Origin of the sequence: Desulfovibrio sp. (genome assembly GCF_019422935.1) — a bacterium.
In the GTDB taxonomy this organism is placed as follows: Bacteria; Desulfobacterota; Desulfovibrionia; order Desulfovibrionales; family Desulfovibrionaceae; genus Desulfovibrio.
On record NZ_JAHZCJ010000003.1, the window covers coordinates 115,343 to 307,360 of the forward strand.

General features: G+C 59.7%; 156 protein-coding genes and 1 pseudogene (1 of these 157 running past the window's edge). 79 read left to right on the plus strand and 78 right to left on the minus strand.

Features of this window, described 5'->3' with window-relative positions:
• The 5 genes from QZ383_RS05835 to QZ383_RS05855 form a co-directional block, all read left to right on the plus strand.
• Nucleotides 1-575, plus strand: the 3' portion of a protein-coding gene (locus tag QZ383_RS05835; protein WP_291443833.1) for a D-cysteine desulfhydrase. The gene continues 436 nt to the left of window position 1, outside the view; only the last 575 of its 1,011 coding nucleotides appear in the window; its start codon lies off the left edge, out of view; it ends in the stop codon at nt 573-575.
• Between the two features lie 267 nt (nt 576-842).
• Nucleotides 843-1,724 (plus strand): pyridoxal 5'-phosphate synthase lyase subunit PdxS, encoded by an 882-nt coding sequence (gene pdxS, locus QZ383_RS05840; protein ID WP_192113958.1) that lies wholly within the window; start codon nt 843-845, stop codon nt 1,722-1,724.
• Nucleotides 1,724-2,302 carry a pyridoxal 5'-phosphate synthase glutaminase subunit PdxT gene (gene pdxT, locus QZ383_RS05845; protein ID WP_291443835.1) on the plus strand — a complete coding sequence of 193 codons (579 nt, stop codon included), beginning with the start codon at nt 1,724-1,726 and terminating at the stop codon, nt 2,300-2,302. The genes pdxS and pdxT overlap by 1 nt, the downstream gene beginning before the upstream one ends.
• 244 nt (nt 2,303-2,546) lie before the next feature.
• Nucleotides 2,547-2,942 carry a TraR/DksA C4-type zinc finger protein gene (locus QZ383_RS05850; protein ID WP_291443837.1) on the plus strand — a complete coding sequence of 132 codons (396 nt, stop codon included), beginning with the start codon at nt 2,547-2,549 and terminating at the stop codon, nt 2,940-2,942.
• 105 nt (nt 2,943-3,047) lie between these two features.
• Nucleotides 3,048-4,802 (plus strand): GNAT family N-acyltransferase, encoded by a 1,755-nt coding sequence (locus tag QZ383_RS05855; RefSeq protein ID WP_291443839.1) that lies wholly within the window; start codon nt 3,048-3,050, stop codon nt 4,800-4,802.
• 105 nt (nt 4,803-4,907) lie between these two features.
• On the opposite strand, the gene QZ383_RS05860 is transcribed toward QZ383_RS05855, so the two are convergent.
• On the minus strand, nt 4,908-6,578 hold the full coding sequence (locus tag QZ383_RS05860) for a bacteriohemerythrin (RefSeq protein WP_291443841.1): 1,671 nt from the start codon (nt 6,576-6,578) through the stop codon (nt 4,908-4,910).
• A 98-nt stretch (nt 6,579-6,676) separates the two neighbouring features.
• Here QZ383_RS05860 and yedF point away from each other — a divergent pair, with 98 nt between their 5' ends.
• Nucleotides 6,677-7,282, plus strand: coding sequence for a sulfurtransferase-like selenium metabolism protein YedF (gene yedF / locus QZ383_RS05865; protein ID WP_291443843.1), 606 nt, complete (start codon nt 6,677-6,679; stop codon nt 7,280-7,282).
• A 264-nt stretch (nt 7,283-7,546) separates the two neighbouring features.
• Here yedF and QZ383_RS05870 read toward each other — a convergent pair whose 3' ends face one another.
• From QZ383_RS05870 to QZ383_RS05890, 5 genes are all read right to left on the minus strand, one after another.
• A complete protein-coding gene (locus tag QZ383_RS05870) occupies nt 7,547-8,746 on the minus strand; it encodes an iron-containing alcohol dehydrogenase (protein WP_291443844.1) in 1,200 nt (399 codons plus the stop codon).
• 548 nt (nt 8,747-9,294) lie between these two features.
• Nucleotides 9,295-12,294 (minus strand): hypothetical protein, encoded by a 3,000-nt coding sequence (locus QZ383_RS05875; protein WP_291443845.1) that lies wholly within the window; start codon nt 12,292-12,294, stop codon nt 9,295-9,297.
• A gap of 526 nt (nt 12,295-12,820) precedes the next feature.
• Nucleotides 12,821-13,603 (minus strand): hypothetical protein, encoded by a 783-nt coding sequence (locus QZ383_RS05880; RefSeq protein ID WP_291443847.1) that lies wholly within the window; start codon nt 13,601-13,603, stop codon nt 12,821-12,823.
• Nucleotides 13,600-13,944, minus strand: coding sequence for a hypothetical protein (locus tag QZ383_RS05885; RefSeq protein WP_291443849.1), 345 nt, complete (start codon nt 13,942-13,944; stop codon nt 13,600-13,602). Before QZ383_RS05885 ends, QZ383_RS05880 begins: the two co-directional genes overlap by 4 nt.
• Before the next feature lie 8 nt (nt 13,945-13,952).
• Complete coding sequence (locus tag QZ383_RS05890; RefSeq protein WP_291443850.1) at nt 13,953-15,227, minus strand: YIP1 family protein; 1,275 nt, start codon at nt 15,225-15,227, stop codon at nt 13,953-13,955.
• A 354-nt stretch (nt 15,228-15,581) separates the two neighbouring features.
• On the opposite strand from QZ383_RS05890, the gene QZ383_RS05895 reads away from it, so the two are divergent.
• Both QZ383_RS05895 and QZ383_RS05900 read left to right on the plus strand, forming a co-directional pair.
• Nucleotides 15,582-16,802 carry a sodium:calcium antiporter gene (locus QZ383_RS05895; RefSeq protein ID WP_291443851.1) on the plus strand — a complete coding sequence of 407 codons (1,221 nt, stop codon included), beginning with the start codon at nt 15,582-15,584 and terminating at the stop codon, nt 16,800-16,802.
• Between the two features lie 103 nt (nt 16,803-16,905).
• Entirely contained in the window at nt 16,906-17,895 is a 990-nt protein-coding gene (locus tag QZ383_RS05900; RefSeq protein WP_291443853.1) for an RsiV family protein, read from the plus strand.
• Between the two features lie 83 nt (nt 17,896-17,978).
• On the opposite strand, the gene uvrC is transcribed toward QZ383_RS05900, so the two are convergent.
• Both uvrC and trpB read right to left on the minus strand, forming a co-directional pair.
• Nucleotides 17,979-19,886 carry an excinuclease ABC subunit UvrC gene (gene uvrC / locus QZ383_RS05905; protein ID WP_291443855.1) on the minus strand — a complete coding sequence of 636 codons (1,908 nt, stop codon included), beginning with the start codon at nt 19,884-19,886 and terminating at the stop codon, nt 17,979-17,981.
• Nucleotides 19,887-20,020: 134 nt separating this feature from the next.
• Nucleotides 20,021-21,232, minus strand: a complete 1,212-nt coding sequence (gene trpB, locus QZ383_RS05910; protein WP_291443857.1) for a tryptophan synthase subunit beta — start codon at nt 21,230-21,232, stop codon at nt 20,021-20,023.
• A gap of 364 nt (nt 21,233-21,596) precedes the next feature.
• On the opposite strand from trpB, the gene QZ383_RS05915 reads away from it, so the two are divergent.
• On the plus strand, nt 21,597-22,391 hold the full coding sequence (locus QZ383_RS05915; RefSeq protein WP_291443860.1) for an FAD-dependent thymidylate synthase: 795 nt from the start codon (nt 21,597-21,599) through the stop codon (nt 22,389-22,391).
• 87 nt (nt 22,392-22,478) lie between these two features.
• On the opposite strand, the gene QZ383_RS05920 is transcribed toward QZ383_RS05915, so the two are convergent.
• Nucleotides 22,479-23,789, minus strand: a complete 1,311-nt coding sequence (locus QZ383_RS05920) for an O-antigen ligase family protein (RefSeq protein WP_291443862.1) — start codon at nt 23,787-23,789, stop codon at nt 22,479-22,481.
• A 189-nt stretch (nt 23,790-23,978) separates the two neighbouring features.
• Between QZ383_RS05920 and QZ383_RS05925 the strand changes: the two genes are divergently transcribed.
• The 6 genes from QZ383_RS05925 to QZ383_RS05950 all read left to right on the plus strand — a co-directional run bounded on the left by QZ383_RS05925 (nt 23,979) and on the right by QZ383_RS05950 (nt 29,457).
• The gene (locus QZ383_RS05925; protein ID WP_291443864.1) at nt 23,979-24,662 is read left to right on the plus strand and encodes an NYN domain-containing protein; all 684 of its coding nucleotides are present in this window, start codon (nt 23,979-23,981) and stop codon (nt 24,660-24,662) included.
• Between the two features lie 248 nt (nt 24,663-24,910).
• On the plus strand, nt 24,911-25,654 hold the full coding sequence (locus tag QZ383_RS05930) for a basic amino acid ABC transporter substrate-binding protein (RefSeq protein ID WP_291443865.1): 744 nt from the start codon (nt 24,911-24,913) through the stop codon (nt 25,652-25,654).
• Nucleotides 25,655-25,718: 64 nt separating this feature from the next.
• On the plus strand, nt 25,719-26,462 hold the full coding sequence (locus QZ383_RS05935) for a basic amino acid ABC transporter substrate-binding protein (protein WP_291443868.1): 744 nt from the start codon (nt 25,719-25,721) through the stop codon (nt 26,460-26,462).
• A gap of 172 nt (nt 26,463-26,634) precedes the next feature.
• Nucleotides 26,635-27,435 (plus strand): amino acid ABC transporter permease, encoded by an 801-nt coding sequence (locus QZ383_RS05940; protein ID WP_192113380.1) that lies wholly within the window; start codon nt 26,635-26,637, stop codon nt 27,433-27,435.
• Nucleotides 27,422-28,168, plus strand: a complete 747-nt coding sequence (locus tag QZ383_RS05945; RefSeq protein WP_276612890.1) for an amino acid ABC transporter ATP-binding protein — start codon at nt 27,422-27,424, stop codon at nt 28,166-28,168. Before QZ383_RS05940 ends, QZ383_RS05945 begins: the two co-directional genes overlap by 14 nt.
• Nucleotides 28,169-28,308: 140 nt before the next feature.
• Nucleotides 28,309-29,457, plus strand: a complete 1,149-nt coding sequence (locus QZ383_RS05950) for a tRNA-specific 2-thiouridylase (protein ID WP_291443874.1) — start codon at nt 28,309-28,311, stop codon at nt 29,455-29,457.
• A 912-nt stretch (nt 29,458-30,369) separates the two neighbouring features.
• On the opposite strand, the gene gcvPB is transcribed toward QZ383_RS05950, so the two are convergent.
• From gcvPB to QZ383_RS05975, 5 genes are all read right to left on the minus strand, one after another.
• Nucleotides 30,370-31,818, minus strand: a complete 1,449-nt coding sequence (gcvPB, locus tag QZ383_RS05955) for an aminomethyl-transferring glycine dehydrogenase subunit GcvPB (RefSeq protein WP_291443875.1) — start codon at nt 31,816-31,818, stop codon at nt 30,370-30,372.
• On the minus strand, nt 31,815-33,146 hold the full coding sequence (gene gcvPA, locus QZ383_RS05960; RefSeq protein ID WP_291443876.1) for an aminomethyl-transferring glycine dehydrogenase subunit GcvPA: 1,332 nt from the start codon (nt 33,144-33,146) through the stop codon (nt 31,815-31,817). The genes gcvPB and gcvPA overlap by 4 nt, the downstream gene beginning before the upstream one ends.
• A gap of 346 nt (nt 33,147-33,492) precedes the next feature.
• Nucleotides 33,493-33,879 (minus strand): glycine cleavage system protein GcvH, encoded by a 387-nt coding sequence (gcvH, locus tag QZ383_RS05965; RefSeq protein ID WP_022659599.1) that lies wholly within the window; start codon nt 33,877-33,879, stop codon nt 33,493-33,495.
• Nucleotides 33,880-33,976: 97 nt separating this feature from the next.
• Nucleotides 33,977-35,059, minus strand: coding sequence for a glycine cleavage system aminomethyltransferase GcvT (gene gcvT, locus QZ383_RS05970; RefSeq protein WP_291443880.1), 1,083 nt, complete (start codon nt 35,057-35,059; stop codon nt 33,977-33,979).
• A gap of 252 nt (nt 35,060-35,311) precedes the next feature.
• Complete coding sequence (locus QZ383_RS05975) at nt 35,312-36,145, minus strand: TatD family hydrolase (protein ID WP_291443881.1); 834 nt, start codon at nt 36,143-36,145, stop codon at nt 35,312-35,314.
• 172 nt (nt 36,146-36,317) lie between these two features.
• Here QZ383_RS05975 and QZ383_RS05980 point away from each other — a divergent pair, with 172 nt between their 5' ends.
• The 9 genes from QZ383_RS05980 to QZ383_RS06020 all read left to right on the plus strand — a co-directional run bounded on the left by QZ383_RS05980 (nt 36,318) and on the right by QZ383_RS06020 (nt 46,527).
• A complete protein-coding gene (locus tag QZ383_RS05980; protein ID WP_291443882.1) occupies nt 36,318-37,274 on the plus strand; it encodes a UDP-glucuronic acid decarboxylase family protein in 957 nt (318 codons plus the stop codon).
• Between the two features lie 14 nt (nt 37,275-37,288).
• Nucleotides 37,289-39,349: a proton-conducting transporter membrane subunit gene (locus QZ383_RS05985; protein ID WP_291443884.1), complete on the plus strand. Its 2,061-nt coding sequence runs from the start codon at nt 37,289-37,291 to the stop codon at nt 39,347-39,349.
• On the plus strand, nt 39,346-40,293 hold the full coding sequence (locus QZ383_RS05990) for an NADH-quinone oxidoreductase subunit H (protein WP_291443886.1): 948 nt from the start codon (nt 39,346-39,348) through the stop codon (nt 40,291-40,293). Before QZ383_RS05985 ends, QZ383_RS05990 begins: the two co-directional genes overlap by 4 nt.
• The gene (locus tag QZ383_RS05995) at nt 40,290-40,913 is read left to right on the plus strand and encodes a hydrogenase-4 component E (protein ID WP_291443888.1); all 624 of its coding nucleotides are present in this window, start codon (nt 40,290-40,292) and stop codon (nt 40,911-40,913) included. The genes QZ383_RS05990 and QZ383_RS05995 overlap by 4 nt, the downstream gene beginning before the upstream one ends.
• Nucleotides 40,914-40,922: 9 nt before the next feature.
• The gene (locus QZ383_RS06000) at nt 40,923-42,419 is read left to right on the plus strand and encodes a proton-conducting transporter membrane subunit (protein ID WP_291443890.1); all 1,497 of its coding nucleotides are present in this window, start codon (nt 40,923-40,925) and stop codon (nt 42,417-42,419) included.
• 59 nt (nt 42,420-42,478) lie between these two features.
• A complete protein-coding gene (locus QZ383_RS06005) occupies nt 42,479-44,026 on the plus strand; it encodes an NADH-quinone oxidoreductase subunit C (RefSeq protein WP_291443892.1) in 1,548 nt (515 codons plus the stop codon).
• Nucleotides 44,027-44,035: 9 nt separating this feature from the next.
• Nucleotides 44,036-44,791 carry a 4Fe-4S dicluster domain-containing protein gene (locus QZ383_RS06010; protein ID WP_291443894.1) on the plus strand — a complete coding sequence of 252 codons (756 nt, stop codon included), beginning with the start codon at nt 44,036-44,038 and terminating at the stop codon, nt 44,789-44,791.
• A gap of 215 nt (nt 44,792-45,006) precedes the next feature.
• A complete protein-coding gene (locus QZ383_RS06015) occupies nt 45,007-45,921 on the plus strand; it encodes a TIM44-like domain-containing protein (RefSeq protein WP_291443895.1) in 915 nt (304 codons plus the stop codon).
• Nucleotides 45,922-46,131: 210 nt separating this feature from the next.
• Nucleotides 46,132-46,527, plus strand: coding sequence for a PaaI family thioesterase (locus QZ383_RS06020; protein ID WP_240824888.1), 396 nt, complete (start codon nt 46,132-46,134; stop codon nt 46,525-46,527).
• Nucleotides 46,528-46,785: 258 nt separating this feature from the next.
• Here QZ383_RS06020 and QZ383_RS06025 read toward each other — a convergent pair whose 3' ends face one another.
• The 7 genes from QZ383_RS06025 to QZ383_RS06055 all read right to left on the minus strand — a co-directional run bounded on the left by QZ383_RS06025 (nt 46,786) and on the right by QZ383_RS06055 (nt 53,249).
• Nucleotides 46,786-48,003 (minus strand): response regulator, encoded by a 1,218-nt coding sequence (locus tag QZ383_RS06025; protein ID WP_291443897.1) that lies wholly within the window; start codon nt 48,001-48,003, stop codon nt 46,786-46,788.
• Nucleotides 48,004-48,227: 224 nt separating this feature from the next.
• On the minus strand, nt 48,228-48,701 hold the full coding sequence (locus tag QZ383_RS06030; RefSeq protein WP_192113365.1) for a response regulator: 474 nt from the start codon (nt 48,699-48,701) through the stop codon (nt 48,228-48,230).
• A gap of 39 nt (nt 48,702-48,740) precedes the next feature.
• The gene (locus tag QZ383_RS06035; RefSeq protein WP_291443900.1) at nt 48,741-49,406 is read right to left on the minus strand and encodes a sensor histidine kinase; all 666 of its coding nucleotides are present in this window, start codon (nt 49,404-49,406) and stop codon (nt 48,741-48,743) included.
• Nucleotides 49,403-49,798, minus strand: coding sequence for a response regulator (locus QZ383_RS06040; RefSeq protein WP_291443901.1), 396 nt, complete (start codon nt 49,796-49,798; stop codon nt 49,403-49,405). Before QZ383_RS06040 ends, QZ383_RS06035 begins: the two co-directional genes overlap by 4 nt.
• Nucleotide 49,799: 1 nt before the next feature.
• Nucleotides 49,800-51,614 (minus strand): ATP-binding protein, encoded by a 1,815-nt coding sequence (locus tag QZ383_RS06045; RefSeq protein ID WP_365861247.1) that lies wholly within the window; start codon nt 51,612-51,614, stop codon nt 49,800-49,802.
• Between the two features lie 38 nt (nt 51,615-51,652).
• A complete protein-coding gene (locus QZ383_RS06050; protein WP_233483220.1) occupies nt 51,653-52,081 on the minus strand; it encodes a DUF1634 domain-containing protein in 429 nt (142 codons plus the stop codon).
• Nucleotides 52,082-52,118: 37 nt separating this feature from the next.
• On the minus strand, nt 52,119-53,249 hold the full coding sequence (locus QZ383_RS06055) for a sulfite exporter TauE/SafE family protein (protein WP_291443903.1): 1,131 nt from the start codon (nt 53,247-53,249) through the stop codon (nt 52,119-52,121).
• A gap of 625 nt (nt 53,250-53,874) precedes the next feature.
• Here QZ383_RS06055 and QZ383_RS06060 point away from each other — a divergent pair.
• Nucleotides 53,875-54,174, plus strand: coding sequence for a hypothetical protein (locus tag QZ383_RS06060; RefSeq protein ID WP_291443905.1), 300 nt, complete (start codon nt 53,875-53,877; stop codon nt 54,172-54,174).
• A gap of 131 nt (nt 54,175-54,305) precedes the next feature.
• Here QZ383_RS06060 and QZ383_RS06065 read toward each other — a convergent pair whose 3' ends face one another.
• Nucleotides 54,306-54,992, minus strand: a complete 687-nt coding sequence (locus QZ383_RS06065; RefSeq protein WP_291443907.1) for a response regulator transcription factor — start codon at nt 54,990-54,992, stop codon at nt 54,306-54,308.
• Between the two features lie 28 nt (nt 54,993-55,020).
• Here QZ383_RS06065 and QZ383_RS06070 point away from each other — a divergent pair, with 28 nt between their 5' ends.
• On the plus strand, nt 55,021-55,170 hold the full coding sequence (locus QZ383_RS06070) for a hypothetical protein (RefSeq protein WP_291443909.1): 150 nt from the start codon (nt 55,021-55,023) through the stop codon (nt 55,168-55,170).
• Nucleotides 55,171-55,226: 56 nt separating this feature from the next.
• Here QZ383_RS06070 and mgtE read toward each other — a convergent pair whose 3' ends face one another.
• Nucleotides 55,227-56,678, minus strand: coding sequence for a magnesium transporter (gene mgtE, locus QZ383_RS06075; protein WP_291443911.1), 1,452 nt, complete (start codon nt 56,676-56,678; stop codon nt 55,227-55,229).
• Between the two features lie 414 nt (nt 56,679-57,092).
• Here mgtE and nadC point away from each other — a divergent pair, with 414 nt between their 5' ends.
• From nadC to QZ383_RS06130, 11 genes are all read left to right on the plus strand, one after another.
• Nucleotides 57,093-57,965 (plus strand): carboxylating nicotinate-nucleotide diphosphorylase, encoded by an 873-nt coding sequence (nadC, locus tag QZ383_RS06080; protein ID WP_291443912.1) that lies wholly within the window; start codon nt 57,093-57,095, stop codon nt 57,963-57,965.
• Nucleotides 57,966-58,153: 188 nt separating this feature from the next.
• Nucleotides 58,154-59,200, plus strand: coding sequence for a quinolinate synthase NadA (gene nadA / locus QZ383_RS06085; protein ID WP_291443914.1), 1,047 nt, complete (start codon nt 58,154-58,156; stop codon nt 59,198-59,200).
• A gap of 10 nt (nt 59,201-59,210) precedes the next feature.
• A complete protein-coding gene (nadB, locus tag QZ383_RS06090; RefSeq protein ID WP_192113358.1) occupies nt 59,211-60,809 on the plus strand; it encodes an L-aspartate oxidase in 1,599 nt (532 codons plus the stop codon).
• A 125-nt stretch (nt 60,810-60,934) separates the two neighbouring features.
• Nucleotides 60,935-62,485, plus strand: coding sequence for a hypothetical protein (locus QZ383_RS06095; protein WP_291443917.1), 1,551 nt, complete (start codon nt 60,935-60,937; stop codon nt 62,483-62,485).
• 3 nt (nt 62,486-62,488) lie between these two features.
• Entirely contained in the window at nt 62,489-63,670 is a 1,182-nt protein-coding gene (locus tag QZ383_RS06100; RefSeq protein ID WP_291443919.1) for a class I SAM-dependent rRNA methyltransferase, read from the plus strand.
• 15 nt (nt 63,671-63,685) lie between these two features.
• Nucleotides 63,686-64,870 (plus strand): alanine--glyoxylate aminotransferase family protein, encoded by a 1,185-nt coding sequence (locus QZ383_RS06105; RefSeq protein WP_291443921.1) that lies wholly within the window; start codon nt 63,686-63,688, stop codon nt 64,868-64,870.
• 99 nt (nt 64,871-64,969) lie between these two features.
• Nucleotides 64,970-65,284, plus strand: coding sequence for a DUF1844 domain-containing protein (locus QZ383_RS06110; protein WP_291443923.1), 315 nt, complete (start codon nt 64,970-64,972; stop codon nt 65,282-65,284).
• A 94-nt stretch (nt 65,285-65,378) separates the two neighbouring features.
• The gene (argC, locus tag QZ383_RS06115; protein WP_291443924.1) at nt 65,379-66,434 is read left to right on the plus strand and encodes an N-acetyl-gamma-glutamyl-phosphate reductase; all 1,056 of its coding nucleotides are present in this window, start codon (nt 65,379-65,381) and stop codon (nt 66,432-66,434) included.
• A gap of 346 nt (nt 66,435-66,780) precedes the next feature.
• Nucleotides 66,781-67,872, plus strand: a complete 1,092-nt coding sequence (gene hypD / locus QZ383_RS06120) for a hydrogenase formation protein HypD (RefSeq protein WP_192113352.1) — start codon at nt 66,781-66,783, stop codon at nt 67,870-67,872.
• Entirely contained in the window at nt 67,872-68,876 is a 1,005-nt protein-coding gene (hypE, locus tag QZ383_RS06125; protein WP_291443926.1) for a hydrogenase expression/formation protein HypE, read from the plus strand. Before hypD ends, hypE begins: the two co-directional genes overlap by 1 nt.
• A gap of 267 nt (nt 68,877-69,143) precedes the next feature.
• On the plus strand, nt 69,144-69,335 hold the full coding sequence (locus QZ383_RS06130) for a hypothetical protein (RefSeq protein WP_192113350.1): 192 nt from the start codon (nt 69,144-69,146) through the stop codon (nt 69,333-69,335).
• 169 nt (nt 69,336-69,504) lie between these two features.
• On the opposite strand, the gene QZ383_RS06135 is transcribed toward QZ383_RS06130, so the two are convergent.
• The 4 genes from QZ383_RS06135 to QZ383_RS06150 form a co-directional block, all read right to left on the minus strand.
• The gene (locus tag QZ383_RS06135; RefSeq protein ID WP_291443929.1) at nt 69,505-70,293 is read right to left on the minus strand and encodes an ATP-binding cassette domain-containing protein; all 789 of its coding nucleotides are present in this window, start codon (nt 70,291-70,293) and stop codon (nt 69,505-69,507) included.
• Nucleotides 70,283-70,984 (minus strand): GTP-binding protein, encoded by a 702-nt coding sequence (locus QZ383_RS06140; protein WP_022659565.1) that lies wholly within the window; start codon nt 70,982-70,984, stop codon nt 70,283-70,285. Before QZ383_RS06140 ends, QZ383_RS06135 begins: the two co-directional genes overlap by 11 nt.
• Nucleotides 70,972-71,988 (minus strand): ABC transporter substrate-binding protein, encoded by a 1,017-nt coding sequence (locus tag QZ383_RS06145; protein ID WP_291443931.1) that lies wholly within the window; start codon nt 71,986-71,988, stop codon nt 70,972-70,974. Before QZ383_RS06145 ends, QZ383_RS06140 begins: the two co-directional genes overlap by 13 nt.
• A 205-nt stretch (nt 71,989-72,193) precedes the next feature.
• Nucleotides 72,194-73,459, minus strand: a complete 1,266-nt coding sequence (locus QZ383_RS06150) for an Nramp family divalent metal transporter (RefSeq protein ID WP_291443932.1) — start codon at nt 73,457-73,459, stop codon at nt 72,194-72,196.
• A gap of 304 nt (nt 73,460-73,763) precedes the next feature.
• On the opposite strand from QZ383_RS06150, the gene QZ383_RS06155 reads away from it, so the two are divergent.
• From QZ383_RS06155 to pbpC, 5 genes are all read left to right on the plus strand, one after another.
• On the plus strand, nt 73,764-75,854 hold the full coding sequence (locus QZ383_RS06155) for a methyl-accepting chemotaxis protein (RefSeq protein WP_291443933.1): 2,091 nt from the start codon (nt 73,764-73,766) through the stop codon (nt 75,852-75,854).
• Between the two features lie 212 nt (nt 75,855-76,066).
• Nucleotides 76,067-78,271, plus strand: a complete 2,205-nt coding sequence (gene ppk1 / locus QZ383_RS06160) for a polyphosphate kinase 1 (RefSeq protein ID WP_291443935.1) — start codon at nt 76,067-76,069, stop codon at nt 78,269-78,271.
• 353 nt (nt 78,272-78,624) lie between these two features.
• Nucleotides 78,625-79,545 (plus strand): hypothetical protein, encoded by a 921-nt coding sequence (locus tag QZ383_RS06165; protein WP_291443937.1) that lies wholly within the window; start codon nt 78,625-78,627, stop codon nt 79,543-79,545.
• 349 nt (nt 79,546-79,894) lie between these two features.
• A complete protein-coding gene (locus QZ383_RS06170) occupies nt 79,895-85,636 on the plus strand; it encodes an MG2 domain-containing protein (protein WP_291443939.1) in 5,742 nt (1,913 codons plus the stop codon).
• Complete coding sequence (gene pbpC, locus QZ383_RS06175) at nt 85,620-88,007, plus strand: penicillin-binding protein 1C (protein WP_291443941.1); 2,388 nt, start codon at nt 85,620-85,622, stop codon at nt 88,005-88,007. Before QZ383_RS06170 ends, pbpC begins: the two co-directional genes overlap by 17 nt.
• 230 nt (nt 88,008-88,237) lie before the next feature.
• Here pbpC and mutM read toward each other — a convergent pair whose 3' ends face one another.
• From mutM to ffh, 5 genes are all read right to left on the minus strand, one after another.
• On the minus strand, nt 88,238-89,098 hold the full coding sequence (gene mutM, locus QZ383_RS06180; protein ID WP_291443943.1) for a bifunctional DNA-formamidopyrimidine glycosylase/DNA-(apurinic or apyrimidinic site) lyase: 861 nt from the start codon (nt 89,096-89,098) through the stop codon (nt 88,238-88,240).
• A gap of 159 nt (nt 89,099-89,257) precedes the next feature.
• Nucleotides 89,258-89,824, minus strand: a complete 567-nt coding sequence (rimM, locus tag QZ383_RS06185) for a ribosome maturation factor RimM (RefSeq protein WP_291443945.1) — start codon at nt 89,822-89,824, stop codon at nt 89,258-89,260.
• 129 nt (nt 89,825-89,953) lie between these two features.
• Nucleotides 89,954-90,184 (minus strand): KH domain-containing protein, encoded by a 231-nt coding sequence (locus QZ383_RS06190; RefSeq protein ID WP_192113339.1) that lies wholly within the window; start codon nt 90,182-90,184, stop codon nt 89,954-89,956.
• Nucleotides 90,185-90,405: 221 nt separating this feature from the next.
• Nucleotides 90,406-90,645: a 30S ribosomal protein S16 gene (gene rpsP, locus QZ383_RS06195; RefSeq protein WP_192113338.1), complete on the minus strand. Its 240-nt coding sequence runs from the start codon at nt 90,643-90,645 to the stop codon at nt 90,406-90,408.
• A 124-nt stretch (nt 90,646-90,769) separates the two neighbouring features.
• Entirely contained in the window at nt 90,770-92,314 is a 1,545-nt protein-coding gene (ffh, locus tag QZ383_RS06200; RefSeq protein ID WP_227118840.1) for a signal recognition particle protein, read from the minus strand.
• A gap of 693 nt (nt 92,315-93,007) precedes the next feature.
• On the opposite strand from ffh, the gene guaB reads away from it, so the two are divergent.
• The 10 genes from guaB to QZ383_RS06250 all read left to right on the plus strand — a co-directional run bounded on the left by guaB (nt 93,008) and on the right by QZ383_RS06250 (nt 101,919).
• Nucleotides 93,008-94,465, plus strand: a complete 1,458-nt coding sequence (gene guaB / locus QZ383_RS06205) for an IMP dehydrogenase (protein WP_240824858.1) — start codon at nt 93,008-93,010, stop codon at nt 94,463-94,465.
• A 311-nt stretch (nt 94,466-94,776) separates the two neighbouring features.
• Complete coding sequence (guaA, locus tag QZ383_RS06210) at nt 94,777-96,312, plus strand: glutamine-hydrolyzing GMP synthase (protein WP_291443950.1); 1,536 nt, start codon at nt 94,777-94,779, stop codon at nt 96,310-96,312.
• Nucleotides 96,313-96,321: 9 nt separating this feature from the next.
• On the plus strand, nt 96,322-97,026 hold the full coding sequence (gene tatB, locus QZ383_RS06215) for a Sec-independent protein translocase protein TatB (protein WP_291443952.1): 705 nt from the start codon (nt 96,322-96,324) through the stop codon (nt 97,024-97,026).
• Nucleotides 97,023-98,195, plus strand: coding sequence for a twin-arginine translocase subunit TatC (gene tatC, locus QZ383_RS06220; protein ID WP_291443953.1), 1,173 nt, complete (start codon nt 97,023-97,025; stop codon nt 98,193-98,195). Before tatB ends, tatC begins: the two co-directional genes overlap by 4 nt.
• A 5-nt stretch (nt 98,196-98,200) precedes the next feature.
• Complete coding sequence (locus QZ383_RS06225; protein ID WP_291444074.1) at nt 98,201-98,791, plus strand: imidazoleglycerol-phosphate dehydratase; 591 nt, start codon at nt 98,201-98,203, stop codon at nt 98,789-98,791.
• Complete coding sequence (locus QZ383_RS06230) at nt 98,791-99,450, plus strand: hypothetical protein (RefSeq protein ID WP_291443955.1); 660 nt, start codon at nt 98,791-98,793, stop codon at nt 99,448-99,450. Before QZ383_RS06225 ends, QZ383_RS06230 begins: the two co-directional genes overlap by 1 nt.
• Nucleotides 99,447-100,178 carry a 1-(5-phosphoribosyl)-5-[(5-phosphoribosylamino)methylideneamino]imidazole-4-carboxamide isomerase gene (gene hisA / locus QZ383_RS06235; protein ID WP_240824853.1) on the plus strand — a complete coding sequence of 244 codons (732 nt, stop codon included), beginning with the start codon at nt 99,447-99,449 and terminating at the stop codon, nt 100,176-100,178. The genes QZ383_RS06230 and hisA overlap by 4 nt, the downstream gene beginning before the upstream one ends.
• Before the next feature lie 362 nt (nt 100,179-100,540).
• Entirely contained in the window at nt 100,541-101,008 is a 468-nt protein-coding gene (locus QZ383_RS06240) for an SMR family transporter (RefSeq protein ID WP_291443958.1), read from the plus strand.
• Nucleotides 101,008-101,346, plus strand: a complete 339-nt coding sequence (locus tag QZ383_RS06245; RefSeq protein WP_291443960.1) for an SMR family transporter — start codon at nt 101,008-101,010, stop codon at nt 101,344-101,346. The genes QZ383_RS06240 and QZ383_RS06245 overlap by 1 nt, the downstream gene beginning before the upstream one ends.
• 33 nt (nt 101,347-101,379) lie before the next feature.
• A complete protein-coding gene (locus tag QZ383_RS06250; RefSeq protein WP_291443962.1) occupies nt 101,380-101,919 on the plus strand; it encodes a hypothetical protein in 540 nt (179 codons plus the stop codon).
• A gap of 45 nt (nt 101,920-101,964) precedes the next feature.
• Here the strand turns inward: QZ383_RS06250 and QZ383_RS06255 are convergent, their stop codons facing one another.
• From QZ383_RS06255 to QZ383_RS06300, 10 genes are all read right to left on the minus strand, one after another.
• Nucleotides 101,965-102,540 (minus strand): histidine phosphatase family protein, encoded by a 576-nt coding sequence (locus QZ383_RS06255; protein WP_291443964.1) that lies wholly within the window; start codon nt 102,538-102,540, stop codon nt 101,965-101,967.
• On the minus strand, nt 102,537-103,784 hold the full coding sequence (locus QZ383_RS06260; protein ID WP_291443965.1) for a DVU_1551 family NTP transferase: 1,248 nt from the start codon (nt 103,782-103,784) through the stop codon (nt 102,537-102,539). Before QZ383_RS06260 ends, QZ383_RS06255 begins: the two co-directional genes overlap by 4 nt.
• A gap of 88 nt (nt 103,785-103,872) precedes the next feature.
• A complete protein-coding gene (locus QZ383_RS06265; protein ID WP_291443966.1) occupies nt 103,873-105,039 on the minus strand; it encodes a DVU_1553 family AMP-dependent CoA ligase in 1,167 nt (388 codons plus the stop codon).
• Nucleotides 105,039-106,484: a radical SAM (seleno)protein TrsS gene (trsS, locus tag QZ383_RS06270; protein ID WP_291443968.1), complete on the minus strand. Its 1,446-nt coding sequence runs from the start codon at nt 106,482-106,484 to the stop codon at nt 105,039-105,041. Before trsS ends, QZ383_RS06265 begins: the two co-directional genes overlap by 1 nt.
• A complete protein-coding gene (locus QZ383_RS06275) occupies nt 106,481-106,945 on the minus strand; it encodes a DVU_1555 family C-GCAxxG-C-C protein (RefSeq protein ID WP_022659532.1) in 465 nt (154 codons plus the stop codon). The genes trsS and QZ383_RS06275 overlap by 4 nt, the downstream gene beginning before the upstream one ends.
• Complete coding sequence (gene trsM, locus QZ383_RS06280) at nt 106,942-107,820, minus strand: DVU_1556 family methyltransferase (RefSeq protein WP_291443970.1); 879 nt, start codon at nt 107,818-107,820, stop codon at nt 106,942-106,944. Before trsM ends, QZ383_RS06275 begins: the two co-directional genes overlap by 4 nt.
• Complete coding sequence (locus QZ383_RS06285; protein WP_192113326.1) at nt 107,817-108,032, minus strand: DVU_1557 family redox protein; 216 nt, start codon at nt 108,030-108,032, stop codon at nt 107,817-107,819. The genes trsM and QZ383_RS06285 overlap by 4 nt, the downstream gene beginning before the upstream one ends.
• Nucleotides 108,029-110,524, minus strand: coding sequence for a pyridine nucleotide-disulfide oxidoreductase/dicluster-binding protein (locus QZ383_RS06290; RefSeq protein WP_291443972.1), 2,496 nt, complete (start codon nt 110,522-110,524; stop codon nt 108,029-108,031). Before QZ383_RS06290 ends, QZ383_RS06285 begins: the two co-directional genes overlap by 4 nt.
• 234 nt (nt 110,525-110,758) lie before the next feature.
• On the minus strand, nt 110,759-113,482 hold the full coding sequence (locus tag QZ383_RS06295; protein ID WP_291443973.1) for a molybdopterin-dependent aldehyde oxidoreductase: 2,724 nt from the start codon (nt 113,480-113,482) through the stop codon (nt 110,759-110,761).
• Between the two features lie 76 nt (nt 113,483-113,558).
• Nucleotides 113,559-114,584, minus strand: coding sequence for a molybdopterin-binding protein (locus tag QZ383_RS06300; protein WP_346770018.1), 1,026 nt, complete (start codon nt 114,582-114,584; stop codon nt 113,559-113,561).
• A 307-nt stretch (nt 114,585-114,891) separates the two neighbouring features.
• On the opposite strand from QZ383_RS06300, the gene QZ383_RS06305 reads away from it, so the two are divergent.
• The 5 genes from QZ383_RS06305 to hcp all read left to right on the plus strand — a co-directional run bounded on the left by QZ383_RS06305 (nt 114,892) and on the right by hcp (nt 120,204).
• Nucleotides 114,892-115,278 (plus strand): DVU3141 family protein, encoded by a 387-nt coding sequence (locus tag QZ383_RS06305; RefSeq protein ID WP_291443975.1) that lies wholly within the window; start codon nt 114,892-114,894, stop codon nt 115,276-115,278.
• Nucleotides 115,279-115,374: 96 nt separating this feature from the next.
• Nucleotides 115,375-117,171 carry a polysaccharide biosynthesis/export family protein gene (locus QZ383_RS06310; protein ID WP_291443976.1) on the plus strand — a complete coding sequence of 599 codons (1,797 nt, stop codon included), beginning with the start codon at nt 115,375-115,377 and terminating at the stop codon, nt 117,169-117,171.
• Between the two features lie 140 nt (nt 117,172-117,311).
• A complete protein-coding gene (locus tag QZ383_RS06315; RefSeq protein ID WP_291443977.1) occupies nt 117,312-118,001 on the plus strand; it encodes a Crp/Fnr family transcriptional regulator in 690 nt (229 codons plus the stop codon).
• Between the two features lie 163 nt (nt 118,002-118,164).
• Complete coding sequence (locus QZ383_RS06320) at nt 118,165-118,518, plus strand: cupin domain-containing protein (protein ID WP_291443979.1); 354 nt, start codon at nt 118,165-118,167, stop codon at nt 118,516-118,518.
• 60 nt (nt 118,519-118,578) lie between these two features.
• Nucleotides 118,579-120,204: a hydroxylamine reductase gene (gene hcp / locus QZ383_RS06325; protein ID WP_291444076.1), complete on the plus strand. Its 1,626-nt coding sequence runs from the start codon at nt 118,579-118,581 to the stop codon at nt 120,202-120,204.
• Between the two features lie 519 nt (nt 120,205-120,723).
• On the opposite strand, the gene QZ383_RS06330 is transcribed toward hcp, so the two are convergent.
• The 5 genes from QZ383_RS06330 to QZ383_RS06350 form a co-directional block, all read right to left on the minus strand.
• The gene (locus tag QZ383_RS06330; RefSeq protein WP_291443980.1) at nt 120,724-122,283 is read right to left on the minus strand and encodes an outer membrane homotrimeric porin; all 1,560 of its coding nucleotides are present in this window, start codon (nt 122,281-122,283) and stop codon (nt 120,724-120,726) included.
• A gap of 468 nt (nt 122,284-122,751) precedes the next feature.
• Nucleotides 122,752-123,816 (minus strand): ABC transporter ATP-binding protein, encoded by a 1,065-nt coding sequence (locus tag QZ383_RS06335; protein ID WP_291443981.1) that lies wholly within the window; start codon nt 123,814-123,816, stop codon nt 122,752-122,754.
• Between the two features lie 2 nt (nt 123,817-123,818).
• Nucleotides 123,819-125,510, minus strand: a complete 1,692-nt coding sequence (locus QZ383_RS06340) for an iron ABC transporter permease (protein WP_240824836.1) — start codon at nt 125,508-125,510, stop codon at nt 123,819-123,821.
• Between the two features lie 93 nt (nt 125,511-125,603).
• Complete coding sequence (locus QZ383_RS06345; protein WP_291443983.1) at nt 125,604-126,659, minus strand: ABC transporter ATP-binding protein; 1,056 nt, start codon at nt 126,657-126,659, stop codon at nt 125,604-125,606.
• A gap of 139 nt (nt 126,660-126,798) precedes the next feature.
• A complete protein-coding gene (locus QZ383_RS06350) occupies nt 126,799-127,788 on the minus strand; it encodes an ABC transporter substrate-binding protein (protein ID WP_240824834.1) in 990 nt (329 codons plus the stop codon).
• Between the two features lie 272 nt (nt 127,789-128,060).
• Between QZ383_RS06350 and QZ383_RS06355 the strand changes: the two genes are divergently transcribed.
• A complete protein-coding gene (locus QZ383_RS06355; RefSeq protein ID WP_291443985.1) occupies nt 128,061-129,167 on the plus strand; it encodes an alanine--glyoxylate aminotransferase family protein in 1,107 nt (368 codons plus the stop codon).
• Nucleotides 129,168-129,491: 324 nt separating this feature from the next.
• The gene (locus QZ383_RS06360; RefSeq protein WP_291443986.1) at nt 129,492-131,129 is read left to right on the plus strand and encodes a bifunctional diguanylate cyclase/phosphodiesterase; all 1,638 of its coding nucleotides are present in this window, start codon (nt 129,492-129,494) and stop codon (nt 131,127-131,129) included.
• Between the two features lie 67 nt (nt 131,130-131,196).
• On the opposite strand, the gene QZ383_RS06365 is transcribed toward QZ383_RS06360, so the two are convergent.
• The 8 genes from QZ383_RS06365 to QZ383_RS06400 all read right to left on the minus strand — a co-directional run bounded on the left by QZ383_RS06365 (nt 131,197) and on the right by QZ383_RS06400 (nt 144,277).
• Nucleotides 131,197-132,474, minus strand: coding sequence for a glycosyltransferase (locus QZ383_RS06365; RefSeq protein WP_291443988.1), 1,278 nt, complete (start codon nt 132,472-132,474; stop codon nt 131,197-131,199).
• Nucleotides 132,475-132,492: 18 nt separating this feature from the next.
• A complete protein-coding gene (locus QZ383_RS06370) occupies nt 132,493-134,628 on the minus strand; it encodes an HD domain-containing phosphohydrolase (protein ID WP_291443989.1) in 2,136 nt (711 codons plus the stop codon).
• Between the two features lie 108 nt (nt 134,629-134,736).
• Nucleotides 134,737-136,695, minus strand: coding sequence for an HlyD family type I secretion periplasmic adaptor subunit (locus tag QZ383_RS06375; RefSeq protein ID WP_291443991.1), 1,959 nt, complete (start codon nt 136,693-136,695; stop codon nt 134,737-134,739).
• A 70-nt stretch (nt 136,696-136,765) separates the two neighbouring features.
• Nucleotides 136,766-139,129: a type I secretion system permease/ATPase gene (locus QZ383_RS06380; RefSeq protein ID WP_291443993.1), complete on the minus strand. Its 2,364-nt coding sequence runs from the start codon at nt 139,127-139,129 to the stop codon at nt 136,766-136,768.
• 220 nt (nt 139,130-139,349) lie between these two features.
• A complete protein-coding gene (locus QZ383_RS06385; RefSeq protein WP_291443994.1) occupies nt 139,350-140,750 on the minus strand; it encodes a TolC family protein in 1,401 nt (466 codons plus the stop codon).
• A gap of 350 nt (nt 140,751-141,100) precedes the next feature.
• A complete protein-coding gene (tnpA, locus tag QZ383_RS06390) occupies nt 141,101-141,559 on the minus strand; it encodes an IS200/IS605 family transposase (RefSeq protein ID WP_291443996.1) in 459 nt (152 codons plus the stop codon).
• Between the two features lie 211 nt (nt 141,560-141,770).
• Nucleotides 141,771-143,468 (minus strand): FmdE family protein, encoded by a 1,698-nt coding sequence (locus QZ383_RS06395; protein WP_291443998.1) that lies wholly within the window; start codon nt 143,466-143,468, stop codon nt 141,771-141,773.
• A 185-nt stretch (nt 143,469-143,653) separates the two neighbouring features.
• Nucleotides 143,654-144,277: a molybdenum cofactor guanylyltransferase gene (locus QZ383_RS06400; protein WP_291444000.1), complete on the minus strand. Its 624-nt coding sequence runs from the start codon at nt 144,275-144,277 to the stop codon at nt 143,654-143,656.
• 171 nt (nt 144,278-144,448) lie between these two features.
• Between QZ383_RS06400 and QZ383_RS06405 the strand changes: the two genes are divergently transcribed.
• From QZ383_RS06405 to QZ383_RS06425, 5 genes are all read left to right on the plus strand, one after another.
• Entirely contained in the window at nt 144,449-145,030 is a 582-nt protein-coding gene (locus tag QZ383_RS06405; RefSeq protein ID WP_291444002.1) for a transglutaminase domain-containing protein, read from the plus strand.
• A gap of 229 nt (nt 145,031-145,259) precedes the next feature.
• Nucleotides 145,260-145,748: a CvpA family protein gene (locus tag QZ383_RS06410; protein WP_291444004.1), complete on the plus strand. Its 489-nt coding sequence runs from the start codon at nt 145,260-145,262 to the stop codon at nt 145,746-145,748.
• A gap of 30 nt (nt 145,749-145,778) precedes the next feature.
• The gene (gene mazG / locus QZ383_RS06415) at nt 145,779-146,579 is read left to right on the plus strand and encodes a nucleoside triphosphate pyrophosphohydrolase (protein WP_291444006.1); all 801 of its coding nucleotides are present in this window, start codon (nt 145,779-145,781) and stop codon (nt 146,577-146,579) included.
• Nucleotides 146,580-146,629: 50 nt separating this feature from the next.
• A complete protein-coding gene (locus tag QZ383_RS06420) occupies nt 146,630-148,750 on the plus strand; it encodes a hypothetical protein (protein WP_291444008.1) in 2,121 nt (706 codons plus the stop codon).
• Nucleotides 148,747-150,903, plus strand: coding sequence for a hypothetical protein (locus tag QZ383_RS06425; protein ID WP_291444010.1), 2,157 nt, complete (start codon nt 148,747-148,749; stop codon nt 150,901-150,903). Before QZ383_RS06420 ends, QZ383_RS06425 begins: the two co-directional genes overlap by 4 nt.
• 276 nt (nt 150,904-151,179) lie before the next feature.
• On the opposite strand, the gene QZ383_RS06430 is transcribed toward QZ383_RS06425, so the two are convergent.
• From QZ383_RS06430 to QZ383_RS06450, 5 genes are all read right to left on the minus strand, one after another.
• The gene (locus QZ383_RS06430; RefSeq protein WP_291444011.1) at nt 151,180-151,701 is read right to left on the minus strand and encodes a serine/threonine protein phosphatase; all 522 of its coding nucleotides are present in this window, start codon (nt 151,699-151,701) and stop codon (nt 151,180-151,182) included.
• Nucleotides 151,702-152,685: a class II fructose-bisphosphatase gene (gene glpX, locus QZ383_RS06435; RefSeq protein WP_291444013.1), complete on the minus strand. Its 984-nt coding sequence runs from the start codon at nt 152,683-152,685 to the stop codon at nt 151,702-151,704. It lies immediately after the preceding gene.
• Between the two features lie 149 nt (nt 152,686-152,834).
• On the minus strand, nt 152,835-154,514 hold the full coding sequence (locus QZ383_RS06440; RefSeq protein ID WP_291444015.1) for an NAD+ synthase: 1,680 nt from the start codon (nt 154,512-154,514) through the stop codon (nt 152,835-152,837).
• Between the two features lie 18 nt (nt 154,515-154,532).
• Nucleotides 154,533-156,407, minus strand: coding sequence for a UbiD family decarboxylase (locus QZ383_RS06445; protein ID WP_291444017.1), 1,875 nt, complete (start codon nt 156,405-156,407; stop codon nt 154,533-154,535).
• Entirely contained in the window at nt 156,404-156,934 is a 531-nt protein-coding gene (locus QZ383_RS06450; RefSeq protein ID WP_291444019.1) for an NUDIX hydrolase, read from the minus strand. Before QZ383_RS06450 ends, QZ383_RS06445 begins: the two co-directional genes overlap by 4 nt.
• A gap of 155 nt (nt 156,935-157,089) precedes the next feature.
• On the opposite strand from QZ383_RS06450, the gene QZ383_RS06455 reads away from it, so the two are divergent.
• Nucleotides 157,090-157,629, plus strand: coding sequence for a MarR family winged helix-turn-helix transcriptional regulator (locus QZ383_RS06455; RefSeq protein ID WP_291444021.1), 540 nt, complete (start codon nt 157,090-157,092; stop codon nt 157,627-157,629).
• Nucleotides 157,630-157,704: 75 nt separating this feature from the next.
• The gene (locus tag QZ383_RS06460) at nt 157,705-158,352 is read left to right on the plus strand and encodes a class I SAM-dependent methyltransferase (RefSeq protein WP_291444023.1); all 648 of its coding nucleotides are present in this window, start codon (nt 157,705-157,707) and stop codon (nt 158,350-158,352) included.
• Between the two features lie 12 nt (nt 158,353-158,364).
• On the opposite strand, the gene QZ383_RS06465 is transcribed toward QZ383_RS06460, so the two are convergent.
• Nucleotides 158,365-159,117, minus strand: coding sequence for an L-threonylcarbamoyladenylate synthase (locus QZ383_RS06465; RefSeq protein WP_291444025.1), 753 nt, complete (start codon nt 159,115-159,117; stop codon nt 158,365-158,367).
• On the opposite strand from QZ383_RS06465, the gene QZ383_RS06470 reads away from it, so the two are divergent.
• Nucleotides 159,116-159,589, plus strand: coding sequence for a 23S rRNA (pseudouridine(1915)-N(3))-methyltransferase RlmH (locus QZ383_RS06470; protein WP_291444026.1), 474 nt, complete (start codon nt 159,116-159,118; stop codon nt 159,587-159,589). The genes QZ383_RS06465 and QZ383_RS06470 overlap by 2 nt on opposite strands.
• Before the next feature lie 35 nt (nt 159,590-159,624).
• On the opposite strand, the gene QZ383_RS06475 is transcribed toward QZ383_RS06470, so the two are convergent.
• On the minus strand, nt 159,625-162,114 hold the full coding sequence (locus QZ383_RS06475) for an STT3 domain-containing protein (RefSeq protein WP_291444029.1): 2,490 nt from the start codon (nt 162,112-162,114) through the stop codon (nt 159,625-159,627).
• 142 nt (nt 162,115-162,256) lie between these two features.
• Nucleotides 162,257-162,949 (minus strand): RsmG family class I SAM-dependent methyltransferase, encoded by a 693-nt coding sequence (locus QZ383_RS06480; RefSeq protein ID WP_291444030.1) that lies wholly within the window; start codon nt 162,947-162,949, stop codon nt 162,257-162,259.
• Between the two features lie 208 nt (nt 162,950-163,157).
• Between QZ383_RS06480 and QZ383_RS06485 the strand changes: the two genes are divergently transcribed.
• The 5 genes from QZ383_RS06485 to ruvC all read left to right on the plus strand — a co-directional run bounded on the left by QZ383_RS06485 (nt 163,158) and on the right by ruvC (nt 168,355).
• Entirely contained in the window at nt 163,158-164,099 is a 942-nt protein-coding gene (locus tag QZ383_RS06485) for an ACP S-malonyltransferase (protein WP_291444031.1), read from the plus strand.
• A 192-nt stretch (nt 164,100-164,291) separates the two neighbouring features.
• Complete coding sequence (argS, locus tag QZ383_RS06490) at nt 164,292-165,947, plus strand: arginine--tRNA ligase (protein ID WP_291444032.1); 1,656 nt, start codon at nt 164,292-164,294, stop codon at nt 165,945-165,947.
• A 234-nt stretch (nt 165,948-166,181) separates the two neighbouring features.
• Nucleotides 166,182-167,033: an SPOR domain-containing protein gene (locus QZ383_RS06495; protein ID WP_291444033.1), complete on the plus strand. Its 852-nt coding sequence runs from the start codon at nt 166,182-166,184 to the stop codon at nt 167,031-167,033.
• 8 nt (nt 167,034-167,041) lie between these two features.
• Nucleotides 167,042-167,845 (plus strand): ABC transporter permease, encoded by an 804-nt coding sequence (locus tag QZ383_RS06500; protein WP_192112369.1) that lies wholly within the window; start codon nt 167,042-167,044, stop codon nt 167,843-167,845.
• Between the two features lie 6 nt (nt 167,846-167,851).
• On the plus strand, nt 167,852-168,355 hold the full coding sequence (gene ruvC / locus QZ383_RS06505; RefSeq protein WP_291444034.1) for a crossover junction endodeoxyribonuclease RuvC: 504 nt from the start codon (nt 167,852-167,854) through the stop codon (nt 168,353-168,355).
• A gap of 82 nt (nt 168,356-168,437) precedes the next feature.
• Here the strand turns inward: ruvC and QZ383_RS06510 are convergent, their stop codons facing one another.
• Nucleotides 168,438-169,037, minus strand: a complete 600-nt coding sequence (locus QZ383_RS06510; protein WP_291444036.1) for a flavodoxin family protein — start codon at nt 169,035-169,037, stop codon at nt 168,438-168,440.
• Nucleotides 169,038-169,171: 134 nt separating this feature from the next.
• Here QZ383_RS06510 and QZ383_RS06515 point away from each other — a divergent pair, with 134 nt between their 5' ends.
• Complete coding sequence (locus tag QZ383_RS06515; RefSeq protein WP_291444038.1) at nt 169,172-169,567, plus strand: helix-turn-helix domain-containing protein; 396 nt, start codon at nt 169,172-169,174, stop codon at nt 169,565-169,567.
• Between the two features lie 74 nt (nt 169,568-169,641).
• On the opposite strand, the gene QZ383_RS06520 is transcribed toward QZ383_RS06515, so the two are convergent.
• Nucleotides 169,642-170,238 carry a peptidylprolyl isomerase gene (locus QZ383_RS06520; RefSeq protein ID WP_291444040.1) on the minus strand — a complete coding sequence of 199 codons (597 nt, stop codon included), beginning with the start codon at nt 170,236-170,238 and terminating at the stop codon, nt 169,642-169,644.
• A gap of 347 nt (nt 170,239-170,585) precedes the next feature.
• Between QZ383_RS06520 and QZ383_RS06525 the strand changes: the two genes are divergently transcribed.
• The 3 genes from QZ383_RS06525 (at nt 170,586) to murJ (ending at nt 175,516) form a co-directional block, all read left to right on the plus strand.
• Nucleotides 170,586-171,290, plus strand: a complete 705-nt coding sequence (locus QZ383_RS06525) for a Bax inhibitor-1/YccA family protein (protein ID WP_192112364.1) — start codon at nt 170,586-170,588, stop codon at nt 171,288-171,290.
• A 90-nt stretch (nt 171,291-171,380) separates the two neighbouring features.
• Nucleotides 171,381-173,900 (plus strand): ribonuclease R, encoded by a 2,520-nt coding sequence (gene rnr / locus QZ383_RS06530; RefSeq protein WP_291444042.1) that lies wholly within the window; start codon nt 171,381-171,383, stop codon nt 173,898-173,900.
• Nucleotides 173,900-175,516, plus strand: a complete 1,617-nt coding sequence (murJ, locus tag QZ383_RS06535; RefSeq protein WP_291444043.1) for a murein biosynthesis integral membrane protein MurJ — start codon at nt 173,900-173,902, stop codon at nt 175,514-175,516. Before rnr ends, murJ begins: the two co-directional genes overlap by 1 nt.
• Before the next feature lie 159 nt (nt 175,517-175,675).
• On the opposite strand, the gene QZ383_RS06540 is transcribed toward murJ, so the two are convergent.
• The 5 genes from QZ383_RS06540 to QZ383_RS06560 all read right to left on the minus strand — a co-directional run bounded on the left by QZ383_RS06540 (nt 175,676) and on the right by QZ383_RS06560 (nt 184,424).
• Nucleotides 175,676-176,473 (minus strand): hypothetical protein, encoded by a 798-nt coding sequence (locus tag QZ383_RS06540; RefSeq protein ID WP_291444045.1) that lies wholly within the window; start codon nt 176,471-176,473, stop codon nt 175,676-175,678.
• Nucleotides 176,474-176,523: 50 nt separating this feature from the next.
• On the minus strand, nt 176,524-177,030 hold the full coding sequence (locus QZ383_RS06545; protein ID WP_291444047.1) for a metal-dependent hydrolase: 507 nt from the start codon (nt 177,028-177,030) through the stop codon (nt 176,524-176,526).
• A 191-nt stretch (nt 177,031-177,221) separates the two neighbouring features.
• On the minus strand, nt 177,222-179,507 hold the full coding sequence (locus QZ383_RS06550; RefSeq protein WP_291444048.1) for a vitamin B12-dependent ribonucleotide reductase: 2,286 nt from the start codon (nt 179,505-179,507) through the stop codon (nt 177,222-177,224).
• 519 nt (nt 179,508-180,026) lie between these two features.
• Nucleotides 180,027-182,483, minus strand: coding sequence for a small ribosomal subunit Rsm22 family protein (locus QZ383_RS06555; RefSeq protein ID WP_291444049.1), 2,457 nt, complete (start codon nt 182,481-182,483; stop codon nt 180,027-180,029).
• Nucleotides 182,484-184,424 (minus strand): ASKHA domain-containing protein, encoded by a 1,941-nt coding sequence (locus tag QZ383_RS06560; RefSeq protein ID WP_291444051.1) that lies wholly within the window; start codon nt 184,422-184,424, stop codon nt 182,484-182,486. It abuts the gene before it with no gap.
• 71 nt (nt 184,425-184,495) lie between these two features.
• On the opposite strand from QZ383_RS06560, the gene fliM reads away from it, so the two are divergent.
• A complete protein-coding gene (fliM, locus tag QZ383_RS06565) occupies nt 184,496-185,476 on the plus strand; it encodes a flagellar motor switch protein FliM (protein ID WP_192112357.1) in 981 nt (326 codons plus the stop codon).
• Between the two features lie 189 nt (nt 185,477-185,665).
• Here fliM and gmhB read toward each other — a convergent pair whose 3' ends face one another.
• From gmhB to QZ383_RS06580, 3 genes are all read right to left on the minus strand, one after another.
• Nucleotides 185,666-186,355, minus strand: coding sequence for a D-glycero-beta-D-manno-heptose 1,7-bisphosphate 7-phosphatase (gene gmhB / locus QZ383_RS06570; RefSeq protein WP_291444052.1), 690 nt, complete (start codon nt 186,353-186,355; stop codon nt 185,666-185,668).
• A gap of 210 nt (nt 186,356-186,565) precedes the next feature.
• Complete coding sequence (locus tag QZ383_RS06575) at nt 186,566-186,967, minus strand: MucR family transcriptional regulator (protein WP_192112355.1); 402 nt, start codon at nt 186,965-186,967, stop codon at nt 186,566-186,568.
• 693 nt (nt 186,968-187,660) lie between these two features.
• Entirely contained in the window at nt 187,661-187,879 is a 219-nt protein-coding gene (locus tag QZ383_RS06580; protein ID WP_291444055.1) for a hypothetical protein, read from the minus strand.
• Nucleotides 187,880-188,028: 149 nt separating this feature from the next.
• Between QZ383_RS06580 and QZ383_RS14475 the strand changes: the two are divergent.
• Together QZ383_RS14475 and QZ383_RS06585 are read left to right on the plus strand one after the other, a co-directional pair.
• Nucleotides 188,029-188,250: pseudogene (locus tag QZ383_RS14475) on the plus strand (potassium channel family protein); the annotation flags it as partial.
• Nucleotides 188,251-188,301: 51 nt separating this feature from the next.
• Nucleotides 188,302-188,994, plus strand: coding sequence for a TrkA family potassium uptake protein (locus QZ383_RS06585; RefSeq protein ID WP_291444057.1), 693 nt, complete (start codon nt 188,302-188,304; stop codon nt 188,992-188,994).
• Between the two features lie 66 nt (nt 188,995-189,060).
• Here the strand turns inward: QZ383_RS06585 and QZ383_RS06590 are convergent, their stop codons facing one another.
• The 5 genes from QZ383_RS06590 to QZ383_RS06610 all read right to left on the minus strand — a co-directional run bounded on the left by QZ383_RS06590 (nt 189,061) and on the right by QZ383_RS06610 (nt 191,884).
• Nucleotides 189,061-189,276 (minus strand): hypothetical protein, encoded by a 216-nt coding sequence (locus tag QZ383_RS06590; RefSeq protein WP_291444058.1) that lies wholly within the window; start codon nt 189,274-189,276, stop codon nt 189,061-189,063.
• Nucleotides 189,273-190,844, minus strand: a complete 1,572-nt coding sequence (locus QZ383_RS06595; RefSeq protein WP_291444060.1) for a phage portal protein — start codon at nt 190,842-190,844, stop codon at nt 189,273-189,275. Before QZ383_RS06595 ends, QZ383_RS06590 begins: the two co-directional genes overlap by 4 nt.
• A complete protein-coding gene (locus QZ383_RS06600; protein WP_291444061.1) occupies nt 190,841-191,068 on the minus strand; it encodes a hypothetical protein in 228 nt (75 codons plus the stop codon). The genes QZ383_RS06595 and QZ383_RS06600 overlap by 4 nt, the downstream gene beginning before the upstream one ends.
• A gap of 152 nt (nt 191,069-191,220) precedes the next feature.
• Entirely contained in the window at nt 191,221-191,562 is a 342-nt protein-coding gene (locus QZ383_RS06605; RefSeq protein ID WP_291444062.1) for a helix-turn-helix transcriptional regulator, read from the minus strand.
• 16 nt (nt 191,563-191,578) lie between these two features.
• A complete protein-coding gene (locus QZ383_RS06610; protein ID WP_291444064.1) occupies nt 191,579-191,884 on the minus strand; it encodes a hypothetical protein in 306 nt (101 codons plus the stop codon).
• Nucleotides 191,885-192,018 lie beyond the last annotated feature (134 nt).

Below are 192,018 nucleotides of genomic sequence, written 5' to 3' on the forward strand. Positions count from 1 at the left end.
CCGCCGCTGGCCGCAAGCCGTACATAATACCTGGGGGAGCCTCCAACAGCATCGGGGCGCTGGGCTATGTGCAGTGCGCCCAAGAGCTGCAGCAACAGATGTTTGAGCAGGGCTGCAACTTTGACCACGTGATTGTTCCCAGCGGCAGCGCCGGTACGCACGCGGGTTTTTTGCTGGGCATGCTGGCCTGCAATATGAACATCCCTGTGACGGGCATCGGCGTTAACCGCAAAAAACCAGTGCAGGAGCAGGCCGTGTTCGACCTCATGCGCCAAACCGCCGACCTCATCGGCGTGGTCGTCAATATCCCGCGCGAAACCGTAGTGGCCTACGACGATTACGTTGGCCCCGGCTACTCCCTGCCCACGGCCGCCATGGCCGAAGCGGTAACCCTGCTGGCCCGCACAGAGAGCATCCTGCTTGACCCCGTGTATTCCGGCAAGGCCATGTCTGGCCTCATCGATTTTGTCCGCAAGGGCATGTTTCCCACAGGCAGTAATGTCCTTTTCCTGCACACTGGGGGGTCTCCGGCTCTGTTCGCATACGAGGACACCTTCCGCAAAAGTTGGGCCTAGCCCGGCGGCCAAGCAAACGCTCTGTTCCATAACCGGGCAGCCATGCGGCCCTGCCGCAGCAGCCGAGGCACTACGTATTTTCAAGCGAAGTTCCCCGGCTGCGGCCAAGGCCCGGGGCGCTCGCGCCGCACTGCCCACGGTCACGCATGCAGCATCATATTGTCAGGCCCGGCGTATTCGCATATAACCACGCCAGCAAAGCCGCCACATGTGCGGCATGCAGACATCATCACCAGCCGGCCTCCGGCTCAGAAGGAGTAGAAAGATATGGAACAGGGCACCATCCGCCTGAAGACAGGCCTTGCTGAAATGCTCAAAGGCGGCGTGATCATGGACGTCACCACTCCCGAACAGGCTAAAATCGCCGAAGCAGCGGGAGCCTGCGCAGTCATGGCCCTGGAACGCGTACCTGCCGATATTCGCGCCGCAGGCGGCGTGGCCCGTATGGCCGACCCCACCATCGTCAAGCGCATCATGGAAGTGGTGAGCATTCCCGTCATGGCCAAGGCCCGTATCGGCCATTTTGTTGAAGCCCGCATCCTTGAGGCCATGGGCGCCGACTACATTGACGAAAGTGAAGTGCTCACCCCCGCTGACGACAAGTACCATATCGACAAGCGCGACTTTACCGTGCCTTTCGTGTGCGGCTGCCGCAACCTGGGCGAAGCCCTGCGCCGCATCGCCGAAGGTGCAGCCATGATCCGCACCAAGGGTGAACCCGGCACCGGCAACGTGGTTGAAGCCGTGCGCCACTGCCGTCAGGTTATGGACGACGTGCGCAAGCTGTGCAGCCTGCCCGAAGCCGAAGTTGCCAACTACGCCAAAGAAATCGGCGCTCCTCTTGAAGTGTGCTACGCCGTTCGCAAGGAAGGCCGCCTGCCCGTGGTGAACTTTGCCGCTGGCGGCATCGCCACCCCCGCTGACGCCGCCATGATGATGCACCTCGGCTGCGACGGCGTGTTCGTCGGCTCCGGCATCTTCAAGTCCGGCGACCCGGCCAAGCGCGCCAAGGCCATTGTGCAGGCCGTGACCAACTACAATGATTTCGCCATGCTGGCCGAAATCTCCCGCGATCTGGGCGAACCCATGGTGGGCATTGAAATTTCCACCATTCCTTCTGCCGAACGCATGCAGGAACGGGGTTGGTAATGTCGCAGCTTTGCGTAGGCGTTCTGGCTCTTCAGGGAGCCTTTCGCGAGCATGTGGCCGCTGTTGCCAGCCTTGGTGCGACGGCCCGCGAGGTGCGCCAGCTCAAGGATATTGAGGGCATTGATGCCCTGATCATTCCCGGCGGCGAGAGCACCACCATCGGCAAACTGCTTAACGAATGGAACATGCTTGAGCCCCTGCGCCAGCGCATACTCGACGGCATGCCCGTTTACGGCAGTTGCGCCGGGCTTATACTGCTGTGCCGCGACATTGAAAACTCAGACCAGCCACGCCTGGGCGTGCTTGACGCCACCGTGCGCCGCAACGCCTTTGGCAGGCAGGTGGACAGCTTTGAAACCAATCTGAGCATACCCGAGATCGGGGCAGACCCCCTCCCGGCGGTTTTCATTCGCGCTCCTGTCATTACCGGCGTGGGCGCGGGCGTAAAGGTGCTGGCAGAGGTTAACGGTCAGGCGGTAGCCGTGCGTCAGAACAATATTCTGGCCACGTCCTTCCACCCCGAGCTTACGCCAGACACGCGCATGCACAGCTACTTTCTGTCCTTCTGCGACAAGTAGGCCGCTGCGGGAATCCGCCGACAAAGCCTGATATAAAGCCCGTCCCGCAATGCGGGGCGGGCTTTTTTGCATGGGTCGCCCACCCCCGGCCCTAGCTGCCACCCCTCCAGCGATTTCCCTCCACAACTTTGCCGCCAACATGACGCACAAATTCACCTGGGCGTCACCGTACCGCAAACCAGACCGTTCATGATGCCCCAAGAGCAACAGTTCAACCACCGGAAATTCTCCGGAGGAGGCAGACATGGACAATTTGCACACTTTGCAGCGTCTTCAGGGCGAACTGAACGAAGAAATGCACCGTCTCACCCTGCTGCGCGATGTTTTTCAGGCTCAGCACTGCGCGGACGAACTGGACGCGGCCAGCCATCTTGAGGCGGCCCACATAGCCCATTGCAGCGCCCGCCGCAGCTCCCAGCGCATCCGTGAAATCCAGAGCCTTGTGGCGCTTCTGCGGCACGGCGGCCCCCGCCGCTGCGAAGAATGCGGCGAGGATATTCCCCTTGCCCGCCTCATGGCCGCACCTGGGGCGACCCGGTGCTGCGAATGCCAGCAGAACATTGAAAACGACCTGCGCACAAACATGATCCAGATGAAGGCAACGCCGCTTCCTCATGAAGTGTGCGCCGAATACTGTTAGACTCCCCAATGTTACCCTCGCCCGGACCGGCGCGCACAGAGCGCAGGAAATGGAACCAGCCGAGCATGCCACGCGCATGCCCAGCCCAAGCACAGGAGAATCCCCATGCCCGGCAATGCTGATATTTTACCCCTTGCACCTGGCCGCCCACTGGTCAGAAGCGTCGGGCGGCTGGCCCGCGCCCTCGCCCGTCAGCTTTCGGGTTTTGCCAGGTTGGAAAAAATGGCCGACACTCTGCCCCAGTGCGGCGATCCTCAAACCTTTGCCACCGCCTGCCTCACCGCGTTGGATGTGCGTACGGAATGCCTGCGCGGCGATCTGGAGCGCATCCCTGCCCAGGGGCCGGTGGTGCTTTTTGCCAACCATCCCTCTGGCGCTCTTGAAGGGGTGATGCTTGCAGCCCTCTGCGGCAAGGCGCGTCCCGACCTCAAAATTCTTGCCAGCGATGCACTGCTGCGCATTCCCCAACTGGCGCAGCTGGCCCCCATGCTGCTACCCCTGAATCTATCTGGGGGCGCAGCCGCCAACGCCGCGGTGCTGCGCACTGCCATGACCCACCTGCAGTCAGGCGGCGCACTGGGTATTTTTCCCTCAGGGTGCGTGGCCCGCTGGCAATTGGGGCGTGGCATTGCGGAACAGCCATGGTCGCGCCTGCTCAGCAGGCTTGGCGGGCGCAATGCCGATATTCCCGGCCTGAATTTTGTTCCTTTGCATATGTCCGTACGGCAAAACCCCCTGTTTATCGCCGCAACAGCGTTCAAGGGAAACGTGGGCGAGGCCCTGTTGCCCAATACCCTGTTCAGACAAAGGGGAAGCACTGCCCGCATGATCGTTGGCGAAGCCATCCCCGCAGAGATTCTGACCGGGCTGGATCATGAGCAACGCACGCACTGTCTGGGGCTTTGCCGTTCTGCTCTGGGTTCTGAACACGGCGCAGCCGGGCACGCAGCCAACTGCCAGCCCCTGGCCCCTGCCGCTGCCAAGATGGATATAATGGTCAGCCTTGCCGCCTTGCCGGAAAACCGCATGCTGGCCCGCGAAGGCCGCTACTGCGTCTATCTGCTTGAGGGCGATGAATCACCCCTGTTGCTGGACGAACTGACCAGAAGGCGCGAAGAGGCCTTCCGCGCGCTGGGTGAAGGATCGGGACAGGCGCGAGATACCGACCGCTACGACCCCCTGTATTCACACCTTCTGCTCATGGACGAAGAAGGCAAAAACATTGCCGGTTCATACCGGGCACGCGTGGTGCGGCCAGAAGGAACCTGGCAGTATGACAAAAAACGCCTCTACACTGCCTCGCTCTTTGAATACGAGCCGGAATTTTTCCACCAGTGCGGCAATGCACTGGAACTGGGGCGCGCCTTTGTCTGCCCCGAATACCAGCGCGATTACACGCCCCTGCTTCTGCTGTGGAAGGGCATTGGGCAGATGGCCCTGCGCAATGGCGTACGCACCCTTTTTGGCCCGGCCAGCATTGGCCTCAACTACCGCCCGCAATCGGTAGACCTGCTCTGGCGGCACCTGCGCCTGCGCCATTGGGATACCCCTCTGGCAAGCATGGTACGTGGCAAACAGCCCCGCAAACTGCGCCAAGAGCTGCCCTTTGCCCAGCATCTTGATTACAAGTCTGTCAACGCACTGGTACGACAGATGGAGGGCGGGCGCACCCTGCCCATACTTTTTAAACACTACCTGCAACTGGGCGGGCGCATTGCCGCCTTTCACGAAGACAGAACCTTTGGCACCCTTGATGCCCTGCTGGTGGTGGATCTGCTCAACGCACCCGACAAACAGTTGCGCCGCTATGTGGGTGAAGAAGGTATGCGCAGGCTCCGCGAGGGCAGCTGGCCCGCGTAGGACAGCCCAAATTTGACGCGCCCCCTGTTTTTCGGGTTCTGCACACACGCAAAGAAGCCCCTTTCGGGGCTTCTTTGCGTATACAAAACATCTTCGATTTTATGACTACCGCTTTTCCGCGGGTTCCTTGTCCTCAGGCTTGAGGTAGGGCAGATAGGTGGGGTCTGTGCCCATGATGTGCTGCACCAACCAATCCTTAAGAAAGGTCAGCAGATCCATGCTCACGGTAGCGGTGCCCATGCGCAACTGATCTTCCACCTCATCCAGCTTGGCAACAAACTTTTTATGGATCTTCATGTGTTCCGTTGCGGCCTTGTAAGCGGGAACATTGAACAGCCTTTCTTCATCGCCAAAGTGGGTGGCCGTGTAGTCGCGCAGCTTCTTGAGCACCGTGATCATTTCAGTCACGGGCTTGTTGTGCGTCATGGCCTGATGCAGTTCGTTGATATACTCCACAAGGAGTTTGTGCTCCCTGTCCACCAGGGGCACATGCAGCTCGAGCTTGGGCGTCCACTCCACGAACTTGTCGGAAAGGGCCTGGTCAAAGTCGCCTGCAACAAGCGCGTTGACGATCATATCCAGCTCTTCCATGCCGCTCTGGAAGGTCAGCAACGAGGCCGTAAACATCTCCATGTTTTTGGAGGTGCTTTCTGCCACATCTCGGACTTCTTCCAGCGCACCGCTGGTTCCAGTGCTCTGCTCGGACTGCTCAGCGGCACCGGCAGCGATGCTGGCGAGGTGCCCGGCGGTATCCGCCATGCTTTGCAGAATAGCACGCATCACATCACCGGCATTGGTGGCCTTGTCTGCCGCGTCCACGCTCAATTGCGCGGCCTTGTCCACAGTCAGCACATTGCGCCGGGTTTCATCCTGAATGGCCTTAACGGCCTCCTCGACTTCCTTGGTGGCGCCCATGGTTTTTTCAGCCAGCTTGCGCACTTCGTCGGCCACCACGGCAAATCCGCGCCCGGCCTCGCCAGCGCGCGCCGCTTCAATGGCGGCGTTGAGGGCCAGCAGATTGGTCTGGTCTGCCACTTCGTTGATGACGCTCATAACCTGACCGATATTGCTGGCTTTTTCGCCCAGCCCGGCCATGGCTTCCTTGAGTTGCACGATGGTGTCGCGCACACTGTCAATGGAGCCAACCGCGCCTTCCACTTCCTGCTCGCCCGTGGCGGCGCTGGCGCTTGAATTCTGGGCGTTTTCCGAGAGTTCACGCACACGCAGGGAGGCCTGACTGGCAGAATCGGCCACGCGCTCCATAGCCGCGCCTGTTTCCACAAGTCTGTCGCGCTGCACGGCAACGCCGCCGTTCACGTCCGTAATGAGGCTGGCAAGCTTGCGCATGTCGCCAGAAAGTCTGGTGCACACCGCATGGGCCTTGTGCAGAGCGATAACGCCCTTTTCGCGCCGTCCTCGCAAGGTTACGACAAGTTCCTCAGATTCCTTGAGCTGCTTGGCGAGTTCGCTGTTCTGCGCCTGCAAGGATTCCACAACCTGAGCGTCCGCCTTGGTTTTCAGCGTTTCACGCAGGCTTTCAATGCACTGCATGGCCCGCTGTTCCACATTGTCATCAGCAGATGGCGATGATGTCTGAGCGTCCAGATACTGCGCCAGACGGGCGGCACGGGAACGCCCGCTCAGCCAGAGCCAGATGTTTGCACCGGCGCAGACAAAAATAATGCCGACCACCAGCCAGCTCATCCCCTGTATACCGCCCAAAACGGCCAAACCGCCCAAAGCGGCAATGATTACTACCTGCAGCACAATGCCCATATATGCCTACCTTAGTTTATCTTGCTTATCGGCTTTTTTCTAACTACCCTTACCCCTAATAGTTGTAAATCGCAGATATCATGAATAGGAGGATATCCATGAAACTATTTGATTGCAGAGGGCTGGCCTGCCCCCAGCCCGTCATGCGCGCCCGCGACGCACTGGCAGCAGGAGCAGCCGCCCTTGAAGTGCTGGTAGACAACGAGCCTGCACGGGAAAATGTGCGGCGTTTTCTGGAAGGTCGCGGCTTTGCCGTTGCGACCAGTCAGGAAGGCCCCGACTGCTGGCGCATAACGGCAAGCGCCGATGAAGCTGCGGCATCCGCCCCGCAGCAGGCTGCGGAAGCTTCCCGCCCCTTAGGTGAAACCAACCGGACGCTGGTGCTCATCACCACTGAGACCATTGGCCGTGGCGATGACGGGCTGGGCGCAAAACTCATGGGCAATTTTGTGGCAACCCTGCCTGAGCTTGGCCCCCGGCTGTGGCGCATTGTGCTGATCAACGGCGGCGTCAAACTGGCATCCCAGCCTGGCCCTGCGCTCGACGCCCTTAAAAAAATGGCGGCCGATGGCGTTTCTGTGCTTGTGTGCGGCACCTGCCTTGCGCACTTTGGCCTGCTGGAGGCCAAGGAAGTGGGCGACACCTCAAACATGCTTGATATCGTCACGAGCCTTGACCTCGCGGACAAGGTCATCCGTCCCTGAGCCACCGCCCCTCGGGCATGGGCTGCCTTAACGCGCAAAAAGCGGCATGGATTCCATGCCGCTTTTTTTGTTGTGGAGCAAAGCCACATAGTTTTTCATTTCATACTGCTGTCAGGCACTCGGAGCTGAGGGGCATAAACCACAATGCAAAGCAAGAAAAACGGCGCGGAAAGCCCGCGCCGTTTTTCATACCGTGATGTCTGCCACAGGCCTGTCCCACCAAGGGGGATCAGGCAAACGACCTACATCCTGGAGGACACTGTATTACAGGGCCGCCTTGTAGATAGCCGCCACAGCCGCGTCCGTCATGGAGCGGGGGTTGGTAAGGCCGCAGGCGTCCTTCTGGGCGTTAGCGGTCATGGTGGGAATATCGGCTTCGCGTACTTCCTTGCCGTACTTCTTGCCAAGAGCGACCAGGCCATCAGGGATACCCACGTCCTTGGACAGGATGTTGATGGCGGTGATGGCTTTGCGCGAGGCTTCGTCAGCGCTGATGCCCTGGGTGAGTTCGCCCAGGAGCTGGGCAATGCGGCCAAAGCGGCGGCGGCTGGAGATGCGGTTGTATTCGCACACATGGGGCAGCAGGATGGCGTTGCATTCGCCGTGGGGCAGGTCATAGAAGCCGCCAAGCTGGTGAGCCATGGCGTGCACGTGGCCGAGGCTGGCGTTGTTGAAAGCCATACCAGCCAGATACTGGGCATAGCACATGCCTTCGCGGGCTTCCTTGTCCCGGCCGTTGGCAACGGCGCGGCGCAGATAACGGTTGATGTATTCCATGGCCTTTTCAGCGCAGGCATCGGTCATGGGCGTGGCGGCGGTGGAAACATAGGCTTCCACAGCGTGGGTCAGGGCGTCCATGCCCGTGGCCGCAGTCAGGGCCGGGGGCATGCCCATCATCAGGACGGGATCGTCAATGGCCACGCTGGGGGTACAGCGCCAGTCAACAATGGCCATTTTCACCTTGCGCGAGGTGTCGGTAATAATGCAGAAGCGCGTCATTTCAGAGGCGGTGCCAGCGGTGGTGTTCACTGCAACATACGGGGGGAAGGGCTTTTTGGACTTGTCCACGCCTTCATAGTCATGAATCTTGCCACCGTTGCCTGCCAGAAAGCCCACGCCCTTGCCGCAGTCATGCGAGCTGCCGCCGCCAAGGGTAACGATGCTGTCGCACTTTTCCTTTTTGTAGAGGTCAAAAGCTTCTGCAACGTTTTTGTCCGTGGGGTTCGGGATAGTCTTATCGTATATGGCATACTTCATCTTGGCGGCATCAAGGATGTCGGTGATCACTTTAAGGATACCGGCATTAACGATGCCCTGGTCAGTTACAACCAGCGGCTTCGCGCCATTGATGCTCTTCAATCGAGCAGGAATCTCTTTGGAACATCCCTCGCCCACCAGGGTGACGTTGGGGATAAAGAACGAGGTGATCTGACCCATATGCATGCTCTTAAGATCCGTACTCATTCGTAACTCCTTTTGTTATACAGAACGATATCAGTGCGAAATGCTCTGTCGTAAGTATGAAAGACTCCTGTGGAAAAAAATATACCATATAAAAAACCAATGCAAGCATAACAAAGCATTTGGTTAGTTCTTTTTTTCCTTTTAGTTTCACATTCAAATGTTCTTTTTTGCACAATCAACTAGAGTGTAAAATTATTTTTTGCACAAGCACATCTTTGATTGATTGACCACACAATGCACTCGCTTAAAATAAAACCGTGAAAAAACAGATGACTAACAGTTTTGCATTGTACTTTTGCCGCAACAACAAAAAACCACCGGAGCAGGCGAACCTGCAACGGTGGTTTGAAGACGGGAACCGCGTCGTTCCCATACTTCCGGTGTGTACTGGCGCTGCCTGTCAGGCAGGAGCGCCCTGTGCCCGGCGCAAAAGCAAAAGCCGCGCCCGCTGTATGATTTATTCAGATGATGCCCGCGTAGCAGGCAAGACCTGTTCCCTTGCTATCCTTTGCCTACTCTGGCCTTCCGGTATCAGCTACGATCAGTTGTCAGAAGGTTCCCGGCTCCCGCATCTTTCCGGGGCGGCACAGGCGGCTTAACCGCCTCAGATATTCTTTACGCTTATCGAGATAAAAAGCCAGTGGGCGGGAGAAATTACGTCCAAGCAATCCGTCCACCAGCATCTGGCTGACCTCGCGTTCTCGCGTCAACACAAGCTGCGCCCGCGCAAGCACGTTGCGGTCAGCCTCGGGCATGGCTCTGGCAATCTGCCGAAAGGCATCCTGCGCGCGGGGCTGGTAGAACCATATATACATGAGGTCAAGGGCGTTAATGATGAAAGCCCGTTCAAGCTCCTTGCCCATCACCCCGCCGCTGCCCTGCAAGCCGCCGGATTTCGCCAGCTTGATCAGAGCATCTTCGTCAGGGAACAGCAATTCCAGCCGCGTGTAGCAGTCAAAAACATTGGCAAGCTTGCTGCGATAATCCCATCTGCGCATGCGCAGGTTCACCTGGCTGTCGGCATAACCTTCAATGAGAGCTGCAACCGAATCCGAGGCCATTTTGGAAATAACCGCAGCGCTCGGCACAAGATACATGGCAGGATTATCCACCCCCAACAGAAAGGCCACCTGATACAGCACCCAGTTGTACAGCGACGACACCGGGATGGCCAGAAGGCTGCGAAACAGATTGCCAATGGACGCTTCTTTGGGAAAACCGCGAAACACATTGTGCGCGCACAAATAAATGCCGTTAACAAGGCTGAGCACGCCAAACACCACCCAGGGGTTCTGGGCGGCAGTAATGCCGAGCGTTTTGTCGAGCAGCAGCACGCGCACCAGCATTTCGAGCAGCAGCACCGAAAAACCCGTGAACATGAGCGAATCGCACAATCGGCTCACGTTGACCTGATCTTTCCAGTGAATGAGCGTGGAACGCGTTGCCCCCTTGGCAGCCATGACCATCTGCACCACGTTGCGGAATCCCGTAATGCCAAACCAGATAAAGGTACCGCACCAGGCGAGGAACCACCAGTTCTGCGTGTACATAAAGGAGAAGAACGCCGGGCAGAAGCCCATGAGCACCTTGAGGCAGTTGCTCACAAAACTGTTTAAATAGGCTGGCCCCAAGGGTTCGCTGCTGCCTTTCTCGCAGGTTTTGCCCAGCAGCCCGTTGCCGCAGGCAAGGCTCAAACCGCCAAGGTTGAGTACGTTGCCCTTGGTGCAGATGCGAAAGTCCACGCTGGCGGTCTTCCACACAGACTGGCGTTCCATGCCCATATGGCGGCAGCCGGGCAGATGGCGCAGCAGCCGCAAGGCTTTTTGCCAGGGCGAAGGATTGCGGGGTTTGCTGTAACGCACGCATTCTTCAACCGGCGAACACACGGGGATATCCGGCTGTTTTTGATCCCTTGCGTAAAATTTGCGGCTGCGGGCGGGCAGGGTTTCGCGCAGCACAAAACCCATGCCGTAGGAATCGCGGCTCACCGAGCTTGTGCCAAGGCGTGAACCAAGGGGCTTGTTGCGATAGTGCTCCCACAATTTCGGCACGTTGTGCAGAATATGGCGGAACTTTGCCGCGCGCTCCTCGTCCTGGGTGCTCATACGGCGCACCATCGTGCGGATCATCTGCTTCACACGCGGGCCAAGCCCTTCATTGAGGGCCTGCTGCAACTCGCTGATGGCCTTGAGGCAGGAGTGCTTGCCTTCCATCCAGCCGCGCATGTTGAAAATTTCCAGATGACTGATGCTGCCCCGGCTGTCCCACAAAAGCTCCGCCACGTCTTCCACGCTCAGCCCCTTGGTGGTCAGCACAAGGCGGTAGCCGGGGTTCAGTTCCGAAAGCTCGCGGGTAATGTCGCCCACAGAAAGCTGCATGAGCGGCGGCAGGTCGCCGTGCGCGCAGGGCTTGTTGAGGTCGGGCATTTCCGGGTGTTCCTGGGGCGAAAGCCAGTGGTCGGCGATGTATTCAGCGCTCAGGTTGTCCAGAAAAACCAGTTCGGCCCTGGCCTCTTCGCTATCGCTCTCAAGCAACAGGGCTGCGCGTTCACGCAGTGAGGGTTGCACATGCGCATGCAGCGCCTCGGCAAGATGCAGTCCAGAGGCCTGCCCCCGGCCCACATGCCGCGAAAAACCCTCGCCGGTCAGTTCCGGCACAGGCACTCCCCACTGGGCTTCAAGCTGCGGGCGCTGGATTTCGTTCCAGAGCGCAAGGCTTTCGAGCACGCGTTCACGACGCCAGCGCAGCACCTCGCGGCCCCGCTTCATGAGTTCGGCAACCTTGGGGCTGTGCAAAAACTCCAGAAAATCCTCGTTGGAGCTGAAACCACGGGGAATCCAGAACAGACTGATGAAACGCCCGTAAAAAGGCAGATGAAATTCCAGACCAATACGCACGCCGATGCCGGTGATTTCCGCTGCGCGCAGAATTTCGCGCGCTGCCTCGGGCTGCACCCAGTATTCATAGGCCACAGTAAGGGAACGCATACCCTTGATCCATGCGTCCATGATCAGGTGGGTGGGTGTTTTGCGGCCCTTGGTGTTGGCGTCATATACATGGTCGTCAAAAGCGAGCTGATTCCAGCTTTCGGGCATTTCAGGCAGATGATAGCGCGCAAGCATGCGGCGCACCACGCGCGGCGTTCCCTGCACGGTGCGACGAAAATCGTGCGCCAGCTTGAGCTGCTCAAGCTGGTTGCCGTGGGCGCGCACCATGCTCTTCATGATCTGCATGAGGGCGCGCGCAGTGTTGCGTCGCAGGGCCGAATGGGCGCTGTTGAGCACTTCATCATACAGGGTTTTGAGGGCAAGCAGACGGTCGCGAGCCTGTGTACGGCCTGCCTGAAGGTTGCGCAGCAGGTTTATAACGGCATAAGCCATGCGCGACACAGGCGAGGCCACCAGTTCCTTGATGCCGTGCGGATGCAGGCTGGGATCAAAAAGGAATGTGTCCGACTGTTTGCCGTCGGATTCCAGAATACGGTTGACCAGAGCCAGGATGTCCCTGTCCTGCTTGTCAAAATAAATACCTTGCATCTTCGCGCACACGGCGGATCTCCTTTCTGCCGCTTCCCATTCAGCCAAATCCATTGGGGGAATGATCGGCAAGGAACTGTTCCCGCGTACCTGCGCGGCCCTTTACTGCAAAAGGCCGGAGCCAAGACGGATGCGGCCGCGCTAACGCAGCGCGCAAACTGCTTGTGACGGAGTGAACAGCCCTAGTATTTCTTATTACTTACCCTGTGACAATGGCTTCGTCAAACAGAGCTTTTTCCTTACCACTCAAAAAGTTAGGAGCGGGGCATCACTACCCCGCTCCAGCTTGACGGCAAAACCCGCATGGCGGGCTGTAACATATCGGCGGCGGCAAAACTGCCTTACCGAAAAAATCAAAAGACAGAATGGCAAAGCCGCACCACAAACTTTATCTGTCAGATATTGCTGACAGTATCCTTTTTTACACGGCAAACACACCTACAAAGCAAACCTGACGCTACAGTTGTCCACTCCGCAGAAAGTTCAAAAAAGTACAATCACTGCGTCATATGAGGGACGGCAACGGATTGGTATACGCCTAAAAGGCCTTGGAGCCAAATACCGTATCCCAGAACGACTTTTCCTTGGACGAAGGATCAACCCAGGCCAGCACTTCACGGCCCATATCCCACGCCAGCGAGCGGGCGATAAAGCCCGAGGGGTCGCCGGGGTTGCGCTCTCTGATGGAGAAAAGATAAAAATCATGCACCTGCCGGGCTTCCATCAGCCCGCCCTGCGCCATGGACCAGAGCAAGGTGCCGGAACGCGCGTCATAGACTTCCATAGCCAGCGAAAGCGAGCTGGAGCCAGTGCTGCCGCCGTCCATGTAGTGATTGATGTAACCCCCGACCACCATTTCCGCGCCGCGCTGGCGGGCCAGGGCTATGGCGCGGGAGGGTTCGTACGGCGCGCCCTGCGGCGCATACTCAAGAGCCTGAAAGGCATTGAGCGAAAGCCAGACCTGCCAGACCTGCCGCGAAAGCATCTCGCTGAAGCTCACGGCATTGGCTATCTGCTGCGTGGCACGCAAGGGCACGAACAGGGCACGTGGGCGCCGCCCCAGAACCATCTGCGGCGCCACGTAAATGGCAGGAGGCTGACGGCGCACAAAGTTGTTTATCTGAAACTGAAAAGGCGTACCGAAGTCGCCAGTGACACTCACCGACCTGCGGCTGTCGTCTGGCGGCGAAGAACAGCCGCCGAGGAGCGTGAACAAAAGCGTTGCCAGAATCGCAGCTGTGACCAGCACCAGCGCAAGAGGCCCGCGCTGGCGCGACCCCGCGCCGCCCAAGCCGCAAAACCGGGTATACAGATGGTTCATTGCGTTTTCTCCGAGGCCAGACATGCGTTTTGCATGGAATCGAGCAGCTTTTCCCTGGTCTGCGCCAGACTGTCGTGCAGATCGCGGCGTTTTTCTGCCGGGATGGTGCAAAACGAGCTCTGGCGGGTCATCTGCACAAGGCTGCGCATTTCCCGCTCCAGCTGGGCCAGATGGAGCGACTCCGCTTCCGTCAGCGCAATGCTTCTTCCGGCCAGTTCCGCCAGATGCCCAAGGTCTTCGGCCTTGGCGCGAATGGTGTCTGGCCTGATGCTTGCGCCATATTTACGACAATTGCGAAATTCATGCCAGAATAGCGCAATTCTTCGCCAAAAGCGGGCCATGGCAATCCTCAGAATTGGGCAGCCTTCATCACCTGCAACAACAGCGGCGCGAGCAGCAGCACAACAGGGGCAAAGCCCATGAAGGTCTGCGGCCACGTAAGATTAAGAACCGTGCGGCACCCCACAAGGACGCAGGCAATCATCCAGATGAAGCCCACAATGGAGCCCAGCAGGGGCACCACGCACAGCAGCGAAGGGGCCGCCGCATAGGCCGCCACCTGAAACACCAGAGAAAATTCGGGCCGTTTGCCAGTTATGAAGCCATAGGTAAAATGCATCAGCGCCGTCAGCACATAGAGCTGCACCACAGAAACGCCTGTTTTGATCAGGATGGTCATGGGCAGGCTGAGCTGGGGAGAAAGCAGTATGAGCATTTTTTCCAGCTCGGGGTCAGAAGCGGCGCTTGGGGCCATGAGCGAAAGAAAGATGCCCGACCACACCCTTTCAATAACAACCTGAATAACGCTGATGACCAAATAGAACACCAGCGGCCGCACCTGCGAGGATTCGGCCCGCATATGGGCAAAAAAGTTGTGCGCGCCAAACATGACCCGCATACAGGTGTGGTAAAAGGCGGGTATCCAGCCATCCGGCTCGGGCGCTGCCTCCCAGGGATTGGCTGGGCCGTGCTGACCATCGCCATGGTTGTCTTCGCGGTCGTTTTCAAAACGCGCAGATTCACGCGCATAGGCCGCGCTGGCATTACGGCTGTCATCAGCATCATCGTCAGCCGGGCCAAAAAGCCCGCGCTGCGAGTTGCGTTTCTGCTGATTGTCGTCATCCCGGCCGCCGGTGCGCGTTTCACTGCTCTTGTCGTCACGCTGGCCAAAAATATTTTTGCCGCCCAGCAGCCCCCACAGGTTGCCTATATGCTTTTCTTCCTCAGCATTCTTGCGGGGGAACGGCCTGCCAGACTGCGGCTTTTGCTCGGGTTCACGGCTTTCGCCCCGTTCGTCATCAGAATGGGAGGATTTCTGCACGGAATGGCCGGGAACAATGGCCCCAGGGGGCAATGGGTCATCATCGCCCGACTGCCAGGCTCCCCGCCCATGCTGTTCCGCACCCAAATTTTCAGGCCGCAGAGCGGAGGCTTCGGAATCACCGTTATGCGCAGAATTTTCAACGGGTTGTTCGGGTTCGGACAAAACATCCATGACGCCAACGCCGGGAACCAGACGGAACCGGCAGGCGCAGTGCGGGCATGTGGCTATAACTGCCTTGGAGGGCAGACGATCGGCGGGCAATTCGCGGCTGAAACCGCAACGCGGACAAGTAATGTTCACAAAAAGCTCCTAGGCTGGCCGATTACACCGGCACATAATTCACCGTCACTTTAGCCGCAGGCACCCATACTGGCAAGTGCCGCCTGCCCTCTTGCAACAATGCGGCGCAGGGGTCGGGCAGCAAAGCCTGCGCCCCGGATTTTGCGCGCTGCAAGCCGCTGAACGCCGGGTGGAATTGTTGACAGCACCATAAACAACGTCTATTTTGACGGTTCAAGGGGAGTAACTGGGTTCTTGAAACCCGGGCGACATCAACAGCATGGCCTCATGGCCTGGTGTCGCCGTCGGTATAGCCGATTAGTGAGACCTTGGCGTTACATCGCCAAGGTCTTTTTTATTTTTAAGGAGAACAGCATGACAATTCGCGCACTGCGCCCCTACATCATTGCCGTGGGTATGACCCTGCCAGGCATTGGGCTGCGTTTTCTGCACCCAGACGTTTCACCGCTTCTGGTGGCCCTGCTTTCGGGCATGGCGATTCTGGGCGCATCCTTTCTGCTCACCTGGGCGTGTGAAGTCGCCCAGATGGACATTCCGCAGGCGGTGGCCGTTGCTGTTGTGGCTTTTATCGCCGTTCTGCCGGAATACGCCGTGGACATGTACTTTACCTGGATGGCGGGCCAGCACCCCGAGAGCGCGTACTCCCACTACGCCATTGCCAACATGACCGGGGCCAACAGGCTGCTCATCGGCGTGGGCTGGTCGTCCATTGTGCTTGTTTTTGCCAGACGGTTTCATACGGGCGTTTCCCTGCCGGACGACAAACGCACGGACGTGCTCTTTCTCGGCCTGGCGACCATTTACGCCCTGTTTATTCCGCTCAAGGGTTCGCTGACATGGGTTGACGGCGTCGTGCTGCTGGGCATCTACATCTGGTACATCTGCATCATCGCCCGCAGACCCGTGGAGGAGGAAGACCCCGAAGGCCCCGCAGCCCTGCTGGCCCACTTTGCCAAAAAGGTGCGCCTGCGCAGCGTTATTTTTATTTTCCTTTTTTCGGCGCTGGTCATTCTGTGCAATGCCGAACCCTTCAGCGAAAGCCTGGTTGCCAGCGGGAAACTGCTTGGCATCAACGAATTTTTGCTTGTGCAGTGGCTTGCGCCTCTTGCCTCGGAGTCGCCCGAATTCATCATTGCCCTCATGTTTGCCGCAAGGGGCAATGCTTCTCTGGCTCTGGGCAGCCTGCTTTCGTCCAAGCTCAACCAGTGGACCCTGCTTGTCGGCATGATCCCCGGCGTCTACGCCGCATCATCCGGCTCGCTTTCGCCTTCCATAAACCTTGACACTCACCAGTTTCAGGAAATACTACTGACCGCCGGGCAGTCCCTTTTTGCCGTGGCCCTGCTGGTGGATCTGCGCCTGCATGTACGCGAGGCCCTGTGGCTGTTCATCCTGTTTGCAGCCCAGTTGCTCTCGCCGCTCTATGACACCCAGGTTGAAGCCCTGCTGGGTCTTGCGCACGATCCTTTACGCCTGCACTATTTCTTTGCGCAGGTGTATCTGGTGCTGGCGGCGGTGCTGCTGCTCAGAAACTGGCGTGGCCTTCTGCGCCTGCGTGAAGGATTCAAGGTTTAAAGCTATTGTATTTACCGCCCGCATGTGTTCCTGTGCCAGCACATGCGGGCTTTGCCGCAAAACCCCGTCGGTCAGAAAAGTCTGACCGCTACAATGGATGAATATGCCCCGCCTAGTCTTTTTTCTGCTTCTGCTTTTGCCGCTGCTGGCATACGCGCAAGCCTCCCTTGCCGCCCGCCTGCCCGAAGTGCAGGCAGCGGGATCACTAAAAGCTGAAACTCCGGTTCAGGGCATTAAAATAATACCGGCCCACAAGGATTCCGCGGACGCGCCGCCCACTTCGCTGGCCGCCGCTGCCGACCCCAATGCGGGTGCAGGCCAGCCCCCTCAGCCCTCAGCCAATGCGGGCAAAGACAGCCCTGCCGTAGCGGACACCCCTGCCGGGGCAGATGCAGCGCCAGCGCCGGACGCTGTGGACAAAACCGACAAAAAAACCGCGGCAGCCATCATTTCCGGTTCTCGCCGCCCTGGCATCATTGAACACCAGATTGTGCGCACCAACCGTGAAGACAAGCCGGATATCAACCTCAGCTATCCTTCCCTGGGCATTCGCACTATAGATGCCAATATCCGCGAATGGGCCACGGGCATAGCCGACGCCTTTGAAGAAACCTTCAATTCGCCCGGTCTGTACCCGGATGAAAACCGCCCCGTTCCTGAACTGTGGTGTTCCTACTCCGTCAGCCATCCTTCGGACAAGGCACTGAGCATCACCTTTGAAGTCTGGACATACACGGGCGGCTCGCAAGGCAATCTGGACATCATGACCCTGAACTACAGCCTGCTGACAGGCCAACGCCTTGGGCTGGTGGATATTTTTGAAGACCCGGACGCGGCCCTTGCCATCATGTCCGCATGGTCGCGCAGGGAGCTTTTCCAGCGTCTGGGCGGCATGCGTCAGGAGCAGTACCTGCGCACAGGTCTTAATCCCGTGCCGGAAAACTTCGCCAGCCTGACCCTGACGCCCTCGGGCATACGCATCAACTTTCAGCCCTATCAGGTGGCCCCTGGCATGGCTGGCGCGCAGAAGGTGGAAATCCCCATTGAAGAACTCCAGCCTGCGCATCCCCTGATGCTGCTCTGGGGCAAATAACGCCCCTCGCCGTAGCGCGCTCATATATGCAAAAAGCCCCTTCCGGGGCTTTTTTTGTAAGCAGTCGTCAGTGCCTGCGGCCATCAATCCAGACCGCGTAACTTTTCGCGCAGCAGAGCGGCCTTGGCAGGGCCGATGCCGGGAATCCTGCACAAATCCTCCACCCCTGCGGCCCGCATGGCCTCAACGCTACCAAAGTTGTCCCACAGCAAACGCGCCGTGGCAGGGCCGATACCCGGCAGACGCATCAGCTCGCCAGACAGTGCCGCACCCTGCCGCGCCCTGCGGTGTCGGCCAATGGCAAAGCGGTGGGTGTTGTCGCGCACGTTCTGCAAAAACAGCAGTTCCGGGCCGCCCTCGCGCAGGGGCAGCGGATTTGCGCGGTTGGGCACAAAAATTCTGTCAGCCACATTGCCAGCGCGGCGGTCGGCATGGCCCTCCTCATCCCTGGCCTTGGCAATGGCCGCGAGGGCGAACAGGTCTTCCTGTCCTGCCTCGCGCAGGGCGCGCTGCACGGAACCGAGCTGCCCGCGCCCGCCGTCTATCAACAGCAAATCGGGCCACGGCGGGCCGCTCTCAATTCTACGCGTCACCCAGGCATACAGGGTTGCGTAGTCATCTCCGCTGTCGGGCATGGCATAGGCCCGATACTGCGAGCGTTCGGGCTTGCCGTCCTCAAAAACAACCATGCCCACGCGGGTCTGCTGCCCACCGGTGTGGGACACGTCCACGCATTCAATCCGCATGGGCGGGCCGGGCAGGTGCAGGGCCTTTGCCAGACGCTCCAGAATGTTCTGATCCGTCTTCTGTTCCTGACGGCGGGCTTCCTCCCGCGCGTTTGACTGCGCAAGGTCTATGAGCTGGTTATCGCCCGCATTCTGCGGCGGCACAATGCGCACTGCTCCGCCCCGGCGGTCTGCAAGAGTCTGCTCCAGGGTTTCGCGGGTTGATGCGCCGCTTTCGCCTGCCTGTCCACTATCGCCGGCCTGCCCGTTTTCATCAGTTGTCTTGGTGCCCTCTTCCCCCGGCTCCTCTTCCTGATCGGAGGGAATCCAGGGCAACAATATACGTGGGGGCGGCGTGGCCTGGCTGTAATACTGCCCCATGAACGACCACAAAAGCTCCGGCGCGTCTTCAAAAGTCAGGCCCGACCAGTAAAAGGCCCGTCCGTCCGTCACGGCCCCGCTGCGCACAAAGATAAGCCCCAGCGCCAGCCCCTTGTCCGCTGAAAACAGGCCAACCACGTCCATGTCGCCGCCGCCGGGCAGCACGGCGGCCTGCCGTTCAACAGTGCTCTCCACAGCGCGGATCTGGTCGCGCAGACTGGCGGCCCTCTCAAATTCCAGTTCTTCGGAGGCTTGTTCCATGGCGGCGCGCAGCCCGCCAAGCAGCTCGGCAGAGCGCCCCTGGAGCAGATCCGTCACCTTGCGCACGTTTTCGTTATATTCCTGCGATGTCACCAAGCCCATGCAGGGCGCGGGGCATTGCCCCATAAAATGATACAGGCAGGGGCGCACACGGTTTTTCATGGCCTTGTCGGTGCAGCGCCGCAGGGCAAAGGCGCGGTGGATGAGCTTCCACGTTTCGCGCGCCGCCAGAGCGGACGTGAACGGGCCAAAATAACGCGCGCCGTCCCGCCGCGCCTGCCGCACGATTTCCAGGCGGGGAAAGGGGTGCTTGGGATTGATGCGAAAAAGCACGTACTGCTTGTCGTCGCGCAGCACGATGTTGTAGTGCGGCCTGTGCTTTTTGATGCAACTGGCTTCCAGCAGCAGTGCCTCTTTTTCCGTGGTGGTGGTCAGATACTCGATGCTCTCTGCATGCGAAAGCATGGCCCGCGTTTTGGCGGGCAGCCCCTCAGGCCGAAAATAGGAGAGCACCCGGCGGCGCAGCACGCGCGCCTTGCCCACATAGATAATGCGGCCCTTGGCGTCCTTGTAAAGGTAAACGCCGGGAGTAAGGGGAATGCTGGATGATTCAGGCTTCTGCATGACAAAAGAATGGGGAGTTAAAGAAAAAAAGCAAGTGCGGGGGAAAAGCCAATAGGCTTCCATCCCCCGCGCTCCTCCTGAAAAACTGGCGGGCGCTTGTTCGCGCAGCCGCCAGAGCAATTTTAAGAATTGCCCTAAATCAGACCCTTCTGCATCATTTCGGCAACCTGGGCCACGTCCTTGTCGCCACGACCAGAGAGGTTCACCAGCAAAATGCCGTCCACAGGCATGCTGGGGGCCATCTTCATGGCGTGGGCCAGCGCGTGGGAAGATTCCAGCGCCGGGATGATGCCTTCATGCCGCGAAAGGGCAAAAAATGCGTCCAAGGCTTCCTTGTCCGTCACGCTGACGTATTCGGCGCGGCCCATATCCTTGAGCAGGGCGTGTTCCGGCCCCACAGAGGGATAATCAAGCCCGGCAGAAATGGAATACACTTCGCCCGCCTCGCCCGCAGGATCCTTAATCATGTAGGAGTTGAAACCGTGCATGACGCCGGGTTCACCCAGGCAGAGGGATGCGGCATGCTCACCGTAGCTGTTGCCACGACCGCCGGGTTCCACGCCCAAAAGGCGCACGTCCGCATCGTCAAGAAAGCCCGCAAACAGGCCGATGGCGTTGGAGCCGCCGCCCACGCAACCAAGGCAGGCATCGGGCAGGCGGCCAGTTTCGGCCATCATCTGGGCGCGGGCCTCGCGCCCCACCACAGACTGAAAAACGCGCACCATATAAGGATACGGATGCGGGCCAACGGCAGAACCCAGCACATAGAACATTTCGGGATCTTCAATCCATTTGCCCAGAGCTTCGTCCACAGCTTCCTTGAGGGTACGCTGGCCGCTCTTGGCAGCCACCACGCGCGAACCGAGCATCTCCATGCGGATGACATTGAGGTGCTGGCGCTCCATATCCACTTCACCCATGCAGATGGTGCATTCCAGCCCCATCAGGGCTGCTGTGGCCGCTGTGGCGACACCGTGCTGGCCTGCGCCGGTTTCTGCGATTACGCGCTTCTTGCCCATGCGTTTTGCCAGCAGGCACTGTCCAAGGGTATTGTTGATCTTGTGCGCGCCCAGATGGTTGAGGTCTTCGCGCTTGAGCCATATCTGCGCACCGCCAAGGTGACGGCTCAGGTTGGCGCAGTGAAATACCGGATTGGGCCGCCCCGTGTAGTGGGAGCAAAGATAATCCAGCTCTTTCTGGAAGGACGGATCCGCCTCGGCGGCCTTCATGGCTTCGGCCACTTCGTCCAGACGGGCCTTGAGAGGCTCGGGTACGAACTGCCCGCCATAGGCCCCAAAAAAGCCCTTGCTGTCAGGAATGCCGTAAGGGGCGGAATGCTGGCTCATGCGATCTCCTTCTTCATGCTGGGTTTCTGCAATATCTGCGGCCTGCGCGGTTTTCAGCCTATGAATGGCCATCCGGCGGCGGCATTTCAAAAAACTCCGTCACTCTGGCGTGTTGCCCGCGCCATGTCAAGATGCCGCCCCAAATACCCGCGCAGGGCGGGACTTTTTCGGTTTATCCGCGCTTTGCGCATCACGGCCCGTAACCTTGCCCGCAAAGGCGCTTTGCCCTATAGTCTGCCTCTGTTTTACTGCTCTGCAAGGATTTTCAGGAAAATCCTTGCCTCGAAATGAGCGCAGGCAGGCGTTGCCTGCCGTAAGCGGGCATTTCAAGTGTTAAATGCTTTAGATGTGAGACGGAGTATCCATGCTTGACGAAAAATACACTGGCAACGGCAAGGTTGTGCTGCTGGCAGGCGGCGGAAAAATCTATACGGATATCGCCGCCCGGTTTGTGCGCAGCGAGCGCGATCTGGAAGAAATCGTGGCCTCGCCCTACTCGCGCCAGATTGTGCAGAATATTCTCGATTCCGGCCACAGGGCCGCGCTTGAGTTCGACTTTTTTCTCTTTGGCGTTGAGGGCTATTCGCGCGTTACAGAAACCCAGCTTGTGCGCAAGCGGCTGGCCTCCTACCTCATCAAATCCGGGCGGGCAGAGCTGGGCGGCAAGCGCCGCTATTCCGTGGTGTATCCTCGCAGCGTGGCCGAATTTTCTGCGCAGGTGACCCTGCCCGATGGGCACACGTCAACCCTCAGCGGGCACGATCTGGCGGACATTTCACGCCAGTGGTATGATGCGGGCCTTGACGCGGGCCTGCCAGAAGAAGATTTGCGTTACCTGAAGCCACAGGCCACGGAATTCAAGGCCATCATCGGCATGAACGCCCACGCCCTGCTCGACTGGTTTGCCATCCGCTGCTGCCGCAACGCCCAGCACGAAATACGCCATCTTGCGTGGCAGATGCTGCGCCTCAGCCGCAAGGCTGCACCCGACCTCTTTGCAGGAGCTGGCCCAAGTTGCGTGCAGATGGGCTATTGCCCGGAAAACAAGCGCCAGCACGCCCGGTGCCTGGGCCGCGTGCTCACCAAGGAGCAGGCGCTTGAAGTGCTGCGCTCGCATGGCGGGCAGCAGACCAGCGCGGAAGACTTTACCGATCAGTAGGCTTCCTCAAAAGGCTTGTGGAAAAATTTTGCGGTTACGCGCACATTGTGGGCGTAACCGCATTCTCTTTTGCCTGTACGAGGTCGCTTAAAAAAATGTTTTGCCTACCGCTACGGTTTCATCCTGCCGCGCCTGCTCGGCCATATCTTCGGGGGCGGCGTCCAGACCGTTGACCACAGCCCCGATCATGACCCCAAGGTGGCTCATGGCAAGGCCCAGCCACCAGATGCGGTAAAAGTCATGCCCAAAGATGCCGTTAACCAGCCAACCGCCAAAACCGATCCAGAACCAGGCTGTCATGCGCCAGTAGACGCTGGGGCTTTTGCTTTCAAGCTCTGCCAGCAGGCGCGGGCGTATACGCTTGTAGCCCCACCAGATGAAGCCCAGCAGAAAAACCATACCCAGGATAAAACCAACAATACCATGCGCGTACAGCATATCCAGATAAAGGTTGTGCGGATGGCTGATGGTGATAACGTCTTTTTCAGGCGCAAGGCCGAGCGCGCGGAAGGCCTCGTTATAACGACCTGCTCCGGCCCCCAGCCAGGGATGTTCGCAAAACACCTGCCAGGCCAGATGCCACAGGCTCCAGCGTCCATCGCCCTCCACCGCGCCCAGCCCTGCCCGCCCTTGTAGCAGGAGCACAACCAGCAGAATGCCCAACGAGCCAGCGGCGATCTTGAAGCGTCCACGCCCCCCGCGCAGCAGCACCCACAAACCAAAAGAAGCTGCCACAGCCAGCGCACCGCTACGACTACTCGCGCCAATCAGCAGAAAAAACGCGGGCCAAAGCGTTGCAAACCACAGCAGGGCCGAAGCCGCAGGCGAGAGGGCGCGGCGCAGGATAAACCAGAGGGAAAAGGCAGGAATAAGCGCCAGGGCTATGTAGTTGCCCACAGTGTAATCGCCGAGGCTCCCCGTGAGCCTGTCCGCATTGAGAGCGTACCCCATGATGAAATCCGTGCCGGTCAGCGCCTGATGCAGGCCGTCCAGCCCTTCCCAGAAGCAGGCCAGCACGCAGGCCCACACAAGGCGGCGCAGGTCTTTTTCGCTCCGCACGCATTCCATGCCAATGAACGGCAAAATGAAACCTTTATTGATGCCTGTGCCCGCGTGGAGAAGCGACGTCCATATGTTTTCGGAAAAAAACACGCCAATGCCGATCATGGCCCACAGGCAATAAAAAAGCGGGCGTGCATCAAGCCTGTGCAAAACGCTTTCTGTCCAGTTGTAGCGATAAAAGAGCAATAGAAAAATAAAGCAGACGACTGGCAAAACCTCACGCGCGCCGTACCCGATGGGAAAGGAGGCCAGCGAAATCCAGAACGACCAGAAAAGGCAACGGCTCCACTGCACATCAGACGGATTGCGCAATGCGCAAAGCAGGCGCTCCCGCACGTGCAAACCCTGTTTTTTTGCTTCATTAAATATGTTCAGCACTGCTCATGCGCCCTTTGTTTGGATACAGATTATGGCGCAAGATGTATCCGTTGGCGGGCATAAATTCAAGTAGCAGTAAAGTCCTTGCATTAGGGAAACAGGCAAAATATACTTTTGAGATAAATTATTTCACCATTGAGGTATACTATGGCCAGATTTACCGGTTTTGACGAAGTATTCAGTGCTCTTTACGTTGACTTCGACAATATTTACACCCGCTTTCTTGAGATTGACCCCGAGGCGGCCAGGGCCTTTGGCTCTGTTCCATATCGGTGGGTGCGCTGGATTGAAAACCATGCGCTGCGCATTCTGTACGGCGAAGGCGTGCGCCGCCGCATTCTCAAGCGCATGTGCTACCTGAACCCCCAGCGCTATCAGGAATACCGCAATCCCTTCATCCGCAGCGCATTTCAGGTGGTGGACTGCCCGCCGCTGACCACTCGCGGCAAAACCAGCACCGACATCCATCTTGTGATGGACTGCATGGATGACCTTTCCCACTCCACTCACTTTGACGAATTCATCATTCTTTCCGGCGATGCGGATTTTACCCCCCTGCTCATCCGTTTGCAGGAACACGCCCGCCGCACCCTGGTGCTTTCTGTGGGTTATTCTTCGCCCGCGTATACGGCTGCGGCATCCTGGCGCATCCGCGAAGACTGGTTTTTGCAGCAGGCCCTGCGCGATGAACGCGCCGATGATGTGGACGACCAGCCCATTCCTGTAGCGCCCACACCATCCATTGCCCGCACCGCGCATGCCGCGCCGCCCGCCCCCGAAAAGAATCCTGAGGATGAAGACGAAGGCCCAGCGCCCGGCAATGCGTGGTAAATACCCGCAAACTGTCAGTCCAACGGCCCGAAGCGCTTGACGCCGGGAGCCGCCAACGCTAAAAAGTGAGACGCTCTTTTCTGGTTGGTAGCCCGCCCTACTGGTGCACCCCGCGCTTACCGGCGAACCACGGACCGCCGCAGCCTGTAGCCGTTTTCAGTGATTACGGCCGCATGATTACGGCGCAGGCGTCCCCCATGACGCATACAGCGGCGGGCCTGAATCATAAAACCTGGTTAGGAGGTCCTATGTTTCGCCGTGTTATTCTTGCCCTGATTACCCTTGCCCTGCTCTGCGGGCCGGCGGCTGCCGCCGAAAAATTCATTGTGGCCAGCGACTGCACATGGCCCCCCATGGAAATGCTGGACGCCAACAAGCAGCCTGAAGGCTTCTCCACCGACTACCTCCGCGCCATGGGCAAAGCCGCAGGCTTTGAGGTTGAAGTGCGCAACATCGCGTGGGACGGCATTTTTGGTGGTGTGGCCACCGGACAGTACGACATCGTGGCTTCCTCGGTGACCATTACCCCCGAGCGTGAAAAGCAGTTTGATTTCTCCGCTCCTTACTATGAAGTGGTTCAGGCCGTGGTGCTGCCCGCTGGCAAGAGCATCAAGACCCTGGCCGACCTCAAGGGCAAGAAGGTCGGCGGCCAGATCGGCACCACCGGCATCTTTGTTATGCGCAAGGCCAATGCCAACGCGGAAATCAAGGAATATGACGATGTGGGCCTGGCCATTCAGGACCTCGTGGGCGGCCGTCTTGACGCCGTTATCTGCGATGATCCGGTTGCCATGTACTATGTAAACAAAAAGCCTGACACCGCCGGCAAGCTGAACATTTCGTTCAAGGCCGACGAAAAGGAATACTATGGCTTCACCGTCCGCAAGGGTCGCAAAGACCTGGTGGAAAAGCTGAACAAGGGCATTGCCGCTGTGAAGGCTTCTGGCGAAGACCGCAAAATTGCTGAAAAGTGGCTTGGTAAATCCAACTAACGTTCCGTTTTCGCGGGGCGTTCGGGCTTGTCCTGGGCGCCCCGCCGTATTTTAAGGAGTGGACATGATCCGTCGTCTGTTGCTGGCCCTGGTTGCCGTTTCCCTTTTGTGCGGCCAGGCCATGGCTGCTGAAAAATTTGTTGTGGCCACCGACTGCACCTGGCCCCCCATGGAAATGCTGGACGCCAACAAGCAGCCTGAAGGTTTTGATGTGGACTTCATCAAAGCTGTCGCCAAGGCTGCCGGCTTTGAAGTTGACGTGCGCAACATCGCATGGGACGGCATTTTCGGCGGCGTAGCCACCGGACAGTACGACATCGTGGCCTCCGCCACCACGATCACTGAAGAACGCCAAAAGCAGTTTGACTTCTCTGATCCTTATTATGAAGTTGCCCAGGCTGTGGTGCTGCCCGCTGGCAAGAGCATCAAGACCCTGGCTGACCTCAAGGGCAAGAAGGTCGGCGGCCAGATCGGCACCACCGGCGTGTTCGTTATCCGCAAGGCTGGCGTGACTGTTGACCTCAAGGAATATGACGATGTGGGCCTGGCCATTCAGGACATGCTGGGCGGTCGCCTTGACGCCGTTATCTGCGATGATCCGGTCGCGCTCTACTACGTCAACAAAAAGGCCGACACCGCTGGCAAGCTGAACATTTCTTTCAAGACCGAAGAAAAGGAATACTACGGCTTTACCGTGCGCAAGGGCCGCAAGGACCTGGTGGAAAAGCTGAACAAGGGCATCAAGGCCGTGAAAGCTTCCGGCGTGGAAGCCCAGTTGCTCCAGAAGTGGATGGGCGCTTCCAAATAATTTTCTTTTCTTGTGATATTTTGCTGGCTTCCGGGCGTTTGTCCGGAAGCCATTGCATAAACCAGGGCAATGCCTTACATCACAGGGCCAGCCCGTTATAACCCGCGGCATCCCGGCACGGCCCAGCCCTTGCCTGCCGCCAGCCTCAAACGCCTTGTCATGAAGGACTGCGATGCACGATAAAAAAGATGGAAGCAAAGGCAACATCATTATGGTCACGGATGGCGCGTCCATCCCCGACCCGCGTGAATGGCGCCTGATAAACGCATGGTCTATCGCCCTTGTTGGCGCGCTCGGCACCCTGTTCACGCTCTGCACGCTCTGGCCCGAGCCATACCTGCGCATTTTGCTTTACCTGCCGGACGGCATACTGATCACATTCAAGATCACCATGCTTTCCATCTGCTGTGCGGTGCCGCTTGGCTTGCTCACAGGTCTTGGTCGCATTTCAGACAACCGCCTCATAAATCTCATCGCCTCCACCTATGTGGAAGTGATACGCGGCATCCCCCTGCTGGTGCAGATATTCTACATCTACTACGCCCTCTCGCGCTTTGTGCAGGTGAGCGGCGTAACATCTGCGGTGGTCGCCATCAGTTTTTGCTACGGCGCCTACATGGGCGAAGTGTTCCGCGCGGGCATCACGGCCATCAACAAGGGGCAGACCGAAGCTGCGCGCTCGCTGGGCTTCAACCGCTACCAGACCATGCGCCTTGTGGTGCTGCCCCAGGCCATGCGCACCATTCTGCCCCCCGTTGGCAACGAATGCATCGCCATGCTCAAGGATACCTCGCTTGTATCCATCATGGCCGTGCCGGACATCATGCAACGCGCGCGCAGCTTTGTGGGCACCACCTACCTGTATTTTGAGACCTACACCATGGTGGCAATCATTTATCTCATTATCACCCTTGTGCTCTCCAAGGCTGTGAGCATCATGGAATCCAGGCTGAACTACTATGACGGAAAATAGCGCCGCCCCCATTATCTCCATCAATCATGTCTGGAAGTACTTTGGTTCGCTGCCTGCCTTGCAGGATGTGAGTCTGGATATTGCTCCCGGCGAACGTGTGGTTATTATCGGCCCTTCCGGCTCCGGCAAGTCCACCCTGTTGCGCTCCATCAACAGACTGGAACAGATCGACCAGGGCAGCATCATTGTTCAGGGTCAGGATATCCAGAGCGATGAGAACAACATCAACGAGATGCGTCAGAATCTGGGCATGGTTTTTCAGCAGTTCAATCTTTTTCCGCACAAGACGGTACTGGAAAACCTCACTCTTGCCCCGCGCCACCTGCGCAAGCTCTCGCGCGAAGAAGCCGATGCCCGTGCCCTGAGTCTGCTCAAAAAGGTAGGCATCAGCGACAAGGCCAACGTGTACCCTGCCATGCTTTCGGGCGGGCAGCAGCAGCGTGTTGCCATTGCGCGCGCCCTGGCCATGCAGCCCTCCATCATGCTCTTTGACGAGCCGACATCAGCCCTTGACCCCGAAATGGTGGGCGAAGTGCTGGACGTTATGGTGAAGCTGGCAGAAGAAGGCATGACAATGGTTTGTGTAACCCACGAAATGGGCTTTGCGCGCACTGTCGCCGACCGCCTCATTTTTATGGATCAAGGTCAGATTGTGGAAATGGGCAAGCCTGAAATGCTCTTCACTGCCCCCCGCCATCCGCGCTTGCGGCAGTTCCTGAACCAGATTCTGTAGTTCGCTTTTGGGCAGGAGGGCCCTTTGCCCGCAAGGGTTCCTTCCTGCCTAGTCTCTCCTCCCTCTTTCCCGCCATCCCTTATGTGCTGCGTCAGCGGCTATGCCCTCCACGGCGAAACACCAAGGGAGTGAACAAAACCATGAACGCGCCCCATACACATAGCCCCACCGTGGCCGTTGCCGTGAGCGGCGGCGTGGACAGCCTGTGCGCAGTGGTTATGCTGCACAATGCGGGCTTTCGCGTATTGGCCCTGCACGGTCTTTTTTTGCCAGACGGCCCAACCGTTGCCCCTGCGGGGCTGGCGGAAGCCTGCGCCGCGCTTGGGGTTCCCCTGCATGTGGCCGACCTGCGCGAGGCCTTTCAGCGCGAAGTGCTGACCCCCTTTGCCGCAGCCTATGCGCAGGGCCGCACACCCAACCCTTGCGCCTACTGCAACCGGGCCATAAAATTTGGCGTGCTGCTCGACACCGCCCTGGCTCTCGGCGCGGACAAGCTTGCCACAGGACATTACGCCCGCCTTGTTCCCGGCCCGGATTCGCCAGCAACTGCGGCCGAGGGCGAAAACTCCGAATCCTATCCCCTGCTTGCCGCAGCAACGGATGCAGCCAAGGATCAGAGCTATTTTCTCAGCCTTGTGCCGCGCAAACGGCTGAGTCGCGCCCTGTTCCCGCTTTATGGGCAGAACAAGGAGCAAACCCGCGCCATTGTGGCGGCTGCCGGGCTGGCAGTTCCCCTGCCGTCAGAGAGCCAGGATATCTGTTTTGCCCCGCCCACAGCGCAGGCTGGCATGTCTGCCGCCGAGGCCTACCGGCCCTTTCTGGAGCGGCACTGGCAGGCGGCTGGCACTATCGCGCCGGGGCCGGGGCCAGTGCTCTTGCTGGACATTGCGGGCAACAGGCGCGAAATCGCCCGACACAAAGGGCTGTGGCGTTATACGGAGGGGCAGCGCAAGGGCCTTGGCATTGCCCATACTGAGCCGCTTTTTGTGCTGACCAAGGATAGCGCGACCAACACCCTTGTGGTCGGGCCGCGTGCTTTGCTGGGTATACGCACCTGCGTGACCGGGCCAGCCAACATCGCATTGCCGCCGCATCTTTGGCCTGACAGGTTGCTTGTACGTCTGCGGCATCGGCAGCGGCCATGCCCCGCGAGCGTGCACGTTGATAATACGTGCTTGCGTATAGTGCTGGGTGAACCGCAGTTTCCTACGGCTCCCGGACAGGTGGCAGCGGTTTATGACGAAGAAGGCCGCGTACTGGCTGCGGGCGTGGTTGAAGAGATGGCCTGAATTCACGCAGGTATGTTTCCTTTATGATGGGTGTGGGTGAGCCTGTCAGGCTGATTTACGCAAACCCGACTTTTACGGCCTGAATGCCTCAGCGCCGGGATTTTGATGCTCACGTACATGAGTACGCTGCGCTCAAAATCCCGGCGCTTCCTTTTCAGACCGCAAAAACCGTATTTTGCAAATTCGACCAACACCAACCATCGCCTCCGCTACGCTCCGGCGAGTCTAAGGAAGGCGACTTCACGACCAGCTCCTGATGACGAGCCAAGTTCCAGTTACGCGCAATTCATCCGCCTTATCCTGGCTGAATAAAATTCGATACTGTCTCTACTCCCATGCCTCGCGAACTATTTCACCCCGCTTTTGTGATTTCAGCTACGTGTCGGCGACGCTTGCCTTAGCCAGCTGAAAAAGACTTTGCATATCTGACTGTGGGCTAAGCGAAACCTCCAATTGTCAATGATTGTCAAATTCAAAGAATGCACTGCAACGTCACCGTTACTGGTGTTATCCGGCTGAAACGGAAAATCATCCAAAGCGAATCTGTACTTTGGCATTTACGCGGCGCGGAGGGAGATCGCCTGAACGAGTGCAGCGAGTGAAGGAAGCTCCCGCCGCTACAGCCGCGTTGCCCTCGCCACGCGGGGGGAATTGAAGATTCCTCTTTGGGGGTGCTTCGGGGGGGATGCAAGGGGGGCCGAGAAGGGGGCGCAGCCCCATAACCGGCCCCACCTTGCCGCGCGCCGCGCAGGCGTCCCGAACTCCGCCGGACGGCGGAATAGCGTGCCCAAAGGGAATTCAAACAAAAAAACAGGCCTCAGCATCAGCCAAGGCCCGTAATAAAAGTTTTTGCGGGATGGGGGTTTGGGGGCAGGGGGCTTTTTACAAAAAGCCCCCTGCCCCCAATTATCTCTATCCCATATCTTCCGTCAGCACCATCTGACGCGCGGCGGCGGTTTCATCCAGACGCCGCACAGGCAGGTTGGTGGGCAGTTCCTGAAGAGACTGCGGATCTGCCTTGCCCGTGAGGATGATCTCCTGCAGGGCTTCAACGTAATCGTCCAGGGTTTCCTTGCTTTCCGTCTCCGTGGGTTCGGCCATGAGGCACTCGTGCACGATAAGCGGGAAGTAGATGGTGGGCGCGTGAATGCCGCGTTGCAGCAAGGCTTTGGCGATATCCAGAGCGCGCAGGCCCTGCGGCGCGGAGGCCACGAATTCGTGCGCGCAGAAACGATCCTTGAAAGGAATCTCCAGCACGTTCTCAAGCTTTTTCTTGAGGTAGTTGGCGTTGAGCACCGCGTATTCAGATGCGCGGGTGAGTCCTTCGCCGCCGAGGCGCAGCATGTAGGCCAGGGCTTTGATAACCACGCCAAAGCTGCCGTAGAAGGGGCCAATGGGACCGATGGTCTGCGGCAGATTGTAATCGAGGAAGAAGCGCCCGTCAGGATGCTTTGCCACGCGCGGGGCGGGCATAAAGGGCAGCAGGCGGTCGGTGACGCCTACGGGGCCAGCGCCGGGGCCGCCGCCGCCATGCGGGGTGGCCAGGGTTTTGTGCACGTTGAGGTGCACCACGTCAAAGCCCACATCGCCCATGCGCATTTTGCCCATGATGGCGTTCATGTTCGCACCGTCGTAGTACAGCAGGGCATCAACCTTGCGCAGCTCTGCCACGATACGGGGCAGGTGTACTTCCATGAGGCCGAGGGTGTTGGGGCAGGTCATCATGAGGCCCGCCACATCCTCGCCGTGTTCGGCAATGGCCGCCACGATGGCTTCGGGGTCCACCATGCCGTCACGCGATTCGATGTTGATGGCGTCAAATCCGGCAAGAGCGGCGGAGGCAGGATTAGTGCCGTGGGCCGCATCGGGAATGAGCATTTTTTTGCGATTGCGCCCCTTGGCCTTGTGGTAGGCGGCAATGAGCTTTACGCCGGTGAATTCGCCGTTGGCCCCGGCCATGGGCTGGAAGGTAAAGGCCTTCATGCCCGTGAGTTCGCAGAGCAGGTTTTCGGCTTCATACAGGCATTGCAGCGCGCCCTGGGCGCAGTCGGCACCGCCCTCAAGCTGAGCCATCATGGGATGCAGGTGGGTAAAGCCCGGCAGCGCGGCCACGTATTCCATGAACTTGGGATTGTACTTCATGGTGCAGGAGCCAAGGGGGTAAAAATTGGCGTCCACGCTGTAGTTGAGCTGCGAGAGCTGGGTGAAGTGGCGCACCACGTCCAGTTCCGAACATTCGGGCAGACGGGGAGCTTTTTTGCGCAGCAGGTCTGCGGGCAACATGGCCTCTGCCTTGGGGGCGTCGCTGTTCAGGCAGTAAGCGGTGCGCCCGGAAACGGATTTGGCGAAAATGGTTTTCACAGCAGACCTCCCATGATTTCGGCCAGCTTGTCTATCTGGGTGCGGTTGTTGGCCTCGGTGCACGAGAGCAGCAGCACGTTTTCCATGCCGGGATAGTGCTTGCCCAGCGGATAACCGGGCACGACGCCCTTGGGCGTCATGGCTTTGACCACTTCAGCGGCGGACATGGGCAGGCGCAGGGCCACTTCCGAACCGAAGGGCGCGCTGTTGAGCAGTTCCACGCCCTTGAGGGCGGTGAGGCGCTCAACGGCGTAGCGGGCAAGTGCCATGTTGTTTTCGGCAACCCGGGTGAGGCCTTGCGGGCCAAGCAGGCTCATGTGGATGAGCGAACGCAGGGCGCAGAGAGCCTGGTTGGAACAGATGTTGGAAGTGGCCTTGGCGCGGCGGATGTGCTGCTCGCGAGCTTGCAGGGTCAGCACGTAGCCGGTTTTGCCGTCCACATCGGTGGTGCGGCCCACAATGCGGCCAGGAAACTGGCGGATGTGCTCCTTGCGGCAGGCCATGAGCCCGAGGTAGGGGCCGCCGAAAGAGAGATTCAGGCCCATGCTCTGGCCTTCGGCCACGGCCACATCCGCACCCATCTCGCCGGGCGTTTTGAGCACGGACTGCATGACCGGATACACGGAGATGACACCAAAGGCCTTGTTGGAACGGGCCTTGGCAAACAGGGCCGTGTAGTCCGCCACTGCGCCGAAAAAGTTGGGATTCTGCACAATAACGGCAGCGCATGTAGCATCGGTGGCAGCCATGAGGGCGTCCATGTCGCTGCAACCATTCTGCTGGGGTACGGTCTTGATTTCCAGATCAAGGCTGGAAACATAGGCCTCCAGCATGGAGCGCCAGATGGGGTTGACGGCTTCGTCCACCACCAGCAGGCGGCGGCGCGTGGAGCGCACGGCCATCATGGCGGCTTCAAAAATGGCGGTGCCGCCGTCATACACGGAGGCATTGCCGCAATCCATTTCCATCAGGCGGCTGACGGCGGTCTGGAACTCAAAAATGGCCTGCAAGGTGCCCTGCGAGCATTCTGCCTGATAGGGCGTGTAGGCGGTGTAAAATTCGCTGCGGCCAGAAAGCGCGTCCACAGCCTTGGGGATGTCGTGGTTATAAAAGCCCGCACCGAGAAAGGACACATGGCCGGGGCAGTTTTTGGCTGCCAGCTCTTCAAAGTGTCCGCAGACTGCGGCTTCGCTCTGCCCCTTGGGCAAATCAAAGCTCTGGGGACGCATGCTGGAGGGGATGTCGGAAAAAAGCTCATCCAGACTGCGCACGCCAACTACGGAGAGCATTTCATGCAACTCTTCCGGCGTATGGGGAATGTATGGCATACTAGCTCCTTGCCGCCGGACACGTTGTACCGCTTGTGCGACGGCAGCCGCTGTGAAAGGGACTCCGGCTGGAACCCGCCGTTGTACGACGCTGCTCCAGCCGGTGCGAAAGAAAAAATTTCAGGCTGTTACACACTTGGTGCAAAAGTTTGCCAGCGCACAGGCAGCCCAAAATCATACATGGGTAACTTGGTTAAACTGCGCTACCCACGTCAAACGGCATGCCGTGGATTTTCGGTTCCGGCAAGGAAGACGATTTTTTTATGCAGGGAGTGTACTCTTAGGTACTCGACCGAAATAAAAAAATTGTCTGACGCAGCCGGAAACGAAAAGACACGCATGCCGTTTAATGTTTCTCAGTGGCGCAATGGGCCTCGTAAGCCGCCGCGTCCAGCAGACCGCCGGGCTTGTGGGCCAGCTTGACGCGCACAATCCAGCCTTCGCCAAAGGGATCGCTGTTGCAAAGCTCGGGGGTGTTTTCCAGAGCTTCGTTCACGGCTATCACTTCGCCCGAAACGGGAGAAATCAGGTCGCTGGCGGCCTTGACCGACTCCACAGAGCCGAATTCCTTGTCTTCAGAAAGCTGATCGCCCACGGGGGGCAGTTCCACGTAGGTGATATCGCCGAGGGATTCCTGGGCAAAACTGGTGATGCCGATGACGGCCTCGTCCCCTTCAATGCGGGTCCATTCGTGGCTGGTGCTGTACAGAATATCGGCGGGATTGGTAGCCATGTGCAAACTCCTGAAAAATTGGGTTCAATCGTTATAAAAATTACGCTGCCTTGCGGGATGTGCCGTGCGATGCGGCCCCCACAGATCAACGACCGTATCAGGCCAGTTTTTTACGCGCGGTGCCTTCAGTGTAGAACGGCGCTTCAACCCGCGCGGCGGGCAGTTCCGTTCTGGCGGCGCGAACCACAAAATTCTCGGCCCCGGCATGCGCGGCCTTGACCCAGGCAAAGGCGATCACATAGCCCAGCGAGGGCGCAAACGAACCGCTGGTCACGTGGCCCACTTCCGTACCTTCAGCAAGGGCAACCACATCGCCATGACGTGCGGCGCGGCGGCCGTCAATGCGCAGGGGCACCAGCACTTCGGCAATGTTCTGCGCGCCTTCGCGGCCCACATAGTCGGCTGTGCTGGTCATCATGCGGCCCATACCGGCCTCGGCGGGGCTGTGATTCTCGTCCAGATCGTGTCCGTACAGGGGCAAGCCAGCCTCAAGGCGCAGGGTATCGCGCGCGCCAAGGCCTATGGGCTTGACGCGTTCGTCAGCCAGCAGGGCGCTCCAGAAAGCCTCGGTCACGGAACTCTCAATATACAGTTCGTAGCCCAGCTCGCCGGTGTAGCCTGTGCGGCTCACCAGCAGGGGCGTACCCTGCCAGGTGGTTTCGCGGAAGCCGAAGTAGCCGAGATCATGAAAATTCTGACCCAGCAACTTTTCAAGCACATCCAGAGATTCCGGTCCCTGAAGGTCGATCTTGCCGGTTTCTGCGGAAATATCGGTCATCTTGACGCTTTGGGGCAGTCGGGCGCGCAGCACTGCAAAATCGTTGGCAGCGCAGGCAGCGTTGACCACGGCCATGAAGGAATCAGGGCCGAAGCGGTAGATGATGCCGTCGTCCAGCACGCCGCCCTTTTCGTTGAGCAAAAAGCCGTAGCGGCACTTGCCGGGGGCAAGGGTCTGGAGGTTGTGGCTCACGGCCTTGCTCAGGGCTTCGTCCGCGCCGGGGCCTTCAATAAGAAACTCGCCCATGTGGCAGATATCAAAAAGACCTGCATGCTGGCGGGTGTGCTGATGCTCGACAATAATACCCTCATACTGGATAGGCATAAGCCACCCGGCAAAGGGGGCCATTTTTGCGCCATGCGCCTCGTGCCAGGCAGTGAGGGGGGTACGCAGATCCGACATGGAATCTCCTTGAAGTTGGGCAAATAGCTTGCGCTGACGCTATAGAGGACGCGCCAAGGCGGCCCTGCCGTTGCATTGAGCTGCGGCAGGCCGGATCAAGCGCGGACAACCACTGAAAATATCTATCAAAAATATTACCAAGCCACCGTTTCGAGCGGCTTTTGACATGGTATCACTTCTGCCATGTGGACACAAGAACAGACCCGTGCAAGACCAGCCTCGCGAGCAGGGCTGGCGGGGGTCAGCACTGCATTATTCCTGCGCAGGCAGGCCGAAAAACCGGCGGGCATTGTCGCCGCAGGTGCGCCAGAGTTCTTCGGGATTTTCTCCCCGCGCTTCGGCCATGGCCCGCACGGTAAACACCGTATAGGACGGCTCGTTGCGTTTGCCGCGCCACGGCAGGGGCGCAAGATAGGGGGCATCGGTTTCCAGCAACAGGCGGTCGGCGGGGATAAGAGCCACGGCCTCGCGCAGGGCCTCATTGGCCTTGTAGGTGACCGGGCCGGGAATGGATATGTGCCACCCGTTGCGCAGGATGCGCCGCGCAATTTCCGGCCCCTGACCAAAGCAGTGCCACAGGAGGGGATACCCGGCAAAGCCCTCGGCCTCCAGCGTCATGAGCGTTTCTTCCTCTGCCTCGCGACAGTGAATGACCACCGGACGTTCCACGGCACGGGCCAGAATAAGCTGATCACGCAGGGCCTGATACTGGATTTCCTTCGGGCAGTCGGGCCAGTAAAAATCCAGCCCTATCTCGCCCACGGCCTTGAGCCGGGGGTCAGCGGCAAAGGCCGCGCGCATGGCGGCAAGGCGCTCCTGCGTACACTTCTGCCCATCGCAGGGGTGTATACCCATAAGAAAAAATACCTCAGGGTGGGCGTCAAAATAAGCACGGCGGGCATGATACTCTTCCGGCCCCAAAAAAACGTTGCCCACCTGGGCAATACCTGCCGCGTGGGCGCGTTCAAGCACGGCATCGCGATCCGCATCAAATTCCTGACCATCAAGGTGCGCGTGGCTGTCCACCCCGGCAAGGGGCAGGGCCAGAGTCAGGGGATCAATGCGAACGGCTGATTTTTTCGACATGGTTTACCTCGCGGCCGATACATAGCAACGGGCGCAGGCGAAAGGCAAGGGGCAAGTCCTGGGCAGCAGACACCACCGTCTCCAACCGCCATTGCAAAGCCCGGACAATGGGGCTATGCTTTGGGGGATTTGCCAGTTTTTACTGGCTTCCTATACTTTTTTCGGGGGAATCATGCATCTCCGCAAACGCATTCTTGTCACCGGCGGTTCTGGCTTTTTGGGTTCGCAACTGTGCGAACGCCTGCTCAACGAAGGGCACGAAGTGCTCTGCGTGGACAATTTCTTTTCCAGCGCACGCGCCAACGTGGAAGCGCTCATGGATAACCGCAGGTTTGAGCTTATCCGCCACGACGTGACATTTCCCCTCTTTGTAGAGGTGGATGAAATTTACAATCTGGCCTGTCCGGCTTCGCCCATCCATTATCAGCACGATCCGGTGCAGACCATCAAGACCTGCGTCCACGGCGCGATCAATATGCTGGGTCTGGCCAAGAGGCTTGGCGCACGCATTTATCAGGCATCCACCAGCGAAGTGTACGGCGACCCCGAGATGCATCCGCAGCAGGAAAGCTACTGGGGCCATGTGAACCCCAACGGCATCCGCTCCTGCTACGACGAAGGCAAGCGCTGTGCCGAAGCCCTGTTCTTTGCCTACTGGCGCCAGGGCGGCCTGCCCATCAAGGTGGGACGCATCTTCAATACCTACGGGCCCAAGATGCACCCCAACGATGGCCGCGTGGTCTCCAACTTCATCATTCAGGCGCTCAAGGGCGAAGCTATCACCATTTACGGCGATGGCTCACAGACCCGCTCCTTCTGCTATGTGGACGACCTGGTGGAATGCATGATCCGCTTCATGGCCTCGCCCGATGATTTTGTGGGCCCCATGAACATGGGCAACCCCGGCGAGTTCACCATCCGCGAACTGGCTGAAAAGGTCGTGGAAATGACCGGCAGCAAATCCGTGATTTCTTACGAACCCCTGCCCGGCGACGACCCCAAGCAGCGCAAGCCCGACATCACCCTGGCCCGTGAAAAACTTGGTTGGGAACCCAAGGTTGCCCTTGAAGAAGGTCTGGTAAAAACCATCGCCTACTTTGAAAAGCAGATGAAAGACGGCCTGGCGTAGGTATTCCGGCAGTCATGTTCCTTTTTATCACGGCCATCGGCATATTGGCGGCAACAGCCGCCCTGTGCGCACTCCTGGCCGTGCGCCCGCCCTCAAAGGCAACCGGACGCGCGGCCAATGCGGCTGGCGTTATCGGGGCCTTTGCGGGCTGTTTTGTCGGCTTGTGCGCTCTTGCTTCCGGCCCGTGGGCCGGGCAGGAGAGCCTGCGTCTGCCTCTGGCCTTGCCCGTGGGCTCCTGCGCCTTGGGCATGGATGCCCTGAGCCGCCTGTTTTTGCTGCCAGTGTTTGGTCTGGGTTTTGTCTGCGCCGCCTCGGGCGGCATTGCCCTGCGGCATGAAGAACCGGAGCGCCACAATCTTGCGGCGCACTGGTTCTTTTTTCATATGCTGCTCATTGGCCTTGCCCTTGTCATGACAGCGCGCGATGCCGTGCTGTTCATGCTGGCGTGGGAAATCATGTCGCTGGCGCCCTTCTTTCTTATTGATTTCAATGACGGCGACAGCAAGGTGCGCGACGCCTCCTGGGTCTACCTTGTGGCTGCCCACCTGGGCGCTGTGGCCCTCATGGCCTTCTTTACCCTGCTGTGGCAGGTCACGGGCGATACTTCGCTTGATGCCCTCCAGGGCGGGGCTGTACTTGCGCAGGTGCTCGAGCAGGCGCAAGGCTATTATGGCCCCGGCCTGCTCACGGCGCTGTTTGTGCTGGCCGTGGCCGGGTTTGGAGCCAAGGCTGGCCTCGCGCCCCTGCACGTATGGCTGCCCGAGGCGCACCCTGCCGCGCCAAGCCATGTTTCGGCCCTGCTCTCCGGGGCCATGATCAATGCAGGATTTTACGGCATGATCCGGAGCGTGGGCATGTTGGCCCCTGCGGGCGCGGCACCTGAATGGTGGGGCTGGGCACTACTGTTGCTGGGCCTTGCCACCGGCCTCATGGGAATTTTAAAGGCCACGGCCCAAAGCAACCTCAAAAGGCTGCTCGCCTATTCCAGCGTGGAAAACATGGGCCTGATGGTCATGGGGCTGGGCGCCGGGCTTATCGGCCAGAGCTGCGGTAATGCGTGGATTGCTGTACTGGGATTTTCCGGCGCGCTGCTGCACATGCTCAACCACTCTGCATTCAAGGGGCTGCTCTTCCTGTGCGCGGGCGAAGTGCTGCACTCCACAGGAACCGTGCGCATGCAGCATCTGGGCGGGCTGCAAAAACGTCTGCCCCTGCTTGGCGCGGCCTTTGCCATAGGCGCGGCGGCTATTGCCTGCCTGCCGCCTTTTAACGGATTTGCGGGCGAGCTTGTAATGGGCCTTTCCCTGCTGGACGGCCCAGCACTTTTTGGCGTGGAACGTCAAGTGGGTTTGCTGCTTGCCCTGGCGGGCCTTGCCTGCATCAGCGGCCTTGCGGCAGCCCTGTACGCCAAGGCCTACGGCATCGCCTTTCTGGGGGAGCCGCGTTCCGGCTTTGCCGCCAGCGTGCATCCGCTTTCCTGGCGCACGCTCTGGCCCCTTGCCCTGCCCGCCGCTGTGTGTCTGGCGGGCGGTCTGGCTGCCCCCTGTTTTTTTGATCTGGCAGCAGGGGCGGCGCAAAGCGCCCTGCCCTTGCCTCCGGCATTTCAGCAAGCTGGCCTGGCTGGCTTGGCGCAGGCGCATATAAGCCTTGCAGCCGTGGCAAAAATCGGCGGAGCCGGACTTGGACTGGCCCTGATTATCCTTTTTGTTCGCCGCTGCCTGCTTAAAAAGCGCGCTGTGGAATCCATGCCCACATGGGGTTGTGGCTTTCAGGGCGGATCTGCCCGCATCCAATACACGGACGCGGCTTTCTCCGAGCCCACGGCAAAAATCTTTGCTCCGGTCATGGGCCTCAAAACCCGCCTGCAACTGGATGACGGTCTGTTCCCCAAGGGCGGACAACTGAGCGTCACCGCGCCCGACCGCCTGCGCAGCGGCCTGTTTACGCCGCTGTTTGCAGCGGTGGAAACCCTGTGCAATGCCTGCAAGGTCATCCAGCACGGCAAAATCCACCTGTATATTCTGTATATTCTCGCCACGCTGGTGGCGCTGCTCGTGTGGGGGCTGCACTCATGAAAGCCGAGCTTGCAGTCTATCTTACGCAGTTCGCCCTGTCCCTGATTCTGGCCCCCCTGCTGCCCGGCATCATCAACCGGGTCAAGGCCAAATTTGCCGGACGCCACGGCAAGCCCGTGCTGCAAACCTACTATGATATCGCCAAACTGCTGCGCAAGGGCGAGGTAATCAGCCGCACATCCACATGGATATTTGCCGCCGCCCCCTCCATATCCCTGGCAGGCGTCATCTGCGCGCTGGCCCTGCTACCCCTCGGCGGCGCGGTTTCGCCCTTGGCCTTTGCGGGCGACTTTGTGCTGGCAGCCTATCTGCTGGGCATGGGGCGCTTTGCCGTCATGCTTGGCGCGCTGGATACAGGCTCGGCATTTGAAGGCATGGGCGCAAGCCGCGAGGCCACATTCTCCGCCCTTGCGGAACCCGTATTTTTTCTGGCGCTCATGGTACTTACAAGCCTGTGCCTCGGCCTTGGCCATAGCACGGAAACAGCTTTCAGCCTCTCCACCATGTTTGGCGGGCAGACCGCCGGGGCATGGCTGACAGGCAAGGGGGAGCTGCTGCTCCTGCCCGTGATCTTTTTTGTGCTGCTGCTGGTGGAAAACTGCCGCATCCCGGTGGACGACCCCAACACGCACCTTGAACTGACCATGATCCATGAGGTCATGGTGCTTGACCATTCCGGCCCCAATCTGGCCCTGATACTTTACGGCGCTGCCCTCAAGCTGTGGTTTTTCGCCGCGCTCATCGCGGGCCTGATCACTCCTGCGCTGCCCCTGTGGGAGCAACTGGGCGTGCGCCTTGGCATTGTGCTGCTGCTGGCCGTGGTTGTGGGCATTGTGGAATCCATCATGGCCCGCCTGCGCATGGAGCGCGTACCCTATCTGCTGGGTGCAGCAGCGGGCATGGGCATGCTCACGCTTATTCTGACCCAGGCGAGGTTGCCATGACCACGCTTTTGCAATCCTGTCTTTTCCTTCTGGTATTGAGCAATTTTCTGCTGCTCGGAACGCGCCGCGTTGCGGGCATGACGCGCCTGACAGCCTTTCAGGGGCTGCTACTGGCGGCCCTGCTGCTGAGCCTTGATCACGCCCTGCTGGCCGGTGCTGTGTTGCTGATCAAGGGCGCGTTGCTGCCCGGTTTGCTGTGGCGCACCCAAAAACGGCTGCCCGCCGATGCCCTGATCTGCCCGGCCCGCCGCGTGGGTTTTGGCGTGCTGGCAGGCATGGCCGGTCTGGTATTTTCCATCTGGCTGGACGGCAAGCTGGTCATGCCGCTGGGGCTTTATCCCCCATTGTTGCTGCCCACCGGGCTGGCAACGCTTTTTTGCGGTTTTATCCTCATTGTGGGGCGCATCAAGGCCATCACCCAGGTCATCGGCTATCTGGTGGCGGAAAACGGCATTTTTCTGCTGGGCGTGCCGCTCATGACAGGCGGCACGGTATGGTTTGAACTGGCCCTCCTGCTGGACGTTTTTGTGGCCGTGTTTGTTATGGGCATAGCCATCAACCATATCAGCGATTCCTTCGCCTCCATTGACGTGGCGCGGTTCCGCAGCCTCAGGGATTAGGACGAGCGCATGCTGACAGCACTTCTTTTCATTCCCCTGTGCGCAGGCTGCATCATGCTGCTCTGGGGCCGCGCCGTCATCTGCCGCCTCGGCCTGCCGCTTACGGCACTGGCGCACACAGCCCTTGCCGCTTCAATTGCCGTCAAGGTCGCGCGCGGAGAAGCGCCCTCTGAACTTGGCGGCCTGCTGGCCCCGGACGCTTTGGGCGTGCTGTTTCTGATGCTGGCGAGCCTGCTGTTTCTGGCCGCGTCGTTCTATGCAGTGCATTACCTGCGGGAAGAAGAGCGCATCGGCGAACACACCAACATTCTGGATCATGGCCGCTTCACCAACGCCCCGGAGCGCCGCTTCACGGCCTGTCTGTGCTTTTTTCTCGGGGCCATGACGCTTGTGACCATCACGCCGCACATGGGCGCGCAGTGGGTGGGTATTGAGGCGACCACCCTTTCCAGCGCCCAGCTCATTTATTTTCACCGTCACAAGAGTTCGCTGGAAGCCACCTGGAAGTACCTGATCATATGCTCCGTGGGCATTGCCCTGGCCCTGCTGGGCAACATATTGCTTTCCGTGTCGTTCCACGGTGCGGAAGGAGCTGCTGGCGCAGCTGACGGCATGGATCAGGTGGGCTGGTTTGTGCGCAACGCGGCACTTGCTGAACCCACATGGCTCAAGGCGGCTTTTGTTTTTCTGCTGGTGGGCTACGGCACTAAAATGGGCCTTGCCCCTCTGCACAACTGGCTGCCCGATGCACACAGTCAGGCGCCTTCGCTGGTTTCGGCCCTGCTTTCTGGCGCATTGCTCAACTGCGCCATGCTGGGCATGCTGCGCGGGCACCAGATCATGCTGGCTGCGGGGCTTGGTGGGCTTTCGGGCGGCATGCTCATGTTTTTCGGTATTCTTTCGCTCATGACAGCCGCCATCTTTATTGTGGGGCAAGGCCACTACAAGCGCATGCTGGCCTATTCCAGCGTTGAGCACATGGGCATTCTGGCTCTGGGCATAGGCGTGGGCGGCGTGGCAGTGCCCGGCGCAATGCTGCATGCGGTCTGCCATTCGCTCACCAAGTGCATGCTCTTTCTGCTTTCTGGCAATATTCTTGCCCGCTACCACACCTATTCCAGCTATGATGTGCACGGCATGCGCTGGACCATGCCCGCTACGGCGGCGCTTTGGACAGCAGGATTTCTGGCTGTGGCCGGTTCGCCGCCCTTTGGGCTTTTTGTCAGCGAGCTGCTCATCTTCAAGGGCATGCTGGCAGCAGACCTGCCTTGGCTTTCCGCCGGATATCTGGTGCTGCTGGCCATAATATTTGTGGGGCTTTCCGTGTCGGTTCTGCGCATGGTGCAGGGCAACCGCCCCGTGGATCTGCCGCCCGCAAACTCCGAGCCAGTGTTGAGCGTCCTGCCGCCTCTGGTGCTGGGGCTGACCGTGCTGACTCTGGGCCTGTGGATTCCCGACTGGCTGTGGAATTTTCTTAACCGCGCCGCTGCGCTCATAGGCGCGTAAGCGCCAAAGGCTGATGCCAAAACCCGCCGGGTTTTGCGCTGCCAACGGTGAGAGGGCCGATGCTATTCGATTACCGCGATACCGTGCCGCTGTCGGGCATGCCCCCGGTTTCTGCTGAAGAACTGGGAGCTTTTGTGCGCCGCTACATTGCCGAAGGCTGGCGTCTGCTGACCCTGTTCGGCCTGCCGGAATCTTCGGACGAAAACGCCTCTGCGGGACTGTGCTGCGTTCTGGCTCAGGACAGTTCGCACTATCTTGCCGCCATGCGCACCGCCCCCTTGCAGTCCTATTCTTCCATGACGCCCGCCACGCCTCAGACACATCTGTTTGAGCGCGAAATATTTGAACAATGGGGCATCCGGCCCGAAGGACATCCCTGGCTCAAGCCTGTACGCCGCATCCCGGACGCCGCCGAAGCCAATGCCAGAACGCAAGCTGATGGCGGCTCGCTTGCCACGGTGCCTGGCCAGGCGGCCCAGCCCTATCCCTTCTACAGGGTTGAAGGCGAAGAAATCCACGAAGTTGCCGTTGGCCCCGTACATGCCGGGGTTATTGAGCCGGGTCATTTCCGCTTTCAGTGCCACGGCGAAAACGTGCTGAACCTTGAGATTGCTCTGGGTTATCAGCACCGTGGACTTGAACGCATGCTTGTGAGCGGCCCCCTTGCCCGTTGCCTGCCCCTGCTGGAATGCGCCGCAGGCGATACAACCATAGGGCATGCCACAGCCCATTGCGTACTGATCGAACGCTTGGCGGGCTGCGTGGTCGGCCCGCGCGCTCACCGTTTGCGGAGGGTGGGCCTTGAACTTGAGCGCCTTGCCAACCACACGGGCGACCTTGGGGCCATTGCCGGGGATACGGGCTTTTTGCCCACCGCCTCGTGGAATGGCCGCATACGCGGTGATTTTCTCAACACCACGGCCTGCCTGTGCGGCAACCGGTTTGGCCGGGGGCTGCTGCGCCCCGGCGGCACGGCCTACGATCTTGACGCGGAAGGCTGCGCAGACATGCTTGCGCGCATCAAGGCGGCAGGACGAGACGTGCGAGGCGCTGTGGACGTGATGCTGCATACCGAGAGCGTGCTTGAGCGCCTCACGGGCACAGGCTACGTCAGCAGGGAAACCGCCCAGAATCTCGGGCTTGTGGGCATGGCCGCGCGGGCCAGCGGACTCAAAATTGACGCGCGTTTCCACTTTCCCCTTGCCGATCTGCCCACCAGGGACTGCGCGCCCCGAGTTGAAACCACGGGCGACGTTCTGGCCCGCACCCTCGTGCGCAGCAAGGAGATTGACGATTCCCTGCGCCTGCTCAAGGCGGATATTTCCACTCTCGCCAACTTGCCGCCCCTTGCGGAACAGCCAGACGCCGAGGGCCTTGCCAACATGCCGCCCGAAACCCTCGCCGTATCGCAGGTTGAGGGCTGGCGCGGCGAAATCTGCCATGTGGCCGTGACCGGGCCTGACGGCAAATTTTTGGCCTACAAGACCATTGATCCTTCGTTCCACAACTGGCCCGGCCTTGCCATGGCCCTGCGCGGCAACCAGATTTCCGACTTCCCGCTCTGCAACAAGAGTTTCAACCTCTCGTACTGCGGATACGATCTGTGAGGCTTTGACATGCTGCGTATTATCAAGGAACGCCTGCACCAGAAATACCGCACCCTGGATTACCCCAAACTCCAGCCCTCGCTTTCGCCCAGGTATCTGGGCAGGCCGGAGCTTGCGCAGGTTTCCTGCGGCTCGTGCCGCGCCTGCTACGCGGCCTGCCCCGCTGGCGCATTGCTGCCCACCGCTGGCGCGGAAGACGGCACTCCCACGCTGGACATGGGGCGCTGCACCTTTTGCGGCGCATGCCGTGCCGCCTGCCCCAAGGGAGCCTTTACCTTTACCGGCCAGCACCGCATGGCATCCTTTACCCGCGAGGGCCTGCTGGTGGTTCCCGGTCAGCCTTTCGCAGAGCAGCCCACGCCGCCAAGGTTTTCCCTGTTCCGCCGCTCGCTCAAACTGCGGCAGGTCAGCGCCGCAGGCTGCAACGCCTGCGAAGCCGACAGCAACGTGCTCACCACTCTGGTGTTTGACCTTGGGCGCTTTGGCATCGATTTTGTGGCCTCGCCCCGCCATGCCGACGGTATTGCCGTAACCGGCCCGGTTTCGGAAAACATGCGGCTGGCCCTGCTTGATACTTTCAAGGCCACTCCCCAGCCGCGCATTGTTATTGCCGTGGGGGCCTGCGCAATTTCCGGCGGTCTGTTCCGCGAAAGCGATCAGTGCAACCGTGGCGTGAGCGAACTGCTGCCCGTGGATCTGTACATTCCCGGCTGCCCGCCCAATCCGTGGACAATTCTTGACGGTCTGACCTCACTGCAAAAATAACGCCCCCAAGCCGCCGGATTTGCTGATTTCAAACCCGCCACGATACTTCTTCGGCCACGCCGCAGGGAGCAAAAAACTGCTCGCCTTGCCGCGTTTTCCCCAGACTTGCCTTAATCTGCATAATGATTATAGTAGATAAGGCTTGTACAGAAAGTACTACCCGGTCAAATCGCCACTCAAGGAGATGACCAACACCGCCCTTATGGGAGATGTTCATGCAAATAAAAGCTTTTTTGACGGTTCTTGTTCTGCTTTGCTGTTCGCTCATGTTCACCCTGTCTGATGACGCACTTGCCGCTCGTCTGGGCGGCGGTGGTTCTTTTGGCAGCAAGCCCTTTATGAGCACGCCTGCACCCCGTCCGCAGACCACTTTCCAGAATAAGCCCAGCGCCGCTCAGCCTCAGGCACAGGCGGCCCCTGCCGCGCGTCCTGGCGGTATGTTTGGCGGCATGGGCGGCCTCATGGGCGGCCTGCTCGCCGGTACGCTCATAGGCTCGCTGTTGGGCGGCCATGGTTTTGCTGGCGGCGGCTTTATGGACATCCTGCTCATCGGTCTGATGATTTTCCTTGGCCTCAAGCTCTTTGCCGCCTTTCGCGGCTCGCAGAGGCCCGCGCAAGCTTCAGCAGGCGCGCAAGGCGCACAGGCCGCACAGCCCGAAGCGGGCATGATGCGTAACGACAGTGCGAGCAATGGATGGGACGCCCTGCGTGGTCAGGGCGGTGCTGGCGAGGCTGAAGCCCCCGGCCCGCAGATTCCCATGCCTCCCGGTTTTGATGCCGATGAATTTCTGCGCGGGGCCAAGATGGCTTACACCCGTTTGCAGACGGCCTGGGACAAACGCGACATGAACGATATTTCGCAGTTCACCACCGAGGCCGTGCAGAAATCGGTGCGTGAACAGATGGAAGCCGACCCCAAGCCGAGCACCACAGAAATTCTGCTGGTCAACGCCCAGCTTCTCGGTGTGACCGATGAAGGCCAGGAACAGTATGCTCAGGTGTTCTTTGACGTGCTCCTGCGTGAAAGCCCTGACCAGCAGACGCCGTCCTCCGCGCGCGAAGTGTGGCACTTCATGCGCCCCGTGACAGGCGGCAACTGGAAGCTGGACGGCATCCAGCAGGTAGAATAAACCATATCTGCATTTGTTTGATGTAACACGGGCTGAAAGCCAAGGCCTTCAGCCCGTGTTTTTCACAAGAGCAAAACAGCCTTGAGAATACGCATTCTCAAGGTTTTTTAAACGCCAACTCTGGCGCGGTGGTGCGGCAACAAGGCATGCGCCTTGAGGCAAAGCCAACTAGTGAAACCGCCAGGGCAAGGGGTACGTGTGGAGATGGAAATGAAAAATTACGTGGAAAAGCACGACAAGCTGGTGCGCTATCTGGATATGACCATTGAAAGCGCAACGCCGGAATACGCCAAGGTAACCATGCCGATCACCGAAAACCACAAAAACGGTATGGGCATGGCCCATGGCGGGGCCATCTTTGCCCTGGCCGATGTGGCCTTTGGCTCTGCCGCCAATGCGGGCAAGGATTACGGCGTGGTAAGCCTGAATACCACCATAGAATACCTGCGCCCCGGCAGGGTTTCCCCCCTCACGGCGGAGGCCTTTGTGGTACGCAATGGCAAGCATATTCTGAATTATGACGTAAAAATTTACGACGGTTCTGGCGATCTTATTGCCAAGTGCGTTGCCGCCGGTTTTCAGACAGACGTGCTGCTGCCGGATTAGTTTTTTCTTAATCACGCCGAGTCCCCGCCCCATTATTCTGACAGGGCAAGGGCAAAGCCCGCAATGACATCAACACAAAGCCCCTGCCGGAGGACAACCTGCGGCAGGGGCTTTGTGTTGGCCTGCAATAAAAGAATTGCCCCTTGCCGAACCCTTGGCAAGGGGCTTCCACCGTAAACGCTTGGGGCGCATGGAGGTGATGGGTGGCGCAAACGTCAGAGATCGAACCTTGCGCTCAATATGAAAAATTTCGGAGTCCTATGCTTCGGCCTTGGGCGGCGTTTGGCGTTCCCCCAAAGATTCCGCCAGGGGCAGGCTGAGACAGAATTCTGCTCCGCCATCAGCCGCGTTGGCGGCTGTCAGCTCGCCGCCCCGGGCGTGCGCCAGGGAACGGGCTACCGCTAGCCCCAGCCCCACGTAGCGGCCAAGCGTCTTGCCGCCCGATGCATGCGCGGCAACAGGGCTTTGCAGGGCGCGCGTGCTGAAAAAAGGTTCAAATATGTGCGGCATGATGTCGGGCGCGATGCCTGGGCCGTTGTCGCGCACCACAAGGTCGTACCAATCCTGCCCCTGCGCATCGCGTCTGGTGCTGGCGGTCAGGATAATCAGACCGCCGGGGCGCTCTGCCGCTCTTGCTGCGGATTCTGCATCACTGAGAGCATCCAGCGCGTTTTCCAGCAGGTGCAGGCATATCTGCTGCAATTCCGGTGCAGACCCCAAGGGGCGGGGCGCGCCTTCTCCTTGAGGCACTCGTACATCGCAACGCACATGGGCGCTTTCCATGCGTTCGTGCAGCAGGCGCAGCACATGGGCCACATCCGCGGCCACATCAAGCGCGCCTACGCGGGGGTCAAGCCCGTGCCCCACCATGAGCAGTTTGCGCGTTATCTCGCGCACTCGCAGGCTCTGCGTCCTGATGGTGTCCACAGCCTCGCGCACTTCGCCGATATCCGGCAAAGCTTCGGCTTCCGGCTCTTCCAGACAGTCACGGATCAGGCCAGCGGCCTGCACCATGATATTCAGCGGATTGTTGACCTCATGGGCCACGCCTTCCGCTACCCGGCCAAGGCTGCGCCAGCGGGCTGCCTCGGCCAGACGTGCGGCTTCCTGTCGTGCGCCTGCGCGTTCCGCCGCCTTGCGGCACTCCGCAAGGATGCCGTCCATGCCCACGGGCTTTGAAAGCCAGTTCAGCGCGCCGCGCCGCATGGCCTGCACGGCCTTGCCCATATCTCCTGCGCCGGAAAGCATCACCACATCGGTCTGCGGGTAGTGCTCGCGCAGGATTTTCAGCAGGTCCACGCCGTCCATACCCGGCAGCCCCACATCAAGAAATATGAGGTCGCGGGGGCCGCGCGCCAGTTCGGCCAGGGCCGCATCGGCATCCTGCGCGGTTGCGGTTTCGTAGCCGCGCAATGCCAGACGTTCGGCCAAAGGCTCCGAAAAGGCAGGTTCGTCATCCACAACAAGCACACGCATGGCGAACTCCTATGGCGAACCGCTGCCGCCCTGGCAGTTTCAGAAAACCGCTTCAGGACAATTAACGCTTGAACAAGCCGCCTTGCGGCGGGCAAGACCAGCCAACGCCTGTTTTATGGCAGGGATATGGGGCAACCCCTTGCAGGAGCATTCCGTGCAGAAATACCCTTGCCGCAGGCCGGATGCGCTCCATCCGGCCCTCCCGGTCAAAGCTGCATCAGCGCTTATTTACCGTGCTCTTCCAGCACGTCCTTTTCGTTCATGACATCACGGGCGGAGTCAAAATCGCCGCCTTCTGCCAGAGAAACAGCCACCATGGCGTTCTCGAGCTTATCACGGTAGGCCATGCGAATGCTGTTGAGCAATTCGTCAATGTCCATGGGCTTTCTGAGGAAGTTGTACGCGCCCATGCGATAGGCGGTCTGTTCTTCAGCGTCGCCGCCGTGGCCCGTAAGAATGATGACCTGAACCTGCGGATTGCTCTTTTTGACGTTGCGCAGCACTTCAAAGCCGTCCATGCCGGGCATGCGCAGGTCAAGCACGATAACGTCGGTGGGCTGCTCCACAGCCTTGAGGGCTTCGGGGCCGTCGTAGGCCACCCGCGCTTCAAAGCCGCGCATGGCAAGGCGCTCCGACAGCGTGTCCACAAACTGCTTTTCGTCGTCCACCAGCAGGATTTTGATGTCTTCCTTGGTCATGGAATACTCCTTGAAGGCCCGGCAACATGCCGGCGCCGGTTATTCGCCTTCGCTATCGCAGGCCGAAATGGAAAGGAAAAATCTTGGCCCGGCATCCCGCCAGGGCATAAGCACGGCGCGCCAACCGGGGCGCATGCCGTCCAGCATGGGGCTGCCCGTCATGGCCGCCAAAGCCATTTCGCGGTTGGCCCCTTCCAGTGCCTCAACAATAATGCCTTCTTCCTTCTGCCGCCGCCCGGCAGTGAGGCGCAGGTTCACCTGCCCGCCCACCGAGGAGCAGAGGTCAAACACTTCAAGCAGCGACCGCAGCACAGCCAAAGGCGGCACATTGGCCCACACGGGTTCTTCAGTTTCGCCGCTGGTCAGCTGTATCTGCGCCGCGCGCGCCTGACGCGCCGCCAGCAGGCAGAAGCTGCGGCTTACCCGCGCAAGATCGCAGGGGCCAGCGCTGCCGGGTTCCATGCCTCCAGCCTGAGCCATAAAGTCCATGGCTTCGGAAAGGGCCGCACCCTGAATAATGGAACGCTGCACTTCACTCAATGCCGATGAAAGCCGCTCTGCCCCCGGCGCGGCAACAGTCTTGCCGCCAGCCAAAGTTGCCAGATCCTGCGCCAGCCCGGCAGATTCACGAATCACAGCCAGCACGTTGCGCATGTCGTGAACAGCGGAAGCCAGCAAGCGGGCCATGCACTGACTCTCATTCATGACTTGCCTCCGTTGGCTGCGCATTCCTTGCCTTCACGCACGGCAGCTTGCAGCGTTTCCAGAAAAACATTGAAACTCAGCGGCTTGGTGAGGCAGGCAAAGGCCTGCGCCACAGGATTTGTGCCGTTGTCGTCCACAGCCTCGTGCCCTGTGAGCAGGATGACCGGCAAATCAGGATACAGAACCTTGAGGCGGCGCAGCACTTCATCGCCCGACAAACCAGGCATAAAGAGATCAAGCACCACAACATCGGGTTTTTCCGGCGTGGCGGCCTGGAGGGCGCTGATGCCGTCATAAACTACATAGGGTGCAAAGCCGCGAAGCGAAAGACGCTCTGCCAAGGTATCGACAAATTCCTTTTCATCGTCAGCCAGAAGGATGCGTAATGACATTCTACACCTCCACCGCGACATCTGGCGGAGTAAGCGGCAGGGTGATGCTTATGGTGCTGCCCCGCCCTTCTTCGCTTTGTACGTGAATTTCGCCGCCAAGCTTGCGCACGATGCCGTAGGTGATGAACATGCCGAGCCCGGTTCCCTTGTCTTTTTTGGTGGAGTAAAACGGCTCAAAAATATGCCGGAGCACTTCGGGCGACATGCCCTTGCCGTTGTCCTGCACACTCACCAGCATCTGGCCGTTCTGGCTTTGACAGCGTATTTTAACAAAACGCTCTTCGCCCTGCGGAGTCTGCGTGCTCCCCTCGCCACCGGCCAGCGCGTCCAGCGCGTTGCCCACGATGTTGAGGAATACCTGCTGCAACTGGCCTCTGTCCGACACAATTTCCGGCAGGTTGGGCGGCAGTTCCGCGTCAAGTTTGACACCCCGGTTTTTTGCTTCTCGCTCAAGAAAACCAAGGGTTTCTGAAATAACTTCTTCTATGTGCAGGGCCTGACGGTTGGCTTCCATGCGGCGGGCAAAGCCCAGCAACCTGTGGGTAATGCCGCGCGCGCGTTCCACGGTGCTTTCAATGCCTTCCAGCAGGGCGCAGAGCCTTTCCTTGTCCTTGCCATCGCCGCACACCTTGCCCATGCTTAAAAGATCCTGGGCAAGCCCCGCCTTTTCGTAAATGACGGCCAGCGGATTATTGACCTCGTGGGCCACGCCCGCAGCCAGACGCCCAATGGACGAAAGCTTCTGGTTGTGCTCCATCTGGGCAAAAACAGCGACCCGGCGCTCATCACTGGCCTGCAACCGGTTTATAAGCTGCTGCATGAGCAGATTAGAAACCATAAAGATCAGGGCAATGCCGCCGCACAAGACGAGCAGCAATTCCGTGCGCAGGGCCAGCCAGGGGCGGATGGCGTCTTCCGTGGGCTTGACAGCCAGCAGCATGAAATCCGTACCCGCCAGTGTGCACGAGGCCACCATGAGCTGCCTGCCCTTGGGGTCGGTAATACGGCGCACCACTGTTTCGTGCGAGGCCGGGGGCAAATCCATGGGCAGTTTTTCCAGCGCCTTGCCGAAAAGATTGGAATCCGTTTGCAGCACGCCTTCCGTATCTACAAGAAATACGTCAGTGTCGTGCTCCGGCCCAACGGTGGACACAACCTGCTGGATGCGCAGGGTATCCGTGGCCACGCGCAACGTCCACGAAACGCCGTTTTCTTCAAGCCTGTGCACTGCCACAACAAGGTGCGGATACCCGCGATACCCCAGAATTGCGTTGCTGAGGTAGCGCCCCTTTATCTCGGTATCGCGCAGCCATGGCTTGCCCGCGTAATCCACGCCCTTGAGCTTGTACGGCCCCACATAGCCAACCTGCTGGCCGTCCGCGTCCACCAGGCCCATATCCACAAAGCCCTGATATTCACTCTTGAGGGCCAGAAACACGCGGTTGAGAGTTCGCTCGTCCAGCAAATCCTTGAAGGTGTACGCGTGGGCAAGGAAACTCACCGTGGAAACACGCTCGCCAAGATACAACTCCAGCGCCGCCTGCGACTTGCGGGCCAGGGCGTACACCGGGCTTTCCAGTTCGCGCTCGAGGGTACGCATATACTGCACATGGCTGATGGCCGAAAGCAGCAGCAACGGCGTAACCGAAACGGCCACCATGAGCACTGTCATCAGCCGCCGCAGCGAGCGGTACCGGGCCGGAGACACCGCCTCCGGAACTTCCAGCAGATGCGCGAAGTAGTTTTTTATCGTGGCGAACATGTGCCCTCCAAGGTCTGCGCCGCCGTCAAGCCCGCTGGTGCGGTTCAGCTCCACGGCGGCACGTTCCCCGGCCCCGTAAGGCAAAACCCCGACTAATGGCCGCCAGCCACCAGAACGCCCGAAGCCGCAAGGCTGAGCACCAACACTTCAAGCACGGCAATAATCGTCATAATCCACTGCTTCTGGCGCACAAGACTGATCGCAAGCTGCACAAAGCAGATGATGGTGAGCGCCGCAAGAAAAGCGATACCAATGAAATTGCATATATCGCCCTTCCCCACAAGGGCAAGCCAGCCCCAACCTTGAGGGATATTGCCCGCAGCACGGTAGGCGGCTGCGTTCTGCGTCCACAGGTGCGGCATCTGGTCCAGAGGAATCTGCGGCGTAAGCACACCAAAAACATAGAGCGCATAAGTAACAAGCATTACCACAAAGCCCAGCAGCGCGCCGTAGAACAGGGTATCTGCATAGCGCAGTTGCGCGGGGGAGGCCTTTATGTCGTTCTTCAGATCAGTGGTCATTGTTTTCTCCCTTCAGTTCAAGCGTATCCGGTGCGGATTACCAGCCGAGGCCCTTCATGAGGGCCTTGGCCCCGGAGAAGAAGAGCACGCCAATAACCATGTAGCGGATGAACTTGGGCTTGGCCTTGGCAAGCAGCCGCACACCCACCACAGAACCCAGCATAAGGCCAACGATGGAAGGAACGGCCATAAGCGGGATAACGCAGCCCTGGTTCAGATACACCCAGGCGGCAGACGTGTCGGTAATGGAAAGCAGGAATTTGGAGGTGCCCACAGCGACCTTGAGGGGCGCGCCCATGAGCAGGTTGAGCACAGGCACGTTGGCCCAGCCAGCGCCAAGGCCGAACATGCCAGCCATGATGCCGATGGCGATGAACAGCAGCAGGCCAGCCAGGGTGCGGTGGGTTTTCCACTCCACCACTTCACCGGTACTGGGTTCAAGGAAAACGCCGTTCATGCCGAGCGCAAGACCGATGGCATCCTGCTTTGTCACTACCGGGCGCACTGAGTTTTTGGAAAGCAGCAGCAGCACGGCAATGCCAAGGATGGTCGCGCCAAGGCAGGTCTGAATGACGTTGGTAGGCAGCGCCAAGCCGAGCATGGCACCCACGATGGCGCAGGCAGAGGCAATCAGCGCCACAGGCAGAGCCAGACGCAGGTTGGCGAAGTTACGCCGCAACAGACCGGGGCCAGCGGCCAGCGCGCCCGCAAGGGCCACCAACAGGCCAGCGCCTCGCACAAAGTCGAGGTGGAAGGGGAAAAACCCGCTCACCAGCGGCACAAACAAAACGCCGCCGCCTACACCGGCCATGACGGCGATCACGCCGAGGATAAAACAGAAGAACAGCAGGGCCAGCGGCCAGTACCACCACGGGTTGTTGTCTATAGCCACCGCTTCAGTCGCTTGCGAAGCAGCGGGAGCGGCTTCAGCGGGCGCGGCCTGCACCGAAGTATCGGCGGCAGCCACAGCCACAAAAGACTGGGCCTGTGTTGGAGCGGCATTTTCAGCCTGCGCCGTTACGGCGACCTGAGCAGCCGGAAGGGCCTCAGCAGCCTGTGCCGACACCGGACAGGCAAGCCACAGGCACAGTGCCACGGGCAGCAGAATGAACTTCACCACAAAATTCTCAGCCCCGCTCTTCAGGGTTCTTTGGAAATCAAAAGCCATTGTTTCCCCCTTGCGGCCTTTTGCCGACGCAAGTTTATTTACGGTTAGCTCAAGGTAGGTTGGAAAGGGGTTGGGTGCTATCAGGAGAATCCTGAATTGTGAAAAAATGACTAAGGGATTTCCCCAGAGGTGGGGAGGGGATTTTGCCTGTCGGCGGCGAGGATCATCCTTTGATTTTTGCTGCTCCGCAGGAGTGGAATAAACCTTTGATTTTTGCTGCCCTTCGGGCATGTAATTCCGCCGTCCGGCGGTGTTTGGGACGCCTTCGCGGCGCGCGGGTTCGCCTCCCCAGCATGGGGCTTAAGCGGTTTACTGCCCTCGAGCATGAGATTCCGCCGTCCGGCGGAGTTTGGGACGCCTGCGCGGCGCGCGGCAAGGTGGGGCCGGTTATGGGGCTACGCCCCCTTCTCGGCCCCCCTTGCATCCCCCCCCGAAGCACCCCCTGAGGTTTTCAGTTTCCGCAAAACGACGAGGGCAACGCGGCTCTTGCCGCGGGAGCTTCCCTCACTCGCCACGCTCGCTCAGGTGATCTCCCTCCGCGCCGCGTAAATGCCATCGTCCGCTTTCGCTTTGCATCTAAATCAATTTTAGTCAATCATCTTCAGCAGTTACCTAGATGTAGAGCATGCTTCATTCCTATTTAATACCTCGTGGACATACCGTCAGCCAGCAGCAAGCTTGGACAAGTCAAAGAACAAATAAAAAGATATACAACTTCTTTAAGTTACTCGTAATGCACCAATTACCATTCAGCCATGACCAGACGGATAAATTGCGAGTCAAAAAAATCTATCCGCCATCAAAAGCTGGTTGTTGTGTTGCCTTCCTTAAACTCGCCGGAGCAAGGCGGAGGCGATGGCTGGTGTTGAGTGAATTTGCAAAATACGCATTTTTCTGGCCTGACAAGGAAAAATCCTGTTTTTGAGCGCAGCGTACTCATGTACGTGAGCATCAAAAACAGGATTTTAACGCCGTCAGGCCAGAAAAGTCGGGTTTGCGTAAATACGCTCGACAGGTTCGCCCCACCCCGCCACCAAGCTCTTACATGCCTTTTCCCTACACCTTCACAAGACCGTGCCGGATGGCAATCTTGACCAAATCCCCCACTGACCCGGCCTGCAACTTGGTAAGCAGATTGTACTTGTGAGTCTCCACCGTCTTGGGGCTGATATACAGCTCCGCAGCTATGTTCTTGACGCTCATGCCATCAGCCAGCAAACGAAAAATCTCTTTCTCTCGGGGCGAAAGGGCCCCCAGATCAGCCCCGGCATCGGCATTCGCCGTATCGGCAGCCTCGCGCCGCTGACGCAGCATGGCCGCCACACGCCCGCCGGGATCGGGAAAACTCAGATAAATCTCGCCCGCGCGCACACTTTCAATGGCGCGCAGCAGCACGCCGGGCGATTCAGACTTGCGCACATGCCCCATAATGCCCAGATCAATAAGCTCCGGCAGCCAGCGCTGATCTTCATGCCCAGTATAGACCAAAATACGCGTCTGGGGCCGCACCTCAAGCACGGCGCGCCCAGTTTCAAGACCATTCATGCCGGGCATGCCAAGATCGAGCACCAGCAAATGCGGTTGCAGGGATGCCGCCAGAGCCACAGCCTCGCCTCCGTTCTGGGCCATGCCCACAACGCGCAGATGCCCATAAGGCGCGAGCAGACTGCGCACGCCTTCCATAAGCAGCTTGTGATCGTCCACCAGCAAAATGCGGCAGACCTCGCCCGGAATATCACCCATTGGCACGGCTTTGCGGCTCTCGCAGCTGATGTTTCGGCCCGCTTCCCCAGTGGCGGCTGTTGGCATCTATTCCGGCGATGGGGGACAAAGCCGGAAGCCCTCCATGCCCCGGCCACGCGGCAAGGAAGCCGCAGCGGCCATGATGCAGCACACGGGGCAACGCAAGGTTGCCCTGTAACAGCCGCGCCGTTGCAGGGGCATGATCCCTCAAACAGACCAAGGGTGACAAATTTTTTATAAAATGAACAGAGAGGCCAGGCCCAAAAAGATAAAAAAGCCTGCGCCATCGGTGATGGTGGTGAGAAAAATACTTGAAGCCTGCGCGGGGTCGCGCCCCAGCGCCCGAAAAATAAGCGGGATGGAGCCGCCAGCCACCGCGCCCAAAAGCATGTCGCACAAGAGAGCCCCGCCCATGACGCCGCCCACCATGGGCAGGCCCGTGAACCACCATGCAGCGAAAAAGGCCACCACAGCCATGGCCATGCCGGTGACAATGCCGATCTTGCCCTCGCGCACCACGGCCATCCAGGCCTTTTTCTGGTCAAAGCGGTCTGTGGCCAACTGGCGGATCATCACCGCCAGAGCCTGCTGCCCCGTATTGCCCGCCTGATTGGCCACCATGGGCATGAGCACGGCCAGCACTGCCATCTGGGCGATGGAGCCCTCAAACATGTAAACCACCGAGGCCGACAGGGCGGAATTTATCATGTTCACAAACAGCCAGGGCAGGCGTTTGCGCACACTCTCAAGCCAGGGGGTATCCACGCTTTCTTCCGGGTCGGCGCCCACCATGCCCAGCATGTCGGCGCTGGCTTCTTCGTGCATGATGTCCATGATATCGTCATAGGTGACCACGCCGAGGATATGCCCCTCGTTGTCCACAACGGGCATGGCCATAAAATTGTAGTGCGAGAGCAGGCTTGCCACTTCGCGCTCATCCGTATCGTAGGTAACGCTGACAACGCTCTGGCCCGAAACCGCGTCGCCCACGATGGTGCCGGGCCGCGCCAGCATGAGATCGCGCAGAGAAAGTACGCCCACAAGCACCTGATGCTCGTCCACCACATAGGCGTAGTAGGGGCTTTCCTTGTCTTCCATTTCGCTGCGGATGTGGGCGATAGCTTCATCTGCCGTAAAATTTCTTTCCAGCAAGATAAGCTCGGTGTTCATGACACCGCCGGCAGAATCCGGGTCAAAATTGAGCAGATTGCGCAATTCTTCCGAATCTTCGCGGTCGAGCTTTTCCAGCAGGGCGTCGCGGTGATCCTCGTCCAGTTCGTCCAGCACATCGGCGGCGTCGTCGGGCGACATCTCGGCGATAATCTGGGCGGCTACGTCATCGTCCAGATTTTCCAGCACGTCCACGGCCATGTTCTCGTCCAGTTCGGCCAACGCCTCTGCGGCGTCCTCCTTGGACATGCGGCTCAGGGTGCTGACCTGCTTTTCGAGACTCAGATTCTCAAGATGGTCGGCCATGTCCGCCGGATGCACAAATTCGGCATCGGCGTATTCCGCGGCAAAATCTTCATCATCGGCATCGGGCCGCTCCGCAGTCAGCAGAGAGGCCGCGCCCGGGGGCAGAGTGTCTTTTTCAGACGGAAGCTGGGGAGGTACTACAGGAGGCTGCGCGCTGCCAGGCTGTTCCGCAGGATCGGTACGGAATTTATCGTTGTGCTGATCTGCCATGGCGCGCCTTTAATCCAGTCTGTAGCCGAAGTGGAACGGTCGCGCCCAAGGCGCAACCCTGCAACAAGAAGCGGCAAAGCTTCGCCACGGCATCAGCCGGGGCAGCCCCAAAAACCGCACACAGTAGGCGGCACGATAATCCGGGGGACTTTTGCCTGCCCCGGCAGCCAGCCGCAAAACACTGCAGACTGTTAAGCAAAAAACGTGTGATTGTCACCAGCACGCCATGCTTGTGAAAAAACTCATGAAGTCCCGGCAGCTTGACGCGAAACACGGGGCATTCTATCTATTACACCACACCCGTATTGGGCAACCGCCGCAATCGGGCCATATTTACAGTCTTGCAGCGTGTGCAACGCGCGCCCTGACGGGCGAGTTTCCACTTAGCACGTGCAAGAAATGGGGACAAGCGCAATGTTCACGCCCTGGGCCGCATTTTTCTCTCCCGAAGGTCAGCGGCTACTCCAAAAATCCATCGATCTCGCTCTTGAGGAAGACGGCCCTGAAATGACCGCTCTGGGGCTTTTTGCCCCAGAATCCTCCATGAACGCCGTTATCCGCGCCAAGGAAGACACCCTGGTTGTGGGCCTGCCTGTTATCGGCGCTGTTTTCAAAAGCCTCGGCGCGCCGTTCACATGGCGCGCGCTGGTCAGGGAAGCTGCCTTCGTGCCCTCCATGACAGAGGTTGCGCATATCACGGCCCCAGCCACGGCCATGCTCAAGGCCGAACGCGTCATTCTGAACTTCATCACCCATCTTTCGGGCATTGCCAACCTCACCGCCCGCTACGTGCGCGAACTGGAAGGCACTGGCGTGCGTCTGCTCGATACCCGCAAAACCACTCCCGGTCTGCGTTGGGTCGAAAAATACGCCGTTCAGGCGGGCGGCGGGCACAATCACCGCAAAAACCTGACAGAAATGCTCATGCTCAAAGACAACCACATCGACGCCGCAGGTTCCATCACCGCGGCGGTTGCCAGGTTGCGCGCGCATTACGCGCCCTGCCCGCCCATCGAGGTGGAGTGCCGCACCCTTGACCATGTGCGCGAAGCCGTCGCCGCTAAGGCTGACCGCATCATGATGGACAACATGGACGGCCAGCGCCTTTCCGAGGCTCTCGCCCTTGTGCCTCGCTCCATCGAAACGGAAGTGAGTGGCGGCGTGCGGCTGGATACCATCCGCGCCCTTGCGCTCACCGAGCCGCGCAGGCCCGATTTTATTTCTGTGGGGCGTCTGACCCATTCCGCAGTGTCGGCAGATTTCAGCATGACCCTGCTGGCAGTGTAGCCGCAGCAACAGCCATGCCCGCGTTCTGCTGCCATACTTTCGCATACCGCAAACCGCGATCCGTGAAAGCAACACGCTGACCCACGGCGGCAACCATACGGCGACATTGCGACAACACAGTGACATCACCGGAACAAATTTCCGCATTTGCCACTTCTTTTTTCATACTGCCTGCAGAGGAACCTGAAATGCAAGACACAAGCGCTGCAATCGCATCCCTGAAAAAACAGCTCGGCGCGAATCTGTGTATAATGGGGCACCACTACCAGAACGATAACGTGGTGCGCCACTGCGACATCACAGGAGATTCGCTTGAGCTTGCCCGCCGCGTTCCCGGCATTGACGCAGCCCACATTGTTTTTTGCGGCGTCTATTTTATGGGGGAATCTGCCGCTCTGCTGGCAAAACCCGGCCAGAGCGTGCATCTGCCCAGTCTGGACGCAGACTGCCTCATGTCGCGCATGACCCCGGCCCCCCTGGCCCGCAAGGTGCTGGAGCAGCTCGCAGCCACAGGCCGCAAGATCATTCCGCTGGCTTACGTCAACACCGATCTGGCCCTCAAGGCCGTGGTGGGCGAATTTGGCGGCGCGGTCTGCACCTCGGCCAATGCCAAAATCATGCTGCGCTGGGCGCTGGATCAGGGCGACGGCGTGCTCTTTCTGCCCGACAGGCATTTGGGCAACAATACCGCCGAAACTTTGGGCATCAGCCAGGACGAACGCCATGTGCTGCGTGTAGGCGCTGCGGGGCTGGTACAGCCAGAAACCCAGCCCCTTGACCGAAAGCTGCTGCTCTGGCCCGGCTGTTGCGCCATCCACGCACGCTTTGAACCCGATGATGTGGAGGCCATCCGCGCCGAATACCCCGGCTGCCGCGTCATCGCCCACCCCGAATGCAGGCAGGAAGTCATTGAAGCCTGCGATGGCGCTGGTTCCACGTCATATCTCATCAAGGAGGCGGCCCGCGTAGCCGCCGAAGAACCGGGCACGACACTTATTGTCGGCACGGAAAACAACCTTGTGTACCGTCTGGCCGAGCGCCATGCGGGCCAGTGCCGCATTCTGCCGCTGGGCCATGCCATTTGCGGCAACATGGCCAAGGTTACGGAAAAGAAGCTTCTGGCCACGCTGCAAAGCGTAGCCGCCGGAGCAGCCTCGCCTCTGCACATTGAGGAGAACCTCTGCCCCCCCGCCCGTCTCTCCCTAACCCGCATGCTTGAAGCCTGCGGTAACTGAGGTTTGCGCCGTGAACTCTATTCGCCGTCACGTGCCCGTGCTGATCATCGGCTCGGGCGTTGCCGGATGCACCGCTGCACTTACCCTTGCCGATTCCGGCTGCGACGTTCTCCTGCTCAACGCCGGAGACAGGCTGGCTGACGGCAACTCCGAGCTAGCCCAGGGCGGCATCATCTATCAGGCAAATCCCACGCCAGAGCATCCCTCGGACGCACCAGCTCTGGAAAAGGATATTCTGGTTGCAGGGCACAATTATAATTACAACAAGGCCGTCAGTTTTCTGTGCGCGCAAGGCCCGCAGTGCGTGGACGAGGTCCTCATCAAGCGCGCCCAGGTGCCCTTTGACCGCAACGAGGACGGCACGTTCAACCTCACGCGCGAGGGCGGACATTCCACCCAGCGCATTCTGCACTGCGCCGACTTTTCGGGCCGGGCCATCATGGAGGGCCTCACCGCCCAGGTGCTGGCCCACCCGCGCATCACGCGGCTGCACCGCCGCGCCGCCATCGACCTTCTGACCAGCCACCACCACGCCAAGGCCTCGCAATACCGCTACGAGGTGCGCAACCGCTGCCTTGGCGCGTATGTGCTCAATGAAGAAACCGGCGAGACGGAAACTATCCTTGCGGACTGGACAGTGCTTGCCACCGGCGGCGTGGGGCAGGTCTTTCTGCACTCCACCAACTCGCCCGGCTGCGTGGGCACGGGTATGTCCATGGCCTTTCGCGCTGGTGTTGACCTTGCCAACCTCGAGTTCATGCAGTTCCACCCAACCGCGCTGTACGAAGAACGCAGCAACCGCCGCTCGCTCATTACCGAGGCCATGCGCGGCGAGGGCGCGCGCCTGCTTGACAGCAAGGGCCGCGCCTTCATGCTTGACCACGACCCCAGGGGTGATCTGGCCCCGCGTGACGTGGTGGCCCAGGCCATGATGGACGAAATGCTGCACACCGGCGCGCCTTGCCTTTATCTGGACGTGAGCGGCGTGGAGCAGGACGTGCCCACGCGCTTTCCTACCGTATACGAAAAGTGCCGCGAGGCCGGCATCGACATTCTCAAGGAACCCATTCCCGTGGTGCCCGCGGCCCACTACTTCTGCGGCGGCGTGCTCACCGACGTGCATGGCCGCACCTCGCTGCACGGACTCTACGCCATCGGCGAATGCGCCTGCACCGGCCTGCACGGGGCCAACCGTCTTGCCAGCACCTCCCTGCTTGAGGCATTGGTATGGGGCGTGAGCAGCGGCAAGGATCTGGCCCACCGCGTGGTGGCCGAAAGCGGCCTGCCCAAGGCTCTGGCCGCAGCCATCCCCGACTGGCGGCACGAAGGCGACGAACGCAGAGACGACCCGGCCCTTGTGGCCCAGGACTGGACAAACATCCGCAATACCATGTGGAACTATGTGGGCATTGCCCGCACAGAGGCGCGCCTGCGCCGCGCCTTCGAAGACATGCGCGACCTTGTGCGACATATCCACGATTTTTACAAGCGCACACGCATATCGCGGCGGCTGGTGGATCTTTTCCACGGTTCGCAGACCTCGTACATCATCACGCAGGCCGCGTTGCGCAACAAGGTAAGTATTGGCTGCCACCACCGGGTGGATTAAAGTACGTGTGGAGCACAGCCCTTGCCTGAACACATTTTAGCAAAATCGGCTGAATACCTGCGGTGCGCGGCACACGCCTGCAACTGCGATTTGACCGCTGAAGTTTTGAAGCTGGAGAAACCTGAATGAAAAAAGCATATTTGCCAGCCGCCGTGGTGATTCTGATCGCGGCGGGCTTTCTGGGTCTGTTTTTCGGCCTGAGCCCTCTGGTGGAGGGACAGGTACAGAGGGGCATCCAGAACATCGGCATCTCCGGCGACGGCATATCCACGCAGGCCGCGGTGGACAGGGTGGAATTTTCTCCCCTGTCGCGCACTCTGACCCTGTACGGCCTGCGCCTGCGCGGTGAAACGCCTCAGGGACCCCTTGCGTATGAAGTGGCGGAGGTTTCGCTCCGCATTCCCCTGCGCATGCTGCTGGCCTACACCCCCTTGCGGCCCATGGTGCTGAAGGATGTGGGCATGATGCCCGTGGCCGAAAACATCGTGGTGCGCAACCTGGCACTGCGCACGCCCGAGGCCCGAGGTTCGGTGCAGCGCGAAGAAATTGACGAACTGCGCAGCCAGAGCGAGCTGGTGGCCCGTTTTCTTGACGGTGCCCCCATCGACGCACTGGCCGCCACGTACCTCATGAGCGCAGACAAGGCGCACAGCTTTTTTCTGAGCGTCAGCATTCCCGGCAAGGAAGGTCTGGCCCAACTGACCATTAAGGAATCGCTGATCAAGGGATGGGACGGCGCTTCCGTTGAGCATATGCGCATTGAAGACATGCAGAGCCGCCTTGATGGGCACGAGAGCATGCGCATGGCGAGCTTTGAAGCCAACGGCCTCACCTTGCCGGAGCTGGGCCTGCTGCACCGCCTTATGGACGCAGCCGCAATGAGTGAAAACGACATGGACGCAGCCGTTAAGGCCCTTGGCCCGATTGTGGAAGAAATTCTGGCTGCCGACCCGCCCCTTGTGCGGCAGGTGCGCGCCTCGGGCATGACCTTTGCCGTGGAAAACGGCAGCGTGACTGTTGGCAGCGTGGGTTTTGACTGGCTTTCCAACTCGCCGCGCCACACAACCAGTTTTATCCGCGATCTTGCGGCCTCCAAAAGCCTGCTTGAAGAGGCTTCCGGCCTTGCCATGCCCGCGCTCAAGGCCAACATGACCTTTGAAAGCCTTGGCCTGAGCACGGCCTCGCACAAAAAAACAATGTCCATCAAGGCCGAAGGTCTCGCGGACGTGGACTGTTCGTTCACCCTGTACGATGCCGGGATCATCAGCACCAGCGAGCAGGCCCTGCTGATGCAAAGCTTCAGCGATCTGCACCTCGCCGTGAAGGATCACGGAGCGCTGGCCTGGGTTGGCCTCAATCTTTCCCACGACGGGCGCGCAGCGGCCACGGCCCTGCACCAGACCCTGGACAAGGGGCTGGATCTCGCCCCCACCCCGCAGAACAACGCCATCCGGCAGGCCCTGCTGACCTTTGTGCAGCGCCCGGGCCAGCTTGAAGCCGCCAGCGCCAAAGGCCAGCGCATAGGGATTCTGCAAATACTGGCTGCCCTGAACGACCCTGGCGCGCTGTTTACCTGCACCGCCGTTGCCGGTCAGAAAACGCTGGAAGAACAGATCAACGCCCTTGCGGCGCAAACCGCCAAAACATCCGCCCCCGCCGAAGCAGCGGGAAAGTAGCATATGCGCAAACTCTGTCTCAAAAAAAATGAAGATCGGCGTCTGCGCGCCGGGCACCTCTGGATTTTCGCCAATGAGGTGGACGTAAAACAAAGCCCGCTCACCGACTTTGCCCCCGGTGAGTCCGCAACCCTGTGCGACTGGCGCGGCGCGCCGCTTGGCAGTGTGTGCGTCAACTCGGCTTCGCTTATCTGCGCCCGCCTGCACAGCCGCAAGCCCGATGTGGAACTGGACGAAGCCCTGCTGGCCCAAAGGCTGGAATCGGCACTGGCCCTGCGCCAGCGCCTCTACCCCGGCCCCTGGTATCGGCTTTGCCACGGCGAGGGCGATTTTCTGCCCGGTCTGGTCATTGACCGCTACGGCGACCACCTGACCGTGCAGGTCACCACTGCGGGTATGGAGCAAAGGCGCGAAGCGCTCGCAGCCGCCCTGCACACGCTGCTGCATCCCACGTCCATTCTCTGGGCCAACGACTTAGCCGCACGAGGGCTTGAAAACCTCTCCCGCGAGCAAGAGAGCGAAGGCCAGTTGCCTGAAAGGCTGGAAGTGCCGGAAAACGGCTGCCGCTTTTTCGCGCCCTGCGCCACAGGCCAGAAAACGGGCTGGTTTTACGACCAGCGCCCCAACAGGGCGGAACTGGCACGTTATGCCAAGGATGCCGATGTGCTGGATATTTTCAGCTATATTGGCGGGTTCGGCGTTACCGCAGCGGCTGCGGGCGCGCGCTCCGTCACCTTTGTGGACGCCTCGGCCCAGGCGCTCGCCTTTGCGGAAGAAAACGCCAGGGCCAACGCCCCCGGCTGTGACGCCCAGACCCTGTGCGGCGACGCCTTTGACCTGCTGCGCCAGATGCGCGACGAAGGCCGACGCTTTCAGGCCATCAGCCTTGATCCCCCGGCCTTCATCAAGCGCCGCAAGGACGCTGCCCTCGGGCTTGCGGCCTATAAGCAGGCCAATGATCTGGCAGTGCAACTGCTGGCGCCGGGGGGCATACTTGCCACCTCGTCCTGTTCGCACCATCTTGAAACGCAGTCTTTGCGCGCTTGCTTGACGCAGGCCGCCGCCAAGCGCAAACTGCATGCCCGTATTCTTTTTGCCGGGGGCCAGGGGCCGGATCATCCCATCCACGCCGCCATGCCCGAAACGGCCTATCTGAAGTGCTTTATCGCCCAAGTGGGCGCGTAACTAGAAGGATTTGACATGCTGAACAAAGTCCGCCTGCTCACCCCTGGCCCCACGCCTCTGCCGGAGCGCGTGCGTCTTGTGCTTGCCAAAGACATGATCCACCACCGCAAAAGCGAATTCAAGGCCGTGATGGGCCGGGTTCAGGAGCGCCTGCGCGTGCTGTTCGGCACGGACGATGTGGTTCTGCCCCTATCCTGTTCCGGCACGGGCGCCATGACGGCGGCAGTGTACAGTCTGTTTACCCCCGGTCAGCGCGTGCTGGTGGTTGAGGGGGGCAAGTTCGGCCAGCGCTGGCGCGAGATCGCTGTTTCGCGCGGGCTTGAAGTCACCACCCTTGAAGTGCCGTGGGGCGAAGCCGTTGACCCGCAGGCCGTGGCAACGGCCCTCAAGGCCGATCCGGGCATCGCGGCGGTGCTCATCCAGCACTCCGAAACCTCCACCGGCGTTCTGCACCCAGTGGAAGAAGTGGCGCGCATCACGCGCGATACCGACACGCTTCTGCTGGTGGACGGCATCTCTGCCGTGAGCCTCGCGCCCTGCCCCATGGATCAGTGGGGTATCGACTGCCTTGTCACCGGCTCGCAAAAAGGCCTCATGCTGCCCCCCGGCCTTGCGCTGCTGGCGCTCTCGCCACGCGCATGGAAGAGGGCCGAAAGCGTCACGCCCGGCTGCTTCTATTTCAATCTGCCCAAGGAACGAGCCAAGATCGCTCAGGGGCAGACTCTGTTCACCTCTGCGGTGAACCTCGTGGTCGGCCTGGACGAAAGCCTTGAAATGCTGCTGGAAAACGGGCTTGAAGCCATTTACGCCAAGCAATGGGCGCTGACCATGCTGGCCCGCGCGGGCGTTGCCGCCATGGGCCTTGAGCTTTACGCCAAGACCCACTTTGCCTGGGGCATCACCAGCGTCATGCTGCCTGCGGGCGTTGACGGCACCGAGGTGCTGCGTATCGCCATGGACAACTACGGCGTGTGCATGGCTGGCGGGCAGGATCACATGAAGGGCCGGATGGTGCGCATAGGCCATATGGGCTGGGTGGACTGGGCCGATCTGGTGGCCGGGCTGCATGCCCTCAACCGGGGCATCATTGAAGCGGGTGGACACTGCGGCTCGCGTGACTATCTTGAAGAAGCGCTGGCGGCTTATCGCATGGCCCTGGCGGGCAAACCCGGCGAGCCGCTGCCGCTGATCCACAGCTAGGCCGCAAGCCCTTGCGCTGGTGGTAAAAGCTTGTATGTTGGACGCAAGCATTGGCGCAAACTGCTGTTACCGTAACCGTTTACGTGCCACGAGGTCGCCATGAGTGACAATAACTGCGGCTGCAAGGCCGATGGCCCCATGCCGGAAGTGACGTTTTCGACCTTTATCATTTCGCTGGCGTCGTCGGCCTTGGTGCATCTGGGCGAAGTGCCCAATCCCGAAACCGGCGGTACGGAAACAAACCTGCCGCTGGCAAAGCACAGCATTGATGTGCTGGAAATGCTGCGCGCCAAGACCGAAAACGGGCTGGAAGAACAGGAGCGAAAGCTGCTGGAAAGCATCCTCTACGAACTGCGCATGAAGTTCGTCATGAAATGCGGCCCGGACTGCGCCTGTCAGTCAAAAAAATCTTAAGGCACTGCGGTGCGGCACGGTCAGCGGCAATCTGCCGTCTGCGCGGCGCGGCTCCGTCACTACCATTGACCATAGTTTCCAAAGGATCGGCGGCATGAAGACAATCAATGTGGGTCTGGTGGGCATTACCGGCTACGCGGGCATGGAGCTGACGCGGCTTCTCGTGAGCCATCCTTCCATGCGGCTTGCCATGGCCTGTTCGCGGGCGGAATCCGGCAAACGGCTGGGGGATTTCTATCCTTTTCTTAACCACATGCCCGGCGCGGATGTGGTCATCAGCGTTTTTGACCCGCAGGAAGCCGCCCGCCAGTGCGATGTGGTTTTTCTTGCCGTGCCCGCAGGCACAGCCATGGACATGGCTGAAATGCTGCTGCGCGCCGGGGTGAAGGTTGTTGACCTCTCGGCGGATTTTCGCCTGCGCGACCCCGAAACCTATGCCACATGGTACAAGCGCGAGCACGTGTGCACTGATCTGCTGCACAAGGCCGTGTACGGCCTGCCCGAGCTGTACGCCGCTGAGATTGCAAGAGCAAAACTCATCGCCAACCCCGGCTGTTACCCCACCTCGGTGATTCTGGGTCTGTACGCCGCCATCAAGAACGACCTCGTGCACACCGACGACATCGTGGTGGACGCCAAATCCGGAGCCACGGGCGCTGGCCGCAAGGCAGCCGTGCCCACGCTGTTCTGCGAAATTTCCGACAATTTCCGCGCATACGGTCTGCCCACGCACCGGCATACGCCGGAAATCGAGCAGGAACTCAGCCTGCTGGCGGGCCACGACATGCGGGTTTCGTTCAACACGCACATTCTGCCCACCAACAGGGGCATTTTGTCCACCATCTATACCAAGCTCAAAAACCCCGCTACCAGCCTGGACGAAGTGCGCGAGGTCTTTACCCGCACGTGGGAACACAGCCCGTGGGTTCGCATCCTGCCCAAGGGTGCGCTGCCCGAAACGCGTTTTGTGCGCGGCAGCATGTTCTGCGACCTTGGTCTTGTGGTAGACCCCCGTACAGGGCGGCTCATCATCATTTCCGCCATCGACAACCTGTGCAGGGGCGCATCCGGTCAGGCCATGGCCAACGCCAACCTCATGTGCGGGCTGCCGGTAGAAACGGGCCTCAATACTTTGGCCCCGCTGGCGTAATGATATATTAGCAATATGGCCCTGTTGCCCCCTGCCTGCGTCAGGAAGCCTTTTTATTCCGGTCGAGTACCGAAGCAGTACACTCTCTCCATAAAAAGGCTTACTTCCTTGGCAGGGAACAAAATTTCTCATATTGTTAACATATCATGGACCTGATACACACAATCATTTTACATTCAAGGCTCGGCAGAAAGGCTTTTTATTCCTGCTGGATGCAGCGCATGACTAGCAGATAAAAAGCCTTTCTCCTTGCCGGAACCGCCAGTAATGGCCGAGCCTTTGCCCCGGAGAATGCCGCCAGAGTTTTGCCCGCCGATCCCCTGCGGGTCGTAAAAAAGGAATGCCCATGCAACTGGAAACCGCCTTTCAGAATCCGCAACTGTGCCACAGCCTTCTTGATCGCCTTAACCGCGCCCTTGATGGTCGCACAATGCGCTTCATGGAAGTGTGCGGCACCCATACGGTTGCCATCTTCCAGAGCGGCCTGCGCTCGCTCCTGCCCAAATCGGTAACGCACCTTTCCGGCCCCGGCTGCCCCGTATGCGTCACGCACGATGCGGAAGTAGCCGCCTTTCTGGAGCTTGCGGGCCGTGACCGCGTCATCATAGCCACTTTTGGCGACCTTTTGCGCGTGCCCGGCCCCGGCGGCCTCAGCCTCAAACACGCTCAGGCCCAAGGGGCGCGGGTTGAAATTGTCTATTCGCCGCTGGACGCTCTTACCCTCGCGGCGGCCAACCCCGGCGATACAGTGGTTTTTCTGGGCATTGGTTTTGAAACCACCGCCCCCACCGTGGCAGCCACCCTGCTCACCGCCCAGCAGCGCGGATTGAACAATTTCTGTGTGCTCTCCCTGCACAAGCTTGTGCCCCCTGCCCTGCGCATCCTGCTTGAAGACAGCCAGTGCGGCGTGGAAGCCTTTTTGCTGCCGGGACACGTTTCCACCATTCTTGGGCTGGAACCCTACGCCTTTCTGGCGCGCGATTTTCATGTTCCCGGCATTGTGGGCGGCTTCCAGCCCGCAGACATTCTGCTGGCCCTCTGCCTCATGGCCGAGCAGATGCGCGATGGCAAGCCCGATGTGGTCAATGCCTACCCCCGCGCCGTGGACGACACGGGCAACCCCCGCGCCCGCGCCCTGCTGGAACAGTTTTTTCAACCGGCGGACGCCCTGTGGCGCGGCATAGGCCGCATACCGCAGAGCGGCCTGGCCCTGCGCCCGGAGTATGAGAGCATGGACGCCATGAAGCGCCTTGACCTCACCCTGCCGGACGTCCCCCCCCTGCCCGGCTGTCGCTGCGGCGATGTGCTCAAGGGGCGCATTACCCCGCCGGACTGCCCGCTTTTCGGCAAGCGCTGCACGCCCGCCAATCCCGTTGGCCCATGTATGGTTTCCACCGAGGGCAGCTGCGCGGCCTACTTTAAATATTCGGAGCGATAATGGACGATTGCCTTCTTCTTGATGCTGGCAGCGGCGGCAGAGCCTCGCAGCGCCTTATTGCCCAGTGTTTCATGCGCCATTTTGCCAATCCCCTGCTGGAACGCATGGACGATGCGGCGCTTTTGACCGATATCTCCGGCCCGCTGGCCATGAGCACCGATTCCTACACGGTGACGCCACTGTTTTTCGCAGGCGGCAGCATCGGCAGCTTGGCTGTGCACGGCACCGTCAACGATGTCGCCATGCTGGGCGCACGGCCCCGCTACCTGAGCTGCGGATTCATCCTTGAAGAAGGCCTGCCCCTCGAAACCCTTGAGCGCGTCGTGGCCGACATGGGCGCGGCAGCTCGCGAGGCGGGCGTGAGCATTGTGACGGGCGACACCAAGGTTGTGCCGCGCGGTGCTTGCGACAAGATTTTCATCAATACCACAGGCATCGGGCAGGTGTTTGCCTCGCCCTCGCCCTCGGGGCACAATGCCCGGCCCGGCGATGCAGTACTGGTCAGCGGAGCCATGGGCGACCACGGCCTCACGGTCATGGGCAGCCGCGAAGGACTGTCCTTCCTTACGGACGTGGCCTCGGACTCCGCCCCGCTGAACCACATGATCGAAGACATCATCACCGCTGTGGGCGAGGTGCATGTGCTGCGCGACCCCACACGCGGCGGCCTTGCCACCACGCTCAACGAAATCGCCGAACAGTCGCAGGTTTCCATCCTGCTTGACGAGGTCAGCGTTCCCGTTCACGAAGCCGTGCGCAACGGCTGTTCCTTCCTCGGCATGGATCCTCTGTACCTTGCCAACGAAGGCAAGTGCATCTGCATTGTGCCCGAAAACAGCGCAGAAGCAGCCCTTGAGGCCATGCGCCGCTCGCCCTACGGCAAGGAAGCGGCCCGCATCGGCACGGTAACGGAAGGCAAGGCACAGGTGGCGCTGCAAACCCGCATAGGGGGCCGCCGCCTGCTGGGTATGCTGGAGGGCGCGCAGTTGCCCCGCATCTGTTAGGGCATGCCACTACGGTTCTTTTGCCCCCTGCCCACGTCAGAAAGCCTTTTTATTCCGGTCGAGTAGCATCCGCGCTACACTCCCTCTATAAAAACGCTTTCTTCCTTGGCAGGAGACAAAATACCTCGTAGTGCAACAACCCTAGAATAACTTGCCCCAATAATTTGCCAAAACAATTTGGAAGCAGAGATAGTTACGGAGAATCCCCTGAAGCTGTTGTCTTTGTTTCAACCGAATGCGGGAGCCTCCCGCCTGAAAGGAAAAAATATGGATTCCACCTATCAGCGCGCCATGAACGCCAACGTGACCCCGCAGATTTTCTCCACCATGGTAAGCAATGCGCAAAAGGTGGCCGAAGCCTTTGCCGGTTCCGGCTCCGCCACTGTGGATGCAGAGAGCATTGCCGCCGTGTTCAGCCGCATGGTGGTTGCCCAGATCGAAATGTTTGAAAAGAAATAACCTTCGCTGCACAAGATATGCAAAGGCAGAGGCCGTCCCAAGGGACGGCCTCTGCCTTTTACACGTTGCGCATTCTGCTCTTTGCCCCTGCTTCAGACGGAGCCTGCCAAAACTGCAAGCAAAACAGATGATTATTAGTGTGGGGCGTTTCCCCCGCAAAGAATGCCCGCTAAATAATCCAGGGCGACATGTCCGCCCCTTTGCGCAGGGCCTCGCGCACGTCAGACCAGTGCTTTTCCATATCTTCCAGTCGGGCCAGCAGGGCGTCTTCCGCCGGGGTGCGCGCCAGCACAGCGGACACGGCCCCCTGCTCGAACACCAGCCGCCTGTCTGCCGCCAAGGCCAGTACAGGATCGTGCGTTGCCATGACAATAATCTTGTCCGAGGCCAGCAGCAGATCAAGGGCCTTGCGCTTGTCCACTCCGGCATTTTCAATTTCGTCAATGAGCAGCACGGGCGACCAGCTGAGCAGGGCTGTATCCGCAATCATCAGGGCGCGCGACTGCCCGCCGGAAAGCTGGGTCAACTGCGTACACCCGTCAAAGGATTCGCCAGCCAGTTCGTTGGCGGCGGCAAAAACCCTGGCCGCAGCAATTTCGGGGTCTGGCACCTCGCGGCTCAGGGCGTGGGTGCGCAAAAAATCCATCACGCCCATATCCAGCACAAAATTCATGTTCTGGGTCAGCTGGGCCACCAGCCGCCCCTGTAGATCAAAGCGCGTGTCTTCATCGGGTTCTGCGCCGTTGAGCAGCACGGTGCGGCCAGTTGGGGTATCGCCTGCGGCCAGCGACTCAATATCGCTCAAAAAGCGGCTCTTGCCAGCGCCCGTTGGCCCCAACAGAGCCGTGATTTCACCGGGGCGGAAGTGAATCTGCGTTTTTTCCGGCTGGCCTGCCTTGTCGCGCCCAGGGGTCAGGCTCAGGCTGCGCAGGGCCAGCTCCATATTTTCACGCTCCATGGCCTTCTCCAAATTCCGCCTTTTTGACGTTGCCCTTCTGGTAACGCGCGCCGATGCGCATTTCGCTCAGGCAATAGGAGCAGATGGCTGCGGGCATGGCGAAGCGCAGCCGCATGTCGGTTACGGAGGCGATGTCCGGCGCAATGGCCATGATGGCGGCAAGCTCCGCGCAGCCCTGTCCGGTCAGGCCGTTCACGTGACGGATAACGGCCCGCTGGTTCATCTGCCGGATGCGGTAGCGGTAGACTTCGCGCTCTGCCTGCGAAACCAGATCCCCCTTGGTCACGGCAACCACGTCGGCCAGCCGCAGCATTGGCCCGATTTTTTCCGGCGCGTCTATGCCCATGAGGTTGTCGATGACGCACAGGGCCAAAGCCCCGCGCAGATGCGGCGAACAGCGGTTGCACAGGCCTGCTGTTTCGATAATGCAGATGTCGGCCCCGGTTTCTGCGGCCCAGGCAAAGGCTTCTTCCAGATTGGTGGCAAAAAAGTGATCGGGGCATAGCCCGCCGGAAAGCGCCACGGAAACGGGAATATCCGCCGCTGCGTAGAGTTCGTCGTCTCGGGTTTGCAGGCAGTCAAACTTGATGACGGCGCAGGTTGCGCCCCGCGCCTTCAGGGCCGCGCCAGCCCTGACCACAAGCGAGGTCTTGCCGCACGCGGGCGGCCCCGCCACCGTTATGAGACGCATGCCGTGCCCGCCTGCAACCGCCGGAACTTCAAGGCCAGAATATCGCGCAGGCTGTTCACATCGTTGCTTTCCACAAAATCCCAGCCCACCCATTTGAGTTTTGCCCCTGCGGGCAACTGCGAGGGGCGCGAACCGTCCACAGGGATGAACCAGGCGGCGCTGTCTATGCCGCCAAAGCCATTGGCAAAAAAGTCCAGCACCGGGGCCAGACGCGCTTTTTCTGATTTTTTTGCCAGCAGATAGAGGGGGCTTGCGGCTGCGCCGTCCTCGGGCCAGACAATTTCCACATGCTCCGGAAGTTTGGTGCTTTCGGCAAAAAACAGGGGGATGATAAAGATGCCCCCGGCATCGGGCGCGGCGGTGCCGCAGACCTTTGCCATACGCGAGGAGTGCATGAAGCTTTTGATGTTGGCGGCAAGCCCGGTAACCCCCGGTTCGCCAAAATCCTTGTACTGGTTGAGCAGCACGGCATCAGCCATGTCGTCGCCATCGCCGCACATGACAATCTGCCCGCGATAACGGGGATTCATGAGGTCTGCCCAGTTTTTCGGCGCTGGCAGGCCGTCCAGCTTTTTGTGGTCTACCAGAAAAATGTACGGAGTCACGCCGTAGATGGTATAGGCCCCGGCGGGGTCAATCAGTCCGGCATCGGCGTACAGAGGGTTCAGCACGCGGGGCTGCACGCTTTCAAAAATGCCCGTGTTGACAAAACGCCGCACAAATTCACCGCGCCAGAAGTCGCCGTAGCCAATGGACGCTATAACGGCGGGCAGCTTGTTTGCGTCAGATTCCATATACAGCGGGTCGTAAGGATCAACCGAGGTGCAGCCCATGGGGATATGCGCCGTCAGGGGCGGGGTTGCCGCTGCGGCAATGGCCTCGATTTGCTCCTTGACCACAAGCTTTACCGGGCAGGGGGCATAGAGCAGCAGGTCGGTTTTGCCCATAACGGGGATGTCATCCTGCTGCTGCAATGCCTGCATGAGATGTTCAAGCCTTTTCATGGTGCCTCTTTCCGCAAAAAGTTTGGGAACCGCTCTGGGTAGAGCAAGGAACATGCCGATGCAAGGCTCAGCTCAACATACCGATATGTAAGTTAATTTACCTTTCACCCTCAGCCGGAGTCCAAACAATATTGTACCGCGACCACAGTTCGATACAATATTGGCGCGCAGTACGGCACATGCGGGGGCAGTCTGTGAAGTACCGCTAATCCAGCGCGCTGAAGAGCAGCATGATGTTCAGCACGGTCACGATGCCCGTGAGCGTGTAGAGCAGCAGCTTTGTGCCCTTGCCGTTGGCGTATTTGCCCATGACCTTGGGGGACGATGTCAGCGCAACCAGCGAAACCATGGTGATGGGCAACTGCACAGAAAGAGCCATCTGCGAAAGCAGCAAGCCCTTGAAGGGGTCGCTGGTCAGCCAGATGAGCACAAGGCCGCAGCCCAGCGAGCCAACAATGCCCATGACGCTGTGCTTGTCCTTTGTATTGTAGGCCTCGCCCGCCATGCCCGATGTCATGATGCCGCCCGCCATGCCCGAGGTGACGGACGAGGCCACCCCGGCAAACAGCAGGGCCACGGCAAAAATCACGGAGGCGTTGTCGCCCAGCAGGGGTTTAAGCAGGTCGCGGGCCTGTTCAAGTTCCGTCACGTGCTCCCCCGCTGTCCAGAACACAGCGGCAGCCAGAATGATCATGGCGCTGTTGATGGCCCAACCCACCAGCATGGCAAAGAGCGTGTCAAAAAATTCATAGTCGAGCCTTTTTTTGATAAAGGCATCGCCCTCAAGATTCCACTGGCGACTCTGAATAATTTCGGAATGCAAAAAAAGATTGTGCGGCATGACCACCGCGCCAAGCACGCTCATGATCACCAGCATGGAACCTTCGGGAAAGGCTGGCATCACCCAGCCCACGGCAGCCTGAGGGAGCCATCCGGCAGGCACCAGCCATAGCTCGTACAAAAAGGCGATGCCGATCAGCGACACAAAGCCGATGATCCACTTTTCAACCTTGCTGTACGAATTAAACAGCAAAAGGCCGCCAGCCAACAGGGCCGTGAGGGTTGCGCCAATGGGCAAAGGGATGGAAAAGAGCATGCGCAGGGCAATGGCCCCGCCGAGGATTTCGGCCATGCTGGTCATGACCGAAGCGCCAAAGGCGCTAAACAGTACAAGCCGACCAATGGTGCAGGGAAAATACTCCGTTATGGCCTCGGCCATGCATTTGCCCGTCACAATACCCAGATGCGCCGCATTGTGCTGCAATACAATGAGCATAAAGGTGGAAAGGCTCACCATCCACAGCAGGGAATAACCGTATTCCGCCCCGGCGGCCAGATTGGCGGCCCAGTTGCCGGGGTCGATAAATCCCACTGTCACCAGCAGGCCAGGCCCAACAAATTTGAGGAATTCTTCGCCCTTATGGGTAATGCCCGACACATTGCACTTACTCCAAAAGCTTGTTGCACTCATGCAAAAACCTTCCCGATCTTTAATTTGATTAACCGGCGGCACGCAGCCTGACCGCGCAGCAACACCGGATGCTGACGTATTGCAACCTGACGGTATACGCACTCATGGGCAGCAGGCAAGCGCGACCTGCCCCTCTTGCGCGCACGGGGGATAATGCGTATGTGTCGCCATCCCCCATCGCCTTTTTCATGTTACATTTGCATTTCAGATATTAAGCTTCTGGAAAACAAACCGATAGCTTAGTTATGCGTCAGATCCGCCAGGCTGGACGCACGTCCATTTCAGATTGAGCAGGAGCCTTGCTATGACTATCAGACTGCGCGTTATCCTGGGATTCCTTTTTACAATTATTGTGATGGCAGCAGGCACCCTGCCCTTCATGGTCATGACCATGCGCAACAATGCAGAGGAAAGCTATATTTCCAATTCCTCAACCCAGTTGCGTCTCATGAACAACTATGTGGAAACATTCATCAGCGGCGCAGAACGCGACGTTGCCCTGCTGGCGCAGGAACCTTACATTGCTGAAGCTGTAGGGCTTTTCCCCAACTTCTCCAATAATAAAGAAGCCGATGTTTTTCTTCGCGCCGATCTTTCGGTAGATGCCTTCAAAACTGTTCAACCTCTTGTGAGGCTTGACGAAGGCTCCGAGGATTACGTGGAAGCCTACGCAGGCTACACTGACGGCAGTTACGCAACCTCTGCCGACAATGCCAAGGTGCCCGCTGGCTACAATACCAGCAAACGCCCCTGGTACACGCAGCGAGCGGCTTCTACGCAAAAGGTCGGCCTGGCCGACAGCTACCTTTCCATCTCTGGTGAGCTGGTGGTGGCCATCACGCACAAAATGTTTTCGCGCCGGGGCGACTTTACAGGCGTTCTGGGCATCGACGTTTCGCTCAACGGTCTGTCGCAGCGCTTTGCTGAGCTCAACTTCGGCAAGACCGGCTACTTCATGCTGCTCGAAAACACGGGGCGCATCCTCTGCGACCCGCGCAACAAGGATCTGACGGGCAAAATCATTGGCAAGGACATACAGGATCCCGGCCTCGTAAAGCTCTTTGGCACCAAGGACGGCTCGCTGCAAACCGTTGTGAACGGGCAGGAAGTGCGCGCCAATGTGCTCACAACAACGCACGGCTGGAAGATTCTCATGCTCCAGTCCGAAGAAGAAATTTTTGCGACCACCAACACCGCCGTGCGCGCCAGCGTGGTCATTACCCTCAGCGTGGCCCTGATCATGCTGCTGATCGCCTGGGCCATCGCGCGCTCCATCAATCGGCCCCTGAGCCTTATTGTTAAAGAGGCCGACAAGGTCGCCACCGGTGATCTCAACGTGAACCTTGACGCCCGGCAATTCTACGGCGAGCTGGCCGAGCTGTACGCTGCCCTGCTGAACATGGTTGGCAACCTGCAGGAAATGATCACCACTGCCCGCCAGAAAGGCGAGGAGGCCGAGCAGCAGACAGCCCTTGCAAAAGCCGCCACAGAGCAGGCCGAAGAAGCCCGCAAAGAGGCGGAAAACGCCCGCCGCGAGGGCATGCTCTCTGCCGCCATGCAACTGGAAGAAGTGGTGAAGGTCATCTCCTCCGCGTCCAACGAGCTTGAAGCCCACATAGGCCAGGCCAACCACCTTTCGAGCGAGTCGGCCCTGCGCCTCGGCGATGCTGCCACAGCCATGAATCAGATGAACGCCACAGTGCGCGAGGTGGCGAGCAATGCCTCGTCCGCTTCAGACATGTCTGACCAGACCAGGGCCAATGCCGAAAACGGTGAAAAAATTGTGCAGCAGGCCCTGCAAAGCATTGACCGCGTCCACTCGGTTTCCATGGCGCTCAAGGATGACATGGGTACGCTCAACGAGCATGCCCAGGCCATCAGCCGCATCATGAATGTTATTTCAGACATAGCCGACCAGACCAACCTGCTGGCCCTCAACGCCGCCATTGAAGCGGCCCGTGCTGGCGAAGCCGGTCGCGGATTTGCAGTGGTGGCCGATGAAGTACGTAAACTGGCGGAAAAGACCATGGCTTCCACAAACGATGTGGGCAACGCCATTGCTGCCATCCAGCAAAGCACATCCAAGAGCGTGCAAAGCATGGACAACGCCCTTGAGCAGGTGCAAACCGCCACAACGTATGCCAACAAATCGGGCGAAGCCCTGCGCGAGATCGTCAACAACGCGCTTTCCACAGCCGATCAGGTGCGCGCCATCGCAACTGCCAGCGAGGAACAGTCCGCAAGCAGCGAAGAGATCAACAAGTCCATTCTTGAGGTCAACGAACGCTCCGAGCAGACGGCCCACGCCATGAACGCCGCTTCCGGCTCTGTGGCGGATCTGGCAACCCAGGCCAACACGCTGAGTCAGCTGGTGGCCGACATGAAGCGCGGCTAACGCGACACATACCTTGCAACACCCATCGGGGCGTCCGCCATGCAAAGGTGGACGCCCTTTTTATTGGCGCGTGGCAAAAGCTGCAGAGCCTTGCCGGCGCATCGACAAATACGGGCTTGCGCCACGTAATTGTAACAAATCCATCATACATAACAGTCGTAAGCGCGGGTAGTTATTGCCCTGCCGTTTTACCATTGCCTCGGGAGCATACGATGAAGCCTTCGGCTGTTATGAACAACAGGGAACTGAGCTGGCTCAGCTTTAACGAACGGATATTGCAGGAAGCCCGCGACCACTCCACGCCGCTTATGCAGCGGCTGCGCTTTCTGGGTATTTTTTCCAGCAATCAGGACGAATTCATCAAGGTTCGCGTGGCTTCCCTTGTGCGCCTTACTCGCTCCAAGAGCAAAATAAAGCCGCTGCTCATGGGCGGCTTGACCCCGGACGAAGCCTTGCAGCGCGTTAATGACAAGGCCGCCACCGCCCAAACGGCCTTTCGCGAAACCTATGAGGAAGTGCTGGATGCCATGGAGCACGAGGGCATACGCGTGCGCGATGAAACAGAACTCAGCGAAGGCCAGGATGCCTTTTGCCGTGGCTATTTCGGCAATGTGGTCTATCCGCAGCTGGTGCCGCTTATTCTGAACAAATCCGCCCGGCTGCCCTTTCTGCAAGACAGCCAGATATACCATGCCGTCAAGATGGAGTCGGACGCAGCGCCGGGCAAATGCCGCTATGCGGTGCTGCGCATCCCCGTCAACGCCGCCTGCCCGCGCTTTGTGGAAATGCCCTCGTCCCCAGGCTGCCACGACATCATCTTTGTGGACGACATCATCAGACTGTGCCTGAACAATATTTTCTTCATGTTCAACTACGACCGCATTTCCGCATACACCTTCAAGGTAATGCGCGATGCGGAGCTGAGCCTTGACGACGATGTGTCCAAAAGCCTCATTGAAAAAATGGAAGAAGGCCTGGAGCACCGCCTGCGGGGTCGCCCCGTGCGCCTCATCTACGACAGCGCCATGCCAGAAGACCTGCTCTTTCTGCTGGCCTCAAAACTCAACCTCAAAAAAAGCGAGCTTGACCCCGGCGCGCGCTACCACATGATGCGCAGCCTCATGAACTTTCCGCGCGTGCGGCCAGATCTGGAAAACGCCGTCATGCCCGCCCTCACCCATCCGGACATCAAACCATTTTCCAGTATTCTCAAGGTGGTGCGCAGCAAGGATATTTTGCTGCACTTCCCCTACCATACTTTCAATCATGTGGTGGAATTTCTGTGCGAGGCGGCCATCGACCCCAAGGTGACGGATATTTCCATCACCCTGTACCGCACTGCTGACCATTCACGCATCATCAACGCCCTTATAAACGCAGCGCAGAACGGCAAACGGGTTACGGCCTGCGTGGAGCTCATGGCCCGCTTTGACGAAGAGCGCAACGTCAAAAGCATCGACATGCTGCATCAGGGCGGGGTGCGCGTTATCCACGGCCTCAAAGACCTCAAGGTGCACAGCAAGGTCATTCTTGTTGAGCGCGCCGAGGGCGGCAAAAAAACAGGTTATGTCTATATCGGCACCGGCAACTTCAACGAAGACACAGCCCGCCTGTATAGCGACATGGGCCTTCTGTCCGCCAATCCCGGATTTGCGGAAGACGCCCGCACCATCTTCAATTTTCTCAATGCCTCGCACAAGCCGGTTTCGTGCCGGGAGCTGGTGGCGGCTCCCCAATGCATGCGCGCCTTTTTCACCAACGCCATCGAGCGCGAAATACGTTATGCCAAGGCCGGGAAAAAGGCCTATATCCACGTAAAGCTCAACAGCCTTACCGATGATTCCATGATTCGGCTGCTTTACCGCGCCAGCAAGGCCGGGGTTGAAATACGCCTTATCGTGCGCAGCGCCTGCTGCCTCAAGCCGCAGATTCTGGGGCTGAGCGAAAACATCCAGGCTATCAGCATTGTGGACAAATTTCTTGAGCATGCGCGCATTGCGCTCTTTTGCAACAACGGCAGCGAGCTGGCCTATATCTCAAGTGCCGACTGGATGCCCCGTAATCTTGACCGCAGGCTGGAGGTGGCGGCCCCTGTCCACTGCCCGGCCCTGCGCCAGAATCTGCGGGATATTTTCGACATTCAGTGGGCAGATAACGTCAAGGCCCGTATTTTAGACGGCACCGGGGTCAACAAATACAGCAAGGGCGAATCCGTGGCCCCCTGCCGCTCACAAACGGTGCTGCACGAATATTACAGCCGCATGGCCGCCCACCCTGCGGCAGATGCGCCTGTGGCCCAAGCCAAAACCAGCCGGGCAAAGAGATCGCGGTCATCCGCTGCCAAAAGCCAAAGGCCCGCGCGCACGACACCTGCCACCACGCGCGACGATATGGCTGTCTCAATGACCGAAACTTAGCGCTGCCTGCCATTCAAAGGCCTGGCTGCTCTGCCTAAGCGCTGAAAAAAACGCTCCGATATGCAGGCAGTCAATGCAAAGCAGCTCTGAAGGCGCAGGCTTTCCTGCACCACTCGCCCTAAAAACCAGTGTATATTCCTGCGGTCTTGGTGTAGTCTTGCCGAACCGCGCCTCAAGGCGTGCGGTAACTACCGCAAGGCATTTCACCCACTGCCGCAAGATCAGTTTACGAATGAGAGAGTTAACTGCTCTGCAAGGATTTTTCTGAAAATCCTTGTCGCGAAATGCGAGCAGGCAGGCTTTGCCTGTCGTAAGCGAGTATTTCAAGTGTTCAACGCTCTAGAGGAGACAGAGTGAAACCCAGTATGCTTGCCGCCATTGACGTGGGCTCCAATGCCATACGCTTTCTCATCAGCAATGTTGAAGAGCTGAGCCCCGACAAGCCAGTCAAAAAAAACGCCTATCTTCGCATTCCCATTCGCCTTGGGACGGATGTTTTCCTTTACGGGGCCATCTCTGAACAAAAGCAGGCCGCCTTTGTGGACGCCATGATCGGCGTTGCCCACATCATGCGGGCCTACGGGGTTGACCACTACCGCATCTGCGCCACCAGCGCCATGCGCGATGCTGCCAACGGGCAGGACATCATGAATCTGGTGCGTGAAAAAACAGGCCTGCGCATAGATATCATCAGCGGGCTGGAAGAAGCGCAGATTCTCTTTAACGCCAATGCCCTTGCCCGATACACCGATGTGAGCAGCGCCCTGTATGTGGATGTGGGCGGCGGCAGCACAGAGGTGGTGGCACTGCGCGACGGCAAGCTGCAAGAGGCTTTTTCCTTTCAGCTCGGCACGGTGCGTATTCTCGCCAAGGCGGTGAACCCGGCGGAACGCGAGCGATTTACCGCAGAAATGCGCAGACTGGGCGAAACCTATGCGCCGGAATGCGTCATCGCCTCTGGCGGCAATATCAACAAGGTTTCAAAACTGCTTGAAAAACGGGATGGCAAGCCCGTTGGCGCGCCGGAACTGCGCGCTCTGTACAAGGATCTGCTGGCCCTGCCGCTAGAAGGCCGCATGGAAAAGTACGGCCTCAACGCCTACCGGGCGGACGTTATTGTCCCGGCACTGGACATATTCCTCGGTGTGGTTGACATGTCGGGTGCAAAGCAGCTTGTCATACCCAAGATAGGCCTTGTGGACGGCATCATCCGCCATATGTGGCTCAATGCGGACAACCTTGAAGACCGGGCCTGCCCCAGGTTGGCGCACTAGGCCTGCGTACAAATCAGCGCGGGTCAGCCGGATCAGGGCACGACGTAACGCACGAGGCTGCCGCGATTCCGCATGTTTTGTGTGCGCAGATAAATTGCCACACAGCACACCACTGCACACTTTTCATCTATCACGGCTTGCGCCTCCCCCCGGCGCAATTCGGCTGCCCCCGCCCCTGTTTCACGACCGCCGTAGACAAATACTGCCGAATCCGGCATTCATAGCATAGCACCTGTTAACGCCTAGCGTTAGCGGACGCTTCCTTCATAATTCCACCTGTTTTGCAGCGCTCCGGGCCATGCGGGCACCGGATTTTCGCTCCTGCCCTTTACCGCACTGCGGAGGAATCATGCCGACAACGCCACTGCGTTTCCTGCTCATAATTCTGGCCGTTTTTCTGCAAGCCGCTCCTGCTTTGGCCGGGCCTGCCTACCGGGTGGCCGCGCCCAGCAATCCGCAGGAGGACAACTGGCTGCGCCGCGAAGGGTTTTCCATAACTTTTCAGGTGGATGAAGCCCGCTGCAAAAAGGAATACGGCGCGGACTGGTCGCGCCAGTGCGCCTCTTCCCCCGCCGGGGAGGAGGGCCGCGTTGTGGAGGGCGTGCGCATGACGCCGCCAGTGGCTGGCGTGTGGCGCTGGACGGACGACTCCACCATGGAATTTACCCCCAAGGAGCACCTGACGCCCGACACCCGCTACGCCATTTCGCTGGAAAAAATGGCTTTACCGGGACGGTTCTCTCTCAAGCGGCAGGCCGTATACGCCACCCAGCCCCAGGCCGTGCGCGTGGGCAAGGAAACCTTCTGGATTGATCCCTCGCCCAAGGGCGCGCATGCCGTTTCCGTGCCCTTGCGCTTTATCTGGCCCGTAGGCACGCAGGATATGGATGGGCGCATCACTATCACTCCCAGCGATGCCAAAAGCGGCTTGGCCCTCGGCGCGCCCCGCCTTGTGTGGAACGAACGCCGCGACGAGGTGGTTGTCACCGCGCCCGTCACAGCCCTGCCGGAAAACAATGCCGCCGCCCGCATCAGCATCAAGGGTTTGCCCGCCTTTGCCGAAGGCTCGGGCAAATGCGTGGTCGTTGCGCCCAAAAAGGATGCCAAGGCTCCGCCGAGCGTGGAGGCCCTCTTCTCCATCACCGGACGCGCCCGCCTGATGGATGTAACTAAAATTACCATTAATCCCGTCTATGACGACAAGCTGGACAAAAAATTCCAGCTCGAGGTCAAAACCACCCTGCGCGTCCTGCCCACAGAGCTGCTGCGCAAGCTTGAGCTTATCCAGTTGCCCCGCAAGCTCACCGCCGAAGCCGGGAAAGACGCTGACTGGACAAAAATGCCCGCCATCAGCCCTGATGACGTTAAAAACGGCACGCGCCTCAAGCCGGAGCTGATGCAGGCAGCCGATGAACCGGCAGACCGTATTTTGCTGCGCATTCCCGCAGAGGCCGGGCGCGGGCTGCTGGCCGCCGTGGACAAGGGTCTGCCCTCCACCGCAGGGCCGGAAACCGCGCAGGTGCGCCGCTTTATCATGACTGTACCATCCCTCGGCACCGAAGTGGGCTTTTTGCAGCCCGGCAACGTGCTGACCCTGAGCGGCCAGAAAAAGCTGGATATTTACGCCACGGGTCTTACCTCTGTGGCCTGGCGCGCCGAGCGCGTCCGCGATCCTTTTCTGGCCCTTGCCGCAAAGGAATCCGGGTTTGAATACCCCACGGCGGATATGGACGTCATGAGCGAGGTAGTGGAAGGCCGTATTGAAGTGCGCAAGGAACAGGCAGGCGCTTCTTCCTTTCCCGTGCTTGATCTGGCCCCGCTGCTGCGCGGCGGCAAGGAGCCGGTGCACGGCCTCATGCGCATAGAGCTGACAGGATACAGCGGCGATAAATCCATTGCCTATGCTGCCCGCCTGCTGCTGGTCACAGATATGGGTCTGACCGTCAAAATGGCGGGGGACGGAGCGCGCACGGTCTTTGTGCAGCATCTGGGCACAGGCCAGCCCGTACAGGGCGCGGAGGTGCGCCTGCTGGGCCTTAACGGTTTGCCGCTGCAAAGCGCCGTCACCAACGCGCAGGGCCGCGCCGACCTGCCGCCCGCCAATGGCCTTGAACGCGAAAAACGCCCCGTGGCCGTGGTGGCTCTGGCCCCCGCAGCCGGAAAAAACGCCAACGCCAGCAAGGACGTTGGCCCGCAGGATCTGGCATGGCTCTCGCTGGACGATGCCACCCGCATGGTGGATTACAGCAACTTTGCCATTTCAGGCCGCCACACCTCGGCGGATGGCCTGAGCGCCTCGGTTTTCAGCCAGCGCGGCATCTACCTGCCGGGCGAAACCCTGCACTTTGGCTGCATTGTGCGGCGGTTTGACTGGCAGCCCATGCCCGCCGGTCTGCCGCTGGAGGCAGTGCTTGTCAGCCCCACCGGGGCGGAGGTCATGCGCCGCGCCTTTACCGTGGGCGAAGACGGCCTCAATTCCTTTGACTGGGCCTGCCCCGAAGATGCAGCCGTTGGCTCGTACCAGCTTGATGTACGCCTGCCGGGGGACACTACCCGATCCGGCGCTTCTCCCGTGTTGGGCAGCACCCGTGTACGCGTTGAAGAATTCCAGCCCGACACTCTGGCCCTTGCGGCCTCGTTTACGCCCGCAGCGCCCAAGGGCTGGATACGCACCGGGCAGGACGCCCCGGCTGTGGAAGCGCAGGCGCGGCTGGATAATCTGTATGGCGAACCTGCGGCCAATCACCGCGTTCAGGCGACCCTGCGCACGGGAAAAAGCCGCCTGCACTTTGCAGGCTACGAAGACTATACATTCTATGAACCTGCGGGCTTTGAAGGCGAAGGCCAGTCTCTGGAACTGCCTGCGGCCTTTACCGACAGCAAGGGCATAGCCGCCTTTGCCCTGCCTCTGGGCAGGCTGCAGGCCGGTACCCTGCGCGGGGCCGTGCAGATAGAAGGCTTTGAGCCTGCGGGCGGCAGGGCCGTTACCCGCCAGCTTGATGCGCTGTTCTCGCCTCTGGCGGTGGCCCTTGGCTACAAGCCCGAGGGCGAGGTCAACAACCTTGACTATATCCCGCAAAACGCCAAGGCCTCCCTGCGCCTGTTGGTGCTGAACAACGACCTTGCACCTGTCACGCTTGCCAAGGCCGAAGCAGTCTTTTCCGCCCGGCGCTACGTCAACAGCCTGGTGACGGATTCGAGGGGTGAATACCGCTACGATGCCACGCCCGTTGATACGGAACTGACGCGCAAAACCCTTGATCTCGGCGCGCAGGGTCTCTCCCTGCCCCTACCCACCACGGATGCGGGCGATTTTCTGCTCACCGTGCGGCAGCCGGACGGGGCCGTGCTGGCGGTCATTCCCTACACGGTGGCTGGCGACAGGCTTGCCCAGCCTTCGGCACTTTCCACCGAATCCCTTGCCAAGGGCGATCTGCGCCTCAAGCTCGACAAGCAGCAGTACGCCCCCGGCGACACCATCAAGATGCGCATTTCCACGCCCTATGCGGGCGCGGGCCTCATCACCATTGAACGCGAAAACGTACTGGCTCAGGCATGGTTCACGGCCCAGGCTGGTGAAAGCGTGCAGGAAATCCACATTCCCGCCGATTTTCAGGGTCGGGGCTACGTGAACGTTTCCTACGCCCGTTCGCTGGATTCGGACGTGGTCTACATGAAACCGCATGTGGTCGCCGTGGCTCCCTTTATGGCGGGCATTGACCAGCGCGATCTGGGCCTTGCCCTTACCGCCCCGGCGCGAGCCTTGCCGGGCGATACCGTCACCGTGCGGCTTACCTCACGGGTGCCGGGCCGCGCGCTGATCTTTGCCGTGGATGAAGGCGTGTTGCAACTCACCGGCTTTACCACGCCAGACCCGCTGCGCGACCTTTTGGGCGACCGGGCGCTGGATGTGAGCACCGCCCAGATATTTGACCTGCTCATGCCCGACCATGCGCGCCTGCGTGGGCGCATTCCCGGTTTCGGCGGCGACATGTCCGGCCCCGGCGGGCGCTTCCTCAATCCTTTCAAACGCAGGGGCGAGCCGCCCTTTGCCCTGTGGCAAGAGATTGTGCCCGTGGACGCCAAGGGTACAGAGGTGCGCTTTACCGTGCCGCAGTACACCAGCGGCAAAATCCGCATTATGGCCGTGGGCAGCGCCGCGCCCAAGCAGGGTCTTGCCCTGGCAGGCAGAACAGAGGCTTCCATGGAAGTGCGCGGCACACTTATTCTCAAACCTCTGCTGCCGCTGGCTGCCGCCCCCGGCGACGAGTTTGACGGCGCGCTGGTTGTGGCCAACACCGTTGAAGGCAGCGGCCCCGGCGCGAGGGTGCGCGTGAAGATGGAAAGCGCCTCCGGCGGCTTGGCCTTTGCTCAGGAACCCGCCCCCCAGACTGTGACTGTGGACGAAAACGGCGAGGCAACCATCAACTTCCGCATGCGGGCGCAGGATATTCTTGGCGAAGCCGCCGTGCGCTTTACCGCGAGCCTTGAAAATCCCAAGGCAGACAAGGCCGGGCCAGACAACATCGGGGCAGACAAGCCCGTCATCCGCATGCAGACGGTATCCATACGCCCGCCCATGCCGCGTCTGCGCACGGAGAGCGTTACCCCGCTGCGCGGCCCCACAAGCGTTGACGTGCAGCGCAACCTGTATCCTTTTGAGGCTCAGGGGCAGGCCAGTGTGGGCGCCATGCCCGTGCTTGCCCTGCGTTCGCTGCTTGCGCGGCTGGACACCTACCCTTACGGCTGCACGGAGCAGCTCATCAGCCGCGCCATGCCCTACGCGGCCCTTCTGGGTTCGCCCGAGGCGCGGCACGAGGTGTTGCGCAATCCCAACATCAGCCCCGAAGCCATGCTCAAGCGCGGCAACAAGGTTATCAGCGCCGCATTGAGCGCCATCATGGGCAACTTTACCCAGTATGAAGGGGTAAGCCTGTGGCCCGGCGGTACGGCCAACGACTTTGTCACCGCCTACGCGGCGGACTTTCTGCTGACCCTGCGGGACAGCGGAACCGTCACGCCCGAGGGGCTTTCACACAACCTGCTCGATACGCTTGAATCCATTGTGGGCCGCTCGCCCACAGACATGGCCGATGCCCGCGTCAAGCTCTACGGAGCCTGGATTCTGCAACGCGATGGCCGCATCATGACGCAGGATCTGGAGCGCATCGAGCAGTGGCTCAAGGACAACTTCAAGGGATGGGAAAATGACATAGCCGCCGCATTTCTGGCGGACAGCTACGACATGCTGCGGCTGCGGCGCAGGGCCGAGCAGCGCATGCCTGCGACACTCACCCGCTGCGATGACGAATTCATGAGCAATGGCGCAGTCCGGGCGCTGCATGCCCTCATGGTGGTGCGTCACTTCCCGGAAAAGAAAAAACAACTGCGCATGGCCGACCTGCTGGACAGCGCCTTCAGCACCAACGCCACTACTGTGGATATGGGCCTTGGGGCCAGAACTCTGCTGGCCATGGGTGAAGCAACAGCCCTTAAGGCGGACAGCCTCAGCCTGACCTGCCAGCAGTACGCGCAGGGCTTTACCCCGGCGGAAGGCAAGGCGTCGCCCCTTGGCGGAGCGTTTGTTCTTGATGCGCCGGGTTGCACCCGCTACCGCGTCGAAATGCCGCAGGGCGAGCCATTGCTCAGCCTGCTGGTCACCACAGAAGGTTTTGACCGCGCGGTCATGAGCGATGCCTCCAATGGCATCAGCCTGCAACGACGCTATCTTGATTCCAAGGGTGAGGCCATTACCACGGCCAGACTTGGCGATGTCATCACCGTTGAACTGGCGGTTCAGGCCAGTGGAGAAATCAACAACGTGGTGTTGCTGGATCTGCTGCCCGGCGGCTTTGAACCCGTGCTGGAAAAGAACGGGCAGAGTCAGCCGCAGGACGGGCTGGTGCGCTACGAACGCCGCGAGGACAGGGGCATCTTCTTTGTGAATCTGAACGGCGACCGCCAGACCTTTACCTACAAGGTGCGGGCGGCCTCCAGAGGGCGCTTTGTACTGCCCGCAGCCACAGCGGAAGCCATGTACAACCCGGCTGTAAACGCCCGCACGGGCGGCGGTAATGTCACTGTCGAATAAGCTTCTGGTTCGGTTCCGTATGGCTTTGCCGCTTGTGCGGAACCGGGCTGCCCATATGCCAGACGCCTTCTGCGCCCTGCTGCGGCGCAGAAGGCGTCTGGCACTTGCCGCATGCGTACTGGCTCTGCCGCTGGCGGCCCTGCTGCTCTGGCTGGCCTTTGCCCCCTGCCCGCACCCGCTGGCGGGAGTGGAGTTCTCGCGCATGGTGCTGGACAAACGCGGCGGCATCATGCGGGTCAGCCTTAGCGCCGATCAGAAATACCGCATCCGCACACGGCTGGCGGACATTCCCCCTGCTGCCGTGGATACCGTTTTGCGCTACGAAGACAGATTCTTCTGGCACCACCCCGGCATCAATCCCCTTTCGCTCTTCCGCGCCGCCGCAGGCATCGTGACGGGAGGCCGCCGCATGGGCGGCTCCACCATCACCATGCAGGTGGCCCGTCTGGCATACGGGCTGGAAACCGGCAAAATGGGGGCCAAGCTGCGGCAGATGCTGCTGGCCCTGCAACTGGAATGGCACTTCAGCAAGGAAGAAATCCTCGAGGCCTATTTCAACCTTGCACCATACGGCGGCAATGTGGAGGGTCTGGGCGCGGCGGCGGTGTGCTATTTTCACAAAACAGCCGCCCAGCTCGCTCCTGCGGAAAGCGCCGCCCTCATGCTCGTGCCGCAGAACCCCTCCCGCCGCAGGCCGGCCCGTGACAACAAGGCCTTCAGCCAGGCCGTACACAGGCTCAACGAAACGTGGTTCGGCAAAAAGGAATCCGCTCCCCTGCGCGTCTACAGCCCGCAGGACATGCCCTTTGTAGCGCCGCATCTCAGCACGGAACTGCTGCAACGCCCCGGCGCGGATATACTGCGCACAACGCTGGATACCACGGCCCAGCGCCGCATAGAGCGCCAGCTTGCCCGTTTTGCAGCGCGGCACAGCGCCTACGGCCTCACCAACTGCGCGGCCCTGCTGCTGCACTGGCCCAGCATGGAAGTGCGCGCCCTAGCTGGATCCGCCGATTTTTTCAACAGAGCCATCGAAGGACAGGTGGACGGCACGCGCGCGCGGCGCTCCCCCGGCTCCACCCTCAAGCCCATGATCTACGCTCTTGCGCTGGAGCAGGGCCTCATCCATCCGCAAAGCCTGCTGGCAGACACGCCGCACAGCTTTGCAGGCTATGATCCGGAAAATTATGACGGCGCGTTCCGTGGCCCCCTCTCCGCTGCCGAGGCCCTACGCGCCAGCCGCAACGTGCCAGCCATAACCCTCGCAGCCAAACTGACCCGCCCGAGCCTGTACGAATTTTTGCGCCGCGCCGGGGTGGAGTTTGCCGATGGCGCAGACCACTATGGCCTGTCGCTGGTGCTTGGCGGGGCGGAAGTGAGCATGCGCGAACTGGCGGGCCTGTATGCCATGCTTGCCAACAAGGGTGTGTGGCGGCCCCTGCGCTTTCTTACGGACGAAGCCCCGTCAGCGCCCGCCCTGCCGCTGCTGACGCCGGAGGCTGCCTTTGTGACCCTCACCATGCTTGAAGCTCCAGACCCGGACAAGATGGCCCGCTCGCAGGGCGGCTCAGTGCTGCCCGTGCGGCTCAAAACCGGTACGTCCAACGGCTTTCGCGATGCCTGGGCCGTGGGGCAGTTCGGCCCCTACGTGCTGGCCGTGTGGGTGGGCAATTTCAACAATACCGCCAATCCGCTGCTGGTGGGCGGCATGGTGGCCGCGCCGCTGTTTATGGATATGGCCCGCGAGCTGGCGGCGGCGGAACCCATGGCAGACCCCTTCCGCGATCCGGCCCCCAGCCTCAATGTGGAAAAACTGCGCGTCTGCGTGGCAACGGGCGACCTTGATACGAGCCTCTGCCCGGAAACCACGCTCACATGGTTCATCCCCGGTGTGTCGCCCGTGGCGCCCTCGGGCGTGTTCCGCACCATCCTGATAGACAAGGCCAGCGGTCTGCGGGCCTGCGCCCCGCAGGATGGCCGCACGGAGCAGCGCGTATGTGAATTCTGGCCCAGCGATCTGGCTCGCATGTTTGCCCGCGCGGGCATGCCCAAACCGCCGCCACCGCCATTTGAGGAGCAGTGCCGCCGCGAGCAGAAAATATCCGGTCAGCCGCCCACCATCATTCAGCCCAAGAGCGGACTTATTTACCGCCGCACTGCGGACGCGCAAAACGGCAGCATGGTTTTTATAGCCCATGCCGAGGCTGGCGTGAACGAACTTTTCTGGTTTGCCAACGATAGCTATGTGGGCAGCACCGCACCGGGCGAGCCGCTGCTCTGGCAGGCCACGACAGGAGATGTGAGCGTGAGGGTGGTGGACGATGCGGGCAGGGCCGCACGGCGGAACATCCGTGTGAGGGCCGCGCCCTAGGGGCTGTTCACTCTATGGCTCTTTTGTCCCCTGCCTGCGTCAGGAAACCTTTTTATTCCGGTCGAGTACCAAGGAAGTACACTCCCTCCATAAAAAGGCTTCCTTCCTTGGCAGGGAACAAAATTTTTCATAGAGCCTGGAACATTTTCAATGTTAATCTGCTCTTGAGGGGAGCGGTCGTTTGACGTTCGGGAGTGTTGCGGGGAAAAGAAGCAACCGCCCGCTGAATGCTACTTCTGGCAGTGGGGGCAATACACCGTGGCGCGGCCCGCCACCTTGATTTTTTCAAGGGCTCGCCCGCAGGCCTTGCAGGCCTGACCGTTGCGGCCATAGACGGCAAAGCTGTTCTGGAAAGCGCCCACATTGCCGTTGGCGTCGCGGTAATCGCGTATGGAGCTGCCGCACTGCGATATGGAAAGCTCCAGCACATCCTTGAGGCAACGTAACAAACGGCTGCGCTGCGCTGCGGAGAGCGAGGCGGCTTTGCGGCGCGGGTCAATGCCTGCGGCAAACAGGCTTTCGTCCGCATAGATATTGCCCACGCCTGCAATGACCTTTTGATCCAGCAACACTGCCTTGATGGCCGAATTTCTGCCGTCAAGCCGAGCAGAAAAGGCGGCGTCCGTCAGTTCCAGCGGCTCGGGCCCAAGCTCCCGCCAGAAGCTCCACTGCTGCATGGTTTGCGGCGTTCCTGCCAGCAGCAGGCCAAAGGCCCGCACATCATCAAAAAAAAGGCGGCGTTCCCGCCCCTGCGCGTCCGTGAGGTCAAACACGCAACGCGTATGCGGGCCGGGCGCGGTATGGGCGGCATAGGTCATGAGGCGGCCCGTCATGCGCAGGTGCAGGGCAAGGCGCAGGCCGGTTGCGCCGCGCAGCTCAGCCCTGGCAGCTTGTGCGGCGTCCAGCTCAAGCAGCAGCAGTTTGCCGCGCCTGCTCACGCCAGTGATGACGCAGCCCTGCAAATCCTCGGGCCTCAGGCTCAGAGGGTGCAGGCTTGAATCACGCAAGAGGGTTGCACCCGTGATGACGCAGCCTTCCACATGAGGGCGCAAGGTGCGCGCCACTGTTTCAACTTCTGGCAATTCCGGCATGATCATTCCTGTACGTGGCTGGCGGTGCGTAAATGACTACAGGGGAAGAACCTTCCGCCGAAAGTTCCTCCCCCGTTCCTGCGCGGCTCATGCCGCGCACCAAATATTGCCAGCCAGAGCAGCGGCAAAAATCTTGAGGCGCACAGCCTGCGCCGTGCCTTAACTGTTTTCTGCCTTGTCCTCGGCCTTGCTCTCGGCCTTGCTCTCGGCAAGATAAATATCCAGCAGCCCTTCGGGCGGGTCAATGACCACGGCGGGAATTTCCAGGTCAAAACCCGCAATAAATTCAGGCCGCGCGGGAAAGAGCACTTCCTTGTCGTCATCGGTCATGATGACCCACATTTCAAGGCCTGCGGGGTACTCAAAATGGTCGAGCCTGCCAATGCGGGCACCGTCGGGCAGCACCACATCGCAGCCGAGCAGATCTTCCAGATAGACCTCATCGTCATCAGGTTCCGGCAGATCCTCGCGCCGCACAAACAGCTTGCAGCCGCGCAGGGCTTCTGCCGCTGTGCGGTCGGCCACGCCCTCAAGCAGGAGCAGGGGCCGCTCCTTGTGGCTGCGCACAGCCGCAATCTTGACACGGCGCGGCGCATCCTTGCCCTTCTGCAGCCAGAGGGGGGTATCCAAAAGCAAGGGGGAGTCCGCATGCCAGTCGATGCAGATCTCCCCTTTGATGCCGTGGGGCCGCGCCAGCGTACCCATATGAATCCAGGTTTCCGTCATACTTCCAGTTCTGCCGGCTTTCCGGCGGGCTGAGGCGTAGCTGCAATGCCAGGCATTGCAGCAGGCGGAACCGGGTTTTTCCCACTCCCCGCTTCCCTCAGGAAGCAGAAGTATGGAAAGAACGCGGCGCTACTCCAGAATTTCCAGCACTGTGCGTTTTTTGCACTTGATGGAAGCGGCGCTCAGAATGGTGCGCATGGCCCTGGCCGTGCGCCCCTGCTTGCCGATAACCTTGCCCAGGTCTTCTTTGGCGACCTTGAGCTCAAGAACCGTCGTCTGCTCGCCTTCTACTTCGCTGACTTGCACTTCTTCGGGATTATCCACCAGGGATTTGGCAATGTATTCTATCAGGGCCTTCATGTGTACCTCCAGTGGGGGTCAGCCAGTGGGCCGGGGGCGCGCCAAGCGCGCCCCCGGCTCAAACGGGGCCTGCTTGCAGACCACCGCCGGTTCTGATGAACCGGGACAGATATTGCCTGAGCTTTCCCAAAAAACAGCCAGCAGCAAAGTTCTCCTTCAGGGCATGCCTGAAAGAGATTTGCCGTAGGCTCTGCGCTGCCGCAAAGATAAGCCCAATAAACTTAGCCCAGGTGCTCTTTGATAAGAGCGCGCACGGTGTTGGTGGGCTCAGCGCCGCGACCCAGCCATTCCTTGATCTTGGCGGCATCAAGCTTCACTTCAGCCGGATTGACCATGGGATTGTAGTAGCCCAGGAATTCCAGCGGACGGCCATCACGACGGGTTTCGTCATTCGCGGCCACCACACGGTAGAAGGGGTGCTTTTTGCTGCCGAGGCGGGTCAATTTCAACTTTACTGCCATGAGTCCAACTCCCTTTGATTGATGTTATGTTAGCGTTGCGCCCGGGAAAGGGCAAGGGCGGGAAGCCCTGGCGCAAAGAGATTCATCGCCGCGCGTGGCGGCGCTCCTTGCCCCGTAAATATTGTTACTTTTTCTTGCGCTTGGGGCGCTCTTTTTTCTTGCGCTTTTTGGGCGCAGCCTTGGTTGCGCCAGCGCGAGCGCCGGGCATACCTTCCATGCCGGGCATTCCAGGCATTCCCCCCATTCCCGGCATGCCGGGCATTCCGCCCATGCCGCCAAGATTGGGCATACCACCAAGCCCCTTGGGCAAGTTCATGCCTGGGGGCATGCCGCGCATGCGCGGCATGGCGGGCATTTTGGCGCCCTTGCCGCCCATCATGCCCTTCATCATCTGGCGCATCTGCTCAAACTGGCGCACAAGCTGGTTGACCTGGGCGACAGTTACGCCTGCGCCCTTTGCTATGCGCGCCCTGCGGCTGCCGTTGAGGATGTCGGGATTGCGGCGTTCAGCCATGGTCATGGAACTGATGATAGCCTCAGTGCGCGCCATTTCCTTTTCAGGCATGGCCCCGCTGGCCTCGGCCAGCTTGTCGCGCAGGCCGCCCATGCCGGGGATCATTTTAAGGATGCTGTCGAGCGAGCCGAGTTTTTTTATACGGCGCATCTGAGTGCGGAAATCTTCAAGATCAAAGCTGGCCTTCTTCATCTTGAGGGCCAGTTCTTCGGCTTCTTCTGCGTTGATGGCGCTCTGCGCCTTTTCAACCAGGGTGAGCACGTCGCCCATGCCGAGGATGCGGCCAGCGATACGGTCGGGGTGGAAGACTTCCATCTCCGACAGTTTTTCGCCCATGCCCACAAATTTGACGGGCGCGCCCGTAACCGAGCGGATGGAGAGAGCAGCGCCGCCGCGCGCATCGCCGTCCATCTTGGTGAGCACAACGCCGGTGATGCCGAGGCGCTCGTTAAAGCTTTCGGCCACGGTCACGGCGTCCTGACCAGTCATGGCGTCGGCAACAAACAGAATTTCCTGCGGCTGCACGGCCTGCTTGATGGCGGCCAGCTCCTGCATAAGCGGCTCGTCCACATGCAGGCGGCCCGCAGTGTCGATCAGCAGCACGGTGGCCTGCTCTTCGCGGGCTTTTTCAAGCGCGGCCTTGGCAATATCCACGGGGTTCATGTCCACCGTGGAGGGGAAGCAAGGCATGTCGAGCTGCTTGGCCAGCACGGTCAGCTGGTCAATAGCCGCCGGGCGGTACACGTCGGCAGGCACAAGATAGGGCCGCAGCTTCTGCTTGCGCAGAATATTGGCGATCTTGCCCGCAGAGGTCGTTTTACCAGAGCCCTGCAAGCCCACAAGCATGATGACCGCAGGTTCGCGCCCTTGCAGATTCAGCCCGGCGGTTTCGCCGCCAAGCAACTGCACAAGTTCATCGTTAACAATCTTGATGACTTGCTGGGCAGGGCTCACGCCCTTGAGCACCTCTTGCCCCAGGCACTTTTCGCGCACGCTTTCCACAAAGTCTTTAACGACCTTGAAGTTGACGTCCGCCTCAAGCAGGGCAAGGCGCACCTCGCGCAGGCCAGCCTGCACATTTTCTTCGGTAAGCTGCCCGCGCCCGCTGAATGTGCGGAATACGCCTGAAAGTCTGTCGGAAAGGCTCTCGAACATGAAGTCCCCATTGCGCCGCAGCCTCTGCGGCGAAAAAATCGGCGCTTTCGCGCCCGCCCTGCGCCAGCCGCTGTTCACACAGTGCAGCCGCGCATTGGTCGAAGTGCTGATTCATAGGCTGTTTGATGCACCACGTCAAGCCTTAGACGCAGAATGCCCGCGCGAAGCCCGGCTTTTCAGAAGGCCGCCTGCTGAGCCGCACCATACAACACACGGCGGGCCTCTTGCAAATTTTCGCTAAAAGCAGTACGCCGCCAGCACCCCATTGAACTACAGCAGCGCGCCACGCACTGCCTCAATTCAATGCCAAGAGCCGCCCCACACTGTGGCGTACAGCGGCATACCCAAGCGGATTGACACAAAAACCAGTAGCCCAAGGGCGCAGCACCGCCCTGACACGCCTCTGATTTCTGGTCGCGCTGACTTTACCTTCACCCAGCGGCGCAAACACGATTACCTGCTGACGCGCCCCGCCTTGCGGGCCTTGTTCCGTCAGCACATGCACCGCCCGGACGTAAAGCACGCCTTCATGCTTTAGCGCTGAAACCGCCACCGGCAGGAATATCCCGCGTACCCGCTGCCCCTTGAAACACAAGGGCTGGCGAGCGCTGCCATCATTGACATATGGGGCACAAGGGGATAGTCTTTTGGATTATAATTTGCATAATTATCACAGCCAATTACGAGGACGTCATGTTCACCAATCGCGGTAAGGCGCTGACCTTCGACGACATTTTGCTAGTCCCCGGCTTTTCGGACATCACCCCCGACGCCGTTGACATCTCCACCTGGCTCACCCCCGAAATTCCCCTGCGCATCCCCCTGCTCTCCGCCGCCATGGACACCGTGACTGAAGCGGCCATGGCCATTTCCATGGCCCGCATGGGCGGCATCGGCATCATCCATAAGAATATGCCTGTTGCGCGGCAGCGTCTTGAGGTGGAAAAAGTCAAGAAGAGCGAAAGCGGCATGATCCTTGACCCTGTGACCATTTCGCCCAACAACACCGTGCAGGAAGCCCTGGACCTCATGTCCGACTTCCGCGTGTCGGGCTTGCCCGTGGTTGAGAATGGCCGCCTGGTGGGCATTCTTACCAACCGCGACGTGCGCTTTGTGCAGGACGGCGCGGCAGTTCGCGTTTCCGAGGTGATGACCAGCACCAACCTCGTGACGGTGCCCATGGGCACCTCGCTTGAAGAATCCAAGCGTCACCTGCACGAACACCGCATCGAAAAGCTCCTTGTGGTGGACGAAGAAGGCCTCTTGCGCGGCCTCATCACCATGAAGGACATCGACAAAGTCCAGAAGTACCCCAACGCCTGCAAAGACTCCAACGGTCGCCTGCGCGTGGGTGCCGCCATCGGCATCGGGCGCGACTGCGAATCCCGTTCCGAGCAGCTGATCGAGGCTGGCGCGGACGTGTTGGTGCTCGACTCTGCTCACGGCCATTCGCTCAACGTGCTCAACGCCATCCGCATGGTCAAGGGCGCGTTCCCCAACTGCCAGCTCGTGGCAGGCAACGTCGCCACCTACGAAGGCGCCAAGGCAATTCTTGAGGCAGGCGCTGATTCCGTCAAAATCGGCATCGGCCCCGGCTCCATCTGCACCACCCGCATTGTGGCTGGCGTGGGCGTGCCGCAGGTTACCGCCGTTATGGACGGCAGCCGCGCCGCGCGCGAGATGGACCGCTGCTGCATCGCTGACGGCGGCATCAAGTTCTCTGGCGATATCGTCAAGGCCCTTGTGGTGGGCGCGCACTCGGTGATGATCGGCTCCCTCTTTGCCGGCACCGAGGAAAGCCCCGGCGAGACAATTCTGTATCAGGGCCGTACCTACAAGATTTACCGCGGCATGGGTTCCATTGACGCCATGAAGGATGGCAGCTCTGACCGCTACTTCCAGGAAAAGAGCAAGAAGCTCGTGCCCGAAGGTATTGTTGGCCGCGTGCCTTACCGCGGCCCGGTCATGGAAGCCGTGTACCAGCTCATGGGCGGCCTGCGCTCCGGAATGGGCTATGTGGGCGCGCACAACCTGAACGACCTTTTTGAAAATACGACCTTCTGTGAAATTTCACCTGCGGGCCTGCGCGAAAGCCATGTCCACGATGTTGTTATCACGAAGGAAGCGCCGAACTACCGCATCGAGAACTAGGCAAAACCACTGTCAGCGGTCTTTTGCCCTCCGGCGGCATGAGATTTCGCCTGCTTTTCCGGCAACGTGCCGCTAAAGCACTAGCCGAAAAAGCAGGCGCGTCTTATTTGGCGGAGAACAAAAATTCCGCAGCAACACAAGCGGAAAGAGCAGCGGCTCCCAAAGCCGTAGATAGCCCACAGGCCCCGGCATCACGACCATCGGACAAAAGATCAGAAAAAGATCAGGCGAACGATCAGGAGCAAGATCAACCGGGCACGCAGTAGCGGCGCACAGCAACAGGCCACGGCCAGCACCAGGCGAGGACACATATGCCCAGCAAAGTCATAATTATTGACTACGGCTCACAGGTTACCCAGCTCATCGCACGCCGCGTGCGCGAAGCCGGGGTTTACTCCGAAATACATTCCTGCATCACCACCGCCGCTCAGGTGGCGGCAATGAAACCTTCCGCCATCATCCTTTCAGGTGGCCCGGCGAGCGTGGGCGAAGCCGATGCTCCGGTTCTTGACCCCGGTTTTCTTGAGCTTGGCGTGCCGGTGCTCGGCATCTGCTACGGCATGCAGCTGCTTGCCCAGAACCTTGGCGGCCAGCTCGCCCAGTCGCTCACGCGCGAATACGGCCCCTCCGACCTCACCCTCACCGCGCCCTGCGCCCTTTGGGAAGGCATTGAATCCACCAGCCGCGTGTGGATGAGCCACGGCGACAAGGTGCTTGCACCGCCGCCAGGCTTTACCGTGACGGGCCGCACGCCGACTCTGGATGTGGCCGCCATGGCTGACGAAGCCCGCAAAATCTACGCCGTGCAGTTCCACCCCGAAGTGCACCACAGCGTGGATGGCGAGCGCATGCTGCGCAACTTCCTGTTCAAGGTTGCTGGCATCAAGCCCGACTGGACCATGTCCTCGTTTGTGGAGCGCGTGGTTGCCGAAATGGCCGAACAGGTGGGCGACCGCCACGTGGTTTGCGCCCTTTCCGGTGGCATCGATTCCACCGTGGTGGCAGTGCTGCTCAATAAGGCCATCGGCAAGCGCCTGCACTGCATCTTTGTGGATAACGGCCTGCTGCGCCTTGGTGAAGGCGACGAAGTGGTCAGCTATCTGCGCGAACACTTTGACCTCAACCTCGACTTTGTGCAGGCGCAGGAACGTTTTCTTTCCAAGCTTGCGGGCGTGGATGATCCCGAAAAGAAGCGCAAGATCATCGGCCACACCTTTATTGAAATTTTCGACGAAGAATCCAAAAAGCTGCCCCGGGTGGACTTTCTGGCGCAGGGCACCCTGTACCCTGACGTAATCGAATCCATCTCGCACAAGGGCCCCAGCGCCGTTATCAAGAGCCACCACAACGTGGGTGGCCTGCCCGACACCATGAAGCTCAAGCTTATCGAGCCCCTGCGCGAACTCTTCAAGGACGAAGTGCGCAAGGTTGCCGCAGAGCTTGGCATGCCCGACTCCATCGTGTGGCGGCATCCCTTCCCCGGCCCCGGCCTCGCCATCCGCGTGCTTGGCGAAATCACCGAAGAGCGCCTCCAGATTCTGCGCCTGGCCGACAGGATCGTGCAGCAGGAACTGCGCGAATCCGGCTGGTACCGCAAGGTATGGCAGGGCTTTGCCGTGCTGCTGCCGCTCAAGACCGTTGGCGTCATGGGCGATGGCCGCACCTACGAGCATGTTATCGCCCTGCGCGTAGTTGACAGCGTGGATGCCATGACCGCTGACTGGGCGCGCCTGCCTGCGGAACTGATTGAGCGCATGTCGAGCCGCATCATCAACGAGGTCAAGGGCGTCAACCGCGTAGTGTATGACGTTTCTTCCAAGCCGCCGAGCACAATTGAGTGGGAATAAGGGGGCAGCATGTTCGGGATAGGAAGCACTGAACTTCTGGTCATCCTTGTGGTGGCCCTCATCGTACTTGGCCCCAAAAGCCTTGCCAACGTGTCGCGCACGCTGGGCAAGGCCATGGGCGAGTTCCGCCGCGTTTCCACAGACTTTCAGCGCACGCTGAATGCTGAGGCCGAGGAAGAGGAACAGCGTAAGCGTAAGCAGGAAGCCGCCAGAGCGGCGAAAGAAGCTGCTGCCGCCGCCAAGGAAGCCCGCGCCGCCGAAATGGCCGCAGCGGCAACCGAGGCCCAGCCTGCCGCAACTACAGCGGCTCAGGCTGACAATATTCCGGCCTCAGAGGCGGTAATTGACGCCACGGCTACCCGGTCTGCCGCCGATGCGGGGCAGAACACAGCCACGGCAGCACACGAAACGGCACAGCCCGAGGCCCCAAAGCCCTCGGTTGCGGACGCTCCTGTTGTTGACGCTCCGATTGCCGATGCTTCGGTTGTCGAAACGGCCCACACCGCAGAGACCAAGCCCGAGGCCCAGCCTGTCGCGGGCACGGCAACAACCGCAGAAGGGGCAGCTCCGGTTGCACCGCCTGCTGGCAGCCCTTTGGCTGAAGCCCTTGCCAAAACAAAGGCCGAGGCAGAAGCCGCGGAAGCCAAACTGGCCGCTGCCCCCGCAGGCGCACCCCAGGCCGCCGCAACACCTGACAATGGCGGCAAGGCATGAGTGCGGATAAACCCTTGAGCCCCGAGGTGGCCGCATCCCCGTCTGCCCCTGAGACCGCAGGGGAACGTTCCGACCTTAACAAAACGAATGAAACCGCAGCGGAGCCGTCCCCCCAGGGGGCGGCCCCTGCGGATACGCCTGTAGAAGCGGCAGAAGCGTCTGCCGCGTCAGCACCCGAAACTACACCAGAAGCCACGCCGGAAACTCAGGCAGACGGGCAACCTCCTCTGCCCCCGGTTCCGCCAGTGGGCACGGTGCAAAGCCCTGCCTCAGAGCCTGAAAATCTGCCCATCCAGAGCGAAAGCACGCCGCCTGCCACGCCGGAAGACAAGGTGGAGGAAGAAGAGGCTGACGACAGGCCCATGGGCCTTATGGATCACCTCTCGGAGCTGCGCGGTCGCCTTGTGCGCTGCTGCCTCGCCGTCATGGTGGGCTTTATAGCCTGCTGGGCCGTGGTTGATCCCATTTTTGACGCCCTTGTGGCTCCCCTGCTGAGCGTCCTGCCTGACGGCTCGCACGCCATCTACACCACCCTGCCCGAAGGCTTTTTCACCCGCATGCATATTGCCTTTGTGGCTGGCGTGTTTGTGAGCAGCCCAGCAATTTTTTATCAGGTATGGGCCTTCATCGCTCCCGGCCTGTATGAAGAAGAAAAACGGAGCATCATTCCCGTTGCCGTCATGTCGGCTTTCTTCTTTGTCAGCGGCGGAGCCTTTTGCTACTTTGTGGTCTTTCCCAACGCCTTTGCCTTCTTTATGAGCTACGCCACAGACTCCATTGTGGCCATGCCCAAGATCAGCGACTATCTGAGCTTTGTACTCAAGCTCATACTTGCCTTTGGCCTTGTGTTTGAAATGCCGCTGTTTGCCTTCTTTCTGGCGCGTATGGGCATTATCACGGCAGAACTCATGCGCCGTGTGCGGCGCTACGCCATCTTGGGCATCTTTATTGTAGCGGCCATTCTTTCGCCGCCCGATGTGGTTTCGCAGCTGCTCATGGCCGCGCCCATGCTTGTTCTTTATGAAGTGAGCATCTTTGTGGCGGCTGGCTTTGGCAAAAAAACTGCAAAAGAAGACGAGTCCGAAGAAAAGCCCGAAGGCGAAGACGGTGAAACCGCCGAGGCCGAAACAAAACCGGGCAAGGATGAAAATACCTCGGAGAAGCCATGAGCGACATCGCCCCCAGAACCTCCACGCAAGAGCGCAAAAGCGCCGAAACCGACATCCGGCTTGAACTGAACATTGACGGTCAGGGCATTACGGACGTGAAAACAGGTTTTGGCCTGCTCGACCATATGTTGACGCTGACAGCTTTTTGGGCTGGTATGGATCTGCGGCTGGTGTGCGAGGGCGACATGGAAGTGGACGCCCACCACACCACAGAAGACGTGGGGCTGCTGCTCGGCAAGGCGCTGCTTGAAGCCCTTGGCGACAGGGCGGGCATTGCCCGCGTGGGCTATGGGCGTGTTCCCATGGACGAAGCCCTGGCAGAAGCCACTGTTGACCTTTCGGGTCGCCCCTGGCTTGAGTGGCGCGGCGGCGAATTGCTGCCCCCGGTTCTGGCCGGGGAAGAAAAAGACCTCTGGCGGGAATTTTACAAGGCATTGGCAAGCAGTGCGCGCTGCAATCTGCATGTGGAGTTCCGCTATGGCCAGAACGGCCATCATCTGCTGGAATCGGCGGCCAAGGGGCTGGGGCTTGCCCTGGCCCAGGCAGTGCGCCGAAACGGCACAACCATCAGAAGCACAAAGGGAGGTCTTGATTGATGCAATCCCGACTTCGTATGCTGTTGCTGCCCGCGCTCTGCCTCATGCTGATCGCCTGCGCCTGCAGCCGCCGTCCCACAAGCACGGCGGACGTTCCCCGCGTTATTTCACCTTCGTATGTTATATCGGTTGCACCCTTTACCCAGCCGATCAACGCAAGCCAGCTTATTACCGGGCGTATCCCTGAAGATCAGGGCCGCATTGCCGATGAACAGCTGCCCTCGCTTGACCGCCGGCTCCGCAATGTGCTCACCACCGATTCCAAACGCCAGTTCAAGTATATTGACGCCATTGATCTGCCCAGGGATCTTACGCGCTTCCACAGTTCCGAGCAGCCGCAGGCGCTGCCGCTCTGGATTGCCTATGGCAAAAAGCAGGGAGCGCAACTGCTGCTGGTACCGCAGATTCTTGACTGGCACGAACGCCAGGGCTCCACTGCCGGTGTTACCGAACCAGCCCATGTGCGCGTGGAATTTTTCCTCATCAACATTGCCAACGGCTCCATCATGTCGCGCTCCGTCTTTGAAGAAAGGCAGGAAGGCCTTGTGGACAATCTGATGAACGTCGGCACGTTCTTCAAGCGGCGCGGCCAGTGGGTCACAGCTGAAGAACTGACCGAAGACGGCATGCACAAAGCAGTAAAGGATATGGGTTTATGATTCTGTTTCCCGCCGTGGACATTCAGGACGGCAAGGCCGTGCGCCTCAAGCAGGGCCGCGCCCATGAAAGCACCGTCTTTGCCGAAGACCCCACCGACGCCGCCAAAGCCTGGGAAGCGCGAGGCGCTCAATGGCTGCACGTGGTTGATCTGGACGGAGCCTTTGACGGCGCGGCCAAAAGCCGCGAGATCGTGCGCCGCATCTGCACCGAGCTGTCTATTCCCGTGCAGCTTGGCGGCGGTATCCGCGACATGGCAACAGCCCAGGCTTATTTTGATGCGGGCGTCTCACGGCTGATTATCGGCACCTTGGCTCTGGAACAGCCCGAGCTTTTTGCCGAGATGTGCCGCGCCTTTCCTGGCCGCATTGGCGTATCGCTGGATGCGGAAGGCGGAAAGCTCAAAACCCGTGGATGGGTTGCCGATACCGGCCTGACCGTTGACGGAGTTCTGCCCCGCCTGCTGGCCGATGGCGCTGCATTCATCATTTATACAGATATCGAGCGCGACGGCATGCAGTGTGGCGTTAACGTCGCTGCTCTGGAGCATCTTTCGCGCCTTTCCACGGTGCCTGTCATTGCGGCGGGCGGCGTGGCAACGCTGGCGGATGTGCAGAAGCTCTATCCCCTCACCCGCAGCACCAGCCTTGCTGGCGCTGTGAGCGGCAGGGCGCTGTACGAGGGCACGCTCAATCTTGAGGAAGCCAACGCCTGGATCGCCGCCCAATAAGCGGCACATAATTGCAGAGACAAGGCGGGCCGCATGGCCCGCCTTTTTTATGATGAACTTTCTATTGCTTACGCCTGCAATGTGCAATCATGAGCCTGCCAAAACAAAGCTGTATTCATCAGCCTCAGAAATAGTCAGCGCATACTGCAACCTTGACTCCCCCATCTCACGGCCTTATGATCTGTCCATGTTATGCTTCTACTCTGCTTTTATGCCTCTTTTACGCCCATGCGTTTCGGGCTTTCCTGAAGAACGCTACTGGCGTTCCCTGCTCTAGCATCTCTCGCTACTTCCTCTGGTCATAGCCATTGTTGTCCTTCACCGCTGAAGGATTGCCTTTCTATTTTCCGCGAGAGATTTTTATGCTTAGATCAAAACCGTATCATTGGTGCTGCCTTGTTGCCTCCGTATTTCTGGAGGTAGGCGGAACACTTGTCATGAAACTGGCGCAGGGCTGGGCTTTTCCCCACGCACAGGTTTTGGGGCTGGTTGTCATGTGGCTGGCCATCGCCATGTCCTACTTTTTTTTGTCCAAGGCTGTTACGGGCATTCCCGTTGGCGTGACATTTGCCTTCTGGGAGGGGCTGGGCCTGACCTGCATCACCCTGGGCAGCGTGCTTTTTCTGAATGAAGCCCTGACCTTGCGCCGCGCGCTGGGGCTGGCCTGCGTGCTGTCTGGTGCTTTGCTGGTCAATTATGGAACCGGGCACGGGGCACCCAAGCCCAGCCGCGAGGACTCCCCCACGGCCAGCGACAAGGCTGGAGCCCGCAAGCAGCGCGCAGAAGCGCCCACCCTGAATAACGGCCTTGCCGCAGGAGGGAACAGATAATGGATATTTCAAGCCTGTTCCAGAACGCCGCCCTGCCGCTGGTTTTGCTGGCCGCCGCGCTGGACGTAACCGCCAATATGCTGCTTGTGCGCTCCGACAGCTTCCGCCGCCGCGCCGTGGGGCTGCTGGCCCTTGCGCTGGTGGGGCTGGCTTTCTATTGCCTTTCACTGGCAGTTCATCATATGGATTTGGCCGTGGCTTATGCCATGTGGGGTGGGTTTGGCGTGCTTGGCACATCCGTGGGCGGATGGCTGTTGCTGCACCAAAAGCTCAACCCCAGCGCATTTGCAGGCATTGCCCTGCTTGTCTGCGGCATGGTGTTGCTGCACACAAGCTGATTTAGGGCCAGTTAGCTGCTTTCAGGAGAACGTATGAACAAAGGTTTTTGGGACTACCTGTCGCACTGGCAGAAGGTCTTTCCCCGCCGCCGCTCCGTCAGCTGGCGCGAGGGATGGCTGCAAAACGGTTATTGCCGCGATTGCCGCTATTGCTGCGGGCCGCAGGATTCCAACGAGCTTTTTCCCATGGGTCTGCTGCCCGAACAGTTGCGCCCCGGCCTTGCCAACGACTTTTATCTGCTCAACAAGGATACGGCCTTTATGGACGGCCGGGGTTGCCGCTCGTGCACCAATCAGGGTTGCCGTCTGCCCCGACCAGAACGGCCTGTGGCCTGCGGGCTCTTTCCTTTTGTGCTGAATGCGGGAGAGATGTACCTTTATCAGATTTGCCCGGCGTCGCTCTTTACACCGCTGGCGCGCATGGCTGAGCTGGGCCGCGAAGCAGCGGACTGGCTGGCAAAATTCAGCCAGCACGAACAGGAGCATATCGCCCTGAATCTGCCCGCAGAGGTACTCACAGACCGTTACATCAAGCTGCACATCCGTGTGTACAACCCCACAGCCTGGATCTGAGGCAAGAGGGAGTGCTGCCAGCGCGTACAGGTTGCGGCTAGCAGGCTACCATTCCGGCACAAAGGCGCGGCACCCGTAGTATTGGGGAATGCGCAGCACATCCCTGAGCGGCAGGGCAAGGTAGTGGGCCAGCAGACTGCCCAGAATACCCGCATGCGAAACCATGAGCAGGGTTGCACCTGGGTAAAAACTGCGCCACCGCGCCACCGCCGCCAGGGCGCGGCGCTGGGCCTGCATGAAGCTTTCGCCCTGCGGAGGGCAAAAATGCGCCATATCCTGCCCACGCGCGGCATATGCGCCGGGCCACGCGCGCTCAATTTCCGCCTTGGTCATGCCCTGCCAGAGGCCAAGGTTAATCTCGCGCAAACCGGGTTCCACATGCAGGGGGGGCCGCCCGTGCGGCATTGCCTCCATCAGGATGGCGGCAGTCTCGCGGCAGCGGTCAAGATCCGAGCAGATGACCGCACCAAGCGCGCCCTGCACCGCTGGCATGAACTGCCGCGCCAAGAGGCGTATCTGCTCCCGGCCCGCAGAACTTAAGGGAATATCCCGCGCGCCGACCATGCGCCGCTCCGGATTGGGCGGCAACATACCGTGCCGCACCAGCCAGAGGCCGCTCATGCAACCTCACGCCGGGCGGCATTGCCACGCGCAGCATGGCAATTACGCATAAGGGCGCGTTCCGCCACCAGGGCGGGTTCTTTGCCTATTTCGCGGGCAATGCGCTCTTCCAGCGCCTTGACGCGACCAAGCCGCCCCTGGATGGCCGCGCAGGCCGGGGCATCCTGGGCGTAAGCCTCCAGTTTGAGGCCAAAGCGCCGCTGCACGGGCACAAAGTTGCCGCCATAACAATACTTGTCCGCCAGATAGACCAGCTCTCGCTCAGTGACAGGTTCGTCCTCCGGCAAGGACAGATCGCGGTGATCCTGCACCAGACGCGCCATCTCCGGCAGTTCCAGCCGCCGCAAAAATTCCCCTGCCGCAGCCTCATGTTTGGGCTGGCCTTTGCAGATATCGTGCAGCAACCCGCCAGCAAGCGCCAGGCGGGGATCCACCCCGGCATCATAGCCTGCGGCCTCGCGCGCATGGGCCAGAGCCTCAGCCAGACAGCAGGCCACTGCCCCCACAGCCCGCGCATGACGCACGCCTTTTTCCGGCACATTGCATATGCGCAGCAGGCATTCGGCCTCCACAGGCGAGAGGGTATGCCGCTCGCGGGCCAGCGCGCGCAGGCGCGCATAGTCATCGGGAGTGTCCATATCTTCCAGAATCAGGGCATCAGCCACAGGCACGTGCCGCAAAGGCGCGCCTTCCAGCGCCCCGCGCAGCCCGTTTTGCCCCTGGTGCGCCAGAATATGCGGGGCCAAAGCCATGGGAAGCAGGGGGGGATGCCCCTCCTGTCCGTCAAATGTCGGCACAAGCACCGGCATAGGCGCGGCCTTGCCGCTCACGGCCAGAGCTGCCGCATGGTCAGCCTCTTCCTGCCCGGCGGCGTCGAGCAAAACCCTGATGGTCAGGGGCCGCACCAGCGGCACATCCACAGGCTGCACAAAAAACCGCCCGTCAAAACCGCCCTCCAGCAGGGCCGCAACACCTGTCTGCACAGATGAAAACATGCCGCGTTGCGGGTCGGGATTCCGCACCGCAGTCAGCCCCAGCGCCAGTGCCTCTGCTTCCACGACTTCGGCGTGGAACCCGCTGACGATCACCACATTTTCCACACCAAGGGAACGGTACAGACTGACCAGCCCCCTCAGGGCGGAGCAGCGCCCACCTTCTGGCAGCGAGGGCAGGGAAAGCAGGGCCTTGGCTGCGCCCATGCGCGAGGCCATGCCTGCGGCAAGAATCAGAACGGCTGGTTTCATGTGCTTTCTTCTTCGCGTTACTGCGCTGGGAACAATCAATGTATGGGGCCGATACAATAGCCCCATCGATGGGGCATGCCATCAAGCGTTAAACACCCCGCCCCTTGGTGGGACGCACGATGCGCGGCGGCTGCCCACCTTTGCGTTCAATGCGGCCACGCACAGGGCCAAGCCTGCGCAAAGGGCTACCGCAGGCGCAAGGGGCTGACAGCAGACAGGCCACATCACCGGTTCGATATCGCACCAAAGGCATTGCCTGCCGTTGGAGCGTGGTAATGGCAACCTCGCCTTCCTCGCCTGGGGCCAATACTTTACGCCCTGAAATATCTACTATTTCTATCAGAACGTCCAGTTCTCGCACATGAAAACCCTGGTGGGCGGGGCATTCCACCGCGCAGCCGTAGGCGGTTTCGGTGAGGCCGTAGTGATCCAGAATCTCGCATTGCCAAGCCTGGCGCAAGGCCTGACCAAGTGCATTATCCAGAGGCTCCGCGCTGGTGAGTATGCCCGCAAGCCCCTCCGGCCCTTGGTCGGGAAAGCGCTTCAGCAAAAGGGCGAGTTGCGCGGGCGCGGCCACAAGGCAGTGGGGCTTTGCCTGCTCCAGCCATTGGGCAAGGGCTTTGCCCGGCGCTGAAATACTGCCAGGCCCTTTGCCCTGTTCTCCACCAGCCTCCGCGCAAGGGCCAGCACCTGCCGATGGTCTTGCGTGGACTTCCGGCGGTGGGGCCAGCACCTCCACACCCGTCGCGCCCAAAGCCTGTCGCAGCAGGTCGGCCACGCCGTCAGGCCGCTCCGCACCGGGCAACAGCACTGCCAATCGCTGCCCCGCGCCCACAAGCTGACTCATGCCCACGGCGAAAAAATCGCGCGTGCGGGCCAGATCCGCATCAGTAAAGGCAAGCCGTTTGGGTTGCCCCGTGGTACCTGACGTGTGCAGCGTGACCATACGCTGCACATCCCCTTGCGAAACGCACAAAAATTCACCCCAGTTGCGCAGGTCTTCCGCAGTAGTGAAGGGCAGGCGCTCCAGATCATCCACACTGGTTATATCAAGATTGCACTCCCGCAAATGTCTGGCATAAAACGCCCCGCGCACAGCCTGCCGCAAGGTGCTGCGCAGCAGGGTCACCTGCGCTGCCGCCAGCTTGGCGGGCAGTTCCCCGGCGCTGCACGCTCCGCACTGACGTGCCAGCCAGAGATCCAGCGGGCAGGAGCCGAAACCCGTTATGGAAGGTTGATTCGCGGTATCTGTCACTAGGCGTCACCATACAGGCGCGTGCCATCGCTGGCAGTGAGGTTGTGCAGACAGAACGGAATCATACGCCCGTCAGGCCGCACCACATGGATGCAGCAGCCGCGCACACGGTCAAGGTCGAGGCTCAGGGCATCCTGAAAGGCCATGGCCGAAAGCGTGAAACGCTGCTCTGCCCCGGCCTGAGCCAGAAATCGGCTGAAGCCGTCTGCGCTGCCAGAGTCAGATGCCCCCCCGCAGGCACAGGCAGATTCCCCGCCGCCGGTGCCGCCCTTCCAGTGCAGGGCCACAAACTGCTTGGCCTTGCGCGCGCCGTCCTCCGCTGGCGGCGGCACTTCCGCGCCAGCGGACTGCGGCGCAGGCGAACAACATGACTGCCCCCCATCGGCCAGCCATTCCAGCGAAGGTGCGCCGTTTTTCTGCACCCGGCGGTACACTGCGCTGAACGAACACAGTTCGTTTTCGCATCCCGGCGGGTGCAGGTGGCTAGGGCTGATCATTTCCGGCGCCTGCCGGGCAAGCGCGCCCATCACTTCGGGCAGGGTCAGGCGCGGGGCTTCCTCCAGCCGCCAGGGGTAGCGCCCAAAAAAGGCAGCTGGCTGCATGTGCAGCCCCCGCACCGCCGGGCCAAGCTCCAGCGCCATGCGCAGCAGATCGCCCAGTTCACCATCGTTGACGTCGCGCACAAGAGTTGCCACCAGCACCACGCCAAGCCCTGCCTCTGCGCAATTGCGCACGGCGCGGAGCTTGAAATCAAGACATTCCCTGCCCCGCAGGCTAGTAAAACTGCTCTCGCGCACGCCGTCCCATTGCAGATAGACGGAATCAAGCCCGGCCTCGCGCAGCGCGCGGGCATAACCTTGCTCGCGCGACAGGCGCAGTCCGTTGGTATTGATCTGCACCAGCCCAAAGCCGCGTTGCCGCGCAAGAGCGATGATCTGCGGCAGGTCATCACGCATGGTCGGCTCCCCGCCGGATATCTGCACGTTGCAGGGGCCGGACGCGGCCTTAAGGGTGTCCATCTGTGCGGCAATCACGCTCAGTGGCACGTCTCCCGCCACTCCAGAATTTTGATTCGACATGGAACCAGCAGAGGCATAACACACGGGGCAGGCCATATCGCACCGCATGGTCACTTCAAACAAACCTGTGCAGGTATGTTGGGCGTGGGCCGGGCAAAGGCCGCAGTCAAAAGGGCAGCCGTCGCGGATGGGCGTATGCGGATTGGCCGGGTAGGAGGGGCTTTTGGGCCGTAACCATGCTGCAAAGGGCGGCGTGGCAACCGCACCGGGCTTGGCCTCCCGCCATACGGGGACACTGAACGTTCCGTGATCCGGGCAAGTTTTGCGCAGCACGACAGTGAGGGGATCCTTGACCGAGCGTTCATAGGTAGCCTCTACCCGGCGCAAGCACACGGGGCAAAGGCTCTGGGTGCGGCGTAAGGTCATGCCTTTTCCGTCAGATCCAGCTCGTAACTCTGAACCAGTTCCATAATTTTTCCCCAGCATTCCGCCAGCAAGTCGCCGCAAGCCACAGGGTTTGGCTGTTCACCCGCAGCGCCGGAAGTCGCGCCGAGCCCCGCCGCAATCTGCCCGCAGCGCTGGCCGCCGTAAGCTTCCGTGCGGTCATAAAACCATGTGGCGTAATCATTGAGCAGAGGGGTGAGCATGGGATGCGGAATTTCATCCTCTGCCCCCTTGCCCGCAACCAGAGCCAGGGCGCAGGCCCCGCCGGTCAAAAGGCCACAGGGGCCGTCCGATTGACCGATGCCGTGGCACAACCCCTGCGCGGCGCGCACCACGCCGGGGTTCTGCCTGTCCTGAGCCTGCAGCATGAGCAGAAGCAGCAACTGGCTGCAGCAGTAGCCCTGATGCACCAGGGGCAGCAATTCCATCATCATAGGATTCATAGCGTCTCCTTTCGGGCAATCCAAAGGCCGTATCCATAGGTGCGCCAAGCTTTTCCTGGGCCAGCGCCCCCGCATGCGCAGCCATGGCTGCTGCTATTCGCCGAGGGCCGGGTTGCGTCGTCGCTGTACCAGATCATGCGGGCGGCCAGTTCCACCAGAGCGCGGCTGTTGTCCTCAAAATGCAGCAGGTGCAAGCCAGCCGCTTCCACAAACCCGCGCCACGCAGATTCAGGCCGCGCACCCGCAAGGCACGATGAACCCGGTGCTGCGTATTTTTCCGGGAGTGGCTCAGCTGTCGCTGTTGTCGGCGGGATGGATTGGGACGAGGTCGATTGTACTGCGCTTGCGTGACCGGAACAGGAACAACTGGAGCGGGAAGAGCCTGCACCAGAGCAGCCGGTGCTGCCGGGGCGTTCATACCCTGGCCGCAACATGAGGTCGCTGACCACCATCACCCCGCCGGGGCGCAGGGCGCGGCAGGCGGCGCGCAAAGTTGCAAGAGGATTGTGCAGCAGGGAAAGAACACACTCGCACACTATGCCGTCGCAGGAGTCTGCGGCAAGCGGCGGGCGCTCAAGATCGGCCCGCACAATGCGGCAATCATCACTCTGTGATGCGTCAGCAGAAGGGGCGGCATCGACAGAAATTCCAGCCGCAGCGTGTTTGTCCAGCCCCACGGCGCGGTAGCCCATCTGCGTAAGCAGGCGCAATGTCGCCCCTGCCCCGCTGCCAAGGTCAAGAACCAGCCCGCCGGGCGCGAGCAGGCCCGCAGAAGCGCACCACGCCAGGGCGCGGCGCGTCAGCTCCACGCCGCCGGGACGCCAAGCGTCACCAGCAGCGCTGCGAAAATCGGCCCTTTCCCACAGTGCGCTCATTTATCTTCCAGCAGGGCTTCCACCTCAAGCATCTTGCCTTCGGCCAGAGATTTGGGCACCTGCGTCAGCCCGCACTTGGGGCAGCGCGGCAAAAACACGTCAAAGGCGCTGTTGAGATAAAAAACCGGAACCTTCACCTGCTCAAGGGCAACACGGCAACGCCCGCATACCCACTGGCCGCCGTCCGGCCCGTAGTTTGGCCCCATGCTCATGACTGTTCACCTCTCTGCCCGCCATTTTGCGCACCCTGCATATTGGGACGCTGCCCATCGGTGCAGCACTGGTGGCTGTTGATGACATCCGCAGCTTCCTGACCGCCGGAACCCGGCACCACCATCCGGTGGCACCACGCATCGTGCAGGACAAAGGCCTCGCCCTGCGCCTCGTATTCCACCCAAAAAGTCACCTTTCTGGGTCGCCACGAACCAAGACGGTGCCCGTCATCCAGATTTTCAAACCAGTGCCCGCTGGCCTCGGCCCCCATAACTGCCCCTTCCACGTCTGAAAGCAGGATATGCCGCTCTTCCAGCCGCGCCAGCACTTCCTCCGTCACCAGCACCCTGCCCTTTCCCGCCTGCTCGGGCGTGTCTGCAGGCAGGGCCTGTTGCCCGGCGGCGCTGCCATATTTTTCCAGCAGTTTGCGGCGCAAGGCAGCCCTGTTGGCGCGGCGCGCCGAAAGGCCCGGCCCTTGAGCCGCGCCAGACTGCGCCTTGCCTGACGCTGGCAGCAGCAAATCAAGCAGATGCCAGCATTCCTTGCCGCTGGCCGCTATGCGGTCACGGCACATGATGCACGAGGCAAGGCCGGGGTGCTCAAGCTGGGCGGCCCGGTGATCGCTCATGGCGCGGGCGGTTTCCGGCTGGGCGCACCACACGAGGCCGCCGTAGCCGCAACAGGCTGTAGATGCGCCGGAAAGGCGCGGTTCTTCAATTTTTGCCCCGCATTTGTCAGCCAGACTGCGCACAGCGGCAAGCCAGGCCGCATCGTGCCTGGCGGTGCAGGGATCCTGAATGGAAAAAACCGAGGGCAGTGAATTACCAGCAGCGGGAGCCTCAAAGGGCAAGCCGTCCAACACTTCCCACACGGAAACGGTCTGCGCTTCCGGCAGGGCTTCCCTCAAGGCCGTAAGGCAGGAAGAACAGGCCGCCATGATGCGCGGTTTGCCCAGTCCCTCCCAGGCGGTACGCAGTTTGTCCGTATGTTCCTTGAACAGGGCCGTTCTTCCGGCCCAGCGCGCCGGGATGCCGCAGCAGGAAAGCATGATGCCCACGCCGGATTTCAGGCCGTTGCCCAACTTTTCGCGCAGCAGATCATAAAGTGCCGCCGTTTGTTCCACGCGGGCCGCAGCCAACTGACAGCCGGGGAAGAACAGCCACTGCTCGCCAGCGCCCTGGGATTCGGCGGCTGGCGAAAAGGGCGGCAAGACCAGTGCGCATTCCGGCCCGGAGGCGCTTTCCATATCCTCAAGCGCAAATTCGTGGGCCGTGGGCGGCATAAAGCCGCGTTCCACCATGTCTTCCCGTGCGGAGAGGCACAGCTCGGCCATGGAAAAATTTTCCGGGCACAGCTCCTCGCACTGGCCGCACAGGGCGCAGCCATTGATGAGGGCATTGGCCGTGTGCAGGCCCTTGACGATGGACGCGTTGTTATTGACCTGACGTGCGTAGAGGCGCGGATAGCCCTTGTATTTCTGCAAATATACGCATTCGCGCACGCAGATCATACACTGGCATTGCAGGCAGCGCTCCGCCTCGCGCGCGGATTCCTCCGCAGAATAGAGCGGTTCGCCGCAAGCGGCCTGCGCGGCTGGTTCCATACGCGGCACGGGCGCAATACCTGTCACATCGGTGTGCAGCGGCCCCTGAGATTTGTCACGCGCGGCGGTGAGGGAAACGCCGCTGGTCACGCGCTCCATGGTCTGCGCCGCATGCCGCCCCTGCCCCGCCTGACGCGAAGGGGAGGCAAAAGTGTGACCTGTGGGGGTGCTGCTGCGCCAGCCAGCGCAGCAGATATTACCGCGCCAGAGCAAGGTTTCCGCATCCACCTGCGCTTCATCTGGTGCAAGACCGGGTGCAAGCTGCTGCACGGCATCGGCATCCACCAGCACGGCGTCATACTCCGCAGCCAGCTTTTCCAGCAGCGCGGCGTCAAGATTTGCCTGCGTAAAACTGACCTTCTGGCGGGCAAGAGCTTCCATGTCTTCCACCAAAAAATCCTTGGCAATGCCCGCCGTATTGTCTGCCGCCAGTGCGGGATGCACTGCCTGCAAAAACTCGCCCGGCGCGCCTGAGTGAAAAACCGTAACGGGATAGGCCTTGCGCGACAGATCCCAGGCTGCCGTGAGCCCGGCAAGCCCGGTGCCCATGATGGCCATACGGAATTTTTTGGGCGGCAAAGGCAGCAGACGGGTCTGCGCGCCCACCGCAAGCATGCACGAGAGTTCAAGACCGTGCATGGCGAGGCTGCCGCCAAGATCCTGCCGCAAACAGGCGTTTTCACAGGGGTGATCGCAAATGCGGGCAATAATGCCGGGCAGGGGCAAGTGCCGCTCAAGCACCTTGCGGGCCTCGCCCTGCTTGCCCTCAGCCATACGGGCCATGAAGGCGCGCACATCCAGATCAAAAGGACAAGCCACCCTGCAACGGGGCGGGCTTTCCTGTGTGCAGTGCGACTCTATTTCGTGCAGACGTTGTTGATCCATCATGGCGATTGTTCTCGCTGGCTTGGTGCAGACATGCGCTGCGGCAAGGGGAAAATACAAACGGGGCTTTCAGAGATACCCCCGAAAGCCCCGATGCAAAAACATTGCACACCGTTACGGCGCTCATGGCCCGGCGCGCGGTAGATCAATCGAATAAACATGGGGCTGGGATATGGGGAGAATCCCTTTAAATCGGGATTCTCCCCAGTGTCTCCAGATGTTTACCGCAATCCTACGCTACTTGGGCATGGCCGCCAACACCTTTTCGGGGCGGGCGGGCAAGTGGCGCACGCGCGCGCCGCAAGCATTGTAGATGGCGTTGATGATGGCAGGATGCGGCGCGGTGAGGGGCATTTCGCCCACGCCGGAAGCGCCGAAGGGGCCAGCCTTGCGGGGGGTCTGCACATAGACGATTTCCATGTCGTCAGGAATCATCTTGATGGTGGGCACGCCCGCGCCAGCAAGAGTGCTGTGCTTCTTCAGGTCTTCGTAGTCTTCGGTCAGGGCAAGGCCAACGCCCTGCGCCAAGCCGCCGTAGATCTGGCCGTCAACCACCAGCTTGTTGCACAGGGTGCCGATGTCGGCCACGCACACAAGCTTTTCAACCGTGGTTTTGCCGGTGGCGACCTCAACGGCCACTTCGGCAAGGAACAGACCGTACATGTAGCAGGCAAAGGGTTCGCCCTGACCCTTGCCGTCGCAGTCCTTGGCCGGAGCAGACCACTTGCCGTCATAGTGCACGGGGCGACCTTCAGCCTTCATTTCCTCATAGGTAAAGAAGCCGCCGCTGGGCTTGCGCATGCCTTCAATAAGCATTTCGCAGGCCACGCGGGTGGCGTTGCCCGTGACGACCTGAGAACGCGAACCGCCAGCAGGGCCGGAATTGGGGGTCTTGCTGGTATCGTTCATGACCAGGTGGATATTTTCGGGCTTGATGTTCAGGGGGCGCAAGGCTTCATGGGCGGTGCCCAGGGTGCCGGAATCAGCGCCCTGACCGTGATCTTCCCACGAGTTGCCCACGGTCACGCTGCCGTCGGGGTTCAGTTCGGCCCAGGCTTCGGAGGTGTCCGGCCCGTCAAGGCCAGCGCCGTACACGCCAAGGGCAACACCCACGCCGCGTTTGACTTCGGCGGTGGACTTGGCCTTAACGGTCTTTTTGGCTTCTTCGTAGTAGGGGCGCATTTTCTGGAACATTTCGGGCAGGCTCATGACTTCAGGCACCTGACCGGAGGGGTTGGTATCGCCTTCGCGGTAGCAGTTCAGCTCGCGGATGTCGAAGGGATCCATGCCCAGCTTTTCAGCCAGTTCGTCCATGAGCACTTCGGAGGGGAATTCGGATTCCGTTGAGCCGTAACCGCGGAAAGCCGCCCCCCAGCAGTGGTTGGTGGCAACGGTACGACCCTTGCCGCGAATGTTGGCGATGCCGTAACCAGCGCCGATATACTGCGCGCCGCGCAGGGTGAGCAGATCGCCAAATTCGGAATAAGGACCGTGGTCAACGCTCCAGTCCGTTTCCATGGCAAGAATCTTGCCCTGCTTGTTGGCGGCAAAACGCACGGTCGTCCAGAAGGGCGAACGCTTGCCGGTGTAGTTCTGCTGCTGTTCGTAGTTGTAACGCAGGTGGCAGGGACGGCCGGTAGCCATAACGGCCACGCCCACAAGGGCTTCCATGGTGGGGCTGAACTTGTAGCCAAAGGTACCACCGGTGGTGTTCTGCACCAGTACGAGATCCTTGGGGAATTCCAGGCCAAGGCCGGGGGCGATCATCAGCGCGTGCAGATGGATGGCAACGGACTTGGAGTGGAGAACCACCTGGCCCTTGTCGTTCACATAGCCGTAGCCCACATCGGGTTCGATGGGCAGGTGGGGCTGGCGCTGGGTGTAGTAATCGCCTTCCGCAACAACGTTTGCCGGATCATTGAAGAAGGGAGCTGTATCCGCGCCTTTTTCCTCAATCTGGTCGTAGTAGATGTTGGGGGTGCCGGGGTGGATTTCGATGGCGTCCGGGGCCATGGCCTCGGGGGCGCTCATGTATTCGGGCAGCAGCTCAAGGTCAAACTTGACCTTTTCAGCCGCGGCGCGAGCGTTGCATTCGGAGTCCGCGCAGACGATGGCAAGAGCATCGCCGTACTGGAAGATTTTGGTATCGTTAAGGATGGGACGTTCCCAGCCGTCGCCCTTGTTGGTGGGGAAGGTGATCAGGCCGGTGATGCGGTTCCTGCCCTTCACGTCCTTGTGGGTCAGCACCTTGTACACGCCGGGCATTTTTTCGGCTTCAGAGGTGTCGATGCCCTTGATGTTGGCATGGGATACCTTGGCCTGGGCAATGGCGAGGTGCAGGGTGTTGGCGGGCAGGCGGTGCGCCGCGTCCGCGCCGAATTCGGCGGTGCCGGTCACCTTGGCGACAGCAGAAGGACGGGGCATGGTGGAACCCCAGATGCGGCCATCGGCAGGCATCTTGAAGGTAACGTCGTCCAGCGTTTTATCACCGCGCATGAGGGCGGCAGCGTCCATGACCGCGTCCACCAGGGGCTTGTAGCCCGTACAGCGGCAGACGTTGTGATTTTTCTGGAACCAGTCGCGCACGTCTTCACGGCTGGGATTGGGATTGGAATCAAGCAGGGCCTTGGCCGAAACGATGAAACCGGGGGTACAGAAACCGCACTGGGCCGCGCCGTGGTAAATCCAGGAATGCTGGAGCGGATGCAGGTTGTTGGGCGTACCCACGCCTTCAAGCGTGGTTACGGCGGCGTTTTCTGCCACGCGGCTCATTTTGACCACGCAGGCGCGTACAACTTTGCCGTCAAGGATCACCGTGCAGGCACCGCACTGACCCTTGCCGCAACCAACTTTGACACTGGTGAGCTGCAACTGATCGCGCAGCACGTCCACAAGCATATCGTCGGGGTTAGCCAGCAAGCGCCGGGGAATGCCGTTAATCACAAGGGTTTTTGTTTCCATGCGCGACTCCTTTTAATGATGAACAAAGGTATATGCCTGCGCGGTAAATCCGCGCCCGGGGTCAGATTTCCGCCTCCTATTTCCCGAACGGACAGATCGGATAGCGGCATTCTTCACACTGGGAGCAAAAGCCCCCGTGCCCCAATGCCGCCACATCAGCTGCCGTTACCTCAATGCCGGCCAGCAGGCGCGGCACAACGAGATCAAAAATGCTGGCCTTGTGGTACATGACGCATCCGGGCAGCCCCAACACGGGCACCCGTCCTGCCGCCCCCTGGGCATAGGCCAGGAGGAACATGGCCCCCGGATACACAGGCGCGCCATAGCTGACCACCTCCGCTCCGGAAGCGCGGATGGCGGTTGGCGTGCGATCATCCGGGTCAACAGACATCCCACCTGTTACCACAATAAAATCAGCACCTTGTTCGAGAAAATCCCTGATCGCTCCGGCAGTCATGGGCACTTCGTCGCTGGTGAGGGTCTGCCCCACCACCGTACTGCCAAGAGCGGCAAACTTTTTGCGCAGCACAGGGCCAAAGGCATCCTGAATGCGCCCGTAAAATACTTCGCTGCCCGTTGTGACCACGCCAACCCTGGCGCGACGCAGAGGCAGAACTTCAACGACCGGCCCATCGACGAAAGATTCTAGCTGCCGCAATTTTTCATCCTCAATCATCAACGGCACCACGCGGGCTCCCGCTACCGAGCGCCCCTTGGTCACGTGCTGCATGGAGTGGATAGTTGCGACAGAAATTTCGCCAAGGCTGTTTATACGGTTGAGAACAGGCACATCCACACGCAGCAGCCCGTCACAGGCGGCCTTGAGGTCGATACGCCCTTCCTTGGGCTCCGTGCATGTCAGGTTGCCGCCGGAAACGGCAGAAATAACGCGCGCGGCGGCATCGTTTTCGTGAACCATGCCGGGCAGTGACTCAAAAACATAAAGATGCTCTTTGCCAACCTGCAGCAGCACCTCAACGTCTTCTTCCCGCACAACATGGCCTTTGCGAAAAACAGGCCCTTTGCTTTCACCAGGAATAATTCTGGTGATGTCGTGACACAAAATACTGCCCACGGCGTCATGCACATGGATGGTTTTCATTGCCAGTTTGGACATGACCTCTCCCGAAGCTGACTTCTAGATTGTGCATAAAATACCACCCTTACAACAAATTGCAAAATAAAATTCCTTATTTATTAATTGTGCTTTTGCTAACCATCTGGCTTACCATGGTATCAACAGATAAATTCCTGTTTTTTGCAAAAAGCGTGACTATTATCCCCCCAACGAGTACTCAACCAAGGTCACAAGCGCGTGCGGCATTGACAGCCGCGCGTTTCTTTGCGAGAGGGAAGGAAAAAGCGGTTGTATTTACCACAAAATACGGCAGCCACTAAAAGGAAATGCCATGCAAACGCGTTCAGCTCATTGGCCGATGGCTCTGCCCGGCAAAAGCCGCCTGGGCCTTTCCGGTCTGGCGGTTCTTACGGCCCTGCTGCTCGGCGGGTGCGGCTTCGGCGGGTCCCCGGCCCAGCCGGAAACGCCCCCCGGCCCTGTCACTGGCTTCATGATTGTCTCCGCAGTGGGAGAAACCGCTACTGTTGACGACCCTGATTTTGGCAAGGGGGTGCGCGTGAGCCTGGACGAGCTTTTCACCTCGGCCAAGGGCGAAGACTGCAAACGCGGCACTGTGCTTTCAGGCCAGCGTGAAGCGGAAGTTATTGTCATCTGCAAGGACGACAAAGGGCGCTGGATCATGGCCCCGCGAGTGTGGGGACAAGGGCTTTCGCAGTAGCGGGGCTGAGACTCCGGCCTATTGCCAGCTTGCCCTTTGGCAAAAAACGATCAAGGGTGCATTGCCTCTGGCTAAACCGGGCAAATGTGATTATTTATGGAAGCGCACGGCGAATACCACGCCCGTGCGCTTTCCTTGTTGCAGTTGCAGCCTCGCAGCCCTGTTGAACGGGCATGCCCTGAGCAGACCTCAGCGCCGCCAACCACTAGAGATACAAGGTATTGCGAGAATATTGACTACGGAACCCTGGGGCCATACAGCCTGTTTGCGGAACCACCTCTGGGGGCCATGCAAGCCCGAATCCATTGCATCAACACTGCCATGTCGCACAGAACTATTTTTACTTTTCTGCTGATCTTTTTCGCCCTGTCCAGCGCGGTCAAGGCCGAGAACGCACCCCAGCCCTACGCTGCCAACCTGTTTCAGGGCAATTTTTCGCAGAGCAAGGACGCCGCCAAGGACGCCAAAGATGCCTCCATCATCGCACCGGGCGACCGGGTGGTGCTGCGCCTGTGGGGAGGCGACCTCAAGGTGGACAGCACCCTGATTGTGGCCGCTGACGGACATCTGGATGTACCGGAAGTGGGGGCCATACCTGTGGCGGGCCTTGGCTACGACAAGCTGACCGAGGCCTTGCGCAGCAAACTAGCCGCCAACGGACACGCCGATGCGCAGATCTACGCGGCACCGCTGGATGCCCGGCCTGTGGCTGTTTTTGTCACCGGCGGCGTTGCCAGACCTGGCCGTTACACCGGCACCCCCGGCGATCCGCTGCTGAGCTTTCTGGACAAGGCCGGTGGCCTTGACCCCATGCGCGGCAGTTATCGTGACATCCGCCTGATGCGCGATGGCAAGGCCGTTGCCAGCCTCGACCTCTACCCCTTTGCCCGCAAAGGCGTGTTGCCCGCAGTGCGCGTACAGGAGGGAGACACTCTTGTGGTGGGCGACAAAGGCCCCACCATTACGGCCATTGGTGCGGTGCGCACCTCTGCAAAATTTGAATTTCCCAAGGGCAAATCCACCGGTACGGCCCTGATCGAACTGGCCGAACCGCAAAACAGCGCCTCGCACATCGCCCTCTCCGGCACCCGCAACGGCGCGCCCTACAGCACCTATCTGCCGCTCAAGGAACTGCGCAACCTCATGCTTGAAGACGGCGATCAGGTGCAGTTTATTGCAGATGCGCCCGGCAATACCATGATGGTTGAGGTGCAGGGCGCAGTGCGCGGAGCTTCGCGCTTTCCCGTGCGGCGCGGCGCCCGCCTGCAGGAAGTGAAAAACTTTATTGCCGTTGAGCCTGGCCGTGCCAACCTTCAGGCCATGTACATCAAACGCAAGAGCGTTGCTGCCCGGCAGAAAAAGGCCATTGCGGATTCCCTGCGCAGGCTGGAGGAAACAGCCCTCACAGCTTCCTCCGCCAGTGCGGATGAAGCTGCCATCCGCGCCAAGGAGGCAGAGATGGTCTCCAAATTCGTGGAGCGGGCCAAGAGCGTGGAACCGGAAGGCGTGGTTGTGCTTGACGGCGGGCCGGACAAAGCTGACCTCTCTCTGGAAGACGGCGATATCATTGTGATCCCGCCCAAGAGCGACGTGGTGCTGGTAAGCGGCGAGGTCATGATGCCGCAGGCCATGCTGTGGGGCAAAAAGAAGGATGTGGACGATTACATCAAGGGGGCTGGCGGCTACACCAACCGTGCAGACCACGACAAGGTTCTTGTGCTGCACCAGAACGGCTCCGTCTCGCAGAACGGCGATGATATTCTGCCCGGTGATCAGGTAATGGTTCTGCCCAGGGTTGAATCCAAGAACATGCAGGCAGTCAAGGACATCACCCAGGTTATCATGCAGGTGGTTGTTTCCGCCCGGTTGCTGCTGGGCATGCCGTCGTTGTAAGCTTTTACGTAATTCCGCAGAAAGGGGGGCTTTTGCCCCCTTTTTTATTTCATGCGTACAGGGTGCAAACGTGCGGTTGCATCACAAACGGAATTTGGAGTATGGTTCTGCAAGGAATGCAGAACCTACAAGAGGAATACATGGAACGCGCCCTGGAAGCATCCCCTCTGTTTTCTGGAATGACCGGACAGGAGGCACGTATGTGCCTTGCATGCAGCGGCGCATTTGAAGAGCAGCACGGCAAGGGTGCGCTGATTTTTGCAGAATCCGACCCACCGGAAAGACTGTATGTGCTGCTGGAAGGTGCGGTGAACGTGTGCCGGGAATCAACCGAAGGCAGACGCGCCGTCATGGCGCGTGTGGATGCCCCCGGTGATCTTTTCGGCGAGGTGCATGTTTTTTTGGGCCGGCCGAGCTATGGTTGCAGCGTCCTGGCGGAAACGCCTGTGCGCATACTGGGCATACCCGCCCGGTTTTTCTACGCCACCTGCGAAAAAGCCTGCTCCGTCCATTCACGCATGATCCGCAACATGCTCGGCATTTTTGCGCACAAGGCTTTTTTTCTCACGCGCCGCATTTCACTGCTGTCCTCCGGCAGTTTGCGGCGCAAACTTGCAGCCTTGCTGCTGGAACACCGCCGCCCTGACGGCATAGTTTCACTGGCAATGAACCGCGAACAGATGGCTGATTTTCTGGGCGTGACCCGCCCCTCACTTTCACGCGAGCTCGCCGCCATGCGCGACGAAGGCCTTCTGCAAATGGAGGGTAGAAGCATTCGCGTACCTGACATAGCCTCACTGAATTTTTTGTGCGAATATTTCCCGGCCTGATTGAAATTTATTCTTTTCATAATTAATTTCAGGTTATTGCACATCGCTTCCTTTTTTATCCCGCTCCAAAAATATTTTCATTTTCTTGAGCATCCGTAACATTTGTTACAGAACCATTGTCCCAGCCTTGATAGAACGGAATCGTCAACACAAGGAGGGCCTCATGGACCGCATTCTCAAGAACCTTGAATTCGCCGCAGCGCTGCCCCTGGCCGCGCAGGTCGAGTGCCAGCCTGGCCAGATCGCCAGCAAGACCCTTATCCAAAACGCCTCTGTGGGCATCACCCTGTTTGCCTTTGACGCCAACGAAGAAATCAGCGCCCACACCTCCACGGGTGATGCCATGGTTCTCGTGCTCGAAGGCTCGGCGCAGGTAACCATCAGCGGCCAGTCACATACCGTGCAGGCAGGTGAAGTGATTATCATGCCCGCCGGCCAGCCGCACTCTGTACGCGCGCAAGAGCGCTTCAAGATGCTGCTTACCGTTGTTTTTCCTACCCCCAAGACCCCCGCGTAGGCGGATCACCCCCCAGCCTCCGCTTTGCGGAGTATCAGGAGACATCCCATGAGTAACGCCATGTTCTGCTATCAGTGCCAGGAAACCGTGGGCAACAAAGGCTGCACCCAGGTAGGCGTGTGCGGCAAAAAGCCCGAAACAGCCGCCCTTCAGGATGTGCTGGTATATGTGACCAAAGGCCTTGCGCTGGTTGCCACGAAGCTGCGCGCCCTGGGCAAGACCGTGAACCACGAAATCGACCGTATGGTTGTGGGCAATCTTTTCTGCACCATCACCAATGCCAACTTTGACGATGACATGATCGCCGAGCGCGTGCGCAAAACCTGTGCCGCCAAAAAAGCCCTGATGGCCGAGCTTGCCTCGCGCGACGGGCTGGCCGACGCTGCCCTGTGGGAAGCGGACGACAAGGCCGCCATGCTCGCCAAGGCTGCAACTGTGGGCGTTCTTGCCACCAGCGACGACGATGTTCGCTCCCTGCGCTGGCTCGTGACCTTTGGCCTCAAGGGCATGGCCGCCTATGCCAAGCACGCCGATGTGCTGGGCAAACATGATCCCGCCGTGGACAACTTCCTGCAGGAAGCTCTGGCCAAGACCCTGGACGACAGCCTTTCCGTGGCCGATCTCGTGGCCCTGACCCTTGAAACCGGCAACAAGGGCGTGAGCGTTATGGCTCTGCTTGATGCCGCCAATACCGGCACTTACGGCAACCCCGAGATCACCAAGGTCAACATTGGCGTGGGCACCAACCCCGGCATCCTGATTTCCGGCCACGATCTGCGCGACCTGCAGATGCTGCTTGAGCAGACCGAAGGCACGGGCGTGGACGTGTACACCCACTCCGAAATGCTGCCCGCCCACTACTACCCCGCTTTCAAGAAGTTCAGCCACTTCAAGGGCAACTACGGCAACGCGTGGTGGAAGCAGAAGGAAGAATTTGACACCTTCAACGGCCCCATCCTGCTGACCACCAACTGCCTTGTGCCGCCCAAGGACAGCTACAAAGACCGCGTGTACACCACAGGGGTGGTGGGCTTCCCCGGTTGCAAACACATCCCCGGTGAAATCGGCGAACACAAGGACTTTTCGGCCATTATCGCTCACGCCAAGACCTGCCCGGCCCCCACGGAAATTGAGACCGGCGAAATTGTGGGCGGCTTTGCGCACAATCAAGTGCTGGCTCTGGCCGACAAGGTCGTTGACGCTGTGAAGTCTGGCGCCATCAAAAAATTTGTGGTCATGGCTGGCTGCGATGGCCGCCTCAAGGGCCGCTCCTACTACACCGAATTTGCCGAAGGCCTGCCCAAGGATACCGTTATCCTTACCGCCGGTTGCGCCAAATACCGCTACAACAAGCTTGACCTCGGCGATATCGGCGGTATCCCCCGCGTGCTGGACGCCGGTCAGTGCAACGACTCTTACTCCCTGGCCGTTGTGGCTCTTAAACTCAAGGAAGTGTTTGGCCTCGCCGACATCAACGACCTGCCCATCGTGTACAACATTGCCTGGTACGAACAGAAGGCTGTTATCGTGCTGCTGGCCCTGCTTGCCCTTGGCGTGAAGAACATCCACGTTGGACCCACGCTGCCTGCCTTCCTTTCGCCCAACGTGGCCAAGGTGCTGGTGGAACAGTTTGGCATCGGCGGTATCAGCACCCCGCAGGACGACCTTAAGGCTTTCTTCGGTTAATCCCCGGTTCAAAGGGGCGGCAGATTGCCCTGCCGCTCCCATCATACGAAAGGCGGCGCACCTGTAATGGGTGCGCCGCCTTTTGGCGTTATAATACGGATGGCCCATATGCACAGTAGCTATTGATCGTGCCCAGCAAATGCAGCAACCAGGCTGACTACAGCGTGGTGACGCACCACCGAGATGAGTTGAGGCATATGACGCTCGTCAGCAAAAAGATCATGGAAATGCCGAGGTGGATTAGCTAAGGGGGGCCGCTCATACTACGCGCAATAGCCTGATGCCCCGAGCTGTTTACGCCCCCATGCTGCAAGTAGCTGCGGTCAATAGAATGCCAGGCAGTGAAGCGGCAGCACATCGCCAAGCATTACGAGTACAGCGGGAAGGGACGAGGATAAAACAAGTAACGACACGGAGCGATCAAGGCTAACACTGCCGACTTGCAGACGTAGGCTGGATGCAGGGCAACAAAAAAGGGGAACCCGAAGGCTCCCCTTTTAATCGTAAGGCTAGGTACTCTTAGAAGGAGTACACGAAACGGACGTTCACGTTCCAGGGATCACGTTCCTGGTCGCTACGGCCGTTCATCTTGCTGTTGCCCCACACGCCGCGGGACTGGTCAAGCCAGGTGGCGATGTAGGCGGCGTCAAGGGACACGGTGAAGTTGTCATACATCTTGTAATCGTTGGACAGACCGAATTCCAACGCGGTGTCGTTGGTGGTCATGTACAAGGGGTTCATACCGGCCAACTGGGAGTTGGGGCCAGTGGAATCCTTCAGGGTCTTGTACGCACCGTTGTGACCAGCAAGGTAACGGGTCATGGTGGTGCTGTTGGTGCCGCCGATGAGGTTCAGGCGGAAGGTGTGCTTCAGGTTTTCGATGAAGCTCATATCCTTCAAGCGGGCGCCGATACCCCAGGTGCCGGACATGTCGTAGCCGAGGATGGCTTCGCGGCCAATCATGGGTCCGCCGTTGAAGGCGAAGTCAGAGAAGCCGTTGTTGTTGTTGTTCACGCTGATGGAAGGCATGCGTTCGGAACCGTTGGCCGGGTTGCCGTCGTCGCCGGAAGCGTACCAGCCGTACAAGCCGGGGATGGCCCAGTCAAGCTTGTATTCGAACAGCAAAGAACCCAGCCAGCCAGCGCGGTTGGCGCGGCTGTCTTCATAGGAGACGGAACCGTAGTTGAAATCCCACGCGATGCGGAAGGGATCAAACGCGGTCACTTCGCCGGTCAGGCCAGCCCACACGGCGTTGCCGTAGGTGCCCATGGCCTTGGTGCTGGCGCTGCCGTCCTTATGCAGGGCACCGCCAACGGGGATCATACCAGCGGCAGGAAACTTGCTGCTGGTACCGGAAACGTTGCTGTAGTACTTGTTGTAACCCTCGCCACGGAAGGCGTTGGGGCCAATGGCGCTGTACATGACCCAGGGGGTCACTTTCACGCCGTCAAAGGTCAGGGGCACCAGCAGGGCAAACACGTCCATGTTGTCCATGTAGCTGCTGCGGTTGCCGTTGTGGTCAACGGTATTGACGTAGTTGTCGTTGTAAGGACGGGCCCACAGGGCGGTCACGCCAACGGTTTCGTTGAACTGGTAGGAGGCGGTGATGCCGGCCACGTCATCGTTAAAGACGTTGCTGCCGGTGGTGAAGCTGGGCAGAGCCATGCCCTGAATGCCCATGCGGAACTTCAGGTCAGTCTGGGGAACCATCCAGTCGATGTAGGCGTTCTTCACTTCGACAACATTATTGCCGTCAGCGCCAAGGGCACCGCCCTGATCGGAACGGCCCCAGGCCTGGTCGCCGAGTTCAAAGAACACGGTACCGGACAGGGCTTCAGAAGCCACGGCGTCCAACTGCAGACGAACGCGCTGACGAGCTTCGAATTCGTCTTCGTTCTTGTACTGCTTGGTGGACTGATTGAAGCCCGTCTTGCCGTTACCGCCGGTGAAACCGCCGTTCTGGCCGTAGTCGAAGCTCATGATCCACTGGCCCTTGGCCTTGAAGTCGATGGCGCTGGCGCCCGTGGCAACGCCGAACACAAGGCCGGCCGCCAACAGAAGAGTAGCGATCTTTTTCATGGTTATCCTTCCTTTCTTTTGCCCCGCTTGGGACTATGGTTTCATACAAACGCCTATGGAGCGGTTTCCCGCTTCGGTGTGAATATATGGAAGGCCTAAACACTTTGCAAGCCCTATCGTGCAAAAATTTTTACCAAAAAAGAGCAGCTTTGGCCCAATATTGTATATTGATCTATATTTAAGTAGGTTAAATAAAATCTAGATATAAAAAAAATTTCTGACGCACACCTGTCACAGTGTCATTTTTTTGCAGGACGCGTCCAAATTTCCGCGCTGCTGGCTTACAAACTGTCAGATAGTCGTCGGTTAAAAAATTTTTCACCGTCCTTTTCTCTGCCGCCGCAGATGCAAATCTGGACTTTCCTGGCGGCCACAGACTCCAGAATGCAAAACGGCCATGCGCATTTCCAAAAAGCGCATGGCCGTAAACAGCGACAAACTGATCAGACGTAGTAGTGAACCGCACTACTAGCTGGCGGCATCCACTGGGAACCACAAGGGTTTCAAGAAGTGCAGGCGGCAGGTTTCGCCTTCCTGCGGGCCTCGGGAGTACCGCCCCTTCTGCACCCGCACGCTCTGCTCGCCCACGCGTACCTGATAGTCAAGCTGCTCGCCCAAGAATGTACGCCGTTCCACAATGCCGGGCACGCCGCCTTCATCCACAAAATCGATCTCGTTGGGGCGGCTTGCAACAACTCCCCGCCCGGTCTGCACAATGGAGGCATCCGGGGCGCAGCCCGCCGGGAAGTCGGCACTCACGCCGTCAAGCTGCATGTGCATTGCCGTTACCGACATTTCCGTAAAGTTGGACAGCCCGATAAAGCTGAACACAAAACGGTTGGCGGGCCGGGTGTAGACCTCCAGGGGCGAGGCCACCTGCTGCACCACGCCGTTCTTCATCACCAGAATGCGGTCAGAAAGGGCCATGGCCTCCGACTGATCGTGAGTCACATACATGATGGAGAAACCGTAAATTTTTTGCAGTTCCTTGATCTCAAAGCGCATTTCTTCCCGCAGATGCGGGTCGAGGCTTGAAAGCGGCTCGTCCAACAGCATGACTGAAGGATTGATGGCCAGCGCCCGGGCAAGAGCCACACGCTGCTTGCCCCCGCCAGAAAGATCCGCAGGGCTTTTTTGCGCAACTTCCAGCAGGTTGGTATGCCGCAAGGCATCCGCGGTGCGCTTGTGCAGCTCCGCCGAGCCGATCTTCTTGATGCGTAGCGGAAAAGCCACATTTTCATACACGCTCATGTGCGGCCACACGGCAAAAGCCTGAAACACCATGCCGAAATCGCGTTTTTCAGGCGGCAGATAGTACTTTTTGGCGCCGGACGAAAGCAGCTTGCCGTTCACGCTGATTTCGCCCTCATCCAGATCCTCAAAGCCCGCCACCATGCGCAGGGTTGTGGTTTTGCCGCAGCCCGATGGCCCGAGCATGGAGAAGCATTCGCCATCGCCTATCTCGAGATTCAGGGAAGAAACAGCCTTAACCTTGCCAAAATACTTGCTAACATTGCTGAGTGTAATGGACATAATCAGGCCTGCCTGGACTTGGCGAAGTGGTTGATAATGCTCTGCCCCGTCACGATAAGAATGAGGGCAATGCCGGCCAGAGCCGCAGATGTCACGGTCTCGCCGTCTTCATTGAGCGTGTAGATTGCCACGCCGATGGTGCGGCTGGTTGTGCCGTACAGCATGACCGAAACCGTCAGTTCGCGCAGCGCAGGCAAAAAGATCAGAAAGAAAGCCGCGACCATGCCGGGCCGCACCAGGGGCAGCACCACATCGCGCAGGGCCTGCCACATGCTTGCGCCGCAGGCGCGGGCCGCCTCCACCAGCGAATCGTGCACCTGCTCCAGCGCCGCCGAGTTGGCTTTGAGCGAAAATGCCATGTACCGCGCAATGTAGGCGATAAGGATAATCCATATGGTGTTGTAAAGATTCACGCCAAAACGTCCGCTCCAGGCCAGTATCACGCCAAGGGCGATGACCGAGCCGGGTACGGAAAAAGGCAACATGCCCAGAAACTCCAGAAAGCCCTTGCCCCGCACCTGCATCTTTACAATGACGTAAGAAATCATGACGCCCGCAAACATGGTGATGGTGGCGGCAGCCAGCCCAAGGCCGATGCTGTTTTTGATAGCCTGCTGGGTCTGATCCCACTCAAAAAGCACGTACTTGTAGTTGTCGAGCGACAGATTCTCCCAGGTGATGGGCACGCCGTAGGTTTTAAGCCCGCCCACAAGAAAGATGGTCACAGTGGGCAGCACAATGGTGATGGCTATGTACAGCAGGCAGAACACAAACAGAGGCGTGCGCAGACCGCGCAACTTGAGTTCCATGGGTCGGAAGCTCTTGCCCCCGATGATCTGGTATTTGCCGGACCCCAGCACCTTGCGTTGCAGCCAGATAATCAGGCCCGCCGTAACAACCAGCACCGAGGCCAGTACCGTGCCGGTGCGGATGGAGGCAAAGCTGCCCGCGCTCTCATGGATGCGCTCGTAAATCAGCGTGGGGATGTTGTAGATGCCCACCTCGATGCCAAGCACAGCCACGGTGCCAAAGTGCGCCATGGAATACAGCATGATGAGCAACGCGCCCGAGAGGATGCTGGGCAGCACCAGGGGCAGGGTTATCTTGCGGGTGATGGTGAACAGGCCCGCGCCAGATATCCGGGCCGATTCTTCCAGCGTGGGATCCATGCGCTCAAGCGCGCCACATACCTGAATGAACACAAAGGGGAAAAGATACATGGTTTCAATGGAAATGATGCCCGCATAAGAAAAGATGTTGAACAGGGCATCTTCCGCACCCGTCACATCGCGCCAGAGCCTGTTGATATAGCCCGCGCGGGGCGAGAGCAGCATCTTCCATGCCAACGCGCCGATGAACGAGGGCAGCATGAAGGGCACAAGAAACATGCTCTTCATAAAACCCTTGTAAGGAATGTCCGTGCGCGTCACCAGCCATGCAAAAAACGTCCCCACGGTGGTGGCGCAGAGGGTTACGCCGCTGGCGATAAACAGCGAGTTCATCAGGGCCTGATAGGTTTCGCCCTCGCTGAGGGTTTTTACCAGATCCGCCGCGTTGAACTGCCCGTTTACAAAAAAGGCGTTGAAAAAGATGAGCGCCACCGGCACCACGACCACGATAACCAGAATAGCAATGGAGAGCAGCAGAATCACCTCTGCCACGCCCCACGAACGCTGTTGTCTGACTGCTTGCATACCTGACCGCCAAATTTGGAGTAATCCTGCGCCCGTTATCCAGCCCGCCGGATTGTCCGGCACGCTGCGCGGCGCGCTGCTGCAAAATCCAGCCTAGCTGAACCAGTGCGCCCCACGAAGGTTGATGACGCATTCGTCCCCTTCGTGCAGCAACAGATCGCGGGCCAGGGCCTCGTGGGTATCCACCGCCGTGCGCACCTGCTGGCCGCACACATCGAGCTGATAATCGGTAAACGCGCCCAAAAAGCTGGCGCGGCGCACCGTTGCCCGCAACCCCTGGCCTTGACGGCCCAGTTGCACATCTGAGGGGCGAAATCCCACCCTCACCTCGCCAGCAAGACCAGCAGGCGGCTCAAGGGGAAAAACATGCCCGTCAATGCTCGCAACCCCGCCGCCCACGGTTGCCCGCAAAAAATTGCTCATGCCCAGAAAGGAAAAAACAAATTCGTCTGCTGGCGTGGCAAAGAGCTCTTCGGGCGTGCCTATCTGGCGGATGGCCCCCTGCTCGTCCAGCAGGGCCATACGGTCAGATATGGCCAGCGCGATTTCCTGATCATGGGTCACATACAGGATGGTCACGCCCAGATTTTTTTGCAGTGCCTTGATTTCAAAGCGCATTTCTTCACGCAGATTGGCATCAAGGTTGTTCAGCGGCTCATCCAGCAGCAAGAGGCTGGGCTGGGCCACCAGGGCGCGGGCCAGGGCCACCCGCTGCTGCTGCCCACCCGAAAGCTGGGAGGGGAGGCGATCTTCCATGCCGGTGAGGTTCACATCGTCAATGCTCTTTTGCACCAGGGCTGTAGCCTCCGCGGCATCACGCCGGGCGATCTTGAGGGGATAGCCCACGTTCTGGCGCACCGTCATGTGCGGCCACACGGCATAATCCTGAAACACCACGCCAAGGCTACGCTGCTCGGGGGGCAGGGCCGTGCCGCTCTCGGCATCTGCCACAACTTCGCCGCCAATGCTCATGCGCCCGGCATCCAGTGTTTCAAAGCCTGCCATGATGCGCAGCAGCACAGTTTTGCCGCAGCCGGAAGGCCCGATGAGGGTGAAGCATTCGCCGTCCCGCACCGCAAGAGATAAATCCTTAAGAACCGTATGGTCGCCAAAGGATTTTGATATGTTTTCAAGAAGTATTTCTGCCATGAAAATTCCCGCTTGCGCTGTGGCGCTGTCGGGCAGCGCCTGCCGATTGCTCCCCGGCAAGCATGCCCGTGGCTGATTCAGACCTCCCGCGCGGCGTAACCGCGCGGGAGCAGGATGCCAAATTGTAACGTTTCCGCCACTATTTCGACATCATAATATCTGTAAATTTTTTAACAGTGGCTTCCTTTTCGCTCAATATATGCTGGTAATCAATTTTTATGCCGCGTTCAAAGGCCTTCTCACTGGTAGGCAGGCCAAATTCCGCCGGGGGCACAATGCCCTTGCGCACGGGCAGGGTTCCCTGATCGGCCAGAATTTTCTGCCCTTCTTCTGAAAGCAGAAAGTCCACAAACTTCTTGGCCGCTTCCAGGTTGGGAGTGCCCTTGAATATGGCTGCGGGGCTGGGGATCACCAGCATTTCAGGCGGATAAACCAGAGCAAGGTCCGCGCCCTTCTTGATTTTGTCGTTTACAATATAGTCCACGCCGATGCAGGCCAGAAGGTCGCCGGAGGCAGTGTCGTCAATGACCTGCCCGGAGCCCTTGCCCATGCGCGCCCCATTTTTATGGACATTTTCTATGTATTCCCAGCCGAACTTGTCCACCAGCAACTGAATGCTCATGTAGGACGTGCCGGAAAGCGCCGGATTGGCAATGCCAAAGGCCTTTTTGAACTCGGGCTTCATCATGTCGCTCCACTGGGCGGGAGCTTCCTTCACGTGGCGCTTGTTGTAGGCGATGCCAAGCGTACCCAGGCGAATGGCCGTGAACGAGCCGTCAAAATCCGGGAATGGATTGATGACGTTCTTCAGCTCGGGGGAATCGTATTTTTCCAGAATGCCCTCGGACTTCATGTTAAAGAAGTCCGGCACTTCGCTGGTCCAGATAATATCGGCCATGATCTTGCCCGACTGACGCTCGGTGGCAATTTTCGCCATGAGCTTGCCCGCGCCAGCAGACTGATAATCCATAGCGATATCGGGATATTTTTTTACAAAAGCCTCTTTGAGCGAACCAATAATAGATTCCTTCATGGAGGTGTAGACCACCAGTTTTTCGGCTGCAAAAGCCGAAAACGCCGAGCCCGCCAAGAAGACGGCAGCAATAAAGAGAATGCTGATTCGTTTCATCTGTCATTCGCTCCTTTTGAATGTTCGCTGAAAACCGATCACGTTCCGACCAATTCTTACATCCTGTCGGAATTTTTCTCAAAGGTAGCTAATGCAGGCGATGAAGACAATGCGTTTTTACCCTGCTGGCACTTCTGTCAGTCCAGTATCGGGCACGTCCCCCGCAAGACGGTTCCGAAACATCTCCATGCGTGGTAGCGTTCTGTATCCGCCGTCGCAGCAAGCGCCCGGCATGGGCCTGCGCAGGCCCCCACACAAACCAGGAGATTGTCATGACCACGGTTTTAGGAACACTGGACCATGTGCTTCTGATGGCCCCCGGCCCCAGTCCGGTTGCAGCCAACGTGCTTGAGGCCATGAGCCTGCCCACTCTCGGGCATCTTGACCCTGACTGCATCAAGGTTATGGACGCCCTGCAAGAGCAGCTTCGCGCTGTGTGCAAAACACGCAATGCCGTGACGTTCCCCATCTCGGGCACAGGTTCCGCAGGTATGGAAGCCTGCTTTGTCAACCTGGTGGAACACGGCGACAACGTGCTTATTGTCAACAACGGTCTGTTCTGCTCGCGTATGATTGAAGTGGCCTCACGCCTTGGCGCGCAGGTGGACACTGTGGAATGCCCATGGGGCGCGCCCATCTCTGTAGACGCGGTAAAAAAACAGCTGGCGCAGAAAAATTACAAGATTCTTGCCGTGGTGCATGCCGAAACATCCACCGGAGTGAATAATCCTGTGGCTGAACTCGGCGCGCTGGTCAAAGACAGCGATACGCTCTTTCTGGTGGACAGCGTGGCTGGGCTGGGCGGCGTGGACGTGCGCGTGGACGAATGGGGCATTGACGCTTTTTACAGCGGCTCGCAGAAATGCCTTTCCACTCCTCCCGGCCTTGCGCCCGCCTCGTTTTCGGAGGCAGCCATGGAGGCCATGGCACGCCGCAAAACAAAGATACCCAACTGGTATCTGGATGTGCCGCTCATCCGCAAATACTGGGAAGGCACGCCCCGTACCTACCACCATACTGCCCCCATCAATATGTACTATGGCCTGCATCAGGCCCTGGACAACCTGCTGGGTGAAGGCCTTGAGGCCTCGTTTGCGCGGCATCAGGCCATGCACGAAAGGCTCAAGCAGGGCATGGGCAAGCTTGGCTTCAAGCCCTATGTGACCGAAGGGGCCGCGCCCCAGGTCAACCTCTTTGTGCCGCCCGAAGGCGTGGACGCCAATGCCCTGCGCGCCAGCCTGCGCAAGGATCACAAGATTGAAGTGGCTGGCGGCCTTGGCGCCCTGGCTGGCAAGGTGCTGCGCGTTGGCGTCATGGGCGAAGGCGCGCGCGAAGAACCCATTGACCGCCTTGTGGCGGCAGTTGCCGCCTGCCTGTAGTATACTTTAACGTCCCTGCCCCCCGGCCCATGCCTGTGCCCCTCTTGCGTTCAGGTTGACAGCCGGGGGGGCAAAACGCGTACCGCGTCCTCCGTCACCCCAAAGCGACAGGCCTTGTTTCTGTGATGATTCCATACTCCGGGGCAGCGTTTGACTTTTTCGCGAGCAGCACCCTATATTGAATACGTTGGCTTCCTTTGGCGCAGGATACAAAGGTCGCTCTTGGTTCCGGTTTGTTCCCGACCGCAGCCATACCACCATGAATGGGGGCACTCACAACCTTTGGCAGCACTCCCACGCCAGGAAGACCGGGGAAACCGTCACATGAAGACACTTTGCCTCCGCCTTTCCCTGCTGATGCTCCTGATCTGCTGCCTTTTTGCGGCTCTGAGGCCAGTGCAGGCAGCCACTGATGATGGCACTGCGCAGGACGCGCCCTCAGCAGCCGTGCCAACCTCCCCATCGGCATCTCCATTCAACAGCCAAGCAGGCTTGCCGATCTACCCACCGGAAGAAGAGCACTCCTTTACAGCCCGCATTGACCAGAGCATAAACTGCTCAATTCAAAAAAGTCCCTTTAAGGTTGTTGGCGCCCTTATTGCCTTTTTCCTGGGCGTCATCATTTTTCTGCTCTACTGCCTGGGCTGCAAGTGCAGCCGCATCTGCCACATGGAAGCCCAGATGAACAAGGATGAACTGACCGGCCTGCCCAACATGGAAAAGTTCAAGGTGCTGTGCGACAGCCTCATAACCACCCAGGTCACCTCTGACTACATGCTGCTTTCCGGTGATATCTGCCAGTTCAAGACAATCAACGACCAGTTCGGTTTTGGCATGGGCGACAGCCTGTTGCAGGCCTATGCGGCAATTTTGCAGCGTAACATTCTGCCAGAAGAGTGCTGCGCCAGAATATCCTCTGATCTCTTTGTTATGCTCCTGCGATTTGACACATGGGAGCAGCTTTCGGGCAGAGTCCGCGAAATGGACAAGGAACTGGACGAGTGGCGGCGTAGTCAGGCGCTGCCCTACACAGTGCGCACTGTCTACGGAGCCTACCGTGTACCCAGGGAGCAGGAAAGGGACGTGCAGCTTATGCTGGATCTGGCCAACTATGCGCGGCTGGAAGCCAAACGTTCGTCTGGCATGCCCATGGTGCTCTACAACGAGCATATGCGGCAGGAAGCTTTGCTGAGCCATGAACTGAACGGCAAGCTGGAAGACGCCCTGACCAACGGCGAAATTCAGGTGTGGTATCAGGCCAAGGTGGACATGCGCACAGGAGCCATTACCGGCAGCGAGGCGCTGGTACGGTGGAATCATCCCTCATGGGGAATGATGCTGCCGGGCAGTTTTATCCCCATGTTTGAGCGCAACGGCCTTGTGATGTCCATTGATTTTTTTGTATTTGAGCAGGTCTGCCGCAACCTGCGCAGCTGGAAAACGCGCAACCTGCCGCTGCATACGGTTTCCTGCAATTTTTCTCGGCTGCATTTTGACCGCCCCCACTTTACCCAGCGGCTTGCGGACATTGCAGACCGCTATTCCGTGCCGCGACACCTGCTGGAAGTGGAAATTACCGAAAGCGCCATCATGAACAACCCTGAAGCTGTCTGGCTACAGATTGTTCAACTGAAGGAAATGGGCTTCAAAACGGCCATTGACGATTTTGGCGCGGGCTATTCATCCCTTGGCATTGTGCAGATGCTTGACGCAGACTGCCTCAAGATCGACCGCAGCTTCATCCAGCGCGACCTGCCGGGGCAGCGGGCGCAGATCGTGCTCGGCAATATCATCCGTCTGGCTTCGGATCTTGGCATGAATGTCATCAGCGAAGGTGTGGAAACAGCAGAACAGTCCGCCATTATCATGAAGCTGGGCTGCTACACGGCGCAGGGCTTTTTTTACGCCAAGCCGGAGCCTTCGCACGAATTTGAAGCAAGGCTCGCCATGCAGGGTCTGTAAGCCGCGCTGGCGCGCGGCTGCCAAACAGCACCACACCGCCCGAGTCTGAGAGTCCCTGGGGAAACTGTCAGCCTTCTGCCCTGTCCTTCATGCTTGCGCTGATCATATCCATAAATCTGCGCGTCTGCACATCCGCATCATACGAGCGCAGCACAGTCTGCCGCGCATTGCGCCGCACATGCCCCAGCTGCGGAGCCCGCGCCAGCACGTCAGCCAGTTTTTGCGCCATGTTTTCATGATCCCAGAAGTCGCACAAAAAGCCGTTTACGCCGTCCTGCACCACTTCGCGCACGGGCGGCGTGTCTGATGCCACGACCAGTGAGCCGCAAGCCATGGCCTCAAGCAAACCGGTGGAAAACACATGCGGCGCCGCCAGATACACATGCGCGGTCGAATGTTGCAGCATGGTCCGGTATTCCTTGAGCGACCGCGCGCCAAGCAGGTGCACACGCGCCCGGAAGCTCTGGTCAATGCCCAGAATATCCACCGCGCGGCGCATGGCCTTGCCTGTCTCGGAGCATTCGGCTGGCGTATCTGTGCCGCCATTCTGCTTGCGTCCGGTCTGGGCAATATCAAGCCAGGCCAGCACCACCAGACAGTTGGGGCGTAATTCGAGCAGGCGCGGCAGGCACTTGCGGAACTGGTCAAACCCGCGCGCGGGGTCGTGCATGGGGCCGCAAAAGGTCACCAGCTCATTGCTTGCGCATCCCCAGGAATCAGCAACGCCATCGCCTGCGGCATCGCCATCCTTTTTTTCCTCGCCGGGCAAAAAAAAGCGCGTGTTGATGCCGCTGGGCACAACCTTTATGTCGCGTTGCAGCGCGGAGGGGTACTGGGCGCGCTGCCAGAGGGAGGAGGTAACGGCAAGCTGGCATTCACCCAGCGCGTTGTATTCCCACAGATTGCAAACCCGCAGGGGGGCAAAATCCGCCGGGGGGCGAGGGTTGCCACGTGTAAAAAAGCAATGGCTCTCGCCGTTGTTGTAAAACCAGTCGCCCTGAGCCACATAAAAAGCTTTGGGGAAGATGTCGCGCACGTAAAAACTGCCGCCCATGCTTGCCGCAGCACAGACAATATCTGGGACAAAACCGTTTCTCCGCAGTGACAGCAGGGCGTTGCCCGCCCGCGCGCCACGCCGCAGGCGAGTTACGATTTCCTTTTCTGCCGGGTCGTCGCTTTCATAGGGCGCAGGCGGCGCCAGACGCAGCCGCCGCACACCGGGAATGGCAAGTTTTTGTCCGGTTTCTGCAAGAAACAGCACGGTATTGTTCTGGGATGCGCCAAAGGCCTGGGCAAGAGAACGGAAGCGGCCTGGAAAAACAGAATTCAAAAAAAGGATGCGCATTGTTAACCCCTGTACCGATTAGGCGCTGTTTGGCTGAGGATCGCCAAGCAAATGCTCCAAAAAAACCATACCCGACTCTGTTTCCAGAAATGACCGTAGTGAACCAACAACCGCAGCGTCATACTTGGGCGGAGTTTCGGACAGAATATTCAGGGCATCTCCCGTACTGTGCGCCTCACGGTAGGAGCGTGGCCTCATAAGTGCACAGAAGGTATTGGCAACCGCCAGGATACGGGCATTCAGGCAGATGGCCCCATCGTCGAGGGCCAGGGGGTAGCCGCTGCCGTCCAGGCGTTCGTACATCTGGGTGATGGCCTCCAGCACAGGCAGGCCAAAATCAATGTCTGCCAGGGCCTCGCGGGCAAATTCCACATGCTGTTGCAGCGATGCCCGTTCCTGCGCCGAGAGTGCGCCTGTCTTGGTGAGCAGATCCTTGGGAAGCTGGATCATGCCCACATGCGAGAGGTTGGCTGCCGTGCGCAGGGTGGCAAGGGTTTCCGCATCGTTGCGGCCAAGCCCGCAGGCCAGAGAAACCGCCAGCTGCGCGGTAAAGGCCGACTGCCCGCGCAGATAGGTATCCACGGCTTCAATGGCCTTGACGAAAGCATTGACGGTCTGGGCGACCATCTGCTGCGAACGCTGCTGCGCCACAGCAATATCCGTCATGTCGCTGTACACCGAGACCATGCCCGAGAGTCGCCCGTTTTCATCCCGAAACGGGGTGCAGGAGGTAAGATAATAGCGCAGCTTGCCATCCACCAGCAGGGCTTCGGCAAAGCTGAACGGTTCGCCTGCCCTGTGCACGGCCAGCGTGTGGGTTACAAGGCTGCGCGCAAGCTCCATATCCAGCTCGGAATACTTCAGCCCGCGCAGCTCTGTGGCTTTTTCCCTGCCGCACAAACGGGCAAAACTCTGGTTTGCGTAGTGGATGACGCCGTTCAGGTCGTTGAGCACAATGCCCGCCGACAGGGCGGAATTTACGCCGTCCATGATCTGCTTTTGCTGGTTGACCACCAGATAGAGCTTGTGCATCTGCTCCGCCACAGCGCGCTCGTTACGGCTTACAAGGCTCCACCACAGGGCGGCCAACAGGCCGCCAGCCAGCGCCGCCATGATCAGTGAAGCCACAACGACGTTCTGCTTTATGCCAGAAAATCTTTCATCAATGCGGCTCACGGGCAAGGTTTGCTCCACAAGCCAGGGCAGGTTGGGCACGGGCAGGGCAAGCCCGTATATCTCGCGCTCGCCTTCCGGCAGGCCGGGATCAATGCGTGTGCCGAGCGGCAGTTTTTCATCATGCAACGACCAGCCGGGCAAATCTGAAACGCCCGACACTTCGGTAGGCGCAATGCGTTGCAGCTTTTCACCAAAGGATTGGAGAATAAATGTATTGTACTGGCTGCCATTGCCCCCTTCGCCCGTGGCTGCGGCAGTTACAGGCAAGACACTGTAGGTGGCCAGCAGCAGGGAAACCACCCTGTCGCCGGTTGAATCCACATACAGGGGCGCAAAAATGGGGAAGGCCATATCCATGACAAGCCTGCCATTTTCACGCCGCACAGGCATAAGAACAGGCTGTTTGCTGTTCAGGGCCTGTTGCAAAAAGGGCCGCTGCTCTTCATCAGGCGGCAGCACACCCTCAGGGGCGAGGTACATCTGCATGTCTGTATTGACCAGGCTCGCGCCGCTAAAACTGTTTTTCTCCATGAACTCACTGAGATAGTTGACCATCAGCGGAAGACGCGGCGCAAATTTTTTCAGCGTATCCCCGTTGTTGGCAAAGCCCGCCGGGGGCATCATATCTGCTTCGACTCCGGCCTGACCTTGTCGGGCCATCTGCAGCATATCCGTGGCGGACACGCCCGCGCTGGCGACCTCTGCGGCGAACAGCCGCAGCATATCCTGCGTGACAAAAACATTTACCTGACCGGCAAGGGTGCCGGACCACACGGTGAGCAGGGCCACCTTGCCCGAGGCCTGGGAGTTCATGTCCTGCCCCATTTCGCGCAGCAGGTGGGCGCGCGAATCATGCAGGTACCAGCGTGCAAAAATAAAAATCAGGCAGAGCGCCAGCACAAACAGTGCCGACATGGTCAGCGCCGCCTTGCGGTTGCGCTGGGCTACGCCTGGGAGAGTCAGTTCTTGGGGTGCCATATATTTTCCTTCATCTGGCGGCGCGTCTCAATAAATCTGTACAGGAGCATCAACCCTTGAAAGGCTGGCTTACGGCAGGCTAAAGCCTGGTCTGCCCGCATTTTAGCTCTAGCGCTCGCGCAGGGCGTTCTGCTTGGCCTTGAGAATGGGCTTAAGCAGATAATCCAGCACGGTTTTTTTGCCGATCATAATGTCTGCCGTCACCACCATGCCCGGCATGATGGGCAGAGATTCGTTGTGGTAGACAATGGCGTTTTTCTGGGTGCGGATTTTTGCAAGATAAAAGTGCTCGCCCCTCTTGTCTTCGATGGTATCGGCGCTGATGGATTCAAGCTTGCCCTCAAGGCCGCCGTAAATGGAAAAATCATAGGCCGAAACCTTGACCATGACATGCTGCCCAGGACGCAGAAAGGCCACATCCTGTGGTTTGACCTTGGCCTCCACCACCAGAGTGTCGTCAAGCGGCACAAGGTCCATGATGGGTTCGCCGGGTTTGACCACGCCGCCCACGGTGGAAATGTATATCTGCTTGACCGTGCTGCGCACGGGAGCGCGCAGTTCTGTGCGGGTTACGCGGTCGCGCCCTGCCGAAAGATTTTCGCGCAGTGAATTAAGTTCCTGCCTGCGTTTGTTGATTTCGTCAGTAACAGCCGCGACCTGCTCTGCCCTGCGGGAGGCAATGCGCTGCTTGGATTCATCCGCTGCGGCCTTGGCCTTGGGTATTGTGGCGGCAAGGGAATCTATCTGGCCTTGCAATTCCACAACCTTTTGCTGCATGCCGAGGTATTCCAGCTTGGAAAAGTTGTTGCGCTGCACAAGGGCGTAAGCCGTGTTCTTTTGCTCAATGGAAAGCTCGAGGCTGCGGTCGAGCTGCACCTTGCGGGCAGTCAGCTCTTCCACATCATGCAGGCGCTGCACATACTGGGACTGTAGAACATCAATTTCCGCATTGAGCTGGTCGCGGCGGCTGTGCCAGGCATTTTCCTGATCCTGAATGATCTGGTGAATGCGTCCCAGCATGCCCGCCTCCACCCTGCGGCCAATGACCTTTTCTGCCCACATGTCAAAATTTTCTGGAAAAACAGGCGGATCGCCCCTGATTTCAGCTTCAAGGCGGATAATGGCGAGGCTGTTTTCCATGGCCTTGTTCACGGCGTCGCGGTAGGCGCTTTCGGCCATCTCATTGTCCAGTTGCGCCAGCACCGCCCCCTTGTCCACAATCTGCCCTTCGTGCACAAGCACTGCGCGCAGGATGCCGCCCTCGAGGTTCTGGATAGTCTGGGTGCGCTGCGAACCAACAACCGAACCTTCCGCATGAGTCACTTCATCCACGCTGGCAACAGCCGCCCAGATGATCAGGCACAAAAAAAACGCGCCGACGCTGATGGACAAGGCGCGAACGCCGAACCTGGGCCGCCGGGCAAGGGCCGCGTCCACCTCGTTGGCAAAAAGGATATCATCGGGCGTCAGGCCACGCAGGGGGGCGTCCATTGCTGCGAACAGGCCGGGATTGCCCTGCTGTTGGCCACCCATCATGCCACCGGCGCCCTGCTGGTCACCCTTGCCCAAAATTCTGTCTACAGTTTCACGCACTGACTGGCGCAGGCTTTTATCCGGGTGCTGTTCATGCTCCCCACCCAGCAGCAGCTGACGCAAAAAAAGCTCAATATTGCTCGGTTCTTTCTTTTTGGCGGCAGCGTCCAGCCCCAGAGGCTGCATGTCGCCGCCATTATGGCCCAGATCGGCAATCAGCGCGTCCAGATCGGGCAATTTGGCAGTTCCACTATTCGCCCCGGCCCCAGAAGAGGCGGCTACATCAGGATCAACAGATGTTTCCCGCACATTCTCGCTACCGGGCATGGCTGGCAGGGGCGCGTCAACATTGGGCCGTGAAAAATGCGAGCCAAAGGGCATGCCCGGCATAGCACCCGACTGCGGAAAGACCGAAGGCTCCACGCCAGGAGGCAAAAGCACATCAGGCTTTGACGTGCCGTCTTGCGCCCCTATTTTCTGTTCTGACCGATTTTCTGCGTCGGTCATATCCATAATTTTCTGTGGCAACTGCATGCCCCTTCTCCAAAAACCGCTGGGCGGTCATTTAAACAAAAAGCCAAGGCTCTTCAGCAAAACCGAATTTTCAGGCGTTGGCGGCATGGGCAAAGGTGTCCGCAGCTTTTTCCTGCGGGGCGGCCTGCTGCACATTGGTCACGTTCTTTTTCGAACGGTCGCGCAGGCTCTGCAACACGGCATCGCGGGGGCCGTCCAGCTTGACCTGTCCGCCTTCCATAACAATGAGCCGATCCACTATGCGCAGCATGGAGAGCCGGTGGGTCACAAGCACAAGTGTGCGCCCGCCAATGACCGATTGCAGCCTTTTTTGCAGCAGCATTTCTGAATCCGTATCCATATTGCTGGTGGGCTCGTCCAGAATGAGCACCTCAGGGTCGCGCACCAAAGCGCGCGCCAGAGCCACCGCCTGACGCTGCCCGCCAGAAAGCGCCTTGCCCTGCTCGCCCACCTGCGCGGCAAATCCAGCGGGATTATTGCGCAAAAAGTCTGTGACGCCAGCCAGGGAGGCGGCGCGCAGAATGAGGTGATCGTTGATGGTGGGATCCCCCAGGGCGATGTTTTCGCGAATGCTGCCGTAAAACAGCACCACATCCTGCGGCAGCACGCCCACGCGGCCGCGCAGCTCCATGCTGGGAATCTGCCTGATGTCCACATCGCCAAACTTCACCGCTCCTTCCTTGGGCTGATAGAGGCCGATAAGGAGCTTTGACAGCGTGCTTTTGCCAGATCCCATGGGCCCGATAATGCCCACGCGTTCACCCGGCTCAATACGTAGTGAAACATGCTCCAGAGCCAGCCGTTCCTGCCGGGGATAGGCAAAAGAAACCCCTTCCAACGTGAATGAAGGGCGCAGCATGCCAAAATCCATGCAGGTCTTTTCCGTCTGATTTTCGGAAGGCAGCATCATCAGCATGTCCAGCGCCTTGAGGGCCACATGCGAATTTTGCAGGCGGGTGAGCAGGGAGGCCATCTGGAGCAGCGGGGCCATGGTGCGCCCCACCAGGATATTGCAGCCGATAAGCGCGCCCATTGTCATGAGGCCATCAGATATGCGGTACACGCCCCACACCACCATGGCCACGGTAACCAGCTGGGTAATGAGCATGGAAGATGTGACCGCAAGGTTGTTATACTTGCGGGATTCGCTGTTGGAGCGGGCCGAAAGGCCTACCACAGATTCCCATAGCTTCTGCATACGGCTTTCGGCCATGCAGGATTTGAGCGTTTCCAGCCCGCCCACAATTTCCACCAGCAGGGCGTTTTTTTGCATGTTCTGCTTGTAGCTCGCTTCGGCGCTCATGCGCGAACGGTGCTGGAGCAGCAGACCAATGCCGATCATGATGGGCATGGCTCCAATGGACAGCAGCACCATAGGGCCACCAATGAAGGCCGTAAGCAGCAGAAAAATAACCAGAAAAGGCAGGTCGATGCAGGCAAGCAGGCTTGAGGAACTGAAAAATTCGCGCAGCTGCTCAAATTCGCGCAGGTTGTTGACCAGCGCGCCCGTGGATTCGGGCTTGGCGTCCAGCCGCATGGAAAGCACTTTTTCCACCAGCGAACTGGAAAGAACGATATCCGCATTGCGGCCAGCCACATCCACAAAATGGGTGCGCAGGGCCGAAAGCATAAAATTGAATAGATAGATGATGCAGATGCCGCTTGCCAGCACCCACAGTGTTTCTATGGCATTGTTGGGAACCACGCGGTCATAGACATTCATAACAAACAGCGGGCTGCCCACGGCAATGAGATTGATGACCACGCTGGCCAGGGCCACGTGCCTGTAGATGGGCGCGTAATAGCGCAGCACATCCCAGAACCAGCGCTTGCCGCGGGCAATGCTGAGGCGTTCGGAACGGTCATCCGGCGCAGCTTCCACTGCGGCAAAGAGCGCATAGCCGGAGTATTCGTCCGTCAAGGCCTCTACTGGCACCAACTGTGTGCTTTCACTGGTTTCCGGAAAAATCACCTCGGCCATGTCGCCGTCAAGGGCGGTGAGCACGCACGAACGGTCGTGGGAGAGCAACAGAATGCACGGCAGCACAAGGCCTGGAATATCTGCAATATCAGGACGATAAGCGATACGCCCGGCCAGCCCCGCCTTGCGGGCCGCCCGCAGGCAGGCCTGAGGCGTTACCTTGCTGCCCGAAAGCCCGGCCATAAGCACATGCGGCGACACTGCTCGCCCGCGCAAACGCAGCAAAACAGAAAGACTGCGCAACAAGCCGGGCATGAAGTCCACGTCTGAAGGCCGCAACGGCCCCATGCTCGGCGCAGTGCGCGGTGCCGGGGCAGAGCCGAGCCCTGCTGCGCCGGGGTCTTGCCCCGGTGTCGTGTCTGCTGTTTTTTGCGGAGCCCGGCTGCCGCCGGATTCCTGTTCAGGTGATGTGGGCCGTGCCTTTTCCTCTGAATCCGCGGAAATTGTATCCATGCATATTCCATTGATGCTGATGGGGATAAATCGGCATCAGCCTTTCGTTATCATCGCGCAGAGCGGCAAAGCCCTTCCCTTGAGAGGATTCACCCTACAGGCAAGAGTCACAAGGCGCGCCGCATGGCTCAGCTAATGATCCCGGCCAGGTAAAGAAGGGTTTGCGCCCTTAAAAAAGCGCCGCATGCCCCGGCTTAACCGGGGCATGCGGAAAGGATTATCAGTTGAACCAGCCAGGAGCGAACTCCTCGCGGGGATCTTCCGGTTCCTTGGGCGCGCTCTGCCCAAGTGGCCCGGTGTTGATGGACATTTCTGGCAGCATATTGCCCGTGAGCGCTGATAACCTGTACGCGCCCACAAGAATATTGCCCCGAGCTGTCTCTGCCTGGGTTGCAGAGTTGTACAGCTCACTTTCTGTATCCAGCACGTCCAGAATACTGCGTTTGCCAATCTGGAACTGTTCGATATAGGCAGTGCGCGTGTACTTGTTGTACTCTATGGCTTTGGAATAGTGGTTGTACTGTTCCTGGGCAGCAAGATAGTTGACCCAGGTGCTGTCCACATCAAGTTTGAGATCATCAATAAAATTGTACATTACCTGACGCGATTGGCGCATGCGGGCCGAGGCGGCGCGGCGCTCGGCCACGTCTGCCCCGCTGTTGAAGACATTCCAGCGCACTACGCCCATGACGTCAAAACTGTACACCCAGCGATCACTTGTGCCGCCAAGGTTGGTATAGTTGGGGCCTGCCTCGAGGTTGAGCGCGGGCGAAAAGGCCGAATCCGCCAGTTCACGCTCGGCGCGCGAGGCGCGGATATCCTGCAGATAGGCGGCAAGTTTGGGGTTGCTTTTTTTGGCCTTTTCCAGAACCGCCTGCGATGCGGTGTAAAGCTGGGGCGGCATGGTCACGGTCTGCAAACGGCTGGCCGCTGGCAAGCCGGTGAGCCGGGTATAGGTTTCCTCGGCCACAAGCAGGGATGCCTTGGCTTCAGAAAGGCTTGAAAGCGCCCGCTGCAAGCGCGACTGCGCCTGGGTTACGTCTGCGGCAGTGTCCGCGCCAAGGCTGGCGCGATCCTGGGCCTGCCCCACAAGAGATTTGTGGTGGGCCACGTTTTCTTCGGAAAGTTCGTAGATTTTTCTGCGGCGCAGTAAATCAATATGCGCGATAATCGCATCAAGAGAAAGCGACGTCGCCGTATCGAATACACGGTATTTTTGGGATTCGAGGGTAGATTTGGCAGTGCGAACGCGGGAACGGGTGGCAAAACCATCCCATATGGGTTGCACAAGCTGGGCGCTGTAGCCCACCTTGCCCCACATCTGCGAATCAAGGTTCTGGCTGCGGGTGCTTGAATCGCTCAAAACGCTGCCGCCAGCCTGCCCTGTAACGTCAACACGGGGGCCAAAACCAGCCTGAGCGCGCCTTACCTCATGATCCAGCACCTCACGGTTTTCGATCATGCCTCGCAGATTGTGGTGATTACGCAGCACTCCATAGATGGAGTCCTCGACCGAAAGAGGCTTCCCCGCAGGCGGGGGCGGGGGATAACCGGTTTCAGCCGCAGTGGCCGCCGTTGCCAAAAGCAGGGAAAAAAGTACTCCCCAGATAATCTGTTTCACAGTTGACTCCTCAGCTTGAAGAATGCACCGTCCGCATTCTCCCGCTTGTGGGCATATCGACCAGTATGGACCACATTACACAGATGGCAGAGTCCCTTCCCCACCCATATAACGACATGCCTTGTATTAGCTGTAACCACTTAGTCCCTGCCCTGCAAGATATTTAGATACCTTTCAAATGATCGGAAACAGCAAAAGGCCACTACACGAACTATATTTATCCACAAAAAATTTGTATAATAAATATTTAATTACTTTTAAAATACACCAAGGCACGCAGCAGTCATGCTGCCCTGCAACGGTGACGGCTCCGCGTCAGGCGCATGTACGATCTGACATTTGCATTTCTGTTACTTGCAGCCCGTAAACGGGCTTCCTGGGTACGGGAGACTCAGTTGATCCCCGAGTTTATCTCGATCCAGCTGTTTCTTTATGTAATCTTGTATCTTAGCCGTATTTTTGCCTACTGTATCTACATAAAAGCCACGGCACCAAAACTCACGGCTACGGTATTTAAATTTGAGATCGCCGAATTGCTCATAGAGCATCAAACTACTTTTACCTTTTAAGTACCCCATAAAACTCGATACGCTTATTTTCGGGGGTATCTCAAGCAGCATGCGGATATAGTCAGGGCAGCATTCTGCTTCTAGTATTTTTACATCTTTCCACTCACACAGCTTACGTAAAATATCCCCTACTGCCCGCCTTTTCTCACCATAGAACACTTGTCTACGATATTTGGGGGCAAAGACGATGTGATATTTACAGTTCCACTTTGTGTGAGCTAAACTTTTTGCGTCACCCATTGTGACCTCCTTTTGATTTGTTTCGTTTGCAGTTGCCAGACCGCAAGTCGTTGTAACAAATCAAAAGGAGTTTTGCTGACATGCTTAAAGCTTTAAGCTTCACGGAACCCCCCGCCTAGCGGGGGGTTTTCTACATACAAAAAAGGCCCCGAAAAAAATTCGAAGCCTTTGCAAAAAAAAACCTGTTCGCTTTTGCGCACCGAGCGCAGTCTTATTTACCGAACCAGCACTTGGGGTAGGTGCATGTATGGCATGCCAGGCAGTAGCCGCCCTCGCCCATGCGGGCCGCCTCGGCGCGGGTCAAGCCACGGCCTGCCAGCATGTGCGGCAACACCAGATCAAGGAAGGTTGTTTTAAAATACAGGGCGCAGGCGGGCACGCCCAGTACCTGCATATCCCCCTGCGGGCCGGGTATGCGGCCCATGAGACTCATGGTGCCGGGCAGGATGGGCACGCCGTGCAGCACGTCTGTCAGGCCAGCTTCCACAAGGGCCTGACGGGTCACGTCGTCCGGGTCAACGGAAAGCCCGCCCGTGGTGATCAGCAGGTCGGCCCCGGCCTCGCGCATGGCGGCCACGGAGGCCTGCATCATGGCTTTGTCGTCCGGTACGATGTCGGTGCGCACCACTGTGCAGTCCAGCATGCTGACCTTGGCGGTGATGACAGGAATGAACTTGTCTTCAATAATCCCCTGAAAAACTTCGGTTCCGGTCACAAGAATGCCCACGCGGGCCTTGCGCAGGGGCAATACGCGGAACAAAGGCCCGCCTTCCAGCGCCTCAAGCGCCTGACCAAGCCGCTCACGCGTGATATGGAGCGGGATGGCGCGGGTGCCGCAAAGCGGGCCGCCCTGCTTGACCAGGGTTCCATCCTGACGCGAGGCCACCATGACCTCGGGCACCAGATTGAACCGCGTCATGCGCTCCACATCCACACAGAAAAGCCCGTTACAGGCAGCCTTGAAATCTATCTTGCCTTCATGGGGCGGCAGTTCGTAGGTAACGCCTTCGCCAGCCATGCGGCGCGCAAAAATTTCCGCCACTTCATTTTCGTGCACCAGAGCACGAGGATCATCAGGGGATACCTGCACGCTGACCGGGGCGTCATCATCTGTAATGGCCACATGGAAGCGGCCCATCTGCTGCAAGCGGCAGATATCACCTACAGAAATACGCTGTCCGGCCTTGAATTCCGGCCCCTTGAACTGGCCGGGATCAATGCGGGTCATGTCGTGAGCCACGGTCTTGCCCACGGCTTCTTCCACAGGTACAACACGAACCCCCGTTGTGGCCTTGTGGTGTTCTGCGGCAAGGGCCTGACAATCTTCCTTAAGTTCCCGCCGCGCCAGCACATAGGGGGCCTCGCCCTGACAGCCACGGCATACGGGGCCGTCTTCCACCGGGTAGGCCTCGCCGCACACAGGGCAGCACAAAATGCGTGTCATGTGCTTGTGCCCCATAAACCGCCGCTTGACCGTGATGGGCTCCACCTTGCAGATGCTGTCGCCCGCAGCTTCAATTTCTGATTCCAGCAGGGCGATATCCTGATCTTTTTTGGCCTTTTCCTTAAAGAACCAGGCCTTGAGTTCGGGATAGGCGGCCATCTTCACCGGATCCAGGCTCACGCGCACACCCTCGCCCGTGTGCTTGTCAAACAGCGAAACTGCGTAGCGGCCCAGATTGTGAATCTTCATCCAGTTGTTGCCGATACTGCACAAGGTGAGCAACTGCACCGCGTCAGGCAGACACTTGCCCGATTCCACCACGGCCTCAAACAGTGTGCCCTCGGGCAGATGGCGCTTGGCAAGCTCCACCATATAACCGCCCACAAGCAGGCCCGGTGCGGCATAGCCGTGAAAATTCTCGGCAAGGCGATGAAATTCCTTAAACGTATAAGCCCCAATATCCATGTTTGCTCCAAATCACCGCAGCGGGCTGAACAAAGCCATTGCTCCGGCAGTGTTTTCACGCGCGTTTTCTCCGCTCGCCCGGGCAGACGCGCAGCCGCGCCGGGTAGCAAATATAGGTTGGCGGCAATTCAGATTCCGCCGGATAATCACGATTACTTATATGACCGTGAACTGGCAAAAAGAGACTAATGGGAAGCGCCCAGAATATCCAGCGCCCTTTGAAGGTCAGCGGGGCGGTTCAGATTGAAAAACGGACGGGCTTCTTCCGGGCCATAGGGCAAACGGCACTGCCGCTCGAGCGGCACGACCCTGTTGAGCCTGCCGCCGTGGAAGGCCAGCGAATCTTCAAACCATGGCAGCGCCGTTGTTTCGTATACGGCGGAAAGAGCCTCGGGTCTGCCGCTGACCACATCCATATAAAGCGTGGCAAGAGTGTCAGCCGGGGCGGCATCGCGGGCGGCAAGCAGTTTGCGCAAGGTGAGCGCATCCATAAAGGGCATGTCGCAAGAGAGCGCCAGCACGGCAGAAAATCCCTGCGCCTGCGCCGTGCGCAGGGCCGCAACCACCCCCGCTACGGGGCCGCAGTCGGTTTTTTCATCAAAAATACACTGATACCCGGCTCGGGGAAGCCCCGGCCTGCACGACACCCAGCACTGCGGCAGCAAGGCGGCCAGCAGCGTGTGCGTACGGGCCAGCAGATCGGGGCTGTCCGAGCCATAGACCCGCAGCAGCGCCTTGTCGCGGCCCATGCGCGAGGAAAGCCCCCCCGCCAGCACAACGCCTGCCACGCGGCCCCGCAATGTATCCATCATGCCTCCTGCCCGGCCAATTGTTCCGCCCTATGATGCTGCACGTTTGTGTTCTGCGTGCAAAGGGCAATGCGCTGCGGGGCTGAACGCTTTGGTCTTTTTGCACCCCGCAGGCCCCTGTGATAGGGTTTGGCGATGATGCACCAACAGCCCCCCGCACCGCAAGCCTGCATGAGCGAGTCGGAAATCATTGATTTCCGCTCTGCACCAGTGCAGCGCAAGGCCGTCAGCCTTGCCGCGCACTGCGCATCTGAAATGGAACTCATTGAAAAAACTTTTATCTTTGTGCGCGATAGCATTGCCCACTCGGTGGATTGCGGCGGCACTGCTGTTACGTGCAGCGCATCGGAAGTTCTGCATGTGGGGCAGGGGCTGTGTTATGCCAAGGCGCATCTTCTGGCGGCATTGCTGCGCGCCAACGGTATTGCCGCAGGATTCTGCTACCAGTTGCTGGGATTTGAAGACGAGCACGATCCCCACCGGGTGCTGCACGGCCTTAATGCCGTATGGATCAGCGAGCAGCAGGTCTGGCGGCGGTTGGACGCGAGGGGCAACAAGCCCGGCGTTGACGCGCAGTTTTTGCCAAACGGCCCGGAGCAACTGGCCTTTACTGTGCATCCGCAATGCGGCGAAGTGGACTACCCCCATATTTTTGCAGAGCCGGATCCCGGCGTGATTCTGGCCCTGCGCAGCCACTGCACTATGGCCCAACTGCTGCCCCGTCTGCCGCAACAGCTTGCCTGCTCTGTTTGACGCTCCACCGCCCCCCGCACATCCTGCGCCTCCTGCTTGCAGCTTCCCGGCCATCCATGTTCCATACTGCAACTACGTCAGCTGCTTGCGGCCAATCAGCCCCCGAGGCACGTTGTGCCGCAGGTCAGCATCTGCTATGCTCTGCCCCGCCGCAGGTCAAAGGCCTCGGCGCGAAAGCCTTCCCGGCAACGGCCCGCCATGCGGGCAACACAGCCGCAACGGAGAACGCATGGGGCAGGACATTTTCGACCTTATCATAGTACTTATACTGGTATTTTTTGGCACACGGGGCTTTATCCACGGTTTTGTGGGCGAAGTTGCCGGGCTTATTTCGCTGCTGGGCGGCTTCTGGGCCGCGCACCATTACCATCCGCTGCTTGCGCCGCGCCTCACGCTCATCACTGATCCCTCATGGCGCATCATTGCGGCATACGTGCTCATTTTTCTGGGCGTCATCATTTCGGTGGCCATTATTGCGCGCATCCTGCAAAAAATACTTTCCTTCTCCTTTGTGTCGTGGGCAGACAAACTGGCTGGCGGCATGCTCGGCCTTGCCAAGGGCGTTCTGCTCTGCTCGCTGGCCCTGCTGTTTCTACAAAAATTTTTCGCGGGCGCGCCCTTTATGCAGCATTCGCGCGCACTGCCCTACTTCAACGCGCTCATGACCCAGGTACACGGCTGGCTGCCGCCTGACCTCACCGCCCGCCTGGGCATTTAACTGCCAGAATTACCAAGGAAACACGCCATCATGGAAAAGACCGCCCTCGAAGAATTGCAGCTCATCATCGACAAACTCACCGCTCCCGACGGCTGCCCCTGGGATAAGGAACAGACCCCCGAAAGCCTTGCCGAATACGTCATTGAAGAGAGCCACGAGCTTGTGAGCGCCATCCGCTCCGGCAATGTGGCCGACATCCGCGAAGAACTGGGCGATGTGGCCTTTTTGCTGCTTTTTGTGGCGCGCCTGTATGAAAAGCAGGGGCAGTTCAACCTTGATGATGCCCTCAACAACAACAGGGCCAAGATGATCCGCCGCCACCCCCACGTGTTCAGCAACACGGTTTTTGACAGCCTTGAAGAACAGCTCAAGGCCTGGGAAAAAATCAAGCGCGCCGAGCATACTGATGACGAAGGCAAGCCCAAGGGCCTGTTTGACAGCCTGCCCGAGAGCCTGCCCCCCCTTGCCAAGGCCTACCGCATCAATTCCAAGGCGGCCCGCGTGGGCTTTACCTGGCAGGAAGATGAAGAGGTGGAACAACAGGTGGAAGCCGAATGGCTGGAATGGCTGGACGCCTCCGCTGGCGGCGATCAGGATGCCCAAAAACACGAACTGGGCGATTTGCTGTTCAGCATTGCAGAGCTTGGCCGCCGCAAGGGCATCAAGGCCAGCGAAGCTCTGGACTACGCCAACCGCCGCTTTCTCAAACGCTTTGCCCGCATGGAAGAAATCGCCCGCGAGCAGAACATTGATTTCTCTGCCCTGAGCCTTGATGAAAAGGACGAGCTGTGGAACACAGCCAAGGCCGAGGAAACCGCGGCAAAGGCCTGATGGTCGCAACCATGCGTGTCCAGCCATTGCGAAAAAACCAGAGGCGGCCCATGCCGCTGACCGCCGGGCTTGCGGCCCGATTGCCCCTGCTGGCCGTGCTTGTGGCGGCTCTGGTGGCCGGCTTGTGCCTCGCGGCCTGCACAAAGCACAACGGCACGGCAACGTCCCTGCGCCGCGAGCAACCAACAGGAAGCGCATCCCTGCTGCCGCGCGCCGATCCGGGGTATCTGCAATGGCTTGAGCGCCAGTCCATGCTCGGCTCCACACAGGAACTGACAGGGCAGGTTTCCGGCACGGATCTTATCTGGCGCAACAGCGCCTCGGCGCGGCGTGTGCCCCTGCTGCTTACCGCCGCGCCCAACTGGTTTGACGTGAACCCGCACAGCCTCGGCGCCGGGCAGCCAGCCCTGCGGGCGCTGGCCCAACCCGGCGTGGACGCCTTTTGGGCGCAGGCGGGCTTTGGCGGACTTTTTCTGGCGCCTTTGGGTGAAAAGGGCGACATCTGGAGCGCCCACGCGGCTTCCGCACTGCCTGATGCAGCTTCCGAGGCGGGCGACAATGTCACCGCCCTGCGGCCAGACCCATCACTCGGCACCGGCGAGGATTTTTCGCGTCTGACCGCAAAACTTGATCAGGCGCAGATGCAGATTGGCGGCGAACTCCCCCCCGCCGCCACGGGTCTGGGGCCGGATTTTATTCTTCAGGCACGGCGGGCCTCGCGCTTTGACGGCCTGTATGCCATGATGTCTGTGCCGCAGAAGAATTGGGATATTTTGCCAGCCACCGCTGGCGAATGGGACTGTCTGCCCCTGCGCCAGACCGCCGTGGCGGAATTGCGCAAACGGGGCGTTGTTCCTGATCAGTTACGGCGCGACACCCTTGACTGGGCAACGCCCGGCGGATGGGCCGTCACCGGCGAAGTACGCGGCGCGGATGGCCAGGTGCGGCGCTGGGTCTACCGCTACAGCGGCAATGCCCTGCGGCCCGTGCTCCTGTGGCAGGATCCTTCCGGTCAGGCCCGACGGGTATTTTCCGCCGCTGTTATCCAGCACACGGGTTTGCAGCAGCAAACACTTGCGGGCATCCGGCTGGAGGCCCTCATGGGGCTGGACGCGCAAGTCGAAGGCCAGGGCGGGGGCAGAACAGACCCTTCGGCTCTGGTTCCGGGGCTTGAAGCCCTGGAATCCCTGGCGGGCGAGGTGCACCGCTACGGCGGATGGGCGGTGCAGGACGATGTGCTGCCCCCATCGCTGACCAAGGCGGTGCTTGCCACAGCCGTAGATTTCAGCCGGGACAGCATTACCCCGGCGGCCGCAGGATACGCCTTGCTGAGCGGCGATGCCGCGCCCCTGGGCGCACTGCTCAAGGCCTCGCTCGCGGCGGGCGTTGACCACAGCCGCCTTGCGCGTGGACTGCGTGACAGGCAATATGTTGACTGGCGTCCCCTGCTGGATCTGCCGGACGGTCAGGCTCTTGTGCGCCGCGCGCAATCCCTTGCCAAGGGAGCACCAGAGGCCTCGGGCTTGCCCGTCACCCAGGCGGAACTGGCAGCTCGCGCCCTTGGGCTTGACGCTGCAAGCGCCGTGCGCCCCGACCACGCACAGGCCATGGAATCCGCCTGCCTGCTCCTGCTGGGCTGGCGCATTGGCTTGCCGGGTCTGACATTTTTAAGCCCGCAGGATATTACGGGTGCGCTGGGGCTGCCGCAGGGTTCGGGCAAGGGCGCGTCCAGCGCTGGCAGCGTGCCCCTGTGGGGGGTCACAAACCTGCCCGGCGGGCAAAGCCCCGCCCCATTGGCATTTGGCCCGCTGGACATGCAGTGGAGCAGGGAAACAAGTTTTGCCAGACAGATTGCCCGCCTGTTGCAGGCCAGACGCGCCACCGGGCTTGCCTCTGGCCGCCTTGTGCAGGTGGTAAACGGCCCCGCAGGCTGCGTGGCGACCCTGAGTTCCCTGCCGGGCGGCGGCTACTGGCTGCTGGCGGCAAATTTTTCTGAACGAAAACAGCACCTTGCCTGCCCTCTGCCCGCTGGCGCGCAAGGCCCCGCGCGTGATGTGCTGAGCGGCCAGAGCCTGCCCACGGGGCGCGCCGTAGAAATTGACCTCGATGCCCGCCAGGCGCGACATCTTCTGCTTGGCGAGCCGAAAACGCATGAAGGAGTGATGCCATGACCCAGAACAGCGCCCAGAATCCTGAAGACCAGGCTGCCTGTCAGTCTGGGGGCCAGCAGACCAGCGCGGAAGGGGCACACCCCCAGTCCGAAGTGCAAGCTGCCAAGGCAGTTTCCCAGCCATCTGCATCGGCTCCCGAACCTTCGGGCGCGGCACAGGCCGCTGCGAGCGCCGCATCGCAGGCCGAGGGCGCAACCCCCAAGGCTTCCCGTCCGGTGACGATCTCGGCCAAGGGATTCAGGGGAATGTTCGGCAACTCCGGCAAGGAAGGCAAACCCGCTGCCTCAGCAAAACCGGCAGAATCCGCTCCTCAGCCAGCAGCTCCCGGCTTTGCCGACAAGATTTTTGACGCAGCCAGCCTTGTTGGGCCGCTTGCGCTCCTGCTCATCATGCTGGCTCAGGCATGGCCCGCCTTTATGGGGCACAGCCTGTACTGTCCGCGTGAAGCCGCAGGCATATTGGCCTTTACCCAAACTGCGCAAAGCGGCATGTGGCTTGCCCCGGCTGGCGACGGTCTTTCGCAATGGCCCGTATTTTTCTGGTTTTTGCGCGGCATTGAAGCCCTGCTCACCAAGGCCGCGCCTCAGTTTGCCCATCTGCTCTTTCCCCTGGCCGCGATGGCCGGAACCTTGATCTGCCTTGTGGCTGTGTGGGTTCTGGGCCGAGTTGCCGGGTTGGACCGCCGGGCCGCGCTGGCTGGCGGTATGCTGCTGCTCTGCGCGCCCATTTTTGCGCCGCTCTCCACCTTTACAGGGCCGGAAGCTTTGGCCGCAGCAGTGACCCTGCTTTCCCTCGCCTGCCTTTGCCACGGCTGGCAGCAGCCGGGCACGACCATCACCCTGCCTCTGGGCTTTGCACTGGCGGCATTGGCTGGCCTGACAGGTGGCCTTTTTAATCTGTTGCTGCCAGTGCTTGCCAGCCTGGCCTTTCTGCTCTGGCGTTGCGGATTTCGCCGCGCGCAAAAGGCGGACGGCCTCGTGGGTTTTGTGCTCATGCTGGTCATGATCGGTTGCTGGCTTGCTGTTGTCATGCTCTGGCATCAGCCGGAAGGATACCTCAAGAATCTTGGCACCCAGCTTGTGACATGGCCCATCACCAAGGCCACTTGGTGGAAGCCCCTCGCCTTTGCTGCTCTGGGCCTGCTGCCCTGGCTGGCTGTCATCTGCGGTGTTTCCTGGGCGCGAGTGCTGCGCACCGCCCCTGCTGATCTTGCCGCCTCCCGCAAGGAAAAGGCCGGAATGGCCTTTTTGTGGATAGCCCTTGTGTTCGCCTGCCTGCTGAGTATTTTTGCCGCCGACATGGTGGGCGCTGCCGTATGCACAGCCAGCCTGGCGGCCCTCCTGCTGGGCAAGGCGCTGCTGCGCCTGCCCCCTGCCGGAGCCAAACTGTTCTACATCATCGCGGCCCTGTGCCTGCTGCACGCCAGTATGGCGCTGGTGGCAGCCGGTTTTGGCTACACGCTTGACTGGCTTGGCAAGTTCTTCCACTTTACGCTTACAGAAAGCCAGCGCACCGCCGTGCTTGGACTCAAGGCCCTGCCCGTGCTTGGCGGCATTGGCATTGTGGCGGCAGTACTGCTTGCCCGTCTTGTGCGCCGTGGCGCGCATGGCGGCACCAGCGGCTCGCTCGTGATGTGCGCGGTCATTGCGGTTATTCTGGCCCAGCCCGCATCGCTCATGCTCATGCCGCAGCTGGAAAAAACTCCCGAGGCTCAGGTAAAGAACCTGAGCGCCATCCTGACGCCCGCTCCAGTTGCCCCGGCGGTTCTGGCTCCTGAGGCGACTCCGGCCCCCGCGCCTGAAGCCCCCGCAGCAGCGCCTGCCGATACTCCCAAACTTGAACCCGCCGCCCCGGCAACCGCGCCTGAAACCGCACCCGCTGCTCCGGCTGAAAAACCCGCTCCAGTGCAGGAACCTGCAGCCCCCGCCGCTACACAGCCCGCGGAAGCGTCTGCTCCCCAAACTGCGGCACCTACGGGCCCAACAACTCCGGCTGAAACCCCGGCAGCAGCGCCTGCGCCGACGCCTGCCGACGCAGCCAAGGAACTCGCCAAGGAAGTTGTCAAGGAAGTCGCCCCCGCTGCACCTTCAGAGCAGGCCCCTGCGGCGCAACCAGAGCAACCCAAGGAAGCGCCTAAGGCTCCTGCAAACTAGCTTCAAATACATCAGCCCGGCACAGACCGCGCTCACAATACCAAGGCCCCTCTCACGAGGGGCCTTTTCTATGGCATTGAGATTCAGAACGCTCCCTGCGGGGAGGCCACACACCAGCGGCCGTCTTATGGTGCAGAACATTTGGGCATCGCCTTTGCCTTCGTTTGCAGACAATGGGCGCTGCTGACCAACTCCAGCAAAAAAAAGGCCCCGGGATAACCGGAGCCTTTCATCAATCTTTTTTGTGCCCGTGCTGCGGGCATGGCGCTGAATACCCTATTTGTTTATGGGCGGCACATCGCCACCAGCTTTAAGCATGGTGCCAAGGTGACGCCGGGCAAGGGCAAGCTCGCCTTCTGAAACTTCGGGCATGTCCTTGGAGCGCGCGCCGCTCATGTCGTTGCCTTCTTCCACAATGGAAAGAGCGGCGGCCATGCGGCCCATGACGCAGAAAAAGCGCACTGGATTCCAGTTATGCGCCTGCACCCAGGCAGCGGCGTTGGGCGAATAGAGAAAATCCGCCTTGTTGTTGCGCATGATGGGGTGGGCTTCTTCATTGTTGCCCTTGGCCCATGCCCGGAACTGCGGCAGAAGTTCAAGAAAGTCCAGCAGTTCCTTGTCCGTCACCGGGGGCTGTTTTTCATACACATTAACGATTGGGCTTGGGGCTGGCTGCTCCGCCTTTTTCTTGGCGGCAGGAGCCTGTGCGGCCTCGGCCATGCCGGGGGCAACAACCACCAGCGGCAGGGCCAGCACCAATGCCGCAAAAACACCGCAGAGAGATGAAATTTTATTCATTCAATACCGAACCGCGCTAAATTTCGAGAGTCTGTCCATATTATGGTAAGACTCCACATATCGCAGGGTGCCGGTTTTGCCGCGCAAAACCAGCGAATGGGTAACGGCGTACTTGGCACTGTAGCGCACGCCCCTCAAAAAATCACCGCCGGAAATACCCGTGGCGGCAAAGAAGCAGTCATCGCTGCGCACCAGATCATGCACCGTGAGCACTTCGCGCGCGTCAATGCCCGCCTCGGTGATAGCTTCTTTTTCCACATACGACTGGGGATCCAGACGGGCCAGAATCTGCCCGCCCATGCCCTTGATGGCGCAGGCAGACAACACGCCTTCGGGGGTGCCGCCCGTTCCCATCATGATATCAACCTCGGAACGGGGATCAACGGCCATGAGCGCGCCGGCCACGTCGCCGTCGGTTTGCAGCTGAATGCGCGCGCCAGCCTGGCGGATTTCCGTAATAAGCTTTTCATGCCGGGGCTTGTCGAGCACAAAGACCACAAGGTCCTGCACGCTCTTGCCCATGGCCTTGGCCACGTTGGCAAGATTGACCTTTACCGGCGCATCGAGATCAACCACGTTGCGGGCCTCGCGGGGCACCACCAGCTTCTGCATGTAGTAGCTGGGGCCGGGGTTGAACATGCTGCCGCTGGGGGCTACGCCCACCACCGAAATGGCGTTGGGGCGGCCATAGGCCAGCAGATTGGTGCCTTCCACAGGATCAACGGCCACGTCCAGGCTGGGGCCGCAGCCCTTGCCGACCTTTTCGCCGTTAAAGAGCATGGGGGCATTGTCTTTTTCGCCCTCGCCGATAATGACCAGGCCATCAATACTGAGGGTGGCGAAGCTGACGCGCATGGCGTCAACGGCGGCGCCGTCACCGGCTTCCTTGTCTCCCCGACCGAGCCAGCGGGCCGATGCAAGGGCCGCAGCCTCGGTAATGCGAACAATGTCCAGAGCCAGATTTTTCTCCGGTGCTTCCGCCATGATATCCTCCACTCAGATCAGCGTTGTGCAACACATTGCTCTTACCCCAGTGCGTTGCGGGCTTCAAGGAAAAACCCCCGCCCTTGGGGGCGGGCCATGCGGCAACCCTTGCGCCGCACAGCCCTTTTCCATACTTCTTTTTATGCAGCCTAGTTATTGGGCAGGCTGAAACGCCCGGCAACGGGCGTCTGCCAGCCGCCGCCAAAGGGCATGCGGCTCATGTAAAGCGACAACGGCTCCTGGCGGCGCTTGAATTCAGCCCTGAACAGCTTGTCGCGCACTTCCATGCGCGCTGCCGAAAGCGGGCCGGATTCGGCCTCCGCAGGCTGCAACAGATCTTCAAGAATCGGATCCAGATCCTCATAGGGCAACAGGCTGTCCGAATCTTTCTGACCGGGGCGCAGCTCCGCAGAAGGAGCCTTGGTGAAAATTTCATCGGGGATGATCTCTGCCCCGCGATGGGCGTTGTACCAGCGGCCAACAGCGTACACCTGGGTCTTGCTCAGATCGCCGATAACGGCCAGCGCGCCCACGGAATCACCGTACAGGGTGCAGTAGCCCATGGCCCCCTCGCTCTTGTTGCCCGTATTGAGCACCAAGGCATTGGCCCTGTTGGCCAGCGAGGTGATAAGCGTGCCGCGTATGCGGGCCTGCACGTTTTCAAAGGTCACGTCGCCGGGCTTTTCTTCAAAAAGGTCAAGGCCGGGCTTGAGGGCGATGGCAAAAGCATCCATAAGCGGGCCAATGGGCAGGGTCACGGTGGTGATGCCCAGATTCTCCGCCAGCTTGGCTGCGTCCGTCAGCGACCCCTCGCTACTGTGGGGCGAGGGCAAAAGCACCCCAGTGACGTTTTCCGCCCCAAGGGCCTCCACCGCCACGCTGCACACCAGTGCGGAATCCATGCCGCCGGAAATGGCTACGATACCCTTCTCCACCCCGCACTTGCGCACAAAGTCCCGTGTGCCGAGCACAAGAGCGCGCCAGTAATCTTCTTCAACGCAGGCGGCCAGCGGTTCCGGGGTTTTAACAGCGCCCTGCCCGCGCGCGGTGTCCACCACGAGTACGTCTTCCTCAAAGGCCTTGCCCCGGGCAAGCAGCTGCCCTGTGGGATCAAAAACCAGACTCTGCCCGTTGTACACGCGGCTGTCGTTGCCGCCCACCATATTCACCGAAAACATATGCACATGATGCCGGGCCGCCACGTGCGAAAGCAGGTGTTCGTCCGTTTCCTGCGCGCCCACGCTGAAGGGCGCCGCCGCCATGTGCACAAGCGCGTCCACGCCGCGCTGCACAAGTTCCATCAACGGATTATGACCACTGGCGTAGCGGGTTTTCCAGAACGAAGCGTCCTCGCTCTGCGCATCCTCGCAGAGCACAACGCCGATGCGCCAGCCGCCCATGGTGACAATACCGCACGAAATGCCACGGTCAAAATAGCGGGCGTCCTCGCCTGTGGATTCGGCCACGCTGTTCTGGCCCTGATTTTGGTACACCTTGCGCGAAACAACCTGCCAGCCGCCCTTTTCAACCAACACTGCCGCGTTGGAAAGCAGGCCCGAGGCATACACGCTGGGCACAGGCGCACCCACCAGCACGGAAGGGCCATCCTTGAGTTCGGCGGCCATGATATCCAGAGCCTTGAGGCAACCCGCCGCAAAACCCTGAGCGCAGAGGTAGTGGCCGGGGGCCACGCCGCAAAGCGCCAGCTCCGGCGTCACGCACAGGTTTGCTCCTGCGGCTCCTGCCTGACGGGCGGTGCTGATGATACGTTCCAGATTTCCGGCCACGTCGCCGGTAACGGTATTGCACTGCAATAGGGCGATTTTCATGCCAATGCCTCCCCCAGGTTACAAGTAGTTGTGTAAGGGGCCGCCCGGCGCTGCCAGGGCTTCCACCTTGCGTATGACCGCCGGTTCCTCTTCCAGTGGGGGGGCATGGAAGGGCTTCAGGCGTGCGTCGATGACCAGCGGCGCTTCGCACGACCAGTGCCTGGCCCGTGTGGCGGCATGAGCGCCATACACGTCTGTGGCCGGGTCTGACCGGGTAAAGGCCACCCACAAAAAATTATCCAGATTCGCGGCGCAAAAGTCCGCATCGTCCGCAACTATCACAAGCGGGAAGGTCTCGCGCCCCGGCCACTGGGCCAGAGCCTGCGCAAGCGCTTCCATCTGTGGGTCGGGCTGGCTGCGACCATTGGCATGCCTCGGCCCGCCAATGGCAACAAGGCCGGGGCCGCACATGCGCACCGGGCCAAAACCATCCGGCAGGGTCGGCAGGTCTGCGGCGGTGCCGGAAAGTTCGCAGCCAAGCTCCCGCCGTTTTTTACCGGCAGAGGCCCACACAAGCTTGGAGCCTTCGTTAAGGGCGCTGCCCGTGTAGTCCAGTGTATCATTGGTACTGCGGGTGATGAAGTGCAGATCGCGCGAAAAATCAACCCGCTCCAGCAAATGCCGCAAAAAGGCGGGCACATCGTGGGCGGTGAGGCCCGGCGCGTCTTCATGCGCCACAAGAAAAACATACTTTGCCAGGGCCGTCTGGGTGGTTCCAAGCAGATGCAGGCCCGCAGTGATCAGCTCGCGCGGGCGGCGCTCGTCTTCATAGGGCGTATAGCGTTCACTGCCCACGGCCAGCAGCAACGGATGCACCCCGGCTGCGTCCACGGCATGCACATCGCACACTCCCTGAAAAACCTGCGGCACCAGCGGCCCGGTGAGTTCGTGGATAAAGTCGCCAAAGACCGTATCCTCCTGCGGCGGGCGGCCCACGGCGGTAAAGGGCCAGATGGCTCCTTTGCGGTGGTAGACGGCGTCCACCTTGAGCACAGGAAAGTCATGCGCGAGGCTGTAATAGCCCACATGGTCGCCAAAAGGCCCTTCAGGCTTGCACTTGGGCAGCATGTGCCCGCTGATGCAAAAATCCGCTTGCGCGAGCACCGGCAGGGGCAGACCCGGCACTGCGGCCATCTCTGTGCGCCTGCCGCCGAGCAATCCGGCAAAGCGCAATTCAGAAAGTCCTTCGGGCAGGGGCATGACCGCAGCCACGGTGAGGCTGGGCGGCCCACCCACATAAATATGCACGGGCAGAGGTTTGCCCATTTCCAGCGCGCGGGCGTGGTGCGCCCCTATGCCCCGGTGAATCTGATAATGCAGGCCTACTTCATCCGGCGCGTATTCGTTGCCGCCAAGCTGCACTCGGTACATGCCGAGGTTGGAGGCGTCCGCGCCAGGCTTGGCGGGGTCTTCGCTGTACACCAGCGGCAGGGTAATAAAGGGGCCGCCGTCCATGGGCCAGCAAACAAGCTGGGGCAGGTCGGCCAGTTTGCACTGGCATTCCAGCACCGGGGCCGCTGCCGCAGCCTGTTCTGCGCGCACCCGGCTCACGCTCGGCAGCATGTTCAGCAGACCGGGCACGGCCTTGAGCGACTGCAAGGGGTGCTTCATGGCTGCTGCGGGGTCGGCCTTGGCGGTCAGCACAGCCTCCACCGCAGGCAGGCTGCGGCGAAAAATAAAATGCAGGCGCTCACGCGTGCCAAAAAGATTGGAGAGCATGGGAAAGGGCGTGCCCTTGACCCGCGTAAACAGCAGGGCCGGAGCCTTGGCGCGAAAGGCGCGCCGCTGGATGGCGGCCAGTTCCAGATGCGGATCGACTTCGGCGTCAATGCGCACCAGATGGCCATTGGCCTCAAGGTCGGCCACGCATTCCTGAAGATTGCGATAACTCATGAATGCGTCCCTTCCCCGCAGGCTCCGGCTGCTCCGGCAACTGCGTCAAATGATGGCTGTATGCCGGCAAGCGTTCGCTCGCCAGCCAGCATGGCCCTGAAATCTGCCAGGATCTGCGCATGGTCAAACACCAGCGGCTGCGGCAAGGCATCCAGAGGATAATACGCCGCATGGGCCGCATCATCCCCGGCGCACAAGGCTTCGGGATTGCGCGGCCTGCCTGTGAAAGCCACGGTCAGCGTGTGCTGGCGAGGGTCACGGTCAGGCCTGGAATACACGCCCAAAAGCCCGGTCAATTCCACATCCAGCCCGGTTTCTTCTCGCATTTCGCGCACTGCGGCGGTTTCCGCGCATTCGCCTTCTTCAATAAAACCGCCCGGCAGGGCATAGCCCACGGGTTCGTTGGCGCGGCTGATGATGACCACCCCGCGATCAGGCGAATAGATAACCACGTCCGCCGTGGGCGTGGGGTTTTTATAGCTGGAATACGACTTGCCGCAATGCGGGCAGACAACCTGGCGTTTCATGCGTTCTCCGTATGGTTCGCGCCATTACGCGCAACTGAGGCATACTAAGCCAGCATGCCCCGCGCCGCAAGCGCCGGGAGCAAATGCCGCTGTGCAGCCATTTGCTGTCATTCGCGGCGATTGACAAAAAAGTATGGAAGCCATACCAAAACGACATGAAAAATGACTGCCATAAAAAAACCACCGTTGAACTGCGCATCCAGAAATCCATGATCAAAACTCTTGGGCATGCAGCCGCCCATGCCACGCGCAGTGCGCCGGTCAGCATCTCGCTGCTGGGCATAGTGACCCGGTTTTATGAGCTTGAGCGCCAGTGCAGCAAATTTGGCACAGATGTGGACATCCATCTGGCGGAAATTCACACAATTATGGCCATCCACAACAATGAAGGCATCCATGTGGGTGGACTGGCCGAGCAACTGGGCGTTACCAAGGGCAGCGTTTCTGAGCTGTTGCGCAGGCTGGAGCGCAAGGGCCTGGCCTACAAGGCCAAAGATCCGCTTAAAATGACCCGTCTGAATGTATTTTTGACGGAAAAGGGCAAGGCAGCACATAAACAGCACATGGATTTTCATTCTCAGCTTGATTGCATGGTGGACGATGCCATGGGAACACGCAAGCAGGATGAAGTCGCTGATATTGCTGATTTTCTTGAAAAACTCCTTGCGAGGCTGAACACGGTGGAGGTCAAGTAGGCTTTTTCTGGTCATTAATGTTCGGCATCCATACATTATCCAGATCGACGGAATTTTGGTCACATGCGAGGCACTATGAACACTGACAAGGGTACTGCTTTTAATGGTCTAGTTTCTGGACAGAGCTACGATATTTTTGCCCGGCTGGTCGGGCTGGATGCTTCTTTTTATGCGGCGGCGGTCAAGGGTTTGGCGCTTGGCCCGGAAATGTCGGCTCTGGATCTTGGCTGCGGCACAGGTTCCCTGACTTTTGCGCTTGCCGCGCAATCCTCGCCCCAATGCCGCATCCATGGCCTTGACCTTGCCGAAAACCAGATCGCCCGCGCACAATATCGCCAGAAAGATTATCCCAACAACATTCATTTCAGCGTAGCGTCCATGGACGAAGCGTGCTTTCCTGACGGCACGTTCAGTATCATCATGACCGCCATGGCGCTGCATGAGGCAAATCCCCTAGCGCGGCGCACCGCCATTGCCAATGCCGCGCGAATGCTTGCCCCTGATGGCATTTTTCTGCTGGTGGATATTGCCCGCCCACGGCTGCGGGGCCTGGGCCTCTTGCTCTATCCCTTTGTCATGACTTCGGCAAAACATAAGGATGGCCTGACTGAAGCTTATGCTGAAATCTGCGCCGCGCACGGCCTGTCCCGGCGTGAAGACGGATATTTAAATTCTCTGGTGCGCAGGCAGGTTTTTGTAAAAAACGCGGCCTCCGCCGCATAGCCCGTCAGGAAGTCACTCCAGCGTAAAACCCGCGGCTTCAAGGGCTGCGGCACTCACAGCACCGGCCCGCACTATCCGCAGCCGCACTGCCCCGCCATCCTCGCCGCTCAGCGGCTCCACCACGGTTGACGGCAAGCCGCCAGCGGGCAGCGGCCCACCAAGAGCCAATGGCAGGAAAAGTTCTGCCTTTGCAGCCTGTGCCGTGCATCCGGCAAGGCACGGCATGCTCTGCGCCATGCGGCGCAAGGCTTCCAGCAAGGCAGGATCAAGCTCTTGCGGGGTGCACACTGGCGCACCGCCGCTGAGGTTGGCGCTGCTTGCCGTAAGCGCGCCGCCTGCCTGCTCCGCCAGCTGCGCAGCCAGTGGATGGGGCGTCACGCGCACCGCCGCAAGCCCTTGCCCGTTGACCAGTGCCGGGGGCAGACAGGAGCGCGCGGGCAGCAAAACCGTGAGCGGGCCGGGCCAGAAGGCCAAAAGCCCCTTGGGCATGGCGGCCAGTTCCGCCACGGCGTCCACCTGCGCCGCATGCGCCGCCAGCAAGGGCAAGGGTTTGTGGACGGGCCGCTGCTTCAACTGATACACCCTTGCCACGGCTTCCGCGTTGGCGGCAAGGCAGCCCAGCCCGTAAAACGTCTCCGTAGGAAACACGAGCGCGCCGCCGTTACGCAAAAAACGCGCCGCAGCCGCAAGCTCCATCCCGGCATCCGGGCTGGGACAGCGTTCAGACGCGCCATCCGCCATATTTAACGAAGCATGAGAAGACATGACTGGCAAACCCTTGAAATACATAAGTGTGGGCAAACTGAAAACGCCGTTCTGGAAGGATGCCGCAGCCCACTACACCACGCGCATCACCCGCTGGCGCAAGCTGGACATAACCGAAGTGCGCGACGGCGATTCCGCCCTGCCGCAGGATCAGCGCAACGCCCTTGAAGGACGCCGCATCATTGAGGCCCTCGACCCGCAGGACATAGCGCTCGTTCTTGACGAACGCGGCCAGCACCTCACCTCGCCCCAGCTGGCTGACCTGCTGCGCCAGATGGATCACGATGCCCGAGGCAGAGCCTGCTTTATCGTGGGCGGCGCATGGGGGCTGGATGAAGCCGTGCGCCAACGCGCCAGCCGATGCATCAGCCTTTCGCACATGACCCTGCCGCACGAGCTGGCCCGAGTAGTGCTGCTTGAGCAGCTTTATCGGGCGGAATGCATTTTGCGCAAGGTTCCGTACCACCACTAGGCAATACGCATGCGGCGGCCCGCAAGCGCAACCGCCTACAACACTTCGTAAATCCTGGCGAACACGTTGTCGTACACCAGCTTGAAATAAGGCGAGACGCGCGGATCCTGCGGGTCGCCCACCAAAAGCTGCACCATCAGCGAATTGTACAAGCCCGCATCCATGGCAAGTTTTTCGTCCGTTACGCGGTTGAAAAGAAAGTTGATGTTGCGGCGCTTGGAAAGAAATTCGTGCTGCTCCTCGGGCGTTGCCGAAGGATGCGCGTCAAACCAGTCCTGAATATAGTTGCGGCGCGTCACGCCGGTCTCTTCAAACACGCTGATGGATGATGCATAGATGGCGCTGCTGTTGCCCTCAAGCCGCACTTCGCCCGAATCAAGCTTGTAGGCAAGGGCCTGCGGCACGATGGAAAGCGCCCCGCCTTCGCCCGCACGGGTAACAAAATTCCAGTTGCCGAAGTTGCTTATCCAGAAGCCAAGCCGCAGCATTTCAAAGCTCACCACCACATAGAGCCGCCCCTTGTTTTCAATGAGCGGGGTTTCGGGCGAGCGCAGCCTGTCCATGAGGGCCTGCGCGCCTTCCCCGTCCAAACCTTCAAACACATTGCCCGGCTCGTTGCCGCACTGGGCCGTATAGCGGATGATCTGGCGCGCAAAGCGCGGATTGTCTGTGGCAAAAACCGCTGCGGGCAGATAGAGGGACGGCCCCGCATGCTGCGCGCCATCAGCAATGGTCTGCCGCTGGGCAAAATGGTTGGCGGCATAGCCCCAGTCCCACCACAGCCAGAGCATGGCGTCGGGCGGGGTCATGGCCTTGGCGCGCGAGAGGGCTTCTGCATGGCGCCGGTTGATGATTGGCCCCTGCGACATGGCCGGGATCATATCTGCAAAGGGCGCTACCAGCAGGGCCAGCAACACGCCGCTGGTCAGAATGCCCGCCACTGCGCCGCGCAGATCCACGCGCAACAGCCTTTGCAACAGCCAGTAAAAGGGCAAGGTGAGCCCAATGGCCATGATGGGCGCGCCAAACATGACCATGCGCCCTCCCATCTTGACGCTCAGGATACCCAGCCCTGCCAGCGGCAGCAAAAAGAGCGCGCCCGGACGGCGTATGACCACCAGGGCAAAACCCAGCAGGCCAAGCACCGCCGCTTCCATCCAGGGATGGAAGTAGGGGAAAATCTCAATGATGCCCAGGTCCTGCACTTCAATGATGGACTGCGCCACCGAGGGATATTCCAGCGAAAGCCCGCCGCCAGTGCTTTTCACATCGCCCGTGTGTTTCACATAGGCATTGATGTGGTTCACAATGGACGTAAGAATTTCGCCCTGAAGCATCAAAAAGCCAACGCCCGCCAGCAGAAGGGCCAGCAGCCAGGGGCGGCACAGCAGGCGGCGCAGGCGGTAGCCTGTCTTCGTGCCCGCAGCCAGCAGCAGCAAGCTGAAACTGAGACCCCACGGCCCCGCCAGCGTAGGCAAGGCGTAGGCCATGCTGCCCAGAAGCAGCAGAGCGCGCCGCCCGCGCGGGGCCATCACCATACTCATAAAGGCCAGCAAGGCCACATTGTAGCGGATCAGATACGGAAAAACAGAATGCCATTCCTGCGTCCACCATGAGATGACGCCGGAACAGCCAAGCAAGACAACCCACTGCCAGCGCAGGGGATTACCCATGTGCTCCGCCTGTTTGAGGCGCGGCGTCCAGTGCCCCTCGGGCTGATTGCGGGAAAAAAGGCGGCGCAGGTTCATCACGCCGGAAGTCATGGAAAGACGGCGCAGCACCATACCCGGCAGCAGCATATAGCGCATGGCCCAACTGGCCGGGGCAAGGGTCATGAGCAGGGGGAAGAACAGGGTTACGAGGTCGGTATCGTAAAATCCCAGCAGGGTGCGGGCCAGAAAGCCCGGCGCAATGGACGTGAGTATGCCTGCGGCAACGCCCGCTTCAATGCTGCCCAGCGCCCACACCCAGGCAAAGGCGATAACAGCCACAAAGCTTGCCAGCAAGGCAGGGAACCAGAAGGCCACGGCAGCGGGGGAAGTGCCCACGAGGTCGGACATGGCCTTGAGCATCACAGCCATGGGATGCCCGACGGCAAGGCCGAAATCTTCCGCCCCGGCCACCCATGTATAGGCATCGTGCGTGGCCAGAAGCCACTCGTTGCCCAAGCGATATTCCGGATTTTGCCAGCAGGGCCATTCCAGCATGCGCAGGGCAAAGGCAAGGGCAAGTGTCACAAGCCCCCAGAACAGCCCCCGCGCCCAATACCGCGCAGAAGGCAGCGAACGTTTGCCGTTGTGCAGCCCTGCGCCGCCAGTGGGCAACAGCGCCCCGCCGTGGGCGGCTTGTGGGGCGGCGGGCTGCTCCTCACAGGCGGATTCCGCAGCAGGCAGCGTTTCCGATTCGGGTTGCGGCTGCCCGGTGCGCCGGATTTCGTCTGCATCGTTTCCGGCAGGCGCGGCGCTGGCAGAGGCATGGGCTGCGGGGTGCATGGCGTTCTCCGTAAGAATCATGGTCCTGTTCATACAGGCATGCAGATGACGACAAAAAACTGTGCGGCGGTTCCTGGGCAATTAACGCGCAGAACAACCCCCTGCGCGGTTCGCCACAGAGCTTTCGGCAGGATTTGCGGGCAAATCCTTGTCAGAACATTCAGGTATACGCGCTCTAGCCAGCCTGGTGCGTTGCGGCATCATAGGTCAGCCGCTCGGCACCTGCGCTGGGGGCAAGCGCCCAGAACCATCGCCCGTGCCCGCCTACAACATAGGAGTGCTGCTCCACCAGACGCCAGGGCGCTGGCAGCTCGCTGGGGGCTGGCTCAAGCGCCAGCACGACCAGAACGCCGTTATCGTGCAGTCTGGGGCTGGCGAGGTCAAGCAGTTGCCGCCAAGGCATGAAGGCGCGGCTCAGGATGCAGTCCGCCTTGTAATACTGCCCCTGAAAAAAATGCTCCACCGGCCCTCTGAATACGTGGGTGGAGGGCAACTGAAGGCGGGAAAGTACACTGGAGATGAACAGGGCGCGCTTTTCGCGCACTTCTATCATATAGTATGCGCCGCGCGTCCAGGCCATACGCAGGGGAATGCCCGGCAGACCAGCGCCCGCGCCAAGATCCCAGCACAGGGGAGCTTCGGGCAGATTGAGCTTGTCCAGAAACCCGGCCAGATGAAAGCTGTCCACGGCCAGCCGCGTAAGCATATCCTGCCAGGTGTGCGGGCCGACCAGATTCATGGCCTTGTTCCACTGGCAGAGCATTTCAAGATATTCCGCCAGCGGCTCCAGGGCCGATTGCGGCACTTCCGCGCCCGAGGCCGCCACCAGACGCGCCAATTCTTTTCTGTCAACCGATTGTCGCTGCATGATCCTTTCCTGCGCTTGTTCGCCCGTTGCGGGCCTTTCCGGCTTTTCTGCCGGGTTCACTGTCATATCCCCGCAGACCGGGACTTGCAAGCCCTGCGCCGATAACGTAAAAAAGAGGGCTTGCGCGCAATGCGCACCCTAAACGAACCCAAGGCCGCAAGGCCACGCCAATGCGCGCATGTGCGCGCCACTGGAGGATAAACCCCGCATGACACAAGCCGTTTTGCTCTTTCCCGGCCAGGGCTCGCAAGAGTCGGGCATGGGCCGCGATCTGGCCGAGGCTTCTTCTGACGCCATGAACCTCTGGAAGCAGGCCGAGCGCATCAGTGGCCTGCCCCTGCGCGAAATTTACTGGGAAGGTGATGATGCCGCCATGAGCGACACCCGCGCCCTTCAGCCCGCCCTCACCGTGGTGAACCTGAACCTCTGGAGTGCGGTTGCCGCGCGCGCCAACGTGTGCGGCGCAGCCGGGCACAGCCTTGGCGAGTTCAGCGCCATGGCCGCCGCTGGCGTGCTTTCTGCCGAGAGCGCCCTTGAGCTTACAGCCCTGCGCGGCCGCCTCATGGCCGAGGCCGATCCCGACGGCAAGGGCGGCATGGCCGCGCTGCTCAAGCTGGATCAGCCCGCCATTGAAGAAATTGTGGCCGAAACAGTTGCCCAGTGCGGCGAGCTTTTGCTGGTGGCCAACTACAACACCCCCGGCCAGCTTGTTATCAGCGGGGCCAAGGCAGCCGTGGCCCTGGCCTGCCAGAAGGCCAAGGAACGCAAGGGCCGTGGCCTTGAACTCAAGGTCAGCGGCGCGTTCCACAGCCCCATGATGGCCGAGGCCAACAAGGAGCTTGCCCCCCTGCTGCGCAAGGCCGTGTGGAGCAAACCCAAATTCCCCGTGTACTGCAATGCTCACGGCAAGGCTGTGACAGATGGCGAAAGCGCCCGCGAAAGCCTGCTGGTGCAAATGACATCCTCCGTGCAGTGGATAGACACGGTGCGCAACCAGTATGCCGACGGCGCGCGCCGCTGGCTGGAGCTTGGCCCCAAGGCCGTGCTTGGCAAGATGGTGGCCCCCTGCCTCGCAGGAACCGCCACGGCGGAAGACCTTGCCATTGAGCTCGTTAACAACGCCGAAACAGCGGCGGCCTTTGCAGGATAGATTTTTGCGGAGGATGGCCTTTCATGCGGAAGGCCTTCCCCGCCTTGCCTGAAACTTTTTCTTCATGCGCCCCCGTGCGGCAGTGCCGCAATCGGCCTGCGCATGAACCTGAAACGGGGTTCCCGGCGGCAGTGCCCCGGGCCGCCCGAGGCGTAACGCCGCAACCGTTGCACAATAAAGGACACCAGCACTATGCGCGCCATTGACACCCTGCGCACGGCCCTCAAGGCCATCATTGAAGAAGAAGGCCTTGCCTGGCCCGTCAAAACCGTGATTGAACCGCCCCGCGACCCCAAGCACGGCGATCTTTCCGTCAACTCCGCCATGCTGCTCGCCAAGGAAGCCAAGGCCAACCCCCGCGAGCTCGCGCAAAAATTCGCCCAGAAGCTTGTGGAGCGTTGCCCCGAGGTGTCCCATGCCGAAGCCGCTGGCCCCGGATTCTGCAACGTGACCTTCACGCAGGATTTCTGGCACGGCACCGTGGCCGACATTGAAGCTGCGGGCAAGGAGTACGGCAAGAGCACGGGCGGCGCAGGCAAAAAGGTGCTGCTGGAGTATGTTTCCGCCAATCCCACCGGTCCCCTGCACGTGGGGCACGGGCGCGGCGCGGCCGTGGGCGACAGCCTTGCCCGGCTGCTGCGCGTGGCGGGTTATGACGTTAACACCGAGTATTACATCAACGATGCCGGCCGTCAGATGCGTCTGCTGGGCCTTTCTGTGTGGTTGCGCGCCAAGGAACTGGCCGGAAAGCCCGTCACCTGGCCCGAAGACTACTACAAGGGCGGCTACATCATCGACATCGCCCGCGAAATGCTGGATGCCAACCCCGCCCTCGTGGAACTGCCCGACGCCGAAGGCCAGGACGTGTGCTACGACAAAGCCATGAACGACATTCTGAACGGCATCAAGGACGACCTCAACGAATTCCGCGTGGAGCACCAGCGCTGGTTCTCTGAAAAAACCCTTGTGGAAGGCGGGGCCGTTGCCGCGGCTTTTGACGCGCTGGATTCCGCCGGGTATACGTATGAGAAAGACAATGCCTACTGGTTTGCCACCGAGAATCTGGGCGACGACAAAAACCGTGTGCTGCGCAAGTCGGACGGCAGCCTGACCTACTTTGCCTCCGACATCGCCTACCATCACGACAAGTTTCAGCGCGGCTACGACTGGCTCATTGATATCTGGGGCGCGGATCACCACGGCTACATCCCCCGCATGCGCGCGGCCATCACGGCCATGGGCAAAACGCAGGACAGCTTTGACGTGGTGCTTATCCAGCTCGTGAACCTGCTTCGTGAGGGCCAGCCCGTGAGCATGTCCACCCGCGCGGGTACCTTTGAGACCCTGGCCGATGTCATCAAGGAAGTGGGCGTTGACGCGGCGCGCTTCATGTTTCTTTCGCGCAAGAGCGACAGCCCGCTGGACTTTGACCTCGAGCTTGCCAAGCAGCGCAGCCTCGACAACCCGGTGTACTATGTGCAGTACGCCCACGCGCGCATCTGCGCCGTGCTGCGCCGGGCTGAAGAACGCGGCTTCGTGCTGCCCGCCAAGGCCGATGCGGAGCTGCTGCACGGGCTGGATACGCCCGAAGACATGGCCCTGCTGCGCAAGGCCGCCACGTTTGAAGACATGCTGGCCTCCGCCGCCAAATCGCTTGGCGTCCACCACGTGAGCACCTACCTCACGGAACTGGCCGGGCAGCTGCACAGCTACTATGCCAAACATCAGGTGCTGCTGGCCGATGACGCGCCCCGCACCCTGGCCCGCCTTGCCCTGCTGCGTTCCATTGGTCAGGTGTTGCGCAACGGTCTGGACGTGCTTGGCGTGAGCGCCCCGGAAAGCATGTAACATTTGTATAAACTTGATTTTGAGTGGGATCACTCCTGCGGGGTCACTCCCGCGCAAGCATCCCTGCTGTTTGCATAAACGTCGAATATTCGGCGTGCGACAAATCTGCTCTGTGCCTGTTGCCGTTAAGGCGCGTTATGGACGAGGCCTTGCGTGTGCTCTGCCTGCCCCGGACAAGACGCGCCTTAACGGTCAACCAGGCCTCGCAGCTTGGCGCACGACGGAGGATAATGAATGGCCGCCCCCTTACGTAAACCACGCAAATCCGTTGTTTCCCAGCCTTCGGGCGAGAAACGCCGCTTTGTTATCCGCCTTTCGGGGCCAATGCTTGCACTGCTGGGCGTAATCCTTGCGGTTGCCGTGGGCTGGTCATTTTTCATGGGATTCATGGTCGGACGCGGGCAAAATCCTGAAACGCGCGTGGAGCAGATGACCAGCATGATCTCCAAGGACGCGCCCAAGGCCAAGCCTGCACCGGACGCTCCCGCGCCTGATGCGTCAGCCCCGGCGGCTCAGGGCGAAACCGCCGATGCCCAGAATCCGGCCCCCGGCGCTGAGGAAAATCAGGCTACGCCCGCAGGCGCGCCCCAACCCGGCAAACCGGGGCAGGATCAAAAGGGGCAGAAAGCAGCCGCCCAACCGCCGCAGGGCAAACAGGGGCAGCAATCCCCGCAGGGGGCCTATCCCTTTGCACAGCCTTCGGGCAACAGTCTGGCGGCCTGGGGCATCAAGCCCGGCGCCAACCAGAATGCACAGGACCAGGGCACTCAAGCCAACGCGCAAACGGGCGCGCAGGCCGCAAAGCCCGCCCCTGCCAAGACAGGCCCGCAGTTTGATTATGTCTATCAGGTGGCCGCATTCAAATCTGACGAAGACGCGAACAAACTGCGCACACGCCTGGAAGGCAAGGGCCTGCGCACACGCACCCAGAAAAATGGCAAGCTTGTGCTGGTTATGATCAGCATTCGCGGCACGGAAGACGACGCCTTCAACCTGCGTGAAGACCTGCGCCACATGAGGCTGGGCGTACCCATTCAGGTTTCGCAAAAACCTGTTTCAAACAAACCGCAAAAATCAGGGCGGTGAGGCAAACCATGACCGCAACCGAAACTTTCGGCGATTTTCTGCGCAAGATAGGCCGCCCCTGTCTGAACGGCATAGACGCTCTTGGCAACACGGCCCTGTTCATGCTTGAAGGGCTGGCCCAGATATTTGCCAGCCCCAAGATTTTTCCGCGCACCATGCAGCAGCTCTTTGTCATCGGCTCCAAGTCGCTCTTCCTCATCATGCTGATCGGCGTGTTCTGCGGCATGGTGCTGGGGCTTCAGGGCTACTACACCCTGGTAAAGTTCGGCTCGGTGGGCATGCTTGGCTCTGCCGTGTCGCTGACACTCATTCGCGAGCTTGGGCCGGTGCTCACGGCCATCATGCTCACAGGCCGCGCCGGGTCTTCCATGACGGCAGAAATTGGCGTCATGCGCATCACCGACCAGATCGACGCCCTGGACGTCATGGATATCAATTCCATGGGCTATCTGGTCAGCCCGCGCCTGCTGGCATCGCTCATCGCCTTCCCGCTGCTGACAGCGGTATTTGATGTTATCGGCATCATCGGCGGCTATCTCACGGGCGTGCTCATGCTGGGCATCAACGAGGGCGCGTATTTTTACCGCATCACAAGCTCGGTGACGGCAACGGACGTGAACGGCGGCTTTATCAAGGCCGTGCTCTTTGGCCTGCTTGTGACCACCATCTGCTGCCGCCAGGGCTATTACACCAACAAGAGGCGCGACAGCGTTGGCCCGGAGGCCGTGGGCAACGCCACCACCTCCGCCGTGGTTATTTCCTGCGTGCTGATTCTCGCGGCTGACTACATTGTCACCTCATTTTTGCTGTAACAGACCATGCAGTCTGTAACTGTCATCGGCATCGACCCCGGCTCCCAACGCACGGGCTGGGGCGTGGTGCGCGAAATTTCGGGCGTGCTGCAACTGGTGGACTGCGGCGTTGTGCGCACGGCCTCGGCGGGAAAGGAATTTTCTGACCGCCTCGCCCGCATCTACCATGAGCTTTCAGGGGTTCTGGCCCGCCTCAAGCCGGAAGAAGCCGCCATCGAGCAGGTCTTTACCGCCAAGAACGCGGCTTCGGCCCTCAAGCTTGGTCAGGCGCGGGGTGTTGCCGTGGCCGCCTGTGCGGCGCACGGCCTCACCATCAGCGATTACGAGCCGACCCTTGTCAAAAAATCCCTTGTGGGCACGGGCCGGGCAGAGAAGGAACAGGTGGCCTTTATGGTGCAGCGCCTACTCAATGTCAAAAACGCCAACTGGGCGCTGGATACCTCCGACGCGCTGGCTGTGGCCGTATGCCACCTGACCGTACGCCGCTTTGCCGCTCTGGCGGGCAAGTAGCGCCCGCCGTCCACCCAGTCCGTATCCCAACAGCTTTCCCTACCCGCCTGCTTTTCTGCGCTCACGCGCTGGGGCTTGCCGTCTACGCGGCAGGGTATTCCGCCATATACGGAATCACGGCCTTGCCCAGCCAGTCAATGGCCCGGCCCAGATGCCGCATGTTTTCCAAAGCAAAGGCGTCCTTTGCCGCTTCCCCCTCCGCATGGCCGAAGCCTACGTTCCAGTAGGTTGAACCTGGGACCAGCATCTTGGACATCAAAAACATGTGGTTGATGCTGTCATAGGCGTGGGTTGCTCCGGCACGCCCCGCAGCCACCACTGCTGCGCCGATCTTGCCCTGAAAGAGTCCGCCGTTCACATAGGCCACGTACCCTGCACGGTCCACCAACGCTTTCAGTTCCGCAGACATGTCGGTAAAATAGCAGGGTGTACCCAGGATCATGGCGTCTGCTGCCAGCATTTTTTGCAGCAGTTCGTTGAGTATGTCGTTGTCAAAAACACAGCGTCCGTTTTTCAGCTCTGCACATTTGCCGCAGCCGCGACAGCCCTGAATCTTCTTGCCGCCCAACTGCACACTTTCCACGTCCCAACCTGCCTCGAGCAGAGGCGCAAGCGCTTCATGCAGCAAAAGGGCCGTATTGCCGTTTTTTCTGGGGCTTCCGTTTATGGCCAATACCTTCATGATATTTCTCCTGATTGCCAGATTTGCCCCCATATTATGCTTAATCTGCAAAAGTTGAAGTACTGACAAAAAATTCATATAATGACGCCAACAATAGGTACTGACAAATAGTATAGCTTGAAACAGGAAAGCATATGAATACCCCCGATATTTGCCCGCCCGTGCAGGGCAATTACCGCTGCCACTTTGAACTGACCTTGCAGCTCATTGGCGGCAAGTGGAAGCTGCTGGTTATTTATTTTCTTTCATTGCAGGAAGTTATCCGTTTCAGCCAGTTGCGCCGATCCCTGCCGGAAATCAGCGAGCGCATGCTGGTGCGCCAGTTGCGCGAACTGGAAGAAGACGGCCTTGTGCACCGCAAGGTCTACGGCACTGTGCCGCCACGTGTGGATTATTCGCTCACGCCGCTGGGCGTCTCGCTTGTGCCCATCATGGAATCGCTGAAAACCTGGGGCAGCATGTATGAAAAAAGCCGCAGTCAGACTGAGCCTGACCACGGCGACGCCAAGAGCGCTGGCTCCGAGCTATAAAAAAACGGAGGGCTCAACGAACCCTCCGTCTGCACACGGGCGGCAGCGCCGCCGCATGATCATTCTTTCGCGCTTTATTCGACGATCACGGCCTTCTTGATAATCACGCTTTCCATAGGCACATCGTCGTAGTAGCCCTTTTTGCCGGTCTGCACGGCGGCGATTTTGTCCACCACTTCCTGGCCCTTGATGACCTTGCCAAACACGGCATAGCCCCAGCCCTGCGGCGTCTGGCTCTTGAAGTCGAGGAAGTCGTTATCCTTGGTGTTGATAAAGAACTGCGCAGACGCCGAATGCGGCTCGCTGGTGCGGGCCATGGCAATGGTGTATTTTTTGTTCTTGAGGCCGTTGTCCGCTTCGTTGCGGATGGAGGCACGGGCAGACTTCTGCTTCAGGTCGGGAGTAAAACCGCCGCCCTGGATCATGAAGTTCTTGATAACGCGGTGAAACACCGTGCCGTCATAAAAACCGGATTTGACGTACTGCACAAAGTTGGCCGTGCTGATGGGCGCTTTGCGGGCATCAAGGCGCACCACAATGTCGCCAAGGCTGGTTTCAAGCTTCACAGCCGGATCAGGATCAGCAGCCTGCGCCTGCCCTGCCAGAGCGAGTATGCCACCGAGGCAAAGAGTCAGCGTAACAGCACGAAAAAAAACACGAATTGATTTCATGGATTACTCCTCGCAATATGATGTGCCGGGTCTGCCCCGGCAGGCCGCAAGGTAGCACGCTGCCGTACACGCAGCAAGGGCGGTTGACCAGGCTACATAAGACAGGGCTGCATCAGGCCGGAATGCGCCGAACCAGACTACACCAGGCAGACGGCGACCCCCCTTTCCAGCGCCACATGGCGTAGCCGCCAGCGCCGAACTTTCCCCTTCCGGCCCTTGCTAAATGCCGCTGCCGTTATTATACTTGTAGGCAGAAGACAATCTTCAAGCCCGCCCGACGGCACTGCGGCACGGAGCCGTAGCCGCCGAACGGACTGAGCGCCTTCAACTGCTTTTCGGAGGATATAATGTCATACAGCCGCAGTGTTGCTCAAAGCTCCGCTACCAGCGTTGCTTCCCTTTACATGCGTCAGGTTTATCAGTGGATGACGGCCGGTCTGGCGGTAACCACAGTTGTAGCCTACGCAGTTGCCAGTTCGCCTGCCGTGCAGGCGGCCATTTTTGGCAACACCATTGTGCTTATTCTCATGCTGGTGGCCCAGTTCGGTCTTGTTATCGCCCTTTCGGCGGCGGTTCACAAAATGTCCGGCGGCACGGCCACGGGTCTGTTCCTGTTGTATTCCGCCGTTACGGGCGCAACGCTTTCGTCCATCTTTGTGGTCTACCCCATTGCGTCCATCGCCAACGCGTTTCTGGTAACCACTGGCACCTTCCTTGCCATGTCGGTCTACGGCACAGTCACCAAGCGCGACCTCACGTCCATGGGCAGCTTTTTGTTCATGGGCCTCATAGGCATTATCATTGCCTCGCTGGTGAACATCTTCCTCAAGAGCAGCATGATGGACTTCATCATCAGCTGCCTTGGTGTACTTATCTTCACCGGCCTGACCGCCTATGACACGCAGAAGCTGCGCCGGTTCGGCGAAAACGCCCCCATGGAAGACGGCACCGCCGTCCGCCGCGGCGCCATCCTTGGCGCACTGACGCTTTACCTCGACTTCATCAACCTTTTCCTCATGATGCTGCGCCTGTTCGGCGGCAACCGCGAGTGATGCGGCACTGCGCCAACGCAGCCTGAAATTTGAGCGATCGGGGGCGAAAGGCCAGGCCTTTTGCCCCCTTCTTTCGCACTACGGAACCCTATGAAAAAGAAAAAATCCCAACGCGGAGCGCCCGGCGCTTCCGCCCATACCCCCGGCTTTCCCTCCCGCGAGGAACTGCTGGAGGCCTTTTCCGCCCAGTCGCGCCCCATGCGCGTGGACGGTCTTTTGCGTGTGCTGGGCCTCGCCCGCCGCGCCAAGGGCGACCTTGAAGCCGCGCTGACAACGCTGGCAGAGCAGGGCCGCCTGCTGCGCTTGCGCGGCGGCCTCTGGGCGCGCCCCGAAGCCCTCAAGCACATTACAGGCCGTTTCAGTTCGCTGCGCGACGGCGGGGGCTTTGTTACGCCCATGCGCCCGATTGCCGAAGACGAAAACAACCGTGACAGCCAGCTGGAATTTACCGGCGCGCGCGATGTGTATATTCCCGCTGCGCTGACCGGCGAAGCCTGGCATCAGGATATCGTGCGCGTGGCGCTCTCCCCCGGTGCATCGCGCGGCCCATCCCCCGAAGGGCGCATCACTGAGGTTGTGGAACGCGGCCTCAAGGAAATCCCCGCCCATGCAGCCCATCGCACAGGGCATACACTTTTTTGCCGTCCGGCGGATGCGCGCCTCTCCGTCAATTTCAGCGTGGAGCTGGCTGCTGGCGAAACGCCCCCCGAGCCGGGCACGCTGGTATTGCTGGCCCCGGTGCAGCGCCTTGCCTCCGACCTGTGGACAGCCCGCATTGTGGGCGACTATGGCCGCGAGGATGATGTGGCAGTGCAGGAGGAACTGGTCAAGCTCAACCACGAGGTTCCGCGCGACTTTCCTGCCGGGGTGCTGGCTGAAGTCCAGCACCTGCCCAGCGGCCCCACGCCTGAAGACATGCACGACCGCGAAGACGTACGCGGCCTGCCCCTTGTGACCATTGACGGCGCGGACGCCCGCGACTTTGACGATGCTGTGGAGGTCGAAGACCGCCCCGGCGGCGGCTGGCTGCTGCGCGTGGCCATTGCCGATGTGAGCCACTATGTGCGCCCGCGAGGCAACGGCAGCACTGGGGCACTGGATGCGGAAGCTCTTTCGCGCGGCAACTCCTGGTATTTCCCCAAGTCCGTGGAACCCATGCTGCCCGAGGCCCTTTCCAACGGCCTGTGCAGCCTGCGCCCGGACGAAGACCGCCTCGCCATGCTGGCGGAGATTCCATTTTCCGCACAGGGCAAGCCCGGCAAACCGCGCTTTGCGCAGGTTGTCATGCGTTCTGCGGCCCGGCTGACCTACGATCAGGTCAAGGCCTGCATGCTCGACAAAGATGCTGCGACCCTTGCCGCCCTGCGCGAGAACCCGCGCGGCGAAGAAGCCATCACCATGCTGCAGAGGGCCTTTGCCCTGTACGCGGCCCTGCGCGATGCCCGCCGTCAGCGCGGAAGCCTTGATTTTGACCTGCCCGAGGCAGACAGCCGCCTGGACGAAGCCGGGCGCGTGGTCTGGATCGGGCACCGCCAGCGGCACGACGCCCACCGCCTCATTGAGGAATTCATGATCGCGGCCAACGAGGCCGTAGCGCGCCACCTGCGCGATGTGGGCATGCCCTTTCTCTACCGCGTGCATCCCCTGCCCGACCCGGAACGGCTGGAAAGCCTTTTTGACACTCTCGCGGGCGTGGGTATGGAAGACCTGCCGCCCCGACCGGACGCAGCAGCCATGCAGGGCATTCTTGCCCGCGTGCAGGGCACGGATCAGGAATTTCTGGTCAACCGCCTCTGCCTGCGGGCCATGCCGCAGGCTCGCTATCAGCCTTTCAACGAGGGGCATTTTGGCCTTGCTTCGCAGGCCTACTGCCACTTTACCTCGCCCATCCGCCGCTATGCCGACCTGCTGACCCACCGGGCGCTCAAAACCGCGCTGGGCATCGGCGTGGGCGCGCTGCCCGCTGGGCAGAAGCTGTTGCGCATCAGCGACCAGATCAACAGACGCGAACGCGCGGCCATGGCCTGCGAACGCGAAATGGACCGCCGCATGGGCTGCCTTGCCCTGCTGCCCCGCGTGGGCGAACACTTCAAGGGCATGGTGGCCGGGGTCACGGACTTTGGCATTTTTGTGGAACTGGCCGACATGCCAGTGGAAGGCATGATCCGCATCGATGACCTCGGCGATGACTGGTACGACTTTGACCCCCGCACCATGAGCCTTGTGGGCCAGCGCTCCGGCGTCATGTGGCGCATGGGCCAGAGCCTTGAGGTCGCGCTGGCGGAAGTGAATCTGGGTCGGCTTGAAATCCGGCTCATGCCGCTGGAACTGCCCAAGGCCGCGCAGGGTAACTGGCGCGGCAGAGGCAAAACATCCCGCAAGCCAGCTCACAAAGGCGGCGCAAAACCGGGACGCACAAGCCGCCCCGGAGGTTCGCGCTCCGGCTGGAAGATCACCTCGCCCGGCGACGAGTCCAGCAAGGGGGGAGCAACGGGCAAGGCCCGCCGCAGCGAGGGCGGCCCAAAGCGTGGCAGTAAGGCCGGAGGCAAGGGCGGCACGGGCACACGCGGGCGCACCACAGGCAACAACAGCAAAAAGCGGGGCCGCTGATGGCCTTGCTTTCCGCACAGCAGCGTATGGGCGCAGCCGCGCTCATACTGGCGGCCAGTACGGTTCTTTCGCGCCTCATGGGTCTTGCGCGCGACAAGATCATTTCTTGGCAGTTCGGCGCTGGCGGCGAATCCGATATGTATTTCGCCGCCTTTGTGGTTCCGGACATCATCAATTATCTGCTGGCGGGCGGCTTTATGTCCATCACCATCATCCCCCTGCTAACCCGCAGGTTTCAGGAGGATGAGGCGGATGCCTGGCGCTTTTTTTCCTGCGTTTTCTGCTGGATGGCGGCTGCCTCCACCCTGCTGACCCTTGGCGGCATGGCCCTTGCGCCCTGGCTGGCGCAAGCGGTGGCCCCCGGTTTTACGCCGGAGCAGTGGGCGCGGCTGGCCTTTTTTATGCGCATCATCCTGCCCGCCCAGATATTCTTTCTGTGCGGGGCATGCGTTACCGCTTTGTTGTTCATGCGGCGTCAGTTCCGCGTGCCGGCGCTGGCCCCGCTGATCTATAACGGGGCCATCATTGCCGTGGGCCTGCTATTGCCCTGGCTGGCAACCACGCAGACTGCGCAGGCGACTCTGCCAGCAGGCCTGCTGGCCCACATGGACGGCATGACCGGTTACTGCGTGGGCGTGACCCTTGGCGCGGCCCTTGGCACTTTTGCACTGCCCCTGCGGGTAGCGGGCCAGCAGGGCCTGCGGCTGCACATGGAATGGCGGCACCCGCTCATGGGCAAATTTCTGCTCACGGCCCTGCCCCTCATGCTGGGGCAGACCATCATGATGCTGGACGAACAATTTCTGCGGGTCTTTGGCAGCCTGGCGGGCGATGGCGCGGTGAGCCTGCTCAACTACGCACGGCGCATCACCCAGGTTCCTGTGGGGCTGGTGGGCCAGGCCGCCGCTGTGGCGTCCTATCCTTTTTTGGTGGCGCTGCTGGCGCAGGGCGACACCGAGCGATTTAACACCACCCTGCGCACGGCTCTGCGGGCCAGTGTTGCCCTTATCATTCCTTGCGCGTTCTGCATGGCGGCCACAAGCTGGCCCATTTTGGGCGTTATTTTTCAGGGCGGGCGCTTCAGCCCCGCAGACACGCTGGCTACCCTGCCGCTCACGCGCATCATGCTGGCCGCCACGCCCTTCTGGATTATCTACATGGTGCTGGTGCGCGCCTATTACGCCCACGGCGACACCATCACCCCGGCTGTGACCGGCAGCATCATGACGGCGCTGTGCATACCCATGTATTACTGGTGGGCTGTTCCCAACGGGGCGTGGGCCATCGCGGCCCTTTCGGGCCTGAGCGTGAGCTTGTACGTGCTCTGGCTGGTGGGCATATGGATTCGCCGCCACGGCAGCGGGGCTTTTACTGGCCTGACAGGGCTTGCGGCGCGGGTGATTTTTTGCAGTCTGCCCGCCACGGCTGCGGGCTGGTGGGTTTCTGAGGTCTGCATGCGCTCGTTTACGCTGTCCCCCATCCTCAAGGCCTGCGTAGTGCTGATGCTGGGCAGTTGCGCCTTTATGGCCCTGTTTCTACCCCTTGCATGGCAGACCGCGCCCGAGGCTCTGGAGCCAGTTCTGCAAAGGCTGCGCCGCAAGCGCGGCGCAGCCTGATTCTGCTAGAAAAAATAACCTTGAGATGTTCGGGGGGGGGGCTATCACCCCCTAAACATTTACTGGCTGCGCAAGCATTCTCGCGCAACTGACCTGGGCCAGAGCACGGCATCCTCAGCCGCAGTAAAAGTTTCTTCCATTATCAGACTGCCATCCGGGCTATGATTCTGCCTCTCTTCCAGCGGCATGCCTTTGCTGCAACCTTTGCTCCAGCAGGGAAACCAACGCGCTCGCCAGCAGGGCCGCGCCCGAGGCAAGCCCGTAACACAGCCACAAGGACAGATGTTCAACCCCTGTCATCACCACCACCGCAAAGGCTATGCAGCCAAACCACCCAGCCATAATCCCCCGAAAAATGCTCACTACCGCAGGCGCACCATGAGTGGCGTGGGCAAAGGGCACAATGGAGCAAACCATGACGGGAAAAAACATGAGTACGCCGCTCCAGCCGGGGCCAAGCCAATGGGCGGCCTCCGTCACGGCAAAGACCAGCCCGGCCCCGCAGGCCATCTGTATGGGAACGCGCACATAGGCCGTCATGGCATGGCCGGGCCTGCACATTGCCACAACCCTCGGCAGGCAGGTCAGTACCAGCACCGGAGAAAGTGAGGACAGCACCACTGCCCATACGTGCGTGAACGGCAGGTGCAGCACTGCCCAACCCCCGCCAAAAAATCCGCACAGGGCCGCAGGCAGGGCCACAAACCAGGGCAGGCCCCAAGCGGCAAGCCAGGGATAGATGAGCGCTGTTATCGTGCAGGCCAGCACCCCAAGCAAAGTGTTGAATGAAGCTGCGGCAGAAAAAGCGGCGCCCTGCTCCAGCGTGAGGAATAAGGAAACCGGGCCGGAAATAAGCGGCAAGCCAGCAATGACGCCGCCCACAAATGAACCCCAGCGGCGGGCCACCAGCAGGCACATGAGGATAAGCAGTGGCGTGAGAAAAATTTTGACCAGCATCTATGCCGCCCTGTAAGTGCAAAGAGTCAGCGCCGGGGGTACCAGCCGGATCAGAACAAGCTTCCGTGGCCCAGTTTGCGGGTCAAACGCAGCAGGTCTTCATGAAAGAACAGCCACGTTGCCCCTGCCACGCAGGCCAGAAAACAGTATTCACCAAGGCTGCCTGTGGAGCACAGCTTGAGCGACAGTTTGTTCTGCCGCGAAAAGGGCGTCAGCGGCACCCCTGAGGGGGTCAGCATATCCAGCAGCACATGGCTCAGCCCGCCAAAACCCAGGCCGAGCAGGGCATCGCGCCCCAAGGAACCAAGGCTGGCAGGCGAAAGGGCAAAAGCCGCCACGCAAACCGCCATCCACCAGCCGAACCAGTGCGTTGTTCCCCGGTGGATGGCGTTGAACACTTTTTGGCGGCCCCTGCGGGTGGGCGCGAGGCCCGCGATGCGCTGATCGAGCACATCGGGCAGCACCGCGCCAGCGCAAGCCGCTGCCACGCCCTCCCAGGGAAGATGCAGCGCCAACGCCGCCGCCACAGCCGTGGCCTGATGCGTAATCCATTTCATGGTGTAAACCGCTTATAAAATAACAGTGCGGGGAAGTGCCTCTTGTACAAAAGAGCGCCCTCCCCCGCAAGGATATTACTGATCTGTTTGCTGATCGCCCTGAGCCGCCGGGCCGGATTTTGTGAAACCGCTCTGCCCCGCCTGGGTCTGGAAACCCCGCAAAATATCTTGCCGTCAGTCAGTTCCAGTCATTATCCGCAACGCGAAAAACCGCAGCCGGGGCAGATGAGGCAACCTTCCTGAAAAACCAGCGGCTCGCCGCATTCGGGGCAGTTCTGGGCTTGCAGGTCGTTGACGTCGCCGATGTGTTCGTCCTTGAGATAGCGCTTTTCCAGCACCCAGGCGATGGCATCTGGGATGGAAAGCAGCAGCCCCTTGCCGCGAAACACGGGGTGCTCGCCGCCGATGCCCTTGATCTGGGCCACAACGTCGCGCACGTGTACTCCGGAGCGCAAGGCCAGCGACACAAGGCGGCCAATGGCCTCGGCCTTGGCCGTGATGGAGCGGCCAGACTTGCCGATGGTGGCAAAAACCTCAAAGGGCTGGCCGTCAACCTCGTTGACGGTGAGGTACATCACGCCAAGCCCGGTGGGCACCTTCTGCGTAAAGCCCCACACAATGTCGGGCCGCTTGCGCACGCCAGCTCCGACCTGAGCAGCAGACGGGCCAGACTGCGCAGGCTCGGCGCCGCTTTCGCCGTCCATTTTCTTTTGCCCTTCGCCCGTGGCCAGCACCTGAATGCTCTTGCAGCCGTCACGGTACACGGTCACACCTTTGCAGCCTTCCTGATAGGCCAGCCAGTAAATATCAAAAATATCCTGTTCCGTTGCGCTGTTGGTCAGGTTCACGGTCTTGGACACGGCATTGTCGGTATGGCGCTGAAAGGCCGCCTGCATGCGCAGGTGCCACACCGGGGCTATATCCATAGCCGTAACAAATACCTTGCGCAGCTTGGCGGGCAGGTAATCCATTTCCTGAATGGAACCCTTGGCGACCACCGCATCCATGAGTTCGTGGCTGAACAGCCCGGCATCGGCAAGGGCCGCTTCAAAGTGGGGGTTCACCTCCACAAGGCGCTCGCCGTCAAGAATATTACGGGTAAAGCACAGGGCAAACAGCGGCTCCACGCCGGAGGAGCAGCCCGCGATGATGGAGAGCGTACCCGTGGGCGCAATGGTGGTTACCGTGGCATTGCGGTAGGGGCCAAGCTTCTTTTTGGCGTACACGGACGTGGCATAGGCAGGGAAAGCGCCGCGTTCCACAGCCAGCTGGGCCGAGGCCTTGTGCCCCTCTTCCTGAATAAAGGCCATGATACGCTCGCCAAGCTCAAGGCCCTGCTGCGAATCATACGCCGTTTCAAGCTGATAGAGCAGGTCGGCAAAGCCCATGACGCCAAGGCCGATCTTGCGGTTCTTGCGCACGGTTTCAGTGATGCTGTCCAGCGGGAAACGCGAGGCATCAATGACGTTGTCAAGAAAGCGCACAGACAGATGCACCACGCGCTTGAGTTCAGCCCAGTCAATACAATCGCGAGCGGGGTCAGCCGCATCGTTGTGACCGGGGATGTAAAAGCACGAAAGGTTGATGGAACCCAGATTGCAAGCCTCGTAGGGCAGCAGGGGCTGCTCGCCGCAGGGATTGGTGGACTCTATCTCGCCCTGGTCAGGCGTGGGATTGTCCCGGTTAATGCGGTCAAGAAACACAATACCCGGATCGCCGGACTGCCAGGCCTTTTTGACCAGCAGCTCAAAAATCTCCCGCGCGCGCAGACGGTTGATAACTTCGCTGGAATTGGGGGCCACAAGATCGTAATGCTCGTCGTTTTCAACGGCGCGCATGAAGACTTCTGTCAGGCCCACGGAAAGGTTGAAGTTATTGAATTCGCCCTCTTTTTCCTTGGCGCGGATAAATTCAAGAATGTCGGGGTGATCTACGCGCAGGATGCCCATATTGGCCCCGCGCCTCGTACCGCCCTGCTTCACCTGCTCCGTGGCGGTGTTGAAGATGCGCAGAAAAGATACCGGCCCAGAGGCAACGCCCCCGGTGGAACCCACGCGGCTATCCTTGGGGCGCAGGCGCGAAAAAGAAAATCCCGTGCCGCCGCCAGACTTGTGGATCATGGCCGCGTATTTGACCGCATCAAAAATTTCTTCAATAGAGTCGCCCACCGGCAGCACAAAGCAGGCCGAAAGCTGCCCCAGATCAGTGCCCGCGTTCATGAGCGTGGGCGAATTGGGCAAAAACTTCCAGCTGGTCATGAGGTCATAGAAATCGCGCGCCAGCACGTCGCCCTTGCAGGTGGACTGGCTGTACTTGGCTTCTTCGGCGGCAATGGAAGATGCCACCCGCCAGAAGAGATCACGCGGCGTTTCCACCTGCTTGCCGGTCAGATCCTTGCGCAGGTAGCGCTTTTGCAAAACAACTTCCGTATTGGGTTTCAACTGTGGCTGCGGCAAATTCTTGGGCATTGTGAGCATGAAAAAACAGCCTCGTATTTAAGGTATGCAGCCGCCGGGGCGGCTCCGAAGTTTCCGGATGACTAACCGCAAAACAGAAGCCGCAGCATGGCGGCTCAGGTACGGCGTTTGATAATAAGTGCCGAGTATACACGGAACGGATGCAAATAAAAGCCCCTGAAAACCCGCATAGTACCATTAACCTGCTAAATTATTTGTATAAATTATTAATAAGAATAGCCAATAGCGACAAAAAACTTTAGACTTCCGCCGCGCCGCGCCGATTTTTTAGCCAGTGGCGCGGATATCCGGGGCAAGTTTTTTTGAGCAAATATTGTGCGGGCACCGCCGCCGGAGGAGGTGGAAAATGCTCCAAGCCCTCAAGCGTCGCCTATGAGCACTCCGAACCGAAACTTCTCTGCGGAAGGGGCAGCCATGGCGGGGCGCACACAGGAAAGGGGGGCAAAAGCCCCCCTGAAGTTCACAGCTAAAAGACCCTGTATGCAGCAGACCGGATCATTGATACTGATGCCAGCGTCCCTAGGGCTTGTTGCGACGCGGGGCAGAAGGTTTGCCAGCACGATTGCCGCCATGCCGTCTGTCGCCAGAGCGGTTGTCAGAAGAGCCTCCACGGCCCTTTCTGTCCTGACCGCCCGGTCTGTCCTGACGGTTGTTGCGGTCTTGGCGGTCTTGACGATTGGGTCTGTCCGGGCGTTCAGACCTATCTGAACGGTTTGAACGGTCTGGCTGACCCTGCCGATCCTTCCGGCCTTTCCAGTCCGGACGGTCATCACGGCCACGGCGGTCGTCCCTGCCTGACCGATCATCACGGCGCGGCCTGTCGTCACGACCTGAACGGTCGTCACGCTGAGGACGGTCATTGCCCTGAGGCCGAGGTGGACGCCCACCCTGCCCTCCGCGGTCATCTCCTTGCCTGCGGTCGCCCTGAGGAGCGCGGGACGGACGGTCTGGATAGCCCTTTCCTGCGGGCCTGCCACCATCGCGGGTGCCATCCCTGCCGTCTTCTCTATTGTCCCTGCGGTATGGCGCGGGCCTGCGACCGTGTTCATCATCACCAGGGCGGCGCTCAGGCCGGAAGCCTCCTCCTTGCTGCGACGGAGGGCTCACCTGCAAAGCGCCGCTTTTACGGTCGCGTGGCGCGCCAGCAGCAATGGATACAGTCAGTTCATCACCAGAGGCCAGAGATTCGGCATTTTCCAGCAGCAGTATTCCCTTGCCAGAGCAGGCGTAGCGTGCTCTGCCCGCCAGCCCCGGCACCATAAAGGGGGCAGAAAGCACCCTGGCGGCCAGAGAGTCGGACGTCTGCGCTTCTGCCTCGGGCATGGCGGCAAGCAACAGGGGCGAGAGGCTCAGGCCGCTTTTGCCAAGGCCCGAAGCCTGCGACAAGTCTTCAAGCCACAGCGGCGCGCCCTCGCTGCCAAAGGTAAAGTGGCACCATGTGCGGCCGCCCTGACCGCGCAGCAGCGGGCAATCTGCCTGATGCGTACAGGGGGCAAGGGCAGTCAGCCCGCCGTCAACGGCAAGCTGGCGCAAGCGCATGATGGTGGAGCCGCCAAGGCGTGTGCCGGGTTCCACAAACAGCAGGGAAGGCCCAACAGGGGCAGGGCCTCGCGAATCCGCATGGTCAAAGAGCGGCGACAGGGATTCAAGGAAGCTGTCAAGCCGATCTTCGCGGCAGCCTTCGGGCTTTTCACCATCGGCCTCGACCGCAGCGGGATTGCCGTCAATGTCCATGTCCTCGGCATCCAGCGAATCAAATTCGTCCTCGTCTTCTATGGCGCTTGCGCCGCGCGAACGCTTTTTGCCAAAACGCAGTTCGTTGAGCACGTTGGCGGCGCTGACCAGCCACGGACGCGCCCGCCCGCCAGAGAGCAGAGGGGCGGCCTGCCGCACGACCTGATCAAGAGGCGCACGGGCCACGCGCACGGGCCATACGGGCTGGCCCGTCAGCTCGCCCAGAACTTCCATAAGGGTTTTGCCCAGTTCAAGCGGCTGGGACGAGGTATCCAGCGCCAGCACCCGCACTGGGGCGCTGCGCCATTCAGGCCTTGCCAGCCAGAGGGCCAGCGGCAGGGTCAGAGGGCCGGAACCCACATCCACCAGCAGGGCCTCGCCACCCTGCGGAGCCACCGTGCGGGGGTCGGTCAGGGGCAGGCTTGCCAGCAGGCGAGTGAGACGCACAAGATTCCAGGGCAGAAAATAATACAGATAGGCGCTGATGGAGGCCGGGGAACTCCAGTACGGACGCGCCAGCCCTGCACGTTCTGTGGTCAGAAGACGCGAAAGCTGGGCCACGTCGTCGGGCAACGAGCGCTTGTGCCCCGCATTGAGCGGCCATACCTTGGTCAGGGCTTCGGGCAGCATATCCAGAATACGCTGTGTTTCAGCCGAAAGCGGTGGGAACAGCGCTCTGGCGGCAGGCCAAGCCCCCAATTCAAAAGAACGCACGGCGGGGCGCTGATTCTGGCGCTCAAAGCTGCGCTGCCCGGAGCGAGCAAAATCTCTGTCGCCCTCTCGCTTCTCAGGCCGAAATGCAGGCCTGCCGTAGCGATCTCTGGGTGCGTTGGGCGAACGTCCATCCTGACGGCGATCGTCACGGCGATCTGCGGGGCGGTCAGTCGGACGCCGGTCGTCACGGCGATTTTCGCGGTGGTCTTCTTGCCGACCATCGCGCCGTGCATCACGGCGGTCATCCTGCCCCCTTGATGGGCGGCTGCCGGGCCGACTATTGGGGCGACCGCCGGGCCTGTCGTCACGGCGGTCAGAAGAACGCCCGTCCCGGCGGTTATCCCGGCGGTCGTCCTGACGGCCAGAGTTGCGGTCGTCGCGTCCAGCAAATCTGCCGTCCGCGCCATCGCGCCGCACGGGCCTGTCGTCAGGTCTGCGCGGGGACTGGCGGCGAGGCTGGCTGCTGCCCTCGCCGGAACGGCGGCTACGCCGATCGGAATCGTTAAAAGAATCGTCTTTCGCGGACATTTATACTCCAAAGCGCATACGGCGCAGATAATCGGTGTGAAAATTCGGTTCGTCTACAAGGGGAAGCACCACGGCCTCGCGGCACATGCGGGCCAAAGGCGGAATTTTTTTGCTGTGCAGCGCAAGCAGCGCGGCTCCGTCCAGCGCGGTATTGCCCACGGCGCGAATACGCGGGGCAAGAACAGCGGGAACAAAGCCCAGAGTTTCAAGGTCGTCCGGCCTGACATATTCGCCCAGCGTACCAGCCAGGCACACTGCCGCAACATTGCTGGCAGGAATATTTGCCGCGCGCAGCAGCGCATCCAGCGCCAGGGCAAAGGCAGCCTTGACCTGCAACAGGGCCTCCACATCAGCGGCGGCAAGCCACAGGCCATGCGGCAGACGCAGGCGCGCGCCCGAACGGGGCAGGCCGGATGCCGGGGGTTCCCCTGCCGGATTGGGCTGTTCCAGCCCGGCAGCCAGCTTACGTGCCAGCGGCATGACCGGATTTGCCACAAACTGCCCGTCATTGCGCAGAACACCCGCGCGCAGCAACAAGGCCAATAGGGATAAGTACCCAGTGGCGCTTATACCACGCGCAACTGATCCCCCGACTCCTGTTCCAGCGCCAGCCGCAGAACCTACCGCCAGCCCCGCAGGGGACTGCCCCGCGTTTGCGCTCTGGCAGGCAGGGCAAGGGCAAGCACTGCTCTGCGCCATATGGTGGCGCGCCGCATCCATTGCATCTTCTGCGTCAGGGGACGCGCCTTCATAAAACTGCGCAGCAAGCCCCATGGGCGTGAGCGTAAAGCCCGTCACCACACCGGGGCCAGCCAGCTGGCCGCATTCAGGCCCAATACCTTCCAGAGCCGGGCCAAGGGGTACGCTGGTCAGCCACAACTGTCCAGTCTCGGTTACCAGTGCAAGTTCGCCGTTGGTGCCAAGATCGGCCAGCACAAAGGGCCGTGGAACATCCGCCTCCAACAGGGCGGCCAGCCCCGCGCTCAGGTCGCCGCCCACAAAGGGCGCGGACAGCGGCGGCACATAGACAGGCGGAAAATCCGGCAGGGCAACCGTTTCATCACCCTTGTGAGCCAGCCTGTACGGAGCGGCGCACAGGCCCTCCACATCGCGATCAAGAAAAATATCCGTCATGGCCGTATTGGCAGCCAGACACAGCCGAGTCACCCGCCCCGCGCCCGACTGCACGAGCGAATCCATGATGTCCAGCAGTTGCCGCCGGGCAAGCCCGGCCAGCAGGGTACGCCCTTCTGGCGCGCGCGCCACGGCAAGGCGCGACATGACATCCGCCCCGGCACCGGCCTGAGGATTGAGCGAACGGCCCTCAGCCACTGCCCGACCCTGCATGTCAAGCGCCCGCCAGCACAGGGATGTGGTGCCAAGGTCAACAGCCAGCGCCAAATCCGGCTGCGGCATGCCGAGGCCGGGTAAAGGCCCCGCTGCTTGCGCTCCCGCTGGCAGAACAAGATTCTCCGACGGCAACTCAAGATCAAGCGCAGTTGCGCCCCCCGACGCAGTGAAGTCAGGGTCTGGCACCTGACGGCGGCAGGCCAGGCGCCAACCAGCCTCCAGTTGCGAGGCGGAAAAAACGTCCTCCTCCGCAGGCAGGCATGACGGCGCATGGCGCATAAAACGCACACGGCAGCGCCCGCAACGCCCAAGCCCGCCGCACAGGGGCAAGGGGCGCACCAGCCCAGAAAGCCAGATGGCCTGCGAAAGGCTTTGCCCCGGCCTTGCGGCAATAGTTACTGCTGGCGCGGCGGGAGCAGCGCCGCATGGGTCTGCATGGGCATGGTCACTGGCCGAAAAAAGACGTACAAACATGCACCAAGAGTGCCTGACAGGCCCGGTAAAGGCAAGCGTGGCGCACTCCCCTGCCGTGCGGCGGTTGCTCTGGCAAAAGACGCTGTACGGCTTGTCAAACTGGCCTTTATCTTGCATATTCCATCTGCGTGGTCGTGTGCGGAAAAACACGCCGCAACACACATTTTCACGACTGTTCCGAGGCTGGTATGAATAAAGTTCTGGCGCAAGACGAAGTTGATGCCCTGCTGCGCGGGCTTTCCGGCGGGGAAATCGAAAACGAGGCGGAAACGCAGGAAGACGATTCCGGCATTGTGTCCTTTGACCTTGCCAATCAGGATCGCATCATCCGCGGGCGCATGCCCGTGCTTGAAATCGTTAACGACCGTTTTTCACGGCTTTGCACCAACGCCCTTTCAAACTCTGTGCGCAAGCGCGTGGAGCTGAACCCCATATCCATTGATATGACCAAGTTCGGCGAGTTCATGCGCTCGCTGCCGGTGCCCACCTCCATCAATATTTTCAAAATGGATCCCCTGCGCGGCAATGCCATCATGGTTGTTGATTCGCGTCTGGTCTTTGCCCTGGTGGAAAACGTGTTTGGCGGCGCTGGCTCCCAGCCCAAGGTTGAGGGCCGCGAATTCACGCGCATTGAACAGGCCGTGGTGGACAAGATTGTCAAAATCGCGCTGGAAAACATGGAAGAATCCTGGCGGCCAGTGCATGACGTAAAGCTTGAGCTGGTGCGCAGCGAAATCAACCCGCAGTTCGCCGCCATTGTTCCCCCCAGCGACGTTGTGGTGGTCATCACCTTTGAGGTCGAGCTGGATACGGCGCTCGGCTCCATGATCATCTGCCTGCCCTACGCCACCATTGAACCCATTCGTTCCAAGCTGCATGCAAGCTTTCAGACCGAACGCCTCGAAGTTGACCACGCATGGGTGGCGCGCCTTAAAGAACGCCTGCTGGAAACCCCGGTGGAGATGAAGGTGCATTTTGGCCGCACCACCATCACGGGCAATCAGTTGCTGCGCATGCAGGTGGGCGACATTATCGTGCTGGATACCGACCACGAAGACATGCTCAACTGCACGGTCGCCGGAGTGACCAAGTATCAGGGCCTGCCCGGCACCATCAAGGCCATGAAGGCCTTTCAGATCATCAAGGAAAACGAGCCGCAATACACCTGATGCGACCTGCCGCGCGGCAGGGGCGGGAACATTGCCGCCTGAAGCACTGCGCCGCTGCCCCCTCGTATTAAATTCACGAAAAGGCCCCTGTCTGAAAGAACTGCACCCAACGCAGATTCTGTCAGACAGGGGCCTTGTGCATCTACAGACACAGCAGGTCTAAAATGCTCGACCAGCCGGTGCAAAAAATCATACCTTGTCAGCCTCGCCCTCACAACCAGAACCGCCATCACCGGGGAGACCGGAACCATCGGAGCTGTTACTTCCCCCGCAGTGCGCGCCACAGCCGCCAGGCAGGCGGGTGAGCCTGTGCGCCCGCATTTCAGGTGCAAGAATGTGGACACCGGCGGCGGGCAGATGCGGTACAACCTTTACGCCATCCGGAACGGGTAGGTTATCTTCATACGCGCCCACCGGGGGGCGCAATAGCACGCAACTGCACCCGGCTGCCAGCCCGGCCTGCATATCGCGCACACGGTCGCCAATCATCCAGGAGCGCGCAAGATCAATATTCAGGTCGGCAGCGGCTTGCAGAATAAGGCCTGGCTCTGGTTTGCGGCAGTTGCAAGGGCCAGTAACTTCCGGCAGATGAGGGCAATAATACCACGCGTCAATAACGGCGTTGTGCGCCGCCAGATCTTCATTAACCCATGCTTCCAGAGCGTGCAGATCGTCCTCGCTGAACATGCCACGCGCCAGCCCCGACTGATTGCTCACTACCACAAGCAGATACCCTACGGCATGAAAACGCCTGAGGGTTTCAACCACGCCCGGCAGCCACTGCCAGTCTTCCTTGCGGTGAATATAGCCAGTATCGTGGTTCAGGGTGCCGTCGCGATCCAGAAAAATGGCGCGACGCGGCGCTTCTGCTGTGCTCATGAAAGCCCTTGCCCTTTTCCGGGGTTACCCGGCAGTTTGGTGTGATGCAATTTTTGGTAATTATGTGCCAAACCAAAAAAAAATGCAAAAACTGCCCGCAAAAACTTAACCAGTGTCCCAAACAGAAGCGGCCCACACGTGGGCCGCTTCTTTCCCTGCCTGCAAGGCGGGGAATGCAAAAACAAGGCTGCTGACAGACAAACCGCAGAATTACTTCTTGGCGGTCATTCTCCGTTCCCACAGCTTCATGTCGTTCATTTTTTTGCGGCGCTCGCGCTGCAAGGCCTTGCAGGCAAGAGGTGTGCCCTTTTTAAAGCCCCACTTTTCAAGGTATTCTTCTGTGGAGAGGCCGTGTGTGGCCAGATGACGTTTTGTCAAAATCTTAAAGCTCTTACCGCACTCAAGGCAGGTAACGCTCTTTTCCTTGATCGATTTTCTGGCCTCAAGAACCGCCCCATCAAAATCGGGTTCGCCAGTGGCTTCGCCCATGGCAACAGCCCGGATGCTGCCAGCAACCTTCTGGACAAAGGCCGTAATTTCTTCCGCACTCATAACCCTGACGCCAGCCTGAGCCTTGGAAATCTCCAAAGCACCCTTCAAAAAATCGTCCATCTTCACTCCGCGATATATTAAGTTAAAAAACTTTTGAACTATAAAGATTCAGCACCAACACTATTTCGATAAAGCAATTTGTGTCAACCCAATAAACGAAAAATGACACCACAATCAAACCTAGGCGCTTGAAGCGTAAGGAGGGCAATATAAATAGCGCCTAGAGAATATGCTCCTCCATATTTAGGGATGCGCTCGCGCTTCAACCACTATTTATCGCACATTACTACTGTAAAAATAAAAAATAGCCCCAAATGGCTGCCATAACACAAATAACCCCCAAGTTTTTTACAATTCATGACAAGCAAGGAAATGAATAAATTAAACAAAATTACATCAATGTGTATAGATACAATATAAAAACTAAAAATCACATCAAAAATCAGCCATTTAAGCGCTTGGCGCTCCCCACTGATATAATTCAATTTAATTTTTTTTAATAAAATAATTATCGTAAATAAATATAAAACAATTCAAAACAAAAATGTAACATGCAAAAATCGTATTTAATTATCCTTTTTGTTCACAAGCTGGCAACACATCAAAGCCTTTAGATATTAATTCAAACTATTCTACTATCTAATTTTACAGAAAACCGATTTATCTAAAAAAATCATCCTCAAAAAAGCCTCAACAATCTCACTATTAACAGCCCAAAAAAATCAGCATATTTAATCTATTAGACAAAAATCATCATTCTTTTTTTGCGTTATTAATCACTACAAAAGAGCTCATAGCAAAAAATTTTCCATCAGCAGACAAAGCGTTCCACACAACTTCCATAGACATGCTGCACGGGGCTTTTTCTTGACTTTTCATGAGAAGAAAAAATATTTCAAATATGTTCCATATTCTGTTGAATTCTGGAGGATTCACTCGTAAATCACTTAGCACAACAAGCAAATCAAGCATGCTTGCCCAAGGTGGCGTAATTGCACTTACGGCGACAAGCTATGCAGCAAAATATGTTTGACTGCCCACCAATGGAGCAATGATTGAAAAAGAAGCTCTATATACGACTTTTGCGCATCAGACAGCGCATGGGCATATTCTGGCCGTTAATGATTAACGGCACAGTGCTCTTTGTTATATTTATACTTGGCAGTCTTGGGTATAAATATGTTGAAGGTTGGTCGTTGTTTGACGGTTTCTACATGGTGCTTATAACCCTTTCAACAATCGGATTTGGCGAAATACACCCCCTGAGCGAGCAGGGAAAGCTGCTTACCAGTGCTGTTATTATTTCTGGCGTAGTATATTTTGCGCTTCTCATTGGTTATTTTGTGCAATTGGCTTCAGAAGGGCGCGTATTTCAAATGATGCGGAGGCGCAGAGTGGACAAGGCAATTGCGGCACTTTCCGGCCATTGCGTTTTGTGCGGTTTCGGCTTGGTGGGCCGGGTAGTGGCCGCTGAACTGGCCGCAGACGGCGTTGACGTGGTCGTGGTTGAAACCGATGACAAAAAGGCAGAAGAAATCGAGAGCGCGGGCTATTTTCTTGTGCTTGGCGATGCCACATCAGACAGCGTCATGATGCGTGTCGGGCTCGACAGGGCAAAGGCCCTTGTGGCCTCCATGTCCAACGACCCCGCCAACGTGTACGTGGTGCTCTCTGCCCGGGCCATGAATCCCGATCTCTACATTGTTTCACGCGCCAGCGACAATCGCCACATCAGCAAGCTCAAAATCGCAGGGGCCAACCGCGTCATACTGCCGCATATGATCGGCGGACAGTCCATCGCCCAGGCTATTCAGCGGCCCCTGGTTGAATCCTTCATGCACCGCAGCAACACCAACGATGAAGTGCTGCTTGATGAATTTCTGGTTTCGGACACATCGCCTCTTGTGGGCAAAAGCTTGGCGGAAGCTGCCCTGACCAGATCGCATGATGTTATCATCCTCGCCATTAAAGGCCAGGGTAGCCCCATTTTGCAAAAAACCAGAGCTGACACGGTAGTTCAGGCGGGAGATGTGCTGCTTGTGGCTGGATCAAAAATCCATCTGCAAGGCCTCAATGAAATGATGTAGCGCCACACATCCCTTGCCGAGGCAGAAGACCGCGCACGCTGAGCGGCCTTCTGCCAGAGTATCCGGCTAACCCTGATTTTTCATCTCGCGGATAAGCCCCTGGAGCACCTGCGACTGCTCCGCCAAATCCGCCACTGCCTTTGCCGCCTGCTCCATGGCCTGCGGTGTGGATTCAAGCGAACCAGCTAGGGCATCCACAAAAGCCGTCATGGCCTCAGGCGTGATGGCCCACACCCCGCTCAGATCAGGGGATAATGCGAAAATGCGCTCGTTCACGTTCATGCTTTTTCCTCTTCATCAGCTTGCGCAGATTCCGGGGCTACACCGTTTTTGCCCGTGGCCGTGACAGGGGTTACAGGTGGTTTGGCCTCCACAATGCGCCGCAGCGTGGGTGCTTCGTGCAGAATTGTGGCAGAGCCTTCGTCCCAATCGCCGCCGCGCTCGCCCCAGGCCTCGCCGTAAGTCATTAAATTGTGATTCAGGGCCATGACCACGGCCTGAATTTCCTTCACCGGGTCAACAAAACCGCGCGCAGGGCCAATCCACGAGGCGTTGCACCACAGCTCGCGGGCCGCGTAAAAATCGGGGGCGGATGAAGGAAGCGTGACGTAACCGCGCAACACGGCCTCCTCAATGACCATTTCCCAAATGGGCTGGCAGTAGGAACGGGCAAACCACTGGCGATAGTAGTTGTAGAGCTTCCACGCTTCGTTAAGCGCGGCCCGCATGGAGGAGTAATTTGTTTTGCTGTAGTCTTTGGCGAGGGTTTCGTAGGGGATGCCCTGACTTGCAGCCATTGCCCGCAGGATGATTTCTACGAAGCTTGAAAAATTCGCGCTGGGGCGCTTGCTTTCCAGAGGGTAGGGCTTCTGGTTCGCATCGCCGTATAAAAAACTGCCGGGCTTCAGTTCGTGGTAGCGTTCAGATTCCTCCCGCTCTCCATCCTCACCCACCTGCGGCAGAGGAACCTGCCCCGACTCGGTAGCAATGAACACAGGAAAACTGGCGGCAATGACCTGCGCAAACAGCTCGTAATTGAGAGCATCCGACAGGTTGCGGAACAGCGAGATGCCCTTTGCAAAACATGATACGCCGCGCGTCTGTTCTTCCGTTTCGTGCCGAAACAGGTGGAAGACCAGACGCCTATGCGCGGCGCGGGCTGGTTTGTACGAAAAATCTGCGCTGGTCAGCGCCTCGATGTTGCTGAACGCATCCATCACGCTGGCTGCCGGGTTGGCAATATAGTAGCCCTCTGGTCTGCCGTATGAAGAAACGCGAACCCCATCACGCACGGAGGGGTCAACTTGCAGATCCACAGGGGTTTGCAGCCGCTGGGGCCGCACTGCCTGCAAGGCAAACGAGAACAGCCGTCCAAAGGACTGGCGGTCTTTTTCTTCCAGCATCACGGTCAAGTGCAGCAGCTCGCCCTGAGAGAGCATGGAACGGATGCCCAAAAGCTGGAGATCGTGGAAGTGGCACATGCCGCGCACGTCAGCTTCCAGAATCCATCGGCTGTAGGCCCACTCCATGCTCTTGCCGATTTGTAGGGCTTCCTCTGCGTCTATGCCCAGCATGTCGGCAGGTATTGCTGCCTTGGGCAGCAAGCCAGTGCCAACAGCGTTCATAGAAATTGCATCGAGGGCGCTGCCAGCGGCCCAATCGTTGGAAGCAAGATCGCCTGCACGGCGCTGCATTACTGCGCGCTCGCGGGCGGCAGCCTGCGGGCTGTGTATCTGCGGGCCATGCCAGCCGGAAATGGGGTCGCGGAAGCTGCCCGCATCACGCGAAGGGCCGGGAACCATACGGGCCGTCGAGATAGGACGGCCCGTCATGTCAACAAGACCGCTCATTGGCGCACCGTCCTGCACGTTACACGTTTCAGGCCGCCGCCATTGCCCGAAATGGCATCAAGCTGACGTTCAAGGTAGGATAGCTGGTTGCGAATTTCCGACACGTTTTGCCGGGTGAGGGTGCGCCCGTCTATGGTGTAGGACTGACCGGAAGACGCCGCTTTGTAGGCGGCTTTCCATGAGGAGATTAGCTGGAGGAGTTCTTCGCGAGTCCAGATTGACATGCCATGCTAATATCATGGTGATTTTAGCATGGCAGTAGCGAGCGCGGAATATACGGAATAAGCGGAACAAGCGAACAAGACTTTATGCAAAAGGGCGCAAAAAAGCCCTTGGCTCTGTGGGCCAAGGGCTTTTTTCTTGAAACACAAAAGGTTTAGCTCAAGAAGTAATCTTCGGATGTCTCCAAACAAACAGCCAGCAATTTTGCCTTTTGGACTGGTACCTTCCTGACATTTCTCTCATATTGAGAAATATGCGTCTGAGGAACCTGAATTTTTTTCGCAAGTTCCAGTTGCGTCATTCCCGCACGCAAACGCATACCTTTCAACATCCGTCCAGGACGAGTAGCCTTGGACATGGGGGGCTGTGTAACCCACCCACTTACATCTGCATCTTGTTGTTCTGAACACAGCAACAAAGCAAACTTCTTAAATGTGTTTGCATAAGCCTGCGGCACAGTCACACAAACCTCTACAAATTCACACTGAGAATCCATAAATCACCTATAGTACTTATTTCGATCGAGTCGGAACTTTTTCTCTTGTTCCTGCGTACACGATTTTACAGATGGTCACGCCATCTTCTTCAACGATTTTCCAAACGACAACATGGGATGGTGTCAGATGGCAATGATAAAAATTATCACCCAACTGTTTATAATGACCACAATTTTTCCATTTCCTTCCAAAAGGCTTTCCCTTCGAATCATTCAGATCTTCGAGAAGCGCTTCAAAAAGTGGAACTACTTTTGCGGGAAGCTCCTCCCGTTTAGGGTATCTCTTGACCTCAAAAGGTTTGGCAGCATTGTTGATTGACATTCTTTTCTCCTCTCAAACATATGGATTTTAGGGAAATATTTGAAATTTTGCATAGCGTTTCCTTTTAGTTAGAGTTTTTCGGTTTTTCGGTTTTTCGGTTTTTCGGTTTTTCGGTTTTTCGGTTTTTCGGTTTT

Bases quoted from the DNA above. Each gene is read 5' to 3' on its own strand.
- QZ383_RS06345 (WP_291443983.1), bottom strand. From the start codon at position 126,659: ATGGCAGAAATACTTCTTGAAAACATATCAAAATCCTTTGGCGACCAT.
- tnpA (WP_291443996.1), bottom strand. From the start codon at position 141,559: ATGGGTGACGCAAAAAGTTTAGCTCACACAAAGTGGAACTGTAAATAT.
- QZ383_RS06140 (WP_022659565.1), bottom strand. From the start codon at position 70,984: ATGCGTCTCATAACGGTGGCGGGGCCGCCCGCGTGCGGCAAGACCTCG.
- QZ383_RS06500 (WP_192112369.1), top strand. From the start codon at position 167,042: ATGACCGCAACCGAAACTTTCGGCGATTTTCTGCGCAAGATAGGCCGC.
- hypD (WP_192113352.1), top strand. From the start codon at position 66,781: ATGCAACTGGAAACCGCCTTTCAGAATCCGCAACTGTGCCACAGCCTT.
- gcvPA (WP_291443876.1), bottom strand. From the start codon at position 33,146: ATGCCATACATTCCCCATACGCCGGAAGAGTTGCATGAAATGCTCTCC.
- ffh (WP_227118840.1), bottom strand. From the start codon at position 92,314: ATGTTCGAGAGCCTTTCCGACAGACTTTCAGGCGTATTCCGCACATTC.
- QZ383_RS06100 (WP_291443919.1), top strand. From the start codon at position 62,489: ATGCGCAAACTCTGTCTCAAAAAAAATGAAGATCGGCGTCTGCGCGCC.
- QZ383_RS05985 (WP_291443884.1), top strand. From the start codon at position 37,289: ATGTTCCTTTTTATCACGGCCATCGGCATATTGGCGGCAACAGCCGCC.
- QZ383_RS06300 (WP_346770018.1), bottom strand. From the start codon at position 114,584: ATGAAAACCATCCATGTGCATGACGCCGTGGGCAGTATTTTGTGTCAC.
- ruvC (WP_291444034.1), top strand. From the start codon at position 167,852: ATGCAGTCTGTAACTGTCATCGGCATCGACCCCGGCTCCCAACGCACG.
- QZ383_RS06010 (WP_291443894.1), top strand. From the start codon at position 44,036: ATGCTGCGTATTATCAAGGAACGCCTGCACCAGAAATACCGCACCCTG.
- QZ383_RS06425 (WP_291444010.1), top strand. From the start codon at position 148,747: ATGACCCAGAACAGCGCCCAGAATCCTGAAGACCAGGCTGCCTGTCAG.
- QZ383_RS05915 (WP_291443860.1), top strand. From the start codon at position 21,597: ATGCTTGACGAAAAATACACTGGCAACGGCAAGGTTGTGCTGCTGGCA.
- QZ383_RS06020 (WP_240824888.1), top strand. From the start codon at position 46,132: ATGAAAAATTACGTGGAAAAGCACGACAAGCTGGTGCGCTATCTGGAT.
- yedF (WP_291443843.1), top strand. From the start codon at position 6,677: ATGAAACTATTTGATTGCAGAGGGCTGGCCTGCCCCCAGCCCGTCATG.
- trpB (WP_291443857.1), bottom strand. From the start codon at position 21,232: ATGAGCCAGCATTCCGCCCCTTACGGCATTCCTGACAGCAAGGGCTTT.
- QZ383_RS06315 (WP_291443977.1), top strand. From the start codon at position 117,312: ATGGAACGCGCCCTGGAAGCATCCCCTCTGTTTTCTGGAATGACCGGA.
- QZ383_RS06555 (WP_291444049.1), bottom strand. From the start codon at position 182,483: ATGTCCGCGAAAGACGATTCTTTTAACGATTCCGATCGGCGTAGCCGC.
- QZ383_RS06035 (WP_291443900.1), bottom strand. From the start codon at position 49,406: ATGAATGAGAGTCAGTGCATGGCCCGCTTGCTGGCTTCCGCTGTTCAC.
- QZ383_RS06480 (WP_291444030.1), bottom strand. From the start codon at position 162,949: ATGCAGCGACAATCGGTTGACAGAAAAGAATTGGCGCGTCTGGTGGCG.
- QZ383_RS06105 (WP_291443921.1), top strand. From the start codon at position 63,686: ATGCTGAACAAAGTCCGCCTGCTCACCCCTGGCCCCACGCCTCTGCCG.
- pdxS (WP_192113958.1), top strand. From the start codon at position 843: ATGGAACAGGGCACCATCCGCCTGAAGACAGGCCTTGCTGAAATGCTC.
- gcvT (WP_291443880.1), bottom strand. From the start codon at position 35,059: ATGTCGGATCTGCGTACCCCCCTCACTGCCTGGCACGAGGCGCATGGC.
- QZ383_RS06510 (WP_291444036.1), bottom strand. From the start codon at position 169,037: ATGAAGGTATTGGCCATAAACGGAAGCCCCAGAAAAAACGGCAATACG.
- QZ383_RS06600 (WP_291444061.1), bottom strand. From the start codon at position 191,068: ATGTCAATCTGGACTCGCGAAGAACTCCTCCAGCTAATCTCCTCATGG.
- trsS (WP_291443968.1), bottom strand. From the start codon at position 106,484: ATGACCTTACGCCGCACCCAGAGCCTTTGCCCCGTGTGCTTGCGCCGG.
- QZ383_RS06430 (WP_291444011.1), bottom strand. From the start codon at position 151,701: ATGAATAAAATTTCATCTCTCTGCGGTGTTTTTGCGGCATTGGTGCTG.
- QZ383_RS06475 (WP_291444029.1), bottom strand. From the start codon at position 162,114: ATGAACAGGACCATGATTCTTACGGAGAACGCCATGCACCCCGCAGCC.
- QZ383_RS06335 (WP_291443981.1), bottom strand. From the start codon at position 123,816: ATGTCCATTACACTCAGCAATGTTAGCAAGTATTTTGGCAAGGTTAAG.
- QZ383_RS06290 (WP_291443972.1), bottom strand. From the start codon at position 110,524: ATGATGGATCAACAACGTCTGCACGAAATAGAGTCGCACTGCACACAG.
- QZ383_RS06445 (WP_291444017.1), bottom strand. From the start codon at position 156,407: ATGAGTTATCGCAATCTTCAGGAATGCGTGGCCGACCTTGAGGCCAAT.
- QZ383_RS06400 (WP_291444000.1), bottom strand. From the start codon at position 144,277: ATGGATACATTGCGGGGCCGCGTGGCAGGCGTTGTGCTGGCGGGGGGG.
- hcp (WP_291444076.1), top strand. From the start codon at position 118,579: ATGTTCTGCTATCAGTGCCAGGAAACCGTGGGCAACAAAGGCTGCACC.
- QZ383_RS06055 (WP_291443903.1), bottom strand. From the start codon at position 53,249: ATGGCTTTTGATTTCCAAAGAACCCTGAAGAGCGGGGCTGAGAATTTT.
- QZ383_RS06255 (WP_291443964.1), bottom strand. From the start codon at position 102,540: ATGAGCGGCCTCTGGCTGGTGCGGCACGGTATGTTGCCGCCCAATCCG.
- pdxT (WP_291443835.1), top strand. From the start codon at position 1,724: ATGTCGCAGCTTTGCGTAGGCGTTCTGGCTCTTCAGGGAGCCTTTCGC.
- guaB (WP_240824858.1), top strand. From the start codon at position 93,008: ATGTTCACCAATCGCGGTAAGGCGCTGACCTTCGACGACATTTTGCTA.
- rnr (WP_291444042.1), top strand. From the start codon at position 171,381: ATGAAAAAGAAAAAATCCCAACGCGGAGCGCCCGGCGCTTCCGCCCAT.
- uvrC (WP_291443855.1), bottom strand. From the start codon at position 19,886: ATGCAGAAGCCTGAATCATCCAGCATTCCCCTTACTCCCGGCGTTTAC.
- rpsP (WP_192113338.1), bottom strand. From the start codon at position 90,645: ATGGCAGTAAAGTTGAAATTGACCCGCCTCGGCAGCAAAAAGCACCCC.
- QZ383_RS06470 (WP_291444026.1), top strand. From the start codon at position 159,116: ATGACTGGCAAACCCTTGAAATACATAAGTGTGGGCAAACTGAAAACG.
- QZ383_RS05945 (WP_276612890.1), top strand. From the start codon at position 27,422: ATGACGGAAAATAGCGCCGCCCCCATTATCTCCATCAATCATGTCTGG.
- QZ383_RS05900 (WP_291443853.1), top strand. From the start codon at position 16,906: ATGCCCCGCCTAGTCTTTTTTCTGCTTCTGCTTTTGCCGCTGCTGGCA.
- nadC (WP_291443912.1), top strand. From the start codon at position 57,093: ATGTTCACGCCCTGGGCCGCATTTTTCTCTCCCGAAGGTCAGCGGCTA.
- QZ383_RS06370 (WP_291443989.1), bottom strand. From the start codon at position 134,628: ATGGCACCCCAAGAACTGACTCTCCCAGGCGTAGCCCAGCGCAACCGC.
- nadA (WP_291443914.1), top strand. From the start codon at position 58,154: ATGCAAGACACAAGCGCTGCAATCGCATCCCTGAAAAAACAGCTCGGC.
- glpX (WP_291444013.1), bottom strand. From the start codon at position 152,685: ATGGCGGAAGCACCGGAGAAAAATCTGGCTCTGGACATTGTTCGCATT.
- hisA (WP_240824853.1), top strand. From the start codon at position 99,447: ATGATTCTGTTTCCCGCCGTGGACATTCAGGACGGCAAGGCCGTGCGC.
- QZ383_RS05925 (WP_291443864.1), top strand. From the start codon at position 23,979: ATGGCCAGATTTACCGGTTTTGACGAAGTATTCAGTGCTCTTTACGTT.
- mutM (WP_291443943.1), bottom strand. From the start codon at position 89,098: ATGCCGGAATTGCCAGAAGTTGAAACAGTGGCGCGCACCTTGCGCCCT.
- QZ383_RS06150 (WP_291443932.1), bottom strand. From the start codon at position 73,459: ATGAGTGCAACAAGCTTTTGGAGTAAGTGCAATGTGTCGGGCATTACC.
- QZ383_RS06405 (WP_291444002.1), top strand. From the start codon at position 144,449: ATGAGCGAGTCGGAAATCATTGATTTCCGCTCTGCACCAGTGCAGCGC.
- tatC (WP_291443953.1), top strand. From the start codon at position 97,023: ATGAGTGCGGATAAACCCTTGAGCCCCGAGGTGGCCGCATCCCCGTCT.
- QZ383_RS06395 (WP_291443998.1), bottom strand. From the start codon at position 143,468: ATGGATATTGGGGCTTATACGTTTAAGGAATTTCATCGCCTTGCCGAG.
- QZ383_RS05940 (WP_192113380.1), top strand. From the start codon at position 26,635: ATGCACGATAAAAAAGATGGAAGCAAAGGCAACATCATTATGGTCACG.
- ppk1 (WP_291443935.1), top strand. From the start codon at position 76,067: ATGAAGCCTTCGGCTGTTATGAACAACAGGGAACTGAGCTGGCTCAGC.
- QZ383_RS06410 (WP_291444004.1), top strand. From the start codon at position 145,260: ATGGGGCAGGACATTTTCGACCTTATCATAGTACTTATACTGGTATTT.
- rimM (WP_291443945.1), bottom strand. From the start codon at position 89,824: ATGACGGAAACCTGGATTCATATGGGTACGCTGGCGCGGCCCCACGGC.
- QZ383_RS06420 (WP_291444008.1), top strand. From the start codon at position 146,630: ATGCCGCTGACCGCCGGGCTTGCGGCCCGATTGCCCCTGCTGGCCGTG.
- QZ383_RS06440 (WP_291444015.1), bottom strand. From the start codon at position 154,514: ATGAAAATCGCCCTATTGCAGTGCAATACCGTTACCGGCGACGTGGCC.
- QZ383_RS06365 (WP_291443988.1), bottom strand. From the start codon at position 132,474: ATGCGCATCCTTTTTTTGAATTCTGTTTTTCCAGGCCGCTTCCGTTCT.
- QZ383_RS05995 (WP_291443888.1), top strand. From the start codon at position 40,290: ATGACCACGCTTTTGCAATCCTGTCTTTTCCTTCTGGTATTGAGCAAT.
- QZ383_RS06260 (WP_291443965.1), bottom strand. From the start codon at position 103,784: ATGAAACCAGCCGTTCTGATTCTTGCCGCAGGCATGGCCTCGCGCATG.
- QZ383_RS06545 (WP_291444047.1), bottom strand. From the start codon at position 177,030: ATGAAATGGATTACGCATCAGGCCACGGCTGTGGCGGCGGCGTTGGCG.
- murJ (WP_291444043.1), top strand. From the start codon at position 173,900: ATGGCCTTGCTTTCCGCACAGCAGCGTATGGGCGCAGCCGCGCTCATA.
- gcvH (WP_022659599.1), bottom strand. From the start codon at position 33,879: ATGGCTACCAATCCCGCCGATATTCTGTACAGCACCAGCCACGAATGG.
- QZ383_RS05885 (WP_291443849.1), bottom strand. From the start codon at position 13,944: ATGGCCCGCTTTTGGCGAAGAATTGCGCTATTCTGGCATGAATTTCGC.
- QZ383_RS06485 (WP_291444031.1), top strand. From the start codon at position 163,158: ATGACACAAGCCGTTTTGCTCTTTCCCGGCCAGGGCTCGCAAGAGTCG.
- fliM (WP_192112357.1), top strand. From the start codon at position 184,496: ATGAATAAAGTTCTGGCGCAAGACGAAGTTGATGCCCTGCTGCGCGGG.
- QZ383_RS06145 (WP_291443931.1), bottom strand. From the start codon at position 71,988: ATGAAAAGGCTTGAACATCTCATGCAGGCATTGCAGCAGCAGGATGAC.
- QZ383_RS06005 (WP_291443892.1), top strand. From the start codon at position 42,479: ATGCTATTCGATTACCGCGATACCGTGCCGCTGTCGGGCATGCCCCCG.
- QZ383_RS06295 (WP_291443973.1), bottom strand. From the start codon at position 113,482: ATGGAAACAAAAACCCTTGTGATTAACGGCATTCCCCGGCGCTTGCTG.
- QZ383_RS06340 (WP_240824836.1), bottom strand. From the start codon at position 125,510: ATGCAAGCAGTCAGACAACAGCGTTCGTGGGGCGTGGCAGAGGTGATT.
- QZ383_RS06320 (WP_291443979.1), top strand. From the start codon at position 118,165: ATGGACCGCATTCTCAAGAACCTTGAATTCGCCGCAGCGCTGCCCCTG.
- QZ383_RS06130 (WP_192113350.1), top strand. From the start codon at position 69,144: ATGGATTCCACCTATCAGCGCGCCATGAACGCCAACGTGACCCCGCAG.
- QZ383_RS06065 (WP_291443907.1), bottom strand. From the start codon at position 54,992: ATGGGTGATATTCCGGGCGAGGTCTGCCGCATTTTGCTGGTGGACGAT.
- QZ383_RS06590 (WP_291444058.1), bottom strand. From the start codon at position 189,276: ATGAACGTGAACGAGCGCATTTTCGCATTATCCCCTGATCTGAGCGGG.
- QZ383_RS05850 (WP_291443837.1), top strand. From the start codon at position 2,547: ATGGACAATTTGCACACTTTGCAGCGTCTTCAGGGCGAACTGAACGAA.
- QZ383_RS06025 (WP_291443897.1), bottom strand. From the start codon at position 48,003: ATGCGTGTGCTTGTTGTGGATGACGAACCTGCCTTTTCGGAGCCTTTG.
- hypE (WP_291443926.1), top strand. From the start codon at position 67,872: ATGGACGATTGCCTTCTTCTTGATGCTGGCAGCGGCGGCAGAGCCTCG.
- QZ383_RS06305 (WP_291443975.1), top strand. From the start codon at position 114,892: ATGCAAACGCGTTCAGCTCATTGGCCGATGGCTCTGCCCGGCAAAAGC.
- QZ383_RS06380 (WP_291443993.1), bottom strand. From the start codon at position 139,129: ATGGATACAATTTCCGCGGATTCAGAGGAAAAGGCACGGCCCACATCA.
- QZ383_RS05860 (WP_291443841.1), bottom strand. From the start codon at position 6,578: ATGGGCATTGTGCTGCAGGTAGTAATCATTGCCGCTTTGGGCGGTTTG.
- QZ383_RS06350 (WP_240824834.1), bottom strand. From the start codon at position 127,788: ATGAAACGAATCAGCATTCTCTTTATTGCTGCCGTCTTCTTGGCGGGC.
- QZ383_RS06575 (WP_192112355.1), bottom strand. From the start codon at position 186,967: ATGGACGATTTTTTGAAGGGTGCTTTGGAGATTTCCAAGGCTCAGGCT.
- mazG (WP_291444006.1), top strand. From the start codon at position 145,779: ATGGAAAAGACCGCCCTCGAAGAATTGCAGCTCATCATCGACAAACTC.
- QZ383_RS06580 (WP_291444055.1), bottom strand. From the start codon at position 187,879: ATGCTTGATTTGCTTGTTGTGCTAAGTGATTTACGAGTGAATCCTCCA.
- QZ383_RS06275 (WP_022659532.1), bottom strand. From the start codon at position 106,945: ATGAATCCTATGATGATGGAATTGCTGCCCCTGGTGCATCAGGGCTAC.
- QZ383_RS05935 (WP_291443868.1), top strand. From the start codon at position 25,719: ATGATCCGTCGTCTGTTGCTGGCCCTGGTTGCCGTTTCCCTTTTGTGC.
- QZ383_RS06455 (WP_291444021.1), top strand. From the start codon at position 157,090: ATGAAAAATGACTGCCATAAAAAAACCACCGTTGAACTGCGCATCCAG.
- QZ383_RS06520 (WP_291444040.1), bottom strand. From the start codon at position 170,238: ATGAAATCAATTCGTGTTTTTTTTCGTGCTGTTACGCTGACTCTTTGC.
- argC (WP_291443924.1), top strand. From the start codon at position 65,379: ATGAAGACAATCAATGTGGGTCTGGTGGGCATTACCGGCTACGCGGGC.
- QZ383_RS06610 (WP_291444064.1), bottom strand. From the start codon at position 191,884: ATGTCAATCAACAATGCTGCCAAACCTTTTGAGGTCAAGAGATACCCT.
- QZ383_RS06110 (WP_291443923.1), top strand. From the start codon at position 64,970: ATGAGTGACAATAACTGCGGCTGCAAGGCCGATGGCCCCATGCCGGAA.
- QZ383_RS06515 (WP_291444038.1), top strand. From the start codon at position 169,172: ATGAATACCCCCGATATTTGCCCGCCCGTGCAGGGCAATTACCGCTGC.
- QZ383_RS05895 (WP_291443851.1), top strand. From the start codon at position 15,582: ATGACAATTCGCGCACTGCGCCCCTACATCATTGCCGTGGGTATGACC.
- QZ383_RS06285 (WP_192113326.1), bottom strand. From the start codon at position 108,032: ATGAGCATGGGGCCAAACTACGGGCCGGACGGCGGCCAGTGGGTATGC.
- QZ383_RS06360 (WP_291443986.1), top strand. From the start codon at position 129,492: ATGAAGACACTTTGCCTCCGCCTTTCCCTGCTGATGCTCCTGATCTGC.
- mgtE (WP_291443911.1), bottom strand. From the start codon at position 56,678: ATGGCAGATCAGCACAACGATAAATTCCGTACCGATCCTGCGGAACAG.
- QZ383_RS06525 (WP_192112364.1), top strand. From the start codon at position 170,586: ATGTCATACAGCCGCAGTGTTGCTCAAAGCTCCGCTACCAGCGTTGCT.
- QZ383_RS06240 (WP_291443958.1), top strand. From the start codon at position 100,541: ATGCTTAGATCAAAACCGTATCATTGGTGCTGCCTTGTTGCCTCCGTA.
- QZ383_RS06190 (WP_192113339.1), bottom strand. From the start codon at position 90,184: ATGAAGGCCCTGATAGAATACATTGCCAAATCCCTGGTGGATAATCCC.
- trsM (WP_291443970.1), bottom strand. From the start codon at position 107,820: ATGAGCGCACTGTGGGAAAGGGCCGATTTTCGCAGCGCTGCTGGTGAC.
- QZ383_RS05975 (WP_291443881.1), bottom strand. From the start codon at position 36,145: ATGTCGAAAAAATCAGCCGTTCGCATTGATCCCCTGACTCTGGCCCTG.
- pbpC (WP_291443941.1), top strand. From the start codon at position 85,620: ATGTCACTGTCGAATAAGCTTCTGGTTCGGTTCCGTATGGCTTTGCCG.
- QZ383_RS06540 (WP_291444045.1), bottom strand. From the start codon at position 176,473: ATGCTGGTCAAAATTTTTCTCACGCCACTGCTTATCCTCATGTGCCTG.
- QZ383_RS06170 (WP_291443939.1), top strand. From the start codon at position 79,895: ATGCCGACAACGCCACTGCGTTTCCTGCTCATAATTCTGGCCGTTTTT.
- QZ383_RS06355 (WP_291443985.1), top strand. From the start codon at position 128,061: ATGACCACGGTTTTAGGAACACTGGACCATGTGCTTCTGATGGCCCCC.
- QZ383_RS06560 (WP_291444051.1), bottom strand. From the start codon at position 184,424: ATGCAAGATAAAGGCCAGTTTGACAAGCCGTACAGCGTCTTTTGCCAG.
- tatB (WP_291443952.1), top strand. From the start codon at position 96,322: ATGTTCGGGATAGGAAGCACTGAACTTCTGGTCATCCTTGTGGTGGCC.
- QZ383_RS06310 (WP_291443976.1), top strand. From the start codon at position 115,375: ATGGAAGCGCACGGCGAATACCACGCCCGTGCGCTTTCCTTGTTGCAG.
- QZ383_RS06000 (WP_291443890.1), top strand. From the start codon at position 40,923: ATGCTGACAGCACTTCTTTTCATTCCCCTGTGCGCAGGCTGCATCATG.
- QZ383_RS06605 (WP_291444062.1), bottom strand. From the start codon at position 191,562: ATGGATTCTCAGTGTGAATTTGTAGAGGTTTGTGTGACTGTGCCGCAG.
- QZ383_RS05880 (WP_291443847.1), bottom strand. From the start codon at position 13,603: ATGAACCATCTGTATACCCGGTTTTGCGGCTTGGGCGGCGCGGGGTCG.
- QZ383_RS06375 (WP_291443991.1), bottom strand. From the start codon at position 136,695: ATGCAGTTGCCACAGAAAATTATGGATATGACCGACGCAGAAAATCGG.
- QZ383_RS06135 (WP_291443929.1), bottom strand. From the start codon at position 70,293: ATGGAGCGTGAAAATATGGAGCTGGCCCTGCGCAGCCTGAGCCTGACC.
- QZ383_RS06595 (WP_291444060.1), bottom strand. From the start codon at position 190,844: ATGAGCGGTCTTGTTGACATGACGGGCCGTCCTATCTCGACGGCCCGT.
- QZ383_RS06460 (WP_291444023.1), top strand. From the start codon at position 157,705: ATGAACACTGACAAGGGTACTGCTTTTAATGGTCTAGTTTCTGGACAG.
- QZ383_RS06030 (WP_192113365.1), bottom strand. From the start codon at position 48,701: ATGACCAAGGAAGACATCAAAATCCTGCTGGTGGACGACGAAAAGCAG.
- QZ383_RS05855 (WP_291443839.1), top strand. From the start codon at position 3,048: ATGCCCGGCAATGCTGATATTTTACCCCTTGCACCTGGCCGCCCACTG.
- QZ383_RS05950 (WP_291443874.1), top strand. From the start codon at position 28,309: ATGAACGCGCCCCATACACATAGCCCCACCGTGGCCGTTGCCGTGAGC.
- QZ383_RS06015 (WP_291443895.1), top strand. From the start codon at position 45,007: ATGCAAATAAAAGCTTTTTTGACGGTTCTTGTTCTGCTTTGCTGTTCG.
- QZ383_RS06330 (WP_291443980.1), bottom strand. From the start codon at position 122,283: ATGAAAAAGATCGCTACTCTTCTGTTGGCGGCCGGCCTTGTGTTCGGC.
- QZ383_RS05930 (WP_291443865.1), top strand. From the start codon at position 24,911: ATGTTTCGCCGTGTTATTCTTGCCCTGATTACCCTTGCCCTGCTCTGC.
- QZ383_RS06250 (WP_291443962.1), top strand. From the start codon at position 101,380: ATGAACAAAGGTTTTTGGGACTACCTGTCGCACTGGCAGAAGGTCTTT.
- gmhB (WP_291444052.1), bottom strand. From the start codon at position 186,355: ATGAGCACAGCAGAAGCGCCGCGTCGCGCCATTTTTCTGGATCGCGAC.
- QZ383_RS06050 (WP_233483220.1), bottom strand. From the start codon at position 52,081: ATGACCACTGATCTGAAGAACGACATAAAGGCCTCCCCCGCGCAACTG.
- QZ383_RS06070 (WP_291443909.1), top strand. From the start codon at position 55,021: ATGTTTCGGCCCGCTTCCCCAGTGGCGGCTGTTGGCATCTATTCCGGC.
- QZ383_RS06060 (WP_291443905.1), top strand. From the start codon at position 53,875: ATGCTTCATTCCTATTTAATACCTCGTGGACATACCGTCAGCCAGCAG.
- QZ383_RS06095 (WP_291443917.1), top strand. From the start codon at position 60,935: ATGAAAAAAGCATATTTGCCAGCCGCCGTGGTGATTCTGATCGCGGCG.
- guaA (WP_291443950.1), top strand. From the start codon at position 94,777: ATGCCCAGCAAAGTCATAATTATTGACTACGGCTCACAGGTTACCCAG.
- argS (WP_291444032.1), top strand. From the start codon at position 164,292: ATGCGCGCCATTGACACCCTGCGCACGGCCCTCAAGGCCATCATTGAA.
- QZ383_RS06230 (WP_291443955.1), top strand. From the start codon at position 98,791: ATGCAATCCCGACTTCGTATGCTGTTGCTGCCCGCGCTCTGCCTCATG.
- QZ383_RS06450 (WP_291444019.1), bottom strand. From the start codon at position 156,934: ATGAAACGCCAGGTTGTCTGCCCGCATTGCGGCAAGTCGTATTCCAGC.
- QZ383_RS06245 (WP_291443960.1), top strand. From the start codon at position 101,008: ATGGATATTTCAAGCCTGTTCCAGAACGCCGCCCTGCCGCTGGTTTTG.
- QZ383_RS05990 (WP_291443886.1), top strand. From the start codon at position 39,346: ATGAAAGCCGAGCTTGCAGTCTATCTTACGCAGTTCGCCCTGTCCCTG.
- QZ383_RS06465 (WP_291444025.1), bottom strand. From the start codon at position 159,117: ATGTCTTCTCATGCTTCGTTAAATATGGCGGATGGCGCGTCTGAACGC.
- QZ383_RS06155 (WP_291443933.1), top strand. From the start codon at position 73,764: ATGACTATCAGACTGCGCGTTATCCTGGGATTCCTTTTTACAATTATT.
- QZ383_RS06550 (WP_291444048.1), bottom strand. From the start codon at position 179,507: ATGCTCACAATGCCCAAGAATTTGCCGCAGCCACAGTTGAAACCCAAT.
- QZ383_RS06495 (WP_291444033.1), top strand. From the start codon at position 166,182: ATGGCCGCCCCCTTACGTAAACCACGCAAATCCGTTGTTTCCCAGCCT.
- QZ383_RS05980 (WP_291443882.1), top strand. From the start codon at position 36,318: ATGCATCTCCGCAAACGCATTCTTGTCACCGGCGGTTCTGGCTTTTTG.
- QZ383_RS05870 (WP_291443844.1), bottom strand. From the start codon at position 8,746: ATGAGTACGGATCTTAAGAGCATGCATATGGGTCAGATCACCTCGTTC.
- QZ383_RS06040 (WP_291443901.1), bottom strand. From the start codon at position 49,798: ATGTCATTACGCATCCTTCTGGCTGACGATGAAAAGGAATTTGTCGAT.